154 protein-coding genes, 9 tRNA genes, 1 other RNA gene, 4 pseudogenes and 1 riboswitch are annotated in these 175,649 nt (G+C 64.3%); of the genes and pseudogenes, 84 read left to right on the top strand and 84 right to left on the bottom strand.

The annotated features are described in order from the left end of the window. Positions 1-194 precede the first annotated feature (194 nt). Genes glgB through DDA93_RS07375 form a run of 3 tightly spaced genes read right to left on the bottom strand, consistent with a single transcriptional unit; the run spans position 195 to position 7,704 of the window. Entirely contained in the window at positions 195-3,920 is a 3,726-nt protein-coding gene (gene glgB / locus DDA93_RS07385) for a 1,4-alpha-glucan branching protein GlgB (RefSeq protein WP_024475704.1), read from the bottom strand. Further along, positions 3,920-5,686, bottom strand: a complete 1,767-nt coding sequence (gene treS / locus DDA93_RS07380) for a maltose alpha-D-glucosyltransferase (RefSeq protein ID WP_024475703.1) — start codon at positions 5,684-5,686, stop codon at positions 3,920-3,922. Before treS ends, glgB begins: the two co-directional genes overlap by 1 nt. Beyond that, positions 5,686-7,704, bottom strand: coding sequence for an alpha-1,4-glucan--maltose-1-phosphate maltosyltransferase (locus tag DDA93_RS07375; protein WP_026041017.1), 2,019 nt, complete (start codon positions 7,702-7,704; stop codon positions 5,686-5,688). The genes treS and DDA93_RS07375 overlap by 1 nt, the downstream gene beginning before the upstream one ends. Before the next feature lie 217 nt (positions 7,705-7,921). Between DDA93_RS07375 and glgP the strand changes: the two genes are divergently transcribed. Beyond that, complete coding sequence (glgP, locus tag DDA93_RS07370; protein ID WP_024475702.1) at positions 7,922-10,534, top strand: alpha-glucan family phosphorylase; 2,613 nt, start codon at positions 7,922-7,924, stop codon at positions 10,532-10,534. Positions 10,535-10,637: 103 nt separating this feature from the next. On the opposite strand, the gene glgX is transcribed toward glgP, so the two are convergent. From glgX to DDA93_RS07340, 6 genes are all read right to left on the bottom strand, one after another. Then, positions 10,638-12,698: a glycogen debranching protein GlgX gene (gene glgX / locus DDA93_RS07365; RefSeq protein ID WP_019482370.1), complete on the bottom strand. Its 2,061-nt coding sequence runs from the start codon at positions 12,696-12,698 to the stop codon at positions 10,638-10,640. Positions 12,699-12,725: 27 nt separating this feature from the next. Further along, positions 12,726-13,712, bottom strand: a complete 987-nt coding sequence (gene rlmB / locus DDA93_RS07360) for a 23S rRNA (guanosine(2251)-2'-O)-methyltransferase RlmB (protein ID WP_019482369.1) — start codon at positions 13,710-13,712, stop codon at positions 12,726-12,728. 92 nt (positions 13,713-13,804) lie between these two features. Further along, a complete protein-coding gene (cysS, locus tag DDA93_RS07355; protein WP_019482368.1) occupies positions 13,805-15,259 on the bottom strand; it encodes a cysteine--tRNA ligase in 1,455 nt (484 codons plus the stop codon). A gap of 32 nt (positions 15,260-15,291) precedes the next feature. Beyond that, positions 15,292-15,801: a 2-C-methyl-D-erythritol 2,4-cyclodiphosphate synthase gene (gene ispF / locus DDA93_RS07350; RefSeq protein WP_019482367.1), complete on the bottom strand. Its 510-nt coding sequence runs from the start codon at positions 15,799-15,801 to the stop codon at positions 15,292-15,294. Further along, positions 15,798-16,523: a 2-C-methyl-D-erythritol 4-phosphate cytidylyltransferase gene (ispD, locus tag DDA93_RS07345; RefSeq protein ID WP_019482366.1), complete on the bottom strand. Its 726-nt coding sequence runs from the start codon at positions 16,521-16,523 to the stop codon at positions 15,798-15,800. Before ispD ends, ispF begins: the two co-directional genes overlap by 4 nt. Before the next feature lie 78 nt (positions 16,524-16,601). Then, a complete protein-coding gene (locus DDA93_RS07340) occupies positions 16,602-17,084 on the bottom strand; it encodes a CarD family transcriptional regulator (RefSeq protein WP_019482365.1) in 483 nt (160 codons plus the stop codon). Positions 17,085-17,349: 265 nt separating this feature from the next. Here DDA93_RS07340 and DDA93_RS07335 point away from each other — a divergent pair, with 265 nt between their 5' ends. Then, the gene (locus tag DDA93_RS07335) at positions 17,350-17,745 is read left to right on the top strand and encodes a hypothetical protein (protein ID WP_116778386.1); all 396 of its coding nucleotides are present in this window, start codon (positions 17,350-17,352) and stop codon (positions 17,743-17,745) included. Between the two features lie 152 nt (positions 17,746-17,897). On the opposite strand, the gene DDA93_RS07330 is transcribed toward DDA93_RS07335, so the two are convergent. Further along, a complete protein-coding gene (locus tag DDA93_RS07330; RefSeq protein WP_019482363.1) occupies positions 17,898-18,578 on the bottom strand; it encodes a response regulator transcription factor in 681 nt (226 codons plus the stop codon). Continuing rightward, positions 18,575-19,828, bottom strand: a complete 1,254-nt coding sequence (locus DDA93_RS07325; protein ID WP_019482362.1) for an ATP-binding protein — start codon at positions 19,826-19,828, stop codon at positions 18,575-18,577. The genes DDA93_RS07330 and DDA93_RS07325 overlap by 4 nt, the downstream gene beginning before the upstream one ends. 173 nt (positions 19,829-20,001) lie before the next feature. Here DDA93_RS07325 and phoU point away from each other — a divergent pair, with 173 nt between their 5' ends. Continuing rightward, complete coding sequence (gene phoU, locus DDA93_RS07320; RefSeq protein ID WP_019482361.1) at positions 20,002-20,661, top strand: phosphate signaling complex protein PhoU; 660 nt, start codon at positions 20,002-20,004, stop codon at positions 20,659-20,661. Positions 20,662-20,749: 88 nt separating this feature from the next. Here phoU and DDA93_RS07315 read toward each other — a convergent pair whose 3' ends face one another. The 3 genes from DDA93_RS07315 to DDA93_RS07305 all read right to left on the bottom strand — a co-directional run bounded on the left by DDA93_RS07315 (position 20,750) and on the right by DDA93_RS07305 (position 23,061). Further along, positions 20,750-21,499 (bottom strand): phosphoglyceromutase, encoded by a 750-nt coding sequence (locus tag DDA93_RS07315; protein ID WP_019482360.1) that lies wholly within the window; start codon positions 21,497-21,499, stop codon positions 20,750-20,752. Between the two features lie 65 nt (positions 21,500-21,564). Further along, complete coding sequence (locus tag DDA93_RS07310; protein WP_116778385.1) at positions 21,565-21,888, bottom strand: DUF2516 family protein; 324 nt, start codon at positions 21,886-21,888, stop codon at positions 21,565-21,567. Between the two features lie 9 nt (positions 21,889-21,897). Continuing rightward, positions 21,898-23,061: a PLP-dependent aspartate aminotransferase family protein gene (locus DDA93_RS07305; protein ID WP_116778384.1), complete on the bottom strand. Its 1,164-nt coding sequence runs from the start codon at positions 23,059-23,061 to the stop codon at positions 21,898-21,900. 109 nt (positions 23,062-23,170) lie between these two features. Between DDA93_RS07305 and tmk the strand changes: the two genes are divergently transcribed. The 4 genes from tmk (at position 23,171) to DDA93_RS07285 (ending at position 26,701) form a co-directional block, all read left to right on the top strand. Continuing rightward, positions 23,171-23,815, top strand: a complete 645-nt coding sequence (gene tmk / locus DDA93_RS07300; RefSeq protein WP_024475483.1) for a dTMP kinase — start codon at positions 23,171-23,173, stop codon at positions 23,813-23,815. After that, on the top strand, positions 23,812-24,975 hold the full coding sequence (locus DDA93_RS07295; protein WP_024475482.1) for a DNA polymerase III subunit delta': 1,164 nt from the start codon (positions 23,812-23,814) through the stop codon (positions 24,973-24,975). The genes tmk and DDA93_RS07295 overlap by 4 nt, the downstream gene beginning before the upstream one ends. A 610-nt stretch (positions 24,976-25,585) precedes the next feature. Further along, positions 25,586-26,527, top strand: a complete 942-nt coding sequence (locus DDA93_RS07290) for an alpha/beta hydrolase (RefSeq protein WP_279325267.1) — start codon at positions 25,586-25,588, stop codon at positions 26,525-26,527. Between the two features lie 98 nt (positions 26,528-26,625). After that, a tRNA-Thr gene (locus DDA93_RS07285) sits at positions 26,626-26,701 on the top strand. Between the two features lie 119 nt (positions 26,702-26,820). Here DDA93_RS07285 and DDA93_RS07280 read toward each other — a convergent pair. From DDA93_RS07280 to DDA93_RS07270, 3 genes are all read right to left on the bottom strand, one after another. Then, positions 26,821-27,660 carry an aldo/keto reductase gene (locus DDA93_RS07280; RefSeq protein ID WP_019482354.1) on the bottom strand — a complete coding sequence of 280 codons (840 nt, stop codon included), beginning with the start codon at positions 27,658-27,660 and terminating at the stop codon, positions 26,821-26,823. An 88-nt stretch (positions 27,661-27,748) separates the two neighbouring features. After that, positions 27,749-28,210, bottom strand: a complete 462-nt coding sequence (locus DDA93_RS07275; protein WP_024475480.1) for a hypothetical protein — start codon at positions 28,208-28,210, stop codon at positions 27,749-27,751. Positions 28,211-28,396: 186 nt separating this feature from the next. Further along, positions 28,397-28,639, bottom strand: a complete 243-nt coding sequence (locus DDA93_RS07270) for a hypothetical protein (RefSeq protein ID WP_019482352.1) — start codon at positions 28,637-28,639, stop codon at positions 28,397-28,399. A 408-nt stretch (positions 28,640-29,047) separates the two neighbouring features. On the opposite strand from DDA93_RS07270, the gene DDA93_RS07265 reads away from it, so the two are divergent. Beyond that, a complete protein-coding gene (locus DDA93_RS07265; RefSeq protein WP_019482351.1) occupies positions 29,048-29,788 on the top strand; it encodes a GAF and ANTAR domain-containing protein in 741 nt (246 codons plus the stop codon). 94 nt (positions 29,789-29,882) lie between these two features. On the opposite strand, the gene DDA93_RS07260 is transcribed toward DDA93_RS07265, so the two are convergent. Then, entirely contained in the window at positions 29,883-30,866 is a 984-nt protein-coding gene (locus DDA93_RS07260; protein WP_116778383.1) for an NAD(P)H-quinone oxidoreductase, read from the bottom strand. Between the two features lie 63 nt (positions 30,867-30,929). On the opposite strand from DDA93_RS07260, the gene DDA93_RS07255 reads away from it, so the two are divergent. The 4 genes from DDA93_RS07255 (at position 30,930) to DDA93_RS07240 (ending at position 37,175) form a co-directional block, all read left to right on the top strand. Continuing rightward, a tRNA-Ser gene (locus DDA93_RS07255) sits at positions 30,930-31,017 on the top strand. Between the two features lie 235 nt (positions 31,018-31,252). Next, on the top strand, positions 31,253-33,013 hold the full coding sequence (locus DDA93_RS07250) for a lamin tail domain-containing protein (protein WP_116778382.1): 1,761 nt from the start codon (positions 31,253-31,255) through the stop codon (positions 33,011-33,013). Beyond that, entirely contained in the window at positions 33,010-34,341 is a 1,332-nt protein-coding gene (locus tag DDA93_RS16180; protein WP_133185461.1) for an S-layer homology domain-containing protein, read from the top strand. The genes DDA93_RS07250 and DDA93_RS16180 overlap by 4 nt, the downstream gene beginning before the upstream one ends. A gap of 248 nt (positions 34,342-34,589) precedes the next feature. Beyond that, positions 34,590-37,175, top strand: a complete 2,586-nt coding sequence (locus tag DDA93_RS07240; protein WP_116778381.1) for a bifunctional UDP-sugar hydrolase/5'-nucleotidase — start codon at positions 34,590-34,592, stop codon at positions 37,173-37,175. Positions 37,176-37,233: 58 nt separating this feature from the next. Here DDA93_RS07240 and DDA93_RS07235 read toward each other — a convergent pair whose 3' ends face one another. Further along, positions 37,234-39,162, bottom strand: a complete 1,929-nt coding sequence (locus DDA93_RS07235) for an FAD/NAD(P)-binding protein (RefSeq protein ID WP_024475476.1) — start codon at positions 39,160-39,162, stop codon at positions 37,234-37,236. A 120-nt stretch (positions 39,163-39,282) separates the two neighbouring features. Between DDA93_RS07235 and DDA93_RS07230 the strand changes: the two genes are divergently transcribed. After that, entirely contained in the window at positions 39,283-41,379 is a 2,097-nt protein-coding gene (locus DDA93_RS07230; protein WP_116778380.1) for a prolyl oligopeptidase family serine peptidase, read from the top strand. A gap of 64 nt (positions 41,380-41,443) precedes the next feature. After that, positions 41,444-41,531 (top strand) — tRNA-Ser (locus DDA93_RS07225). 110 nt (positions 41,532-41,641) lie between these two features. Here the strand turns inward: DDA93_RS07225 and DDA93_RS07220 are convergent. Beyond that, positions 41,642-43,756 (bottom strand): RecQ family ATP-dependent DNA helicase, encoded by a 2,115-nt coding sequence (locus tag DDA93_RS07220; protein WP_116778379.1) that lies wholly within the window; start codon positions 43,754-43,756, stop codon positions 41,642-41,644. A 120-nt stretch (positions 43,757-43,876) separates the two neighbouring features. On the opposite strand from DDA93_RS07220, the gene DDA93_RS07215 reads away from it, so the two are divergent. Next, positions 43,877-45,283, top strand: coding sequence for a phosphomannomutase/phosphoglucomutase (locus DDA93_RS07215; RefSeq protein ID WP_024475474.1), 1,407 nt, complete (start codon positions 43,877-43,879; stop codon positions 45,281-45,283). A 6-nt stretch (positions 45,284-45,289) separates the two neighbouring features. Here the strand turns inward: DDA93_RS07215 and DDA93_RS07210 are convergent, their stop codons facing one another. Genes DDA93_RS07210 through DDA93_RS07200 form a run of 3 tightly spaced genes read right to left on the bottom strand, consistent with a single transcriptional unit; the run spans position 45,290 to position 48,487 of the window. Next, positions 45,290-46,078 (bottom strand): alpha/beta hydrolase, encoded by a 789-nt coding sequence (locus DDA93_RS07210; protein ID WP_024475473.1) that lies wholly within the window; start codon positions 46,076-46,078, stop codon positions 45,290-45,292. Further along, positions 46,075-46,599: a PadR family transcriptional regulator gene (locus tag DDA93_RS07205; protein ID WP_024475472.1), complete on the bottom strand. Its 525-nt coding sequence runs from the start codon at positions 46,597-46,599 to the stop codon at positions 46,075-46,077. The genes DDA93_RS07210 and DDA93_RS07205 overlap by 4 nt, the downstream gene beginning before the upstream one ends. 58 nt (positions 46,600-46,657) lie before the next feature. Continuing rightward, positions 46,658-48,487, bottom strand: coding sequence for a phosphoenolpyruvate carboxykinase (GTP) (locus DDA93_RS07200; protein ID WP_083850859.1), 1,830 nt, complete (start codon positions 48,485-48,487; stop codon positions 46,658-46,660). A gap of 395 nt (positions 48,488-48,882) precedes the next feature. Here DDA93_RS07200 and DDA93_RS07195 point away from each other — a divergent pair. Together DDA93_RS07195 and DDA93_RS07190 are read left to right on the top strand one after the other, a co-directional pair. Further along, a tRNA-Arg gene (locus tag DDA93_RS07195) sits at positions 48,883-48,955 on the top strand. A 140-nt stretch (positions 48,956-49,095) separates the two neighbouring features. Continuing rightward, positions 49,096-50,511: an NAD(P)/FAD-dependent oxidoreductase gene (locus DDA93_RS07190; RefSeq protein WP_024475471.1), complete on the top strand. Its 1,416-nt coding sequence runs from the start codon at positions 49,096-49,098 to the stop codon at positions 50,509-50,511. Here the strand turns inward: DDA93_RS07190 and DDA93_RS07185 are convergent. The 5 genes from DDA93_RS07185 to upp form a co-directional block, all read right to left on the bottom strand. Next, entirely contained in the window at positions 50,508-51,032 is a 525-nt protein-coding gene (locus tag DDA93_RS07185; RefSeq protein ID WP_019482339.1) for a histidine phosphatase family protein, read from the bottom strand. The genes DDA93_RS07190 and DDA93_RS07185 overlap by 4 nt on opposite strands. Before the next feature lie 363 nt (positions 51,033-51,395). Continuing rightward, positions 51,396-54,011 carry a helix-turn-helix transcriptional regulator gene (locus tag DDA93_RS07180; protein WP_133185459.1) on the bottom strand — a complete coding sequence of 872 codons (2,616 nt, stop codon included), beginning with the start codon at positions 54,009-54,011 and terminating at the stop codon, positions 51,396-51,398. Next, a complete protein-coding gene (locus DDA93_RS07175) occupies positions 54,008-56,464 on the bottom strand; it encodes a LuxR C-terminal-related transcriptional regulator (protein WP_116778378.1) in 2,457 nt (818 codons plus the stop codon). Before DDA93_RS07175 ends, DDA93_RS07180 begins: the two co-directional genes overlap by 4 nt. Before the next feature lie 275 nt (positions 56,465-56,739). Further along, positions 56,740-57,579 carry a winged helix-turn-helix domain-containing protein gene (locus tag DDA93_RS07170; protein WP_019482336.1) on the bottom strand — a complete coding sequence of 280 codons (840 nt, stop codon included), beginning with the start codon at positions 57,577-57,579 and terminating at the stop codon, positions 56,740-56,742. A gap of 518 nt (positions 57,580-58,097) precedes the next feature. Continuing rightward, positions 58,098-58,733 (bottom strand): uracil phosphoribosyltransferase, encoded by a 636-nt coding sequence (upp, locus tag DDA93_RS07165; protein ID WP_019482335.1) that lies wholly within the window; start codon positions 58,731-58,733, stop codon positions 58,098-58,100. A 23-nt stretch (positions 58,734-58,756) separates the two neighbouring features. On the opposite strand from upp, the gene tadA reads away from it, so the two are divergent. The 3 genes from tadA to DDA93_RS07150 all read left to right on the top strand — a co-directional run bounded on the left by tadA (position 58,757) and on the right by DDA93_RS07150 (position 59,969). Further along, positions 58,757-59,242 carry a tRNA adenosine(34) deaminase TadA gene (tadA, locus tag DDA93_RS07160; RefSeq protein WP_019482334.1) on the top strand — a complete coding sequence of 162 codons (486 nt, stop codon included), beginning with the start codon at positions 58,757-58,759 and terminating at the stop codon, positions 59,240-59,242. Positions 59,243-59,355: 113 nt separating this feature from the next. Then, positions 59,356-59,841: a pyridoxamine 5'-phosphate oxidase family protein gene (locus DDA93_RS07155; RefSeq protein ID WP_024475469.1), complete on the top strand. Its 486-nt coding sequence runs from the start codon at positions 59,356-59,358 to the stop codon at positions 59,839-59,841. A 43-nt stretch (positions 59,842-59,884) separates the two neighbouring features. After that, positions 59,885-59,969: transfer RNA gene (locus DDA93_RS07150), tRNA-Ser, on the top strand. A gap of 92 nt (positions 59,970-60,061) precedes the next feature. Here DDA93_RS07150 and DDA93_RS07145 read toward each other — a convergent pair. Both DDA93_RS07145 and DDA93_RS07140 read right to left on the bottom strand, forming a co-directional pair. Then, entirely contained in the window at positions 60,062-60,472 is a 411-nt protein-coding gene (locus DDA93_RS07145; protein WP_024476777.1) for a low molecular weight phosphatase family protein, read from the bottom strand. 142 nt (positions 60,473-60,614) lie between these two features. Further along, a complete protein-coding gene (locus tag DDA93_RS07140; protein ID WP_024476778.1) occupies positions 60,615-61,001 on the bottom strand; it encodes a DUF2256 and DUF3253 domain-containing protein in 387 nt (128 codons plus the stop codon). Positions 61,002-61,055: 54 nt separating this feature from the next. On the opposite strand from DDA93_RS07140, the pseudogene rlmH reads away from it, so the two are divergent. From rlmH to DDA93_RS07120, 4 genes and pseudogenes are all read left to right on the top strand, one after another. Next, a pseudogene (rlmH, locus tag DDA93_RS07135) lies at positions 61,056-61,507 on the top strand (23S rRNA (pseudouridine(1915)-N(3))-methyltransferase RlmH). Between the two features lie 108 nt (positions 61,508-61,615). Then, positions 61,616-62,230 (top strand): hypothetical protein, encoded by a 615-nt coding sequence (locus DDA93_RS07130; protein WP_116778377.1) that lies wholly within the window; start codon positions 61,616-61,618, stop codon positions 62,228-62,230. Positions 62,231-62,328: 98 nt separating this feature from the next. Next, positions 62,329-63,066 (top strand): YcnI family protein, encoded by a 738-nt coding sequence (locus DDA93_RS07125; protein WP_116778376.1) that lies wholly within the window; start codon positions 62,329-62,331, stop codon positions 63,064-63,066. An 84-nt stretch (positions 63,067-63,150) separates the two neighbouring features. Beyond that, a complete protein-coding gene (locus tag DDA93_RS07120; protein WP_116778375.1) occupies positions 63,151-63,825 on the top strand; it encodes a DUF4232 domain-containing protein in 675 nt (224 codons plus the stop codon). A 24-nt stretch (positions 63,826-63,849) separates the two neighbouring features. On the opposite strand, the gene DDA93_RS07115 is transcribed toward DDA93_RS07120, so the two are convergent. Next, entirely contained in the window at positions 63,850-64,386 is a 537-nt protein-coding gene (locus DDA93_RS07115; RefSeq protein ID WP_026041013.1) for a hypothetical protein, read from the bottom strand. A 106-nt stretch (positions 64,387-64,492) separates the two neighbouring features. Between DDA93_RS07115 and DDA93_RS07110 the strand changes: the two genes are divergently transcribed. Genes DDA93_RS07110 through DDA93_RS07085 form a run of 6 tightly spaced genes read left to right on the top strand, consistent with a single transcriptional unit; the run spans position 64,493 to position 74,871 of the window. Then, entirely contained in the window at positions 64,493-69,331 is a 4,839-nt protein-coding gene (locus tag DDA93_RS07110; protein WP_116778391.1) for an ATP-dependent helicase, read from the top strand. Next, positions 69,324-70,130 (top strand): DNA-formamidopyrimidine glycosylase family protein, encoded by an 807-nt coding sequence (locus tag DDA93_RS07105; RefSeq protein ID WP_019482324.1) that lies wholly within the window; start codon positions 69,324-69,326, stop codon positions 70,128-70,130. The genes DDA93_RS07110 and DDA93_RS07105 overlap by 8 nt, the downstream gene beginning before the upstream one ends. A 28-nt stretch (positions 70,131-70,158) precedes the next feature. Further along, positions 70,159-72,102 carry a DUF6541 family protein gene (locus DDA93_RS07100; protein ID WP_024476783.1) on the top strand — a complete coding sequence of 648 codons (1,944 nt, stop codon included), beginning with the start codon at positions 70,159-70,161 and terminating at the stop codon, positions 72,100-72,102. A 19-nt stretch (positions 72,103-72,121) separates the two neighbouring features. After that, positions 72,122-73,030 carry an RluA family pseudouridine synthase gene (locus DDA93_RS07095; RefSeq protein ID WP_024476784.1) on the top strand — a complete coding sequence of 303 codons (909 nt, stop codon included), beginning with the start codon at positions 72,122-72,124 and terminating at the stop codon, positions 73,028-73,030. Positions 73,031-73,082: 52 nt separating this feature from the next. Next, a complete protein-coding gene (locus DDA93_RS07090) occupies positions 73,083-73,730 on the top strand; it encodes a VTT domain-containing protein (RefSeq protein WP_019482321.1) in 648 nt (215 codons plus the stop codon). Beyond that, on the top strand, positions 73,681-74,871 hold the full coding sequence (locus DDA93_RS07085; protein ID WP_024476785.1) for a hypothetical protein: 1,191 nt from the start codon (positions 73,681-73,683) through the stop codon (positions 74,869-74,871). Before DDA93_RS07090 ends, DDA93_RS07085 begins: the two co-directional genes overlap by 50 nt. On the opposite strand, the gene DDA93_RS07080 is transcribed toward DDA93_RS07085, so the two are convergent. The 3 genes and pseudogenes from DDA93_RS07080 to DDA93_RS07070 form a co-directional block, all read right to left on the bottom strand. Beyond that, positions 74,813-75,118, bottom strand: a complete 306-nt coding sequence (locus tag DDA93_RS07080; RefSeq protein ID WP_083850855.1) for a hypothetical protein — start codon at positions 75,116-75,118, stop codon at positions 74,813-74,815. The genes DDA93_RS07085 and DDA93_RS07080 overlap by 59 nt on opposite strands. Positions 75,119-75,453: 335 nt before the next feature. Further along, complete coding sequence (locus DDA93_RS07075; RefSeq protein WP_116778373.1) at positions 75,454-76,617, bottom strand: acyl-CoA dehydrogenase family protein; 1,164 nt, start codon at positions 76,615-76,617, stop codon at positions 75,454-75,456. A 43-nt stretch (positions 76,618-76,660) separates the two neighbouring features. Next, positions 76,661-77,425: pseudogene (locus DDA93_RS07070) on the bottom strand (3-hydroxyacyl-CoA dehydrogenase); the annotation flags it as partial. A 169-nt stretch (positions 77,426-77,594) separates the two neighbouring features. On the opposite strand from DDA93_RS07070, the pseudogene DDA93_RS07065 reads away from it, so the two are divergent. After that, positions 77,595-78,449: pseudogene (locus DDA93_RS07065) on the top strand (glycoside hydrolase family 76 protein); the annotation flags it as partial. Here the strand turns inward: DDA93_RS07065 and DDA93_RS07060 are convergent. The 4 genes from DDA93_RS07060 to DDA93_RS07045 form a co-directional block, all read right to left on the bottom strand. Further along, complete coding sequence (locus DDA93_RS07060; protein ID WP_347693197.1) at positions 78,394-79,713, bottom strand: ABC transporter ATP-binding protein; 1,320 nt, start codon at positions 79,711-79,713, stop codon at positions 78,394-78,396. The pseudogene DDA93_RS07065 and the gene DDA93_RS07060 sit on opposite strands and share 56 nt — an antisense overlap. 59 nt (positions 79,714-79,772) lie before the next feature. Next, a complete protein-coding gene (locus tag DDA93_RS07055) occupies positions 79,773-81,365 on the bottom strand; it encodes an iron ABC transporter permease (RefSeq protein WP_207771318.1) in 1,593 nt (530 codons plus the stop codon). Positions 81,366-81,391: 26 nt separating this feature from the next. Then, positions 81,392-82,447 (bottom strand): iron ABC transporter substrate-binding protein, encoded by a 1,056-nt coding sequence (locus DDA93_RS07050; RefSeq protein WP_024475952.1) that lies wholly within the window; start codon positions 82,445-82,447, stop codon positions 81,392-81,394. Between the two features lie 112 nt (positions 82,448-82,559). Further along, positions 82,560-83,150 carry a YdeI/OmpD-associated family protein gene (locus DDA93_RS07045; RefSeq protein WP_024475951.1) on the bottom strand — a complete coding sequence of 197 codons (591 nt, stop codon included), beginning with the start codon at positions 83,148-83,150 and terminating at the stop codon, positions 82,560-82,562. Between the two features lie 65 nt (positions 83,151-83,215). Between DDA93_RS07045 and DDA93_RS07040 the strand changes: the two genes are divergently transcribed. The 6 genes and pseudogenes from DDA93_RS07040 to DDA93_RS16740 all read left to right on the top strand — a co-directional run bounded on the left by DDA93_RS07040 (position 83,216) and on the right by DDA93_RS16740 (position 88,660). After that, on the top strand, positions 83,216-83,872 hold the full coding sequence (locus DDA93_RS07040; protein ID WP_024475950.1) for a hypothetical protein: 657 nt from the start codon (positions 83,216-83,218) through the stop codon (positions 83,870-83,872). 155 nt (positions 83,873-84,027) lie between these two features. After that, complete coding sequence (locus DDA93_RS07035; RefSeq protein WP_019482310.1) at positions 84,028-84,567, top strand: NUDIX hydrolase family protein; 540 nt, start codon at positions 84,028-84,030, stop codon at positions 84,565-84,567. A 3-nt stretch (positions 84,568-84,570) separates the two neighbouring features. Further along, positions 84,571-85,422 carry a DUF6707 family protein gene (locus DDA93_RS07030; RefSeq protein ID WP_024475949.1) on the top strand — a complete coding sequence of 284 codons (852 nt, stop codon included), beginning with the start codon at positions 84,571-84,573 and terminating at the stop codon, positions 85,420-85,422. A 40-nt stretch (positions 85,423-85,462) separates the two neighbouring features. Further along, positions 85,463-86,278: a hypothetical protein gene (locus DDA93_RS07025; protein WP_019482308.1), complete on the top strand. Its 816-nt coding sequence runs from the start codon at positions 85,463-85,465 to the stop codon at positions 86,276-86,278. Positions 86,279-86,297: 19 nt separating this feature from the next. After that, a pseudogene (gene tgt / locus DDA93_RS07020) lies at positions 86,298-87,541 on the top strand (tRNA guanosine(34) transglycosylase Tgt). Between the two features lie 528 nt (positions 87,542-88,069). Beyond that, positions 88,070-88,660 (top strand): hypothetical protein, encoded by a 591-nt coding sequence (locus tag DDA93_RS16740; protein ID WP_237742083.1) that lies wholly within the window; start codon positions 88,070-88,072, stop codon positions 88,658-88,660. A 197-nt stretch (positions 88,661-88,857) separates the two neighbouring features. Here DDA93_RS16740 and DDA93_RS07010 read toward each other — a convergent pair whose 3' ends face one another. After that, on the bottom strand, positions 88,858-89,571 hold the full coding sequence (locus DDA93_RS07010; protein WP_024475947.1) for a queuosine precursor transporter: 714 nt from the start codon (positions 89,569-89,571) through the stop codon (positions 88,858-88,860). Positions 89,572-89,715: 144 nt separating this feature from the next. Here DDA93_RS07010 and thiD point away from each other — a divergent pair, with 144 nt between their 5' ends. The 4 genes from thiD to DDA93_RS06990 all read left to right on the top strand — a co-directional run bounded on the left by thiD (position 89,716) and on the right by DDA93_RS06990 (position 97,209). Next, on the top strand, positions 89,716-90,540 hold the full coding sequence (thiD, locus tag DDA93_RS07005; RefSeq protein WP_019482304.1) for a bifunctional hydroxymethylpyrimidine kinase/phosphomethylpyrimidine kinase: 825 nt from the start codon (positions 89,716-89,718) through the stop codon (positions 90,538-90,540). Continuing rightward, on the top strand, positions 90,537-92,018 hold the full coding sequence (locus tag DDA93_RS07000) for a polysaccharide pyruvyl transferase family protein (RefSeq protein WP_116778370.1): 1,482 nt from the start codon (positions 90,537-90,539) through the stop codon (positions 92,016-92,018). Before thiD ends, DDA93_RS07000 begins: the two co-directional genes overlap by 4 nt. Before the next feature lie 9 nt (positions 92,019-92,027). Beyond that, complete coding sequence (locus DDA93_RS06995) at positions 92,028-93,017, top strand: glycosyltransferase family 2 protein (protein ID WP_133185456.1); 990 nt, start codon at positions 92,028-92,030, stop codon at positions 93,015-93,017. Between the two features lie 298 nt (positions 93,018-93,315). Further along, positions 93,316-97,209, top strand: coding sequence for a S8 family serine peptidase (locus DDA93_RS06990; protein WP_024475944.1), 3,894 nt, complete (start codon positions 93,316-93,318; stop codon positions 97,207-97,209). A gap of 109 nt (positions 97,210-97,318) precedes the next feature. On the opposite strand, the gene rraA is transcribed toward DDA93_RS06990, so the two are convergent. Together rraA and DDA93_RS06980 are read right to left on the bottom strand one after the other, a co-directional pair. Continuing rightward, a complete protein-coding gene (rraA, locus tag DDA93_RS06985; protein WP_116778369.1) occupies positions 97,319-97,795 on the bottom strand; it encodes a ribonuclease E activity regulator RraA in 477 nt (158 codons plus the stop codon). A gap of 37 nt (positions 97,796-97,832) precedes the next feature. Then, a complete protein-coding gene (locus tag DDA93_RS06980; protein ID WP_116778368.1) occupies positions 97,833-99,341 on the bottom strand; it encodes a helix-turn-helix domain-containing protein in 1,509 nt (502 codons plus the stop codon). Between the two features lie 146 nt (positions 99,342-99,487). Between DDA93_RS06980 and aceA the strand changes: the two genes are divergently transcribed. From aceA to DDA93_RS06965, 3 genes are all read left to right on the top strand, one after another. After that, entirely contained in the window at positions 99,488-100,828 is a 1,341-nt protein-coding gene (aceA, locus tag DDA93_RS06975) for an isocitrate lyase (RefSeq protein ID WP_024476217.1), read from the top strand. Positions 100,829-100,937: 109 nt separating this feature from the next. After that, positions 100,938-102,557, top strand: a complete 1,620-nt coding sequence (gene aceB, locus DDA93_RS06970; protein WP_024476218.1) for a malate synthase A — start codon at positions 100,938-100,940, stop codon at positions 102,555-102,557. A 126-nt stretch (positions 102,558-102,683) separates the two neighbouring features. Continuing rightward, positions 102,684-103,400, top strand: coding sequence for a DsbA family oxidoreductase (locus tag DDA93_RS06965; protein ID WP_019482296.1), 717 nt, complete (start codon positions 102,684-102,686; stop codon positions 103,398-103,400). 7 nt (positions 103,401-103,407) lie between these two features. Here DDA93_RS06965 and DDA93_RS06960 read toward each other — a convergent pair whose 3' ends face one another. From DDA93_RS06960 to DDA93_RS06935, 5 genes are all read right to left on the bottom strand, one after another. Then, on the bottom strand, positions 103,408-104,115 hold the full coding sequence (locus DDA93_RS06960) for a LytR C-terminal domain-containing protein (RefSeq protein ID WP_019482295.1): 708 nt from the start codon (positions 104,113-104,115) through the stop codon (positions 103,408-103,410). Continuing rightward, positions 104,108-104,407 carry a type II toxin-antitoxin system VapB family antitoxin gene (locus DDA93_RS06955; RefSeq protein ID WP_024476219.1) on the bottom strand — a complete coding sequence of 100 codons (300 nt, stop codon included), beginning with the start codon at positions 104,405-104,407 and terminating at the stop codon, positions 104,108-104,110. The genes DDA93_RS06960 and DDA93_RS06955 overlap by 8 nt, the downstream gene beginning before the upstream one ends. An 85-nt stretch (positions 104,408-104,492) precedes the next feature. Beyond that, on the bottom strand, positions 104,493-105,548 hold the full coding sequence (locus tag DDA93_RS06950; RefSeq protein ID WP_237742099.1) for a multicopper oxidase domain-containing protein: 1,056 nt from the start codon (positions 105,546-105,548) through the stop codon (positions 104,493-104,495). 440 nt (positions 105,549-105,988) lie between these two features. Then, positions 105,989-107,434, bottom strand: a complete 1,446-nt coding sequence (locus DDA93_RS06940; protein ID WP_024476221.1) for a multicopper oxidase domain-containing protein — start codon at positions 107,432-107,434, stop codon at positions 105,989-105,991. 51 nt (positions 107,435-107,485) lie between these two features. Further along, positions 107,486-108,097 carry a hypothetical protein gene (locus DDA93_RS06935; protein ID WP_243400548.1) on the bottom strand — a complete coding sequence of 204 codons (612 nt, stop codon included), beginning with the start codon at positions 108,095-108,097 and terminating at the stop codon, positions 107,486-107,488. A gap of 96 nt (positions 108,098-108,193) precedes the next feature. On the opposite strand from DDA93_RS06935, the gene DDA93_RS06930 reads away from it, so the two are divergent. Then, positions 108,194-109,084: a hypothetical protein gene (locus DDA93_RS06930; RefSeq protein WP_024476223.1), complete on the top strand. Its 891-nt coding sequence runs from the start codon at positions 108,194-108,196 to the stop codon at positions 109,082-109,084. On the opposite strand, the gene DDA93_RS06925 is transcribed toward DDA93_RS06930, so the two are convergent. Further along, positions 109,081-109,581 (bottom strand): glutathione peroxidase, encoded by a 501-nt coding sequence (locus DDA93_RS06925; protein ID WP_019482289.1) that lies wholly within the window; start codon positions 109,579-109,581, stop codon positions 109,081-109,083. The two genes, DDA93_RS06930 and DDA93_RS06925, sit on opposite strands and share 4 nt — an antisense overlap. Before the next feature lie 75 nt (positions 109,582-109,656). Between DDA93_RS06925 and DDA93_RS06920 the strand changes: the two genes are divergently transcribed. Then, positions 109,657-110,604, top strand: coding sequence for an oxygenase MpaB family protein (locus DDA93_RS06920; protein WP_019482288.1), 948 nt, complete (start codon positions 109,657-109,659; stop codon positions 110,602-110,604). Positions 110,605-110,802: 198 nt separating this feature from the next. Here DDA93_RS06920 and DDA93_RS06915 read toward each other — a convergent pair. Beyond that, positions 110,803-110,887, bottom strand: a tRNA-Ser gene (locus DDA93_RS06915). 191 nt (positions 110,888-111,078) lie between these two features. Here DDA93_RS06915 and ffs point away from each other — a divergent pair. From ffs to recR, 4 genes are all read left to right on the top strand, one after another. Beyond that, positions 111,079-111,174, top strand: an RNA gene (ffs, locus tag DDA93_RS06910) — signal recognition particle sRNA small type. A gap of 24 nt (positions 111,175-111,198) precedes the next feature. Further along, positions 111,199-112,092, top strand: a complete 894-nt coding sequence (gluQRS, locus tag DDA93_RS06905; protein WP_116778367.1) for a tRNA glutamyl-Q(34) synthetase GluQRS — start codon at positions 111,199-111,201, stop codon at positions 112,090-112,092. A gap of 44 nt (positions 112,093-112,136) precedes the next feature. Beyond that, on the top strand, positions 112,137-115,013 hold the full coding sequence (locus DDA93_RS06900; protein WP_116778366.1) for a DNA polymerase III subunit gamma and tau: 2,877 nt from the start codon (positions 112,137-112,139) through the stop codon (positions 115,011-115,013). A gap of 39 nt (positions 115,014-115,052) precedes the next feature. Continuing rightward, positions 115,053-115,649, top strand: a complete 597-nt coding sequence (recR, locus tag DDA93_RS06895; protein WP_019483259.1) for a recombination mediator RecR — start codon at positions 115,053-115,055, stop codon at positions 115,647-115,649. Positions 115,650-115,668: 19 nt separating this feature from the next. On the opposite strand, the gene DDA93_RS06890 is transcribed toward recR, so the two are convergent. Then, on the bottom strand, positions 115,669-116,805 hold the full coding sequence (locus tag DDA93_RS06890) for an ABC transporter permease (protein ID WP_116778365.1): 1,137 nt from the start codon (positions 116,803-116,805) through the stop codon (positions 115,669-115,671). After that, entirely contained in the window at positions 116,802-117,734 is a 933-nt protein-coding gene (locus tag DDA93_RS06885) for an ABC transporter ATP-binding protein (protein WP_116778364.1), read from the bottom strand. Before DDA93_RS06885 ends, DDA93_RS06890 begins: the two co-directional genes overlap by 4 nt. A 165-nt stretch (positions 117,735-117,899) precedes the next feature. Here DDA93_RS06885 and DDA93_RS06880 point away from each other — a divergent pair, with 165 nt between their 5' ends. After that, positions 117,900-119,192 (top strand): aspartate kinase, encoded by a 1,293-nt coding sequence (locus DDA93_RS06880; protein WP_019483262.1) that lies wholly within the window; start codon positions 117,900-117,902, stop codon positions 119,190-119,192. On the opposite strand, the gene DDA93_RS06875 is transcribed toward DDA93_RS06880, so the two are convergent. Then, positions 119,189-119,470, bottom strand: a complete 282-nt coding sequence (locus DDA93_RS06875) for a hypothetical protein (protein WP_024476230.1) — start codon at positions 119,468-119,470, stop codon at positions 119,189-119,191. The genes DDA93_RS06880 and DDA93_RS06875 overlap by 4 nt on opposite strands. Before the next feature lie 155 nt (positions 119,471-119,625). On the opposite strand from DDA93_RS06875, the gene DDA93_RS06870 reads away from it, so the two are divergent. After that, positions 119,626-120,261: a maleylpyruvate isomerase family mycothiol-dependent enzyme gene (locus DDA93_RS06870; protein ID WP_019483264.1), complete on the top strand. Its 636-nt coding sequence runs from the start codon at positions 119,626-119,628 to the stop codon at positions 120,259-120,261. Between the two features lie 2 nt (positions 120,262-120,263). On the opposite strand, the gene DDA93_RS06865 is transcribed toward DDA93_RS06870, so the two are convergent. Continuing rightward, the gene (locus DDA93_RS06865; RefSeq protein WP_019483265.1) at positions 120,264-120,470 is read right to left on the bottom strand and encodes a hypothetical protein; all 207 of its coding nucleotides are present in this window, start codon (positions 120,468-120,470) and stop codon (positions 120,264-120,266) included. Between the two features lie 110 nt (positions 120,471-120,580). Between DDA93_RS06865 and DDA93_RS06860 the strand changes: the two genes are divergently transcribed. The 5 genes from DDA93_RS06860 to purL all read left to right on the top strand — a co-directional run bounded on the left by DDA93_RS06860 (position 120,581) and on the right by purL (position 125,659). Further along, positions 120,581-121,558, top strand: coding sequence for a hypothetical protein (locus DDA93_RS06860; protein WP_051317635.1), 978 nt, complete (start codon positions 120,581-120,583; stop codon positions 121,556-121,558). Positions 121,559-121,609: 51 nt separating this feature from the next. Then, on the top strand, positions 121,610-122,152 hold the full coding sequence (locus DDA93_RS06855) for an SSI family serine proteinase inhibitor (RefSeq protein ID WP_024476232.1): 543 nt from the start codon (positions 121,610-121,612) through the stop codon (positions 122,150-122,152). Between the two features lie 169 nt (positions 122,153-122,321). Further along, on the top strand, positions 122,322-122,594 hold the full coding sequence (purS, locus tag DDA93_RS06850; protein WP_019483268.1) for a phosphoribosylformylglycinamidine synthase subunit PurS: 273 nt from the start codon (positions 122,322-122,324) through the stop codon (positions 122,592-122,594). After that, on the top strand, positions 122,591-123,346 hold the full coding sequence (gene purQ / locus DDA93_RS06845; protein ID WP_019483269.1) for a phosphoribosylformylglycinamidine synthase subunit PurQ: 756 nt from the start codon (positions 122,591-122,593) through the stop codon (positions 123,344-123,346). Before purS ends, purQ begins: the two co-directional genes overlap by 4 nt. After that, positions 123,347-125,659 carry a phosphoribosylformylglycinamidine synthase subunit PurL gene (gene purL, locus DDA93_RS06840; protein WP_019483270.1) on the top strand — a complete coding sequence of 771 codons (2,313 nt, stop codon included), beginning with the start codon at positions 123,347-123,349 and terminating at the stop codon, positions 125,657-125,659. A 162-nt stretch (positions 125,660-125,821) separates the two neighbouring features. Here purL and DDA93_RS06835 read toward each other — a convergent pair whose 3' ends face one another. Together DDA93_RS06835 and DDA93_RS06830 are read right to left on the bottom strand one after the other, a co-directional pair. Then, complete coding sequence (locus DDA93_RS06835) at positions 125,822-126,349, bottom strand: DUF1990 domain-containing protein (protein WP_116778362.1); 528 nt, start codon at positions 126,347-126,349, stop codon at positions 125,822-125,824. Further along, a complete protein-coding gene (locus DDA93_RS06830) occupies positions 126,336-126,731 on the bottom strand; it encodes an MmcQ/YjbR family DNA-binding protein (RefSeq protein WP_024476234.1) in 396 nt (131 codons plus the stop codon). The genes DDA93_RS06835 and DDA93_RS06830 overlap by 14 nt, the downstream gene beginning before the upstream one ends. Positions 126,732-126,791: 60 nt before the next feature. On the opposite strand from DDA93_RS06830, the gene DDA93_RS06825 reads away from it, so the two are divergent. Further along, on the top strand, positions 126,792-127,619 hold the full coding sequence (locus DDA93_RS06825) for a DUF1206 domain-containing protein (RefSeq protein ID WP_024476235.1): 828 nt from the start codon (positions 126,792-126,794) through the stop codon (positions 127,617-127,619). 13 nt (positions 127,620-127,632) lie between these two features. Here the strand turns inward: DDA93_RS06825 and DDA93_RS06820 are convergent, their stop codons facing one another. Then, on the bottom strand, positions 127,633-128,049 hold the full coding sequence (locus DDA93_RS06820; RefSeq protein ID WP_019483274.1) for a CoA-binding protein: 417 nt from the start codon (positions 128,047-128,049) through the stop codon (positions 127,633-127,635). Positions 128,050-128,274: 225 nt separating this feature from the next. On the opposite strand from DDA93_RS06820, the gene DDA93_RS06815 reads away from it, so the two are divergent. The 7 genes from DDA93_RS06815 to DDA93_RS06785 all read left to right on the top strand — a co-directional run bounded on the left by DDA93_RS06815 (position 128,275) and on the right by DDA93_RS06785 (position 136,293). Next, entirely contained in the window at positions 128,275-129,084 is an 810-nt protein-coding gene (locus DDA93_RS06815) for an ABC transporter ATP-binding protein (RefSeq protein ID WP_116778361.1), read from the top strand. 137 nt (positions 129,085-129,221) lie between these two features. After that, on the top strand, positions 129,222-130,265 hold the full coding sequence (locus DDA93_RS06810; RefSeq protein WP_019483276.1) for an aliphatic sulfonate ABC transporter substrate-binding protein: 1,044 nt from the start codon (positions 129,222-129,224) through the stop codon (positions 130,263-130,265). Next, on the top strand, positions 130,262-131,176 hold the full coding sequence (locus DDA93_RS06805; RefSeq protein ID WP_019483277.1) for an ABC transporter permease: 915 nt from the start codon (positions 130,262-130,264) through the stop codon (positions 131,174-131,176). The genes DDA93_RS06810 and DDA93_RS06805 overlap by 4 nt, the downstream gene beginning before the upstream one ends. Beyond that, complete coding sequence (gene acs, locus DDA93_RS06800) at positions 131,167-133,119, top strand: acetate--CoA ligase (protein ID WP_050994969.1); 1,953 nt, start codon at positions 131,167-131,169, stop codon at positions 133,117-133,119. Before DDA93_RS06805 ends, acs begins: the two co-directional genes overlap by 10 nt. Before the next feature lie 86 nt (positions 133,120-133,205). Beyond that, a riboswitch (SAM riboswitch) is annotated at positions 133,206-133,310 on the top strand. Between the two features lie 6 nt (positions 133,311-133,316). Next, complete coding sequence (gene sfnG, locus DDA93_RS06795; protein ID WP_116778360.1) at positions 133,317-134,462, top strand: dimethylsulfone monooxygenase SfnG; 1,146 nt, start codon at positions 133,317-133,319, stop codon at positions 134,460-134,462. Next, entirely contained in the window at positions 134,462-135,793 is a 1,332-nt protein-coding gene (locus tag DDA93_RS06790; protein WP_024476238.1) for an O-acetylhomoserine aminocarboxypropyltransferase/cysteine synthase family protein, read from the top strand. The genes sfnG and DDA93_RS06790 overlap by 1 nt, the downstream gene beginning before the upstream one ends. After that, positions 135,790-136,293, top strand: a complete 504-nt coding sequence (locus DDA93_RS06785; RefSeq protein WP_024476239.1) for a CoA-binding protein — start codon at positions 135,790-135,792, stop codon at positions 136,291-136,293. Before DDA93_RS06790 ends, DDA93_RS06785 begins: the two co-directional genes overlap by 4 nt. A 69-nt stretch (positions 136,294-136,362) precedes the next feature. Here the strand turns inward: DDA93_RS06785 and DDA93_RS06780 are convergent, their stop codons facing one another. Further along, the gene (locus DDA93_RS06780) at positions 136,363-137,169 is read right to left on the bottom strand and encodes a carbon-nitrogen hydrolase family protein (RefSeq protein WP_019483282.1); all 807 of its coding nucleotides are present in this window, start codon (positions 137,167-137,169) and stop codon (positions 136,363-136,365) included. A gap of 72 nt (positions 137,170-137,241) precedes the next feature. On the opposite strand from DDA93_RS06780, the gene DDA93_RS06775 reads away from it, so the two are divergent. Together DDA93_RS06775 and DDA93_RS06770 are read left to right on the top strand one after the other, a co-directional pair. Continuing rightward, positions 137,242-137,736: a DUF427 domain-containing protein gene (locus tag DDA93_RS06775; protein ID WP_116778359.1), complete on the top strand. Its 495-nt coding sequence runs from the start codon at positions 137,242-137,244 to the stop codon at positions 137,734-137,736. Between the two features lie 112 nt (positions 137,737-137,848). Next, complete coding sequence (locus DDA93_RS06770; RefSeq protein ID WP_024476240.1) at positions 137,849-138,625, top strand: SurA N-terminal domain-containing protein; 777 nt, start codon at positions 137,849-137,851, stop codon at positions 138,623-138,625. A gap of 17 nt (positions 138,626-138,642) precedes the next feature. Here the strand turns inward: DDA93_RS06770 and DDA93_RS06765 are convergent, their stop codons facing one another. The 4 genes from DDA93_RS06765 to DDA93_RS06750 all read right to left on the bottom strand — a co-directional run bounded on the left by DDA93_RS06765 (position 138,643) and on the right by DDA93_RS06750 (position 141,231). Beyond that, positions 138,643-138,903 carry an EAL domain-containing protein gene (locus DDA93_RS06765; RefSeq protein ID WP_019483285.1) on the bottom strand — a complete coding sequence of 87 codons (261 nt, stop codon included), beginning with the start codon at positions 138,901-138,903 and terminating at the stop codon, positions 138,643-138,645. Positions 138,904-139,052: 149 nt separating this feature from the next. Then, positions 139,053-139,319 carry a DUF3253 domain-containing protein gene (locus tag DDA93_RS06760; protein WP_019483286.1) on the bottom strand — a complete coding sequence of 89 codons (267 nt, stop codon included), beginning with the start codon at positions 139,317-139,319 and terminating at the stop codon, positions 139,053-139,055. Between the two features lie 8 nt (positions 139,320-139,327). Next, positions 139,328-140,614: an adenylosuccinate synthase gene (locus DDA93_RS06755; RefSeq protein ID WP_024476241.1), complete on the bottom strand. Its 1,287-nt coding sequence runs from the start codon at positions 140,612-140,614 to the stop codon at positions 139,328-139,330. 230 nt (positions 140,615-140,844) lie between these two features. Then, positions 140,845-141,231: a DoxX family protein gene (locus DDA93_RS06750; RefSeq protein WP_019483288.1), complete on the bottom strand. Its 387-nt coding sequence runs from the start codon at positions 141,229-141,231 to the stop codon at positions 140,845-140,847. A 47-nt stretch (positions 141,232-141,278) separates the two neighbouring features. On the opposite strand from DDA93_RS06750, the gene DDA93_RS06745 reads away from it, so the two are divergent. Then, complete coding sequence (locus tag DDA93_RS06745; protein ID WP_035747412.1) at positions 141,279-141,881, top strand: hypothetical protein; 603 nt, start codon at positions 141,279-141,281, stop codon at positions 141,879-141,881. Positions 141,882-141,891: 10 nt separating this feature from the next. Here DDA93_RS06745 and DDA93_RS06740 read toward each other — a convergent pair whose 3' ends face one another. From DDA93_RS06740 to DDA93_RS06730, 3 genes are all read right to left on the bottom strand, one after another. Next, positions 141,892-142,311 (bottom strand): DUF3151 domain-containing protein, encoded by a 420-nt coding sequence (locus DDA93_RS06740; RefSeq protein WP_019483290.1) that lies wholly within the window; start codon positions 142,309-142,311, stop codon positions 141,892-141,894. A gap of 1 nt (position 142,312) precedes the next feature. Continuing rightward, positions 142,313-143,332 carry a class II fructose-bisphosphate aldolase gene (gene fbaA / locus DDA93_RS06735; RefSeq protein ID WP_019483291.1) on the bottom strand — a complete coding sequence of 340 codons (1,020 nt, stop codon included), beginning with the start codon at positions 143,330-143,332 and terminating at the stop codon, positions 142,313-142,315. Between the two features lie 187 nt (positions 143,333-143,519). Beyond that, entirely contained in the window at positions 143,520-144,155 is a 636-nt protein-coding gene (locus tag DDA93_RS06730) for a TrmH family RNA methyltransferase (protein ID WP_019483292.1), read from the bottom strand. Between the two features lie 63 nt (positions 144,156-144,218). Between DDA93_RS06730 and DDA93_RS06725 the strand changes: the two genes are divergently transcribed. After that, positions 144,219-144,998, top strand: coding sequence for an HAD-IIA family hydrolase (locus DDA93_RS06725; RefSeq protein ID WP_019483293.1), 780 nt, complete (start codon positions 144,219-144,221; stop codon positions 144,996-144,998). Positions 144,999-145,001: 3 nt separating this feature from the next. Further along, entirely contained in the window at positions 145,002-145,736 is a 735-nt protein-coding gene (locus DDA93_RS06720) for a tyrosine-protein phosphatase (protein WP_019483294.1), read from the top strand. Here DDA93_RS06720 and DDA93_RS06715 read toward each other — a convergent pair. From DDA93_RS06715 to DDA93_RS06705, 3 genes are all read right to left on the bottom strand, one after another. Next, complete coding sequence (locus tag DDA93_RS06715; protein ID WP_019483295.1) at positions 145,730-146,731, bottom strand: thioesterase domain-containing protein; 1,002 nt, start codon at positions 146,729-146,731, stop codon at positions 145,730-145,732. The two genes, DDA93_RS06720 and DDA93_RS06715, sit on opposite strands and share 7 nt — an antisense overlap. Before the next feature lie 15 nt (positions 146,732-146,746). Further along, positions 146,747-147,310, bottom strand: coding sequence for an orotate phosphoribosyltransferase (pyrE, locus tag DDA93_RS06710; RefSeq protein ID WP_019483296.1), 564 nt, complete (start codon positions 147,308-147,310; stop codon positions 146,747-146,749). Between the two features lie 95 nt (positions 147,311-147,405). Further along, positions 147,406-148,608 (bottom strand): ROK family transcriptional regulator, encoded by a 1,203-nt coding sequence (locus tag DDA93_RS06705; protein WP_116778387.1) that lies wholly within the window; start codon positions 148,606-148,608, stop codon positions 147,406-147,408. 125 nt (positions 148,609-148,733) lie between these two features. On the opposite strand from DDA93_RS06705, the gene DDA93_RS06700 reads away from it, so the two are divergent. The 8 genes from DDA93_RS06700 (at position 148,734) to DDA93_RS06665 (ending at position 155,827) form a co-directional block, all read left to right on the top strand. Continuing rightward, positions 148,734-149,183, top strand: a complete 450-nt coding sequence (locus tag DDA93_RS06700; protein ID WP_024476243.1) for a TIM barrel protein — start codon at positions 148,734-148,736, stop codon at positions 149,181-149,183. Beyond that, positions 149,180-150,340: a Gfo/Idh/MocA family oxidoreductase gene (locus DDA93_RS06695; protein ID WP_019483299.1), complete on the top strand. Its 1,161-nt coding sequence runs from the start codon at positions 149,180-149,182 to the stop codon at positions 150,338-150,340. Before DDA93_RS06700 ends, DDA93_RS06695 begins: the two co-directional genes overlap by 4 nt. 28 nt (positions 150,341-150,368) lie before the next feature. Beyond that, on the top strand, positions 150,369-151,106 hold the full coding sequence (locus tag DDA93_RS06690; RefSeq protein ID WP_019483300.1) for a sugar phosphate isomerase/epimerase: 738 nt from the start codon (positions 150,369-150,371) through the stop codon (positions 151,104-151,106). Continuing rightward, positions 151,103-152,206, top strand: a complete 1,104-nt coding sequence (locus DDA93_RS06685; protein ID WP_019483301.1) for a Gfo/Idh/MocA family oxidoreductase — start codon at positions 151,103-151,105, stop codon at positions 152,204-152,206. The genes DDA93_RS06690 and DDA93_RS06685 overlap by 4 nt, the downstream gene beginning before the upstream one ends. Positions 152,207-152,214: 8 nt before the next feature. Then, the gene (locus DDA93_RS06680; RefSeq protein WP_019483302.1) at positions 152,215-153,213 is read left to right on the top strand and encodes a sugar phosphate isomerase/epimerase family protein; all 999 of its coding nucleotides are present in this window, start codon (positions 152,215-152,217) and stop codon (positions 153,211-153,213) included. A 102-nt stretch (positions 153,214-153,315) separates the two neighbouring features. Further along, entirely contained in the window at positions 153,316-154,140 is an 825-nt protein-coding gene (gene nadE, locus DDA93_RS06675) for an ammonia-dependent NAD(+) synthetase (RefSeq protein WP_019483303.1), read from the top strand. 28 nt (positions 154,141-154,168) lie between these two features. Further along, positions 154,169-154,969 (top strand): exodeoxyribonuclease III, encoded by an 801-nt coding sequence (locus DDA93_RS06670; RefSeq protein ID WP_019483304.1) that lies wholly within the window; start codon positions 154,169-154,171, stop codon positions 154,967-154,969. Between the two features lie 3 nt (positions 154,970-154,972). After that, positions 154,973-155,827, top strand: coding sequence for a hypothetical protein (locus DDA93_RS06665; protein WP_019483305.1), 855 nt, complete (start codon positions 154,973-154,975; stop codon positions 155,825-155,827). A 158-nt stretch (positions 155,828-155,985) separates the two neighbouring features. On the opposite strand, the gene DDA93_RS06660 is transcribed toward DDA93_RS06665, so the two are convergent. The 5 genes from DDA93_RS06660 to DDA93_RS06640 all read right to left on the bottom strand — a co-directional run bounded on the left by DDA93_RS06660 (position 155,986) and on the right by DDA93_RS06640 (position 161,257). Continuing rightward, positions 155,986-156,717 (bottom strand): alanine--tRNA ligase-related protein, encoded by a 732-nt coding sequence (locus tag DDA93_RS06660; RefSeq protein ID WP_116778358.1) that lies wholly within the window; start codon positions 156,715-156,717, stop codon positions 155,986-155,988. 97 nt (positions 156,718-156,814) lie between these two features. Continuing rightward, complete coding sequence (locus DDA93_RS06655) at positions 156,815-157,837, bottom strand: LacI family DNA-binding transcriptional regulator (RefSeq protein ID WP_019483307.1); 1,023 nt, start codon at positions 157,835-157,837, stop codon at positions 156,815-156,817. Between the two features lie 4 nt (positions 157,838-157,841). After that, positions 157,842-158,804 (bottom strand): carbohydrate ABC transporter permease, encoded by a 963-nt coding sequence (locus tag DDA93_RS06650; protein WP_019483308.1) that lies wholly within the window; start codon positions 158,802-158,804, stop codon positions 157,842-157,844. Then, positions 158,801-159,766: a sugar ABC transporter permease gene (locus tag DDA93_RS06645; protein WP_019483309.1), complete on the bottom strand. Its 966-nt coding sequence runs from the start codon at positions 159,764-159,766 to the stop codon at positions 158,801-158,803. Before DDA93_RS06645 ends, DDA93_RS06650 begins: the two co-directional genes overlap by 4 nt. Before the next feature lie 138 nt (positions 159,767-159,904). Continuing rightward, a complete protein-coding gene (locus tag DDA93_RS06640) occupies positions 159,905-161,257 on the bottom strand; it encodes an ABC transporter substrate-binding protein (protein ID WP_116778357.1) in 1,353 nt (450 codons plus the stop codon). 189 nt (positions 161,258-161,446) lie between these two features. On the opposite strand from DDA93_RS06640, the gene DDA93_RS06635 reads away from it, so the two are divergent. Further along, entirely contained in the window at positions 161,447-163,174 is a 1,728-nt protein-coding gene (locus DDA93_RS06635) for a glycoside hydrolase family 13 protein (RefSeq protein ID WP_019483311.1), read from the top strand. Positions 163,175-163,177: 3 nt separating this feature from the next. Here the strand turns inward: DDA93_RS06635 and DDA93_RS06630 are convergent, their stop codons facing one another. The 8 genes from DDA93_RS06630 to DDA93_RS06595 all read right to left on the bottom strand — a co-directional run bounded on the left by DDA93_RS06630 (position 163,178) and on the right by DDA93_RS06595 (position 168,445). Then, the gene (locus DDA93_RS06630; RefSeq protein ID WP_116778356.1) at positions 163,178-163,798 is read right to left on the bottom strand and encodes a hypothetical protein; all 621 of its coding nucleotides are present in this window, start codon (positions 163,796-163,798) and stop codon (positions 163,178-163,180) included. Then, a complete protein-coding gene (locus tag DDA93_RS06625; RefSeq protein WP_116778355.1) occupies positions 163,795-164,382 on the bottom strand; it encodes a DUF6286 domain-containing protein in 588 nt (195 codons plus the stop codon). Before DDA93_RS06625 ends, DDA93_RS06630 begins: the two co-directional genes overlap by 4 nt. After that, a complete protein-coding gene (locus DDA93_RS06620; protein ID WP_019483314.1) occupies positions 164,379-164,744 on the bottom strand; it encodes a hypothetical protein in 366 nt (121 codons plus the stop codon). Before DDA93_RS06620 ends, DDA93_RS06625 begins: the two co-directional genes overlap by 4 nt. Beyond that, positions 164,741-164,932, bottom strand: coding sequence for a DUF2273 domain-containing protein (locus tag DDA93_RS06615; protein ID WP_019483315.1), 192 nt, complete (start codon positions 164,930-164,932; stop codon positions 164,741-164,743). Before DDA93_RS06615 ends, DDA93_RS06620 begins: the two co-directional genes overlap by 4 nt. Before the next feature lie 9 nt (positions 164,933-164,941). After that, positions 164,942-165,442 (bottom strand): Asp23/Gls24 family envelope stress response protein, encoded by a 501-nt coding sequence (locus tag DDA93_RS06610; RefSeq protein WP_019483316.1) that lies wholly within the window; start codon positions 165,440-165,442, stop codon positions 164,942-164,944. A gap of 82 nt (positions 165,443-165,524) precedes the next feature. Further along, on the bottom strand, positions 165,525-166,025 hold the full coding sequence (locus tag DDA93_RS06605) for a hypothetical protein (protein WP_156809080.1): 501 nt from the start codon (positions 166,023-166,025) through the stop codon (positions 165,525-165,527). A gap of 139 nt (positions 166,026-166,164) precedes the next feature. Then, a complete protein-coding gene (locus DDA93_RS06600) occupies positions 166,165-167,349 on the bottom strand; it encodes an acyl-CoA desaturase (RefSeq protein ID WP_019483318.1) in 1,185 nt (394 codons plus the stop codon). Between the two features lie 13 nt (positions 167,350-167,362). Further along, complete coding sequence (locus DDA93_RS06595) at positions 167,363-168,445, bottom strand: ferredoxin reductase (RefSeq protein ID WP_019483319.1); 1,083 nt, start codon at positions 168,443-168,445, stop codon at positions 167,363-167,365. 97 nt (positions 168,446-168,542) lie between these two features. Between DDA93_RS06595 and DDA93_RS06590 the strand changes: the two genes are divergently transcribed. Both DDA93_RS06590 and DDA93_RS06585 read left to right on the top strand, forming a co-directional pair. Next, entirely contained in the window at positions 168,543-169,742 is a 1,200-nt protein-coding gene (locus DDA93_RS06590; protein ID WP_019483320.1) for a helix-turn-helix domain-containing protein, read from the top strand. Positions 169,743-169,862: 120 nt separating this feature from the next. Next, positions 169,863-170,255, top strand: a complete 393-nt coding sequence (locus tag DDA93_RS06585) for a YtxH domain-containing protein (protein WP_024476248.1) — start codon at positions 169,863-169,865, stop codon at positions 170,253-170,255. A 134-nt stretch (positions 170,256-170,389) separates the two neighbouring features. On the opposite strand, the gene DDA93_RS17095 is transcribed toward DDA93_RS06585, so the two are convergent. From DDA93_RS17095 to DDA93_RS06560, 5 genes are all read right to left on the bottom strand, one after another. After that, positions 170,390-171,268: a winged helix-turn-helix domain-containing protein gene (locus DDA93_RS17095; protein ID WP_337459703.1), complete on the bottom strand. Its 879-nt coding sequence runs from the start codon at positions 171,266-171,268 to the stop codon at positions 170,390-170,392. Beyond that, on the bottom strand, positions 171,265-172,395 hold the full coding sequence (locus tag DDA93_RS06575) for a TerC family protein (RefSeq protein ID WP_019483326.1): 1,131 nt from the start codon (positions 172,393-172,395) through the stop codon (positions 171,265-171,267). Before DDA93_RS06575 ends, DDA93_RS17095 begins: the two co-directional genes overlap by 4 nt. Positions 172,396-172,629: 234 nt before the next feature. Further along, positions 172,630-172,705: transfer RNA gene (locus tag DDA93_RS06570), tRNA-Phe, on the bottom strand. 57 nt (positions 172,706-172,762) lie between these two features. Continuing rightward, positions 172,763-172,836, bottom strand: a tRNA-Asp gene (locus tag DDA93_RS06565). Positions 172,837-172,923: 87 nt separating this feature from the next. Beyond that, positions 172,924-172,996 (bottom strand) — tRNA-Glu (locus DDA93_RS06560). Positions 172,997-173,115: 119 nt separating this feature from the next. Between DDA93_RS06560 and DDA93_RS06555 the strand changes: the two genes are divergently transcribed. The 3 genes from DDA93_RS06555 to DDA93_RS06545 form a co-directional block, all read left to right on the top strand. Beyond that, positions 173,116-173,487 (top strand): metallopeptidase family protein, encoded by a 372-nt coding sequence (locus DDA93_RS06555; protein WP_337459704.1) that lies wholly within the window; start codon positions 173,116-173,118, stop codon positions 173,485-173,487. 43 nt (positions 173,488-173,530) lie between these two features. Beyond that, positions 173,531-174,451: a cation diffusion facilitator family transporter gene (locus tag DDA93_RS06550; RefSeq protein WP_019483328.1), complete on the top strand. Its 921-nt coding sequence runs from the start codon at positions 173,531-173,533 to the stop codon at positions 174,449-174,451. 178 nt (positions 174,452-174,629) lie between these two features. Next, the coding region (locus DDA93_RS06545) for a glycoside hydrolase (protein WP_116778354.1) at positions 174,630-175,649 on the top strand (1,020 nt) is incomplete at its 3' end.

The following is a 175,649-nucleotide window of genomic DNA, read 5'->3' as shown; positions in this document are numbered from 1 at the left end:
GGCTGATCATCTTCAGGTCAAATCGGCTGATCTTCCAATCCCTGAGTCATACTGCACTAGAGACGAACCGTAGTTCTGGTGGTTGTCAGCCGGTCAATTCCCTCGACCAGCGCGGATATAAACTCTAGCACCCTTCTGCCGAAGTTGTAAATCGCCCTCGGGGCCGGGTGCAAAATGCCCGGCCCCGTGCGGATCTAAGGCTTTTTTGGAGCCAAATACACAACGCCCAACGGTGGAACCCGCAGGTCAGCATATGCAGGCTGCCCGCTGCATGGTCCTTCGACAGCTGTTACTCCGCCAAGGTTGCCAACACCTGAACCGCCAAACTCTTCAGCATCCGTGTTGAGCACCTCTTCCCAATCCCCCGACCAGGGCAGCCCTACCCTGAATCCTTCATGGGGCGCTCCGGCGAAGTTGGCAATGCAAACCAGCGGATTGCCTTGGCCATCCCAGCGGATGAAGGACAGGGTGTTGCGGGCGCCGTCGTTCTCATCAATCCACTGGAACCCCGACGGATCGTTGTCCCGGACATATAGCGCCGGCGTGTTTCGATAGATCCCGTTCAGGGACCGCACCAAATGTTGGACGCCCTTGTGCGCAGGGGTGTCCGAAAGCCACCAGTCGAGACCGTACTGCTCCGACCACTCAGATTCCTGGGCGTACTCAGTGCCCATGAAGATCAGCTGCTTACCGGGGTGCGCCCACTGGAACGCCAGGTAGGCGCGTACGCTGGCGAGCTGCTGCCACCGGTCACCCGGCATCTTCCGCAGCAGCGATCCCTTGCCGTGCACAACTTCGTCATGGCTGATCGGCAGCAGGAAGTTCTCGGTGTAGGCATACACCATGGAGAAGGTGGCCTTGCCGTGGTGGTAGCCACGGTTGACCGGGTCTTCAGCCATGTACTCCAACGAGTCATTCATCCAGCCCATGTTCCACTTCAGCCCGAATCCGAGGCCGCCTCCGCTGGTGGCGCGGGTGACCCCGGGGAAGGACGTCGATTCCTCGGCGATCATCACGACACCAGGCACCCGCTTGTAGGCGGTTGCATTGACCTCCTGAAGGAAATCAATCGCTTCAAGGTTTTCCCTGCCGCCCAGACGGTTCGGCGTCCATTGGCCTTCTTCGCGTGAGTAGTCCAAATAGAGCATCGATGCGACGGCGTCCACGCGCAGCCCGTCAATGTGGAATTCCTCTAGCCAGTAGAGGGCATTGGCGACCAGGAAGTTCCGTACTTCACGACGACCGAAGTCGAAGATCAGGGTTCCCCAATCGGGGTGCTCCCCAAGGAAGGGATCGCCGTGCTCGTAAAGGGTCCCGCCGTCGAACTTCGCCAACGCGAACTCATCCTTGGGGAAGTGCGCTGGAACCCAGTCCATGATGACGCCGATCCCGGCCTGGTGCAGTTTATCCACCAGATACTTGAAGTCGTCGGGGTGACCGAAGCGCGACGTCGGCGCATAGTACGAGGTCACCTGGTAACCCCAGGAGCCACCGAAGGGGTGTTCGGCGACAGGCATCATTTCAACGTGGGTGAAGCCCTGCCACTGAACATACTCGGTGAGCTGCTCGGCCAATTCCCGGTAGTCAAGACCCACCCGCCAGGAACCAAGGTGCACCTCGTAGACGCTCATGGGACCGTTGTGCGGATCTGCTGCCGCCCGCGCGGTCATCCATTCGTCGTCCTGGAAGGTGTACCTCGACTCGACCACACGCGAGCCGGTGAGGGGCGGGATTTCGGTACCGCGGGCCATCGGGTCGGCCTTCTCACGCCAATGCCCGTCGCTGCCGAGGATTTCGAACTTGTACCGTGACCCCGCGACAGCCCCGGGAATGAAGATCTCCCAGAACCCCGAACTGCCCAGCGCACGCATCGCGTTGATTGAGCCGTCCCACCCATTGAAGTCCGCTTTGACGCGAACGGCCTGGGCATTGGGCGCCCAAACGGCGAAGCTGACGCCATTGATGTCGCCCAGCACGGATGTGTAGTGGCGGACGTGCGCGCCGAGCGCAGTCCACAGCGTTTCGTGCCGCCCCTCTGCCAGGAGGTGCATGTCGATTTCGCCCAGCGTGGGGAGGAACCGGTACGGATCATCGACAATCTGCGGCTCACCGTCGTACGTCACTTCGAGGCGGTAGTCCGGGACGTGCCCGGCGATCTCCGCTGCAAGGGTGCCAACCCAGATGCCGTTGTGTTCATGCTCCAATTCGACGCGACCGCTGCCGGTCACCACGGTGACGCGCTGCGCGAGACGTCGGAGGGTGCGGATAGTGACCAGCCCGTGCCCGTCGAGGTGTGCGCCCAGCACAGCATGCGGCTGGTGGTAGCGGCCCTCCGACACTGGTTGCAGGATGTCGATTGAATGTTCGATCCGCCCCGGTGAGGTGGTGACGGCGTCCGTACCGGCGACCGTGTCAGAACTAAAGACTGGATCAGAACCAACGACGGCGTCGACGGCCACTACCGGGTCCACGGGCCCCGCGGTTAGCGGCGGCGAAACGGCAGATGATGGCGTTTCCTGCGTGGCGCTGGTGGACCCGGTCAGGGCGCGGCGCACGTCACGGACCGGGATGTCGACCCAGTCCGGCCGGTTGCGTAGCTCGTAGACCACTTCGTACAGGGCCTTATCCAGCCACAGTGCGAGGAAGAGCGGATCTGCTGGGTCAACCAGCGTCCCGGTCTGGTCCTGATAACCAGCCGCGAAAGCGGCACCCGCGGCCGCGGTCCACTGGTCGGCGTCGGCGGTCGCGGCGTCGTTGCCATGGGCTGCTGCCGCACCGGCATACTCGAGCGAACGCATCATCCCGACGACGTCGCGCAGCACCACATCGGGGACGCTGCGCTCCGCGGCGGGACGCAGTGGTTCGCCCTCAAAGTCGAGCACCAGCCAAGACCCGTCAGGTGCGTTGAGAACCTGTCCCAGATGGTAGTCGGCGTGGATGCGCTGAAGATCGGGGAGCGTCTGCACACTGCGGACCCGCTCAATAACCTTGGCCACCTCGGACTCGAGCGGCCCAACGACGTCGTGTGCTTCCTGCCAGGCCCATTCGATGCGCTGCACCAGGGTCTCGATGAATTCGCCGCGTTCGACGTCGCTTGCTGCCCGGCTTCCGAACGCAGCGGCCAACTGCGCGTGGATACGCCCGGTCACCCGGCCCAGTTCGGACGCCTCCGCAGTGAAATCGGTGTTCGAAGCGGCCGCAACCGAGGCGGTCCGCCAGGCGTCGGTGCTGTTGTCGATGAAATCCCGCAGGACGCTGAGGTGACCGGTCAACCACTGCTTCTCCCCGGCTCCCGTGTCCTCCCAGCTGCCGGTGACCCACCCGAACGTGGTGGGCACATCGACGGATCCGGCATCGGTGAGCTTGGCGCTGACCTGAACGTCGGGGCTTTCCCCCGGTGCCAGCACCCGGAAGAATTTCACGATCATCGAGCCGGCCGGCGTACGCACCACGACAGAGGTGTTTGATTGTTCGCCCTTGAGAACGGTCAGCGGAAGTGGCTTGTCGAACCGTTTAGCCGAGGCGAACGATTCCATCGGGTAACCCCTGGTCCGGCCGTCCTCGGTGACACCGCCCGAGCGCATCAATTCAACCCAGGCCGTCACGAATACCGGGTCATGGGTGGCGTCGTAGATCCAGCGGTGCCCCAATTCGGTGTGCTCCGCCTCGCCGATCAGCGCATCTTCCGCGCCTTTCAAGGGTGCGTCGCGGTAGCTCAACGGGATCTGGACGATGTCCCTCCGGTGGCCGGAATCGACGGCAATCAGGTGAACGTCAAGGCCCACCGCACCGGCTGGATCCTCCAGCCGGATGCCGCCGACCCTTCGAAGTTCAAACTCGCGGCCTCTGGCAGGGAACCACCGCTGATTCGGTAGCCATGAAGTGAGGAGTTCTGGAAAGGTCGGCGTCAGTTTGGGCATTACTTTACGGCCTCCGGGGCTTGAATTATTGGCAGGGCTTCAGTAAGCGGTGAAGCAGTGTTTGAGCTGGCTGAGCGGAGACGGAGCCAGTAGAAATCGTGGCTTCCGAGCGTCAGGGTGAGTGCACCGTCGTCGCCGAAGGTCGGGAACGGCGTGCCACCGAAGAGGTCCCGCAGACCCCGTCCGGCATATTCCGGCAGGTTCAGCTGCGCGGCAACCGGGTGTTGCGACAGGTTGAACACGCACAACAGCACCTCTGGCTGCTCGCCTTCGGCATTATCGACCTCCACCTCACGGATGAAGGCCAGCACCGACTCAGCTTCGGTGGGCACGTTGCGGTACGAACCCAGGCCGAAGGCCGGGCGGGTCCGGCGCACTGCAAGCATCTGGCGCATCCAGTGCAGCAGCGAGCTTGAACTGGCCAGCTGTGCCTCAACGTTGACGTGGTTGTAGTGGTAGACCAGCGACTGGACGACGGGGAGGTAGAGCTTCCCGGGGTCAGCCGTCGAGAACCCGGCGTTACGGTCGGGGTTCCATTGCATGGGGGTCCGCGACGCGTCACGATCGTCAAGCCAGATGTTGTCGCCCATCCCGATTTCATCCCCGTAGTAGAGGAACGGGCTGCCAGGCAGGGACAGCAGCAGTGCGTGAATCAGTTCAACTTCGGCCCGCGAGTTGTCCAGGAGCGGCGACAGACGACGGCGGATACCGACGTTGGCGCGCATCCTTGAGTCCGGCGCGTACCAACCGAGCATCGCTTCGCGTTCCTCGTTGGTGACCATTTCGAGGGTGAGCTCGTCATGATTCCTGAGGAAGGTACCCCACTGGGCGCCAGCGGGAATGTTCGGCGTTTCGGCCATCGTCTCGATGATTGGTCCGGCCTTCTGGTCCCGCAGGGCGTAGAAGAGCTTGGGCATGATCGGGAAGTGGAAGCACATGTGGCATTCCGGCCCCTCGGCGTCGCCGAAGTACTCGACAACCTCCTCGGGCAGCTGGTTTGCTTCGGCGACGATGATCCGGCCGGGATAGTTCTCGTCGACCATGGTGCGCAGGTCCTTGAGGAAGGCGTGGGTCTGCGGCAGGTTCTCGCAGTTGGTCCCTTCCTCCTCGAAGAGGTAAGGGATGGCATCCGCGCGGAAACCATCAATGCCCTGGTCCAGCCAGAACTTCACCACGTCGAAGAGCGCTTCAATAACCTTGGGGTTTTCGAAGTTCAGGTCCGGCTGGTGGGAGAAGAACCGGTGCCAGAAGAACTGCCGGCGGACGGGGTCGAAGGTCCAGTTGGACTCCTCGGTATCCACGAAGATGATCCGCGCGTCCTCGTACTTCTCGTCGGTGTCGCTCCAGACGTAGAAGTCGCCGTAGGGGCCGTCGGGGTCGTTTCGGGACTCCTCGAACCAGTGGTGCTTGTCCGAGGTGTGGTTCAGCGGCAGGTCGATGATGACGCGGACGCCGCGGGCGTGTGCCTCGGCGACCAGACGCTTGAAATCACTGATGGTGCCGAACTCATCGAGGACGTTGTAGTAGTCGGCGATGTCGTAGCCACCGTCGCGCAGGGGCGACTTGAAGAACGGTGGCAGCCACAGGCAATCGACGCCAAGCCACTGCAGATAATCCAGTTTGTCGATCAGTCCGGAGAAATCGCCAGAGCCATCGCCGTTCGCATCCGCGAACCCGCGCACCAGAACTTCGTAAAATACGGCCTTGCGGTACCAGTGTGGGTCATGCGCGAGACCGGGTGCGTTGAGTTGAAACGGGTTGGCCACTAGGGCTTCCTCCTGAGGTAAAGGATGTGTGCTGGTTCCACATGCGGATCCAGCCTGACGTAGTTGTGGGTGCCCCAGACCCAACTCTGGCCGGTGATGAGATCGTCCACCCAGAAGGTACCGTCCTCATTGCAGTCCTCGGGATCGAGGGACAGCGCATCGAGGTTCAGGGAGACTGTACTTTCCCTGGCCCCGTGCGGGTCAAGATTCACCACCACGATGATGGTGTCTTTGACTGTACTGTCGCCGCCGACGTTCTCCTTGTGCTTGGAGAACACCAGGGTTTCCGTGTCCGAGCTGTGGTGAATGGTCAGGTTCTCGAGATCGCCCAACGCCGGGTGGTCCCGTCGGATGTGGTTCAGCCTGGTGAGGTACGGCGCCAGACTCCTGCCTTCGGCTTCGGCGCGCTTGAAGTCGCGGGGTCGATACTCGAATTTCTCGTTGTCGATCGACTCCTCGGCACCGGGCCTGGCCACGTGTTCAAACAGTTCGTATCCGGCGTAGACACCCCAGAGTGGGCTGGCCATCGCTGCCAGGGCCGCCCGGATCTTGAAGCCCGCAGGTCCGCCGTACTGAAGGAACTCGGTGAGGATATCGGGGGTGTTGACGAAAAAGTTGGGGCGGAAATATGGCGCGCTGACCTTACTGACTTCGGTGAAATACTCTTCGAGCTCAGTTTTGGTGTTGCGCCAGGTGAAGTAGGTGTAGGACTGCTGGAAGCCGGCACGGCCCAGGGCGTGCATCATCGGCGGGCGGGTGAAAGCCTCGGCGAGGAAAACGACGTCGGGATGCTTCCGGTTGACTTCGCGGATCAGCCATTCCCAGAACACCACCGGTTTGGTGTGCGGGTTGTCGACGCGGAAAATCTTCACCCCGTGGCTGATCCACAGCAGGACGATCCTGAGGACTTCGCGGGAGAGGCCATCGGGATCGTTGTCGAAGTTGATCGGGTAGATGTCCTGGTACTTCTTCGGAGGGTTCTCCGCGTAGGCAATCGACCCATCCACCCGGGTGGTGAACCATTCTGGGTGTGAAGTGACCCAGGGATGGTCAGGGGAAGCCTGAAGCGCCAGGTCCAGCGCAATTTCAAGGTTCAGTTCGTTGGCCCGCGCCACGAAGACGTCGAAGTCATCGAAGGTGCCGAGGTCGGGGTGGATCGCGTCGTGGCCACCTTCAGCGGCGCCGATAGCCCAGGGCGACCCCGGGTCCTCGGGGCCAGCCGTCAGTGTGTTGTTGGGCCCCTTACGGTGGGTGCGCCCGATCGGGTGGATGGGCGGGAGGTAGACGACGTCGAATCCCATGTCAGCGACCGCGGGTAGCCGGTCGGCTGCGGTGACGAAGGTGCCGGAGGTCCACGCGCCCGACCCCGGCTCGTAGGTGGCGCCTTCGGACCGGGGGAAGAACTCGTACCAGGATGCACGTCCCGCAAGTTCGCGTTCGACCTTGATCGGATAAGGCTGGGATACGGTCACCAGGTCACGCAGGGGCTCCCGGCTGATGGCCGCGAGGATAGCCGCCGACTCACCTGCGGCAAGCCGCTCGTCGATCGGGAGCTCAGTGTCGGCGAGGACCCGTGCGGCCTCGGTGAAGACCACCGCGTCCTTCCTCTTACGGGTCGTCGCAGCGTTAGTGAACAGGGCTGCGCCCTCGGCGAGCATCAGCTCGACGTCGACTCCAGCCGCGATCTTCACCTCAGCGTTGTGGTGCCAGGTGCCGTACAGGTCACCCCACCCTTCGATGACGAAGGTGTAGTTGCCGACAGCTGGGGGGCGGAGGAGACCTTCATACCGGTCCAGCCCCTGGCCCACCGGCGCCAAGCGCACCCGCTGGACTTCCTTGCCTTTACCGGAGAGCAGGACCGCTGATACCCCAAGCTGGTCGTGCCCTTCCCGGAAGACTGTAGCGCCCACCGCAATATCTGATCCAGGGATCGCTTTGGAGGGGAAGGCCCCACCATCGACAACCGGAGAAATATTGGTAATTGGAATTCGTCCGTACCGCAGATCAGCCCTGTCTATCGGCTTCCTGGCGGTGCGTCCCTTACGTGGTGGCTCTATTGAAGTCGTCACACGTTAGACGTTAGCGAGTATTTGCCCAGATTGCTAAGGCGCGCGGACGTAACATCAGTGCTTTTTGCAGTCGAGTTGGGCGTCAACGCAAACGTTTACTCTCACTTGCTCTCATCGGAACCCTCCAGCGGTCCTACGCCGGGAAAAATACGCTAGCCTTTCCCGGGTGAAGGCAATCCGCAGATTTACAGTCCGTACCGTCCTCCCTGAAAGCATCGCCCCGTTGGGCAAGCTGGCAGGCAACTTGCGCTGGTCGTGGCATCTTCCGACCACCCGCTTATTCCACGATCTTGACCCAGCAGCCTGGGAGGCAAGCGGCCAGGACCCCGTCGCTTTCCTCGGCTCGGTGACCCGTGAGCAGCTCAGCCAACTCGCCGACAACGAGCGTCTCGTCGCGAGGATCCAGGAACTCGGCGACGACCTGGACCAGTACCTTTCCGAACCCCGCTGGTACCAGTCGCTCGGCGCCGACGCGCCCCGGTCCATCGCCTATTTCTCCCCCGAGTACGGCATCAGCGCCGTCCTCCCCCAGTACTCAGGTGGCCTCGGCATCCTCGCCGGCGACCACCTCAAAGCAGCCTCGGATCTTGGTGTCCCCCTGATCGGCGTCGGACTCCTTTACCAGGCCGGCTACTTCAAGCAGTCGCTGTCCCGCGATGCGTGGCAGCAGGAAACCTACCCGGTCCTCGATCCTGACGGCCTGCCGTTGACCCTGCTCCGCGAGGAGGACGGCACCCCGGCGAAGGTAGTCTTGCCGCTTCCCGCTGGACGCCAGCTGATCGCCCACATCTGGCGGGCCGACATCGGCCGCGTTCCGCTTCTGCTCCTTGACTCCAATGTCGCGGGCAATGACGAGGCCGCCCGCAATGTCACCGACCGGCTGTACGGCGGCGGTGGCGACCAGCGTCTGCAGCAGGAACTTCTGCTGGGCATGGGTGGCGTGAAAGCGCTGCGTATCTTTGAACGGCTGACCGGCACTCCGGCCCCCGAGGTGTTCCACACCAATGAGGGTCACGCCGGGTTCCTCGGCATCGAGCGCATCCGTGAACTGATGGATCCCTCGAGCGCGTCGCCGATGAGCTGGGAGGAAGCGCTCACCGCGGGCCGGTCCTGCACGGTGTTCACCACGCACACCCCGGTCCCCGCGGGAATCGACCGGTTCGAGAAATCCCAGATTGAGCACTTCTTCGACGCCGGTCTGGCACCGTCGGTTCCGACGGCGAAGGTCCTCACCCTTGGGGCCGAGAACTACGTTGACGGCGATCCGAACAAGTTCAACATGGCGGTGATGGGCCTGCGCCTGGCACAGCGCGCCAATGGCGTCGCCAAACTGCATGGCGTGGTCTCCCGTGGCATGTTCTCCGGGCTGTGGCCAGGATTCGACACCAGTGAGGTCCCCATCTCGTCGGTCACCAACGGTGTGCACGTGCCCACCTGGGTTGACCCGCTGATCGCAGACTTCGCCCGGGACCGTTTCGGCGCCGAGTCGGTCCTGGATCCCCAGTGGTCCAAGGTGTACGACGTGGAAGACTCCGATATCTGGGCGCTCCGCCGCCGCCTGCGCTCGAACCTGATCGACGACGTCCGTCAGCGGCTCCGCTCCTCCTGGAAGAAGCGTGGCGCGGCCGACGCCGAGCTGGCATGGACCAACAACGTACTCGATCCTGACGTGCTGACCATTGGTTTTGCCCGCCGGGTACCCACGTACAAGCGGTTGACCTTGATGCTCAGGGACCCGGCTCGACTCAAGGCCTTGCTGCTTCACCCGGACAACCCCATCCAGCTGGTCATCGCTGGCAAGTCCCACCCGGCTGATGAGCAGGGCAAGCGGATGATCCAGGATCTGGTCCGGTTCACTGACGACCCGGAGGTACGGCACCGGATCGTGTTCCTCCCGAACTACGACATCGCCATGGCACGCACCCTGTTCCCCGGCTGCGATGTCTGGTTGAACAACCCGTTGCGTCCGCTGGAGGCCTGCGGCACGTCGGGCATGAAGTCGGCCATCAACGGCGGCCTTAACCTGTCGGTTCTTGACGGCTGGTGGGATGAAATGTACGACGGCGACAACGGCTGGGCCATCCCCACGGCGAACAACGACGCGTCCCCCGAGGAACGCGACGACATTGAAGCCTCGGCCCTGTATGACCTTCTTGAGGAGCAGGTGGCTCCCCGGTTCTACAGCACGGTGCGTTCGGAGGGCGCCGGCGCTGCCGGACCGTCTGAGCTGTCCCATGATGGGGTGCCACACCAGTGGGTGGCCATGATCAAGCACACCATGGCCAACCTTGGCCCGGCCGTATCCGCTGAGCGGATGCTGCAGGACTACGTCAGCCACCTGTACCAGCCCGCCTGGCGTGCCGGTTGCCTGGCGGCTGAGTCGGACTACACGGCGGCCAAGCACACCGCCGCCTGGCGTTCACGGATCAACGACGGTTGGTCGGCTGTCCAGGTGGAGCACGTAGATTCGGTTGGCGTAGCCGAGGATCCACAGATCGGGGACCCGCTGACGGTCAACGCCTACGTCTCGCTTGGCGCGCTATCCCCCGACGACGTCGCCGTCGAGGTGGCTTACGGTCGGGCCCTGGACAATGACGAGCTCAGCGAGGTGGCCCTGGCCGACCTCGACGTGTCCGAGAACCTTGGCGCGGGACGGTACCTGTTCTCGGGTGGCGTCACGATCGACCACTCGGGGTCCTTCGGGTACACGGTGCGGGTGCTGCCCAAGCACGTTAGCCTGGCGTCGAAGTCCGAGCTCGGTCTGGTCGCCAACGCGTAGCAGCCCGCTCGGGCAATCACAGCTTGCAGGCTAACCGCCTGCTTAGCATCAGCGGCAGTCACACCAGAGTTTCCTGGGGTGGCTGCCGCTTTTGCGTGGCCGGCTAGACCCGGTAGACGCTGATCGAGTTGGCGGGGACGACGTCGGTCTCCCCAGAGCCGATTTGCGCCCCGCGCCGACGGTCCTGGTCCGCTGCGGTGGTGTAGCGCAGCTCGAACCTGGTGATGGAGGGAAGCCCGCTCTCCTGGAGTGACTCCCGCCTTGGCAGGGTGATCTTGGCGTCATCCCTGCTGCCGTTGATGACCACCAGGCCATCCAGGATGCCGTTGGGTGAGCCGAGGAGGAGCTGCACGATCCGGGAACCCTCGTCACGCCACTGCTCCTCAGTCATGGTGGTGCCGGCCGGGTTGAACCAGTGCAGGTAGGAGCTGTCGTCGCGGGCCGGATAGCTGTGCGGCTGGTGGGCCAGGAACTCCTTACGGATCCGGAGCAGGGAACGCGTGTGGTCGAGGAGGTGGCGTGCGTCGTCGTCGTGACCCCAATGCAGCCAGGCCAGCTCGTTGTCCTGGCAGTAGGCGTTGTTGTTGCCGCGCTGGGACCGCCCAAACTCGTCGCCGGCCGTGATCATGGGGACGCCGAGGGACAACAGGAGGGTGGCCATCAGGTTGCGGGAGGTCTGGGCCCGCGCCGCAATGATGCCTTCCTGGTCGGTGGGGCCTTCCATGCCGTGGTTGTAGCTGCGGTTGTCGTTGTGGCCGTCACGGTTCTCCTCCCCGTTGGCCTCATTGTGTTTGCGGCTGTACGAGGAGAGGTCAGCGAGGGTAAACCCGTCGTGGGCGGTGATCAGGTTGACGCTGGAAATGGACGTGCGTCCTGAAGGCCCGAACACATCGGCCGATCCACTCAGGCATCCAGCCAGGCGCGCCACCGATCCGGCGGCGCCGCCCGCCGCCAGGCTGGCCTGGTCGGTGAGCCAGAAGTCCCGGACCGTGTCCCGGAACCGGTCATTCCAGTCCGCCCAGCCCTGCGGGAAGTTGCCGGTCTGCCATCCGCCCATGCCAATATCCCAGGGTTCGGCGATGAGCTTCACACCGCGCAGCGCGCGGTCGGCGCCAACAGCGACCAGGAAGGGGTGACGTGGGGTGAAGGTGTGCGTTTCGTCCCGGGCCATCGACACTGCCAGGTCGAAGCGAAATCCGTCCACGTGGAATTCCTCCACCCAGTATCGCAACGAGTCCAGGGCCAGGGCGATGACCCGTGGGTGCGCGAAATTCAGGGTATTGCCGCAACCCGTGGTGTCCAGGTAGCGGCCGTGGTCGCCGTGCCGGTAATACTGCTCGTCGCCCAGTCCACGCCAGCTCAGCGCCGGAAGGTCTGGCGGACCCTCGGCCGTGTGGTTGTACACCACGTCGAGGATGACCTCGAGGCCAGCCTCGTGGAGCAGTTTGACCATGCCCTTGAACTCGTCCTGGACCGCCCGTGGGCCGGCGTTGCGGGCTGCCTCAGTCGCGTAGGAGGGGTGCGGGGCGAAGTACCCGAGGGTGTTGTAGCCCCAGTAGTTGGTCAGCCCGAGGGGCCCCAGATGGGGTTCGTCGATATGGAAGTGGACCGGCAGCAGTTCCACTGCGGTGATCCCTAGGGCCTTGAGGTAGCCGATCATGACCGGGTGTGCCAGGCCAGCATAGGTGCCGCGGAGCTCGACCGGAATGTCTGGGTGCAACTGGGTCAGCCCCTTGACATGCGCCTCATACACCACGGTGTCACGCCAGTGCGTGCGCGGTGGAGCCGAGGAACCCCAGTCGAATCCGCCGTCCTCGACGTAGACCGACCAGTACACCGGCCCATCGACGGTATCGACGGTGTCGATGGCCCGGGCGTAAGGATCCAGCAGCAGCTGACCTGTTTCCGGCTGGCCAGTTCCGGCCGGCCAGAAACCGTATCTCACAGAGTCGGCGAGCCCCTCCACTGCCCCGTGGTGCACCCCGTGGGTGTAATCGGTCAGGGGGACATCGTGCCAGCTGCCGTCCTGCGACTGGAAGTGCACTGCAAGCGCTGACACGCCGGGCGCGTACACCGCAACGTTCAGGTTGTGCGGCGCTCGGGACCGGTGTACGCCCAGGGGAAACTCACTGGACGGAGGGCTGATTTCGAGGGAGACGCTCATGATCTATGAATACCGTCCGTGCGACTGTCAGGCGGAGCGCTGGCGCGAGATCTCGTACAGGCTGATGCCCACAGCCATCGAGGCGTTCAACGATTCCATCGCCGAGTCAATGGGGATTGAAACGATCTGGTCGCAGTTCTCGCGCACCAACCGTGACAGGCCCTTACCTTCGGAGCCGACGACCAGGCACACTGGTTCGCGGCCAAGCGTCAGATCCGGGAGGGAGACGTCGCCGTCGCCGTCGAGGCCCAACACAAAGATGCCCTTCTCTTTGAACGTCTTGAGGGTTGAGTTCAGGTTTCCGGCCTTCGCCACTGGCACACGCACTGCGGCGCCAGCACTGGTCTTCCATGCTGATGCGGTCATCCCCACCGAGCGGCGCTCCGGAACGATGACGCCGTGGCCGCTGAACGCAGAGAGGGACCTGATGATCGCGCCGAGGTTGCGGGGGTCGGTGATGCCGTCCAGGGCGACGAACAACGGTGCGTTGTTGATGTGGCCCTTTTTCCATTTCTGGATGGTCTCGGTGGCCAGATCGACTGCGTCAGCGTATTCGTAGGGTGGGATCTGGAGCATGATGCCCTGGTGCACTGATCCGTCAGCCATCCGGTCCAGTTCGGTCTTGCCGGTTTCCATCAGCGGGATGCCGCGCTCGGTGGCGAGCTTCAGCGATTCGCGGATGCGCTCGTCCATCTCGATCCGGATGGCCACGTGCAATGCCTTGGCTGGGATGCCGGCGCGGAGCGACTCGACCACGGCGTTGCGTCCGGTGACCATCTCCTCGGTGCCCTTGCCGCGTGCGTTGCGGGCCGACCCCGGATTGCGGCTGCCGGAGTGCTTGGCTGCTGAGCGCTCGGCAAGCTGCTTGCTCTTGTGAGCCTTATGGTAAGGCCGGTCCTCCGCTTTTGGGGTGGGACCTTTACCCTCAAGCGCCTTGCGTCCTAGGCCGCCGGTTCCGCCCGAGGGGCCCTTCTTGCTCTTGCGCACAGCGCCGGGACGTCCGTGAGTGGCCATGGGGAAAACACCTTTGGGTAGAAGATTTGTCACCTCAGTTTACGCGGGGAACGCCGCAGACTTCACCGTCACCCGGGAGACGAAGCGATTGGTCAGTTTTTCAGGGTCCAGGCGGCACCGTCGGCGGTGTCCTCGATGACAATGCCAGCACTGGTGAGGGCGTCGCGGATGGCGTCGGCCTGCGCCCAGTCCTTCGTTTCGCGGGCAATCGTTCGCTGCAGCAGTTGCGATGTGATGAGGGTGTCCAGCGCCTTGTGCTCGGGACTGCGTGGGCCCTTGCCGGGGTCCTGAACATCGTCGAGTCCCAGAATTCCGGTCATGGTCATCACATCGACGAACGCCGTTCTGGTGGCTTCGCTGTCCCCGGCGGCCAGGGCAGTGTTACCGGCCCTCACGGTGTCGTGGAGGACCGCGAGTGCCTGGGGCACGTTGAGGTCGTCGTTCATTGCGGCGCTGAAGGCTTCCGGTGCACCGGGGGAAACGAACCCGAGCCCGTTCGGGAACTCCCGGGCGGCGGCCTTCGCCAGGAACCCGTCGATGCGCTCCACGGCGGCGCCCGCTTCCTGCAGGGAGGTGGGACGGTAGTCGAGCACCGACCGGTAGTGCGCCTGCCCCAGGTAGTACCTGACCACGCGGGGGCTGGCCAGTTCGAGCATGTCAGCCGGGCTCACCGTGTTGCCGATCGACTTGGACATCTTCTCGCCCTCGAAAGTGACCATGCCGTTGTGCATCCAGTACCTGGCAAACGTGTGGCCGGCGGCCTGCGACTGGGCCATCTCGTTTTCGTGGTGCGGGAACCGCAGGTCCAGGCCGCCGCCGTGGATGTCGAACTCGGTACCCAGGTACTTGGTGACCATCGCTGAGCATTCAAGGTGCCAGCCCGGCCGACCGGGTCCCCAGGGGCTGGGCCAGGCAGCGGTTTCGGGCTCGCCTTCCTTCCACCCCTTCCACAGGGCGAAGTCGCGCGGATCCCGTTTCCGGTTGACGAACTCAGGCTCGACATCCGTGGCGCTCTGCATGTCGTCGATGTTCTGCCGGGTCAGCGAGCCGTACCCTTTCCAGGATCGAACGTCGAAGTAGACGTCGCCCGACTCGTCGTTCGCCGGGTAGGCATGACCCCGATCGATCAGCAACTGGATCAACGAGTGCATTTCGGGGATGTGACCGGTGGCGCGTGGTTCGTAGGTCGGGCGGCGCACCCCGAGGGTGTCGTACGCCCGCTGGAATTCCAGTTCGTAGCGGTACGCCAGCGCCCACCACTGTTCGCCGCGTAACTGGGGCGGGAGGGCGTCGTCGTGCTCGGATTCCTGGGCGCGGGCCAGGATCTTGTCGTCGATATCGGTGACGTTGCGGACCGTGGTGACCCGGTAGCCGCTCGCGGTCAGCCAGCGGGAGAGCTGGTCGAATGCGATCGCCGACCGGATATGTCCTACGTGGGGCATCCCCTGCACTGTGGCACCGCAGTAGTACAGCCCTACCTCGCCCTGCTTGACGGGGACAAAGTCGCGGGTCTGGGCGGTTGCGGTGTCATAGAATCTCAGGCTCACCGCTCCAGATTAGCCGGTCGCGGTGGCTTGCTTCACCCTGCGGCCGATCTGGTGCCGTCCCCCACCCGGACGACGACGGCGGTCGCCACCGCGGCGATGCCCTCGCCTTTTCCGGTGAATCCGAGCCCGTCGGTGGTGGTTGCCGACACGCTGACGGGTCCGCCCATCGCGGCGCTGAGCACTGCTTCCGCCTCGGCCCGGCGGGGTGAGAACTTGGGCCGGTTCCCCACCAGCTGCACGGCAACGTTGCCGATCTCGAATCCGGCGCGACGCACAATCCGCGCGGCTTCGGTCAGCAGGCTGACCCCCGAAGCGCCGGCGAATTCGGGGCGATCGGTGCCGAAATGGGTGCCGAGGTCACCGACTCCCGCGGCGGAGAAGAGCGCGTCCGCGGCGGCGTGAGCCACGGCGTCGCCGTCGGAATGGCCGCTCAGACCACGTTCGCCGTCCCAGAGCAGACCCGCGAGCCACAGCGGCCGGGGTGCATCCACGGGGGCAAACGCGTGCACGTCAACGCCGATGCCGGTGCGGGGCAGGATCATGGTGTGGTCTTCCCTGTCGGGGTCTGGGCAAGAATTTCCGCGAGGAGGAGGTCCTGGGCAGTGGTCACTTTGAACGCGGCGTCCGCCCCCTCCACCACCCGTACCGGGATGCCCAGCCGTTCCATCAGCGTGGCATCGTCGGTCACTGCTGCCCCCGGTTGCTGGTGGGCGCGACGGAGGGTGTCCAGGTTGAAACCCTGGGGTGTCTGGACTGCGCGGAGAGTGTCGCGGGGTGGGGTGTCGATGACCAATCCGCAGTCGACAGTTTTGATGGTGTCGACCACGGGGATGACGGGAATCACCGCTTCGGCGCCGTCGCGTAATGCGGCGACCACCCGGCGGAAAACTATCGGCGGGGTGAGCGCGCGGGCGGCGTCATGGACCAGGACCAGGCCGATGCCTGATCCCAAACCTGAGAGGCCGGCCGCCACCGAATCGGGTCGTGAAGCGCCCCCGTCAACCACTCGCACGGGAGTCTCGGAGGAGACGCCGACGACGGCGGCGCGGAGCTCAAGGTCTCCGGCTGGGACGACCACGCAGATCTCGGCGGCGATCTCCGCGTCGAGAACCCCCTGGAGTGCGTGCTCGAGGATGCTCCGGCCAGCAAACTTCACCTGGGCTTTGGGAATGCCGCGGCCCAGCCTCTGTCCGGCGCCGCCGGCGACAATGATGACCCCGACCTGCGCGTGGGCGGATTCGAGCTGGGAACTGGTTTCTGACACCTGATTACCCTATGCCAGGACATGAAAAAGGGACCGCCCACCAGGGCGGCCCCTCAACAAACCCGGTTGTTAGACCGATTAGGAAGCTAGAACCTCATCAAGAACGCTTGCGGCCTTCTCTTCGTCGGTTTTCTCTGCGAGTGCCAGCTCGGAGATCAGAATCTGCCGCGCCTTGGCGAGCATCCTCTTCTCCCCTGCGGACAACCCACGGTCATGATCACGGCGCCACAGGTCGCGGACTACTTCCGCAACCTTGATCACGTCACCCGAGGCAAGCTTTTCAAGGTTTGCCTTGTAGCGGCGCGACCAGTTGGTTGGCTCTTCAGTGAACTCGGCCCGCAGCACATCGAACACATGCTGGAGACCCTCTTTGCCCACTACGTCGCGCACCCCAACGAGGTCTACGTTTTCTGCTGGAACTTCAATGGTTAGATCACCCTGCGCCACCTTGAGCTTGAGATACATTTTCTCTTCGCCCTTTATCACGCGCATCTTGATCTCTTCGATCTTCGCTGCGCCGTGGTGAGGATAAACTACTGTTTCGCCGACCTCAAAAACCATGTGGACTTTCCCCTTTCCCGCAGATCAGTTTATCACGAATTCGACACGCCCAAGGCGTGTTTTCGCAGGTCAGCCGGGACTTATGGAAATAGGTGGCTATGATTCGCCCCTTGACGAATGAGGCTTTAAGTGATCCACGTCGCTCTGAAAGAGTTGTCCGGGTGCTGCAGTGCTCCATCATCGGGCCGATTTTCCCGATAGGCTGTAGGGAGAGATTCAACTAGCTGTTCCCCCATGCTGATCGACCACCGTAGGAGTTTGCGCTGTGAAGAGTGACCGAATCAATCCCCTGCAGCACATCCGGGCGAAGCGAAGCCTGGCTGCCGGTGCGGCTCTGGTCGCTGTCCTTGGTGCCACCGGTTGCAGCGTGACGAGCGAGCAGGCCACCACCATCCAGTACGCAGCATCGGATGGAATCGTCGACGAGGTGGGCCCGCTTGAACTCCGCAACATCCTGATCATCACCTCCGAAGAAGGTGAACCGGGCACCATCCTCGGAACGGTGTTCAATCCCTCAGACTCAGCGGTGCAGCTCACCATCGAGGGCGAAAACTCGTCGGTCGACGTCACTGTCCCCGCTGAGGGCAAATGGGTCTTTGAAGACGAGACCACCGATGATGGAGTGCTCGAGGGCGTCAGCGAAATCCCCGGCGCCTGGTAGATCTGAACTTTGTCGTCAACTCGGAGAGCGTCGAGCTGCGGGTGCCTGTCCTGGACGGGACCCTCGCGGAATACCGGGAGTACGTCCCGGGTGGTTACACCCCTGAGCCCACCCCAACGCCGGAAGAGACCGGCGAAGAGGAAGAGTAACCCTCAGGACTCGTATTTGTAGCCTAGGCCACGCACTGTCACCAGGTGGCTTGGGTTCGACGGGTCGGTTTCGATCTTTCCCCGGAGCCGTTTGACGTGCACGTCGAGGGTCTTGGTGTCGCCGACGTAGTCCGAACCCCAGACCCGATCAATGAGTTGGCCCCTGGTCAGCACCCTGCCCGCATTGCGCAGCAGCATCTCCAACAGTTCGAACTCTTTCAGCGGCATGGATACCGGATCACCGTTGACACTGACCGTGTGCCGTTCAATATCCATCCGCACGGGGCCCGACTGCACGGTGCTGGAAATAAGTTCTTCGGGTTCGGCCTGCCGGCGGAGGACAGCGCGAATCCTTGCCACGAGCTCACGGGACGAATAAGGCTTGGTGACGTAATCATCGGCGCCAAGCTCCAGGCCAACCACCTTGTCAATCTCGGCGTCCTTGGCGGTGAGCATGATGACCGGAACACTTGAACGCTGGCGCAGCTGCCGGCAGACCTCGGTGCCGGACTGGCCTGGTAGCTGCAGGTCAAGCAGCACCAGATCGGCGCCGGCCCGGTCGAATTCGACGATGGCTTCTATCCCGTCTCCCACCACCGCCACCTCGAACCCTTCCCTGCCGAGCAGATAGGACAGGGGGTCACTGAAGGACTCTTCGTCCTCCACGATCAGGATGCGGGTCAAACGCTCACTCCTTGTTCATGGGCGGAGGTTCCGCCCGGCTTCTCATCGGATTTTCCGCCTGGCTTACCCGGCGATTTGTCGCTTCGCCTGTCGCCGGAGACAACACGCTCCTCCGCCGTTTCGGCGTCGGCCTCCATTTCGGGGAGACGGACGGTGAAGGTACTACCCTGGCCGTTCTGGGACCAGACGGTCACCTCGCCACCGTGGTTCGAGACCACATGCTTGACGATACTGAGCCCCAGTCCGGTGCCCCCTGTCTGACGGGATCGGGCTGCGTCGATCCGATAGAACCGCTCGAACACCCGCTCCTGCTCCTCAGCGGTGATGCCGATTCCTTGATCGGTGACCGAGATTTCGGCGAGTCCGTCGCGGGACCGCAGACCGACCCCGACCCGGGTGCGCTCGGGTGAGTACCGGATGGCGTTGTCGATCAGGTTGCGGAAGGCGGTCATCAACAGATCCGGGTCGCCGTAGACGGGCTCGTTGATCCGCCCTCCCACCACAATGTCGATCTGCTTGCTTTCTGCCGGCAGCCGGTTTCGGTCCACCGCCTCGGCGATCACCGTGTTGATATCCACAGGGCGACCGCGCCGCACGACGTCGGCGCCCTGCAGCCGTGAGAGTTCGATGATGTCCTGGACCAGGGCCGACAACCGGGCCGATTCCTTGTGCATTCGGCGGGCGAACCGCCGGACCGCTTCCTGGTCTTCGGCCGCGTCGTCCAGGGCCTCAGCGAGCAGTGAAATGGCGCCAACGGGCGTCTTGAGCTCGTGTGACACGTTGGCCACGAAGTCGTTGCGGATTTCCTCGGTGCGGGTGATTTCCGTGCGGTCATCGGCGAGGATCAGGACGTACTCTTCGCCCAGTGAAGCCACCCGGGCGAGCACGATAATGGTGCCCTGCCCCAGCGGTCCGCGGGGTAGTTCAAGCTGTTTCTGCTCGATCACACCGTCCCGGCGCACCCGTGCCGTCAGTTCGAGCAGCTCGGCGTGGACCACCGTGTGGCCGCGCACCAGGCCGAAGGCGTACGCCGCAGGGCTGGCTCGCACCACACCGTCGATGGCATCCACCACCACATAAGCCCGGCCAATAATCGACAGCACCTCCGCTGCCCCTTCGGGAAGGGTCGGCTCGTCCACGAAGAGCAGGGAACGCCGCTGGATTTCGCTCAGCCTGAAGGCAGCCATGCCGAAGGTGCCCACGGCGACGCCCACCAGCCCAGCGATCAGAATAAGAAGAACGGGATCCACATGCCTAGCTTATGCGCACCTTTGGTGTGGGGTTGAGTCTTCCGGTGGCAATAGGGAAGTGGTTCAACTAACGTTCACTCAAAGGTGCATAACAGTTCATCACCAACTGAGAATGTGCTGTGTGGGACTGTGCATAGACGTACGCAGTCATCTCTATGGAAAGGATGCCTCCCGTGCGGAAGGTTTTTCAGGCAGAGCTTCACCAGATAGGTGAACAGCTCATCGAAATATCGCAGCTGGTTGCGAACGCGATGGACAAGGCAACCATCGCGTTTGAAACCGCTGACACCGAACTTGCCCAGGATGTGATCGCAGCCGACGCACGCATTGATTTCCTCCAGAACGACCTCGACGAGCGCGCGATCGACATTCTCGCCCTGCAGGGCCCGGTTGCGAGCGACCTGCGGATGATCGTGGGGGCGCTTCGAATGAGCGCCTCGCTGGAACGCATGGGGGATCTGGCCCGCCACGTGGCACAGCTTGCCCGGCTCCGGTACCCGGACCACGTAATTCCGGCGGCGATCCGACCCACCTTCGAGGAAATGGCCCAGCTGGATCAGCAGATCGCCATTAAGGTGAAGCATCTGCTGGAGACCCGCAACCTCCAGCTGAGCAACGAAATCTATGCCCACAATGCGCGGATCAACGAACTGCACGCTGGCGTGTTCAAGGCCCTCGCCTCACCCGAATGGGATGTTTCAGCTCCCATCACTGTCGATGTGACCCTGGCCAGCCGGTACTTCGAACGATTCGCCGATCATGGCGTCTCGGTTGCACGTAAGGTCACCTACCTGGTGACCGGTGAATGGCAGCCCAGCGCACCACTGATCTAAAACGACATATCGCCGGGTTAGCCCCCAGGCCTGAACGACGACGCCGGCCCCGTGAGGGGGACCGGCCGTCGTCGTCGTTGGTTGACTGTTAGTGCTTGCCCTGGTTGGCGACGGCTTCAATCGCTGCGGCTGCGGCGTCAGCGTCGAGGTAGGTGCCGCCAGCCTTGACTGGCACCAGGTTTTCGTCCAGCTCGTAGATCAGCGGGATACCGGTGGGGATGTTCAGCGACGCGATGTCGGCGTCGCTGATGCCGTCGAGGTGCTTCACCAGCGCGCGCAGCGAATTTCCGTGAGCTGCGATGAGGACCGTCTTGCCCGCTTTGATGTCGGGGGCGATGTCAGATTCCCAGTATGGGAGGAACCGGTCGAGGACGTCCTTGAGACATTCGGTGCGGGGAACGGCGTCGCCGAGGTCCGCGTAGCGCGGGTCGTTGGCCTGGGAAAACTCGCTGCTGTCCTCGATGGGCGGCGGCGGGGTGTCATAGGAGCGTCGCCACTCCATGAACTGGGCTTCACCGAACTCGGCGAGCGTCTGCGCCTTGTCCTTGCCCTGCAGGGCTCCGTAGTGGCGTTCGTTGAGCCGCCAGTGGCGTTTGACGTCAATCCAGCTGCGGTCAGCGGCTTCGAGAGCGAGGTTGGCCGTGATGATGGCCCGCTTTTGCCGTGAGGTGTAAACGATGTCGGGGAGAAGCCCGGCCTCGACGAGCAGTTCACCGCCTCGGATGGCTTCGGCACGGCCCTGTTCGGTGAGCGGCACATCAACCCACCCGGTGAAGAGGTTTTTCTCGTTCCACTCACTTTGGCCGTGGCGGAGCAGGATCACTTTGTAGGAAGTCATGGGTTTAGTCTGCCGTATGGGAGGCTCAGGTTCATCCGTCGTGCACTTCTGTTACTGGCGGTGGGTTACCACGGGCCGTAGGGACCGCTGCCACCCCGCACCTCGGAGACGGCCGGTTTCACGTCTGCGAGGTAGACGCACGCCGCAATCACTGCGACGATCTGCAGCAGGCCGAAGAGCCCAGATGCGGTCACGAGGACCGTCAGCACGCCAACGGTGGCAGCTCCACCGGTCATCGCGGTCCAGAAGCCCTTGGTGCGCTTCATCGTGGCCTCAAAGTTCGCGGCGGGCCGCCTCACGCAATCGACAAGCGCCCAGATCTCAATACCAACCGCCACCAACCCGAGCGCCAGGTACAGATAATTCCGAATGTCATAAGCGATGTTCACGGGTCCAGCTTATCGGGTGGAGTCGTCGAGTTCTCCCAGCCCGGCCAGGGCCTGCTCCAGATCCGCCCACAGGTCCTCGGGGTTTTCGATCCCAACCGAGAGCCGCACCAGGGATTCCGGCACGGTCACCGGCTCGCCGGTCTGCCGCCGCCGTCGTTCGATCAATGATTCGACGCCACCCAGGGAAGTTGCTGGCAGCCACAGGCGCACCGCCGAGACCAGGGCCTCGGCTGCTGCCACATCTGCCAGTTCGATGCTGATAATTGAGCCGAAGCCGTTCAGCTGGTCGGCGGCGCGCTGGTGCCCGGGATCTTCGGGTAGTCCGGGGAACCGAACCCTGGTCAGAGCCGGGTGGTACTGGAGTTTGCGCGCAAGGTACAGGGCCGTGGCCTGGGACCGTTCAACCCGGAGGGCCAGCGTACGTAGCCCGCGGAGCGCCAGCCAGACCTCGAACGGTCCGGCAATGGCCCCATACAGGGTGCGGTGCTTGAGCAGTTTCGCCTGCAGATCAGGGTCGGAGGTGGCCAGGGCGCCCAGGACGACGTCGGAGTGACCGGCCAGATACTTGGTCACCGAGTGGAGCACGACGTCGGCGCCGAAGTCCAGGGGCCGGCAAACCAGGGGCGTGTTGAACGTGTTGTCAACCACCACCGTGACTCCAGCCTTTTTCGCGGCGCTGATGATGGTGCGCAGGTCGGCCACTTCGAGCATGGGGTTGGTGGGGCTTTCCAGCCAGAGCAGGTCGGTGCCGGCCAGGGCGGCGAGCACCTGGTCAGTGTCGGCGACGTCAACCGTCTGCACAGTGAACCGGCCGCGCGACGCCTCATCACCGGCGAGGCTGAGCGACCCGGCGTAGGCGTGGCGGGGCATGACAACGTTGCCGCCCGTCGGCACCAGCGACAACGCGGCAGCAGCAGCACCCAGGCCTGAGCTGAACACGCGGGCCGGCAGCGCCGCACCCTCGAGCTTGCCGAGGGCTTCCTCGAACGGGTCCCAGGTGGGGTTGGACATGCGGCCATAGATGCGGTCCCCCGCCGCTGGATCCACCGCCTCGTGGAAGGTAGAGGACAGCACGATCGGCGGGTTCACCGGGGCATCGTGCTCCCGCGGGGGACGGCCGGCGGCCACCACTATCGTGTCCGGGGCGAGCTGGTGGTGATCGTGGTGGGTCATGGGTTCAGGGTAGTTGGCCGTGGCGACCGGGTGAAATGTGACCCGCTCCCCTGGGCCGGGTGACGGCCGGCAGGACAAGTGTGTCGGTGATCCTCGATAGGCTGGTCGGGTGAGTACACCATCCGCACGCCGCACGTCCGGGCTGTTCATTGCTTTCGAAGGCGGCGACGGCGCCGGCAAGTCCACCCAGGCGGGTCTGCTGGCCACCGCGCTGCAGAAACGCGGCCTTGAAGTGATACGCACCCGGGAACCTGGTGGCACGGTCATTGGGGAGAAACTCCGCTCTCTGGTCCTCGATCACGGTCAGGGCGACATTGATCCCCGGACCGAGGCCCTCATCTTCGCGGCGTCCAGGGCGGCGCATGTCCACCAGACGATCCTGCCCGCGCTGGAGCGGGGCGCCGTCGTCGTCTGCGATCGATACATCGACTCCTCGGTGGCCTATCAGGGCGCCGGGCGCGGCCTGGGGACGGATAGCGTGCTCGAGGTCAACTTGTGGGCCGTCGAGGGGTTGCGCCCCGATCTCACGGTGCTGCTCGACGTCGACCCGTTGGAGGGGCGTGGACGCCGGATGCAGAACGGGGCTGAGGACCGGCTGGAATCCGAGCCGGACATTTTCCATGCGCTGATCCGCGGGGCGTTCCTCGAACGGGCGGCCGCCGACCCGGCCCAATATCTGGTGCTGCCGGCCCGGAACCCGGTCACTGACTTGGCGGACGCCATCCTCAAAGCAGTCGAGGAGCATCTGTCGTGAGCGTATGGACCTTCCTGATGGGTCAGGAGCCCGTGGTTGAGCAGCTCAAACGCGCCGCGTCTGCCGGTCAGCCGAACCACGCCTGGCTGTTCACCGGTCCACCGGGATCGGGTCGGTCCAACGCCGCACGGGCATTCGCCGCCGCACTGCTCTGCGACCGGGACGCATTGGACGAGCGAGGTTGCGGGGAGTGCAGGGCATGCCGGACCGCCCTGGCAGGCTCGCACGCCGACATCACCAACGTCACCACCGAAAAAGTGACAATCAGCATTGATGAGGCGCGGGAACTGGTTCGTAAAGCACAGGACAAGCCGTCCACCGGCCGCTGGCGGGTCATCATCGTGGAGGACGCCGACCGGATGCAGGAGCGCAGCACCAATGTGCTGTTGAAGGCCATCGAAGAGCCGCCGCCCCGGACTATCTGGTTGCTGTGCGCGCCGAGCCCCGGCGACGTGCTGGTGACCATCAGATCCCGGTGCCGGGCCGTCAACCTGCGACTGCCGCCGGTGCAGGACGTGGCCGACCTGTTGGTCCGCCGCGACGGAATCGATCCGGCGACGGCGGAAGCCGCAGCGCGGGCAGCGCAAAGCCACATCGGCGTGGCCAAACGGCTCGCCACCGACGACGGCGCCCGGGACCGGCGGAACCAGATCGTGAGATTGCCGCTTGATCTGAAGAGCGTCGCCGGGGCAATGAAGGCGGCGGCGGACCTGGTGAAACTAGCCGAGGCCGAGGCGCAGAGCTCCTTCGAGCAGCGGGATGCCCAGGAGAAGGCCACACTGCTCGCTACCCTCGGCGCGCCCGAAAGCGGCACCCTGCCGCCGGCTATCCGGGGGCAGGTCAAGCGGTTGGAGGATGACCAGACCCGCAGGGCCAAGCGGTCGAAGAACGACTACTTTGACCGTGCGCTGACCGACCTGACGTCCTTCTACCGGGATGTGCTGATGCTGCAGGTTTCCAGCGGTCGCGATCTGGTGAACGAGCCGCTGCGCCCCGAGCTGGAGGCGTTCGCCCGGTCCGGGACACCCGAGGGGACACTGGTGCGGATTGAGGCCATCAACAAAGTGCGGGACCGGATCGTTAACACCAACGTTGCCCCGTTGCTTGCCATCGAGGCCATGGCAGTCAGCCTCCTCCCCGAAAAGGATTACACCGCGTGAGACGTTTTCCCCACCGTCGTCTGGCCTCAGCCGCCGTCGTCCTCTCCGGCGCGCTGGCGCTGTCCGGCTGCCAGCTGCTCTCCCCCGGGCCGGGCGATGGTCCGGAAACGGGGGTCGAATCAGTGAACCCCGAGGTCGTTGGGGATGTGCCCGCGGACCTCGAAAGCTTCTACACCCAGGAGGTGGCCTGGGAGCTGTGCGAGGAGACGTTCGCCTGCGCCACCGTCCAGGTCCCGCTGGATTACGCCGACCCTGCGCGCGACTCGATCAATATCGCCCTGATTCGCAGCGACGCGACGGGCGAATCCCAGGGTTCGGTGCTGGTCAATCCGGGCGGCCCGGGCGGGTCCGGCGTCAACATCGTCAAGGACGCACTGACGTACGTCACCAGCGACCGGTTGCGGGAGGCTTACGACGTCGTCGGCTTCGACCCCCGCGGGGTGGGGAAATCGTCGGCCGTCGACTGCCAGACCGACGAGGAGCGCGAAGCGGACAGGCTGGAATATCTGGAGCCGGAGATCTCGACGAGGAAGCGTTTGAGACGCTCACCGCCGAAGCCGAGGACTTCGCCGCACAGTGCGCCGAACGAACCGGTGAGCTGCTCGGGTACGTGGACACCGACAGCGCGGCCCGCGACCTGGACATTCTGCGTGCCGCCGTCGGCGACCAGGACCTCAACTACCTTGGGTTCTCCTACGGCACGGCACTCGGTGCGGCCTACGCCGAACTGTTCCCCGCCAACACCGGGCGACTGGTGCTGGACGGCGCAGTGGACCCGTCCTTAAGCAATGAAGAGATCACGCTGGGGCAGGCCCAGGCCTTCGAGACGGCGCTGCGCACCTATGTGGCTGACTGCCAGCTCTCCAGCGACTGCCCCCTTCCCGCCGGAATCGAGGAGGGCGTGGCAGTTATCCAGGACCTGTTCCGGTCGGTCGAGGAAAGTCCGATGACCGCCGCTGACGGCCGGCTGGTCACGATCGGCACCTTCTTCAGCGGCTTCATCCTGCCGCTGTATGACAACAACAACTGGACCCTGCTCACCGGCGCGCTCGACCAGGCGCTGCAGGGCGACCCGTCCGCGATGCTGCAACTGGCAGACCTCGGTGCTGAACGCGAAGCAGACGGCAGCTACCTCACCAACAGCAACGCAGCGTTCATCGCGATCAACTGCCTCGACTACCCGATGACCAATGACCCCGCGGCGTTGGCGGCCGACGCCGACGAACTAGCCGAGGCTTCGCCGACCTTCGGCCCCTATCTAGCCTACGGCGGGGTGACCTGCGACGCGTGGGAGTACGGGCCGGTGCTCGAGCCCGCTCCGGCGTCGGCCCCCGATGCCGCACCAATGCTGGTCATCGGCACCACCGGAGACCCCGCGACGCCCTACGACTGGTCGCTGGCGCTGGCGGATCAGCTCGAAACCTCAGTCCACGTCACCTGGGACGGCGAAGGTCACACCGCCTACGGTCGGGCCGGCGACTGCATCGGGGACCTCGTGGATGACTATTTCGTTGACGGCACGCTGCCCGAGGACGGTGTCAGCTGCGACTGACGCGCCCACCGTGGCTGCTTTTGACCTGCACGCGGCTGCTCTTATAGAGTTGACGCTTGTGGATTGGGCCGTGCTCACGCGCGTCTCCTGAAGCTTCAGCCTCCTTAGCTCAGTCGGTAGAGCGTCTCACTCGTAATGAGAAGGTCGCCAGTTCGACTCTGGCAGGAGGCTCCACTTCTTTAATCCGGTGAGCAACCCGGACACGCGTTAGCAACCTGGACACCGGTGAGGGAATTTCCCACACCGATGTCCAGGTTGCTTACCGGAGCGCGTGAAGCTAACGCGCCTGGCGGTTAGGCGAAGTCGGCAGTTGCCGGGTCCGCGCCGATACGCCCGTCGGCACCCTTATCGAGGGCGTTGATGGCGTCGATGTCCCCGGCGTCGAGCGTGACATCCAGGGCGTCCCAGTTCTCGACAATCCGAGACTCAGTGACTGACTTCGGGATCACCACGTTGCCGAGCGCGAGGTGCCAGGCCACGACAACCTGTGCCGGTGTGGCGTTGTGCTTGGAGGCGATCTCGACCAGGGCTGGGTCTTCGAGGAGCCCCTTGCCCGAACCCAGCGGCGACCAGGACTCGTGCAGGATGCCCTTCTCCTGATGGAAGGCCTTGAGCTCCGCCTGGTTGAAGAACGGGTGCGTCTCCACCTGGTTGATCACGGGAACGACTCCGGTTGCGTCGATGATCTCCTGAAGAGCCTCGACGGTGAAGTTCGACACCCCGATCGAAGTGACCCGCCCCTGCTTCTGCAGTTCGATCAGCGCCTTCCACGTATCAAGGTACTTACCCTGCTTCGGTTGCAGCCAATGGATCAGGTAAAGATCGAGCTTCTCCAGGCCAAGCTTCTCCATCGAGACGTCGAACGCCTTAAGCGTGCTCTCATAACCCTGGTCGGCGTTCCACAGCTTTGTGGTGATGAAAAGCTCGTCGCGGTCCAGACCGGAGGCAGCAATGGCCCGGCCTACACCCGCTTCGTTCTGGTAGGCGGCCGCCGTATCGATGTGGCGGTACCCGGCCTTGAAGGCGCGCCCGACGACGTCTTCCGCGGTTGCGTCGTCAACCTGCCATACGCCGTAGCCGAGCTGGGGGATGCTAACGCCATCGTGGAATGTGAGATTCGGTGAGGTAGTCATAAATGCCTTTCGCCGTGTGAATGAATGCGATGTCACTAAAGTGAACCGCTATCCACGCCGAATTATTTCGTCAGCACCCTTTTTATTGTCAGACGTTCAGGCTTGCCGCCAATTGACGTTCAGCTTCGGCAATATCTTCTTCGACCAGGTCGGCTCGCCTTTTCACGTTATCCAGGCCAGCAGATGCCAGCCCCCAGCGTTCGCCGTCGAGCCTCGCCATCGCGGCCGCCTCGGCCGTTGTCGCGAGGGAGTTTCCGGCCCTCGAAAGCGCCCTGTGTACTGGCGTGAGCGCGCCCGGGATGTCCAACCCCTGGCTGGGTGATGACGCCTGCGCGGTCACACAAATGGTGTGCACCCGTTCCAGCAGGGGCCCGAGCTCATTGGCCAGTCCGGCCAGCTGGTTATAGACCTCGTCGTCGGCCACGCCTTCAAGAATCTGGTGATACCGGTCCAGGCCGCGGCGGAAGCGGTCATGGGCACGCCGCCAGACGCCCGTGCCGAGCTCGGCATCGTCCTTGCGCCCTTGTCGGGCAGCGGAGAAGAATCCCATGGCGATCAGCGGCGCGCCAGTCTGGCTGGGGAATCGACGAACTCCAGGAGACGGGCCGGAGTGGTGTCTGTTTGAGCAAGACTCTGCTGTTTACTCATGGAATTATCGTCTCACGGTGCGCCACTGGGGAAGGCCCGGATGACTCCCCGTGGAGCTACCCCGGACTTCCTGCAGCCGAGGACCCGGCTAGTCGCCGACGATTTCCTGTGGTGACGACGACCGGTAGCATTGGTTCTCACGACGATCCAGCTCCTCGGTAATCTCCTCGAGTCGCCCCTCGGTCTCAGGGTCCGGTAGCCCATACCTGACGTATTCGGCGTCGAGTTCGCGATGAATCCTGCTGTTCAGGATCATCACCTCGGAGCTCTCCAACTGTGTCAGGTCGTCAGGGAACGCCTCATCGGGAGCGAGGCGGGTGGTGTCGGTCATGGGGGTCCTTCCAAGATGACTAAATACGAGGAGGCGCTGACAAAGCAGCAGGGCCAAACGGGTGACATCACCAGCTGGCCGGACGCAGGGCGGTCCTCACAGACGCGGAATTGCCGAGGGACAAGCCGTCTGAGAGATGCCCGCGGCGCGGGAGGATGTGGGTGTCTTGACCGGGGCCCGAAGGGGCAATCCGTGCAGCGTTAAGGCCATCGAAATCCTGTTTACGAGGAGAGGTTCCCGTGGCTGTCTGCTCAACCTGTCTATGACTATATCCCATCCCGACAAGACTGGGCGGCGCAGCTATTCAACACCGGATCGCCGACCAGAACCCGCCCGAGTCTCGCACCGATTAGAGTTGACTCCGTCAGGTGTGGGGTCGTTGAAGGACGCCAAGAAGTGGAGAACAGCATGTCAGAAGCCCAGCGGGTGGAGTCGGATATTCACAACGTTTTGCTGGACATGGTGATGGATAGCGACGACGTGAGCACTTTTCTCACCGGGCTCACCCAGCTGGCCGCGAAAACGCTGACGTCGAAGGCCTCCGGTGAGGTGCTGTGTGGGCTGACACTCCTCCGCCCCCGCACCATGGGGACGGTCGCCAGTAGCAGCGAGCTCGCCCGGAAGACCGACGAGATTCAGTACGCCTTCGACGACGGTCCGTGCCTGCGGGCCGCACGCGAAAACGTGACGGTCCACGTGCGCGATGTTCCCAATGACACCCGGTTCCCCGATTACCGGGACGCCGTCGCCGAGCACGGCATCCGCTCGGCGTTGGGGATACCCGTCCCCCTGGGCGGCGAGTCGCGGGCTGGTCTCGATTTCTATTCGACCGTGACCAACGCGTTCGACGACGACGCCGTCGCGGCTGCCGAAGCCTTTGCACTGGAAGCCTCCAAGTCCTTGCGGCTTGCGGTGCGGATGGCTCAGCTCAGCGATGCCAGCAAGCACCTCGAAGCCGCCATGCGGTCCCGCACGGTGATCGACCTTGCGGCAGGAATCATCATGGCCCAAAACCGGTGCTCGCAGGACGAGGCGGTCGAGATCCTGAAGTCCGCATCCAGTGCCCGCAACATCAAGTTGCGCGAAGTTGCCAGCGCGGTTGTGGCTTCGGCCAACCAGGCACCAACCACCACCCACTTCGAGAAGTAGCCCCCCGTTACAGAAATACACCGATCGTGCCCGCTGAGCGGGAAGGTCTAGACAGTCGGCGGATTCAAGTGGTCGTTTCATCCATCCCTGCTGATCAGTGGGGAGGAGCCACCGTGAGGAGAACTTTCCCGGTGTGTTCCCCGGAATCAAAGTACTGATGGGCTTCGACGGCACGCTCCAGCGGGAAGGTGCGGTCTACCATCGCCTTGACCTTGCCCGACTCGACAAGCGTCCAGACATGGTCCCGGACCGCCGCCATGATGGCAGTCTTCTCAGCCACTGGACGCCCACGCAGTGTGGTGCCGGCCACCGAAGCGCGCTTCGTCATCAGCGCACCAAGATTCAGCTCGGCCCTGGCGCCGCCCTGCAAACCGATGATGACCAGGCGTCCCCCGACGGCGAGCGCCTGAACATTCTGCTCAAGGTACTTGGCGCCCACGACGTCGAGAATCACGTCCACCCCTCGACCCGACGTGGCTGCGGCTACTTCAGCGACGAAGTCCTGCTCCCGATAGTTGATGCAGGTGACGGCGCCGAGGCCCCGTGCAACCTCGAGCTTTGCCGCCGATCCCGCAGTGACAAGCGGGATAGCCCCGAACGCAAGCGCCAGCTGGACGGCCATGGTTCCAATTCCGCCGGCGCCCCCATGGATCAACACCCGCTCGCCGGCTTGAAGGTGCGCGGTGAGGAACAGGTTCGAGTAGACAGTCGCCGCAACCTCCGGCAGTGCCGCAGCCGCTACCAGATCCATTCCCGACGGCGCACGAAGGACCTGACCGGCAGGGACGGCGACCTCCTCCGCGTACCCGCCGCCGGACAGCAGCGCCACCACCTCGTCACCCACCGAAAAACCGGACCCACCGGCGTCGGCAACCCTGCCCGAGACCTCCAGCCCGGGATACTCCGACGCACCCGGCGGTGGAGGGTAGAGTCCTTTGCGCTGCTGGACATCCGCCCGGTTCAGCCCGGCGGCGACGACGTCGATCAGCACCTCCCCCGGCCCTGCCTGGGGTGCAGCCACCTGCGACACACTGAGCACCTCTGGTGCGCCTGGTTCGGTGATTACTACTGCTCTCAAAAGGTCCTCCACTGGAACGGTTTTTTGGTTGAACTGGAAGCTACGTGAAACACTACTCACTTGGGAAGGTTGTCCGAGCGGCCGATGGAGCTGGTCTTGAAAACCAGTGTGCGGTAACCCCGTACCAAGAGTTCGAATCTCTTACCTTCCGCCCGTAGAAAGTGTTGGCCCCGGTTTCATACCGGGGCCAACATTCGTTAATGCCTGACTCGCTTACCCTTCACTTTCCGCAACCTCTCGTTCACGATGGTCTGGTTGGCTCGAACGTGGCCCAAAAGGTCGGCTGGATCACATTCAGCACTTTTTTCGAGCCATCAGGCTCGTGTTCCACACACGGGCGGACTCACTCGCGGCTGTCAACAGCCAAAGTCAAGGAGAACTAGCGGATGAAACATTCGTCATGGAAGGGCGGGCTTGGTGCTGCGCTAACGATGGGGCTGCTCGCCTCGCCGGTAGCCGTGCTTCCCGCCTACGCGGCACCGAACGGCATCGTGATCAACGAGGCCTATGTGAACGGGGGAAGCGCCAATGCCCCGTATCTGAACAAGTTTGTTGAACTCCACAACACCACAGATCAGCCGGTGGACATCAGCGGCTGGTCCCTGCAGTACCGGTCCGCCAGTGGGTCCGCCGCACCAACCGGTGTTGCACCGCTGACCGGCACCATTCCGGCTAATGGCCATTACCTGGTCGGCGGATCCAGCAACGCCGACAACGGTGTCGCGCTGCCTGAGGTGGACGCGACGATAGGCGCCAGCTTCGCCGGGGGCGGCGGCACCCTGATCCTGTCGAATGACTCCGCGCCCCTGAATCCGCTGGCCACCGGTTCGGTGACCGGCAACCCTGCGATCGAAGACCTGTTGGGGTACGGGTCCTCGAACACGTTCGAAACAGCTGTTGCGCCCAAACCCGACAGCAACTCCGACCCCCGGTCATTGAACCGGGCAGGCTTCGTCGACACCGACGACAACTCAGCCGACTTCACCCTCAGCGAGGCGGTCACACCGACGAACGCTGACGGCGAGACGGGCAGCTTTGAACCCGAACCGGAGCCAGAACCGCCGGTCGCCGGCGACGTTGTTCCCATCAACGAGATTCAGGGCACCGGAACTGCCACACCGCTGGCGGGTGAAACGGTCACCACCCGGGGCGTTGTTACCGCCGCCTATCCCACCGGTGGCATTGACGGCTACGTGATCCAGACAGAAGGCACCGGCGGCGAAGCGGGTGCCGCCTCTGACGGCATCTTCATTTACTCCCCAGGCACCGTCGCCGACGTCGCGATCGGTGACCATGTGGAGGTTACGGGTGAGGCCGGGGAGAACTTCGGTGTCACCCAGATCGAGGTAGTGGCCGGTGCGGCCACCGTGCTGACCGAGCCAGCCGAGGAGGTCAAGTCCCTCATCACGCCCTGGCCGGCAACCAACGCCGAGCGTGAAGTGCTCGAGAGCATGCTCGTCAGGCCCACCGGCGACTTCACCGTTACGGACAACTATGACCTGAACCGCTACGGCGAAATTGATCTGGCCTTCGGCACCGACGCCCTGGTTCAGCCCACCGAAATTGCCCCTCCCGGCACCCCGGAGAACGCGGCCGTTCAGGCAGACAACAGCGCCCGCGGAGTCACTCTCGACGACGGCGCCACGATCGACTTCGTCCGGAACATGGACCGCGCCCTGCCCTACCTGACGGTCGAGAATCCAGTCCGGGTCAACGGGTCAGCGACCTTTGTCTCCGACGTCATCGTCGACTTCGACTTCGGCGTATGGCGATTCCAGCCGGTGACACACCTCACCCCTGATAATGCCGATGAAGTTCAGCCAGTCACCTTCGCAGGCGAGCGGCCGGCCACCCCCGTGGAAGTGGGCGGCGACATCAAAATTGCCTCGTTCAACGTGTTGAACTACTTCAGCACTACCGGTGATGAGCTGACCGGGTGCACCTACTACAACGACCGCGCTGGCAACCCCATCACGGTCCGGGGCGGCTGTGACGCTCGCGGTGCTGCCAACACTGAAAGCCTTGAGCGCCAGGAAGCCAAGATCGTTGATGCGCTGACCAACCTTGACGCCGACATGGTCTCGCTGGAAGAAATCGAGAACTCGGCGCCTTCGGCAAGGATCGTGACGAGGCGCTCGCTTCGTTGACCACGGCCCTGAACGAAGTTGAGCCGGGGGTCTGGGACTTCGTCCCCTCCCCCGCCGAGGTGCCCACCAACGAAGACGTCATCCGCAACGCCTTCATTTACAAGCCCGCCGCGGTAGAGACCGTCGGTGATTCAGTCATCCTCGATGACGACGTCGCGTTCTCGAACGCCCGAAAGCCGCTCGCTCAAGCCTTCCAGGTCGCTGGCGGCGGCGAGTCGACGAGGTTCCTTGCGATCGTGAACCACTTCAAGTCGAAGGGCTCCGGTTCCGGGGAGAATGAAGACCAGGGCGACGGGCAGGGAGCTTCAAACCCTGACCGCGTAAAGCAGGCAGCAGCTCTCGTGGACTTCGCCGACACGATGCAGGCCGAAGCTGGCACCGATAAGGTCTTCCTCACGGGTGACTTCAACTCCTACACGGCTGAAGACCCCATGCAGGTGTTCTACGAAGCCGGGTACATCAACCAGGGCGCCGACACCGGGAAGTACTCCTACGTCTTTGGTGGACAGTCAGGATCACTGGATCACATCCTCGCCTCACCTGAAGCCGATGCAACTGTCACCGGCGTCGACATCTGGAATATCAATGCGGTCGAATCGGTGGCGCTCGAGTACAGCCGGTTCAACTACACCCCGGTGAACTATTACACCGCTGACCAGTACCGCGCCAGCGACCACGATCCAGTAATTGTCGGTCTGGATCTGGACGAAGTCATTGAGTTCACCGATATTGAGGACAACGAACACCAGGACCACATCGAGTGGATGGCAGAAAACGGCCTCTCCACCGGCTGGCTGGAAGCCGATGGCACCCGGACCTACCGCCCGTTGGCAAGCATCAACCGCGACGCGATGGCCGCGTTCCTCTACCGGCTGACCGGGGAACCTGAGTTCGAACTTCCAAACGAATCACCGTTCAGCGACGTAGCCTTCCCCGCCGATGAAGCTGACCGGGTTGAGCACTTCGACGCGATCATGTGGATGCACGAATCGGGGCTTTCCACTGGCTGGCCAGAGACCGATGGCACCCGGACCTTCCGCCCGGTGACCCCGGTCAACCGGGACGCGATGGCAGCATTCCTGAAGCGCTTCGCCGGGCAGACCTGCCTGAACGAGGAAGCCATCGAGTATGTCGACCCCAGCGGCCCCCCGTTCACGGACGTGCCTGAGGGCATGATGTTCGAGGAGGAAATCTCCTGGATGAAGGACGCCGGGATTTCCGAGGGCTGGGGCGACGGCACCTACCGCCCGGTCACCCCGGTGGCCCGCGACGCGATGGCAGCCTTCGTGAACCGGTTCGACGACACGTTTGGATCCTGCGGCAGGTAAGTCCTGCGTCGCGTTCCGCCCTGGAAAAGTTGGCCCCGGCTTCGAACCGGGGCCAACTTTCGTTAAAGGCTGGCCCCCTGCTCTTCACTTTTAGTCACCTCTCGTTCACCATGGTCTGGTTGGCTCGGTTTGACTCAAAAGGTCAGTTGGATCACATTCAGCACATTTTTCGAGCCACCAGCCCGTGTTTCACACACAGGCGGACTCACTCGCGGCTGTCAACAGCCAAAGCCAAGGAGAACTAGCGGATGAAACATTCGTCATGGAAGGGCGGGCTTGGTGCCACGCTAGCGGTGGGGCTACTCGCCTCCCCGATAGCCGCACTACCCGCCTATGCGACGCAACAGACCGACGTCGAAGTCAAAGCCCCCGGCGTCACCACCGAGATCAGTCTTCTCAACATCAACGATTTCCACGGACGCATCGACCGCAACACGGTGAAGTTCGCTGGCACCGTCGAACAGTTGAGGGCTGAGGCCGGCGCGGAGAACACGCTCTTCATCTCGGCCGGTGACAACATTGGGGCGTCGCTGTACGCCTCCTCATCGCAGCGCGACGTTCCAACGATCGATGTGCTCAACGCGCTGGAGTTGCGCGCCTCGGCGGTCGGCAACCACGAATTCGACGGCGGATTCGCGGACCTCACCGAGCGTGTTGAACCAATCGCAAACTTCTCCTACCTGGGCGCCAACGTCTACACCAAGGGCACCCAGGAACCGGCGTTGGATGAGTACGAAGTCTTCACAGTGGATGGCATCGAAGTAGCTGTCATCGGGGCTGTCACCCAGGAAACACCTACCCTGGTGAGCCCCGGCGGCATCGAGACCATCGACTTTGGGGATCCCGTCGAGGCCGTCAACCGTGTGGCGCAGGAGATCGAGGACGGCGACCTGGCCGACGTCATCGTCGCGGAGTACCATGCGGGTGCTGACGGATCGAGCGAAGACTCGGCAGCCCTTCCCGAAGTTATCCCGGGCAGCGAATTCGATGCGATCGTCAATGGGACCACACCACTGGTGGACGCAATCTTTAACGGGCACACCCACTCGTTCTACGCCTCAGACGCTCCAGTTCCCGGCGAGACCGGCGAAACCCGTCCGATCGTCCAAACAGGTTCCTATGGCGAGTTCATCGGTCAGATCGAGCTGACCGTCGACACCCTCACCGGCGACGTCGTCGAGTACGAAGCCCGCAACGTACCCCGCACAGGGATCGACGACGCCGAGCTGGTCGCCGACTACCCGCGGGTGGCAGAGGTCCAGACGATCGTCAACGAAGCGATTGCGACTGCCGACGAGCTCGGCAGCGTTGTCCTCGGGAAGGTCACCGAGGACATCACCACCGCGTTCACCGGTGATTCGCGTGATGACCGCGGATCGGAATCCACGCTGGGCAATCTGGTCGCTGACTCGCTGCTGTCGTCACTGCAGTCGGATCTGCGCGGCGGAGCCGAAATCGGCGTCGCCAACCCCGGTGGGCTCCGTGCCGAGCTGTACTACGACGAGAACGGCGACATCACAGTCGCTGAAGCCAACGCGGTATTGCCCTTCCTGAACAACCTGGCGACCACCACGCTGACCGGCGCCCAGTTCGCCGAACTGCTGGAGCAGCAGTGGCCCCGCGAGGGCGGCGTCCGCACCAACTTCCTGCATCTGGGACTGTCGGACAATGTCACTTACACCTACGATGCCCAGGCGGCCGAAGGCTCCCGGATCACTTCGGTAACCATCGACGGGGCGCCACTTGAGCCAACCCGTGACTACCGGGTTGGCACTTTCAACTTCCTGATCCAGGGCGGCGACGATTTCGTGGTCTTCAACGAAGGCGCCGATACCCTGGACTCGGGTCTGGTTGACCGGGAAGCATGGTTCGACTACATCGAAGCCAACAGCCCGCTCTCACCGACCTTCGACCGCCGCGCGGTGCAGGTTCAGGGCGCACCCACGAACGTGGTTCTCGGCCAGGAGGTCAGCTTCGACGTCTCCAAACTGGACCTAACGTCCCTGGGCAGCCCCACCAACACCAGCATCGTCCTGTCCTACTCCGTCGGCGACGGTGAGCCAGCGGAGATCAGCACGTTCGACGTGACTGACGGAGCAGCACGGATCGCGTTCACCGTTCCCGCCGACGCCCTCGGCGCGACGTTCTACCTGACCGCACCCGACTCCGGCACCGAGGTACGCCTCCCCATTGGCGTCGAAATCGCTGAGTTCACCGACGTCGAAGGCAACGAACACCAGGACCACATCGAGTGGATGGCAGAAAACGGTCTCTCCACCGGCTGGCTGGAAGCCGACGGAACCCGTTCGTACCGTCCACTCGCGAGCATCAACCGCGACGCGATGGCGGCGTTCCTGTACCGCTTGGCCGGGGAACCAGAGTTCGAGCTTCCCGAGGAGTCGCCGTTCAGCGACGTAGCCTTCCCCGCTGACGAAGCGGACCGGGTTGAGCACTTCGAAGCGATCATGTGGATGCACACCTCCGGCCTGTCGACCGGCTGGCCTGAGACCGACGGCACCCGGACCTTCCGTCCGGTGACCCCGGTCAACAGGGACGCGATGGCAGCATTCATGATGCGTCTCGCCAGCGAGGTTTGCCTCGATGCGGAAGCGATGAGCTATGTAAACCCCAAGGGTGCGCCGTTCTCTGACGTACCTGTTGGAACGATGTTCGAGAAGGAGATCTCCTGGCTGAAGGATGCCGGGATCTCCGAGGGCTGGAGAGACGGCACCTACCGTCCAGTCACCCCCGTGGCGCGTGACGCGATGGCAGCATTCGTCAACCGGTTCGACGACGAGGTTGGAGCCTGCGGCAGGTATGCCGCAGGCCTCTAGTCCGACAACCTAGCCAGACCGGCGGCGGGTCCCTCACGGGGCCCGCCGTTCCGGTTAACTATGTGATCGCGAGGATGGCCGTGGCGATGTCATCGGCGTCCCGGAGCGTCCGGCTACCGGCAGCAGGCGACGTGTGAGCCTGGGCCGCAATTGCTGTCCCCCACTGGACCGAAGCGAGCTGCAAACCCACCACGTACAGGTGCTGGTGCGCGCGACCCGAGCCGTCAATTGCCCGGTAAGGGGGCAGCGTGACGTCCAGTCCCGGCGCGCTGACCGGCGCGCCGTCGGTCGCCATCATCATTTTGGGCCGGACCAGACCGTCGCCGAGTAGTTGGCGCAGCAGCGGGGACAGGGTGGTGGCGGCGCGGTTGGGCGGCATCATCGCGTCGACCAGGTAGCTCGCTGCTACCCCGGCACCCTCCACCCACGGTGACGACGCTTCAAATCGTTCGGTGTCGACGTCGACAACGAACTGGGGGTTGGGCCCGATGAACTGCACCACACCCGCTCGTGCCAGGGCAGCCAGTTGGGCGATCCTGATCGCTGGCGGACCGCTGGCCACGCCCTCCACCAGGGGTTCGAACCATCCCCTGAGCTCGGTCAGCCAGGCCTGATCGGTCAGCCCGCCGTCGGCGACCACCTGTTTGATCACAGTACGGCCAGCATTCATGGCGCCGATCGCCATCTTCAGCGGGCTATCTTCGCCCCTGAAGGACTCGGCAACATCGGCGTCGAGGTAGTCAAGCACCGCTTCCTGGTAATCCTGGGCGCTGGCGAACCTGCGCCCAGCGAACGGGTGAGACAGCCGCTCAACATCGAGGTGGTGAACGGGGGGCAGCTCGCTGGCGAGGACCGCGTCCAGCGCAGCAGTCCATTCCGGGCCGCTCACGGCGATAGCGGTGTGAACTCTCTCCAGGAATCCGTCCGGGTTGGCCACCAGGTCCGCGCCGGCCACCCGCACCAGGGTGGAGTAGTAGGCAGTCACCACGTCACGGTGCAATAGCGGCCAGATATCGTGGTCGAAGCCAGGTGTGATTCCCTGGTCGGCGAACGTTTGCAGCGCCGGTAGCGTGCAATAGCGCAAGGTCACGCTGCGAGGGAGGTAACTATCCAGTTGTGCCTTCGCCCGGTACGGCACCCCTCGCCGGGAGGCAGCAATGATCTGCGGTTCGCTGCCGCTCGGTTGGTAGCTCAGTTTCCCACCCTCGTCGGGGGTGAACCGACCGCCGCGTCCTTCGGTCAGCTGGATCATGGCGTCGAAAAAGTTCAGGCCCAGGCCCCGGACCAGGACCGGCTTTTTGGCAGGCAGTTTTGCCCAGTTGATGTCGGCGGGGACGGCGGGCGGCCAGTATTTGAGGCTGTAGCGTGCGGCGCCGTCCCTTAGCGTCTCCTGTTCGGGGCTGAGCTGCGAGGGAACATGTCCCAGCGCCAGCACCACTGCGTCCGCTGCCAGCACCGAATCGTCGCCTAACCGGAGACGGTAACCGGGAGCCACCCGGGAGATTTCCCTTGCGTCGGTGGCGTGGTGGGTGATCGTGGCGCCGTCACCGCAACGGTCGACCAGCTGCTGATAGATCCACTCCAGATACCTGCCGTACAAGGCACGGCTGGGGAAACCGGAGCTTCCGAGGTCCGACAGCTCTTCGCGGTCGGCATTGGAAAGCGTGGGGACCGGGTCGGACGTCACCAGGACACGCCAGTCGTCAAACGAGTACCCCACGACTGACGGGACCAACCCATGGTCCGGAGCCCCTACGGGCACCACCGTGGGGAACAGCGACGGAGTGTTCATCAGGAAGAGTCGGGACTGGACCGGCCGCCAGACATGGCCCGGGCCGGGGCTTTCCGGGTCGATGACATGGATGTCGAGCTGTTGGCGTTGGTCGGGCGGATGGGCCTCCCACTGGGAAATAAGTCGTTCCAGCACCGAGGTGCCGCGGGGGCCAGCACCCACCACAGCTACCCGAAGACTCCGACCCATGCGCATTCGATAAGGGTATCCGCTGGGCCAGGACGGGAAGGAACCAGGCTGGCGGCGTCGGGGGGGCCGGACCTGCGCGGCGGTGCCGGAATGGGTGCAGCGGAAAGGCGTGCATAGGATGGAAATATGACCTCCACCACAGACCAGCACTCCGGTCCGATCCCCGACCACGACGAGTTCCTCTGGCTCGAGGACATTTACGGTGAGTCACCCCTCCAGTGGGTTCACGCCGAGAACGCTGTTACCGAGCAAGAGCTCGTCACCGGCGACTTTCTGGACATGGAGCGCAGGGTCCTGGAGGTGCTCGACTCCACTGACCGGATCCCGATGGTTTCCAAACGGGGCGGGCACTACTACAACTTCTGGCGCGATGAAGAACACCCGAAGGGGCTGTGGCGGCGCACCGACTGGGACAGCTACAACTCCGCATCGCCTCAGTGGGAGGTGCTGCTGGACCTTGACCGGCTCAGCGCCGACGAAGGCGTCGAATGGGTGTGGGGCGGGGCGATGTTCCTCCGGCCCGCCGACGGCGAGCCGTATCAGCGGGCCCTGATCGCTGTTTCCCCTGACGGTGGTGACGCCCGGCGGTTCCGCGAATTCGACGTCGTCTCCCGGACCTTCGTCGCCGATGGCTTCGACATTCCCGCAGCCAAAAGTCGGATCAGCTGGGCCGGGCCAGATGCACTGCATCTGGCCACCGACTTCGGGCCAGGGTCAATGACCACCAGTTCCTATCCGCGGACGGTGCGCACGCTGCAGCGGGGGCAGTCCCTGGCTGACGCTGAGCTGTACTTCGACATCCCCGAGCACCACATGATGGCGGTGGTGATGAGGGATCAGACACCGGGCTTCGAGCGGGACATCGCCGTTGACACAATCGACTTCTACTCGAGCCGCACGCACCTTCGCAACAACGGTGAGTGGGTCCGACTGGATGTGCCCGACGATGTGAACGTTTCACTGCACCGGCAGTGGTTGATCCTGCGGCCGCGCACCGATTGGGAGGTGGACGGGACGGTGTTCGCCTCGGGGTCTCTGCTCGGCGTCGATCTTGACTCCTTCCTGGCCGGCGACCGATCGTTGACCGTCCTGTTCCAGCCCGACGCGCAGACGTCGTTGCAGTCCTGGAGCTGGACGCGGGACTATCTGCTGGTGAATCTGCTCAGTGACGTGTCCTCGGAGATTCGTGTCCTGAAACCCTCTGAACGTTGGCGGGCGGAGGTGCTTGATGCGTGCCCGCCCCTGCATTCGGTTGACGCCTTCGCCGTTGATGACGAGGACGACGTCGACGGGAATGACTACTGGCTGCTGGCCAGCGGGTTCCTGACCCCGACGACCCTGCTGCGCGGCACGGTGGGCGGCGCGCACGAACAGGTCAAGGCGACGCCGTCGTTCTTCAATGACAACGAGTTCACGGTTGAGCAGCACTTCGCGGTGTCCAAGGATGGGACCCGGGTCCCCTACTTTCAGGTCGCGTCGACGGAGCTGGCACTCGACGGGGAAAACCCCACCCTCCTGTCCGGCTACGGCGGGTTTGAGCACGCGATGGTTCCCGCCTACTCGGGAGTGATCGGACGAGGATGGTTGGAGCGGACCACCGAAAGCGGCAGGCACGGGGTGTACGTGCTGGCGAACATCCGCGGGGGTGGTGAGTACGGGCCGGCCTGGCACCGGGCGGCCCTCCACGCCAACCGGCATCGGGCCTACGAAGATTTCGCGGCGATCGCCGAGGACCTGGTGGCACGCGGCGTCACTCGACCAGAGTTCCTCGGCTGCACCGGACGCAGTAACGGCGGTCTGCTGGTGGGGAACATGCTCACGCACTACCCACACCTGTTCGGGGCTATCTCCTGCGGTGTGCCGCTGCTGGACATGCGTCGTTACACGAAGCTGTCGGCGGGCTACTCCTGGATCGCCGAATACGGTGACCCCGATAAGCCCGAGGAGTGGGAGTACGTCCAGACCTTTTCCCCGTACCACCAGCTACGGTCGGGGGTCGACTATCCGCGCACCCTGATCTGGACGGCGACGAGCGATGACCGGGTTGGGCCGGTGCAGGCACGGAAAATGGCGGCCCGGATGAAGGCTCTGTCGATCGACAATGTGTGGTTCCACGAAGCGCTGGAGGGTGGCCATGCCGGCGCATCGGATAACCGGCAAGCGGCCCGCATGCACGTAATGTCGCAGGAGTTTTTGTGGAAGGCGCTGACCGGCGGCCTATAGCTGCCGGCGGTTTTGCTCTTGCCCGCGTCTTACAGGTAGCCTTGGGTGGCTAGTAATAGCCGCTGGAGACGTGCCAGAGCGGCCGAATGGGCTTCACTGCTAATGAAGTGTGGGCCTAAAGCCTACCGGGGGTTCAAATCCCCCCGTCTCCGCGTTTTTCAGAAAGCACCCCCGGCCTCGGTTGGGGGTGCTTTCTTTTGCCCGGGCCCCGTGCGGGAATGCCCCGGCCGGGTCAGCCCTGTGCTGGAGTGCCCCGGCGGGGTCAGGCCTTCAGGGCGAGGACAAACGGCAGCACTTCCTGGGCGCCGGCGTCCCGCAACGCCTTACCGGCGACGGTAATGGTCCACCGGCTGTCTGCAAGATCGTCCACGAGCAGGACCGGGCCCGGGTTCGCGGCAAACCAGTCTCGCCCCTCCTCGGGGACTGCGAAACGATCCCAAACTGCTGCAAGCCGGAATGCGCTGTTGCCGCCCGGAGCCCCGCTGGGCCAGCCGTGCGGTGTCTGCAGGGCACCGAGATACGGGATACGGCCCACCTTGGCGAGACTCTCGGCCAGCGACTGGACCAGCAACGGTCGACGACGCGACGGCACACTGACCACGGCCACGGGGCGCGTCTCCCAGCCCCACTGTGCGAGCACCGAGACGCAGGCTTCGATGGCCAGCGGGCCCAGCGGCTGATCTTCGGCCGTGTCAGCCAGCAGTTCTCGCAGCCGACTCCCCCACCCTAGATCTGTCAGTCGGGCCAGCGCCCGGCCCTCCGCGTTGGCCTGGCCAGCCGGAATCCGTCCCTTGACCGGGACCGACAGCTTGTCCATCCCGCTGGGCCATTGACCCCGCGGGTCAAGTTCGACGCCCACCCTGCTGAGCGCCTTCTGGGCGCTGTCTGAGGCATCATGCGCCACTTCATCCGAGAACCACGCGCCCGCACAGTTGTCACACCGCCCACACGGCGCAGCTGTCGGATCATCGAGTGCTGCCGCAAGGTACTCCATCCGGCACTGTGTGGTGTTCTCATAGTCCAACATGGACTTCTGTTCGGCGATCCGCGCCTTGGCGATCCGCCCATACCGTTCGCTGTCGTAGACCCACTGCGCGCCGGTACTTTCCCAGCCGCCCTGTACCTTCCGGACCGCGCCGTCCACGTCAAGGACCTTCAACAGCAGTTCCAGAGGGGTGCGTTTAAGATTCACCCGGGCTTCCAAAGCCGGCGTGGAAAGGACCGCGCCGGGCTGCAGTGCCTCGAGCACCCGGGTTGCCTTCTCCTCCGATGGCATCGAGGACGTGGCGAAGTACTCCCAGATTTCGCGGTCCTCAGTGCCCGGCAGGAGCAGGACGTCGGCGTTGGGGGTGCCACGGCCCGCACGCCCCACCTGCTGGTAGTAGGCCACCGGTGATGAGGGCGCCCCCAGGTGGACCACGAATCCGAGGTCCGGCTTGTCGAACCCCATCCCCAGTGCGCTGGTCGCAATCAGGGCCTTGACCTCATTGTTCTTCAACGCGGCCTCAGCCGACTCCCGTTCGGCCGGGTCGGTCCGGCCGGTATACGCCAGGACCTGATGGCCGTTCGCCCGCAACAGGTGTGCCGTGTCCTCGGCGGCCGAAACGGTCAGTGCATAGATGATCCCGCTGCCCGGGAGGTCATCAAGGTGGGTCAACAGCCACGCGAGGCGAGACCGGGGGCTCGGTAGCCGGAGGACTCCCAGCCTCAGAGAATCGCGGGCAAGCTTGCCTCGCAGGGTGAATACTTCGGTGCCGTCAGTCCCCAGCTGTTCCTCGACGTCGCTGACTACCCTCGAGTTGGCGGTCGCCGTCGTCGCCAGAACTGGCACACCCGCCGGCAATTGGGTGATCAGGTCACGCAACCTGCGGTAGTCGGGGCGGAAATCATGCCCCCAGTCGGAGATGCAGTGTGCCTCGTCGATGACCAGGAGCCCGGTGCGTCGGATCAATTCGGGCAGGTGGCGTTCCCGGAACGCCGGGTTATTCAGCCGCTCCGGTGACACCAGAAGAACGTCGACCGAGTTGTTGTCGAGTTTGTCGGTGATCTCCTGCCAGTCCGTCTGGTTGGCCGAGTTGATCGCTTCGGCACGCACCCCGGCACGCGCCGCAGCCGCGACCTGGTCCCGCATCAGCGCGAGCAGTGGGGACACAATCAGCGTTGGTCCCGCCCCCCGGGCGCGCAGGAGCAGGCTCGCGACGAAGTAGACGGCCGACTTCCCCCACCCCGTGCGCTGGACCACGAGGGCCCTGCGGCCACCGTCCACCAGGGCCTCGATCGCCTCGAACTGGCCGTCGTGGAACTCGGCGTCCTCTCGTCCAACGAGGGTCCGCAGAATAACCGCTGCCTGATCATGAAGTGTGGTGGTGTCGACCATGAGCCTAGTATCGCAGTCCCCGCTGACAGCCGTGCCTGCGGGGACTGCGGTTGTGGGAAACCCCTTTGACCTGGCCTCCACAGCCCTTGTCCGGAGGGAGCCAGCGGTTAGACTCTGTCCGTGACTAAATCCTTTGACCTTTCAGCGTCCTTCAAGGCCTATGACGTGCGCGGCATCGTCGGCGAGAGCATCACCTCCGAAATTGTCGAGGCGGTAGGCGCTGCGTTCGTTGACGTACTCGATCTCGCTGGCGGCACTGTCCTGGTTGGCGGCGATATGCGGCCGTCCTCACCGGAGTTCAGTAACGCCTTCGCAAAGGGCGCCACCCGGCGCGGAGCCGACGTCGTCCTCCTCGACCTCATTTCGACCGACGAACTCTATTACGCCAGTGGCACCCTCGACGCTGCGGGAGTCACCTTTACCGCCAGCCATAATCCGGCTGAGTACAACGGGATGAAGATGTGCCGTCCCGGCGCAGTACCCGTCTCCTCCGAGACGGGGCTGGTAGAGATTCAGGCTCTCGCCGAGCGATACCTGAACACCGGTGACATCCCCGCGGCGGAACGAACCGGCACCATCGGGGTCCGCGACGTGCTTCGCGGGTACGCCGAATACCTGCGCTCCCTCGTGGATCTGTCAGGATCGCGCCCGCTGAAGGTGGTCGTCGACGCCGGCAACGGCATGGGCGGGCTGACCACTCCCGCCGTCCTGGGTGATGCGCTGCTTCCGAACCTCCCCCTCGACATCGTCCCCCTGTACTTCGAGCTCGACGGGTCGTTCCCAAACCACCCGGCCAACCCACTGGAACCGGCGAACCTCCTGGACCTGCAGGCAGCAGTGCTCAGCAATCAGGCGGACATCGGGATTGCGTTCGACGGCGACGCCGACCGCTGCTTCGTCATTGACGAACTTGGGAATCCGGTGTCGCCGAGTGCCGTCACCGCGATGGTGGCACGCCGAGAAATAGTGCGCGCCCAGGCCGCCGGCGTGAGCGCCCCGGTCGTCATCCATAACCTCATTACGTCCCGGGCCGTGCCCGAGCTGATCGAACGGCTGGGTGGACGGCCGGTCCGCACCCGGGTGGGACACTCGTTCATCAAGGCAGTGATGGCCGAGGAGGGCGCCGTTTTCGGCGGAGAGCACTCAGCCCACTACTACTTCAAGGACTTCTGGAACGCTGATACCGGGATGTTGGCTGCCATGCATGTCCTCGCGGCGCTGGGCGAGCAGCCCGGCCCCCTCTCCGACCTCGGCCGCGAGTACGAGCCGTACTTTTCCTCCGGCGAGATCAACTCGCGCCTGGATGACGTCCCGGCCGCTGTTGCCCGCGTCCGCGAGGAGTTTGGCAACGATGGTGTCACCGTTGACGAGCTCGACGGGCTCACCTTCACGGCTGATGACGGGTCCTGGTGGTTCAACCTCCGCGCCTCGAACACGGAGCCTTACCTGCGCCTGAATGCCGAAGCGATCGACCCGCAGATTCTCGGGACCCTGACCGACGAGGTCTTGGGGCAGGTCCGGCAGTAGAAGGGCCTACCGGGCGGTCGTGTCCGGGACGTTAAGGCCAGCGTGCACCGACCCGTTGATCCACTGACGCACGACCTCATTGAATAGAGGAGGGTCCTCGACATTCCAGACATGGTGCATTCCCGGGACAACCGCAGCCACGCCGTGGGGAACGGTCCGGGCGATCACCTTCAGCGCATCGCATATGGCCCGGGGTTCCTTGCCGCCGGCGAGCGCCAGCAGCCGCCCGCGGTACTCAACCAACCCGGGCGGCAGGCCGCCTGCGAACACTTCACCCAGCATCCGATGAGCGTTGGCGCTCTGCATCCTCAGGCCGTGTTCCACAAACACGCCATAGCTATCCGCCGGGAGCCTGAAAGCCCGCGCCTGCAACTGCCAGAACCATTTATAGTCCCAACATCGAAGCTGCACTCGGGCCAGGGCGCCCGTGACGCCGTCGACGCCGAGAGCTGGCACCCCACTGACCAGCGAGCTGGTTACCAGGCGTGGATGCCTCGCCAACAGACGGAGCGCCACTATACCTCCAAGGGAAAGCCCCACCAGATGCACTGGACCGTCGGCTTTTGCCCTGATCAACTCAGCCACCTCGTCCGCAGCGTGATCCAGGCTTATCCACCGCTCGCCAGTTCGGGCGCCGAAGCCGGGGAGGTCCGGGGTGATGACCTGATAGTCATTGAACGCTTCGACTTGAGGTTGCCACATCCAGTTCGCGACGTTCCCGCCATGCAGAAAAACGACTGACGCGGAGGCGTTGCCTCGCGCCGGGTGGAGGACCGGGAACTGGAGCGCCGTCATGGCAAATCCTTTTCGACTTCGTCCAGCCATTCCAGCTCGGCGCGGACATGACTGATACCGTTCCGGAGCGTTGCGAATCTCATGTACTCCGCCCGGGTCTGTGGGGCGCTCTCGCCTGGTGCCAGCTGAGCCAACAACTCATTCAGCAACGACTCCGCGGTCATTCTGCGTTGCGCAGTCAACGCAAGAATCTCGCTTCGCTGAAGCGTGCCCGAAAAAAAGATCCGGGCCAGAAAGGGGTCCCGTTCCCGGTGGGCGTCGGGTGCAGATACGAGCCACTCGCCGAGTGTGGCTCTACCGGCCTCGGTGATGTGGTGCTCCTGACGGTCCGGCAGGCCAATCTGCCGCACGATCTTCACCTCAGCAAGGCCGTCGGTGACCAGCCTGCTCAGGGTGCGGTAGATCTGCGCTTTGTCGGCAGACCAGAAATGGTTGACACTCGTGTCGAATCGTTTTTTTAGGTCATAGCCCGTCATTGGGGCAACGGCGAGCAGGCCCAGAATGACGTGAGAAAGGATCATACAAAAGTATGACCATGCACCTAGTCGACTTGTCTACTAGGTGCATGGTCTACCAAAGTTAGACCCCGAATCGCTCCTTGAGGCCCTTCAGCTGATCCTCCAGCTCGGACGGCAGTGACTCCCCGAACCGCGAGTACCACTCCTCGATACCCTGCAGCTCGGCCGCCCACTCCTCGGGATCCACCCGCACCGCGGCGTCCACCTCTTCTGGCGTCATATCCAGCCCCGTGAGGTCAAGTGATGCGCCGGTCGGCACATAGCCAATGGGCGTCTCGACGGCATCGGCGGTACCCTCGAGCCGTTCGATCACCCATTTCATCACCCGCGAATTCTCGCCGAAGCCCGGCCAGGCGAAGCCTCCGTCGGCGGTCCGCCGGAACCAGTTCACCAGGAAGATTTTCGGCAGTCGCTCCTGATCTGCCTTGCTGCTCAGGGTGATCCAGTGGCGTAGGTAGTCACCGGCGTCGTACCCGATAAACGGAAGCATCGCCATCGGATCGCGGCGAACTCGACCCACCTCGCCAGCGGCGGCGGCCGTCGTCTCGGACGACAGGGTTGACCCCATAAAGATTCCGTTGGCCCAGTCGCGCGACTGGGTAACCAGCGGCACCGTGGTTTTCCTGCGGCCGCCAAACAGGATGGCCGAGATCTCGACGCCATTGGGGTCGTTGAACTCGTCGGCAAGCATGTCGATCTGGTCGATCGGCGTGCAGAACCGCGCATTCGGGTGGGCCGCCGTCTTGTCCGACGACGGCGTCCAGTCGTTCCCCTGCCAGTCGGTCAGGTGCTCGGGCACCTCAGCGGTCATTCCTTCCCACCAGACTCCGCCATCGTCAGTCAGCGCAACGTTGGTGAAGACTGAATTACCCTTGGCGATGGCGCGCATCGCGTTCGGATTGGTCAGCCAGCCCGTACCCGGTGCCACACCGAACAATCCGGCTTCGGGGTTGATCGCACGCAGCTCACCCTCATCACCGAACCGCATCCAGGTGATGTCATCGCCCAGCGTCTCGACCTTCCACCCTTCGATAGTTGGGTCGAGCAGGGCGAGGTTGGTCTTACCGCAGGCCGAGGGGAACGCTGCGGAGACGTAGTAGGTCTTGTTCTCCGGTGACGTGAGCTTGAGGATGAGCATGTGCTCAGCCAGCCAGCCCTCATCACGGGCCATCACCGAGGCGATCCGCAGGGCATAGCACTTCTTGCCCAGCAGGGCGTTGCCGCCGTAACCGGATCCAAACGACCAGATTGAGCGCTCTTCCGGGAAATGGACAATCCACTTTTCCGAGTTGCAGGGCCAGGGAACGTCAGCCTCACCATCGGCGAGGGGCGCACCCAGGGAGTGCAGCGCCGGCACGTACTCGGCGTTGAGCTCGGTCATCCGCTCCAGCACCTCGGTGCCGATGTTCGCCATGATGCGCATCGAGGTGACTACGTAAGCGCTATCAGTGATTTCAACGCCGAATTTGGGATTCACCGCATCGAGGTGACCCATTACAAAAGGGATCACGTACATGGTGCGCCCGCGCATCGATCCGGTGAAGAGGCCTCGCAGCTTCTCCTTCATCTGACTGGGGTCCATCCAGTTATTGGTGAACCCAGCGTCGCGCTCGTTTTCGGAGCAGATGAAGGTCTGCTCCTCCACACGAGCCACATCCGCGGGGTCCGAAAAGGCCGCAAACGAGTTGGGGAACGTTTCAGGGTTAAGCCGACGCAGGGTTCCGGCGTCCACCAGCTCGTCGGTCAGCGCCTTGTTTTCGGCCTCGGAACCGTCGACCCAATACACCCGGTCAGGCTGAACCATGTCGGCAACCTCCTGCACCCACGCGACTAAAGCTGGGTGTGTGGTCGGTGCCGGGGTTTGCAACCCGCCGACGTGCACTACGGGCATGCCGCTCTGATCGGTTGCCTTCAGGTTCTTGTCTTCAACCAGTTGGCGCAAAGGATCGCCCATAACATGTCCCTTCGTTGGGTGGGTGGTGTAACGATGCTATGGTCCATGTCACTCCCAGCCCTTGCACCATCAACGGGCTCGGGATGGGGTTTGCGACGGTATTTCCCTAGAATCCACGGTGTTGAGATGCTGTCAATACCCCGCAATGTGATTAAGGTCACGTAGACCGGTCTAGTCCGAGCGGTCGCGCATGTCGCGGTGGCTGGCCCAAAAGCTTCTACCTTCCCCCCGAATTAGGCGTAACTCAGCAATAGCTGTAAAGTTATCCAAGGTCAAGAACGGCGTGACTGACGCAGGAATGCGTTGAACATATCGCCGAAGTTGACCAGATTGCGTGCGTAGCTCAATGGATAGAGCACCTGACTACGGATCAGGAGGTTGGGGGTTCGAGTCCCTTCGCGCGCACAGTGCTTCACCAGCAAAAAAGAAAACGCCCCTGGCTTCGGCCGGGGGTGTTTTCTTTTGCCCAGGCTTTTGCGTGCCGGCTTTTGGATAACTGCCAGGCAAAGGTTGCCCCGGCGCACCGGCAGTGAAAAGCTCAAGGCATGAACGACTCCAGGGATTTTGACGTAATTGTGATCGGTGCTGGCGCTGTCGGCGAGAATGTGGCTGATCGCGTGGTGCGGGCGGGACTCTCAGCGGCGCTGGTCGAGGCTGAGTTGGTCGGCGGCGAATGCTCCTACTGGGCCTGCATGCCGTCCAAGGCCTTACTGCGCCCCGGCACGGCGCTAAAGGCCGCCTCGGCGGTGGCCGGCTCCCGGGAAGCAGTCACCGGCTCCCTCGACACAGGGCAGGTGCTGGATCGTCGCACCAAATTCACATCCAACTGGGACGATTCGTCGCAGGCCGACTGGGTGAAGGACAGCGGAATCACCCTGGTCCGCGGCACAGCACGCCTCACGGGTGAGCGTTCGGTCGAGGTGCATCACGACGACGACGTCACCCCCCTGGCCGCCCGGGTTGCAGTGGTATTGGCGACCGGCTCCACGCCCACCATCCCACCGGTCGACGGTCTGGACACGGTTGAGTTCTGGGGAACCCGCGAAGCCACCTCGACACCCCGGATCCCCACGTCCCTCGCCGTCCTTGGTGGCGGTGTCGCGGGCACCGAACTGGCACAAGCCTTCGCCCGGCTCGGCTCGGCGGTGACGATTATTGCCCGCAGCGGCCTCCTCTCCAATTACCCCGCCCCGGCCAGCAAACTGGTGCGTCTGGGGCTTGAGAGTGACGGCATCGACATCAGGACTGACACTGCAACCGAATCGGTGAGGCAGCAGGACAACGGCTCGGTGACCGTACACCTTGAAGGTGGCGAGACAGTGACCGCCGAGAAGCTACTGGTATCCACCGGTCGGTCCCCTGCCCTGGCCGGCCTCGGCCTGGAGGATTTCGGTCTTGACCCGAAGAAGCTCGTCATCGACCCGTCGGGCCGGGTACAGGGGGTCGACTGGCTGTATGCCGTCGGCGACGCCGCGGGCAAGGTCCTGCTGACCCACCAGGGTAAATACGAGGCAAGGATCACCGGTTCGGCGATCGCCGCCCGTGCGGCTGGCACCCTCAAGGACGCCGTCGAGGACTGGAGCGCCTACGCCGCCTCCGCTGATCAGTACGCCGTCCCGCAGGTGGTCTTCACGGACCCCGAAATCGCGATGGCGGGGCGAACCCTGGAGCAGGCGCAGGACGCGGGCCTCAACGTCAGCGAGACATCGCTGGAGATTGCGGTGGCCGGGTCCGCGCTCCACGCCGACAACTATCAGGGGTGGGCGCAGATGGTGGTGGACGAGGATCGTAAAGTCCTGGTCGGGATGACCTTCGCCGGCCCGGACGTCGCTGAATTACTGCATGCCGCGACCATTGCGATCGCTGGGGAAGTCCCACTGGACCGGTTGTGGCACGCTGTGCCGGCCTACCCGACCATCAGCGAAGTCTGGCTACGCCTGCTGGAGAAGTACGGCCTCTAGGCCCGCTGCACCACGAAGTTGGTCATCACGGCGTCCCGGCCATCCAGCTCCGCCCAGCGTCGGTCGTGCTGCAGGACTGACAGGCCCGACGTCGGGTAGTGGGTCGCCATGTCCATCACCGCTTCCTCGTCCGAATCCACCGAGGCCAGCCGCATGGCGAGTTCCTGGACTCCGGGCAGATGGCTGATCACCAGAAGGCTGGTGACCGTCTCGGGAACGTGGTTGATCAACGCCAGGATCGCTGCCGCAGACGCCGAGTACAGCCGGTCCTCAAGTTTGGGGGTCGGCGCCTTATCACCGAGCTCCTTACAGACCCAGGTGCAGGTCTGCCGCGTGCGCAGGGCGGACGAGCACAGAATAAGGTCCGGGACGGAGTCGTTTTCCACCATCCAGAGCCCGGGCAACGGTGCATCACGGTGCCCGCGGGTGCTGAGCGGACGCTCAAAGTCTTCGACGTTGCGCGGCCAGTCCGATTTGGCGTGCCGCAGCAGCATGAGCCGTTTGAGGTGGTGAGATGCCATGGCCTGAAGTCTATGGTGTTTCCCCGCCAGGGTGACGCACCTCGGATCGCCACTTCCAGGGATCCAACAGAAAGAGCGGCTTCCCGGCTCTCGCCCCGGGAAACCGCTCCGATCTGTGGGTCAGCGGTCGGTGTTCCGCTTCGGTCGATGCTGCCCTCCACACTGGCGGAGGCAGAGGCGGCGAGGTTCGTTGGGGAGTCCCTCCGCCGCCTCCGGCTCTAAGCTTCAGTGCTGGTGTCTGCACCGACCTGGGAATTTCTTCCCTGTAATCAACATAGGCTGCGAACCGCTTACCATCACTACGCAGGTACTACCCGACTTTTCGAAGACGCTACGTAGTTTTTTCCTTTTCTGGATCCGCCGCTACGGTGAACGCTTTCCGATGTCCTTCCGGGACGACAATCCCAGCTTTGTGAGGACGCTTTCCACGTGCCCGTCGACCGTCCTGATCGACACTCCGTATTGCTTGGCGATCTGCTTGGCGGTCTTCCCGGCAGCGACGTCAGCGGCGATGGTTGCCTCACGCGAGGTGAGGCGGGTGGCGTGACGCAGCGACGCCAGCTGGGGGTGTAGCCGCTGAAGTTCGGGGTCGAGCCGAGCGAGCAGCTTCGAGGCACTACGCACCACCTTGCTGTTCGATCCCGGCGACTGGGTCAGCAGGACCCCCAGACAGACCGGAACCAACAGGTCCTGCCCCCGGTCGAGGCAAAACTCTGCTGCGTCAACCAGCTCGCTCACGCTTCCGGAGGCGAGCGCGGTCAGCACTGTGTGAAGGCTTTGGGCGCGCGGATCAGAAAGTCCAGCGGTACGTTCGATGGCGACGTCGACGGCGTCATCGGCGCCGATCTGCACCCGCAGGACACTCAGCTCGGCGCGAATCTGCGGATTTGCTGCCTCAACCGGGATCAGTCCGCGCTGACGCGTTGAGGCGCTGGCCGGAGCCTCACCCACCACGGCCATGTAGGCTTCGGCGAGCATCCGGCGTTCCGGCGGTCCGAGGTGGGTAAGCCTCCGGTACTCCCCCACGAAATCGCTCAGACTCGGATCGCCGATAAGCCACGCCGTATAGGTAGCAAGCGCGGCGGCGAGGGGCCTGAACTGCTTGATGTCGCGTGCCCGGAGAACCACAACAGCTGTCCTGAAGTGCGCGAGTGCGGTCAGGGGCCGTCCCCTCCGGAGCGCTGTCAGCCCCTCAACCAGCTCCCAAAACCCGGTGAACCGCTTGATCCAGGGAGCCCGGCGGGCCGTCACCTTGGTTTGGAGTGCCGCCAGCTCGTCCCAGAAGCCGCCTCCGGCCAGCAGGAACATCAGCCGGGTCACGATGTATCCGCCATGGTTGCGCAGGTGCTCATGATCGAGCACCAGGTCCAGCGCGAGGTCCAGTTCTGCTGCTGCGCCCAGGAGGTCGCCGCGCCGGTAGAGCAGCTCACCCGAGACGAGATGCCAGCAAAGCGCTTCCCGGGGATCCTGCGGCACCCCGGTTGCTTCGACCACCGGGTTCTTGGGGATGATTCCGGCGGTGAGCTGCTGCAGCTCGCGGCCCAGCCGCACGATCAGGGTGCTTTCGTAGGCCTTGCCCGCCGGGCCAGTCGCTGTGTGACGCCGGATCGCCTCGGAGAGTGCGGATGCTCCCAACCCCGTGGCGAGATTAATTTGAAAGATGAAGTGGATCACCGAGATCAGGACCTCGGATCCGGGATCGCTGAGAACGAGCCGTCGGAGGCGCGCCAGGGCGAGGTCGGTTCGGCCGTTATAGAACTCGGTGCGTGCACGCTGCACCTCTGCAGCTGCAAAGACGCCGGAGTGGTCCGCTGCAACATCGGACGGTAGCCGGCGGAGCAGGAGTTCCGCCGTGTCTGGCTGGTCGAGGCGGTTCGCCATCGTGGCAGCGGTCAGCACCTCATGGTCGTCGACGGTGACCCCGACTGACAGTTTCCACAGCACCCGGTGGATGATGCCCGGGGTGTTCGTGAGGTCGGTGAGGTGCTCGTGGACGTTCTCCCAGAGCCGTCGGGACCGGAAAGGTTCAACCTGGTGCCGGATAGCTGCGCCGAGGATGGGCGGCGCCGCGCGCAGCCAGATCGTCCCGGCATCTTCTTCCCTGGAGAGCGCACCCTCCAGCAACAAGGCGTTGACCGGGTCCACCCCCCAAAAGTGGACCGCCACCTCGACCGGTATCTGGTGGGCGAGCGCAACAGTCAGGAGAACGTCGGTCTCCTCCGGAGCATAATCGGCGATCAGGCTGAAAATGCGCTCGGCCATCCGGTCGGTCAGGCTGAGTTCACGCGGCAGGATCCAGACGCCGTCGCGCAGTTGGATCAGGTCCTTCAGTTCGCCGTCCCGGGTCACCATTTCCAGCAGGACCGGACTCCCACCGATGACGTCGCAGACCAGGGTGCTGGACAACATCGGGAGGGTGGCTCCCAGGATGGAATCGAAGTACTCCCTGACGTCGGCGGCGGTCAGCACCGGGATGTGAACCTCCTCGATAAAACCGTCAGCAAGGACGAGTTCCAGGTCCAGCGGTAGCTTGCTGCGGGGGCCGCTCCGGATCAGCAAGCCGACCGAGGGCGACTCGGCGAGCCTAGTCAACAGGGCGATACTCGCCGAATCGAGATGCTCCGGTCCACGCACCACCACAACACAGCTCCGCCCCCCAGTCAGTCGCTGGATCCGATCGCGAACCGCGGAGAGGACGTCCAGCTCCGACTCGAAGTCGATGTCCGGAGAATCCTGGAGCAAGGGTGCCAGCGGCGCGTACGGAACATCCGAAAACGACTCCGTTCCCTGCACACTGACCGTATAAAAGGGATCGGCGGACGCAAGAACGCGCGTGAGGAGGAAGTCCCCGCCGAAAACCGTCGACGTCGTGAGGAGCAGCCCCCCAGAGCGGGCGGTGACGAGTTCCCGTCCCGCGGCGTGGAGTACCTCGTCGAGGATGCTCCGTGTCAGCTTGCCGGCGGGGGACACCCTCTTCACGCACCGCCCGATTCGGCGGCGCCATCCGGTGACTGCAGCACGAGCCGCAACTGCTCGCGGGTGGAGACACCCAGTTTGCGGTAGGCGTTTTGAAGGTGGCGTTCGGCTGTCCGCGGTGAAATGCCAAGGACTGCGGCGATCTCCGAGTTCTTGCTGCGGGACATAGCGAGATCAACCACCTGACGCTCTCGGCGGGTCAGCATCGAGGTGTCCTCAGGCATGGTGGGGCGGGAATCCGAACCAGGCACCAGTACCTGCGCAGCCCGCTGGACCTCGGGTTGTTTGATCCTGCCAGCAGCCCGCGAGGCGAGAGTGGCGGCCACGGCCGACAGTCCGACGTTTCCGTGGCGGGCGGCGACCTGCGCTGCCCGGACGAGGGTAGCTGGATCGCCGGCCAGCAGACCTTCGGCGAGGAGCCCCAACTGCCGAGCCAGTGGGCCCGACGTGTTTCGGGCGCACCGTTCGAGGCGCTTGAGGTCCAGTTCGTTGAAATGGTCAGCGAGGGCAGCCTCCGTGTCGCCTTCCCCCTGCAAGAGCACCAGGGAACCCAGCGCGAACAGCTGCAGCCCAAACAGGCCGGTGAGCTTCCTGTCCCCCGCCAATTCCTGCAACCCGGTGGCCGGTGAACGGCCTGAGCCTTGCAGGGCGAACAGGTCCGCCGACCGTTGGATAAACCAGGCGAACAGGTCAGCGGGACGCGCCGCACTACGATCTCCGGCGATGACGCCGTCCCGCGACTCTCGGGAGATCAGGCGTGGGAGCGACAGGGTCGACTGTTCGCCAAACAACAAGCGGCCTGGCCGTCGCAGTACGTGCTGGGAGAGCATGTCAGTGAGCACCCGCCACTCGCCGTTGAGGAACAGCACCCGGTAGTGGGCGGTTTCACCAAGTTCACGCACGACGGCGGACCGGACGCTCCCAGCCACGAGCCCGCATTCGATGGTCATGAGTCGTGCCCGCGCCGAGTCTCCACACGCGGCATAGGCCTCCGCGGCCAGCATTGTGACCAGGTAGCGGGCGTCCGAACCCGAAGGAAAACTGTTCGCGCGGAAGACGTACAACAGGGCGGGGTAGTTGCCGGTCCGCCGGTGAATCAGCAGCTGCCGCAGCGGGTCCTCGGTCAGCTGCTCCGGGTCCTCATCCCAGGCCACATCATCGGCCGCGAAGACAGACCGGACCAGTTGGCTGGTTGCCGCGTCATCGACGGCCGGTGCGGTCGACGCCTCCGGCGCGTCGGCCTGACCATCCAGGGCACGCCGGCCCTCCTCCACCTGCCCGAGGAACCAGTGGGCTTCCGCTTGCACCCGGGCCGAGAGTTCAGTCTTCCGTTTCACGGCGGAAACCAGATCGAGGGCGATGCGGGGGGAATAGGCGCGCATCGCGTCGTCGGCGGCGTTCAGGAGGGCCGTGTCATTGACCTCGATTCCGCGTTGGAGCGCCCAAACAATGTTCGCGCCCGGTGGGCGTACCCCTCGGAGGGCCATCCCGGGCTCCACGATTTCGGTCCAGATCTGACGGCTTCTGGCGTCCCCCAGAGTCTGCCGCAGAATGTGGGCCAGCCCTTTGCTATGCAGCCAGTAGGTGTTTCCGCCGTCGCGGGCGTCCACCATGCCTTCGCGCTGCAGGTGTTCGAGTGCCCGCATATCGCAGTGGCGTGCCAGCACATCAATGTGGACTGATCCGGCCGCAGCAAGTACTTCCAATGCGGCGCGTTCATCGGCGTTCAGCCGCGATTGCAGCACCGCCAGGCCGCTGCGCAATGAGCTACTGGTGAAGGGCTCGGCGTAGTGGGCGGTGGTGCGCCAGAGTCCGTCGACGTGTGCAATGTTGCCGTTCTCGCGACCATGCGCGGCGAGCATGGTCAGAATCCTTGCATTGCCTCTGGAATGGGCGTGCAGCGAGTTAACAACCGAAGTCGAGACCTCGCCCCCGAGGAAGCGCTCGATAACCTCCCTACCCTCGGCAACCGATAGCGAGGAAAGGGTGAGGGCTTCCATGGTGCGGCTGTTGACGGCCGCGCGAAGTTCGGGGGTGTCCTCGACCCGGTTGCAGGAGACCAGGAGGGTTACCGAGGGCATTTCCAGCAGCATGGTGCACATGGCCCTGCTCTGCGGGTCGAGGAAATCGAAATTGTCGATCAGGAGGATCACCGGGCGTTCAACGGCCAGCTTCCTCAGCCGCTGGGCGAGCTGGGCGAACATCACGGCCGGGTGTGGGACCGTGCCTGGACGGACCCTGACCAGGTCTGCGAGCGCCAGGTATGCGGTCTTGGTGCCTCGGGGGGTTCCGCGGAGGCGCACAATGGTTCGGTCGGACTCAAGCGACCGGGCAGCGATCTTCAGGGACTCCGTTTTTCCGGAACCGAATTGGCCTTCGACGACCACCGACACTCCGCGACGAAGCAGCACCTCCAGTTGCGAAAGCAACTGGCCGCGGGTTCTGTCCCCAGTCATACCTATCCCCAATGTGGCGAGTGTGGAAATGGGAACTGGCAACTACTACCGCCTCGTCACACACCATCCCGAACACCCGCCAGGGCGCAGGGAATCGTATAGTCTTCCGCTTCTGCAGCCACTGGTTACCCGGCCCATCTCATCTTGAGGGCGACTGACTCCCAACAGTCACCCCGATGATGAGATTGCCACAGGTTAGCACTTGCCGCTGCGGTTTGGTACCCCTGGTGGCGGTTTTGCTATCGGCTGGCGGCGGCGATTAGGCGCTGACCCGACTAGATGGAGTATTCGGGGGCGGCCCAGACGATGACTTCAGGGTGCTCGTAGAACCGGTAGCCCTGCCCCCTGACCGTTCGGACGGTGTTCGCGAGCCGCCCCAGCTTGGAGCGAAGACGGCGAATGTGGACGTCGATGGTGCGCTCGTTGGGCACCTCTTCGGCATTGCGCCACAACCCACTGAGAAGTTCCTCACGGCCAACTGTCCGGGTCGCGTTTTCGACCAGGTAGTTGAGGAGTTCGAACTCCTTGAAAGTGAGGTTGAGCGTGTCGCCGTCGAGGTGAACCTCTCGCCGGGACAGGTCGATAAGGACACCCGTGGGTCGCGGTGCGGCAGGCTGGGCCGCCTGAGCGGGGACGCGCCGGGTAACTGTGGGGTCGCCGAGAGCCTGCCGGACGACGTCGATATCGCTTCCCACGGCGTCGGCGGGTGCCAGCGCCACAGCAGCGTGGCTTTGGGCCTCTGGGACGACGGACCGAACGTAGGCCCTGACGTCCTGGGCCAGCTTGGTCAACGTGGTGCCGCAGGTGGCAGCGATTCCCTCATCCAGTGCGACATATAGCACGAAGCCGCGCGCGGTGGTATCACCGGTCACGGACTGGGGGCCGGGCACTCCGTTCGGGGTGACTACCGGGGTGGGCGCCGTATCGGGGTGGGCGCTGTCCAGTGGGCCAGCCACGGCCTGGAGGGGGCGGTACCCGGACGCGGCCTGGTCCTGCGCCGGAACCTCGCCGTAGGGGACGAAGGAGGGGCGCGACTGGTAGGAGCGGCCCTGAAGGTTGGCGCGGCTCTGTGCGTTGCGGAGAGAGATGTGGACGTATCCGGATGCTACTGACATATATCGCTTGCCTCTACGTGAATGGCCGTCATCACGGCACGAATGCGGGGGTATGCCCGAGTCGAGATGGCTTCAATGGAGCCCGCCGTTGGGCTAGGAGTGCGTAAGGGGTGTGGGTAAGCCGTTACGCGTGCATTCGACACCAGCGCGTGGCACTCGCAGGCTGTGCGCCTGCGGTTGATGCTGCAACTGGAGATGCCGATGAGTGGGTAAACACGTTACAAATTATTGCACGTCACATTCCTTTACGCGCAAGTAACAATGGTTTGGGGTGCGGCCAGTCGCCCTTTTCCCGCTGCGATTCCGCCGGTGCGGACCAAATTCCCCGCTCTGGGTGAGCAACCTGGAAATCGGTGGGCGACATTCCGCTCACCCAGGCCCTGGTTGACCGCCTGAGTCGAGCTTGCCCACCGGAGCAGGGCGCAACGCCGTCGCACACAGGCTCACCGAACGCGAAATCGGTCAACGACGACGTCGACGGCGGCGCCCCCACGCAGCTGCCGCGATCGAGGCCGCGACTAGCCGACGACGCCGTACAGGCGGTCTCCCGCGTCACCCAGTCCGGGCACAATGTAGGCATTTTCGTTGAGCTTCTCGTCAATGGAGGCCAGCACGATGGTCACGTTGGCGTCCTCGAGCTCGGCCTGCAGTGCGGCAAGGCCCTCGGGTGCGGCGAGGAGGCAGATGCAGGTGACATCGGCGGCGCCGCGTTTGAACAGGAACTTGATCGCTTCGCGCAGGGTGCCGCCGGTGGCGAGCATCGGGTCGAGGACGAAAATCTGGCGGCCGGTGAGGTCGTCGGGCAGCCGTTCCGCGTAGGTGATGGCCTCGAGGGTCTCCTCGTTGCGGGCCATGCCCAGGAAACCCACCTCGGCGGTGGGAACCAACCGGGTCATGCCTTCCAGCATGCCCAGGCCAGCACGAAGAATGGGGACGACGAGGGGGGTGGGCTTCACCAATCCCGTCCCGATCGCGGTAGTCACCGGCGTTTCGATCTCGACGGGCTCCACCCGGACATTGCGGGTTGCCTCGTAGGCGAGCAGCGTCACCAGTTCCTCGGTCAACTGCCGGAACACCGGCGATGCCGTGTCCTTGTCCCGGAGGACGGTGAGTTTGTGGGCTACAAGGGGATGATCTACAACCAGTACGCGCATAGCTCAAAAGTATCATTGGGGGCATGCCGCCAAACCCCCTCGGAACCGACCCGCTCCTTTCCCAGTGGATGGGCCTCGCACTGGATGCTGCACACCGCGCCCTGGAGACGGCGGATGTGCCGATTGGCGCCGTCGTCGTCGCCGCAGATGGCACGGTACTGGGGACCGGCTGGAATGAGCGTGAAGCGACCGGGGATCCGACAGCCCACGCCGAGGTGCTGGCCTTGCGCCGTGCCGCGGCGACCACCGGCAACTGGCGGCTGGACGGGTGCACCCTGGTGGTCACCCTCGAGCCGTGCGCCATGTGCGCCGGCGCCTCGGTGCTGGCACGCGTCCCGCGCGTCGCGTTCGGGGCATGGGACCTCAAGGCGGGCGCGGCAGGGTCGGTTTTTGATGTGCTGCGGGAACGACGGCTCAACCATTGGACCGAGGTTGTGCCCGGGATCCGCGAAGACGAGTGTGCCGAGTTGCTGAAGGACTTTTTCACCGCCCAGCGCAACGAACGGTGACACCGTCGGGCAGTGCCAGCGGATTTCGCTGGAGGCTAAGCCGGTATCGCTGACCTGAGGTACTGCGTAGGCTGACTAAATCCGGTAAGCCGCATAGTTAAAAGGAGCACTTGATGACCTCGCAGCAGGATGGCATGAAGGAACTACACAAGGTTTTGAAGGATGCAGACATCGCAATCCTGACCACCATCAACGGTGAGGGCCAGCTGGTCAGCCGCCCGCTCGCCGTGCAGAAGGCCGAGTTCGACGGCGATCTGTGGTTCTTCACGGAGGACCCCTCGCCGAAGTCCGCGGAAATCCGCACCAATCCGCAGGTGAACGTGTCGATCAGCAGCGGCAAGGGCTACGTATCGATCACGGGCACCGCGTCGCTGACCAAGGACCGCGCCAAGATCGACGAGCTGTGGAGTGCTTCGGTGGAGCCGTGGTTCGAGAACGGCAAGGACGACAACTCGGTGGCCCTGATCAAGGTCGACGCCGATACCGCCGAATACTGGACCCTGGATTCCCCGAAGATCGTCTCGGCTTTCAAGATCGCCAAGGGTCTGATGACCGGTGAGCGCGCCGATCCAGGCAAGAACGACGTCGTCGATCTCTAGCGTTTTGGGGCTTGGGCCCGCCAACCGGTAAAGTAACTGCGTTGGTGACGTGTCCGAGCGGCCGAAGGTGCAACACTCGAAATGTTGTTTGGTGAAAGCCAACGTGGGTTCAAATCCCACCGTCACCGCGAGTGAGTAAGGCCCCGGTTCCCTTGTAAACAAAGGGAACCGGGGCCTTACCTGTTTCCGGCGGGCGTACGCTGCCCTCGAAACGGGTTCGTCAGCTCGGGGAAAGCAGCCGTTCCCTCAGGCCCTTCACCCGGGCGTGGATGTCGTCGCGGACCAGTACCATCCGGTCACGCCCTTCGATACCGCGCAGGGAAGGTTCATCGGTTTCCCAGATTTCCACCTCAACGCCTTGGACTGCAGGGACCTTTGCTTCCCCGCCGAGAACCACGACGAGCCCGGCGGCACGCATGTCCTCCTCGGTCAACAGGGTGGGCTGCTCCGCTGAAATGTCAACACCGAGGTCTGCAAGAACCTCAGCCGAGAGTGCGTTGATGGCGGTTCCGGGTTTGGTGCCAGCAGAACTGACTGAGATCCCATCACCTGCTTCCAACCTCATGAGGCCTGCGGCCAGCTGGGATTTGCCGCCGTTCTTGACACATACGAACAGCACTGATGGCTTCATGGGTACCAGTCTTTTTTCGTCGGGATCGGTCATCGCGCCTCACTCTTTGTGTTTGCACCCTGAGAGGGCGGCTTCATTCGATGGCGCTAGACTACGTGATGGCATCGACAGTTGTCGATGTCTGGTGCGGGGGTCGACCCGTCTACCGCGCCCGCCGGATGCGGAATGGCCCTTTGGCCGTCGAGGGATCGACCACTGAGCCTGCCTGGGTGATCTGAACCTGGCCGGCAGCGACCAGCCTCCGGGCCGCCCGTCGCGCGGGCTCCTCCAGGCGAGACCCGTCATCGCCACCCACCGCACGCGCTGCATCGGAAGGGTAGATGGTCGGCGCCGCAGCCAGCAGGCTAAGGATTTTGGCTTCCAGTTCCTGATCGGTGGGGGTGACCCCCCGGCGTCGACAGGCGGTCGAGCAGTAGCGCACCTCAGCCCAATTCGCCGCCCATTTGGCGCGCCACTCCATCCGTCGCCCGCAGGACACGCAGGTCTTGTCGTCGGGTTCCTGCGTGGTTCCGCGCTGTCGGTGGGCCATAACTTCATTGTCCCCGAGACGCAGGGGCACCCTTGTAGGGTGTCACCTGTGGCTATGCGGATTCTGGCGGTAGGTAAGAAGCACGAGGCGTGGGTCAGTGACGGCATCGCGCGTTACGAGAAGCGCCTCAAGAAACCCTTCGACCTGAGCTGGCAGCTCATTCCCCACTCGGCCCGGAAGAACGACGCCGCCCGCCGCGAAGAATCCGAACGGCTCCTCGCGAAACTCACGGCCAACGACTTCGTCATCCTGCTCGACGAACGCGGCAAAGCCCTCAATTCCCCCGGCCTGGCCCGGACCCTCCAACAGCCCATCGACACGCCCGGACTGTGATTTTGATCATCGGCGGCGCATACGGGGTTGACCCGTCAGTCCACAGTCGCGCCAACCTGGTGTGGTCGCTATCCCCCCTGGTCTTTCCGCACCAGCTGGTCCGGCTGATCCTCGCCGAACAGTTGTACCGCGCGCAGGAGATCGTAGCCGGGCGCCCCTATCACCACGAGTAACACCCTCACCAAGCCGTCCCCCACCCGGCGTCGAATACCCTTGGGTAGGGCGGGTAGCCCTTCAGCCGTAGTACGAGTGCGGACAACCACTGGACCTGAGGGAGGATCATGAGCGGCGCACCGGCTTCGCATCGTCTGGTCCGCTCCTCGGTGACTTCAGCAGTTGTCCTCGCCCTTGCTGCCGGGGCGCACGTTATTGGTGGGGGAAACCTCCCAGCCCCGTTGATCGTTGCCGTGCTGGGGTCGGCAACGCTCTTGGCAGTGACAGTCATCTCCAAAAAGGCATTATCGCTACCCGCCCTCCTTCTCGTTCTCGCTTTGGGGCAATGGCTCCTGCACCACGCGTTCAGTCTGACGTCGACGACGGCGGCCTGCGTCACCGCACCCGCCACCCACTACGCCGTCCAGGCGGTCAACTGCATGCCGAATGGTGCGCACGCGCACCCCGCCGCCGCGCACACCGACCTCTGGATGCTCACGCTCCACGGCGTCGCCGTCGCCGCCACCGGGTTCATGCTCCACCGGGGCGAATCCGCCCTGCACCTGGCAGCCGCCTGGCTCGTACCACTACTCCGACTGCCCGACGTCGTCATCGGCGTCCCTGTCCCACGAATGCCCCTGTTCCCGCCGGCACCGGCGCTCCGTTCGGTACGCGCCCTGCGCGACACTCCCGCGCTCCGGGGGCCACCGCACCTGCCCGTCCCCGTCTTGCTGCCTGCCTGAACCTTGTTGCCACGGGGGCAACCGCCTCATCACAACACCCATTTTTTGCTGACCCTGCGAGCGCTGTGCGCCCGGGCAGCATCCTGAAAGGCATTCCCATGAACGCTTCATCACGCCGGACCGTCACCACCTCGGCACTCGCCGTTACCACCGCGGGCCTCATGGCCCTCGGTCTCGGTACGGCCTCAGCCCACGTCAATGTGAGTCCAGCCAGCACCACTGCGGGCGGCTACACGCAACTCAACTTCTCGGTACCCAGCGAATCGGACACGGCCCTGACCGAGAAAGTTGAGGTCCAGCTGCCCACCGATAACCCCTTCACCTCGGTGCGTGCCAAACCGGTAGAGGGCTGGACCGCCGAGGTCGTCCGCGGCGAGCTTCCCGAGCCCGTCGAGGTCGACGGCGCCACCATCACCGAGGGCGCCCTGTTAGTGGTGTGGACCGCGGACAGCGAAGGGGACTCGCTGTCCGCCGACGAGTACCAGGTCTTCTCGCTGTCAGTGGGGCGGCTACCCGAGGCCGGAACCACTGTCACGCTGCCTGCCATCCAGACGTACTCCGATGGCAGTGTGTCCAGCTGGGATGAGGTAGCCGAGGAAGGTGCCGAGGAACCCGAAAGCCCGGCACCCTCCTTCGTCACCACCGCCGAGACCGCGGAAGGCGGGCACGGCCACGACGCGTCAGCCACCGATGAGGCCGACGCCGCCGATACTGAGCAGGCTTCCGCCACCGAATCAACGGCAACCCAGCCCGTGATTTGGGTGGCACTGGCCGCCGGCCTGCTCGGTCTGGCAGCGGGCGTCTTGGCCCTGGTCCGGAGCCGCGGCGCCAAATAGCAGTCGGTAACGATCCCTGCGTCAATCGGTCGTCTCATTAGTGCGGCCGATGACGCAGGGGCAATCACCGGCGAAGGTGAGTCCATGGGTATCCACACACGCACTTCGTCCAAAGCCGCTGCCGTCCTCGCGGCCATCAGTTCCATCGCGTTGGTTGCGGGATGTGGTGCGTCCAGTTCCACCGAGCAGGAATCGACGCCCGCTCCGGAAGCCACCACCTCCGCCGCTCCGACCACGGAACCGACCGAGGAAGCCAGCGAATCCCCCTCCCCGGAGGCTTCAGCCACCCCGACCGAAGAAGCGTCGGAAGAGCCCACCGCAGCCGAGCCCGAGGACGACGGGAGCTGCACCGCTGCCGATTTGGCCGCCACAGTGGAAACACCGATGGGTGCTGGCAGCGCGGGTACCGCCGCACGCAACCTGATCCTCTCGAATATGTCGGACGAGGAATGCACCATGACCGGCTACCCGGGAGTGTCCTACGTCGATGCATCAGAGGCGCAGGTCGGCGCCCCCGCCGACCGGGAACCCGGAGCGGAGTCCCCCACCGTGGTGTTGGCGCCGGGCCAGTCCGCCATCGCCACCCTGCAACAGACCAATGCCCAGAATTACGGTGACGGCTGCAGCATCACCGAAACCACCGGTGTCAGGGTCTACCCACCAGGTGCCACCGACTCGCTGATCGCGGTCCAGGAATCGGTTGGCTGCGCGGCCGAGGACATCATCCTCATGACCGTTGGCCCTGTCACCGCCATGTAGCCCAGATACTGCCGGGAACCAGTCTTAGCGGAAGACTGGCGATCGTGAGTCAGTGGTGCCGTCCGATGCCCGACGCTCGCTGAATAATAGGTGCCTCAACCGTCCAGCGGCGAGGGCGAAAATCGCTGCGGTGAGGAGCTGGAGCGTCAAGGTCAACCAGGTCTGCTGGCCAACGACGGCGGCGACGCCGGCCAGCGCCGCGAAGGCTCCGGCGGTCACCATTACCCGACCCCGTTCCAGCAGTCCGTAGGTGACCAGACCCGCGCCCAGAACGATCCAGCCGCCAAGCCCCCGGAGCGCTTCGATTGATCCGCCGAGCAGCGCCGCGAGTTCCAGAACCACCGCCAGAATCAGGTAGGTGCCCGAGTTGGCGTTGATCGCTGGCGGGTTGCGCACCAGCCAGGGCGCCGCCAACAGGATGAGGATCAGGGTCGCCACCACAAAGTAGGCTGCCACGGCGCCAGTGTTTTCACCGGCGATCAGGCTGGCCACCGCACCGCCCAGAAAAAGAGCAGACACACCGGCCATCGGAACCCAGTTGTTTCCTACCTGGCCTCTCATGGGTGAGCCTTTCCTGCTGCAGTTGGGGCGTTCTACCTTGAAAGCTACCCTCCATTTGGCCGCGGTGCGGGAGCCTCGGCCCGCTGCGTCGCAAAATGTCAGTCGCCTGAGAGATGATGAATCGGTGACATCGGTGTTGGATAAGTTCACTCCCGCAACCCATCAGTGGTTTGCCGGAGCCTTTGCCGCGCCCACCTCCGCGCAGGAGGGGGCCTGGAACGCCATTTCGGCGGGCTCGAACGCCCTGGTCATTGCGCCGACGGGTTCCGGGAAAACCCTGGCAGCGTTCCTGTGGGCGCTGGACAAGTTCATCGCCGCCGGCGCGGCCGAGGAGGCACCGGCCACCAAGGGAGTACCCGCGAAGAAGCGCGGCACCAGGGTCTTGTACATCTCGCCGTTGAAGGCGCTCGGCGTCGACGTCGAACGTAACCTGCGTGCCCCCATGATCGGTATCACCCAGACTGCCAAACGGCTGGGTCTTCCAGCGCCGTCAATCACTGTGGGAGTGCGATCCGGTGACACCTCCCAGGCGGATCGCCGCGCCCTGCTGACCCGGCCACCCGACATCCTCATCACTACCCCCGAATCCTTGTTCCTCATGCTGACGTCCAAGGCGCGGGAGACCCTCACCGACGTCGATACGGTCATCGTCGACGAGGTCCACGCGGTGGCCGGTTCCAAACGGGGAGCGCACCTCGCGGTGTCCCTCGCCCGGCTGGATGCCCTGCTGGAGAAACCCGTGCAGCGGATCGGGCTCTCAGCAACAGTAGAACCGCAGGAGACCGTCGCCCGGTTCCTGGGCGGCAACGCTCCAGTTGAGATCGTCGCGCCGCCGTCGAAAAAACAGTGGGACCTGACCGTCACTGTGCCGGTGGAGGATATGACCGAGCTCGGCGGGCCGCCGACGCGGAACGACGACGACGACGCGTACGGCGCCGAAGCTGTCCCGCAGGGCAGCATCTGGCCGCACGTCGAGGAGAAGATCGTTGACCTGATCCAGGCCAACCGCTCCACGATCGTGTTTGCCAACTCCCGCAGGCTCGCCGAACGCCTCACCGCCCGCCTCAACGAGATCCACGCCGAACGGCTGGAAGCGGCGGCACTGCGGGCAGCACCGGCTGAGGACTCAGCGCCGAAGGCAGGCACCGGGACCGGCCAGCGCGCCGAGAAGGCTCCGGCGGACCAGGCGACCCAGTCACCACCGGCCCAGCTGATGGGCCAGGCCGGCCAGACTGACGGCTCAGAGCCCCTCCTGGCCCGCGCACACCACGGGTCGGTATCGAAAGACCAGCGGGCGCTGATCGAGGATGACCTTAAATCCGGGCGGCTGCGTTGCGTGGTGGCGACGTCCTCGCTTGAACTGGGAATCGATATGGGTGCAGTGGACCTGGTGGTCCAGGTGGAGTCACCCTTCTCGGTGGCGAGCGGACTGCAGCGGGTGGGCCGTGCCGGGCACCAGGTGGGCGAAGTCTCGCAGGGTGTGCTCTTCCCCAAACACCGGGGAGACCTGGTAAACACCGCCGTTACCGTGGAGCGGATGCTCGCCGGGAAAATCGAGCCGCTGTACATCCCCGCCAACCCGCTGGACATCCTGGCGCAGCAAACGGTGGCAGCGGCAGCCCTGGGCACCATCGATGTGGAGGAGTGGTTCGACGTCGTCCGCCGCTCCGCCCCCTTCGCCACCCTCCCCCGATCTGCGTTTGATGCCACCCTCGACCTGTTGGCGGGGCGCTACCCCTCCGACGAGTTCGCTGAGCTGCGGCCCCGGATCATCTGGGACCGGGTGGAAGGCACCATCACCGGGAGGCCCGGCGCCCAGCGGCTAGCGGTCACGTCTGGTGGCACCATCCCCGACCGGGGGCTCTTCGGCGTTTTCCTGGTCGGTTCAGCCGAACCCGGCACCGGGGGGAAACAGGGCGGCCGTCGGGTCGGGGAACTCGACGAGGAAATGGTCTACGAGTCGCGGGTGGGTGACGTGTTTGCGCTCGGCGCCACCAGCTGGCGGATCGAGGACATCACCCACGACCGGGTGCTGGTCTCCCCCGCGTTCGGGCAGCCGGGCCGGTTGCCGTTCTGGAAGGGCGATTCCCTGGGCCGACCGGTGGAACTTGGCCGCGCGATCGGCGGATTTGTCCGCGAAACCTCTGTTGCCTCCCCCGAGGACGCGCAGGCGCGGTGCAAGGCGATCGGTCTCGATGACTGGGCGTCGGGAAACCTCCTGACCTACCTCGCCGAACAGCGTGCGGCCACCGAGATTGTCCCGAACGACCGCACCCTGGTGGTTGAACGGTTCCACGACGAACTCGGCGACTGGCGGGTGATCCTGCATAGCCCCTTCGGCATGCCGGTGCACGCCCCCTGGGCGCTCGCCGTCGGGGCGCGCCTCGAGCAGCGTTACGGCATGGACGGCTCGGCGATGGCCTCCGACGACGGGATCGTGCTGCGGGTGCCCTTGATGGATGATGAGCCGCCGGGTGCTGAGTTGTTCCTCTTCGACGCGGAGGAACTTGATGGCATCGTCACCACCGAGGTGGGCGGTTCGGCCCTGTTCGCCTCACGGTTCCGCGAGTGTGCTGCCCGCGCCCTCCTGCTGCCCCGGCAAAACCCCGGGAAACGCTCCCCACTCTGGCAGCAGCGGCAACGTTCGGCGCAGCTGCTCGACGTTGCGCGGAAGTACCCCACGTTCCCGATCGTCCTGGAGACGGTCCGCGAGTGCCTGCAGGACGTCTATGACCTGCCCGCGCTGAAGGACATCGCTGCCAGCATCGAGCGCCGGGAACTGCGCATAGTCGAAACGACCACCTCCCAGCCGTCTCCGTTCGCCCGATCCATGCTGTTTGGTTACGTAGCGTCCTTCCTCTACGAGGGCGATTCCCCGCTCGCCGAGCGCCGCGCCGCCGCCCTGTCATTGGATCCCACTCTCCTCAACGAGCTGCTCGGTCGCGCGGAACTGCGTGAACTGCTGGACCCGCAGGTCATTGCCACCACTGAAAGCGAACTGCAGCGCCTCGCACCGGACCGGACCGTGCGTGGTCTCGAAGGCGTCGCCGACCTCCTGCGGCTCCTCGGCCCGCTCACCACGCAGGAGGTAGCTGACCGGTTCCAGCCTCCTGAGGAGTCCGCCGCTACCCCAGCTGTCGAACAGGTGGGGTCGCTGCTCCTGCAACTCGGTCAGGCCAACCGGGCGCTGCAGGTCTTCATCGCCGGCGAGGAACGCTGGTCGGCTGTCGAGGATGCTGCCCGCCTGCGCGACGCGCTGGGGGTCCCACTGCCGATGGGCATCCCGCTGGCCTTCATCGAACCGGTGGCGGATCCGCTGGGAGACCTCGTGGGGCGCTACGCCCGCACCCATGGACCGTTCACCGCCGCCGAAACGGCGCAGCGCCTGGGCCTGGGGGTCGCCGTGGTGTTGACTGCCCTGCAGCGCCTCGCCGCAGACGGCCGGGTGGTCGAAGGTGAGTTCCGCCCGGTTGCCTCACTCCCCGAGAACACCCCCGCGTCCTCCCACGCTGCGGCTCCCAGCGAATGGTGCGACGTCGAGGTGCTGCGTCGGCTCCGCCGTCGGTCCCTGGCCGCGCTGCGGCAGGAAGTGGAACCGGTGGACCCCGCAGCCTACGGCAGGTTCCTTCCCGCCTGGCAGCACGTCGGTTCCTCCCTCCGCGGGTTGGACGGGGTGGCCACCGTGGTCGACCAACTCTCGGGGGTTCCCATTCCGGCGTCGGCGTGGGAGCCGCTCATCCTCGCCTCACGGGTCGCCAACTACACGCCGGCGATGCTCGACGAGCTGACCGCCACCGGGGAGGTGGTCTGGTCCGGGGCCGGGTCGCTGCCCGGCAACGACGGGTGGATTGCCCTGCACCTGGCCGAGAACGCACCACTCACCCTCAGACCCGACCCGGTGTTCGAACCATCCGCCCTGCAACTGAACCTCCTGGAGCTCCTGGACCGGGGTGGCGCCTACTTCTTCAGGCAGTTGGTCGAGTCGCTCGACTCCGAGGCGCCACGGAACGATTCCGAGGTGGTCACCGCGCTCTGGGAGCTGGTGTGGGGCGGCCGGATCAGTAACGACACCTTCACCCCCGTGCGGAGTCTGCTGGCCGGCGGCAAAACCGCCCACAAGCAGCGCGCCGCCCCGCCGCGCGCCCGGTCATCGCGGGTCGGACGGCTCGGCCGGGCGCCCGGTGCGTCCCTGACCGGGTCGTCAATGCGGGTCAAGGGTAACGACGACGGCGTCCGCGGCTACCAGCGCAGCACCCCTCCCATGGCGGCCGGTCGCTGGACGGTGCTGCCGCAGGTCGAGACCGAAACCACCGTCCACGCCCATGCCACAGCCGAACTGCTGCTCGACCGGTACGGAGTGGTCACCCGCGGGTCGGTGGGCAGCGAAGGTACCCCCGGCGGGTTCGGACTGCAGTACAAAGTCCTGGCCCGGCTTGAGGAAATGGGCAGGTGCCGGCGCGGATACTTCATCGAACACCTCGGCGCCGCCCAGTTCGCCGTCCCCGCGACAGTGGACCGGTTGCGCTCGTTCGGAGCCGACGCCCAGCAGGAACGCCGCCCGGGTGAGGACCCCACCGTCGTGCGGTCCTCGATTGCCCTCGCCGCGACCGACCCGGCGAACCCCTATGGTGCGGCACTGGCGTGGCCCGCCTCCGACGGCGGGCACCGCCCTGGCCGGAAGGCCGGAGCGCTGGTGATCCTGCAGGACGGGCGGCTCGCCCTCTATGTGGAGCGGGGCGGCAAGACTGTCCTGGCGTTCACCGACGATTCGGCGGCCCTGCACGCCGCCGCGGCCGCGTTGGTAGCGATCATCCGGCGTGGGGCAGCCGAGAAAATGGCAATCGAAAAGGTCAACGGCGAGCCGGTCCTGGACTCGGAGGTGGGCCGCGCCCTGACCGCCGCAGGGTTCTACTCCACCCCGAGAGGGCTGAGGATCCGTGCCTGAGGGAGATACCGTCTGGCGCGCCGCCCGGGAACTGAATGCGGCCCTGGCCGGCCGCACGCTGACGCGCTGCGACATCCGGGTCCCCCGCTTCGCGACCGTCGACTTCACGGGCGAGACGGTGCAGAACGTGGTGGCGCGTGGAAAGCACCTGCTGATCCGGGTGGGGGGCGACGACGGCTGGACCATCCACTCGCACCTGAAGATGGAAGGCCTGTGGCATATCTACCCGAAGGGCGCCAAATGGCGCCGTCCGGCATTCAAAGCACGCTGCATTCTCGAAACGCCCGAGTCCGCCGCCGTCGGATTCGAACTGGGGTTACTGAAGGTCCTCCCCCGGTCCGGTGAGGATGAAGCTGTGGGCTATCTGGGCCCTGACCTGCTGGGGCCGGGCTGGGACCCCGACGAGGTGCTGCGTCGTCTGCTGTCGCAGCCCGACCGGCCGATTGGGCTGGCCCTGCTGGATCAACGGAACCTTGCGGGCATCGGAAACGTGTATCGATGTGAGCTGTGCTTCCTCGCCGGGGTGCACCCTCTGACCCCGGTCGCCGGGGTCAGGGACCTGCCGCGGATGGTGGCACTGGCGAAGAAGCTGCTGGAAGCAAACAAGGCACGGTCCACTCGAGCCACCACCGGCAATCTGAGGGGCGACACGCTGTGGGTCTATGGCCGGGAACACCGCGGCTGCCTGCGGTGCGGCACCAGGGTGACCCTGGAACAGCTCGGGGACAACGCCCTGGAATTGCGGGATTTGTACTACTGTCCGTATTGTCAGCCAGCCAGTCCGACCGCCGCCCAATGACGTCATCCACCACAACCCGAGGGGACCTATGAGTTGGGCGGAAACCCTGCCGGCGTTTGCGGTCGCCATCCTCGTGGTCTTCGGGCCCGGGCTGGCCTGGGGTGCGGCGCTGGGGTTGCGCCGGTTGACTCTGCTGGCCCTGGCCGGACCGTTCAGTATCACGGCGGTGGTAGTGTCCGCCGAGGTCGCCGCCCTCGCTGGTGTTGATTGGTCGCTGGCACCGGTGCTGGCCGTCACCGTCACGGTTGGCGCCGCGTTGTGGCTGCTGCGCCGCAGCTTCGGGCAACTGATCCACGGCGACGTCGCGAATGCTGAACCGCTGGCCCGTTGGGCGCCGGTCCTCATCGCGTGGGCGGTCGCTGCGGTGCCGGTGGCGGCGTGGATGTTCTGGATGTTCGGCGTGCCGGAGAACATCGCCCAATCCCACGACAACATTTTCCATCTCAACGCCCTGCGCTACATCTCCGAAACCGGCAACTCGTCATCGCTGACCCTGGGCTATCTGGGAAGCCGGGAAGGCACGTTCTATCCGGCCGGCTGGCATGCGATGGTGTCACTGGTCATGGCGACCGCTGGCATTCCACTAACCGCTGCCATCAACGTGGCCAATCTGGTGCTGATCACCGGGATCTGGAGTCTGGGCTGCCTTTTCCTGGTCAGCCGCCTCACCGGGGAGCGAACCATGCCCCTGCTGGTCGCCGCCGTGCTATCCACCGCCTACAGTTCCTTCCCCTATCTGCTGCTGGAGTTCGGGGTGGTCTACCCCTTCATGCTGTCCATCGCGATTCTCCCGGCAGCACTGGGGGTAGTGATCCAGCTCGTGGGGGCGGGCACCGAGGTGCCCCTCAGATGGTTCGGGAGCCTCCTGCTGTTGCTGGGCCTGCTACCCGGCCTGCTCCTGGCCCACCCCTCGTCCCTTCTGAGCCTCCTGGCGCTGGCCGCGCCAGCCATCCTCGCGGTGGCGTACGCCCGGTTCCGGTCCGAACGCGGCCGACGACGACTGGCGGTGGCCGCGGGCACGGTCACGTTCGTGGTGCTCTCTGCGGTCCTGTGGATGACGGTGCGCCCCGCCCGGTCCACCAACTGGGACCAGATGGGCGATGCCGGTGGAGCCATTTCGGAAGTGGTGTTCCACGGACCGCTTGGCCGACCGATAGCTCTCCTGGCCGCGATCCTCACCGCCGTGGGAGCCGCCGTCGTGCTGTATCTGCGCAGCCATCGGTGGGTGATCGTCATGTATCTGGTGGCCGGCACGCTATTCGTCGTCGGCAGCTGGCAGGAAGCACCCACCCTCCGGTGGATCGTCGCGGGGGTCTGGTACAACGACTACTTCCGGATCAGTGCGATGCTCGCCCCGGCGGGGATGCTGGTGGCCAGCATCGGAGGCGTCGCGCTGGCCGGTTCCCTGATGCAGACGGCGCGGCGGGTCCGCTCGACCCGCAGTGCCCCGGAGCCCGTCTGGTTTGTGCCGTTGGTGACCACCGTGCTGGTGGTCATTGGGTTGGCGGTGGCGCCGCTGTTTGCGGTGCAGCGGGCGGTCAGCGAGGCCGCCTACCACTACCGGTATACCGAAGAGTCCCGGTTGCTGACCTCGGATGAGTTGGCGTTGCTGCAGCGCCTACCCGAGCACGTCCCCGCCGACGCGGTGATTGCGGGCCAGCCGCTGACCGGGGCGGCTCTCAACTATGCGTTCGCTGGCCGGAGATCCCTCCTGCCCTTCGGGACCAGCCCGGCTACAGCCGAGGCCAGGCTCATCTTTGACGAGCTGGACACCATGCGGGAAAACCCTGAGGTCTGCGCGGCTGTACGCAGCACCAACACAACCTTTGTCCTGGACTTCGGAACCGACTCGGTCCATGGCGGGGACGCACCGGTGTTCTCCGGCCTCAGGGACCTCTCCCCCAGCGCTGGCTTCGAGCTGGTAGACCGGGAAGGTGATGCAGCCCTGTACAAGATAGTGGGCTGCCCCTAGCGCGTACCCTTGATAGGTGATGCAATCCCCGCTTCCTGTCCGCAACGGTGTCAACGCCACCCGGTTGCGCCTGCCCACTGAGGGCCCGTGGGGTACCGCACTCGACTACATTCTGGACCGGTGGGACCATGTGGATCCCGAGGGCATCGCCGCCCGCTTCGACCGCGGTGAGGTGGTCGCACTGAACGGGGAGCGGCTGACCCGGACCACCCCGCTCGCCGAGCACACCTTCGTCTGGTACTACCGCGAGTTGCCGGTTGAGGAACGCCTGCCCGTGGAGGTGAACATCCTGCACCAGGACGACAACCTGCTGGTGGTGGACAAACCCCATTTCCTTCCCACCACTCCGGGCGGCCGGTACGTGGCCGAGTCGGCGCTGGTGCGGTTGCGCGTTCAGCTGGACCTCCCCGATCTGATCCCCATGCACCGTTTGGACCGGCTGACGGCGGGAATTCTGTTGTTTTCCACCAATCCGGCGACTCGGGGGAACTACCAGCTGCTGTTCGAGAACCGGCTGATCTCCAAGGAGTACGAGGCCGCCGCGCCGGTGGACCCGGCCCTGGACCTGATGGACCATCCGCGGGTGGTGCGCAGCCGGATCGTCAAGAGCCGCACCTATCTGCTGGCGCAGGAGGTGGCCGGTGAACCCAACACTGAAACCCTGGTCAGCCTGGTCGAAGAACGGGACGGGTGCGGACGTTACCGGCTCACCCCGCATACCGGCAAAACCCACCAGCTTAGACTGCACATGGCGGGGCTGGGGCTCGGGATCATCAACGACCCGTTCTACCCGGTACTGCACCCTCAGGCACCCGACGATTACACCAGGCCGCTCCAGTTGCTGGCCAAGAGTATCGGGTTCAATGACCCGCTCAGCGGCACCCCCCGGCGGTTCGACAGCGAGCTACAGCTCCAGAACTTCGCCTAACGCGGTTCCCTGCTCTAGACCGCACCCCGCAGGACCCCTGTAGATTGGGACGGTGGACCTCACCGATCTCGGAGCATGGTCACCGCTGTTCCATCCTCTGACCTTCGTCATCGTGGTGATCGACGTGTTCATTCCAGCTGTGCCCTCCGAATTTTTGGTAATCGCGTCGGGCACCATGGCGTCCGAAGGTGCCCTGCTGCTGCCCGTCGCCCTGTTGACGGCCACCCTGGGCAGCTGGCTGGGCGATATCATCCTGTACCTGCTGTTCCGCAACCGCCTGACCTCATGGTTGGACAAGTTCAAGTGGGGGCGCAGCATCCATCGGAGCATCCGGGGCGCCGTGGAAAAGGCCGGGAAGTCACCGACTTACGCCGGGCTCATTGCCCTCCGGTTCCTTCCTGCTGGCCGTTCTGCGGGCGTCGCGGCGGCAGGCATCGCTAATCTTCCGATCCGCCCCTTCCTCGTGTGCGCCGCCGTCGGGGGCATCCTTTGGGCCTCCTGGCTGGTGATGCTCGGGTATATCACGGACGTCACCACAGGCTTCCCGTTGTGGGTCAGTGCCCTCCTGGGAATGGGTGTAGGTACGCTGGTGGGACTTGTCATTGCCGCATTCCTCGCGCTCAAGCAACGCCGGAAGGTTAAAACCACTAATGAGCACCCCGACCCCGCCCGTTCCCCGACTGCCGAACAAACCGACTAGTTCGCCAGCCGCGGCGCAGGATTCCCGGGAGCCGCACTCCTCCTCGGACGAAACCGGACACGGTCAGGTGTCTCCCGCGTTGGAGCGCCTGCGGGCTGGCCGCCCCAAAATCGGATTAGCCAGCGGGCCGACGGCGGAGCACCCCCCGGGCTCGATCGCTGCCCCTGCACCCGATGCCGGCCCCCGGCCGCCCGCGGGGGAACGACGGAGCGCGTCCCGTGCTGCTGCTCGCCGAGCAGCGCGGGGCAGCAGCACCGTTATTCAGAGTGTCAGGTCGTGGGACCCGGACCTGGTCAGGCGGATCGCAGTCACAATCGTGGTGATTGGATCGACTCTGGGCACCGCCAATGCCGCAGGGGCCCTCGGCGGACCGGATATCCGGGAGGCTTCATTGGGGACATTCGATCCCGCGGCGACGCTGGTCTCACCCGCCTTCCCTGCACCCTATTTGTGGCTGGTGATCGGGGCCGGGTTGCTCGGCTACACCGCGCACCAGTGGCTGCCGTCCCAACGGCGTAGTCCCCGGCACCGGCTGCTTGGCTGGCTGGTCGTGGCTTCGCTGCTCGTCACACTTGCATGGGCGCTCACCCTCCAGCAGGCCAACGCGACGGCGAGCCTGGTGCTGATCTGGCTGCTGGTGGTTCTTCTGCTGGGTGCCCTGCGGTGGCTCAACCGCTACCCGGCGCAGACCAGGACTGAGGCTGCCCTCGTGGACGTCCCGCTCGGGCTGTTCCTCGGCTGGGCTGGGGTCACCGCAGTGGTCCACACCGGAGCGGTGCTGACGGTCCTGGAAGTCGACTGGCTGGGGTGGGGTGCCCAGCGTTGGGCCCTGATCGGAGTCATCCTGCTCATTCTGGCGGCGATGGCCGTATGCATGACGGATCGTGGCCGGATCGCCGTCGCTATGGCTGTGGTCTGGGGAGTGACACTGATAGTGCCCGAGCGGTTGTTCGGCGACCTGCAATCAACCCCCGTGGCCTTCGCAGCCGGGCTGGGTGTCTTCTTCCTGATCATCTCTGCCGGATCGCGGCGGCACCGGGTGGACCATGCCTACCGTCGTGAATTGCGCGCACGACAGATGGCTACAGTCGCTCCCATCGATTTCTACGACGACGGAGAACCCGCAGGATCCCCACTGTAGCCACCCGCTCCACTGCGTGGCGCATGTTCACTGCAGCGCTGATTGCCTGCCGCGCCCCGGTCTCGTAGTCGGTTTCCTCGACCAGGAACCGGAGTGTGATCCGCGGTACTCCGGCCACCACGTCCAGCTGCTTTGCTTCCACCAGGTGGGCCGCCCCCAGAGCGGCCGTAGCGGAATCCATCACCGCCTCCGGTGGATGGCCGGGGAGCAATCCCATGATGTCGAGTTGGGCACGGAACGAGGGCATCCCCCCAGTCTGCCACCGCTGGCCCTCTAGTCGCGGTCCTCGTGTGGGGCGGTCACCAGGTCTTCGGCGGAGCCGATCCCCGACGCGTCGGGAACAAGCGCTGCTTTCCCAGCCGGCGGCGCGTTCGACGATAGTGACAAGCTTCTGATGATCGACGGCGAACCGCACCCCTGCTTTGGGCACGAGCACGACTTCCGGATCAAGTCCCTAGTTCGAGCCTCGGATCGGGTGGCTCAGGGATTTCATTTTGTCGTTGACGATCCACCTAAGCAGGGTGGCGACCCACAGTGACTGCCCGATGTGATTCAGGTACCAGATGGGACAAGTTCAGTCTTCTAGTTGATCGCCGAAAGCCCTGTGATCGCCCGACCGACAATGAGGGTGTTGATTTCATAGGAACCCTCATAGGTGTAGATTGCCTCGGCGTCGGCGAAGATTTTGCCCATCCGGAAGTCGGTGGTGATGCCGTTGCCGCCGAGGATCCCGCGTCCCAGTGCGACAGTTTCCCGCATTCGTGCGGTGGTGTAGGCCTTGGCCAGCGCTGCCTGCGGCATGTCCCCTCCGCCGTCCTCCTGCAGCTGGGCCACCCTCGCCATCATCCCCAGGCTGGCCGTGGTGTTGCCGAGCATCCGCACCAGTTGGTCCTGCACCAATTGGAAACCGCCGATGGGGCGACCGAACTGGTGGCGCTCCACCGCGTATTGGCGGGCGACGTCGAACGCGGCCAGCTGCTGGCCCACCGCCTGCCAGCCGACGAGGATCCGGGAGCCGCGCAGCAGCCGACGGGTATCGGCGAAGGTACTGATACCGGCGAACCGGTCCGCTTCGGGGACCCGCACATTGTCGAGCACGATGTCGGCGTTTTGGACGGTACGCAATGCGATCTTGTTCTCGATCCGGGTGCGGGTTATCCCCGGTAGTGTTGCGTCCAGGATGAAGCCCCTGATGCTTCCGTCGGCGGTGTCTTTGGCCCAGAGCAGCATGTAGTCGCAGAACGTCCCGTTCCCGATCCAGCGTTTGGCTCCGTTGAGGACCCAGGTGTCGCCGTCGCGCGTGGCCGTCGTGGACAGGCCTCCCGCCACGTCCGACCCGTGCAGCGGCTCGGTGAGCGCAAACGCGCCGGTAATCTTCAGATCCATCGCGTCCTGGAGGAGACGGGCCTTCTGATCTTCGGACCCGAACTCGTGCAATGCTTCGACAAACAGGTCGTGGTGCACCATGAAGAACGTGGCCAGGGACGTGTCCGCGCGGGTCATTTCAGCGATGACCATGCCGCCGAAGAGGTAGCTGTACCCCTGTTGGACGGGCGTGCTCAGGTTCAGTGCGGCGAGTTTGGGCAGCACCTCGATGGGAAACTCGGCCCGGTTCCACCACTCCTCCGCCGACGGAGCGACCTCTTTAGCAAGAAAGTCACGGACGTCGTCGAGTTTGGCGCTTTCGGTGGGGCTGAGGAGGGATTCGAAGCCCATAAAATCGGCGGAGGGGAGGGTGCTCTCCATTGAGCTGTTCCTTTCTGGGCTGCGCTGGGCAGCTATTTCGGCGCATCCGGATGGCACCGTCGAGGCGAATCGTTTCGCCGTTGAGCATCTGATTCTGCACGATGTGGGAGACGAGGGCTGCGTACTCGGCGGGCTTGCCGAGCCGGGACGGGTGAGGGACCTGGGCGCCGAGGGAATCCTGCGCCTCCTGGGGCAGCCCCGACATCATTGGGGTCTCGAAAATCCCGGGCGCAATGGTGACCACCCGGATCAGCGACCGGGCCAGTTCACGCGCGATGGGCAGGGTCATCGCGGCGACGGCACCCTTGGAGGCGGCATAGGCTGGCTGGCCGATCTGACCGTCGAACGCTGCGACTGACGCGGTGTTCACAATGACCCCGCGTTCAGCCGAGCCGTCCTCCGGCGTCACGGGATCGGTTGCTGCCATCGCCTCCGCGGACAACCGGATCACGTTGAAGGTGCCGATCAGGTTGATGTTGATGACCTTGGTGAACTGCTCCAGGGGAAGTACCCCGTCACGTCCGAGGACCTTCCCGGGGGTGGCGATCCCCGCGCAGTTGACCACTGTGCGAAGCGGGCCGAGCGCAACAGCAGTATCGACCGCAGCCTGGACCTGTGCTGGATCGGTGACGTCTGCCGGGGCAAACACGGCCCGGTCGCCCAGCGCGGCAGCGAACTCGGCGCCGGCCGACTGGGGCAGGTCCACCAGCACCACGGTGGCGCCTTCGCCGTGCAGTTGCCTGGCAGTGGCCTGTCCCAGGCCGGAGGCTCCTCCGGTGATCAGGGCCACAGTGTGGTTGATGTCCATGAAGTCTCCTCGAGTTGGTGCCATTGGGCGATTTGCCGCCATTTGGTGCTGGGATGGAACCTGATGCCCACTAAACATTACTGTGACGTAGCCCATACTGCATCCGGGGTGGCCGGGAATTGGCAGATTGCTCAATACAGGTACCGCGCTGTCCGGCTAGGGTGGTTTTATGCTCAATTCGCGGGAGGAACACCCGGTCCGTACAGCCGGGTTGCGGGCTCGGGCCGCAGCTGAATCCGTGGGGTCCAGGTTCGGTCATCGGCTGTGGGGTCTGCCGGGCACCCACCTCGGCGCCGTGCGTTTTCCTCCCGGGCGGGGCCTGTCCCCCTGGCACTATTGGTGGCAGGCTCATTACCTTGACGCACTGGTGGATGCGGCCCTGCGCGAATCCGATGAGTGTGCCGCCGAAAAGCAGGCTGTCACGGCACGCCGGCTGCTCCGGAGCATCTACTTACGCAACGGACTGCGCTGGACCAACTCTTATTACGACGATATGGCGTGGCTTGCGCTCGCCGCCGATCGGTTCCGTCAGCTGGGGCGCGGCGGTGGACATCCCGGCTCGCCTCTGATGCGGGCGCTTCGGTCTGCGCACACCCCCGAGCTCGACGGCGGGCTGTACTGGAACACCGACCGTGACTTCAAGAACACCCCGGCCACGGGACCCGCCGCCCTGTTGTTCGCCCGGCGAGGCGATACGGTCCGGGCCCAGGAGCTGGTCGACTGGCTGCAGGGTCGCCTGCAGGATCCCCGCACCGGGTTGTTCCAGGATGGTATCCGGATCGCTGGCGGACGCGAGAGGCTGATACCAACCATCTACACCTATAACCAGGGGCCCGTGCTTGGTGCCCTCCTGGAACTCGGTGGGCCGGATAACCTGTCCAGTGCTGAAGACCTGATCCTCGCCGTCGACAAGCAGCTGACGCACGACGGCGTGCTGTGGACGCATGGTGGGGGCGACGGCGGATTGTTCACCGGAATTCTGGCCCGCTACCTGGCTGTCGCTGCTGCGACCCCCGCCCTGCCGTCCGCGACACGGCGCACCGCCGGAGCACTGGTGACGACGACGGCCGAGACGCTGTGGACCGGACGGACTGTACCTGACGGGACGCCAGCGCCGAAGCGGAAGACGGCGCAGGGGACGACGGCCCGCGGCGGCACCGGCCGCCGTCGTTCTCCTGCGGCGGCGGGTGTGCTGGAATTCCCGGCAGGAACCGGGGCCGACGCTGGCACCCGGGGCTCCGAGCTGTCGACGCAGCTGCAGGCGTGGATGATTCTGGAAGCCGCCTACCGGGTGACCGCGGGCGCGGCACCGAGGCCGAAACGACCGGATAGGCCAGCGCCCGGTGCCTGATACCCACCGTCACCCGGTCCCCGCGGCGCGGCAGATCGGGGGCGGCGACCCGTGCGCGCACGGTGAAGCCGGACGGCAACTCAAGACCGACCAGGGCATCGTGGCCCGCGTAGGACACTGCGGTGACTGTCGCATCCGTCCCGCCAGCCGTCACATCCAACCATTCCGGGCGGAGCATGACGCACACCGGTGAACCGTCTACCGGTTCGCTGCCGTCGGCCATCTCGGCCTCCACCAGCCCCAGAGCACACTGCACCCGGCCGCCGGCCCACAAACCATCCATTTCCACGGTGTCCCCGACGAAGGCTGCCACCCAGCGGCTGATCGGGCGCTCATACACTTCGTGGGGCGTGCCCCACTGGAGGATCCGGCCCTCCCGCATCACCGCAACATAGTCGGCCAGGGACAACGCCTCCTCCTGGTCGTGGGTGACGAGCAGGCTGGTGTTGCTTTGGCCTCGCAACAGGTCCGCGACCTCCCGGCGAAGGGTTGACCGGAGTTGGGGGTCCAGGGCAGCGAACGGCTCATCGAGGAGCACCAGATCGGGCCGTGGTGCGAGGGACCGGGCGAGTGCCACCCGTTGCGCCTGGCCGCCGGAAAGCTGGGATGGTGCCCGGTCGATCAGTTCGCCGAGGCCCACCATCGCGGCGAGGTCCGCGATCCGCCCGGACCTGCCAGCGCTCCGCTTCAGCCCGAAACCGATGTTCTCGCCGACCGTCAGGTGAGGGAAGAGTGAGGCGTCCTGCGGGACCCAGCCGACACCCCGCTTCTCGGGTGCCCGTTGGACCGTAGGAGAAGAGAGGAGATTCTCGCCCACCCGGATGGTTCCACCCGCCGCCGGGAGCAATCCGGCGATGGCTCGCAGCAGGGTGGTTTTGCCACAACCGCTCGGGCCCAGGACAGCGGTGAGCGATCCCCTCGGGATCTCCAGGTGCACGCCGTCGAGCACCGTCGTGCCCCCGTAGGCAACGCTCAGCCCATCAATGACTACCCAGCTCACAAGTCCTCCTTCGCTACGCCCCGGAATCCAGAAAGCACCACCGCCGGGACGGCGGCGAGCAGCACCAGGGTGGCCGCGTAGGGTGCGGCAGCCCCATACTCGAACACTGTGGTCCTGGACCACAGTTCTGTCGCGAGGGTGGCGGTGCCGGTGGGGCGCAACAGCAGCGTCGCAGGCAATTCTTTCATGACCGAGATGGCTACCAGCAGCGCGCTAACTCCGATACCGGGCAGCGCCAGCCGCGCGGTCACCCGCCACCAGGTCTGCAGCGGGGACAACCCCAGCATTCGGGACACGTCAACCAGGTTTTCCGGCACCGCGGCTATCCCGTTGCGCATGGTGCCGATAGCCTTCGGCATGAACAGGACGGCGTACCCGAAGATCAGCACCACTACGGTTTGGTACAGGATTGGGACCGCCCCAAGCGCGAAAAACACCAGCGACAGACCCACCACAATGCCGGGGAGCGCGTGCCCCAGGAACCCGACCGCCTCGACTGCCGCGATCAGGCGCCCACGATAGCGTGCGGCCAGGACCGCGATGGGGAGGGCCAACAACACTGCTGCGACGGCCCCGGCTGCGGCGAGTCCCAGCGTGGCCCCAATCGCCTCAATCAGGCGGCTGACGTCCATCTCGCGTAACGTCGCAGCGTCCAGCAGGCGGCTGGTGAGTCCTCCGACGGGCACGACGACGGCGACCACTGGGGCGGCCAGTACCAGGGCCAGCGCCCCGGCGAGCCAGCGCCGGGGCGCGACCAGCGGCACCCTGCCGCGGCCTGCCCCCTGGCTGACCCGGCCACGGAACCGTTTCTCCCCCGCCACCACCGTCAGCGCCAGGACAACGAGCATGAGCGCGAGCAGCGCCGCCTGGTTGCGGTCGAAGCTTGCGCCGTAGGCCGAATTGATGCCCCAGGTGAGGGTCTGGTACCGCAACATGGACACCAGCCCGAAGTCCGAGAGTGTGTACAGGGCAACGAGGAGGGCGCCCGCGGCGGCCGCAGGCCTGACCCTCGGCCAGGTCGCGGCTTTGAACGCTCCCCAGGGACCGCGGCCCAACGTGCGGGCCACCGCCTCGAGATCGCCCGAGGCGCCTCGGAGCGCTGCGGCAACCGGCAAGGTGACATAGGGCGTGCAGACGGCCGTCATGATCAGCCAACTCGCAAAGAATCCGTCGAGGGTCGGCAACCAGACCAGCCAGCCGTAGGCAGCGAGGTAGGAGGGGACGGCGAGCGGCAAAGCTGAGATCAGGAGCATGGCGCGGGGTGCGGGGATTCTGACCCGGGTCAACACCCACGCCGATGCGGTACCCAACACCAGGCATGCGATGGTCACCGATGCCGCCAGCAGGACCGAGTTCAGCGCAAGCTGCAGGACCCTGGCCCGCAGGAGCGTGTCGACGAGTTCGGTGAACCCGGCGTCGGTGGTGCGTGCGACGAGGTAGACCAACGGGATCGCTGCCGTGGTGGCAGCCAGCATGGCCAGAAGCAGCAGCCAGGCGGGAGGCTTGACCCAGGGGGCACGGCCGGTGCCGGGCGCACGAACTGAACGCGCCGGCGTGCTGCTGGCGCGTCCAGTTCGGACGAGGGTCATTCGAGGGTCACCGGCTCCTACCTAGATCAGATCAGCCCATGCTTGCTGAGCAGTTCCTGGGTCTGTTCCAGGGATTCCAGATCCGAGAGGTCCAGGTCCGGGTTGACCAGCGAATCCAACGCTGGCAATCCCTCGGGTGCGTCAATACCGTCCGCGAGCGGGTACTCGAACGTTTCATCGACGAAGTACTGCTGCGCTTCAGCCGAGACCAGGAATTCGACGAACTTGAGGGCGTCGGCGTCCTGCGCGGCGTTGGACAGGATGCCCGCACCGGTGACGTTCACGATGGAGCCTGGGTCTCCGGCTTCGGGGTAGGACAGCTGGGCGCGCATGTTTTCCTCGCCGGCCTCGGCTGCCTGGCGGAACCAGTAGTAGTGGTTGATCAAACCGGTTTCGACAACTCCCTCGTTCACAGCGGTCAGGACAGCCCCGTTGTTCTCGAAGATCTGTGGGTCGTTGGCCGCGAGCGCCGATACCCATTCATCGGCTGCCTCTTCACCGTTCAGCACCCGGTAGGCCGTGACGAAGGCCTGGAAGCTGGCGTTCGATGGGGCTACCCCCACCCGACCGGACCATTCGGGTTCGGTCAGGTCATCCACGGAGACTGGGACTTCCTCAGCCGTCAGCTCCTCGCCGTCGTACACGATGACGCGGGCCCGGCCCGTGACACCCACCCAGCTGTCATCCGTGGAGGTGAATCCGTCGGGAACGGTGGCCGCGAGGTCCTCCGGGAGGGTACTGAACAACCCGGCGCTGCTGAGAGCGCCGAGCGCCCCCGCATCCTGGGAAAGGAAGACCTGGGCCGGCGTCTGCTCGCCTTCTTCCAGGAGGAGTGCACCGAGTTCAGCGGTGTTCCCGTAACGCACGTCCACCTCAACGCCCGTGGATTCTTCGAACATGTCGATCAGTGGCTGGACCAGTGCTTCGTCGCGGCCGGAGTAGAGGGTGAACGCATTGTCGCTCTCCAACTCGGCGGCTGGTGCTGGATCCGTTTGATCGGAGCCTGATTCGGTCGTCGCCCCACAGCCCACGAGGGCGAGGATGGTGGCGCCAGCGGCTAGGGCAGCAAATCTGTTGGTCATGAGTGTGATGTCTCCGAAGATGTTCCAGTGTTGAAGTGTTGGTAAGGATTACCTTACACGGGAATTTTTCGAATTAGTCACAGAAGTGTGCCCTAATTAGTTTTGTGACGGCTCAGGGTAGCTTCCGCTGTGGATACAAAGTCTCGTGTCGAGCGAGCATTGCCACGAACTTGGCGATGTTCCGTTCCCTGGCGGCCTCGGTTTTCAGCTGGGTCAGACGGAAGATCAGGGCGTACCTGTTTTGTGAGGTCAGGACATCGAACATGGCCTGTGCTTCCGGTTCGGCGGCAATGGCCGCGGCTAGGTCGTCCGGAACCTCAGCAGTGGCCGGCCCAGCGTAGGCCCGCTCCCATCGACCATCGGCTTTCGCGGCGTCGACGGCGGCCTGCCCTGCCGGCATCATTCGGCCTTCAGCCGTGAGGCGTTCAATGAAGCCAATGTTGCGTACCGACCAGATGCTGCGCGGGCCGCGCGGGGTAAACCGCTGGAAGCTACTCCCCTCGTCCCGTCGTCGGGCCTGGCCATCGATCCAGCCCACGCACAGTGCCTCATCCAACGCCGCGGCGTAGGTCAGCCCGGTGACGGAGCCGCCCTTCTTGTGCAGGATCAGCCAGACTCCCGGGGAGACGGAGTGATTGGCGCCAAGCCATTCCTTCCACGCCGACGCATCGGGAACCAACAGTTCGGGCAGTTCAGCCTTCATGGGGTTACTGTAAACCTTCATGCTCGGCTGAGCTTCCCGACCCCCAGAATCCGTTGAGGCCCCACATGCTGCGCGTTCGCCCCACCCTGATCACCACCGACCCCCAGCTGCTGGGAGACCTGCTTCCGGCCCTGGGAATGGTCCAGCAGCAGGGGACTGCTTTCTTCGACGCGGGCGGTGGCCGGATCGCGCTCCAGCCGGGCACCGCCGAACTGACGCTATTGGGCTTCGAGGCGGGAGTTCTCGAAGAGTTTGCCCGCCGCACCGCCGAGAGCGGAACAGCAGCGGAAGTGATCAGGGATGCGGCTGGCATGACGGCTGTCCGGGTCGAGGCGCCGGGACAAACCATCCCCGTCGATCAGGGCGATCGGCTCCTGGACCCCGACGTGGATCACGCCTTGACCGTTGTCTGCATCTGGTCGACCCCCGACCCGCAGAGGGCAGCCAGGATGCTCAGAGACATTGGGGCACGCCCCCACGGCCCGGCGGCCGAAGCAACGGATTTCACCGCCAAGAACGGCGGGCGGGTGGTCGTACGGACCGGCGGACACCAGTACTTCCAGGTGGGTTTTGACTATGCGGGCGACGTCGCGGACCTCCGGCTCCGGGTGCAGCACGCCGGCTTCTCCGCCGAAATGTCAGGGACGGGCAGGAACCGCATCCTGACCGTGCCTGTCTCAGCGCACCGGTCATTCACCATCAGTGAGCGGCCGGAAGGCTGAGCTGACGGCGGGCGGCCACCCCCGGCGATCGCTGCCCGGCCGCCCCCGCCCGGCGGTCACCGCATCAGGGGTGTGCTGCGGTCTGGCAATTCAGCCAATGGCCGAAGTGCAGCGCGCCGCCCGCCGTCGACGGCTTGTCTGCGATAAAACAAGGTATGAACGTTCGCACCCCAGACCCCAATCCCGGGTGGCTTTCAGAGGATGACCTCTACGAAGCCCGCCGCCGCCTCCCCATGGTCTATGTGGAGGCCATCCCGGTGCGGTGCGACTCGCTCGGTTATGTCACTGAGGTGGGTTTGCTGTTGCAGGCCAACGATCAGGGTGAAATGGTCAGGACGTTCGTCTCTGGTCGGGTGATGTATCGGGAAACTATCCGCGCCGCGCTGGTGCGGCATCTGGAGAAGGATCTGGGGCCGTTCGCCCTGCCGCAGTTGCCGCCCTGCCCGACGCCCTTCACCGTCGCGGAGTATTTCCCTTCACCGTCGGAAACCGGCATGACCGATGACCGCCAGCACGCCGTCGCCCTCGCCTACCTGATTCCTGTCACCGGTGAATGCCAGCCGCGCCAGGATGCGCTGGAGCTTTCCTGGATGACCCCCGATGAGGCATTAAGCGATGGTGTTCAGGCAGAGTTCTCCGGCGGGCGCGGCGGACTGCTCCGTCAGGCGTTGGCCTACGCCGGCTGGGGACGCTAACCAGTGACCGGCAACCGGAAACCCACGCGTGTCCGACGGGTTGGCGCCGAAGCTGTCACCGCCGGTCACCACATCATTGGACCGGCGGGCGCGGACCCCGCAGAGGTGGTGGAAACCGACATTGAGACGGACGATTTCGGGACTCCCGCCGTCGTCGTCGCAACCCTGGAGTCCGGCGACACCCTGCGGATCGCGGCCGGGTCGCAGGTCCAGATCACCGTCGACGACGGCGCACCGGTGGTAGGTGCCATCCCCGCCCAGGATGGGACCCCAGAGGCTGTCATCGCCCACGCCGTGTCGGTGCATCCCGAAAGCGCCCAGTTGCAGGGTCTTGCTGACCGGCTCACCAAGGGCGTGAACTTCAAGTCGGGAAGCAACCTGCAGGATGTGCACGATCTCGCGGTGAGCCTTCTGGTTGACTTCGCCGACGCCGCAAACGCGCTCCGGGTCTGCGACCTGTTGACCCCGCTACCCTTCGACGGTAATTTCGGGCGGTGGAAGTGGATTGAGGGAGCGTTGGCGCTGGCCTCCTACCTCGCCTACGACGACGGCGACGTCGCCCGCTCGGAGGCCTATTCGGCGTCTCTCCGTACCGCCGACGACGCCGAGACGGACCCTTTGAAAGCCAAGCTCGCTGCTGCGGTCCGGCAGCGCCAACTGAACGCTCCCAACCTTTACGACCCGGAGATCAGCCGCGCAGCAGCCGCGGGGGATGCCGCCGTCGAAAGGGCTTGGCGCGTGGTGCGGCTGTCGTCTCTGTTGTACCTGCGATCCCACGGCGGATCCGAGACGCTGACCGCTGATGAACTGACCCGGCGGATCCACAACGAATTGGTGGCGATCCGCGCCCTGTAGGGCTCTGGAGTGAAACCTGCTGCGGGAGTAGAGTGTCGCCATGAATCACTCATCGGCCCCCTCCGGCACCAGCAGCGCTGTCGGGAAAGATGGGGTAAATCCTCTCAGCGTCCACATTAACGCCGACGCCCGCCAGGTCTGGGTGATGCTCCGCGAGCCAGCCAAGGTCGCCCAGTGGCACGGCTGGGACTACGACGGGCTGGCTGAGGAGATCCGCCTCATCTTCTTCTCGCCGGGGGTAACTGAAGGCCAGGACCACCGTTCCCTGACCCTCGAGGACGGAGACACGTTCCTGTTGGAGCCGGGCCCGGATGGAACGGTCGTCACGGTGGAACGTGGGTTACCCGAACCGGAGTCGGAGATGGCCGACTGGTATGCGGACATCACCGAGGGATGGATCTCGTTTCTCCAGCAACTGCGGTTCGCGCTGGAGCGGCATCCCAACACCGACCGGCACACAGCGTTTTTCGCGGGCACCCCCTCCGACGGACAAGCCATCGCTGACCGGCTGGGAGCCGGATCGGTGGGCGAACCCGGTGACCCCTATTCCCTCACCCTGCCGGGTGGGCAGGAGATCACCGGCCGGGTGTGGTTCCGCACCGAACACCAGCTGGGGCTGACTGTGGCCCAGTACGCCGAGCACGGCGACGGACTGCTCATCCTCGCCGAACAGCCTGTGACTGAAGGGGTCCGCGACGAGCCGTCGTCGCTGGTCATCGCCTCGACCTACGCGCTCGGCGCCAAGGCGCTGCATAGCGTATGGGACGGATGGGAAGCGGTGCGCCGTGACCACTACCCCGATGCTGACCCGCTCGTCACTTCAGCCCTGGGGCGGACCGGAAAGCCGTCCACGTAATTGCTGGCAAAATGGGTTGGTGCCAACCGATACCCAGCAATCCACTTTCACCTTCACCGTCAACGAGCGGTTGAGCGACCCGACAGGTAAACCGTTGCACGGGCGCACCGGGACCATCAGCACCCCTCACGGCGAAATCCGCACCCCGGCCTTCATCGCCGTCGGCACCAAAGCCTCGGTCAAGGCAGTGCTTCCCGAGTCGATGCAGGAGTTGGGGGCGCAGGCACTCCTCGCGAACGCCTACCACCTGTATTTGCAGCCCGGTCCTGAGATCCTCGACGCGGCTGGCGGGCTGGGCCGCTTCATGAACTGGGATGGGCCAACCTTCACCGATTCGGGCGGCTTCCAGGTGATGAGCCTGGGATCCGGATTCAAGAAGGTCATCACCATGAACGTCGCCGACGCCGAGGGGGGCGGCTCCGACCACCGGGTGGCCGCCGGCAAGGAGCGGCTCGCCCACATTGACGACGACGGCGTGTGGTTCAAATCGCACCTCAACGGAGACCGGCACCGTTTCACCCCGGAGATTTCGATGCAGGTCCAGCATCAGCTCGGCGCCGACATCATGTTCGCGTTCGACGAACTCACCACGCTGATGAACTCCCGCACGTACCAGGAAGAGTCGCTGGAGCGCACCCGGTTATGGGCGGAGCGCTGCATCGCCGAACATGACCGGCTGACCGAGGAACGGGCGGGAAAGCCCTACCAGGCGCTGTTCGGCGTCATTCAGGGCGCCCAGTACGAGGATCTTCGACGCAAGGCTTCCCGGGACCTTGGCGGCATGGGCTTCGACGGGTTCGGGATCGGCGGGGCGCTGGAAAAAGAGAACCTTGGGACCATTCTGGGCTGGTGCGCTGATGAGCTGCCGGAGAACAAGCCCCGGCACTTGTTGGGGATCTCGGAACCAGACGATCTGTTCACCGGCATCGAGAACGGCGCCGACACCTTCGACTGCGTCTCCCCCACCCGGGTAGCCCGCAACTCAGCCTTCTACACCCCCGATGGGCGGTGGAATCTGTCCAACGCCCGGTTCAGGAAGGACTTCACACCGCTGGTGGACGGCTGCGACTGCTACACCTGCACCAACTACACCCGGGCCTACATCCACCACCTGTACAAGGCGAAGGAAATGGTCTCGGCCACCCTCATCTCCATCCACAATGAGCGGTTCATTGTGAAACTGGTCGACGCGCCCGCGACGCAATCGGCGACGGCACCTTCTTCGACTTCAAGGCTGAGGTGCTTGGCCGCTACTACGCCTAGCCCCTCCCCGGCCCCGCCCGCGCATCCTCCCGCGCATCTTCCCGCGCATCTTCCCGCGCAAAAGAGTGGCTGCCCCGCGCCCGCGGCCCACAAAAGTGGCTGACCCGCACGTTAGTGGTTGCCCAGCAGCGACCCTGCACGTGCGCCACTTTTCCGGGTGCGGCAGGGCGTCACGCCTGCGTCCCCCGCGGCCCGACTCCTCCTCCACAGCCATCAACCGCGCCGAGTTGTCCACATAACGGCGTCGACCCACCCCATCGAGTTTGGATCGGCGCATGCTGGCTGCATGAACATCGAGTGCCCGCCCTGGCTAAAGGCCTCCACGAGTCCGTGGACCACTGAGGAACTCGCCGAGCGAAACGTCAGCGATCGGCAGATTGCCCGGTTCGTCCAGGCGGAGATCTGGTCCGGTTGCGACGCGGCTGTTACCTTTCCGGCCAGCTCTGGCAGCAACAGTCGCTTGAGACCCGGGCCCTGCAACGCATCTACGCTCATCATCACGCGCTGCTGCCCACAACACGGAGGGGGATGGTGTACAGCCATACCTCGGCTGCCCGCATCCATGGCCTACACCTGTGGAAGGTTGATGACCTGGTCCACCTCACCCAGGGGTTTCCGACCAGCCCACACGGGCATGGTCCGGACGTCCGGGCCCATTACTCGTCACTGTCACCCCAGGACGTTTCCTCCGGGAAGGGCCTGCGAATCACAGCCCTGGAGCGCACCGTGGTGGACTGTGCCCGAATACTTTCCTACCGCCAGTCGCTCATCATCGCCGATCACGCACTGCAACTCGGCGGAAACCAGTCCCTGATGCAGGACATCGCCTTGCAGCTCTCCGGCCACAAGGGCATCGCCAACGCTCGGGCGATCACCGCCAGAGCCAGCGCTTTGGCAGAGTCCCCGGGCGAGACCTTGACCAGACATTTTCTCCGCCGGATGGGGCTGCCGATGCCGGAGGAACAGGTCTCTGTCCGGACCAGGCACGGCGATCACCGGCTCGACTTTGCCTGGCGGGAGCTTCTGTTGGCCCTTGAGTTCGACGGCAGGATCAAGTATTTCGACTTCTCCCCGACGCAGGAGGTGCTGTTCGAGGAGCGCCGCGGGAAAAGGCCTTGATGGAGGACGGCTGGCAGTTCATCCGCATCGAATGGGCGGACCTCTTCCGTGAGGCAGAGCTTAAGGCACGCATCCTGGTGGCTCTGCACCGCGCGAGCTCATTGCACCGGAAAAGTGCGTGACCTGCAGACGGGTGGCCGCCCCACCACTCGTCTGCGGCTCCGGCACTTTTCCGGGTGAGCGTGAGACCGGGACCGTTAGGACGCGGCGTAACTCGGTTCGCGCTTTTTGATGGCCTTGATGACCAGCGTCGTGACCGGCACGAACAGCACCTCGATCAGGGTTTTGTACAGAAAGCCGAAGAGCAGGTAATTGAGGAACCCGCTGAAGGTGGTGATACCAATAACCGACGCAGCAATGGCACAAAAAATCAGGGTGTCAGCGAACTCGCCGACCACTGTCGAGCCGAGCAGCCGGCCCACTAGACCGCGCTCGCCGAAGCGCCCCTTCATTTTGACCAGGACCCAGGCGTTGAGGGTCTGACCGACGGCGAAGGCCAGGAGGGAGGCAAGCACAATTAAGGGAACCGGTCCGAGCGCTCCTTCCAGGGCAGCCTGCTTCGAGGTGCCGAAGTCGTCGTCGAACCCGGGCAGGGCGATGATGACCAGGTAGCAGAGCGAGGCGAACGCCGACAATACAAAGGTCACGATGATCGCCAGCCGGGCGGCTTTGAAACCGTACACCTCGCTGATGACGTCGCCGAGGATGTAGGCCAGCGGGAAAAGGAAGAATCCGCCGTCGGTGATGATGCTGAAGTCACCAATAATCGGACCGATCAGCACACCCTTGGAGGCCCCGATATTGGACAGCAGCACGACGACGGCGAGGGTCGCCAGCATGATCGCGAAGTAGGTACTGCCCGAGGAGGCGAATTTGGCGCGGGTTTTTTCCTGCAGTTGAGTCAACGTCATCTCATTCATCGAAGTGGTTCGCGGACACGATTGGGTCCGCTGTATTAGCACTGATGCCCGGCTGCCCCCGGGCAGTCCAATTCTGCCACGCCCGCGGTGCGCCCTGAACTGGCCGCCCTGCCCGAAAGTAGGCAGACTGTACAAATGCCCCTAACTCATTCCGCCCCCGCAGTGACTCTCACCATCGCCGGATCCGAGGCGACCGGTGGCGCTGGCGCCCAGGCGGACCTCAGGACCTTCCAGGAACTCGGCGTTTTCGGCATCGCGACGCTGACCTGCATCGTGTCGTTCAATCCGAAGGACAACTGGAACCATCGTTTCGTGGCGGTCGAGCCGCAGGTCATCGCCGACCAGTTGGAGGCAGTCCTGACCTGTTACCCCGTGGAAACCGTCAAGATCGGCATGTTGGGTACTCCGGCAACCATTGACACTGTTGCGACGGCGTTGAAGAGCCAGCAGTGGCGCAACATCGTGCTGGACCCGGTGCTGATCTGCAAGGGCCAGGAGCCCGGCGCCGCGCTCGACACGGATCAGGCACTGAAGGCAAACATTCTCCCGCTCGCAACTGTTGTCACTCCCAACCACTTCGAGGCTGAGTCGTTGTCGGGCATGACCATCAACAGCATCGAGGATCTGCAGGAGGCCGCCAAACGGATCCATGAGATCAGCGGCGCCGTCGTCGTCGCCAAGGGCGGCATCCGCCTGGAAGGTGAAAACGCCGTCGACGTCTACTTCGATGGCACTACCCTGGAGCTGCTGTCAGCCCCGAAGGTCGGCGAAGTAGCTGTCAGCGGCGCGGGCTGCACCCTCGCCGCCGCCATTGCTGCGGAACTGTCCAAGGGCGCCAGTCCTCTTGATGCGGCTCGAACAGCCAAGAGTTTCGTGACCGAGGCGATTCGTCACAGGTTGTCCTCGCAGGCACCATTCGATGCAGTCTGGCAGGGCGGCGCCGCCGGGATCCCGGCATGAGGGTAGCGATTCTGGGCGATATCGGACAGCGCATTTACCACGTCGGTGATGATGCAATGACTCATGCCGCCGTGGATGAACTCGCAGCCCGCGGCATCAAGGACGTTGTCCTGCTCAGCCGGAACGCAGCTGACACGACCGGTCGGTTCGGCACCGAGGCAGCGCCGACCATCGAATTTCCGTGGCCGTACGCCGACTACCAGCATTACCTCAACGAGATACTCTCACTCCTCAACGGCGAGCCTCATAGCCTTGCCGACAACGACCAGGTGCACGGGCTCATCGAGACCATCCGCGGCTGCGACTCAGTGCTGATCGCAGGGGGCGGCAACATGAACTCGGTGTACGGCTGGCTGCTCTACGAACGCGCAGCGGTCACCGCAATTGCGCGGCACCTCGGCAAGGCAGTGGTGATTGCTGGCCAGACTATCGGGCCTATGCTGTACGGCGCTGACCGTGAAGTGGCAGTACAGATGCTCTCCCGCGCCGCTCTGGTAGGTGCACGTGAGGACAGTTCGCTCAGCCTCGGACGGGAGTTGGCAGGATCCAGCGTGGTGCGGTGCCTTGACGATGCTTCCTTCCTCGCGTCCAACACCGCCGCCCGGCAGCAGCCCGACGACGGCGGTCACCCGCCGGGAAGCACCCCACCTGTGGCCTCCTATATCGTTGGCACCTTCGCCGGCAACACTGGCGCCTGTCCCCGCGACCTGTTCGTAACGGCCGTCGCGAAAGCCCTGGACGACGCGGCCGACCTCACCGGCCTGCCGGTCCTTCTCCTGCCCCACATGGCTGTTGAGGGTGAGGGCGGCATCGATGAAGCAATACACGCGGAGATTGCAGCGGCGATGACTTCCTCCGTCCAGTCACAACCCATCGCGTCGGCGCGCGACACCGCAGTCCTCACCTCCCGGGCAGCCCTGGTGGTCACGTCGCGGTATCACCCGGTGGTTTTCGCTCTCGACGGCGGCGTCCCCACGGTTGCCTTGTCCCTCGATGAATACAGCGACGTGCGGTTGCGTGGGGCCCTCGCCAACTGGGGCCTGGCCGACTTCGCTCTGCCCCTGCCGTCACTGCTCGACGGCACGATCGGGCAGGCCCTCCGTGAGGCCTGGCAACGCCGCACAGTCATAGCGGAACAGGTGCAGTCTCTCCGACCCCAGAAGCTCACCGAATCTTCCGCCTGGTGGGACTCAGTGGTTGGGACCCTGCAAGGCAAGCCAGCCAAGGTTCAGTCGCCGTTGCCGCACCGCCAATGGGTCCCACGGGGAACTTGGTCCGCAGCCGCCGACACGGCGCGGGTGGTGTTCCTCCCGATGGCGGCAGAATTGGCTGACCTCCGCAAAACCCGCGAGCACCTTGAGGGGGAAGCCGCCGCCGCCCGGGACGAGCTGCAAGGCTGGTTCAATTCCTCCAGTTTCAGGCTGGTCCGCAAACTAGCCTCCCTACGTACGCGGTTCCGACCGCGCAAAGCCGTCTGAGGACTTTCAGTGACACTCCCTCCTTCTCCCTCAGTCGCCGTTATCATGCGGTCCCGGAACCGGTCGGTGCTGCTGGACCGCGCACTGCGCGATCTCCTCGGCCAGTCCATGACCCAGTGGACCCTCGTCGTCGTGAACGACGGCGGCGACCGCGCCGAAGTGGACCCGGTGGTGGACCGCTACCGCTTGCAGCTCGGCGATCGGGTCCAGGTCATCCACCATGACGTGGCGCGCGGAATGGAGGCAGCCTCCAATGCCGGCATCAAAGCGTCGGACTCCGAGTTCATCGCCATCCACGATGACGACGACGAATGGCACCCTGAGTTCCTCGAACGGACCCTGGCTTATCTGGCGCACCACGACGACGCCGGCGTGGCTGTCCGCACCGAACTGGTCTACGAGCGGATCACCGACGGGACAATCGAAGAAATTAGCCGGGAGATTTTCCAGCCGCAGCTGCAGTCAATCACCTTGTTTGATACTCTCCGGCACAACCGGTGCGTCCCCATTTCGCTGCTTTATCGCCGTTCAGTTCATGACCGGATTGGCTATTACAACGAATCCCTCTCGGTAGTGGGCGACTGGGAATTTCAGCTCCGCCTGCTCCAGCAGCACACGCTGGGTTTCCTCGATGAGGAGCCGCTGGCGTTCTGGAACCAGCGAAAAGACGCGACCGGAGACCTCGGGAACAGCGTGATCGTTGGTGACGCCGAGCACAGGCGGCTGGATCAGTTGGTGCGCGAGATCCACCTCAAAGAGCACGTCAGCCAGTCAGGGCTGGGCTCACTGCTTTACCAGACGTCCTATCAGCAGCGCGAGTTCGACCACCTGCATCACCGGCAGAACTATTCGGAAGACCTCCTGCGCCAGATTCTCGAATCCAACAACCGGCTGGCCGAACGGGTGCAGCGGCTTGAGGAAGCAGTCAGTGACGCTAGCCTCGTCTCGCTGGTGAGGCGTCGCTATCGCCAGCTGAAAAGCAGAATACTGGGGCGCTAGAAGCCCTGAATAGTCATCGATTTCACACCGCGTGGGCCTGCTCAGGGAATTACCAGGAAATTGCCTAACTTAACTAAGTTTTTTGTGTGGTAGCCGTTGACTTGTGACTGATCACACAGAAAGGTAGTACCGGTGGAGGGGGTCGGGCAACCGGCATCCACTGTTCAACTACTGCTGACGCAACTTGTTCATTCAGGGAACGTCACTCACATCTGTCATGGCCGTGTCAGCAGTACTTGCGGGGAGCTAATCACAGGTCTCAGCGGGTGGTCATGACTGAGCCTCACTAAGGAGAAGTATGAGCAAGTCATACCACCGGAATACGGGGAAGGCTGTGTTGGCATCGCTAACTGGCCTTGTTCTGGCTTCCAGCATGTGGGCGCCTGCTTCGGCTCTGGAATCACCGTCATCGGGTGAACCCACAGCCGAGGGAATTGAGCTCCAGGCAGTACCCGATCTTAAGGTCAGCAGGGATCTGGCGGATCGGACAGGCCCCACAGCGGCCTATATCCAGTTCGCAGGAAAAGGCGCCTTCGAACAAACGCAGCCGGTAGCGGTTCGCAATGGAATTCAGTCCCCCGTCGATCGGACCAACGATGTTCTGAACATCAGGGCCGGAATTCAGGCCCAGGCCGATGAGGTAGCGGCCGAGGCGTCAGCCTCGCAGCTCTACACCACCACCAACACCATCCCTGGTGTTGCCATTCAAGGTGACGCCGAGGCAATCAAGGCACTTGCTGCCCGCCCCGACGTCGTGAAGATCACCGGTATTGTGCCGAAGACCGTGACCAACAAGGGCGCGGACATCGACACCCGCGCGCTTGATGCCTGGACCGCACGCGATCAGACCGGCGACGGCATCACCGTTGCCGTGCTGGACACCGGACTTGATTACACCCACTCCGGTTTCGGCGGCCCGGGCACGATCGAGGCCTTCGAGCAGGCGCAGGCAGACCTGGTCCCAGACCCAGCTCTCTTCGACGCCGCTAAGTTTGTGGGCGGCTACGACCTGGTGGGCGACGACTATGACGCCGGTGACCCCGACAATGACATTCCTCAACCAGACCTCAACCCCCTCGACTGCCAGAGCCACGGTTCGCACGTCGCCGGTACCTCTTCGGGCTACGGCGTCAACGACGACGGCTCCACTTTTGACGGCGATTACGCCACCCTCGACGCCGACGGCGTCAACGCCATGCGGATCGGTCCCGGCTCGGCTCCCGAATCCCAGCTGGTCGCCCTCCGGGTCTTCGGCTGCACGGGTTCCAGCGCAGTTGTCGGTTCAGCACTCGACTTCGTGCTGGACCCGAACGGTGACGGCAACTTCGACGACCGCGCTCAGGTTGTCAACATGTCACTCGGCGCGGCATTCCCCGCCTATGACGATCCTGAAAACGACATCGTTAACGCTCTGACGGCTCAGGGCGTCCTTTCCGTTGTCTCCTCAGGCAACAGCGGCGACGTCTACGACATCGGCGGCTCCCCAGGCAGCTCAGAGTCCGCCCTGACCGTCGCCGCAAGCGTCGGTTCGCAGATCACCCTCGACCGGGTTGACGTGCTCGCACCTGACGACGTCGTCGGGCAGGCTGCTGGCCAGTACAGCGTCAACTACGACTACTCCACGGCCACTGAGGAAGAGCTCACGGGCACGGTTGTCAAGGCTGATCCCGCCAACGCGTTCGGTTGCCAGCCCTTCGCACCGGGCACCTTCGACGGTGAATGGGTCTGGCTGCAGTGGGAAGAGGATGGAACATTCCCTTGCGGATCCGTTACCCGCTTCAACAACGTTGAAGCCGCAGGCGGAGCAGGTGTGGTCCTCGACTCGCCCCGCTCAGTCTTCGAGTCCGGCATCGGCGGCAACGCCACCATTCCCGGCGTCCAGTTCAACGCCGAATTCTCCGAGCAGCTGGAACCAGCAGCAGAAGCTGGCACCCTTGAAGTTCGTCTCGATTCCGGTTACCAGGCAACTGCCGGCGGCAGCTCCGACGCACTCGACACGCTCGCAGCTTTCTCCTCCCGCGGGCTGCACGGCTCCAACGGAGTTGTGAAGCCCGATGTAGCAGCCCCCGGCGTCTCAACTGGTTCGGTCCAGGTTGGCACGGGAACCGGCGCATCGGTCAAGAGCGGCACCTCAATGGCAGCCCCACACGTGGCTGGCATCGCTGCACTGCTGTACGCAGAGACCAACTTCAACCCGTATGAGATCAAGTCCATGATCATGAATACGGCCATCGCCGATCTGGTGACAGCCGATGGCGTCGAGTACGCCCCGAACCGCGTAGGTTCCGGACGCGTCGACGCCGTATTGGCACTGGACACCCCGGTCCTGGCCTACTCGACAGAACAGCCATCGCTCACCTCGGTGAACTTCGGCGTTCTGGAGCTTGGCAGCGAAGCGATGACCATGACCAAGCAGATCACCGTGGAAAACAAGTCGGACGACGTGATTCGCTACAGCGCCTCCTACCTTGAGGCGTCAACGATGCCAGGCGCCGAGATCAGTGTGACGCCGCAGGTGCTTGCGCCTGAAACGCTCACCAATGCCTTCGATGTTCCAGCCAACGGCACGGCAACTGTCGACGTCACGCTGACCATTGATGATCCAGCCGCCCTGGCGAAGACGATCGACCCGGCTGCTGAGGAGACTCAGTTCGGCGTCGCCCGTCAGTACCTTGCCGATGTGTCGGGCCGCGTGCAGTTCGCGAGTGAAGTGAACACGCTGCGTGTTCCCGTCTACTCAGCACCGAAGCCCACATCGGAAATCTCGGCTGGCGCCCAGATCATGTTCGAGAACGCCTCAACCCTTGAGAGCTCAGTAGTGCTTGAGGGCCGCGGCCTGCTGCAGGGTGGATCGGATTCGCGCTATGCATCGCTCGTGACCCCGCTGGTTCTTGGCGCTGAAAGCCCCCGGGCCGACGAGCGTCCGCTGGAGTCCCTGTACTCCCTGGACCTCCGCTCGGTTGGTGCCGCATCAACGGTTCCGGCAGTTGTCGCAGCCGGCGGCGAAGCAGAAGAGGGTTACCTGAACCTCGGTATCAGCACCTGGCAGAACTGGGCTCAGCTGGGTGGCAATAGCCAGGTTGCAGTTGAACTGGATCTTGACGGTGACACCGAAGCCGACATGGTGGTCATCACCCTGCGCCTCGACGACCTGGACATGATCCTGTTCGAGGTGGCACCGGTGCTTGACGATGGCTCGCTGGGCCAGGGTGACAGCCTGTACTTCGCCAACGGCGTCGACGGCAGCCTGGACACGAACACCTTCGACACCAACGTCATCACTCTGCCTGTCCCGGTTGCTGACCTGGGCCTGGACCTGAGTGCTTCGGCTCCGATCCAGTACCGCGTCTCCACCGCCAGCCCGTTCAATGTGGACGAGGATGGCAACACCGCGGGATCGGTCGACGAGACCGAGTGGATTGACTTCAACGTCACCGAGCCTGAGCTGTGGTTCGAAGGCGTCACCCCCGACACGGTATTCATTGCCGCCGAGGGTACAACGATTGGCGTCAACCGTCAGGAAGGCGTCACCGACGCCCGCGCGTTGTTCCTGCACCACCACAACGCAACGGGCCTGAAGGATGAAATCCTCGACATGCAGGTTGACCAGCTCCGGTTCCCGGATGTTGCGGGCAATGAGCATGAGGAGGCCATTAACTGGCTGGCTGACCAGGGGCTGACCACCGGCTACCCGGATGGCACCTACCGTCCGCTGGCCTCGATCAACCGCGATGCCATGGCGGCGTTCCTCTACCGCCTGGCTGGTGAGCCTGCTTTCGCGGAGCCCACCACCTCTCCATTCGCTGACATCACTCCTAGAACCCAGTTCTACAAGGAGATGGCGTGGATGGCCGAGACCGGCCTGTCGACCGGCTACAGCGATGGCACCTTCCGTCCGCTCGCTCCCGTCAACCGTGACGCGATGGCCGCGTTCATGAACCGCTTCGCTGGTGAGTACTGCATCATCGCCGACGCAGCGGATTACGTTGCACCGCAGGTTGCACCGTTCCCGGACGTTCCGGTGAACGATCAGTTCCACCGGGAGATCTCCTGGATGGCCGAGAACAACATCACCCAGGGCTTCGACGACGGCGAGTACAAGCGCCTTCAGCCGGTCGCCCGCGACGCGATGGCAGCCTTCATCCAGCGTCTCGATGGTTACACCGAGGACAACGGCGGCTGCAACCCGTAACCACGGATAGTAAACGCTAGACACAGAAAAGTGGTGGCCACCCGGCAACGGGTGGCCACCACTTTTTTGCCCAGAAGCTACTGTGTCGAGTGGCTACATTGTCGAGTGGCTACATTGCTGGGCCCGCCACGAGAATCCCATCGGTATCGGCATACACGGTCCCTCCGGGGGTGAAGATGACCCCTCCAATCGCCACCGGCACGTCAATCTCACCGACGCCGTTCTTGACGCTCTTGCGGGGATTGCTGCCGAGTGCCTTCACGCCGAGGGGCAACCCAGCGAGCACCGCGCGGTCACGGATTGCACCGTTGATAATGACGCCGTTCCACCCGTTCTTCACCGCGATCTCCGCAATCATGTCTCCCATCAGCGCCCGCTCAAGTGAGCCACCGCCGTCGACGACGAGGACCGCGCCCGCACCAGGCGTGGAAAGGACCGACTTCAGCACCACGTTGTCGTGATAGCACTTCACGGTTCGTATCGGCCCGCTGAAAGCCTGCTCCCCTCCCAGATCCTGGAACTGGATTGAAACTGATTGAACGGTGTCTCCGAACTGGTCGTAGAGGTCCGCTGTGGATAGGTCCATGTTCTTCTCCTGATCGGTGGTTTGAGATTGTGAAAGATCAACCCGAGTGGGCCTCAAGAAAGCTGTACACCTCGGTCTCATCTACCCCGGGGAACGCGCCGGGCGGCATTGCGGCCAGCAGATGTGAGTGCGCCCGGGCGCTCGGCCAGGCGTGACCTGCCCAATTTTCAGCCAGCGACGACGGCGGACGCCGGCAGCACGCCTCATCCGGGCAAAAGGACTTCTCCCTCATGGTGGTGTCCCTGCCCCTGAACCACTTCACATGCGCATACGGCACCCCGATGCTCAACGAGAACTCCCCGCTCGCTGACCGTTCGGTCCGGGCCGTGCACCAGTAGGTGCCGCTGGGCGTATCCGTGTACTGGTTGTAGGCGCGGAATTTGTCAGCCACCTCAAACACCACCCGTGAAGTCCAGCGTTTACAGGAGGGCTGGCCTTCAATGGCACCCGTGTGGTCCTGGGGAAAGGTGACGCCGTCGTTCTCATAGGCTTTGTAGATGATCCCGCTCTCATGGGTCTTCTGAAAATGGGTGGGGATGCCCAGGTGCTCGGTGGCGAGGTTGGTGAACCTGTGCGCCGCAGTCTCATAGGACACGGCAAACGCGTCCCGGATATCCTCCACGGCAATCTCCTTCGCCGCTTTCGAGCGCTGCAGGAACTCCACCGCAGGCTTCTCCGGCAGCAAAAGTGCCGCGGCAAAGTAGTTGGTGGCCACGCGCTGCCTGAGGAACTCCCGATAATTTTCAGGCGTCTGGTGGTCCAGCACGTAATGCCCGAGCGCCTGCAGCAGCACCGAGCGCGGATCGTGGTCAGTGCGCTGGGACTGGGTCAGGTAAATTCTGCGGTTCTTCAAATCGGTGACAGAACGAGTTGAATGCGGCAGGTCGCCCACGTGATGGAGGGTGAACCCCAGATGGGCGGCGATGTCGGCAATCAGGTGCTGGGACATCGGCCCAGCGGTGTGCCCCACCGAATCCAGCACCCGTTGCGCCTCGGCCTCGAGTTCGGGGAAGTAATTGTTCTGTTTGCGCATCTCGCGCCGCAGCTCGGCGTTGGCCCGACGGGCCTCCTCCGGGGTGGCCACCTGCTCGTTGAGCCGGCGCTCCAACTCGCCCTGAAGGCCCACCAGCGATTCGAGTACCTCCATCGGCAGCCGTGAGGAGATCCGCACCTTCGGCAGCCCGAGCGCCCCGTATAGCGGGCCGCGCTGCGCCCGCTCCAGCTCGATCTCCAGTGCTGCCCTCCGGGTGGGAGGTTCCGCACCCAACAGCTGATCGATGCCTACCCCGAGGGCCGACGCGAGGCCCTGCAGCATCCCCAGCTTTGGTTCACGTTTGCCGTTTTCGATCAGCGACAGCTGCGACGCGACGGTGCCGACGACGGCGCCCAGGTCATCGAGCGTCATCCCCTTCGCTTTCCGGAGATGTCGGATCCGTCGGCCCAGGCTGATCGCGTCGAGGTCGTCCGGCGCGCCGGCGCCCGCCTCAGCGGCTCCACCGGATTCTGGTCGGTTCCAGGTGGCTGGTTTGATCGGCATGTTGGTCATTTATTGAGGTTACGCGAAGAAGTGCGTTTTTTGCCAGCAGTTTCGGCTAGGCAAGGGGTTGAAATGAGAGAAAGGTTGGTTTTACGAAGCCAACGAACACTTCACGCACTCGAATCAACGGCTCAGGGAATTCAAAGGAGAATGCAATGACACAGGACCAGACCACCCCACAGGCAAACACCGCATCGACAGGCCAGAGCGCCGAAGGATCGGCCGAGCGGGAGCTGGAACTCGAGTGGTCGGCCAATTCCCGCTGGGATAACGTCACGCGCGACTACTCGGCGTCCGACGTCGTCCGCCTTCGCGGCCGGGTCCAGGAGGAGCACACCCTCGCCCGGCGCGGCGCCGAGAAGCTGTGGACGCAGCTGACCGAACAGGCCCGCACCGGTGAGTACACCCACTCGCTTGGCGCACTGACCGGTAATCAGGCGGTGCAGCAGGTCAAGGCGGGCCTGAAAGCAATTTACCTGTCCGGCTGGCAGGTCGCCGCCGACGCCAATAACTCCGGGCACACCTATCCGGACCAGTCACTGTACCCCGCCAACTCGGTGCCCACCGTGGTGCGCCGCATCAACAACGCACTGCTGCGTGCGGACCAGATCGACTTCGCCGAAGGGGTCCAGACGGTGGAGGACTATTTGGTTCCCATCATCGCCGACGCCGAGGCAGGCTTCGGCGGCCCACTCAACGCTTACGAGCTGATGAAATCGATGATCCAGGCCGGCGCTGCTGGCGTTCACTGGGAGGACCAGCTCGCTTCGGAGAAGAAGTGCGGGCACCTCGGCGGTAAGGTACTTATCCCGACCCAGCAGCACGTCCGCACCCTCAACGCCGCACGGCTCGCCGCCGACGTCGCTGGGACGCCGTCAGTAGTAATTGCTCGCACCGACGCCGAGGCCGCGACCCTCATCACTTCCGACGTCGACGAACGGGATCAGCCGTTCATCACCGGCGAGCGCACCTCCGAGGGCTTCTACAAGGTGCGCAACGGCCTCGAGGCGTGCATTGCCCGGGGACGGGCCTACGCGCCGTATGCGGATCTGCTGTGGATGGAAACCGGAACCCCCGACCTTGACCTGGCGCGCAAGTTTGCTGAGGGCATCAAGTCGGAGCACCCGGACCAGATGCTGGCGTACAACTGCTCGCCGTCGTTCAACTGGAAAAAGCACCTCGACGACGCAACGATCGCCAAGTTCCAGCGGGAGCTCGGCGCGATGGGGTTCACCTTCCAGTTCATCACCCTGGCAGGGTTCCACGCGCTCAACTACTCGATGTTCGACCTGGCCGAGGGCTACGCCCGCGACGGCATGAGCGCGTACGTCGAACTCCAGGAGCGCGAATTCGCTGCCGAGTCCCGGGGCTACACCGCCACCAAGCACCAGCGTGAGGTGGGAACCGGCTACTTCGACCAGGTTGCCACCGCCCTCAACCCCACGGGCAGCACCCTCGCCCTGGCCGGATCCACCGAGGCGCAGCAGTTCCACTAACCCCCGCTGCACGCCCCGCTCCACCCCGTCCCACACCCCCAACCCCGGCCCCCACCTAGGATGGCCGGGGCTGGGGGCGGGGCACCCACATTTTTCCAGGAGGCACACCATGAACAACCTGATCACCCTCAACGGCGTTACCCTGACGGCGCCGGCCGTGCGCCGCCAGGACGAAATCCTCACCCCGGAAGCCCTCGACTTTCTCCGGAAACTGCACCAGTCGACGGCCAGCCGCCGGCAGGAACTCCTACACCTGCGGCAACAGTCCCGCGCCAGGATCTCCAACGGCACCGATCCGCGTTTCCTCCCCGAGACCAAACACATTCGCGACGACGACGGCTGGCGGGTTGCGCCGGTCGCCCCGGGCCTGGAGGACCGCCGGGTGGAGATCACCGGACCCGTCGACCGGAAAATGACCATCAACGCCCTCAACTCAGGCGCCAAGGTGTGGCTTGCCGACATGGAGGACTCCTCCACTCCCAGCTGGTCCAATGTCATCAACGGGCAGCTCAACCTGCGCGACGCGCTGGCGGACCGCATTAGCTTCACCTCTCCGGAAGGGAAGGAATACCGGTTGGGAGAGGATCGGCCGACCATCGTGGTGCGCCCCCGCGGCTGGCACCTGCCCGAGAAGCACCTGCTGATCAACAACACCCCGATCGCCGGCGGCCTGGTCGACTTTGGATTGCATTTCTTCCACAACGCCCGGACGCTCATCGCCCAGGGCCGGGGCCCCTACTTCTACCTGCCGAAGATCGAGAACCATCTCGAGGCACGGCTCTGGAATGACATTTTCGTCCAGGCCCAGCAACTGTTGGGGCTGCCCCAGGGCACTATCCGCGCCACGGTGCTGATAGAAACGATCACCGCCGCGTTCGAAATGGAGGAAATTCTGTACGAACTGCGCGAACACGCCGCCGGTTTGAACGCTGGCAGGTGGGACTACATCTTCTCGGTGATCAAGAACTTCAGGACCCGCGGACCCCGCTTCGTCCTCCCCGACCGGTCCATGGTGACCATGACCGCGCCGTTCATGCGCTCCTACACGGAGCAGCTGGTGCGAATCTGCCACCGCCGGGGCGCCCACGCGATTGGCGGCATGTCGGCCAACATCCCGAACCGGCGAGACGAAGCAGCGAACGCCGTCGCACTGGAAAAGGTGAGGGCGGACAAGACCCGGGAAGCGAACGACGGTTTCGACGGTTCCTGGGTAGCCCACCCGGACCTGGTTCCGGTGGCGATGGAGGTGTTCGATGCCATCCTCGGCGAGCGGCCCAACCAGCTGACCAGGCTGCGCGACGACGTCCTCCCCGACGACAAGGCACTGCTCAACATCGCAGGCACCCCCGGGGTCATCACCGAGGCCGGGATCCGCGAGAACCTTGAGGTGGGCGTGAGGTACATCGAGTCGTGGTTGCGTGGCAACGGGGCTGCGGCGATCAACTCCCTGATGGAGGACGCTGCGACGGCCGAGATTTCGCGGTCTCAGATCTGGCAGTGGATCTACTCGGGCGCCGTCACCGACGACGGCGAGGCCATCACCCACGGGTGGGTCGCCGAGCTGCTGGAGGAGGAGTTCGCGGCGATGGAGCGTTTTGACGGCGACCGTTTCGACGACGCCCTGGCAATCTTCGAGGAGGTTGCCCTCGGTGAGGAATTCCCCACGTTCCTCACCGTCCCTGCCTACGCCCGCTACCTGCACGAGAACCGCGAGTTGGCGACGGTCTAGACCGATCCTCACCGCACCCCGCCGCTCCTCCACCGCGGGGTGCGGTGAGGGTGCGGTGAGGGTGCGGCGCGGCTGCGGTGGGGTGTAGCGGGAATACCCCGGAGCCAACCCCGCGTTGTGCGATGTATGCAGATTGAAATTTGGTCAGACGTCAAGTGCCCCTGGTGTTTCGTCGGCAAGCGCCGGTTTGAGACCGCCCTCGCCGGCTTCGAACACCGCGATCAGGTCACCGTGACCTGGAAGAGCTTCCAGTTGGACCCGGATCTCCCGGATCACTATGACGGCACCGAACAGCAGTACCTCGCTGAACGCAAGGGTATCTCCGAAGACCGGATCCGCGAGATGTGGGACAGCCTGTCCGCCTCGGCCGCCGGCGAGGGACTGAACTTCAGGTTCGAGGACGTCGTGGTGGGCAACAGTTTCACCGCCCACCGGTTCCTGCACCTGGCCAAATCCCAGGGGCTCGGCGACGCCGCCAAGGAGGCCATCCTGTCCGCCCACTTTGAACAGGGCAAAGACACCTCGGACACGGACTTCCTGGTGGAGCTCGGCAAGGAGATCGGCCTCACGGAGCACGACGTGCGGGCCACCCTCGGCACAGACCGGTTCGCCGACGACGTCCGCCACGATATTGCCGAGGCACGCACGCTCGGGATCAGCGGAGTACCGTTCTTCGTCATCGACCGGAAGTACGGCATTTCCGGAGCCCAGCCCGCCGATCTGTTCGCCGAGGCGCTCACCACCGCGTGGCAGGAAGCGAACCCGCTGACCCTCGTGAATCCCGCCGGATCCGCCGCGGCCTCCGCCGACGGCGAAGCGTGCGGGCCGGAGGGCTGCAACTAGCCTGCAGCTAGGGGGCAGCCGGGGTCGATTCCGGTGCACCCGACGTGGACTCGGCCTCGGCAGACGCCGTCGTCGGGTCGGTGCACACCAGTCCGGCCGGAGTTTCATCCAGCTCGGCTTCAGCGATGAGACCCTCGTACCCTGAGCCGACGACGACGTCGACGGTCGCGTCAGTGCGCTCATCCTCCACGAAGATGGTTCCCGGAATCTGGCGCTGTACGGTGAAGGCATTCGCGTAGCCCTCTGGTCCGGCAACCACGATGGCGGTCATGCCGACCCGGTTCACCTTGCGGTTGCCGATCTCGCCCAACACGAATGCTCGCTCCGCCAGGCCCTCACCGACGGAACCGGCCAGACCGGAAATGGTTGTGCTGTTGTACAGGTTCACGGTGACGGCCGAAGGGGACTGCACCTCGAACGGGCCCGCCGGGCAGGTGTACGTCGGCTCCAGGTCCGGTTCCAGCGCAGCGATGCGGATGTCTCCACGGTTGATTCCTATCGCGACGAAAACCGCCGCGGCGAGGAGAGCAACCAGTACGACCAGAACCACCCCGTGGCGGAGCCGGCGCATGTAAATGTGCGGGCGCTCCACCTCCCCCGTGTCTGCGAAGACGCTGTCCAGATCGTTTTCAGTAACGATCCGGTGGCCATGCCATTCAATGGGGTTTTTCTTGGACTTTTTGGTCTCGTGCCGGTGCGGGGGCTGGTCAGTCATTGATCACCAGCACGCGCGCGTGCAGAATGGTTCGTTGATGCAGGGCCGTGCGGACGGCACGGTGCAGCCCGTCTTCCAGATAAAGCGTCTCGTTCCACTGAACCACGTGCGGGAACAGGTCACCGAAGAATGTTGAATCCTCGGCGAGGAGCGCCTCGAGGTCGAGGGTGGTTTTGGTGGTCACCAGTTCGTCCAGCCGTACCTGTCGGGGTGCCACACCCGCCCAATCCTTGGGGGTCACATATCCATGGTCAGGGTAGGGGCGTCCTGCGCTTACGGCTTTGAAGATCACCAATACAGACTAGAGAACATCATCGGGCAATGGAACATGAGCCGCACCTAACGGTCCTTAGTGGCCGAAAGGTTACGTTCAGCCGTCAGGTAGCGATGATTGGCACAGTGCGTTTCGCAAGGATTTCGCCGGTAATCCAATCTTCCCACTCGACCCTTAGCTCGTATCGGCCCGCCGAAGGCGGCGTCAGCATGACATCGTAACGTTCGGCTGCCCCGAAACTCAGCAGGCTGGTGAGCAGCGGATAGCCCGCTGCCGAGCAGGGGGGAGAAGGTACCCCTGGCACAGAGGTGTCCCTGAAGGGCCGCCCGTCGTGGGCAATGATCTCGGCAATCTGCGCTGGGTTCCCCTCCGCGTCAGTGAAGTACATCCGGTTGGGCAGATAGTTGGCGTTCAGAATCCGCAGGAGGGTGGGCTTTCGTTCCCCCGGAACCACGTTGGCCTGGATGGTCGAGAGGCTCCAGACGCGGTCATCAGTGTCACCCGGGTCCGCCAGATTACCTCCCAGCAGATAGAAGTGCTTGGGCTCAAACCGATTCAAACCGACGTCCTCGCCGGACAGCCCGGCAGCATGGTCCATCTCATGCCAGCGGGCATCCACCGAATATGGAACGAGGATGCATTCCGTCGCGATGTCGTACTCGGGTCCGTCCACGAAGGCTCTGCGGGCTCCTGGGCTTACCGGATAGTCGGGATGCACCGTTGGGTCAACCACCAGGGCACCGAACATTCCCATCTGGGCGTGTAAAACCGTGTTTACGTGGCAGTGATAAAAGTAGGTTCCCGCCGCCCCATAGTTGGGGTCCCCGGGTCTACCCAGTTCGGCCTGCCACTGGTAGGTGTAGGTTTCTCCAATCTCGAAGGAGGTGTGACCTACGCCGTCGTTGCGTGGGTCCGGCTCCATGCCGTGCCAATGGATAGTGTGAGCTCCTTTACTCGGAGTAAATGTTGCGTGGAATATCTCGCCCTCTTTGGGCCGCAGCGTCGGTCCCGGCAGGCTTCGCCCGGAATTTTCCGATTCGAAACTCCAAATCTCGAATTTATTTCCGTCATCAAATTCAAGGTCCCGGGAAAAGAATTTCAAAACCACTGCTGTTTGCGGGGTTTGTAAAAATTCTGTGACGGGGTTATCCACATCCATCTGGTCTGAGCTGAAGTCCGCCTGACTGCGGAAGCGGTGACTCGGCGTCCCGTCATCGTTGACAGGAGGTACAGGTGTAGGTGTGGGAGTGGGCGATGCAGTAACTGTGGGAGTGGGCGATGCAGTAACTGTGGGAGTGGGCGATGCAGTAACTGTGGGAGTGGGCGATGCAGTAACTGTGGGAGTGGGAACAGGCGTAGCAGATGCGCTGGCTGTAGCCGAAGGAGTCGCTGTTGCTGTTGCACTCGGACTAGGGGTCGACTTCCTACGATTAGCCTCCCGGGCCTTCTTCTTCGCCTCCTTACGCTTTTTCTCAGCGGCCTCCCGGGCCTTCTTCTCCGCCTCCCGCTGGCGTTTGGCAAGCTCCTCATCCCGCTCTGCCTGGCGTTTAAACATCGAGGTGCGGCGACCATCGCGTCTATTGGGTACTTGAACGTTGGTCATGGTCCTGTTCCTATGATTGGTGCTTTCAGCGTCCAGTGGGCAACCATCCCGCCCGGGTACATACCACCAGCGGCTGTCTGCGATGGCTCCGCATGGCAGTGCATTGGGTATCCCCAGTCGGTGGTCCTGGCTGCCCAGACAGCGTTGACGGCATCTGGTGGCCGCTTGATCGGAAGAATGCAGTCCTTACGGTCCATGGGTTCCAGTTCGACTACGTCCTCCCATTGTTGGACCACCACATGCCCCTCGGGGTCCACGAAGCCTTCCCTGCGCGGCCAGGGATAATTGTTTCGCCCCACCGTCCACAGGTGGTTGCCGTGGAAGTGCATCTGATGGAACACAATGCCGGGGTTGACTAGCCTGACAAGCTGCCCTCCGCGCAGCGTCCCCAGTTCAGTGCCCTCGCCGAACTGGCGCACGTCCACCTGCCGCGGGTAGCCCGAAATCAGCGTCTCTTCCTCAGTCGCCAGATTCAACGCGTCGTTGGTGGTGATGCCGAGCGATTCATAGCCGCTGCGTCCGTTGAGCGTGAAATAACGCGGTACTGCTTTGGTTTTGCGTGGGTCGACGGTTCCCCCGGAGGCCTCGATCCCGGCCCACACCGAGTCGACATTGTGGCAGATCCAGAGCCACTGCCGTTCGAACGAAGCAAGATCCTCCCCGATAGCCCACTGATGGTCCGGATGGATGACCAGCAGGACCCCGAAGAGACCCAGAACCCTTTCCACTGGCTGATTGGTCGGATCGGAGTAGATATAGGTTCCGGGGGCGGGCGCATCAAGTTCCAATAATTTGCTTCCTGCCGGATCAATGATCCCGGTACTGACGTTGCCGCGGTTGGGTCCGGCCCCATGCAGAGTAAACTCATGAGGCTTGGACAGCCGGTTGTGCACCCGAAGGCGAATTCTGCTTCCCACTTCGGCGATGATAGTTCGTTGTGGAAAATAGCTCGCCCAGTAGTTGCGGCGGATGAAGTACTGCCCCGGGTTAGCCGGATCCGGGCCGTAAGGCAGCGGAGTCCCTTCCGGTGGAAGAACGGCGTCCAAAGGGTAACTTCGGCTCTCCACTAGCCGACCATCGGCTGTGAACACCTTCGGAACAATAGCCAGGCTAGGGTTGGCGTCGTTGACGTCAGTAGGACGATCACCAAATCCCCGGTGATACACCAGTGAGGCATCGACCATTTTCAGGTAGCCATCGTTGATGTACAGATCTAGAACCCCTGGAAGAGGGGTGACCGCCAGAGGCTGGCTCGATGCAACTACACGGGCCTGGGCGGGCTTGGAAGACTGCCCGTAGAGCAACGCCGCTGCCCCAACGCTTGCGGCGGCTCCATACCTGAGGAAGTCCCAGCGGCCCAGCTGACCGGCAGTCGCCATAAGATCAGTGGGTTTCGCCACGTTCCCGACGCTGGTTTTCGCGGTTTCCTGGATGTCAGTCATGATCCACCGCCAGCGAACCAGGCCGGTGGAGCACGGACGGCAGTTCGAGGGTCAGCGGGGCCCGCCGCCCCAAGGGTCAGTGAACTCAGCGGAGAGACTCGTCTCATCTGAGGGCACCAGGAAATTGATCCACAGGGATGTTGTCGATCCGGCTGGTAGCGGGCCAGTGACAGCTTCCGCGTCTCGGTTCGTCACGGTGGGTCCATCCACCCCGACCTGCAGCCGCAGTTGGCCCGGGGCAAAGAGCACCGGTTGGTCAGTCGCATTATGGACTTCCAACCGAAGGGCAATATGGTCCCCCCAGGTGCTGTTTGCCGGTTGAACTGAATGACCGATGACCGCAGGCCCGTGACCGCGGTGGCCAGTCACGGCCTGAGCAGACGTACCGCCGCCGCTGGAATCTTGTGCCGGGGGAAGCCGCATCTGCCGCTCGGCCTCGGTCAGTCGAACGCTGCCGAAGGAGGTCTTGACTCCCGGCGGATTGGCAGAGGTACCCGCTGCCAGCAGGCCGCCCGCTGCCGCTGTGCCAGCCACCGTGACCCCGACCAGCACACCAAAGACACGGCGAGTCAGGCCCGGGCTCTCATCGGCCGTGCAACCTACCTCACTGACTATCCCTGCGTCGCCAATGGATTGCGATACTTCCCCTAACAGTGTGGTCATCGGTCTATCCGCTCTTAACAGTGACTTCTTCGGGTATTAACTGTCACCGCTCAATTTTCACTTCGGCACCTTGTAGAAAACATGGAGAATAGGTGTATGCCTGCTACGATCACTCACCCGCTGACCGGACTTCTGCTGGATGTCGACGGACCAATCGCGAGCCCCGTGTCCCGGACCGTGCGGCCGGCGATCATCAAGGACCTGATGACCCTCGCCGCCGCCGGGTGGCCGGTCATCTTCAACACGGGCCGGTCTGATTCGTTCATCCGCAGCGAGGTGATGGAGCCAATGCTGGCGGCGGGGATCCCCGAGGGTGTGGTGTTCCACGCCATCTGCGAGAAGGGGGGCGTGTGGTTCAGCTTCGACCGGTCGGGGGCGGGCAAACTGCATGTCGACCAGGCTCTGGCGCTGCCGAAGGAGTTCGGGGCAGGGATCCGCGATCTGGTGGCGGAAAAGTACTTCGGGCACATGTTTTTCGATGAGACCAAATACGCGATGGTGTCGGTGGAACAGCACATTGAGGTGGACAACACCGACTACCTGGCTGAGCAGGCCGGGTTCGACGCCGACGCGCTGGCCCTGATGCGGTCCTTCGGGATGGGGGTTTGCCGGTTGGCCCACCATGCACCGGACAGCGATGACAACATTGACTACCGGATCGACCCGACCATCATCTCCACCGACATTGAATCGGTCCGTCTCGGCAAGGACCTCGGCGCCGAACGGGCCCTGGCCCTGCTCGGCCAGATTCCGTCCCGCTGGCGGACGGTCGGGGATTCACGCACCGACTACGCGATGGCCGATTACCTCCACGAACACGGGTACGACGTCGCCCATGTTGACGTCCGGCCCGCCGATGGGGTCCCTGAGACTCCGTACCCCGTGCTCACCGAGGATCACCTGACCAACGACGACGCCGGAGCCGCCTTCCTGGCCCGCTGCGTGCGATCGTTGCAGACCGCCAGCGAGGAACCGGCACGCAGTTAGGCTGCCTTATCGAGGGCACCCTCGATCGCCGCGACAACCTCTGCCGACTCTGGCTCAACCGTCGGAGCGAATCGCGCCACCACCGAGCCCTGATCATTCACCAGGAACTTCTCGAAGTTCCACTTCACCATGCCGGGCAGGATTCCGTTCTTGAACTTGGTCAGCTCCGAGTACAGCGGGTGCTGATTCTTGCCGCGCACGTCGGCCTTCTTGGTCAGCGGGAACGTGACGTCGTAGGTGGTGGAGCAGAAGGACTGGATGTCCTCGTCGGTGCCGGGCTCCTGGCTCATGAACTGGTTGCAGGGCACTCCGACCACCACAAATCCCTGGTCCCGATACTTCTGGTACAGGTTTTCCAGCCCCCCGTACTGCGGGGTATAGCCGCACTTCGACGCAACATTCACCACCATCACCGTCTTGCCCTTGAAATCGCCGAACGACCTCTCGGTGCCATCGTTCATGGTCAGAGGGATGGAATGCAGATTCGTTGGTGACATGGTTACTCCCGGTAGGCGACTGCTTAGCATTCGTACGGTAACAGCCAGCGGATGGGCCTAGGCAATAATGAAGGAGTGGCCTCACTTAGAAACACCGGGCTAACCGCCTGGCGAACCCAGCTCCGCAAGACCTTCACCGGCAACGCGGAGGTCCCACCAGCCTGGGCAGAGAAGCTGGACGAGGGCGACGACGTCGGCTACTTCCCGCCGTCGTCAGCGGCCTGGGCGGTGCACGGGTCAATGACCCCCCTGGTCGGCGGGATCCGGGCGCTGCTGCTGCAGGCCCTGCACCCGGGTGCGATGGCGGGCGTCCACGACTTCTCCCGGTACCGCGAGGACCCACTCGGCCGTCTCGCCGGCACCATCCAGTGGATTTTCACCGTCACCTACGGCTCAGCCGAAACGGCGAAGGCCGGTTCGGCCTGGGTGCAGCGGCTCCATCAGCGGGTCACTGGTACCTACATCGACAGTAGGGGTGTCACCCAGCCCTACTCGGCGGGTTCCCCCGATCTGCTGCGCTGGGTGCATCTGGCCTTCACTGACGCTTTTCTGGCGTCACATCTGGCGTATGGGCCGCCGATTCCCGGCGGTGCCGACAACTATGTGGCTGAGTGGGCACAGGCCGGGCGACTCATGGGGGTCACCGATCCGCCGGAGTCGGCGGCTGAATTGGCAGCGCAACTGGCAGCGTTCGACGACGAGCTGGTGTGCGGCCCGCAGGTCACCGAAGCGCTCCGGTACATCAAACGTCCGCCGCTGCCGATGTCACAGCGATTCGGCTACCGGGTGTTGTTCGCAGGGGCCGTGGCCACACTCGAACCCCGCCACCGGGACCTGTTAGGGCTCCGTGTTCCGTCGCTGGGGCCCATTCCGCTGCCGGTGCGCACCGCGACGCGCCTGGTCATGTTCATCGTCCGTCTCGGCCTCGGCCCCGAGGGCCCGAGCGAGGCGGCCGCGCTCCGCCGGCTCGCCCGGCTGCGGGGCACTGACGCTGAAGCGAATCCACCCCAGCCCGGGATGTGAGGTCCCGCCAACGTCACAGCTGCCCGCCGGGACGGGATTTCGCTGCGCCTGACCTCTCATCCTCAGCGAAACGGGCTGGTGGGTGGTCGTTTGAGCCGGTCCTGCGGGAAGTGTCGCGGGACCGGGATCCGATACACGGAAAAAAGGAAAAGCGGCCCTGACAGGCGTAATACCTTGTCTGAGCCGCTTTCCAATGTGCGGAGGATGGGGGATTTGAACCCCCGAGGGCGTTAACCCAACACGCGTTCCAGGCGTGCGCCATAGGCCGCTAGGCGAATCCTCCTAGTTTGGAGCAGATACCAGAATACCCACTAGCGAACGATCTAACGAATCGCCGCCGTGTGACCTTGTCGGGCAGCTCTGGGATCACACCCGGTTCAGCGGACAATCAGCCAGCGTTCGGCCCGCCCCGCGGCACGGCGACCGACGATTCTGCCGGTTCGAATCCGGCCCCGAGATTCCTGTAGACTCGTTTCCGGCCCCTCATGTGGTGTCACCCTGTGAACTCCCCCAGGACCGGAAGGTAGCAAGGGTAAGCGGGCTCTGGCAGGTGCATGGGGGGTCTTCTCATCCCCTGATGCTGCAGGAGCACCGATGAACAGCCCCGGCGCTGGCCGCTTCGCCCCCAGCCCCTCCGGCGAGCTACATCTGGGGAACCTCCGCACCGCGATCTTCGCCTGGCTGTTTGCACGCAGCACCTCCCGGACCTTCCTGCTACGGATCGAAGACCTGGACCGGGCCCGCGCCGGAGCCGAGGCCGCGCAGCTCGCCGAGCTCACCGCCGTCGGGCTCGATTGGGATGCGGCACCGGTCCGTCAGAGTGACCGGCTCCCCCTCTACCAGGCCGCTGTCGGGTCCTTGCGGAAAGCTGACCTGCTTTACGAGTGCTACTGCACCCGCCGTGACATTGCCGAGGCCGCCACCGCCCCCCATTCGCTACCCGGGTCCTACCCGGGCACCTGCCGGACCCTGCCGGCGTCGGCTCGTAACCGCCAGCATGGCCGACCCCCTGCTCTGCGGCTGCGATCCGAGGTGACCGACTGGACGGTCCAGGATGAGTTGCACGGCAGCTACACCGGACCGGTGGATGACCTGGTCATTGTCCGCAGTGACGGTGTTCCCGCGTACAATCTTGCGGTGGTGGTCGACGACGCCGCGCAGGGAATCGACCAGGTGGTCCGCGGCGATGACCTGCTCAGCTCCGCCCCCCGGCAGGCTTATTTGGCCAGCCTGCTGGGGATCGCCCCGCCCCAGTACGCGCATGTCCCACTCGCGTTGAACCGGGAAGGGCAGCGCCTCGCCAAGCGTGACGGCGCCGTCACCCTCGAATCGCTCGCCGATAAGGGCTGGACCGCCAGCTCGGTGAGGGACCTGATCCTTCGGTCGGCGGGGCTCCCGGCGGGTACGCTGGCAGGAGCGCTCGAGGCGTTTCACCCGGCAGGAGTGCCGCGTGAAGCCTGGATAGTTGAGCCCGGCGAGCTGTCCTGATTCCGCCACCGCAATACGTCACCACCAACCGATAGGGTTCTTTTGTGAGCACAGCCCTTTACCGCCGATACCGTCCCGAAGCCTTCGCGGACGTCATTGGCCAGGAGCACGTCACCGAGCCCCTCATGGCTGCCATTGAGAAGGGCCGGGTCAACCACGCCTACCTGTTCTCCGGTCCGCGCGGTTGTGGAAAAACAACATCGGCACGCATCCTGGCGCGCTGCCTGAACTGTGCCCAGGGCCCCACCCCGGTCCCCTGCGGGGTCTGCGATAGCTGTGTTGAGCTCGCCCGCGGCGGCTCCGGCAGCCTTGACGTGATTGAAATCGACGCTGCGAGCCACGGCGGCGTCGACGACGCCCGTGATCTCCGGGAGCGCGCCACCTTCGCACCGGTCCGCGACCGGTACAAAATCTTCATCATCGATGAGGCCCATATGGTCACGTCGGCGGGCTTCAACGCCCTCCTGAAGATCGTCGAAGAACCCCCGGAACACATCAAGTTCATCTTTGCCACCACCGAACCTGACAAAGTGATCGGTACCATCCGGTCCCGCACCCACCACTACCCGTTCCGGTTGGTGCCGCCCGAGCCGCTGATGGCCTACCTTGATCTGCTCTGCCAACAGGAGGGCATCCCCGTGGCCCCAGGGGTGCTGTCCCTCGTGATCCGGGCCGGCGGCGGGTCCGTGCGTGACTCACTGTCCGTACTCGACCAGCTCATGGCCGGCGCCGGTCCGGACGGTCTCGACTATGAGCTTGCCGTGTCCCTCCTCGGTTACACGCATGCGTCCCTGCTTGACGACGTCGTCGACGCCTTCGCCGCGGGCGACGCTGGCACGGTGTTCAGCGCCGTCGACCGGGTGATCCAGACTGGGCATGACCCACGCAGGTTCGTTGAGGACCTATTGGAGCGGTTCCGCGACTTGATTATCGTGAACGCGGTTCCCGACAGTGCGGCGGCGATCCTCCGGGGCACCCCCGACGACCAGCTGAACCGGATGCGCACCCAAGCCAACCAGCTGGGCCGCGGCGAACTCTCCCGCGCCGCGGACATCACCAACACGGCTCTGACCGAGATGACCGGTGCCACGTCACCGCGTCTTCACCTTGAGCTGATCTGCGCGCGGATCCTGCTGCCCGCCGCCGATGAGACCGAGCGGGGAACCCTGGCCCGCGTTGACCGGATCGAACGCCGCCTGCAGTACGCCGGGTCCGACGCCGGGTCCGATGCCGCGCCCAGCCAACCGACAGCCCCTGCTGCCACCGCCCAGGACCACGCTCCCGCGATCCCGGCAGGCCGCTCCCAGGGCGTTGCCCCCTCGGCGGGCTCCGACCCGGATGGGAAGACGGCCAGTACTGCGACGTGGCCCGAGGAGACTGCTCCCGCAGAGAAGCCAACGACACCGTCAGTCACCCCGGCTGGCGTAGCCCCGAGCAGCCCAGCGCCGACCGCATCAGGGCCGGCCACATCAGCTCCGAACACTGAAGGTTCAACTGCAGGGCAGAATGCTGCGGGTCAGAATGCTTCAGGTCCGGCTGCGGGCCCGTCGTCGTCGGCGCCGGCCGCATCCCCGGCCGCGCCCGAGCCTGCGCGGCAGGACCCAGCATCGGCTTCTTCCTCCTCCGGGGCACCGCAGGTGGAAATGATCCGGCGTGCGTGGCCCGAGATCATGGATGAACTCGCCCGCATCAAACGCACCACGTGGCTCAACGTCAATCCGGATGCCAAGCCGCGGAGCATGAACGGGAACCAACTGGTCCTCGCCTTCGCGACCCAGGGAAACGCCATCGCCTTCCAGCGCGGCACTCACATGGACAACGTGAAACAGGCGATCCACAAAATCCTGGCCCTGAACGTCACCATCGAAGTACTCCACGACGGAGCAGCGGCAGCGGCAGCGGGTGAGCCAAACCCAAAAGTACCCACTAGTCGGCAGGCGCCGACAGAGCCTCCCAGCAGCTCGACGCCCAAATCACTTCAGCCGAGCCAGTCGCTCCCGACAACGGCGCCCTCACCTGAGGCGCCAGCCGGACCTCACCAGCCTGCAACCCCGGCAGCACCACCATCCGCAGCTACACCCGCGGAACCGGCGGCGTCCGTAACGCCCGGTGCGGCGCCCGCTACGCCCTCGGCGTCCGCCCCGTCCGCTCCCGCCACGGCGGCAGCTTCGGGAGCTTCGGCAGCTTCGGCGCCGTCACCATCCTCTGCGCCGCCCAGCTCGCCGCCACCTGCGGCCCCCTCCCGGGCCGCGGAACCGTCAGTCGGGGCCCCGCCGGCCCGCTGGAATACCGGCCCCAGCACCAGCGCAGGCCAGAGCGGTCCCGCCCCGCAGTCCCCCGTTACGCCCGCCGCCACACCCAGCCGCCCCCAGCGAAGCAGGGTGGCAACTTCGGAACCGGACGACTCGTGGGCCTCCGTGGAGCCGCCCTCCGACGAATATGATCTGGGCCCGGAAAGCAATGCCTGGCAAACAGCCCAACCCGCAGCCCCCGACGACTCTGGTCAGACCCTGTCCACCCGCCGTCCGCCGCAGACCGCCCCAGGTCAGAACTCAACACCGGCGCAGCCCGACGCGCCGGTTCGGGAAAAAGCCCAGGAACGGCCGACGGCAGACCCGGTGGGCACATCGCAGCAACAGCCCCCGCGGGCTCCTGCGGTTGACCAGCCCCCACCGGCGGTCGCCGGCCAGCCAGCCAAACCGCTCAGCAGGTATCAGCGGCTCCTTGACGAAGCGGAGCGGAAGCGGCTGGAAGAGGAAGCGGCCAATCCCCCCAAAGGCGCCGTAGACTTGACCTACGTTGAGGACGAGCCGAGCGCCGACGATGAAACCATCGAAGAGTCCGGGCTGGTTGGACGCTCAGCCATCGAACGCATCCTGAACGGCAAACTGATTGAGGAACGCGGCGTCGACAGCCCCTAGCGTTCCGTTCCAGTGAAATAGCAACCAGAAGAAGGTCCAGTGTACGAAGGCGCAGTCCAGGAGCTCATCGACGAACTGGGCAGGCTTCCGGGAGTTGGACCCAAGTCGGCCCAGCGGCTGGCCTTCTACATCCTGGAGGGCGACGGCGAGGACATCAAGCGCCTGGTCAATGCCATCGTCACGGTGAAGGAACGGGTCAAATTCTGCACGGTGTGCGGCAATGTGGCTGAGCAGGAAACCTGCGGGATCTGCCGCGATCCGCGCCGCGACCCGACAGCGATTTGTGTGGTGGAAGAGTCAAAGGACGTCATCGCCGTCGAACGGACCCGATCGTTCAGGGGGCGCTACCATGTGCTCGGCGGCGCCATCAACCCGATCGCTGGTATCGGCCCGGACCAGCTCCGGATCCGTGAGCTCCTCAGCAGACTCTCCGACGACAAGATCGAGGAGATCATCATCGCCACCGACCCGAACCTCGAAGGGGAAGCGACCGCCACTTACCTGGCCCGGATGCTCAAGACCATCGGGATCAAGGTGACACGCCTGGCCTCAGGACTGCCGGTGGGAGGCGACCTCGAATATGCCGACGAAGTGACCCTCGGCCGCGCCTTCGAAGGACGCCGCACCGTTTCCTAGCCCTGTCCCCCGGCTCGGATCAGGCGATCCGGGTCCCCTGCGCGAGCCGCCGGGCCGGGGTCACCAGCTTCCGCTGCCCGAGCCATAACAGTCCGCCGGCGAGCACCGACTGCAGCACCAGCCCGAGGGGCCAGATCGGGAACCGGTCTTCAGGGAGGTCCCGGCCGTAGCCCTGGACCTCATCGCAGCTTATGTCGTAGTCGGGTCCGGCCTGCAGGTAGCGGACACCTTCGCTGATGCTCTCCATGATACCGGGCTGCCGGTAGACATCGGCGTTAGCCGGCTCCGACATCTGGCCGACGTCGAACCCGCGACCGTAGGGCACCGCATCCGCCACAATGACAAAGGGGTTGGCTGCTAGTAACCAGGCCGTCCGTTCGGTGTGGTGCACGGTCTGGATCTGGGTCTGGGTGACGCATTCCAGCTGGTCTTCCGGCGGCGGCGTTACCGAAAAATCAGTGTCCGCCGGATAGTCCAGGTACGAGTAGGTCACCTCCGCGTTCTCCTCCTCGATCAGCGCATAGCTCAGGCCGAAAGTGATCAGGGTGCCGATACCCAGCAGGGCCACCACCATATAGGTGGTGACGATGGAGAAGAGCGGCCGGTTGGCCAACGACGAAATGCCGATCCCGATCGCCGACACGATACCCAGTTCCACACTGAGCATCAGCAGCGAGACGAAAGCCTCCGCGGGGTTCACTCCGCCGAGAGCGAGCGCCCAGAAAATGAACGGGGTACTGACCAGAAGGAAGGCGAGCGAGGCAACCCAGGAGGCGAGCCACTTGCCCCACAGGATTTGCCCAGGGGTGAGCAGGGTGATCTGCAGGATGGCGAGCGTCCCGGCCGCTCGATCTCCGTTCACGGCATTGGCTGAAAGTCCCGGCGCCACCAGAAGCCCAAAAAAGAGGACGAAGCCCACCACCAGGTCGAAAAGGATGGCCCCCGATCCGAACGTTGCAGCAGTGGTCACCGATGCCAGCAAAAACACCAGGCCGATGACAACGAACCATACGAGGAGCATGATGTACCAGGCCCGGGCACGGAGCCGCTGCCGCATTTCGAGGCCGAACACGGCTTTGACGCCGCCCCAGTACGTCAGGGCCAGGTCAGGGGACGCGCCGGTCGAGCCCGGCTGCTCTGCGATTGAAACGCTCATTGTCTGTCCGTATCGAGGCTCATGTAGGTTTCTTCGAGGGCTCCACCCGCCGGGGCGAAAGCGGTAATCGCGACGTCGGCCATGACCAGGGTGCGTAGCAGCCACGCCGCCTCGTCTGCACTGCTAACCAGCACCTGGTATTCGGCGCGGCGGGAATCGCCACGCACCTCGAACTCAACGCCATGGCTGGTGAGGGCATCCGCCAGCGGCTGCATGGGTTCCGCCTGAATGTAGTAGCGGCGGATCTGGGTGCCTGCCTCATCAAGCGTCTGATTCTTGACCGACTCACCACGATTGATGAACACCGCGCGGTCCGCGATTTCGTCGAGTTCAGACAGCACGTGGCTCGACACCACAACGGTCTTCCCCTGGTCTGCCAGAGACCGCAGGGTGGCGCGAAGTTCCACCCGGGAGCCCGGGTCCAACCCCGATGCCGGCTCGTCGAGGAGGAGAACCGCCGGGTCGTGGATCAGCGCCCGCGCCAGGCTCAGTCGCTGCTGCTGCCCCCGGGACAGCACCCGTGCTGGCTGGTCCGCGAATTCCTCGAGGCGTACGGCGGCGAGCAGCTCCGCAGCCCGTGACCGGCGTTGCCCAACCGGCATTCCATAGAGCGAGCCCATGACGGTGAGGATCTCGGTAGCGGTCAACGATTCCCACACCCCCAGGGTGTCAGGCATCCACCCCACCCGGCGTCGCACCGCCGCGGCGTCCTGCATCGGGTCTACCCCGCCAACCGTGAGCGTCCCACTGTCGGGCGCGAGGAGCGAGGCAAGGATCAGCAGCAAAGTGGTCTTGCCTGAGCCGTTAGGCCCAATCAGCGCTGTAACCTCGCCGGGCGGCGCCGCAAAGTCGATGTGCCTGATAGCCGCAACGGAGCCAAAACTCCGCGCAATCCCTCTGGCAACGATTCCCCCATACTCGTTGTTCATAAGGTGAACCCTATGCGACTTGCGTCACCTCCAGGGGATATGGACGGAACAATCGGACGCGCAATTGGCTGCCACAAAAGGCACAGGGCTAAACTTGGACCGTCAACCGAGGCGCCGTAGTCGTCGCACGGCAACACCTACCAACATTCGTCAGCGAGCGTGCGCATGAGCCTGATCGTCCAAAAATTCGGTGGTTCCTCAGTGGGGGACGCCGCCGGGATCAAACGTGTCGCGCAGCGGATCGTTCAGACGCAGCGCGCCGGCCACCAGGTGGTGGTGGTGGTATCGGCGATGGGCGACAGCACCGATGAGCTTCTCGACCTGGCCGCTCAGGTCTCGAACGACGTCGTCGCCGCCCCCCGCGAGATGGATATGCTCCTGAGCGCCGGTGAACGCATCTCCATGGCGCTCCTGGCGATGGGCATCCAGGGTCTCGGCTCCTCGGCTCAGTCATTCACCGGCAGCCAGGCCGGCATGATCACTGACGCCATCCACGGCCGTGCCCGCATCATCTCGGTGTCCCCGCATCGAATCAAGACCGTGATTGACCGCGGCGACGTCGCGATTGTCGCCGGGTTTCAGGGTATGAGCCGGGAAAGCAATGACATCACCACCCTCGGTCGTGGCGGGTCGGATACGACGGCGGTGGCGCTCGCCGCTGCGCTGAATGCTGACGTGTGCGAAATTTACACCGACGTGGACGGCATCTATACGGCTGATCCCCGGGTGGTGCCCAGCGCCCGGAAGATCGACGAGATTTCGAGTGAGGAAATGTTGGAGATGGCGGCCTCGGGCGCGAAAATCCTGCATCTGCGGAGCGTCGAGTACGCGCGACGGTTCGGGGTCCGGCTGCACGTCCGCTCCTCGTTCAGCGAGCAGGAAGGGACCTGGGTGCTACCCAGCCCCGATGACCAAATCAAAATTCAAGAGGGAGATCCCATGGAACAACCCATTATCTCGGGCGTCGCCCACGACCGTTCGGAGGCGAAGGTCACGGTGGTGGGCGTACCGGACATTCCCGGCAAGGCCGCCGAAATCTTTGGCATCGTCGCGGGGGCGCACTCCAACATCGACATGATTGTGCAGAACGTCTCCACCCACGGTTCGGGCCGCACAGACATTTCCTTCACCCTGCCGATTGTCGAGGGCTCTGAGGCGCTCGCCGCGCTGAAAAGCGCCCAGGAGCATGTGGGCTATGAAAGCGTCGACTACAACGAAAAGATCGGCAAGCTATCGCTGATCGGCGCAGGCATGAGGTCAAACCCGGGCGTGTCCTACCGGTTCTTCAAGGCGCTTTCCGACGCCGGAGTGAACATCGACATGATTTCCACCTCCGAGATCCGCATTTCGGTGGTGACGGACGCGGACCTGCTGGACCGCGCCGTCCGCGCTGTGCACGCGGCGTTTGATCTGGACGGCGAAACGGTCGCTACGGTTCACGCAGGTACCGGCCGCTAACCCTCGGTGTGAAGGGGTTTCTTGCCTGACCAGTCGGCATACTTCATCGGAGGTTCGGGTGGCGGGGCCGGCGGGTGCTCCTTACGCACGGCGTAGTGGTGGCCCTCCGAATCTTCCTCCACCTCGAACCCGGCGAGGTCCGCCTCGGAGGCCTGCTCGAACTCGTCATGCCGGTGAACCACCGGGAGGGTGGGATCGCCCCGCTCGGCCGGACCCAGGAACACTTTGGCCGGGTTCTTCAGCCATTTTCGAGGGGAATTCCTGCTGGACTCGCTCATTCGAACCGCCTTCTTTCCTCGCGATACGCCGTTGGCCAATTTTACCGCCAAAGCACCGAAAAGGCGCCCACATTCCCGGGGCCTTCCTTCCGTTCCTGAGCCGTGTCCAGCACAATCGAGACACAGCCCACCGGACCGACCCTAAGGAACCCGCGATGCGGAACTCGGCAGCAGCAATCTGGCAAACGGTGCACGCCGAACGACGGCATCTGGCCGCAGATTTGTCCGATCTGAGCGAATCACAGTGGACAGTTCCATCGCTCTGCCCGGGCTGGACAATCCACGATGTCCTCGCCCACCTGGTGGACACCGCCCGGACCAGCAGGGTCTCCTTTATCCGCGACCTGTTAGCGGCGCGAATGAATTTTGACCGCGCGAACGAGGTTGGTGTGGCTCGCACCCGGCGGGATGACCCGCGGGATACGCTCGCCGCGTTCATGGACACGGCGCATCTGACTCGGACGCCTCCGGCCAACCCCGCAACCCGATTGGTCGAGGCAATCGTGCACGGCGAAGATATTCGCCGCCCCCTGGGTCTTACTGGGAGCTACCCACACCGAGCGGTGATTCAGGCCCTCGCCTACCAGCTACAAACCCGTGTCTCCTACGGGGGCGGTCGTGAGCGGGCCGCTGGGCTGCGGCTGATTGATCGCGGGACCGGAACATCGTGGGGGTTGGGCGACGACGTCGAAGGGGATCCCCTCGATCTGTTGGTGGCGGTCTCCGGAAGGCCGGTCGGCCCGGAGACCCTGGCCGGCCGCGGCGCGCACCGCCTGACCGGCGCCGCGTAGCCCTAACTTTTCGGCACGATGTAGGTGCTGCCGTCGGGCCGCTTCACGGTCTCCCACTGTGACGCGTCTGCTTCGCGCTCCTTCAGGGACGCCTGACTCTCACTGGTCATCGGGTGGTCCAGGGAACTGCTTTGCGCCGGCCCGAACACCGCTCGCGCACGTCCGGTCGCCTTCATGAACCGGTGCACAAAACTGGGCTTGCTAGCCATGCTGTTCCTTCCGCGGGTCCTGCTTGACCGAGTGTCTTCTCTCATTATCCTCCTGCGCTGAGAGGCCCCACGCTTCGACCGGAGTACGGGCCCGGTGAGACACTTGTTGGGTGAGTAGTTCAACAATCAATGCGCCGACGCCGGCCCGCCCGGGCACCCTCACGGTGCTCCAGCGGGACGAGTGGATTGCCGCAGCCGAAACTCATCGGGCGAGAGTGGAACCGTTCGCGCAGCCCTACCTGAACCGTCGCGCGGCTGGGAAAAAGCATCCGGTCGAGGATTTCCTGTTCACCTACTACACCCAGAAACCAGGCCCACTGGCGCGGTGGCACCCGGGCGCCGGCGTCGTGCTCGTCGGTCCCGAGGCCGCCGAGCGGGCAAACTGGAAACACTATCGGCTGCTCACCGGAGCAGAGCGCTCGGTGCTGGCGCTGGCCGGCGAGGACGTCGCCGTCACCGCGGACGTCGACGGCTTTCGACAGGACCGGGCGGAAGCACTGGATTTCGCAGCCATCATTGTTCGCCGCACGCAAGCCCGGCGGGCGCAACTCGGCTGTTTCGGGTTGCATGAGTGGGCCATGGCGTACCGGTCCCAGGTCAACGGCGTGCGGCATGAGTATCTTGAACTCCGGCTCGGGGCTGAAGGAACCGATCAGTTGGTGGAGGACAGCCGGATCAGCTGCACCCACTTTGACGCGTTCCGCTTCTATACGCCGCAGGCTGCGCCGCTGAACACGCTGCAGCCCACCAGGGAAACACAACGCGACCTTGAACAGCCGGGTTGCCTGCACGCCAACATGGACCTCTACAAGTGGGCCTACAAGCTCAGCCCCTTACTGCCGAGCGATCTGGTGATGGACTGTTTTGAGCTTGCCTGGCGGATCCGCGCAATGGATATGCAGGCTTCGCCCTATGACCTCAGCGCGTGGGGCTACCCGCCGATCCGCATTGAAACGCCTGAGGGCCGCGCCGAATATGCCCGCCTGCAGCGTGGGTTCTCCGAGGAGTCGCAGCAGCTTCGGCAACGATTGGGTACCGCTTTGGGGAAACTGGAACCCGCGGGCACCGAGCAGGCGTTGGATCAGTGAACCCCCGGCGCCCAGCAGAAACGTCCTATCACGGCAAGTGAAGGAGCCCCCATGATCCGCGAACACCAACCCCGACACCAGCTGTCGCGGGTGAATCTTCTCCTCGGTGCAGGCGTACTGCTCCTGGCTCTTGCGGGATGCGGTGCCGAAAGCAGCGGCCCGGCGACTGGGTCCACCAGCACCGCACCGACCCCAGACGCTACGACGGGCACGCCCGAAGCGTCAGCATCCCCCGGAGACGAGGCCACCGCCGATTCCCAGCTCACAGTGATCGTGTCAGCCGGCGACGACGTCGAACCGGTCACCTACGAGTTGGCCTGTGCCGCCGGAGCCCCGGTCGGCGAGTCGGCGTTACCGGATCCAGCGGCGGCCTGCGCGGTGCTGGCGGCGCACGGCGACCTGATCAAGACGGAGCCGGACCCCGACGCCATGTGCACGATGCAGTACGGAGGACCGGAAATCGCCGTCGTGACCGGCACCCTCGACGGCGAACAGATCGACGCGTCCTTCTCCCGTGAGAACGGTTGTGAGATCGACAGGTGGAGCCTGTTCGAACCGCTGCTCGGGACCCCTGGCGGCACCGGCGCCCTGTGACCACCGCCGGCGTTTCGTAAGCTGCGCAGATAAAATCACAGCTGGTAGGCGATCCCCGTTAGACTGGTAGGGCAAGCTCGCGGAGCGCTGGATTCACCACATTCCTCAGCGTGAGACGGCACCTCCGAAGCCACTGCATTTAACGCACCTTGAGCCCAGGAGTTACCGGATGCCCCGGATAGTTGTCGACGTCATGCCCAAACCCGAGATCCTTGACCCACAGGGCAAAGCCATTGCCGGCGCACTGCCCCGGCTGGGCTTTACCGGGTTCTCAGGGGTCCGCCAGGGAAAGCGCTTTGAACTCACTGTCGACGGCGAGGTGACCGAAGAGTTGCTGGAACAGGCGCGGACCGCGGCCGCCACCTTGCTGTCCAACCCGGTCATCGAGGATGTCACCCGCGTTGAGGTGCTCCCCGAGGGATCCGCCGAGGGCGAGCAGTGACCCTGGAAGCCGACACCCTCAACTCGACGCTCGACTCAGTCCGGGTCGGCATAGTCACCTTCCCCGGCTCCCTTGACGACCGCGACGCTGCGCGGGCGGTTCGCCTCGCCGGCGGCACCGCAGTCCCGCTGTGGCACGGTGACCACGACCTGCAAAGCGTTGACGCGGTCGTCGTTCCGGGCGGTTTCTCTTACGGCGACTACCTGCGCGCCGGTGCCATCTCCCGGTTCGCTCCGCTGATGGAACAGATCACCGCCGCAGCATCGGGTGGCGAGAACGCGCTGCCGGTGCTGGGAATCTGCAACGGCTTCCAGGTCCTGACCGAGGCCCACCTGTTGCCCGGGTCGATGATCAAGAACAACCACCTCCATTTCCTGTGCCAGGACCAACGGTTGCGGGTGGAGAATGCTGACACCGCGTGGACCGCTTCCTACGCTGCGGGCGACGAGATCGTGGTTCCGTTGAAGAATCAGGACGGACAGTTCGTTGCTGACGAACGCACCCTCGACGAGCTGGAGGGTGAGGGTCGGGTCGTCTTCCGCTACGTCGGCGGCAACCCCAACGGGTCCCGCCGGGACATTGCCGGCATCTCCAACGCTGCCGGGAATGTTGTGGGCCTGATGCCACACCCTGAACACGCAGTCGAAGCCGGGTTTGGCCCCGATTCGTCGGCCGTCGGACAGGTCGGTGTCCGCGGTGGCACCGACGGACTGGGAATATTCACCTCTGTACTGAAGAAACTGGTTAAGTAAGTGACCCTCAATAGCTCCGCCGCGCCCGCCGAGGCCCGCAAGTTCAACATCGACACCGTGGCCCACGCCCTAGAGACTCCCGACGTCGAACTCCCCTGGGCCGCGCTCGGCCTGAAAGAAAACGAATTCGACCGGGTAGTCGAAATCCTCGGCCGCCGCCCCACCGCCGCCGAGCTGGCCATGTACTCGGTGATGTGGAGTGAACACTGCTCCTACAAGTCCTCGAAGGTGCACCTGGCGCAGTTTGGGGACAAGGTCACCGACGCCATGAAGGAACACCTCCTGGTGGGCATCGGCGAGAACGCCGGCGTCGTCGACATCGGCGATGGCTGGGCTGTCACCTTCAAGGTCGAGTCCCACAACCACCCCTCCTTCGTCGAGCCCTACCAGGGCGCAGCGACCGGCGTCGGCGGTATTGTGCGTGACATCATTTCGATGGGCGCACGCCCGGTCGCGATCATGGACCCGCTGCGGTTCGGTGCGATCGACCACCCGGACACCCCCCGCCTGGTGCACGGCATTGTGTCCGGCATCGGCGGGTACGGCAACTCCCTCGGCCTGCCCAACATCGGCGGCGAAGTGGTATTCGACTCGGTCTACCAGGGCAATCCGCTGGTCAACGCACTCGCCGTCGGCGTCCTGCGGCACGAGGACATCCGTCTGGCCAACGCTTCGGGCGTGGGCAACAAGGTGGTCCTGTTTGGTGCCCGCACCGGCGGCGACGGCATCGGCGGCGCCTCGGTGCTGGCCTCCGAGTCCTTCGACGCTGACAAGCCCTCCAAGCGCCCCGCCGTGCAGGTGGGAGACCCGTTCGCCGAGAAGGTCCTCATCGAGTGCTGCCTTGAGCTGTTCAAGGCTTCGGTGGTGGAAGGCATCCAGGACCTTGGCGCCGCCGGGATCTCCTGCGCCACCTCCGAACTGGCCTCCAACGGCGACGGCGGCATGCACGTCGAGCTGACCGATGTGCTGTTGCGCGATCCTTCCCTGACACCGGGCGAGATCCTGATGTCCGAGTCGCAGGAACGCATGATGGCCGTGGTCACCCCGGCCAACGCCGCGGCGTTCGAGGCCATCATGGACAAGTGGAACGTTGAGTACTCGTGGCTCGGTGAGGTCACCGACACCGGCCGGCTCATCATTGAATGGGACGGCGAAAAGATTGTCGACGTCGACCCGCGGACCGTCGCCCACGACGGCCCCGTCTACCACCGGCCCTTCCACCGCCCCACCTGGCTCGACGCGCTACAGCAGAACACGTTCGACGGCGACCGGCCAGCTGACGGCGGCACCCTGCGCGCCGCAGTGCTGGAGTTGATGGCTTCGCCGAACATGTGTTCCAAGGACTGGATCACCAACCAGTACGACAGGTTTGTGCAGGGCAACACAGCCCTCGCCATGCCCGACGACGCGGGCGTGGTCCGGGTGGACGAAGAGAGCGGCCTCGGCGTCGCCATCTCCACCGACGCAAACGGCCGCTACTCCTACCTCAACCCCTACGAGGGTGCCCGCCTGGCCCTCGCCGAGGCTTACCGGAACGTCGCCACCACCGGCGCCAAGCCGCTGGCGGTCACCGATTGCCTGAACTTCGGCTCCCCTGAGGACCCCGAGGTGATGTGGCAGTTCGCCGAAACCGTGCGCGGCCTCGCCGATGCCTGCCAGGAGCTCGGCGTCCCGGTCACCGGCGGCAACGTGTCCCTCTACAACCAGACCGGCGGCGTCCCGATTCACCCGACCCCGGTGGTCGGCGTTCTCGGCGTGTTTGACGACGTCGCCCGCCGCACCCCCTCGGGCTGGCGCGACGACGGGCAGGCCATCTACCTGCTCGGCACCACCCGGGACGAGCTGGACGGCTCGGAGTGGGCGAATCTTCGCGGCCATCTGGGCGGGCAACCTCCGGTCGCCGACCTGACGGCCGAGAAGACCCTCGCCGCCATCCTGATCAACGCTTCCCGTGACGGCATGATCGACGCCGCCCATGATCTCTCCGAGGGCGGTCTCGCCGCAGCGCTGTCAGAGGCGGCATTGCGCTTCGGGGTGGGCGCACGGATCGGAATCGACGAGCTCTGCGAGCGCGACGGCATTGACCCGTTCACTGCGCTGTTCTCCGAGTCCCAGGGCCGCGCCGTCGTCAGCGTGGCCCGCTCCGAAGAGGTGCGGTTCAACGACATGTGCACGGCACGCAACTACCCGCACCTGCGGATTGGTGTGGTCGACGCGGAGAACGGAGCCCTCGACGTGCAGGGCCACTTCACCCTGCCACTCGACGAACTGCGGACCGCCCACGAGGCCACCCTGCCGAACCACTTCGCCTGACCGTCCACCGCGCCCGATCCCGGCAGTCGCCCCACAAAACGGCGAACGCCCCCGATATTTCAGGGGCGTCCGCCGATATCTGGGGCGTTTGCAGGGATCGGGGGCGCTAGCGGATTCGGGGCGCTAGCGGATTTGGACGCCAGCGATTCGGGGGCCCGGAAGCTAGCTGGCCAGCCGCTGCGCGGTGGAAAGGTACCGGCGGGTAACGAACTCCTGAGATAACCGGGCGACCGGTGCGCCCAGTTTGAAAAACCAGTTGGCGTGCTGGCTGAAGGCGAACACCTCGAAGTAGACGGCACCGTCCGGATCGAGGATAGCCATAAACGCTTCCTCACCCCGTTCCGGGTGGCCCGGCAGCGTACCGTACCCAAAACCGGCACGCTGGGCCCCGCCGTCGTCCTCGACCGGTTCCTCGGTCCACACCACCCGGCACGGTGCTGGCAGCCGCAGCGGGCCGACGCCGAAGGTGGGAACCACGTCCCGGCCAACCGCAGCCCGTCCCTGGCCCGGCGGAACCCTCAACCCGGCGCCCCGATGCAGCTGCCAGGACAGAATCCCATCAGCGAGCCGGGCGTAGGCCGCATACCCGGTTCCGACCCGGACCCGCCGGTCCACCACCCGGTACCCGGGCGGGGATTCGTTCCGCTGGCTCAGCCCGAGCGGCTCATACGTGAAATCAGGTTTTACCATCTGCTGCCAATCTGCTCCAGCCGAGCGTTTCGCGATCCCGTGCCGGCAAGGAGGCCACCACCAGATCGTAGGAATCCTCAATCATGTCGCGGATCATCGCATCCGGAAGGTTCCCGGTGCATGAAACCCCGTTCCAGTGGGTCTTATTGAGGTGGTAGGCCCCAACAATCTCCGGGTGCGCGGCCCTCAGCTGTTCGGCAAGCTGCGGCTCGCATTTCAGGCTGACCGACAAGTTGGGAGCGGAGAGGTCGGACAAGGCAAACATCTTTGCAGCACCGCCCGCCGCCCTCACTTTGAACACCGACGCTGCGGGCCCGAAGGGAAAGTCCTCGAAGGCACCCGGCAGTGCCAGGCAAAACTCCCGCAGAACAACTGGATCCATGGGCCGAGCTTACTGCCAAAGGATGGCAGGATAGGAGAAAACCAACCGCAGGAGCGCACCATGGGCGAGGCAAAACGCCAGGCTGATAAGGCAGTGGACACGGCCGAGGACGTATCGGATTCCAAGGCCTTCGAGATCGCGGCACGCGCCGGCTACATCGCTGCCGGCCTGTTGCACCTTCTGATCGGCGTCATTGCCCTCCGGGTGGCCCTGGGAGGATCCGGCAGTGCCGACCAAAGCGGTGCGATCAGCGCGCTCGGCGACGGCCCCGGCGGCGCCATGCTCCTCTGGGCTTGCGCCATCGGATCGATTGCGCTTGCCCTCTTTATGCTCAGCGAAGTCTTCTTCGGGGCCCGCGGCATGAAGGACTCCGACAAGCTCAAATTCCGCGCGAAGAACGGCGCCAAGGCGATCACCTACGGTGTCATCGGCGGAACGTTCGCCACCTATGCGTCGGGCGGCAGCAGCGACAGCAGCGAAAGCACCCAGAATCTGAGCGCCTCCCTCATGTCCAACCCGGCGGGTTCGGTCCTGCTGATGGCGGTCGGGGCGGGTGTGATGGTGGTTGGCGGGTACTTCGTCTACAGCGGGGCCACCAGACACTTCACCAAGAACCTGTCCGGGTTGCCCGGCCACGGCGCCAGGACCGCGGTCATCCGGCTCGGCATGGTCGGTTACATCGCCAAGGGAGTGGCGCTGCTGGTGTTGGGCCTGCTGTTCATCGTGGCAACGGTCAAGAACAACCCGGAAGAATCCACCGGCCTGGACGGGGCCTTGAAGTCCCTGCAGGATCAGCCGTACGGCGCCTGGATTCTGGGGGTCGTCGCCGTTGGTCTGATCGCCTACGGTGTGTTCATGGTGATCCGGTCCCGCTACCAGAAGATGTAGTCTGCCGCCGTCGTCAGCGGGCGAGGCGTGGCGCTTCGATGGCCGGGCAGGTGTTCATGACGACGTCGAGCCCCGCCGCCCGCGCGCGGTCAGCGGCCGCCTCGTCGATGACCCCTAGCTGGAGCCAGACCGCTTTCGCGCCCACCTCGATGGCCTGATCCACCACCGCTCCCACCTTTGAGGAGTTCACAAAGCAGTCGACGACGTCGATGGTCCCGGGGATATCCGCCAGTCGCCGATAGCCGGTGCGCCCATGGACGTCGTCGCCCTTGAGACTGACGGGGATCACCTCCATCCCCAGGTGGTCGATCAGGAACCGTGAGACTCCGAGCGCCGCGCGCCGGGGGTTGTTGGAGAGTCCGACCACCGCCCAGCGGGCGGGAGTTGTGAGGAGCGTGCGGATCACTTCAGGATCGTTGCTGTGTGCCATGGTGGTGTGCCCTTTCGCTGTAATCGGTCGGATTGTTACGCCAACACTTGCGGAGAACCCGTGCACAGGAGTTTAGTAGTGCTTGACCATCCCGAGCGGCTGAGAGACCTGGATCGATGAAGCCGCAGCAACCCTGGCCATCCGGCTGACCATCTGCAGCACGTAAGTGCAGCGGCCAACCGGTGACAGTAGGGTGCTACCGCCAGGACCGATGGAGTTAATCCTATGACCGTTCTGGCATCACCACAGTCAACCACTGCGCCCACCAAACAGGCACTCAACGTCACCTTCGCCGGCCTCGGCCGAAGCTTCGGTGCCGCCTCCGATCGGCGGACCGTCCTGCGGGACATCAACTTCGAAGTGCACGCCGGCGAGGTCCTCGCCATCCTCGGCCCGAGCGGCTGCGGCAAATCCACCCTGTTGCGGGCTGCCGCCGGGTTGGACTCCCTCAACGCCGGGTCCGTCCTGATTGACGGCACCGAGGTACACGGCATCGACGAACGATGCGCCGTCGCCTTTCAGGAACCCCGGCTGCTGCCCTGGCACACCCTGCAGGCCAACGTCGCCATTGGTCTGCCCAAGGCGTCGAGTGCCAGCGTGGGTAAAGCCAAAGTAGCCGAGCTGCTGCAACTGGTCGAGCTTGCTTCGTTCGCCAAGCACCGTCCGCGGGAAGTCTCCGGCGGAATGGCACAGCGAGCCTCATTGGCACGTGCCCTGGCCCGCAACCCCGGCGTACTCCTCCTCGACGAGCCGTTCGGCGCCCTTGATGCTCTCACCCGGATCAAGATGCAGGATCTCCTGCTCGACATCCACCGAGCCCAACCCACCACCGTGCTACTGGTCACTCACGACGTCGACGAGGCGCTGCAACTGGCAGACCGCATCATCGTCCTGGGCACCGACGGCAACCTGCCGGGCGCCACCATCACCGAGGTTCTCACCGTCCCCGGCGACCGCCCCCGCGACCGCAACGCGGCCGACCTCGGCCGAATGCGCAGCTCCTTGCTCGCCTCCCTGGGAGTCACCGGCCACTAGGCCGCACCTTCCCCTGCCCTCCGGGTTTCTCTTTTCACCCACCCCTGCACGGCCTGCGCGCTGTGTCACACCGTACCCACCCTTTTGTTCGTCTCACCCAACTCGTCTCAGACGACCCGTCTCACCGAAGGACACTCATGAACCGCCAACCAGCACCCCACCCCCGCCGCACCTTTCTGGGCGCCGCGTCACTGGCCGCCGTCGCCTCCCTCGCCTTGACGGGATGCATGGCCGGTGAGGACGCCGACGGCGCGGCCGCCCCCGCGGGCGGCGAACTGAACATTGACTTCGCCACCTACAACCCGCTGTCCCTGGTGATCAAGGAACAGGGGTGGCTGGAGGACGAGTTGGCGGATGAAAACGTCACCGTCAACTGGATCCAGTCCGCCGGGTCCAACAAGGCGAACGAGGCGTTGCGCGCCGGAGCCATCGACGTGGGTTCCACCGCCGGTTCCGCTGCCTTGCTCGCCCGATCCAACGGCTCCCCGATCAAGACGATCGACATCTACTCCCAGCCGGAATGGTCGGCGCTGGTCACGAACGCTGACTCGGACATCCAGGAGATCGAGGACCTGCGGGGCAAATCGATCGCCGCCACGAAGGGCACCGACCCCTACTTCTTCCTTCTGCAGGCGCTCGAGGCCGGCGGCGTCGATCCCTCCGAGGTCACGGTGCAGAACCTGCAGCACGCCGACGGCCGGGCCGCCCTCGCCAACGGATCGGTGGACGCCTGGTCGGGCCTCGACCCGATCATGGCCTCGGCCGAACAGGATGGGGCCACCCTGTTCTTCAGGGACATCGACTTCAACACCTACGGCTTCCTCAACGCCACCGAAGACTTCCTGGCGGAGAGTCCCGAGCTGGCCCAGACCGTCGTAAACGCCTACGAGAAGGCCCGCGAATGGGCCATCGAGAACCCCGAAGAGACGGCCAAGATCCTCGCCGAGGTGGCAGGGATCGACGTCGAAATCGCCAACGCGGTCATCATCGACCGCACCAACCTGGACGTTGACCCCATCCCGGGTGACGCGCAGCGGGCTGTGCTGGAGAAGATCGGTCCGGTGTTCGTCGAATCCGGTGACGTCTCCAGCCAGGAACAGGTTGACGAAGCGCTCGACACCCTCTTTGAAGACTCCCTGGTACGCAACGCGGATCCCACGGCGATTGAGGCCTCCTCATGACCCACATCGGGAATCCGTACGTGACCGGGAACAGCGTCACGGGCGTGAGCCAGACTTCCCTGGAAGCCTCCGGCTCCACCGTGGCAACGGCAGACGCCACCCAGCCGCCGCCCGAACGGGGCGGACCGGCACATGGATGGTCCCAGACCGGCCCGCTGCGGCGTGGCTGGGTGCGTCTGCTCCTCGGGCTGATCCTGCCCGGGCTGATCATCACCGTCTGGCAGCTGAACTCCGTCACCGGCCTGTTCAGCGCCGTCCAGGTGCCGCCGCCCGCGGCGGTGCTCAATGCGGCAGTCGAACTGATCCAGCGCGGCGAGCTGTGGACCCACATCGGCATCTCCACCCAACGGGTACTGCTGGGCTTCACCTTCGGCGCCGCCCTGGGCCTCGCGATCGGCTCACTCGTCGGGCTGTCCCGGATCGCGGACGCGCTGCTCGCTCCCACCATCGGCGCCTTGCGTGCTGTCCCGTCCCTGGCCTGGGTGCCGCTGCTCATCCTGTGGATGAAGATCGGCGAGGATTCAAAGATCACGCTGATCCTCATTGGCGCCTTCTTCCCCGTCTTCACCACCGTGTACCTCGCGCTACGGCACGTGGACCGGAACCTGGTGGAGGCCGGCCGGGCGTTCGGGTTGAAGGGCTTCAAACTGCTGACCACGGTGCAACTCCCGGCCGTGATTCCATCAGTGTTCTCCGGTCTCCGGTTGGGCCTCGCCCAGGCGTGGCTGTTCCTGGTCGCGGCTGAACTGATTGCCTCCTCGCTGGGGCTCGGATATCTGTTGAGTGATTCACAAAACAACGGACGGGTGGACAGGATCTTCCTGGCGATCATCCTGTTGGCGATCATCGGCAAAACCACCGATGCCCTCCTGGGGATCGCCGAGAAGTGGGCGGTCCGGCGATGGGCGTGAGCCTTCAGGAGGCCGACCCCCTGACCGAGACGGACCGCCTGGCGTTCTGGGAACAGCAGGCGCGCCGGCTGGACTGGGCTGCCGAATGGACCACGGCGCACAGCTTTCAGCCAGCCCGGCCGGTATCGGGTGGCGCCGACGGGCAGCTCACCGTCCCGGCGATCGAGTGGTTCGCGGGGGGCCGCCTCAACGTGGCCCACAACTGCGTGGATCGGCACGTGGATGCCGGGCTGGGCAGCAAGGTCGCACTGCATTTCGAGGGTGAGCCCGGGGACCAGCGAACGGTCACCTACTCGGACCTGCAGGAGGAGGTGTCACGCGCAGCCAACGCCTTGCTGAACCTCGGGATCGGCAAGGGCGACCGCGTGGTGATCTACCTACCCGTGCTCGTGGAAACGATTGTGGTCACCCTGGCGTGCGCGCGAATCGGGGCGGTGCACTCACTGGTGTTCGGCGGATTCTCTGCTGAAGCCTTACGCTTCCGGGTTGAGGACACCGGCGCCAAACTGTTGGTCACAACTGACGGGCAGTACCGGCGCGGCGCAGCGGTGCCGGTCAAGACCAACGCCGATCAGGCCGTGTCCGGTTCCAACAGCATCGAACATGTTCTGGTGATCCGCCGGACCGGCAGCGACATCGAGTGGACCGAGGGCCGGGACGTCTGGTGGCATGACGCAGTCGGCGCCGCGGCCCCGCATCACGCTGCCGAGGCGTTCGACGCCGAGACTCCCCTGTTCATCATGTACACCTCCGGCACCACGGGTAAGCCCAAAGGCCTGGTGCACACCTCCGGTGGGTACCTGACCCAGGCGTCGTGGAGTTTCGACTACCTGTTCAGCAACCCCGATCCGTCGCAGCGGGACCAGGACGTCCACTGGTGCACCGCCGACCTTGCCTGGGTGACCGCCCATACCTACGAGATCTACGGTCCGCTCTCCAACGGCGCCACCCAGGTGATCTTCGAGGGCACTCCCAACACCCCACATCCGGGGCGGCACTTCGAGATCATCCAGCGTTACAAGGTGACCAGCTATTACACGGCCCCCACCCTGATCCGGTCGCTGATGGGCTGGTTCCCGGACGGCGTGCCTGCCAGCTACGACCTGTCCTCGATCCGTCTCCTCGGCACCGTCGGTGAGGCCACCAACCCCGAGGCCTGGCGCTGGTTCAGGGAGCACCTCGGGGCTGGCACCGCACCGGTCGTCGACACCTGGTGGCAGTCAGAAACCGGCGCCACCATCCTCTCTCCCCGCCCCACTGACCCCTCGTTCAAGCCCGGTTCTGCCTCCCGCGCCCTCCCCGGCGTGAGCACCCGGATTGTCGACGACGCCGGAAACCCGGTACCCACCGGTGAGCAGGGCCTGATCGTCGTGGACCGCACCGGACCGGCGATGGCGCGCACCGTCTGGGGCGACCCGCAGCGCTACCTGGATTCCTACTGGCGAAAGTTCGCCGCCCAGGGCTGGTTCCTGGCCGGTGATGGGGCCAGGAACGACGACGACGGCGACACCTGGATCCTCGGCCGGGTCGACGATGTGCTCAACGTGTCAGGCCACCGGCTCTCGACCATCGAGATTGAATCGGCCCTGGTTGCTCACCCGTGGGTGGTCGAGGCCGGCGTCTGTCCGGTCTCCGATCCGCGGACCGGCCATGCGATTGCCGCCTTCGTGGTGCTGGCTGCGTCCCACGGGGCCGGCGCGCACGCGGCGGAGGAGGTGAGCCGGGTCTTGCGGGACCACGTCGCGGCGGTGATCGGGCCGATCGCCAAGCCGGCCGCCGTCGTCGTCGTCGCGGACGTCCCGAAGACCCGGTCCGGCAAGATCATGCGCCGACTCCTGACGCAACTGTTCGAGAACACAACGCTGGGTGACACCACTTCCCTGCAGAACGAGGCGTGCGTGCCCGGCATCGCTGCCGCACTGGCCGCAAGGGCGTCACCGTGACCCCGCCTGTAAACCCCACCGGAGGGACAACCCGCAACGGAGAGCAACAATGTTGGTCGACCGTGAGAGGACTGTCACACTGGTGGGGACCATCCCGAGCGGTTGAGAGATCTGGCTCATTGACACCGCAGCAACCCTGGCCACTGCCCACGGCAGTGACATTAGGGTGCTAATGCCAGGCACGATGGAGGACCACTATGGCTATTGACCTTTCCCAACCCCTGAAGTTCGCGTACTGGGTGCCCAATGTGAGCGGCGGCCTGGTGGTCTCCACCATTGAGCAGCGCACCAGCTGGGACTTCGAGTACAACAAGAAGCTGGCCCGCATCGCGGAGGACGCCGGCTTCGAGTACGCCCTCTCGCAAACCCGGTATGCGGCGTCGTACGGCGCCGACAAGCAGCATGAGGCCACGTCGTTCTCCCTGGCGCTGCTCGGTGCGACCGAAAAGCTGAAGGTGATCGCCGCCGTCCACCCCGGCATGTGGCAGCCCGGAGTCCTGGCGAAGTTCATCATCACCGCTGACCACATCTCCGGTGGTCGGGCGGCGGTGAACATTGTGTCCGGCTGGCTGAAGAGTGAGTTCACCGGGTTCGGGCTGCCGTGGCTGGAGCACGACGAGCGCTACGTCCGCACCGAAGAGTTCATCAGGATCCTCCGCGGCCTCTGGACCGAGCAGAACTTCTCCCAGGCCGGCAAGTATTACAACATTACCGATTTCACCCTCAACCCGCCGCCCGTCGACGTGCCCGGGCGTCCACACCCGGAAATCTTCTTCGGCGGGAACTCGACGGCGGCGCAGGCCACTGCTGGCCGGGTGGCCGACTGGTACTTTTCCAACGGCAAGGACCTCGAGGGATTCAAGGAGAATATCGCCGGCGTGCAGGCCTCAGCGGCCGACGTCGGCCGCGACCCCCGGTACGGGCTCAACGGTTTTGTGATTGCCCGCGATACCGAGAAGGAAGCCCGCGAGACGCTCCGCGAGATCGTGGCCAAGGCCCACAAACCGGCGGTGGAGGGGTTCCGGGGCGCAGTGCAGGAAGCCGGGGCCTCGACCAAGGATGGCAAGGGCATGTGGGCGGACTCGTCCTTCGAGGACCTGATCCAGTACAACGACGGCTTCAAGACCCAGCTGATCGGCACCCCCGAGCAGATCGCCGAGCGGATCATCGAGTACAAGAAAATCGGCGTGAACCTGATGCTGACCTGCTACCTCCACTTCCAGGAGGAGGTCGAAGCCTTCGGCAAAGACATCCTCCCCATCGTCCGCGAACTCGAAGCGGACCTCGCCCGTAAAGAGGGCCTAGATTTCAATGTTGACAACCAGATTAAGGCAGGTGTCTGATGGCTGATCGCAGCTTCGGTTTCCGTACACGCGCTCTTCACGCGGGTGGCACCCCCGACTCGGCCCACGGCGCCCGAGCGGTACCCATCTACCAGACGACCTCGTTCGTGTTCAAGGACACGAACGACGCCGCCAACCTCTTCGCGCTCCAAAAGTACGGCAACATTTATTCGCGGATCGGCAACCCTACGGTCGCCGCGTTCGAGGAGCGGATCGCGTCCCTGGAGGGTGGCATCGGGGCGGTCGCGACGGCGTCGGGCATGAGCGCCGAATTCATCACGTTCGCGGCCCTCTGCCAGGCCGGGGATCATATTGTCGCCGCGTCGCAGCTCTACGGCGGCACGGTCACCCAACTCGATGTGACCCTGCGCCGGTTCGGCATTGACACCACCTTCGTCCCCGGCACGGATCCCGCTGACTATGCTGCGGCCATCCAGGACAACACGAAGGCCGTCTACGCGGAGGTGATCGCGAACCCCTCGGGTGAAATCGCCGACATCCAGGGGCTAGCGAAGATCGCCCACGACGCCGGTGTGCCGCTGATCATCGACTCCACCCTGAGCACCCCCTACCTGATCCGGCCCATCGAGCACGGCGCCGACATTGTGATCCACTCCGCCACCAAGTTCATCGGCGGGCACGGGACCACCCTGGGCGGCGTCGTCGTCGAGGCCGGAACCTTCAACTGGGGTAACGGCCGGTTCCCCACCATGACCGAACCGGTCCCGTCCTACGGCAATATCCAGTGGTGGGCCAACTTCGGCGAGTACGGCTTCCTGACCAAGCTGCGCACCGAGCAGCTGCGGGACATCGGGCCGTCCCTCTCCCCCATGTCAGCCTTCCAGCTGCTGCAGGGCGTGGAAACCCTGGCCCAGCGGATGGACGAACACCTGTCCAACGCCCAAGCGGTCGCCGAGTGGCTGGAGAACGACCCTCGGGTGGAGTACGTGAACTTCGCGGGCCTCCCCTCGCACCGGCATTTCGAGCGGGCCGCCAAGTACCTGCCCCAAGGGCCCGGGTCGGTCTTCAGTTTTGGGGTGAAAGGGGGCAGGGCGGCAGGGCAGAAGTTTATTGAGTCGCTGCAGCTGGCCTCACACCTGGCCAACGTGGGCGATGCGCGCACCCTGGTCATCCACCCCGGCTCGACCACGCACCAGCAGCTGTCCGCCGAGCAGCTGGTCACGGCCGGCATCCCCGAGGACCTGGTCAGGATTTCGATCGGACTCGAGGACCTGGACGATATCCTGTGGGACATCGACCAGGCACTGGACCTTGCCACTGCAACCTCGCAGGGCTCAACATCTACTCCGCACGAGGGAGCCACCGCATGAGCGCCAATCTGGAAACGGTACGGACCTGGGAGGGCCCGTCCGCCCCTGAACGACTCTCGCTCCTGCGTCACGCCAAGTCGGTGGCGATCATTGGGGCGTCGGATAAGCCGTCCCGCGCGTCGTACTTCGTGGCCACCTACCTGCAGTCGTCGTCGCCCTACCGCTTGTACTTCGTGAACCCGGTGGCGAAGGAGATTCTGGGGCAGCCCGTGTACGCGTCCCTGGCCGACCTACCGGAGGTCCCCGACATCGTCGACGTGTTCCGGAAGCACGATGATCTGCCCAGTGTCCTTGAGGAGACGAAGGCTGTTGGCGCGAAAACACTATGGCTGCAGTTGGGGTCCTGGCATGAGGACGTTGCGCACGACGCCGAGGAGGCGGGCCTGAACGTGGTGATGGACCGCTGCATCAAGATTGAGCACGCGCGGTTCCACGGTGGACTCAACCTGGCTGGCTTCAACACCGGAGTGATTTCGTCGAAGCGGCAGGTTACCGCCTAGCCCCACCCATCATCTAGCCCCATCCCACACCCCATCGAGTCCCGTTGGTTGGGGGGCAGGGTGGCTGGGCTAGTGGGACTCGACGATTTCCTCGTTGCGCGCGAATCGGCGGTTCTTGAGCACGGGCAGGAACTCGCGGACGTCGGCGATCCGTCGGCGTGACACGTTGGTGGTGACCACTCCCTCTTCCTCGTCGGTGAGGAAGACCTGCGGGATTCCCATGGGGTCGAGGATCGCCGAGTGCCCGATGGTATGCCCGCTCGAGGTCCCGGCTGCCGCGATCCAGACGGTGTTCTCGATGGCGCGGGCCTTCAGCAGGGTTTCCCAATGATCCACCTTGTGATCGCCCTTGAACCAGGCGGCCGGCACCAGGATCAGATCCGCCCCGCGGTCGGCGAGCGCACGTGCCTGTTCCGGGAAGCGGATGTCGTAGCAGGTCATGAGCCCCACTGACAGGTCACCGATCGTGACCACCTTGATGCCGCCGTCGCCGGGTTTGATCCGGGTGGACTCCTGATAGCTGAAAGCGTCGTAGAGGTGAAGTTTGCGGTAGGTGTCGACAATCTTTCCCGTGGCATCCACCAGGACCAGCGTGTTGTAGGGGCGGTCCTCGCCGCTCCCCTCATACCCGCCAGCAACAATGGCTATGCCGAGCTCGACGGCGATGAAGGACAGCTGCTGCACGAAGGTCGACCAGTTTTCGTCGACGGCAGCCGCCAGCGAACCCTCCACCTTCCCGATGGAGAACATGGATTCCTCGGGGAAGACGATCAGCTCGGACCCTTCGGAACGCGCTTGTTCGGCAAGCCCACGCATGGTCTTGAGGTTGTCCGAGACGCTACCGCCCGGTCGGAACTGCCCAACGCTGATCTTCATCGTCGCCGCTTTCAGTCATGAAATAGGTGCCCTCACAGCCTACCGAATGCCTGAACGTCTTATTGTTGGGTTATGACACTGCAACCTATCGTCCCCGGCCCCGGCCAGGAATCAGTGTGGGACTACCCGCGACCGCCACGGCTGGAGCCCACCACCGAGCGGGTGCTGATTGAGTTCGGCGGTATGGTGATCGCCGACAGCACCGATTCGGTCCGGGTCCTGGAAACCAGCCACCCCCCGGTGTACTACGTTCCGATGGGCGACTTCGTCGCCGGCGCCCTGGCTCGCGTGGAGGGCTCATCGTTGTGTGAGTACAAGGGGATGGCAGCGTATTACGACGTCGTCAGCGGGCAGCACCGCGCACCCCGCGCCGGGTGGACCTACCCAACCCCCACCCCCGGCTTCGAGGCACTGCAAACCCGGGTAGCGATTTATCCGGGAGCAATGGACCGCTGTCTTATTGACGGTGAAGTGGTCAAGGCGCAGGAGGGCGACTTCTACGGCGGCTGGATCACCAGCCGCATCGTCGGGCCTTTCAAAGGCGCCCCCGGCACTTGGGGCTGGTAGTCCGGGCCCAGTCCCGACAGTGCGACCCCGCCGTCGAACGGTGACGCCCAGCTAACGCTCATAGAGGACTGATACCTTCGCAGGTTGGTTATCTATCTGGCAGGAGAATATTGTGCGGAAGAAGTTTTTACTGAGTATTGCCTTGGCCGGAATTGTCTCGGTGGTGTCCGCGTGCGGCACCCCCGAAGACGGCAGCGAGTCGGGATCCGAGACGTCGCAGGCCCCCGCCAATGAGAGCGCAGCGCCCGAAGCGGCCCCCGAAGTTGCCGACGCCGATCTGGAAGGCGTGCCTGACGTCGTGGCGCTGGTCAACGGCACCGAGATCCTGAAGGCGGACTTCGAATCGGTCTACACCGCCCAGTACGAGCAGGCCGCAATCCAGTCTCAGATGTCAGGGGAAGCAGTCGACCAGGATGAGCTCAAAACCCAGACCATCGAGGGAATGATCGGCACCGAACTGCTGGTTCAGGAAGCTGACGAACGGGGGATTGAGGCAAGCGACGAAGCAACTACCGCAGCACTCGATGAGCTCGTAGCAGCCAACCAGCTTGGTTCGGCCGAGGAGTTCTACGCAGCGCTCGCCGAGCAGGGCATGGACGAGGCGACAGTCAACGACCAGCTCGCCACCCAGGTCCAGGTGGAACAGCTCATCCAGGAAGAGGCTGGGGACTCCGCACCCTCCGAGGAGGAGCTCACCACCGCCTACGACGAGGCAGTGGCCCAGCAGGAAGAGCAGAACGCCCAGAGCGGCGAAGAGACCGAGGTTCCCCCGTTCGAGGAAGCACGGCCAGCTCTCGAGGAGCAGCTCCAGACCCAGAAGGAATCCGCCGCAGCGGAGTCCCTGGTATCCAGCCTCCGCGAGGAAGCTGACATCACGATCAACCTCTAAGGCAGGTGGTGCCGCAGCTAGAGGGCTGCGGCACCGGGACTGACCGGCGTCCGGTCAGGGGATTCCATCGCGAACCATGACGCCAGTTCGTCGGCTGGAAGTGGCCGGGCGTAGTGATATCCCTGGGCCAGGTCGCAGGCGAGCCCGATCAGGGCCTCACGCTGCCCCTCGGTTTCGACGCCCTCGGCTACCGCCTTGATCCCGACGGCGTGGGCCAGCAGGTACCCGCAGGGGGCATGATCGAAGAGCGCCTGATAGTCCAGCCCGGCGGCGCTCACGGCTGCCGCCGGTGAGCGGGAAAGGCTCGCTCAGAAAACGCCGTCGGCGCCATTTCCGCCCCTCAAAAGTTGTGTGGGCGACGACCTGGATTCGGGTGGTTGTCGGCTCCTCACTGAACTGTCGGCGAGGCGGACCGAAATGTAAGCGTTTAGGCGCGACGGCGCCGAATCCGGATCGGCCCCTTGCTGGTGGACGGATCGATGACCGCTCCGCCCTGCGTAATCTCCACCTCACCGGCGGCAACTAACCGCTTGGCAGCGTCCCGGGACGCCTCCATCAGGTCCCGCCACTGCCCGTCGGATACTGCGCGGGCAGCCTCCGACGGGCAGATCGTCGCCTCGGGGGCCCGCTCGTCGAGGAGCCGCCGAATGGCGTCCTCAAGCAGCCGACCGGTGTCGTCGCCAGCGGGGCCCAACCGGTTCCCTAACCGATCAGGTCGTTGATGACGATGGTCTGGTCCCGGTCTGGACCCACGCCGATGGCCGAGAACCGGGCACCTGACATCTTCTCCAGCGCCCGAACGTACACCTGCGCATTATCGGGCAGGTCATCGATAGTCCGCGCGGTGGTAATGTCCTCGGTCCAGCCCTCGAAGTACTCGAAGATGGGTTTGGCGTGGTGGAAATCGGTCTGGGTCATCGGCATCTCATCGTGCCGGACGCCGTCGACGTCGTACGCCACGCAAACCGGGATCCGCTCGATCCCGGTGAGCACGTCAAGCTTCGTCACGAAGTAGTCGGTGAAGCCGTTGACGCGGGCCGCATGGCGGGCCAGGACGGCGTCGTACCAACCGCAGCGGCGTGGCCGCCCGGTGTTGACACCGAACTCGCCGCCCTTCGTCTGCAGGTACATGCCCATGTCGTCGAAGAGTTCGGTGGGGAAGGGACCGGCGCCGACGCGCGTGGTGTAGGCCTTGATGATGCCCACTGCGCGGCTGATCCGGGTAGGGCCAATCCCCGAGCCGACCGATGCGCCACCCGCGGTGGGGTTCGACGAGGTCACGAACGGGTAGGTGCCGTGGTCTACGTCCAGGAACGTGGCCTGGCCGCCTTCCATGAGCACCACCTTGCCGGCGTCGAGCGCCTCATTCAGCACATAGGTGGAATCGATGACCAGCGGCCGGAGGCGCTCGGCGAAGCCGAGGAAATACTCGACCACTTCCTCCACCTCCACGTCACGCCGGTTGTACACCTTGACCAGGAGTTCATTCTTCTGGGCGAGTGAGCCTTCAACCTTCTGCCGCAGGATCGACTCATCGAAGACGTCCTGGACCCGGATCCCCAGCCGTGCCACCTTGTCCATGTAGGCGGGACCGATGCCGCGCCCGGTGGTGCCGATGGCCCGCTTGCCCAGGAACCGTTCAGTGACCTTGTCCAACACCTGGTGATACGGAGCGACCAGGTGCGCGTTCGCCGAAATACGCAACTTGGACGTGTCGGCGCCGCGCGCCTCGAGCCCCTCGATCTCCTCGAAGAGTGCCTCAAGGTTGATGACGCAGCCGTTGCCGATGATGGGGACCGCGTTGGGGCTCAGGATGCCTGCGGGAAGGAGCTTCAGCTCGTACTTTTCACCGCCGACGACGACGGTGTGCCCCGCGTTGTTCCCGCCGTTTGGCTTGACGACGTAGTCAACCCGCCCGCCGAGTAGGTCTGTTGCTTTGCCTTTACCTTCGTCGCCCCACTGGGCTCCGACAATAACGATCGCTGGCATGGGATCCTCCCCCATCGTTGCGGCGGCATCCGGACACCGTGCCGATGCCGCCAGAAGTGCATGAGAATGCCCCAAGACCTCAGTGCATTGCGGCAAGAGATCTGGGGCTCTTACCACCCAAGTTTAGCAACAGATCCCGTTGACGCTCGGCTTGATGATTACCCGGCTCCGGCAGCGGCATCCACAACCGACTTCTTGACCTGTTCTGGGTCCCGGAAGCCTCGAGCTCCTCAGCCCGGACGATTGTCCCGCCGGAGTGGGTTCAGCAGGTGGCTTCGCCCCTGCCAGGCCAGCACCATGGCACCGGCGCCCAGCAGCACGTTGGTCCACAGGTACCCCACGTCACCGTTGACGATGTTCGTCACCGCGGCGCCGGTCATGACAAGAACGAGCAGCAACGCTCCCGGGGTGCGCACCCTGGGAACGAATAGGGCAGCACTCCCGATGAATTCGCCGGCAGCGGTCAGGTAGACAGTCCAGCCGGGAAGCCCGGATTCCTGGAACGGGAGCAGCGCGGCGGGGTCCCCCATGACCTTCTCGATCCCGGCCCGGACAAAGAAGAACGCGAGCACGGCGGCGAGCGCCACCCACACCAGTTCCATCCGGTTCGTCTGCATAGGCTCATGATGCCACCTGGGGCGCACCGGGAGGGGAGAATATGATCATGGATCGATTTGTTGGCAACATTGCGGGAGTTGGTACCGCCGCCGGAATCCGGTTGGTCGTTGGCCTGTGGGCGGATTCGCCGCTGGGCGCCTTTACCGACGTCATGGTGGAGGACGACGGCGGCCGGCGCACCCTGCTCGCGCCGAACCAGGCCGTCGCGGACTACGTCAGCGCTACCTACACGTTCGATCAGATTCAGGTGGTGGACGTGGTCTCCACACTCGACGAGCATCGGCTGACGGTGTCAGCGGCGCCGCTCGAACTGACCGCCGACCTTGGCGGCGTGACAGGGCTCGGTCGGCTGCTCAGCCTCGTTCCCGCCCGGGTAGCAACGTCACCGCGCTGGCTCAGCCTGATCAACCCGGTGGCCGGTCTTGTGATGCCGGGGGTGCAGACGGCGGGTTCGGCGGGCAACGGCCGCACCGAGTATTACGGGGTGACGGCGGCGGTGAAAATTGCGGCCGCGTCGGTGCGCTGGCACGGCAGGGACCAGGGCGCACTCGCCCGGCTGTCCCCACCGGTGCGGTTCGGGTTCAGCTCCGCCCCGGCCGCGCCGATGCTGGTCACCGTGGTGACCAGCATCAAGCGACCGTCAACCTAGTTTTTCACCTTCAGTTGCCGAGCTGCCTGCTGGCTTCCGGATCGGATTCGCCGAGGAACTTGGCAATGCGCTCCGCCTCGTCCATCTCTCCGATGGAGGCCGCAGCCCTGCCCAGCGCGTACAGCGAGCGGAGGAACCCGCGGTTGGGTTCGTGCGAGTACGGGACCGGGCCGGTGCCCCGCCATCCGTTCCGCCGCAGCGCATCGAGGCCGCGGTGGTACCCGGTTCGGGCGTACGCGTAGGACTCGATGGTGCGCCCCTCGGCGTAGGCCTCATCCGCGAGGATGGCCCACACCAACGACGACGTCGGGTACTTGGCGGCGAGGTCTACCGCCTCGTCGCCGGCGTCGAGGCGTGCACCCAGGTCCGTTTCCTCGGGGAGGAGGGTGGGCTCGGGGCCGAGGAGGTTGCGGCGGAATTCGTCCGACATGCTAGAGCTTCTTCCCGGCGGATCCCAGTGATGCTGCGGCCTCGACCACGCGGGCTGCAAGACCGGCCTCGGCTGCGGCGCCCCACACCCGTGGGTCGTAGACCTTCTTGTTGCCAACCTCGTTGTCGACCTTCAGCACGCCGTCGTAGTTCTTCAGCATGTGGTCCACCACGGGTCGGGTGAATGCGTACTGCGTGTCGGTGTCGATATTCATCTTGATGACGCCGTAGGAGACAGCGTCGGAGATTTCCTGGGCTGAGGAACCGGATCCGCCGTGGAACACCAGGTCGAAGGGCTTGTCCTTGCCCAGCTTGGCGCCGATCTGATCCTGGATGTCCTTGAGGATTTCGGGGCGGAGCTTCACGCCGCCGGGCTTGTACACGCCGTGGACGTTGCCGAAGGTCAGCGCTGTGAGGTAACGGCCGTGTTCGCCGGAGCCCAGGGCCTCAACGGTGGCCAGTGCGTCTTCGACAGTGGTGTACAGCTTGTCGTTGATGGCGTTTTCGACGCCATCCTCTTCACCGCCGACAGTGCCGATCTCGACCTCGAGGATGATCTTGGCAGCCGCCGCGCGGGGCAGGATGTCTTTGGCGATCCGCAGGTTCTCTTCAAGGGTTTCCGCTGAACCGTCCCACATGTGGGACTGGAAGAGTGGGTTGCCGCCGCGCTTGACTGCCTCTTCCGATGCGGCAAGGAGGGGGAGGACGAATGCGTCCAGTTTGTCCTTGGGGCAATGGTCGGTGTGCAGCGCAATATTCACGTCATACTTCTTGGCCACCTCGTGGGCGAAGGCTGCGAATCCCAGGGATCCCACCACCATGTCCTTGACCGACGCACCGGACCAGTACGCTGCTCCGCCGGTGGAGACCTGCACAATGCCGTCGGATCCGGCCTCGGCGAACCCCCGCATTGCGGCGTTGAGGGTCTGGGAAGAGGTGACGTTGACGGCCGGATATGCGAAGCCCCCGGCCTTGGCACGGTCGATCATTTCCGAATAGATCTCAGGTGTTGCGATAGGCATAAGGACTCCTCTGTGGAATGCGTATTAGACAGGCGGGATGGGTAACGGACCGCTCATTCCATCCTATTCGACTGCTCGTTCGGCAGAAACGACCCGGAGGGTCAGGTTTGCCGCTTGCAACCGCCAAACCTGACGGCGGGGGCCGTTTCTGGCCCCGCACCACGCTAAACGGCCTCACCTGACCAGGCTAGACGCCCTGACCGAACACGTGCCGGCGAACCCACCCGTGCATCGCGATCGCCGCAGCCGCCGACGCGTTGATGGACCTCGTTGAACCGAACTGGGCAATGGACAGGGTGGCATCGGCGGCGGCGTGGACTTCCGGGGTCAGACCCGGTCCCTCCTGGCCGAAAACCAGCACACAGTTCTCCGGCAACTCGTAGGTTTCCAGCGGCACCGAGTCCGGGAAGTTGTCGATCCCGATGATCCGTAGTCCCTCGCCGCTGGCCCAGGCAACAAATTCCTCGACGGTCGGGTGGTGTCGCACGTGCTGGTAGCGGTCGGTGACCATGGCACCCCGACGGTTCCAGCGTCGTCGTCCGATGATATGGACTTCCTTGGCCATGAAGGCGTTGGCGGTACGCACCACGGAACCGATGTTCAGGTCGTGCTGCCAGTTCTCAATCGCCACGTGGAAGTTGTGACGGCGGGAATCGAGGTCGGCGACGATTGCGTCGTGCGTCCAGTAGCGGTACTGATCGACGACGTTGCGGGTGTCACCTGCCGCCAGCAGTTCGGGGTCCCACTGGCTGCCCGCCGGCAACTGACCCTCCCAGGGCCCGACACCTACCGGAATGAGCGGAATTTCGGGATTTTCTTTCACGCTCCCAGCCTAAGGTGAAAGACTGGGACCGATAGCACCGCCCGGACGGCAGGGAGAGATCACATGCGCGAGAACGAACACATCGAATGCTGGCTGACGGACATGGACGGTGTTCTCGTTCACGAGAACCAGGCCATCCCAGGCGCGGCCGATCTACTTGACCGTTGGGTGGCCACCTCCAAACGGTTTTTGGTGCTGACCAACAACTCCATCTACACACCCAGGGATCTGGCGGCGCGGCTCAAAGCCTCGGGCCTGGAAATTCCCGAGGAGAACCTGTGGACGTCGGCCCTCGCCACGGCCCAGTTCCTCAAGGAGCAGCTGCCGGGTGGACGCGCCTACGTCATCGGCGAAGCCGGATTGACGACGGCGTTGCACAACGCGGGTTTCGTGCTCACCGATCAGCACCCCGACTATGTGGTGCTGGGTGAAACCCGCACCTATTCGTTCGAAGCCATCACCAAGGCGATCCGGTTGGTGGAAGGCGGCGCACGGTTCATCGCTACCAACCCGGATGTGACCGGGCCATCCAAGGAAGGGCCGCTTCCTGCCACCGGCGCCGTGGCGGCGCTGATTACCGCCGCCACCAGTCGTGTCCCCTATATTGTGGGCAAGCCTAATCCCATGATGTTCCGGTCGGCGATGAACCAGATCGACGCCCACTCGGAAACCACCGCCATGATCGGCGACCGGATGGACACCGACATCATCGCGGGGATGGAGGCCGGACTGCACACCGTCCTGGTGCTGACCGGGATCACCCAGCGCGCCGACATCGACGCCTACCCGTTCCGTCCCGCCCAGATCCTGGAGTCGGTGGCCGACCTGATCGACCAGGTGTAGGCAGTGGCGGGAATCCTGAACCTGCGCGACATCGCTCAACTCACCGCCTCCGATCCGAGGGCGCCCGCGCCGGGCCGGGTGTTCCGTTCCAGCCAGCCCTTTGACTGGGACCTCGTCGCGACGATGGAGTTCCTTGCCGGCCGGGGCATCGAGACAATCGTCGACCTGCGCAGCGAACGTGAGGCGGGGATGGTGCCCTGGCTGGTCGCCGCCGACGCCGGGATCGACGTCGTCGCCGCACCGCTCGACCCCTCCGAGGCCAACCCCGCATCGACCATGGGCTTGTTGACCGCCGAGGACCTGGGGAATTACTACGTCGGTTGGCTGCATAGCCGCCCGGGAGCGGTGGTCAGCGCCCTCGAACCGATCGTGGCGGGCCGCACCACGCTGGTGCACTGTGCGGCAGGTAAGGACCGGACGGGCGTGATCACCGCCGTCGTCCTCCTGGTCGCCGGGGTGTCCGACGAGTTGATCATCCAGGACTACGCCCACACCACGGGCGCCCTGCCCGAAATCCTGCCAGCACTGGCGAAGCTCTGGCTGGGGAACGCCCCATCCGGTTCGCAACGGATGTCGTTCGACAACCCGCCGGTAATCCTCACCTCCCCGGCTGCAGCCATGGCCACGTTCATCGACGGGCTGCGCCGCGAATACGGGACCGTTGACGCTTTCCTGACGGGAGCTGGCATGGACCGCCACGATCTGACGCGACTGCGGAAGACACTCAACGGTCAGTAGACGGTTCGCAGCGACCCGCCACGTGGGAGCGGCAGGAACTCCTCCTGCAGCGCCACCACAATGCCCTGATAGATCAAGGGGTTCCACTGCGGGCTCGCGTGGGCTGGGAGCGCACCCTCGGTGACGTAGTCAGCAGACACCAGGTTGTCCGGGAACGCTTCAGCCCATCCCGGCCGGGTCGTCGTGTAGTTCACGGTGTTGTCATTGGGGTTGCCGATGAAGGCAATCTGGGTATCCCCCAGGGTGCCCTGGAACCGGGTGACGTTGTAGTGGTAGATGTACGACGACTGTGACTGGATCAGCAAACTCGACGGCGCCAGCGGAGACAGTTGCTCGAGGGTCTGGTTCATGACCTGCTGCCAGCTGCGTTCGTTCTTGTTGACGATCCGCTCTCCCAGCTCGTATCCGCCCCTCAATACGGTAGGCACCCGGTATCCGGCGTCGTAGAGGCGCACCACACCCTCGAACACCGCCTGGTCCAGCACATCGGTGCGGGAATGCGGACTGGAGTCGAGGATGATCAGCTTCACGTTGATCCCCAACTCACGCAGCTGCGACGCCACCTCGATGGCTACCATCCCACCAAAACTGTGCCCATAGAAGTAGAGGGTTTCGACCTGGAAGATCCGTACATAGCGGTTCAGTGCGGCAACAATGTTGGTGATATTCAGCCCACGGTTCGAGTACCCCATGACTGAAATCTGTCCGCGCTGCGCGAGGGCCGGTCGAAGGGAGTTGGCGATCCAGCCGCCCTCTTCCCAACTCGTTTTGTACCCGGGGAAGATGATCCATCGGGTTCGGGGGAACCGCCGCGCCGCCTCCTCATCCTCAACCGGGAGGAGCTGCAGCTCCTCCCGTTCCTCCTGGATCCTCCTTGTCAGGAACAGGTCGGCGGCGAGGGTGAGGCCGAACCCGGAGCCGACCAGGAAAGAGCGGCGGGACATGCCCTTGATCCCGTGCGCGTAGCGAAGCAGCCGTTCGGCGTCCTCAGTCATAGGTAGTCGGGGGTGTTACCCCAGACCGAGCTCGTCTTTGCCGAAAGCGTAGAGGTACGGCACCCCTGCCTCAGACTCGATGCGTTCCTTCGACCCGGTGTCGCGGTCGACGATCACCGCCACTGCCTGCACCTTGCCACCAGCCCGCCGGACACCCTCGACAGCGGTCAACGCTGACCCACCGGTGGTGGAGGTGTCTTCGAGCACGACGACGGACCGGCCAGTAATGTCCGGGCCCTCCACCTGGCGGGCCATGCCGTGAGTCTTCTGGGTTTTGCGCACCACGAACGCGTCAATGCCACGGTTGTCGCGGGCCGCGGCGTGCATCACGGCGGTGGCCACCGGGTCAGCTCCCATGGTCAGGCCGCCGGCGCTCTCGAAGGCGATTCCGGCGTCGTCGAGCAACTCCAGCATGACCTGCCCCACCAGTTGGGATGCTTCGTGGTGCAGGGTGATCCGGCGAAGGTCAATGTAATAGTCGGCTTCCTTGCCGCTGGACAGCGTCACTTTCTCGTGCACGATGGCCAGTTCCTGGATCAGTTCACGCAGGCGGACGCGGGCGGTGCTATCGGCGGTCATGGTTGCAATCCTAATGTCTTTCGGTACCGGAGATGCCAGGTCCCAGTCAGTGTGACCGGACGCCAAGTGCCTTTCCCCTGGCATGCCTAAACCTGTCAGGGGGCGCTCAGGCTCGCGGTTTCGATTGATTCCGGCGACAGGACGTGGGAAATGGCCATCACCGAGGCACCCCGGACACCAGCATTCTGCCCGGCAACCGATGGCACAATCCGCAGGTGCTCAGTGGCCAAAGGCAGGGAACGCCGGTAGACCACTTCGCGGATCCCGGCCAGCAGGTGCTCGCCCGCCTGCGCCAGGCTCCCACCGATCACGACCACCGATGGGTTGATGAGGTTCACGCAGGTGGCCAGCACATCGCCGATGTCGCGGCCCGCCTGGCGGATCACCTGGATGGCGTCGCGGTCGCCCGAACGCACCAGGTCGATCACCCCTTGACTGGAAGTCAGTTCACCCCCGGTAAGTGCGTTCAATGCTGCCGCGAGCGCGGGCCCGCCGGCCAGGGCTTCGAGGCACCCCGTGTTTCCGCAGCGGCACGGAATCTCACCACCGCGTGGGACCCGGACGTGGCCGAGGTCCCCGGCCGTGCCCTGCGCACCGCGCTGCAGCATTGATCCTGAAATGATCCCGGCGCCGATACCGGTGGCCACCTTGATGAACATCAGATCGGTGGTGTCCGGCCAGTTACCGCTCAGCTCGCCGAGGGCCATGATGTTGACGTCGTTGTCGACGAGCACCGGCACGTTGAAGCTGCGTTGCACCAGCCCCGGCACGTCGAACCGGTCCCAGCCCGGCATGATCGGCGGGTTGATAGGCCTGCCCGTCTCGTGCTCCACCGGCCCGGGCAACCCAATGCCGATCGCTGCCAGTTCGGAGCTGGACCGCTTTGCCTCCCGCAGCAGGGTACCGATCGCTGCCACCAACCAGCCCAGCACCGTCTCTGGCCCGTCGGAGATGGTCATGGACTGGCGTGCGCTGGCTAGTTCTGTTCCGGAGAGGTCCGTCAGGATTACCAGGGCGTGGGTGGCGCCCAGATCGGCGCCGATCACCACCCGTGCCCCGGGGTTGAGGGCGAACAACGACGGCGGCCTGCCGCCGGTCGACACGGCACCCCCGTACGGGGCGACCAACCCGAGGGTCATCAGCGTCTCCACCCGTGAAGCGACGGTTGACCGGGCCAGCCCGGTGAGCTGAGCCAGTTCCGCCCGGGTCCGCGGCTGCCCATCGCGGAGGAGCTGGAACACCTCGCTGGCACCAGGAGCAGGTAAAGCCGAGGTTCGGGCCTGCTTTTCGGACTCAATCTTCAACACAGTTTCAGTAAACCACGCGGAACTTCGGCGTGTCTCACATTCCACTAATTCATGTACAACGGCCTACTTTTGAATGATGCTCGACAAAAGTATAAGTTCCATGTCACAGTGGGCTGGTGGATAACGATGTCTTCCCCTCAGAGTCTCGGGACAGCACCTCGACGGTGCTAAGTGTCTCCGGACTGTCCAAGAGTTTCTTTGGTATTGAGGTGCTGAAAGATGTCTCCCTCCACCTGAACATCGAGGATCGTTCGTCTGCGGCCGCCATCATCAGTGCCGGAGAACACCTGGTGCACGTCCAGGTCTGCGGCAATGACCGTGGTGCCCCCGGCGGCGACCAGACCGACTGGACCGGCATCCTCGAAGCCCTCGATACGGTGGGCTACGAGGGTCCACTGAATATTGAGAGTTTCACCTCGCACAACGCCAGCATTGCCATCGCCGCCTCCATCTGGCGGCCCCTCGCCGAGTCCCAGGACCGGCTAGCCCAAGACGGCCTCGCCTTCCTGCGCTCGATCACGCCGCCCAGGACCGCTACGCCCCTGCCTCAAGGAGACCACCGATGACCACCCCCGCCTCGGCAGCAGCTGCCGTGCCCGGCACGCTCGGGGTGGCCGTTCTCGGCTACTCCTTCATGGGGAAGGCGCACTCGAACGCCTGGCGCAATGTGAACGCTTTTTATCCGACCCCTCGCGTGACCCAGCAGCTCCTGGTTGGTCGGGACGCCGGTCACGTCGCCGACGCCGCCACCCGATTCGGCTGGGCCGAAAGCTCCACCGACTGGCGGGAAGTGCTGGAGCGCGACGATATCCACATTGTCGACATCTGCACCCCCGGCCACCTGCACGCCGAACTGGCGATCGCCGCGTTGGAGGCAGGCAAACACGTCATCGTCGAGAAGCCGCTCGCCAACTCGGTTGCCGAAGCCGAGCTGATGGTCGCAGCGGCTGTGGCAGCCCGGTCCCGCGGCGTCCAGTCGATGGTCGGCTTCAACTATCGACGACTTCCCGCGCTCGCCCTGGCGCGGACCCTGATTTCTGACGGGCGGGTGGGGGACGTCCGTCAGATTCGCGTGAGTTACCTGCAGGACTGGCTAGCCGACGAGCGGGCCGCCATGAGCTGGCGTCTGCGCAAGGCATCGGCCGGTTCCGGTGCCCTGGGCGACCTGGCATCGCATGCTGTTGATCAGGTGGCCTTCCTGCTCGATGACCCGGTGGCGAGCGTGTCCGGCACGGTCAATACGTTCGTGGCGGAGCGTCCCGGCCCGGCCGGCCCCGAACAGGTAACCGTCGACGACGCCGCCTGGGCCACCCTGCGACTCGCCTCCGGGGCGGTCGCCAGCCTTGAAGTCTCGCGGTTCGCGACGGGGCGCAAGAACTCGCTGCAGATTGAGATCTATGGTTCCCGGGGTGGGCTGCGCTTCGATTTGGAGCACCTGAACGAGTTGCAGTACTTCGACAGCGGCACACCGGCAGAGTTGCAGGGGTACAGCAAAATACTGGTCACCGAGCCATCCCACCCGTACCTTGGAGCTTGGTGGCCCGCCGGGCACACCCTCGGCTGGGACCACACCTTCACCAGCCAGGCAGCCGACTTCCTCACAGCGATCAACTCGGGCACACCGACGACGCCGTCGTTCGAGGACGGATTGGCAACCCAGCGGGTACTGGCCGCAGTGGAGGCCAGCGCCGCCCAGGCGGGCGCCGCCGTCGCACCCGCCTGAGACGATCTATTGCACGCAGGAGAAACCTATGGAACTGTCCGTCCAGCTCTACACCGTCCGCGACGCCCTCGAAGCGGACCTCGATGGCACCATTGACCGGATCGCGGCGATGGGTTTCACCAACGTCGAGCCGTACAACTTCGCCGCGGATCCGGCTCCGCTGGCTGCAGCCCTGAAACGGAACCACCTTTCGGCACCCTCCGGGCACGCACCACTGCTCTCAACCGACCAGGCAAGGATCTTCGAGGCGGCCCGCACCCTCGGGATGCGCACCGTGATCGATCCTTATGTGCACCCCGACCGTTGGACATCGGTTGCCGACATCGCCGCCACGGCCGCGCAGCTCAATGAGGCTGCGACGCTCGCCGCGGAGTATGGGTTGCGCGTGGGCTACCACAACCACTGGTTCGAAATAGAGACCGATTTTGATGGCCGCACTGGTCTTGAGGTACTGGCCGAAAACCTGCATCAGTCGGTAGTCCTGGAAGTGGACACCTATTGGGTGGCGGTCGGCGGGCAGGATCCGGCGGCCCTGCTGGGACGCCTCGGTGACCGGGTCCGGCTCATCCATATCAAGGACGGTGCAGTCGACCAGGACAACAAATCCCAGGTGGCAGTCGGCGCCGGACGGATGGACATCGAGGGGGTCCTGGCCGCGTCGTCGACAGTCGAAACGGCAGTGGTCGAACTCGACGACAGCGCCGGGGACCTTTTCACCGCCATTGAGGAGAGCCGCCGGTTCCTGCTTGCCCGGACCGGCGCATGAGGGGCCCTGTCGGCGTCGGCGTGATCGGCGCCGGGGTGATCAGCAAGGAATACCTGACCAACCTCACCGCTTTCCCCGACCTCCACGTTCACATCGTCGCCGATCTCTTTGAGGATGCCGCGCGCACCCGCGCCGCCGAGTTCGGCGTGGCAGCGGCGGGTGGGGTTGAAGCTGCCCTGTCTCACCCGGACGTGGAAATTATCGTCAACCTGACGACCCCCGCCGCCCACGTGCCGGTGGCCCTTGCCGCCGTCGCGGCCGGAAAGCATGTCTGGTCCGAGAAGCCGTTCTCCCTCGACCGCGCCTCCGGAGCCGAGCTACTGGCCGCGGCCGAAGCAGCGGGAGTCCGGCTGGGATGCGCCCCCGACACCTTCCTCGGCGCGGGGCTCCAGACTGGGCTGCGCACCATCCGGCGCGGCGATATCGGCACGCCGTTGACCGCCCTCACCCTGATGCAGTCCCCGGGCCCGGAATCATGGCATCCCAATCCTGCCTTCCTGTTCCAGGCGGGGGCAGGGCCCCTTTTCGACATCGGCCCCTACTATCTGACCGCCCTGGTGCAGGCGTTCGGGTCCATCCGGCGGGTCGCGGCCCTCGGCTCCCGCGCGCGGGACACCCGGGTCATCGGCTCGGGGCCCAAGGCGGGTGAATCGTTTAGGGTGTCCGTGCCCACCCATGTCAGTGCCCTGGCAGAGTTCGACGGCGGCCGGTCGTCGCAGAGTATCTTCAGTTTCGACTCCCCCAGGCCCCGAACGGGTTTCGTCGAAATCACCGGGACCGATGCCACCATCGCTTTCCCCGACCCGAACGAGTTCCACGGGGAGGTCCGGTTGCACCGGCACGGTGCCGATGATTGGGAGACCATACCCGCCGTCGGGTCGGTATTCGGCCGTGGTTCCGGCGTGCTGGACATGGCACGGGCTATCCGGGCAGGCGTACCTCACCGCGCGCAGGGCTCAACCGGTTTCCACATTCTCGATGCGATGGTGGCGATTGCCGAATCAGTCGACACCGGAGCATTCGTGCCGGTGACCAGTTCCGCCGCAGCACTCGATCCCCTTCCCGAGGACTGGGACCCGTCCCAGCTCACCCTTTCCTAGGAGACACCATGGCACGCAACTACACCCTGTTCACCGGCCAGTGGGCCGATCTACCCTTCGAGGAGGTAGCCAGGCTGGCGGGCGAATGGGGCTACGACGGGTTGGAGGTCGCCGTCTCCGGGGACCATCTGGATGCGTGGCGCTGGGACGACGATGAGTACATCGCTGGCCGGCTGGACATTCTGGAACGTAACGGGCTGAAAGTGTGGGCCATCTCCAACCACCTCAAGGGTCAGGCCGTGTGCGACGACCCGATCGACTTCAGGCACCAGGCCATCGTCGGCGCCCGGGTCTGGGGCGATGGGGAGCCCGACGGCGTCAGGGCACGCGCCTCCGAGGAAATGCAGCACACCGCGCGGCTGGCCCAGAAGCTCGGGGTGAAAACGGTGGTGGGGTTCACCGGTTCCTCGATCTGGCAGTACGTGGCCATGTTCCCGCCGGTGTCCCAGGACGTGATCGACGCCGGCTTCCAGGACTTTGCGGACCGCTGGAACCCCATCCTCGACGTGTTCGACGAGTGCGGGGTCCGGTTTGCCCATGAGGTGCACCCGTCGGAGATCGCCTACGACTACTGGTCCACCCAGCGGGCGCTCGAGGCCATCGGGCACCGGCCGGCTTTCGGTTTGAACTGGGACCCCAGCCACTTCATGTGGCAGCAGATCGACCCGGTGGCGTTCATCTCCGACTTCGCGGACCGGATCTACCACGTCGACTGCAAGGACACGAAGATGCGGATGGGCGGCGGCCGCAACGGCATCCTGTCCTCGCACCTGCCGTGGGGAGATTCCCGGCGCGGCTGGGACTTCGTGTCCACGGGCCGCGGCGATGTGCCGTGGGAGGACAGTTTCAGGGCACTGACCAGCATCGGCTACGACGGGCCCATTTCAGTGGAGTGGGAGGACGCCGGGATGGACCGGCTGCAGGGTGCACCCGAAGCCCTGGCCTTCCTGAGGCAGTTTAACTTCGGGCCCTCGGGCGCCTCCTTCGATGCTGCCTTCAAGCAGTAGCGGGCTCCTGTCCCAGGGCGCGGCCCCTGTAGGGCGGGCCGGTGTAGCGGCCGTGTGATTTGCCGTAACGCACCGGAAACGCCACCGTAGTAGCCTTTCCACATGCGCGAAAACCAAGCCAGCATCATTGAGGAAATGGGCGTGCGGCCCACCATCGATCCCGCAACGGAAATCCGTGCCAGGGTCACCTTTCTGAAGGACTACCTCAAGGCCACCGGGACCAACGGTTTTGTTCTCGGGATCAGCGGCGGAGTGGACTCTTCGCTGTCCGGCAGGCTCGCCCAGCTGGCCGTGACTGAACTGGCCGAGGAAGGGACTGAGGCGGACTTCATCGCCGTCCGCCTCCCCTACCGGGAACAGCAGGATGAGGATGACGCGCAGGCGGCCCTGGAGTTTATTCAGCCGAAAAGCCAGCGCACCTTCAACGTCGCAGCAGCTGTTGACGGGTTCGAAGCGGAGTATGCCAGTGCCACGGGTGAGGACATCTCCGACTTCACCAAGGGAAACATCAAGGCCCGGGCGCGGATGATTGCCCAGTACGCGCTCGCCGGCCAGCACAACCTCCTGGTGATTGGCACCGACCACGGAGCGGAATCGGTCACCGGGTTCTTCACCAAGTACGGCGACGGCGGTGCTGACATTCTGCCGCTGTTTGGCCTCAACAAGCGCCAGAACCGGGAGCTGCTCAAGGAACTCGGCGCGCCGCCCCAGGTTTACACCAAGGTGCCGACGGCTGATCTGCTGGATCATCAGCCCGGCCGCACCGACGAACACGAACTGGGAATCACCTACGACCAGATTGACGACTATCTGGAAGGCAGGGAGGTGGAAGAGTGGGCTGCTCTCGCGATTGAGCGCCGCCACACCATGACCCGCCACAAGCGCACCGTCCCTGTCACCATTCTGGACACCTGGTGGCGGGGCTGACGCCCGGGACATTGGTAACGTGTTCCCTGTGAAGATTGCCACCTGGAACGTAAATTCCCTCCGAGCCCGCGCGGACCGCGTCGAAGCCTGGCTAGACCGCTCCGACGTCGATGTCCTCGCAATTCAAGAGACCAAATGCAAGGACGAGAACTTCCCCTGGGATCTGTTCGAAGCCAACGGCTACGAGGTGGCCCACTTTGGTCTGAGCCAGTGGAATGGCGTCGCGATCGCCTCCCGGGTGGGGCTCGACGACGTCGAACGCACCTTCGAGGATCAGCCCCTCTTCGGGAAGGACGCGGAGCCGATCCAGGAAGCCCGCGCTATCGGTGCCACCTGTGGCGGCGTGCGGGTCTGGAGCCTGTATGTCCCCAACGGACGGTCCCTCGACGACCCCCATATGCAGTACAAGATTGATTGGCTCGACACTCTGCGGGCAAAAGCCCTTGGCTGGATCGAAACCGACCCGACGGCGCAGATCGCCCTGACCGGCGACTGGAACATCGCCCCCCAGGATGAGGACGTCTGGGATATCGACCTGTTCCAGCGGGAGGGCTACACCCATGTCAGCCCGGCGGAGCGCGCCGCCTTCCACGCGTTCGAAAACTCGGGCTTCACCGACGTCGCCCGCCCCCACACCCCGGGCCCCGGCGTCTACACATACTGGGATTACAAGCAGCTGAGCTTCCCCAAGAAAATGGGCATGCGGATCGACTTCGTGCTGGCATCTCCGGCGCTTGCCGAGCGTGTGACCGGCGCCTCGATCGACCGGGAGGAACGCAAGGGCAAGGGCGCCTCGGACCATGCACCGGTCATTGTGGAGCTGGGGTAACTGATGGCGGCCATCGGTCCGGCCGCCACGGGCCACACCTTCCCCTACGTGTCGTTCCTCAGGGTCTTCGAACCGCTTGAGGCATTCAGCGACGCCCAGCAACTGGTGATTTTGGAGCAGCGGTCGCGGGAACGCAAGGACACCGAGGGGATTGAACGCAACAACTCGCTGCAGCGGATTCTTCGCCAGGTGTCGGACCCGTTCCCCCACCACGGGGCAGACCTGGTCCGGGTCCTTCATTTCCCCGGCACTAACGGCGTCACCGCTCAGTACTATTGCCCCAATCAGCTGGCGGTCCGCACCTCGCTGGCAGCCGAGTCGCTGGGACAAACGATTCGCGGTCCGCTGGTGGATGTGTTGCTGCCCGAAGCGGCAACCGACGCACACCAGGCGCGACTCGATCCCGAGACCGTCGCCGAGACGACCGCCAAGCTCCACACCCGATCAGCCACCTGGGGGATTCCATTCTCCTGGTTTGTCCTGATCCACGAAGACGATCTCACCGAGGTGATTGAGGACGGCGGCAAGGTCCGCACCGTGCGGATGGCCGCGGCGGTGCACGAATGCATCGAGCGGGCCAAGCACGCGATGGCGTCTCTGGCGATCGCTGCGCCGGAGCTGGACCTGCTCGATGACCTGACAGACATTATCGAATGGCTCCAGTTGTTCCGTCTCGACGCGGTGGTGGAACTCGACTACGGCCCGGTCGCCGACCTGGTGTTCCCCGACGAGTCACCCATGGACGTCAGGATGGGCATCGAGTGCCTGGCGGAAGGCGACATGACGGGCGCCGCAGCGTCGTATCGTCGGTTGGCCTCCCGCTGGATCCCGATCCGCCAGTTGGCCCGCGCCAACTAGCCGCCTGCTACCGGCCACATCGACACCAGCACCTCGCTGCCAGCCGCCTGCCCGGGCGCGCGCCGTCGTCGTCGGCCGCCACCTGCGCCGTTCCGGTGAGGAACCTTGACGTCGGGGGCCAACGTCCAGGTCGCTCACCAGACCGGACGACGACGGCGCTAGTTGATCCCCTCCACGGCGTAGGACACCTTGGTGACGCCCTTCTTGGACTTGATCTTGGTGATGGTCAGGGTGCCGATGTCGCTGACGTCCCGGACATGGGTGCCACCACAGGGGACTCCGAAGTCATCGCTGTACAGCACGATCCGTGCTGGTTTGTTGGTGGGGATGTTGTCCGGAACGTTGCGGCAGTAGTCGCCCATCTCCGATACCGGCATGAACCTGATTTCGTTGGTGCTTCCGGCGCCGACCACATCACGCGCTGCCTGCTGGATCCTCACGAGCGTGGCTTCGGTTTCCTCCGGAGCCAGCGCAGCGTTGTATTCGACGAAGGACATGTGGGGATAGTGTGCGCCTTTGCCTGGAACCCAGGGCAGGCCGAGCCGTTCAACCGCCAGGTCCACCACATGACCGGCCGAGTGCAGGCGGGTGTTCATCACCCGCCTGGTCGTGTCGACCGCCAGCGACACTTCGTCCCCGACGGCGATTGGCCCGTTTCCGAGGTGGTGGACCATACCTTCGGGGTCCAACCGGACCTCCTCCACCGCGAACTCCCCGGCGGCTCCCCTGATCGCGCCGGTATCCCAGTCCTGGCCACCACCGCGGGGGTAGAAGCAGGTCCGGTCCAGGACGACGTCGGTGCGGCCGTCGTCGTCGACGCTGACCGACTGCACGCGTGCGGCGCCGGTCAACACATCGAAGTCGTTCAGGTACATCAGTTCGGTAGCCATCCGCCGATTCTATCTACCCGGTTGCCCACCGAATCGCACCATCCAGTGGAGCGTTACGTATCTGCCCAGCGAAAGCTTGATTCAGTGGGCGGGGTAGTCACCTAGCGGACAGGTAGCGCGGCGGCCCGGTTGACGTCCTGATGATCAGCTCGTGCGGACGGGGTGCCGGGGCGGCAACGGGCACGCCCCCCTCGAGCTCGGCAAGCAGGAGATCAGCCGCATACGCCCCCTGCTCCTCGGGGCTTTGCCGGATGGTCGTCAGGCTCAGCGGGTCCGCGAATTCATGGTCGTCGATTCCCACCACCGAAAGCTGCCCGGGGATGCTGATCCCTAGATCGGCGGCTGCACTGATCACGCCGAAGGCCATCTCGTCCGAGGAGCAAAACACTGCCGTTGGCCGATCAGCCGGATCCTGCAGGAGGGTTAGCGCCGCCGCCTTTCCACGTTTGAAACGGAAGTCCCCGAACACTGACCACTCCGGTCGGACGGGCAGCCCATGCCGGGCCATCGTGGAAAGATACGCCTCCTCACGGATGCGGGGCACCTCGAACTCGATACCAAATGACCCGCCGCCCCGCAGGTGTGCAATGTCAGTGTGCCCCAGGGCAATTAGATGCTCGACGGCGTCCCGGGCCGCGGCGTCGTCGTCAATTCCCACATGACGGACTCCCCGGACGGATCCGCCCACCACGATGGTGGGCGAATCCAGGGCTTGCAGCGATCGGAGTTCATCATCCGTCAGCTCCATGCACATCACGAGGAGCGCATCGATGCGTTTGCGCAGGATGGACCGGTGGAACACCCGTTGCCGGTTGACCCCCGACCCGCCCAGGCTGAACACCACCAGGTCATATCCGGCTGCACGGAGCTGGCGATCCACCCCCTCCAGCACCGCCGAGAAATACCAGCGTTCAATCTGCGGCAGCAGCACTCCCATCGCCATGGTCCGGCCGGACGCCAGACCCGACGCCGACGACGACGGCACGTAGCCGAGCTCCTCTGCGGCACATTGCACCCGCAACCGGGTGCTGGCGGACACTCCGGGCAGCCCGCGGAGCGCCCGGGAAACGGTCGCCGTTGAGACGCCAAGGGATTTTGCGACGTCGTCAATGCTGGTCATCGGTTCATCCCTTAAGGCCGCCCGCCAGCAGACCGCGAACAAAGTAGCGCTGTAGGCCGAAGAAGACCAGCAGCGGAACGATCATCGACACGAAGGCACCAGCGGTGAGCCTGTGCCATTCGCCGCCGCGCGTGCCGGTGAGTTCCGCCAACCGCTGGGTGATGGGGGCGACGTCGGGCGTGCCACCGGAGAAGACCAGCGCGACCAGCAGGTCATTCCAGACCCACAGGAACTGGAAGATGGCGTAGGAGGCGAGTGCCGGAACTGACAGCGGGATGATGATGCGCCAGAAGATGGTGGCGTGACCCGCGCCGTCCACCCGGGCCGCTTCGATGACTTCACCGGGTATCTCAGCTATGAAGTTATGGAGCAGGAAGATGGCGAGGGGGAGGGCGAAAATTGAGTGCGCGATCCACAGTTGGGCGTAGGATCCTGACGGCAGTAACTGGAAATCACCGATCTGAAGGTTCACGAACAGGCTCAGGAGCGGTATCAGCGCCATCTGGAGGGGAATGATCTGGAGGGCGAAAATGAACACGAACATCGTGTCTTTCCCCCTGAACTTTCCCCAGGCGAACATGTAAGCCGCCATGGCGGCGATCACGAGCGGGATGATTGTGGCGGGAATGACGATTGCCAGCGAGTTCACGAAGTACTGGCCAAGGTTCGGCGACTGGCTCCCTCCGGATACCAGCACATCCACGTAGTTATCGGCCGTGAGCTCGCGATCCCCGAACACGTTCCACCAGCCGTTGCGCTGGATGTTCTCCTCAGGTCTGAAGGAGGAAATCAGGAGGCCCAGGGTGGGGATAGTCCACACGGTAGCAATGATGATCGCCGCGATGGTTGCACCCCGGGAAGTGAGCTTCTGCTTAACCCGGCGGGTGATGGGCGGCTGCGCACCGGCCGGGGTTTCCCCGGGCTGGGCTGATGCGGGAACTGGGGGAATAGTCGGCGTCGAGCTCATCGGATCTGCCTCTGCTGCTTGAGTACGCGTGCGTTGTATACGACCACCGGGAGCACCATGAGGAACAGAACGAGTGCCAGCGCCGCGCCGCGACCGGGTTCATTGGCCCTGAATGCCTGGGTGTACATTTCGTTGGCGATTACCGAGGTGTCGTAGTTACCCGCGGTCATGGTGCGGACAATGTCGAAGACCTTCAAAGTGATGATGGTAATAGTGGTGACCACCACGACCAGCGCTCCTCGAATGGAGGGAATGGTGATGTCACGGAACTGTTGCCACGCTGACGCGCCATCCAGCCTGGCCGCCTCAACAATCTCCATGGGAATGCCCTTGATGGCGGCCGAGAGGATCACCATCGCAAAGCCAACCTGGATCCAGACCATCACAGCGATCATGAAAAAGGTGTTGCCGGGCGCGTCGAGGAGGAACTGCTGAGGTTCGCCACCAAACCAAACCAGGATCTGGTTCAGCAGACCGATTTGCTCCTGCTCCGGACCCTTGTAGGCGTACACGAATCGCCAGATGACGCCGGCGCCCACCATTGAAATGGCCATTGGCATGAAGACCAGTGCTTTCAGGGTGCGCTCGCCCTTGGCTTTGTCGATGAAGACGGCGTACACCAGCCCAATACCGGATGCCAGAAGTGGCACCAGGATGACCCAGAGCACAGTGTTGCGCAGAGTAATCAGTGCGGTGGGTTCAGTGAACATCCACACGAAGTTCTCGATACCGTTGAGGTTGCCATCACGGTCGGTAAAAGCCAGCAGGGACGTCTGGACAGCAGGCCAGATCATCCCGACGACAAGCAGGATCGCTGCCGGGGCGAGGAAACCAATGACTGTCGCTTTATCCCGGAACGACTTGGGTGCCCGGTCAACGATGAGCATGATTAATCCGATAATGGCGGCGAAAATGGCCAGAGCCACCACCACCTGCAGGAACTTATTGCCAAGATCCTCCATTGCGCAGCCTCCTTGGTGCGATAAAGGGTGACGCAGAATGCGCTTTTGCGAACGACACGGTAGCGAGTACGGTGCGGAAAATGTCAGGACAAGTCCGGCGTTCCTCCTTGACGAAGGAACGCCGGGCTCGCTCTTGAACTACTGCGGCCAGGAGCTTTCGATGGTGTCGAGGACCTCCTCGGTCTCCGAACCGTTGATCCACTCCACGATGCCGCTCCAGAAGGAGTTGGCACCAACAGCGCCCGGCATCAGGTCGGATGCGTCAAAGCGGAAGACGGTGTCCTCGTTTTGCAGCAGTTCGATGGATTGACGATCCAGGTCGGACGTTGCAACCGATGGGTCAAGTGCCAGGTTGGCACTGATTCCGCTGCCCTGGGACACCCTGGCATTGGCAAACTCGCCGCTGGCCATGAACGACTGAAAGGCGACAACCTCTTCACGGTCGGCATAGGCAGCGATGATTTCGCCACCACCGGTGATTGCTCCGCCACCAGCCTCAACGCCCGGTGTCATGAACGCCCACACGTCGCCGTCTTCGGATACCTCGGTGCCTTCGGGCCAGTTGGCAGCCTGGAACGATGCCTGGTGGTGCATAGCGCAAGTTCCGTCGAGAACTGGCTGCCCTGCATCAGCGAACGGGGTGGAAAGGATCGACCGCACATCTCCAATTCCCCCGTTGACGTATTCCTCGTTCTTCAGGATCTCCCCCACCGCGTCGAAGGCTTCAGCGATTTGCGGATCGTTGAAGGGGATCTCATGGTTCACCCACTGGTCGTAAACCTCCGGACCTGCCTGGCGCAGCACGTAGTCCTCCACCCAATCGGTCCCGGGCCAACCCGTGGCTTCGCCGGATTCGAAACCAGCACACCACGGTTTCATGGTGCCGTCGGCCGCGATGTCCTCGGTGAGTGTCATCATGTCGTCGAGGGTCTCAGGGACTTCCCAGCCCATGTCCGTGAACACCGTTGGGTCATACCAGACGTAACCCTTGATATTGGCGAGCATCGGCGCACCATAGAAGACGTCGTCGACAGTGCCATATCCCTTCCAGTCCTCGGTCCAGTTCTCATCAACCAGCGCCTCGACCTCGGCCGGTGCGGGCAGGACGTTGCCGCCCGCGACTTCGGCAGCCAGCAGGCCAGGCTGTGGGAAGATCGCGATGTCTGGGGGGTTTCCAGCCTGCGAGCGGACCCCAATCTGTGTCTCGAACTCCTTCGAACCCTCGTACACCACTTCAACCCCAGTGCACTCGGAAAAGTCTGCCCAGGCATTCTCGAGCAGTTCTGCCTCGGTGTCCACAATGGTTGAGTAGACGCTGACCTCGGCGTCCTCGAAGTTTCCGTAGCTCTCGTAGGCCGCACAGTCGGCTGCAGGCTCGTCGCCGCCGCCGCCGTCGTCCCCGGACCCGCTGCCGCATGCGGAGAGGCCCAGTGTCAGTACGCTCAGTGCCGCGATTGGCAGCAGCGTTTTCTTGGTCGGAATTGTCGCCATGAATAGACTCCTTTGTCTGGCGGTGGCAGCCTACAAAACCCGCCCCGCCTCAGCATTTGGTAAAATGAATGTAAGCGCTTACGTATTACAGGACAATACTTGTGCCAGATGTCACAGTGTTTGATACCAAATCGTGACGTGCACCTCAGCATCCCTTTCCCCCACTCCCGATTTCTCCAAGGAGAGTCAATGACCGCCTCTGCACCTGCAGTCAGCCGCTCGACCGATACTCCAACAACCCTTAGCCCGTGGTGGGCTGACGCGGTGATCTACCAGATCTATCCCCGCTCCTTCGCGGACGGCAATGCTGATGGCATGGGGGACCTGCCGGGTGTCAGGAGTCGGCTCCCCTATCTACGGAAGCTCGGAGTGGATGCCATCTGGCTTTCACCGTTCTATGTCTCCCCGCAGGCGGACGCCGGATACGACGTCGCCGATTACCGCGACGTTGACCCGCTGTTTGGCACCCTGGCCGACTTCGACTCAATGCTCGCTGAAGCCCACGAGTCCGGCATGAAGGTGATTGTGGACCTGGTCCCGAACCACACCTCCGACGAACACGAATGGTTCAAATCCGCCAAGCATGCGGCCCTCGATTCGCCGGAACGCGACCGGTACATCTTCCGGGACGGCAAGGGCGCCCACGGGGAACTGCCGCCCAACAACTGGCAGTCCATCTTCGGTGGCAACGCCTGGACGAGGCTGGAGGACGGCCAGTGGTACCTGCACCTGTTCGACACCAAGCAGCCGGACCTCAACTGGGACAACCCTGAGGTGCGCGCGGAGATGGTGTCTGTGCTGCGGTTTTGGCTGGACCGCGGGGTGGACGGCTTCCGCATCGACGTCGCTCACGGCATGGTCAAGGCCGAAGGTCTGCCGGACTGGGCGGAGCAGACCCAGATGATCGACGGCGGGAACTCGGATAAATCCGATGCAGATCTCAATCAAACCCCGCCCTATTTCGATCAGCCGGGCGTGCACGAGATTTACCGTGAATGGAACAGGGTCCTGGCGCAGTACGACGGCGATCGGATGCTGGTTGCCGAAGCTTGGGTGGAACCTGCGGAACGGCTGTTCCGCTATGTCCGTCACGATGAAATGCAGCAGGCGTTCAACTTTGATTTCCTGCTGGCGGGCTGGGATGCTGCCCAGTTGACGGAGAGCATCACCGAATCGCTGACCGAGGCGGGGAAAGTGGGAGCGCCAAGCACCTGGGTGATGTCCAACCACGACACGGTCCGCCACACCAGCCGGTTCGGCCTGGAGGACCCCACCCAGTTCCCCAAGGGTCTCGGAACTGACCACGAGCAGCCTGACGAGGCGTTGGGGCTCTCCCGCGGCCGGGCGGCCGCGCTGGTAATGCTGGGCCTACCCGGTTCCGCCTACATTTATCAGGGGGACGAGCTCGGGCTTCCCGAGCACACGACCCTTCCCGACGGCGTCCGCGAGGACCCGACCTTCGCCCGGACCAACGGTACGGAGATCGGCCGCGATGGCTGCCGGGTTCCCCTGCCCTGGCTTGCGGAGGCTCCCGGCTTCGGATTCGGAATGTACGACGCCGTGAGCGCGCCGGGCGCCGCCCCCTGGCTCCCGCAACCGACAAGCTTCGCCGGCTACGCGGCCGACACCCAGGTAGATGTCTCGGGCTCCACCTACGAGCTGTACCGCGATGCACTGGGCCTGCGCCGCAGCCATGAGCTGGGTCGTGGGAACCTGGAATGGACTCCGCTGAACAGCCCGCAGGAGGGTGTCCTCTCCTACCGCAACGGGGTTGTCCTGGTGCTTGCCAACATGGGGGCCGCGACGATCGAGTTGCCCAATGACCACCGGGTGATCCTGGCCAGTGACGGGTCAGCGGTCGACGGCGGGCGCCTCACCACCAACGCGTCCGTGTGGTTGGTGCCGCTCAGTTCCTGATGGTTAGCGCACCCGCTCCGTCCGGGTGAAACGGGTCCGGGCGCCGGCGCTGATACTGATCAGCACCGGCGTCTGGCGTCCCACCAGCAGGTCGAGGGCTCTGACCAGGTCAGTGACCTCGGTCGCCACCTCGTGCGGAGACACCCCCGATCGAGGGAAGACCCTGATTCTCAAGGCCGGTTCCCCATCGAACACGTAGGTGGTGACCGCTGCATTCACGAGATCCCCGCGCTCCTGCAGGGCTGCCTTCAGCGCCTGCTCCGCGACCGACCCGTTGATTATCACCCGACCGGCAGCCTGCCCGCTGGCATCCGCATGGCTGTCATCCTGGGCCAATGTTCCGGAGCGCCCACGCCCCTGCGCGGCGATCCAACCGACCATGCACGCCACAATCAGCAGCATGACGAGCGCCAGCACTATCCAGAGCCAGCTATCCCGTTGTCCGTCGAGCGTGGTCTGCCGCAGCAACCCGTCGATTCCCTCGCCGAGATCGGCAGCAACCGATCGCCACCAGCGGGCTGCCGCCGGGAACATCAACAGAGTCGTTGCCACTCCCGCAGCCATCAGGAGGGTGCCGATGAGACCCAGTAACAACCGATTGAGGATCCGTGGTGTCTGGTTCACTGGCCAATCACCCCTGAAGGGGCGACGGCTACCCGCACCGCCGGGACCGGCGCGACGGATGTCAGCCGCAGTTCGTCCTCGACGACGCCGCGGATGCGTTCGACGTCGACCGGCACGCCCGACGTCGGACGCACCTGAACATCGACGGCCCGACGCCCCACGGTGACCATCACCTGATCCGGGGTCACCCCGGCGGCCACCCGCGCGCGGCGGGCCAGGGCCGAGGCGAGCACTTCAGCATCGACCACGATCCCGGTGCGCTGGTCGGGAATGGCATGGCGCGCCCGGCGCCCCGGCAGAACGGCGCTAAGAAAGCACAGGAGGCCAATCAGGAACATCAGCAACCCGGCGCCCACCAACGGGGCCAGCTGGACATTGTCGGGCAGGTCCCCCAGCCACGCTGCCACCTGCTCCGGGCTGACCAGCCAGGCGTTCTGGCCGGTTGCCTTCAGCGCAGCCTCGAACATCACGTACAGGCAGATGACTGAGATCAGGATGGCGACGGCGACCGCTGGTAGCGCGCGCGATGAATGCAGTTCACGGCGGACCACCTTGCGGGTCAGCTGGGCAGTGCGTTCATTCACCTGGCACGTCCCCCCTCAGCCGCCATGATGCCGGTGATTCTGATGTCGACCCGACTCAGCCGTGAACCACTCAGCTGGGCTACCTGTTGCAGCACGAGAGCTTTCGCCGCGTGCGTGCGGTCCCAGATCGATCCACCCACCCCGGTGACCAGGGATGGATCCTGGAGCGTACGGGTGAGGGACGGGACGCCGATGGGAAGCGCGAGGCGCAGGGCCAGCAGCCCCTGGTCGTCGGACCAGCTCGCGCGGATCTGCTGGGCTGGAACACCGAAGACGTCGGCAGCAACCGCCCGCGCGGTACTGGTGAGCGCCTGAGTGCTGATCCGGTTGTGCCCCGCGAGACCCGGTGGTGCCGCGCTCACGAGGAGGAGCGTCGGCCCGTGAGGGCGTCGCGGACGCTGGCCAGGTCCACTTTGCCCTCGGCAACCCGACCCAGCAGCGCGCCCACTGCGACGAAGAGGGCCATGAGGAGGAATCCCCAAAACCCGAAGGTCAGGGCAGTGAATGCGAGGACGGCGCCAAGCGCCATACCGACTACGGTGGGGGTCATAGTGATGGCCTAACTAGCTGCGGGGCGGGGTTTGTCGGGGGTTTTGGGGTCATTGAGGCCGGGTACGTGGACATCGGTGATCTCCACGTTCACTTCGATAACCTGCAGCCCCACCAGTTCCTGGACCCCCTGATAGACAGCCGACCTCACCTGATCGGCGACGGTGGTGAGGGGGTAACCGTACTCAGCCACCAGGACAACGTCCACCGCTACCTGGGTCTCCCCTACCTCCACCTGCACACCCTGGCTCAGGTCGTTGCCGCCGACGGCGTCGCGGATCGCGCCTAGCGCCCTACCGGCCCCGGTTCCGAGGCTGAAAACACCCGGAACTTTCCCGGCAGTAATGGCGGCGACCTTGGCGACCGCAGGGTCGGCAATGGTAGTTTTCCCACCCGTCGCATCAACCGTGCTGACGGTGGTCCCGGTCTCCCGCGGGAGCGGCCCGTCAGCGACGCCGGGAAGCGGCTCAGCCGGTCGGTGGCTGGGTGGTGGTGTCCTGTTCTCATCCATCGGCGTTGCACCCTTTCGTTGAGCCCAGCCTAACGGGTACCTGCCCTGGAAGGCACTGCCAGGGGGCCCCCGTCGACGGCGACTACTGAACGGGCTTGTTGCAATGCTCGTGCAGCCACTGCTCAACGGGTGCCACGGCCTCCCGGTAGGAGGCTTCGTCGAAACTCCCCCCATTTTCGGTACTGGCCGTGACGACCTCCTGCAGCCGGTCGAAATCGTCAGCCAGCTCCGGGGGAACCATTGACCGCACATCGTCGATCTGGTTGTGGAGCCGTTCGACCGTTTCATCATCCGAAGATCCCATGAAGCTCAACGGCGCCAGCAGGATCGAGGAAACCCCGGCGGCCACAATGACGCAGTCCTTCATGCTGGTGCCCACGGATCCGCTGTCCCCTGAGTTGTCAGGTGATGAGGAGCCGGGAGAACTCTCCGGGTCGGCGGTTTCGGCGAGGGAATCCTCAGCCGGAGCGGAGGGTTCGTCGGTGGGTGGGTCAGTGGTGAGGTCGGGAAGTTCAATCGCGGTGCCTTTCGGCTCAGGGCCGGAGTCACCACAACCGGTGAGCGAGAAGGCAAGCGCGCACACGGCAGCAACTGTGACACGCGATCCCAACACCCAGGCATCTCCCGATTCATTTGAATTCCCACTGACATGTTACTTAACGCACGAGCGCCCCGGTCTTCTCCTCGACCGGGGCGCCTTCTGAGCGGTAGCTCACCAAACGTTAGGCAGTAACCTTCTGACGCAGCGAGAACCGTCCCTTTTCGGGAAGTGCCAGCTTGAAGACCTTCGCCCAGGTTGACGCAACCTGCTTTGGCAGGGGCCCGGTGGTGTAGGGCAATCCGTAGCGGTTGCAGATTTCCTTCACCTTCACAGCAACTTCGGCGTAGCGGTTCGATGGCAGGTCGGGGAAGCAGTGATGCTCCACCTGGTGCGACAGGTTGCCGGTCATCAGGTGCATGAACTTGGAGCCAGAGATGTTGGCCGAACCGATCATTTGGCGGACGTACCAGTCGCCGCGGGTTTCGCCTTCAACCATTTCCTCGGTGAACGTGTCGGTGCCCTCGGGGAAGTGTCCACAGAAGATCACCGCGTGCGCCCAGACGTTGCGGATCGCATTGGCGGCGAGCGTACCGTAGAGCGCCTGCTTTCCGGAACCAGTCAACATCGCAACAGCGGGCGTAGCAGCGTAATCCTTGGTGAATTGCTTTACCGCTTTGACGCCAACCGCCTTGAGGTCCCTCGACATGTCCTCCTTGGACTTCAGGCCCTCTTTGTACTCGGGGATTTCCAGGTCGTAGAGAGCAATTCCCCACTCGAAGACTGGCGCCAGGATCGCGTTATAGAGCGGGTTGCCCAGGTTGAAGGGGGTCCACGGCTGATCGGCATCCATGCGCAGCAGGTTGTAGCCGACGTCCCGGTCCTTGCCCACCACGTTGGTCCAACGGTGGTGCAGGTCATTGTGGGTGTGCTGCCAGGACCTGGCAGGAGTCACGAAGTCCCACTCCCAGGTGGTGGAGTGAATGTCAGGATCCCTCATCCAGTCCCACTGGCCATGGAGCACGTTGTGCCCAATTTCCATGTTTTCAAGGATCTTGGCGACACTGAGCATAGCTGTGCCTGCCACCCACGCCGCCTTGTTGCGGCCCACCAACAGGGAAGCACGGCCCGCAATTTCCAGGCCGCGCTGAACCTTGATGACCCGCCGGATGTAAGCGGCGTCGGTGGCTCCACGCTTGGCGAGCACCTCGTCGCGGACTGCATCGAGCTCGCGTCCCAGCTCCGCAATCTGTTCATCGGACAGATGCGCTGCTGCTGGCGGCCTCACCAGCGGATGCCCGGTTGCAGCGAGCGCCCCGGGCCGGGTCACTACGGGCTTCGTCTCAGTGCGTTCGGTCAGTGTCGTCATACGGTGGTGCTCCTTAAAGGTCCAGATTGACGGGTCCGGCTGCTGCCGAAACACACGTCTGAATTAATTGGCCGGGTTCCCCATGAACTTCCCCCGTGCGGAGATCGCGGACCTGACCGGCTCGCAACGGGGTAAGACAACTATGGCAAATGCCCATCCGGCATCCGCTGGGCATCAGCACGCCAGCGTCCTCGCCGACGTCGAGCAGGGGTGTATCGCCATCGGCTTCAACCTCGCGGTCGGACGCCTCAAACTGAACCAATCCGCCGTCGTGCCCCTCACCGCCGGCAAGATTGGTGCTGAACCGCTCGATGGTGAGCGTACTTCCCTCCGAGGCCTCCTGGCCCGCAGACAGCGTGGGTTGGGACGCCCACAGCGCCTCCGCGTCATCGAGGAACTCCTCAGGACCGCAGGCATAGGCTGCACGTTCACGCCAGTCTGAGCACAACTCTTCCAGCTCGGCGTCGGATCCAAAGTCCAGCCTGCCTCGCTCCGCCGTGAACAGGTGGGTTACCCGGAAATTGGAGAACTGGTCGGCCAGCTCGTTCAGCTCTTCCAGGAACAGACTGTCCTTCGGCGTCCTCGCCGAGTGGATCAGGACGACGTCGGCGTCCGGGCGTCGTGGCACCAGGGTCCGGACCATCGACATCACTGGAGTGATCCCGCTACCGGCGGTAAGCATGAGCAGCGGGCGGGGATGTTCAGGGAGGACAAATTCGCCCTGCGGTGGAGCGAGGAACAGGACATCGCCCGGCTTGGTATTGCGTACCAGGACCCCCGAGACTGCGCCGGCGTCGGTCACCGTAATTGCGGGATCCGCGCCTGCGGCGGCACTTAGCGAATAGGAGCGCCAGTGGCGAACGCCATCCAGTTCCACACCGATCCGAGCCCACTGGCCAGCCTGGTGCGCTTTCCAACCCCACCCGGGATGAAAGTGGATGGTGACCGAATCGGGCGTTTCGGACACGACTTTAGTAACCACACCGCGCAGCTGACGGCTCGAGTACACCGGGTTGAAGAGGGCTAGTACGTCTTCAGGGGCGAGAGGAGTGATCAGAACGGATGCGGCGCGGGCAAGCTGACGGAGCCGAATCATCCTTCAAGTCTAGAATAACGGTCGCCGTAGTTCTCCTAGCAGGACATACGATTATGCCAAGGAAACTATCCCGTCGAAACAATCCTCGAGGCATTGCATGAGTTCCACCACACCCGGCGCTGCGAGTCTTGCGTTGGAGCCACCCTGGCTTGCCCTACCCGAAGAGATCAGCGCACTGCTGCGTCCCCTGATGCCGGGCGTCGTCGAAGCGATCATTGAGGCTGTGCCGCAACTGGTTCCGACTTATGCGAGGCCCATTGAGGGTCGGTTCGGTCGGGGCTTACGGCGCGGGGTCGCGGTAGCTCTTGAGCGCTTCCTGCAGCTGCCGGGGACCAGGCTGCCCGCCCTGTCCGAGGAGAGTAGGCAGCTGGTAGCAGGGCTGGGGAGCGGGGAATTCCGGCAGGGTCGCAGCATGGATGCCCTGCTGAGCGCCTACCGGATGGGTGCCCGGGTGACCTTCCGTGAGATGTCGCGGATCTCAATGAAGCAGGATCTGGGCCTTGAGGTGGTGGTGAACCTTGGTGAGTCAATCCTGGCCTACATTGACGAGCTTTCGGCGGTGAGCGCCGAGGCGTATGCGTATGAGCAGTCCGAGCGTGCCGGGGCAGTCGATCGGCGCAGGACCGAGCTGTTGGAACTGCTACTGCTCGGGCAGGCAGACGAGGCGGCGCTGCGGCAGGCGGCATCGATGGCTGATTGGGCTTTGCCAGCACAGATGACCGTGGTCACGCTGCCCCTTGACCGGGCCGCGGGGCTGCGCCGCCAGCTCGACCCCGGTTCCCTGTTGGTGGAACGGGAAACAGACGCGGTGGTCCTGGTCCCCACCCGCGACACCCCAACGGCCCGCCGCCAGCTATCGAAGGCACTACAGGGACGGTCGGCAGCAGTGGGGCCGGCCTCCGGCTGGGAACGGGTCCCCGACTCGTTGCGGTTGGCAGTTCTGGCCGCCACAGTGTTCCCACCACGTGAAGGGCCCGAGGATCCTCCCATCTGGGCCGACGAGCATCTGGCACAGGTCATTCTTGGCGCCGAACCCACAGCAATCACCGAGCTGGCCCAGCGTCGGCTGGCGCCGCTGGACGGGTTGCGGCCGGCCCAGCGGGAGCGACTCGTGGAGACTCTCCAATCCTGGTTGAAGCATTGGGGGCAGCGGGCACCCATTGCCGCCGAACTGGAAATTCATCCGCAGACGGTTGGCTACCGGCTCATTCAGCTTCGCGAGGCTTTCGGTGACGACCTGGAGAATCCCCAGATCCGATTCGAACTCCAGCTAGCCCTCCATGCCGGGCGGCGTTGACACGGCCTATCGGATCCACCTCGAATAAACTAAGGTTGCTTAGAAGATTGGTTGGGTCGAACACACCAGACGGTTCATCCAGCCAATAAGAACTTAGAACGATCAGACAGGAGCACCATCATGAAGAACAAACTTGTATTCGCAGCAGGCATGGCCGCCGGCTATGTGCTCGGCTCGCGTGCCGGTAGGGACAGCTACGACAAGCTGAAGACCAAAGCTGACGAACTGTGGAACAACCCGAAGGTGCAGGAGACTGTTGCTGACACCGCTTCCACCTTGAAGCACAAGATGCCCGAGGTGCAGGAGCAGGCTGGCGGCGCCGTCAAGAAGGCCAAGGAGTCGGTCTCCGGTGCACTGCACCGCAGCGACAAGGCCGATGACGCCAAGGGAACCTCCACAGGTTCAGCGTCCACCGGTTCAGCGTCCACCGGCCCCAGCGGGGGCAACCCCGCCAAGGTTGAGGACACGCCGTTCCAGAACCAGGACGATGACACCCGCCCGGACACCGTCTAGGTAGCTCCCGTTTGGGGTAGTTACCCGAATGCCCCGCGCCCGCAGTCCAGGGCGCGGGGCATTCTCTTTGGTCCACAGCAGGCAACCGTCGGCGTCGGTCCGGTGGCCTTTCGAGAAGGGCGGTGGTCGTTACCTCATGAAGACTCTTTGGGTGGGGTGACGTTGGTCGGAGTGAAGATTGCCAGGAGCGCACCGATCTCCTGATGCGCTGTGGCTGGGTGACGGAAGTGCTGGGTGGGCTGGACGACGTATCGGGTCCGGCGGCCTTCCCGCACCCGTTGGAGGTAGCCGGCGTCCTCCAGGTCAGCAAGGATGTGCAAAGTTGCTCTGGCCGTGATGCCAACGGTGGCAGCGATGTCCTCGACGAGGGCGCGGGAGTTCGCAGTCACCGCCAAAAGTACATGGCCGTGATTAGTGAGAAATGTCCACGGTGGACGCTGGGCGGGGACCGTGCTCGGGGTCTTCGCCCTGGTGACCGGGTTCTCCATTGCCGTTCTCGTGTTGTCTATTCCGGACATTGGAGTAGTTCTTCCCTTCGACGTATTGGGAGTTGCTTCGAACAAGTTTGCCGGATGCTTTCTGATGGCATCCAGGTGAACGATTCTTACACCTCGGATGGCTCGCGTGGGTAGTTCAAGGGGGGTGACGACGGCAGTAGCGCCCGATTTGCGTACCGCACGGGCCAGGGCCGTCGTCAGGGCAGGGCGTGAACGCCTGAGCGACCAACTGCCGTGCCAGACAACGCGCGTGGAACTGGAGAACCCTGCTGCGTCCAGTATCGGCCGCGCCAAAGCTGCCAGGGATTCGGCTTCACGCAATGCTCGCTGATACATCCTCGCTACGATCGCCGGATCGGCGGTGAACGGCGGTCGCTGGATGGGGACGAAAAAGAGCAACGGAGAGCCTAACTCTGAAGCCACCCCGACTGCGCTATGCGCCAGGACGGTGACATCTGAATCATGGGTGATGACAGCGGCGACGGGACGACACAAAATGAATGCGGCTCCGGTCATCGTACGCCGCCACCCTTAGTCGCTGACTCCGGGTCAACCTCGTCGGTGGGGTCGCGAACGTCTTCATCAGTGTCCTTGCCGGTGCCTCCGGCGTCGACCGAAGACCCGCCGAGCTCCCTCCTGCGCCCCCGCCAGACCGGCTCCAGCTCCGCGTTCTCTTCCTCCGTGGCGACCCGGAAAGGCGGATCCGTCGGTTGGGGGATGGATTTACGTCCCTGCCCTCGGGTCGCGCGCAGGCTGGCGACGACGGAAACCGCGATAATCGTTGCAACCACCGCCAGCGAGAAAGTCGTGGGGATGTAGAACAGATCGATTTTGAGGAGCATCTTGATGCCGACCCAAATCAGCACCAGGGCCAATCCGACCTTCAGATAGATGAAACGGTGGATCATATCCGCCAGCAGGAAGTACATGGCGCGCAGACCCAGTATGGCGAAGGCGTTGGCGGTGAAGACCAGGAACACTTCATCAGTAACCGCGAAGATCGCCGGGATCGAGTCGACGGCGAAAACTACATCGGTGAACTCAATCAATACCAGCACTGCCAGGAGCGGAGTGGCCAGCAGTACACCGTTGCGGCGTACCAGCAGCTTTTGTCCGTGGTACGCCTCGCTCATTGGCACGAAGCGTCGGAACCCGCGCAACACCAGTGACTGTTCGGGGTTCAAATGGTCGTTTCGCTGGCGGATCATCCGATACCCGGTGTAAAGCAGGAATGCGGCAAAAACGTAGAGGATCCAGGCGAAGTTTTGGATCAGCACGGCACCGGCGGCGATGAAGATCCCGCGGAATACAAGTGCGCCCAGCACACCCAGGAACAAGACCCGGTGCTGAAATTCTCGGGGTACGGCAAAGTAGCTGAAAATGATAGCCCAGACGAAGACGTTGTCTACCGAGAGGGATTTTTCAATGAGATACCCGGCGAAATACTGCTGACCAAACTCAGCACCCCAGTTCATCCAGATCAGCACACCGAAAGAGACCCCGAAGGCCACCCACACACCTGACCAGACAGCTGCCTCTCGAACCCCGATGACGTGAGCCCGCCGGTGAGCTAAAAGGTCGATAGCCAGCATGACAACGATGAAGCCGAGTACCGCAGCCCAAATCCAGAATGGGACATCCATGAAATTCCTCCGATCGAATCGATCGGAGGTCTCTCCCAGCCCTCAAAGGGCTTGTCTGCCGGGCCACCGTGGGGCCGTAATGACGACGGGACTATTAGGGGGTACTCCCCTCCGTGTACTCAACAAGTGAATCACAGTTCATGTTTTGCCGTCAAGGATCATCGTTGTGCAGTCGACTTCTCGACAAAGGGCGGTGAAAGAGAAAAAACCCCCGGATTATCCGGGGGTTTTAGCTGGTGGCTCCGACCGGCGTCGATCCGGTGACCTTTCGATTTTCAGTCGAACGCTCTACCAACTGAGCTACAGAGCCGTGCAACTATCCTACGACAGTCACCGCGGTCAACCAGTCGAAACTGATGAACCTGAGCGACCCTGACGGGACTTGAACCCGCGACCTCCGCCGTGACAGGGCGGCGCGCTAACCAACTGCGCTACAGGGCCTTGCTTTTTTGCAAGAGCTTCAGCCTACCAGCATCTCTGCCGCTTCTTGACCGCCTCGAAGTGCTCCGAAACCAGCCTGCTCTTGCGTACCCCCAACGGGATTCGAACCCGTGCCGCCGCCGTGAAAGGGCGGTGTCCTAGGCCGCTAGACGATGGGGGCCAGGACCACACGAGGCAAGAATTTTCCCCTGCTGTGGACCTATAAAACTATAGGGCCTGTTTGGCGATTCCACAAAACGAACCCGTCGGCGGGCCTGCCCCGACGGTACAGTCGTTGGTGTGCCCATCGAAATGACCCTTGCAGACTTCGAGTCAGCCGTGGATGACGCGATCGACCAGATCCCCGAAGATTTGATGCGCACCATGAACAACGTCGCCATCTTTGTGCGTGAAGAGTACGAGCCGGGCCCCGGCGAGGATCCGGACACCGAACTCCTCGGGCTCTACGAAGGCACCCCATTGACCGAACGGGATTCCTGGTGGGACGCGGGATCCCTCCCGGACAGCATCAGCATCTTCCGGCAGCCGTTGTTGCGGCACTGTGACAGCCGTGAAGAACTCATTGACGAAATCCTGATCACGGTTATCCATGAGGTGGCCCACCATTTCGGGATTGACGACGCGCGGCTGCACGAGCTCGGTTGGGGATAGTCCTGCTCGCACATCCTCGACCCGACAGCGGATACTTGTTTTTATGAACGGGCACGATCACGGATTACCCCAGGGCACGGCGACCGGCAAGCATCGCCGGAAGCTGGTCATCGTCGTCGCAATCACCCTGACGATTGTGCTGGTCCAGGTGGTCGGGGCCATCTGGTCCGGGTCACTCGCCCTGCTCGCCGATGCCGGGCACATGCTGTCCGACGCCACCGGCGTCTCAATTGCCCTCCTCGCTTCCTGGATAGCCACCCGCCCCGCCACCCGGCGAAGTACCTACGGGTACCAGCGGGCAGAGGTCCTGGCGGCACTCGCAAATGCGATCATTCTGGTGGTGATCGCCGTCGTGATCCTGATCGAAGCGCTACGCCGCTTCAACACGAGCCCCGACATCCGTTCCGACATCATGATCATCACGGCTGTGGTTGGTGCCGTCGCCAACCTCGTCTGCCTGCTCATTCTCCGTCGAGGGCAAGCCGAAAGCCTCAACCTCCGCGGCGCGTACCTGGAGGTGCTCGGTGACCTGCTGGGCTCCGTAGCGGTGATCGTTGCCGCCGTCGTGATTGCAACGACCGGCTATCTTCCCGCCGACACCTTCGCGTCGATAGCCATCGCGCTGATGATCCTGCCGCGGGCCTGGAGCCTCCTCAGGGATGTCATCAACGTACTGCTCGAATCGGCGCCGAAGGGTGTGGACTCGGAGATGATTCGCAGTCACATCCTTGGGGTGCACGGCGTCGTCGGCGTCCATGACATTCACGCGTGGACTATCACCTCCGGTGTGCCGGTGTTTTCAGCCCACGTGGTGGTAGACGAAGCCACCCTCAACGCAGACGGCGTGGACCGAGTGCTCGATCGGCTGACCCACTGTCTCCGTAACCATTTCGATACCCAGCATTGCACCTTCCAGATCGAGCCTGCGGAGCACGCCATTCACGAAAGCCGCCAGCACGCTTGAATTTCCAACGCTTTCGCGACACGCCGTGATCAAACGTCATCAAATGACACTCCTGTTGTTTAGGGTACCTGTGTGACTAATGTTGCTAAAGTGACATGCATCCCATTACTGTCGTGACTGTTGTGTAATACGCCGCGCGAAGATTTGGGGAATAGTGCAGTCATCAGGAAAGCGGCGCATGCGCTCCTTTAGAGCAGTCGGTGTCCTCGCCACGACAGTCCTACTCAGTGGTGTTGGCTTGGCTCCGGGAGTGGCCGCCCCCGAGACGAACGCAATCCCCACGGAAGCCGAGATCGCCGACGCGCTGGACAGCACGACGGCGAAAGCCGCATTGGTGGGCGAGATCGAAGGAATCCTCGCCGAAGCCACGGCAAACCTTCAGGATGCACAGACAACGGCGATGCAGTCTCAGGGTGCCTACATTGATGCACTCGCTGCCCTGGACGAGCGACGCGCCACCGCCGTTGCAACCACCGCCCTTGCCGAAGAGGCAGCGCTGACCCACGACGCCGCAGCAGTTGAGGTGGGGCAGTTGGCTGGCGACCTGTATCGGTCGGGCGGCGTTACCCCCGGGATGACGATGCTGCTCAGTGGAGAGAACCCCGACGAGATTATGTCCCGGGCCTCCACCATGTACGGCTTGTCAGCCAACCGGGCCGCAACCTTTACAAACGCACAGACCGCTGCCAAGACGTGGGAAGCACTCCGTCTGGACGCTGCCGCTGCCCGACAGGCGGCAGCAGACGCGGCCGAGACTGCCCAACTAGCCGGGGAAGACAACCAGCGGGCCACAGACGCCGCAGCCCAACTGGTCGAGTCGCGGCAGGCGGAGCGCACCGTTCTGGTTGACCAGCTGGCCTCGCTGCGCAACACCACAGCAGCACTCGAAGAGCAGCGCATTTCAGGGATTGAGGAGCAACAGCGCGAGGAAGAGCTTGCTCGCATCATCGCTGAGTCCGAGCGTGCCGCAGCCGCCGCGGAGACGCAGCGGTCCGAGGGATCGCCATTGGCCGTCCAGCAGGCCGCACCCGCCGCAATTCGCCCACCGGCACCCGCCTCCGAGGCGCCGGCACCTAATCCCACTACGCCAGCGGTAAATCGGCCGAGTCCCTCAGCCCCGGCGCCGTCAACACCGGCACCGGCACCGTTGACACCCGCGCCAACAACACCCGCGCCCGCGCCTGCGCCCGCACCGGCA

This window comes from Arthrobacter sp. Bz4 (assembly GCF_003075455.1).
GTDB lineage: Bacteria > Actinomycetota > Actinomycetes > Actinomycetales > Micrococcaceae > Arthrobacter_D.
This window is presented reverse-complemented; position numbering and strand designations above follow the sequence as displayed.

Excerpts from the sequence above, each read along its gene's own strand:
- DDA93_RS07050 (WP_024475952.1), bottom strand. The coding sequence starts at position 82,447 with ATGACCAACAGATTTGCTGCCCTAGCCGCTGGCGCCACCATCCTCGCC.
- DDA93_RS07040 (WP_024475950.1), top strand. The coding sequence starts at position 83,216 with ATGCTGCGCGTTCGCCCCACCCTGATCACCACCGACCCCCAGCTGCTG.
- DDA93_RS06665 (WP_019483305.1), top strand. The coding sequence starts at position 154,973 with ATGGCGGCCATCGGTCCGGCCGCCACGGGCCACACCTTCCCCTACGTG.
- tadA (WP_019482334.1), top strand. The coding sequence starts at position 58,757 with ATGCCGCCAAACCCCCTCGGAACCGACCCGCTCCTTTCCCAGTGGATG.
- DDA93_RS06755 (WP_024476241.1), bottom strand. The coding sequence starts at position 140,614 with ATGCCAGCGATCGTTATTGTCGGAGCCCAGTGGGGCGACGAAGGTAAA.
- DDA93_RS07190 (WP_024475471.1), top strand. The coding sequence starts at position 49,096 with ATGAACGACTCCAGGGATTTTGACGTAATTGTGATCGGTGCTGGCGCT.
- DDA93_RS07275 (WP_024475480.1), bottom strand. The coding sequence starts at position 28,210 with ATGGGATTCTTCTCCGCTGCCCGACAAGGGCGCAAGGACGATGCCGAG.
- DDA93_RS06875 (WP_024476230.1), bottom strand. The coding sequence starts at position 119,470 with ATGAGCGAGTCCAGCAGGAATTCCCCTCGAAAATGGCTGAAGAACCCG.
- DDA93_RS07175 (WP_116778378.1), bottom strand. The coding sequence starts at position 56,464 with ATGACTGGGGACAGAACCCGCGGCCAGTTGCTTTCGCAACTGGAGGTG.
- DDA93_RS07340 (WP_019482365.1), bottom strand. The coding sequence starts at position 17,084 with ATGGTTTTTGAGGTCGGCGAAACAGTAGTTTATCCTCACCACGGCGCA.
- DDA93_RS06740 (WP_019483290.1), bottom strand. The coding sequence starts at position 142,311 with ATGTCGGACGAATTCCGCCGCAACCTCCTCGGCCCCGAGCCCACCCTC.
- DDA93_RS06750 (WP_019483288.1), bottom strand. The coding sequence starts at position 141,231 with ATGCAGACGAACCGGATGGAACTGGTGTGGGTGGCGCTCGCCGCCGTG.
- DDA93_RS06935 (WP_243400548.1), bottom strand. The coding sequence starts at position 108,097 with ATGACCACACTGTTAGGGGAAGTATCGCAATCCATTGGCGACGCAGGG.
- DDA93_RS06780 (WP_019483282.1), bottom strand. The coding sequence starts at position 137,169 with ATGAAGATCAGCGTTGGGCAGTTCCGACCGGGCGGTAGCGTCTCGGAC.
- glgB (WP_024475704.1), bottom strand. The coding sequence starts at position 3,920 with ATGCCCAAACTGACGCCGACCTTTCCAGAACTCCTCACTTCATGGCTA.
- DDA93_RS06685 (WP_019483301.1), top strand. The coding sequence starts at position 151,103 with ATGAGGGGCCCTGTCGGCGTCGGCGTGATCGGCGCCGGGGTGATCAGC.
- DDA93_RS06695 (WP_019483299.1), top strand. The coding sequence starts at position 149,180 with ATGACCACCCCCGCCTCGGCAGCAGCTGCCGTGCCCGGCACGCTCGGG.
- DDA93_RS06865 (WP_019483265.1), bottom strand. The coding sequence starts at position 120,470 with ATGGCTAGCAAGCCCAGTTTTGTGCACCGGTTCATGAAGGCGACCGGA.
- DDA93_RS07055 (WP_207771318.1), bottom strand. The coding sequence starts at position 81,365 with ATGACCCTCGTCCGAACTGGACGCGCCAGCAGCACGCCGGCGCGTTCA.
- gluQRS (WP_116778367.1), top strand. The coding sequence starts at position 111,199 with ATGAACAGCCCCGGCGCTGGCCGCTTCGCCCCCAGCCCCTCCGGCGAG.
- DDA93_RS17095 (WP_337459703.1), bottom strand. The coding sequence starts at position 171,268 with ATGACCGGAGCCGCATTCATTTTGTGTCGTCCCGTCGCCGCTGTCATC.
- DDA93_RS06585 (WP_024476248.1), top strand. The coding sequence starts at position 169,863 with ATGAAGAACAAACTTGTATTCGCAGCAGGCATGGCCGCCGGCTATGTG.
- DDA93_RS06745 (WP_035747412.1), top strand. The coding sequence starts at position 141,279 with ATGGATCGATTTGTTGGCAACATTGCGGGAGTTGGTACCGCCGCCGGA.
- DDA93_RS06790 (WP_024476238.1), top strand. The coding sequence starts at position 134,462 with ATGGCTGATCGCAGCTTCGGTTTCCGTACACGCGCTCTTCACGCGGGT.
- glgX (WP_019482370.1), bottom strand. The coding sequence starts at position 12,698 with ATGAGCGTCTCCCTCGAAATCAGCCCTCCGTCCAGTGAGTTTCCCCTG.
- DDA93_RS06600 (WP_019483318.1), bottom strand. The coding sequence starts at position 167,349 with ATGACGACACTGACCGAACGCACTGAGACGAAGCCCGTAGTGACCCGG.
- DDA93_RS07265 (WP_019482351.1), top strand. The coding sequence starts at position 29,048 with ATGTCAGAAGCCCAGCGGGTGGAGTCGGATATTCACAACGTTTTGCTG.
- DDA93_RS06890 (WP_116778365.1), bottom strand. The coding sequence starts at position 116,805 with ATGAGCGTTTCAATCGCAGAGCAGCCGGGCTCGACCGGCGCGTCCCCT.
- DDA93_RS06715 (WP_019483295.1), bottom strand. The coding sequence starts at position 146,731 with ATGACTGAGGACGCCGAACGGCTGCTTCGCTACGCGCACGGGATCAAG.
- aceB (WP_024476218.1), top strand. The coding sequence starts at position 100,938 with ATGAACAACCTGATCACCCTCAACGGCGTTACCCTGACGGCGCCGGCC.
- DDA93_RS07080 (WP_083850855.1), bottom strand. The coding sequence starts at position 75,118 with ATGCCCTCGTTCCGTGCCCAACTCGACATCATGGGATTGCTCCCCGGC.
- DDA93_RS07250 (WP_116778382.1), top strand. The coding sequence starts at position 31,253 with ATGAAACATTCGTCATGGAAGGGCGGGCTTGGTGCTGCGCTAACGATG.
- fbaA (WP_019483291.1), bottom strand. The coding sequence starts at position 143,332 with ATGCCTATCGCAACACCTGAGATCTATTCGGAAATGATCGACCGTGCC.
- DDA93_RS07305 (WP_116778384.1), bottom strand. The coding sequence starts at position 23,061 with ATGACCCACCACGATCACCACCAGCTCGCCCCGGACACGATAGTGGTG.
- DDA93_RS07200 (WP_083850859.1), bottom strand. The coding sequence starts at position 48,487 with ATGCCCGTAGTGCACGTCGGCGGGTTGCAAACCCCGGCACCGACCACA.
- DDA93_RS06820 (WP_019483274.1), bottom strand. The coding sequence starts at position 128,049 with ATGGCACACAGCAACGATCCTGAAGTGATCCGCACGCTCCTCACAACT.
- acs (WP_050994969.1), top strand. The coding sequence starts at position 131,167 with ATGGGCGTGAGCCTTCAGGAGGCCGACCCCCTGACCGAGACGGACCGC.
- rlmB (WP_019482369.1), bottom strand. The coding sequence starts at position 13,712 with ATGGCCACTCACGGACGTCCCGGCGCTGTGCGCAAGAGCAAGAAGGGC.
- DDA93_RS07000 (WP_116778370.1), top strand. The coding sequence starts at position 90,537 with ATGAGGGTAGCGATTCTGGGCGATATCGGACAGCGCATTTACCACGTC.
- DDA93_RS07170 (WP_019482336.1), bottom strand. The coding sequence starts at position 57,579 with ATGTCAGTAGCATCCGGATACGTCCACATCTCTCTCCGCAACGCACAG.
- DDA93_RS06690 (WP_019483300.1), top strand. The coding sequence starts at position 150,369 with ATGGAACTGTCCGTCCAGCTCTACACCGTCCGCGACGCCCTCGAAGCG.
- DDA93_RS16740 (WP_237742083.1), top strand. The coding sequence starts at position 88,070 with ATGGTGTACAGCCATACCTCGGCTGCCCGCATCCATGGCCTACACCTG.
- DDA93_RS07010 (WP_024475947.1), bottom strand. The coding sequence starts at position 89,571 with ATGACGTTGACTCAACTGCAGGAAAAAACCCGCGCCAAATTCGCCTCC.
- ispF (WP_019482367.1), bottom strand. The coding sequence starts at position 15,801 with ATGATCCTGCCCCGCACCGGCATCGGCGTTGACGTGCACGCGTTTGCC.
- DDA93_RS06550 (WP_019483328.1), top strand. The coding sequence starts at position 173,531 with ATGAACGGGCACGATCACGGATTACCCCAGGGCACGGCGACCGGCAAG.
- DDA93_RS06815 (WP_116778361.1), top strand. The coding sequence starts at position 128,275 with ATGACCGTTCTGGCATCACCACAGTCAACCACTGCGCCCACCAAACAG.
- DDA93_RS06640 (WP_116778357.1), bottom strand. The coding sequence starts at position 161,257 with ATGGCGACAATTCCGACCAAGAAAACGCTGCTGCCAATCGCGGCACTG.
- DDA93_RS07035 (WP_019482310.1), top strand. The coding sequence starts at position 84,028 with ATGAACGTTCGCACCCCAGACCCCAATCCCGGGTGGCTTTCAGAGGAT.
- aceA (WP_024476217.1), top strand. The coding sequence starts at position 99,488 with ATGACACAGGACCAGACCACCCCACAGGCAAACACCGCATCGACAGGC.
- DDA93_RS07235 (WP_024475476.1), bottom strand. The coding sequence starts at position 39,162 with ATGCGCATGGGTCGGAGTCTTCGGGTAGCTGTGGTGGGTGCTGGCCCC.
- DDA93_RS06595 (WP_019483319.1), bottom strand. The coding sequence starts at position 168,445 with ATGATTCGGCTCCGTCAGCTTGCCCGCGCCGCATCCGTTCTGATCACT.
- rraA (WP_116778369.1), bottom strand. The coding sequence starts at position 97,795 with ATGGACCTATCCACAGCGGACCTCTACGACCAGTTCGGAGACACCGTT.
- DDA93_RS06855 (WP_024476232.1), top strand. The coding sequence starts at position 121,610 with ATGATCCGCGAACACCAACCCCGACACCAGCTGTCGCGGGTGAATCTT.
- DDA93_RS06645 (WP_019483309.1), bottom strand. The coding sequence starts at position 159,766 with ATGGAGGATCTTGGCAATAAGTTCCTGCAGGTGGTGGTGGCTCTGGCC.
- DDA93_RS06590 (WP_019483320.1), top strand. The coding sequence starts at position 168,543 with ATGAGTTCCACCACACCCGGCGCTGCGAGTCTTGCGTTGGAGCCACCC.
- DDA93_RS06725 (WP_019483293.1), top strand. The coding sequence starts at position 144,219 with ATGCGCGAGAACGAACACATCGAATGCTGGCTGACGGACATGGACGGT.
- DDA93_RS06885 (WP_116778364.1), bottom strand. The coding sequence starts at position 117,734 with ATGAACAACGAGTATGGGGGAATCGTTGCCAGAGGGATTGCGCGGAGT.
- DDA93_RS06930 (WP_024476223.1), top strand. The coding sequence starts at position 108,194 with ATGCCTGCTACGATCACTCACCCGCTGACCGGACTTCTGCTGGATGTC.
- DDA93_RS06940 (WP_024476221.1), bottom strand. The coding sequence starts at position 107,434 with ATGACTGACATCCAGGAAACCGCGAAAACCAGCGTCGGGAACGTGGCG.
- DDA93_RS07025 (WP_019482308.1), top strand. The coding sequence starts at position 85,463 with ATGAATCACTCATCGGCCCCCTCCGGCACCAGCAGCGCTGTCGGGAAA.
- sfnG (WP_116778360.1), top strand. The coding sequence starts at position 133,317 with ATGGCTATTGACCTTTCCCAACCCCTGAAGTTCGCGTACTGGGTGCCC.
- DDA93_RS06870 (WP_019483264.1), top strand. The coding sequence starts at position 119,626 with ATGCGGAACTCGGCAGCAGCAATCTGGCAAACGGTGCACGCCGAACGA.
- DDA93_RS07095 (WP_024476784.1), top strand. The coding sequence starts at position 72,122 with ATGCAATCCCCGCTTCCTGTCCGCAACGGTGTCAACGCCACCCGGTTG.
- DDA93_RS06810 (WP_019483276.1), top strand. The coding sequence starts at position 129,222 with ATGAACCGCCAACCAGCACCCCACCCCCGCCGCACCTTTCTGGGCGCC.
- DDA93_RS06650 (WP_019483308.1), bottom strand. The coding sequence starts at position 158,804 with ATGAGCTCGACGCCGACTATTCCCCCAGTTCCCGCATCAGCCCAGCCC.
- DDA93_RS07270 (WP_019482352.1), bottom strand. The coding sequence starts at position 28,639 with ATGACCGACACCACCCGCCTCGCTCCCGATGAGGCGTTCCCTGACGAC.
- nadE (WP_019483303.1), top strand. The coding sequence starts at position 153,316 with ATGCGCGAAAACCAAGCCAGCATCATTGAGGAAATGGGCGTGCGGCCC.
- DDA93_RS06980 (WP_116778368.1), bottom strand. The coding sequence starts at position 99,341 with ATGACCAACATGCCGATCAAACCAGCCACCTGGAACCGACCAGAATCC.
- DDA93_RS07240 (WP_116778381.1), top strand. The coding sequence starts at position 34,590 with ATGAAACATTCGTCATGGAAGGGCGGGCTTGGTGCCACGCTAGCGGTG.
- DDA93_RS07045 (WP_024475951.1), bottom strand. The coding sequence starts at position 83,150 with ATGAAGGCTGAACTGCCCGAACTGTTGGTTCCCGATGCGTCGGCGTGG.
- DDA93_RS06775 (WP_116778359.1), top strand. The coding sequence starts at position 137,242 with ATGACACTGCAACCTATCGTCCCCGGCCCCGGCCAGGAATCAGTGTGG.
- DDA93_RS07100 (WP_024476783.1), top strand. The coding sequence starts at position 70,159 with ATGAGTTGGGCGGAAACCCTGCCGGCGTTTGCGGTCGCCATCCTCGTG.
- DDA93_RS06960 (WP_019482295.1), bottom strand. The coding sequence starts at position 104,115 with ATGACTGACCAGCCCCCGCACCGGCACGAGACCAAAAAGTCCAAGAAA.
- DDA93_RS06805 (WP_019483277.1), top strand. The coding sequence starts at position 130,262 with ATGACCCACATCGGGAATCCGTACGTGACCGGGAACAGCGTCACGGGC.
- DDA93_RS06880 (WP_019483262.1), top strand. The coding sequence starts at position 117,900 with ATGAGCCTGATCGTCCAAAAATTCGGTGGTTCCTCAGTGGGGGACGCC.
- DDA93_RS06660 (WP_116778358.1), bottom strand. The coding sequence starts at position 156,717 with ATGGCTACCGAACTGATGTACCTGAACGACTTCGATGTGTTGACCGGC.
- DDA93_RS06965 (WP_019482296.1), top strand. The coding sequence starts at position 102,684 with ATGCAGATTGAAATTTGGTCAGACGTCAAGTGCCCCTGGTGTTTCGTC.
- DDA93_RS07210 (WP_024475473.1), bottom strand. The coding sequence starts at position 46,078 with ATGACGGCGCTCCAGTTCCCGGTCCTCCACCCGGCGCGAGGCAACGCC.
- upp (WP_019482335.1), bottom strand. The coding sequence starts at position 58,733 with ATGCGCGTACTGGTTGTAGATCATCCCCTTGTAGCCCACAAACTCACC.
- DDA93_RS06830 (WP_024476234.1), bottom strand. The coding sequence starts at position 126,731 with ATGGATCCAGTTGTTCTGCGGGAGTTTTGCCTGGCACTGCCGGGTGCC.
- DDA93_RS07145 (WP_024476777.1), bottom strand. The coding sequence starts at position 60,472 with ATGAAGCCATCAGTGCTGTTCGTATGTGTCAAGAACGGCGGCAAATCC.
- DDA93_RS06575 (WP_019483326.1), bottom strand. The coding sequence starts at position 172,395 with ATGGATGTCCCATTCTGGATTTGGGCTGCGGTACTCGGCTTCATCGTT.
- DDA93_RS07130 (WP_116778377.1), top strand. The coding sequence starts at position 61,616 with ATGAGCGGCGCACCGGCTTCGCATCGTCTGGTCCGCTCCTCGGTGACT.
- DDA93_RS07230 (WP_116778380.1), top strand. The coding sequence starts at position 39,283 with ATGACCTCCACCACAGACCAGCACTCCGGTCCGATCCCCGACCACGAC.
- DDA93_RS07315 (WP_019482360.1), bottom strand. The coding sequence starts at position 21,499 with ATGACTTCCTACAAAGTGATCCTGCTCCGCCACGGCCAAAGTGAGTGG.
- DDA93_RS06635 (WP_019483311.1), top strand. The coding sequence starts at position 161,447 with ATGACCGCCTCTGCACCTGCAGTCAGCCGCTCGACCGATACTCCAACA.
- DDA93_RS06925 (WP_019482289.1), bottom strand. The coding sequence starts at position 109,581 with ATGTCACCAACGAATCTGCATTCCATCCCTCTGACCATGAACGATGGC.
- DDA93_RS07140 (WP_024476778.1), bottom strand. The coding sequence starts at position 61,001 with ATGGCCCACCGACAGCGCGGAACCACGCAGGAACCCGACGACAAGACC.
- DDA93_RS07115 (WP_026041013.1), bottom strand. The coding sequence starts at position 64,386 with ATGAGAGGCCAGGTAGGAAACAACTGGGTTCCGATGGCCGGTGTGTCT.
- DDA93_RS07220 (WP_116778379.1), bottom strand. The coding sequence starts at position 43,756 with ATGGTCGACACCACCACACTTCATGATCAGGCAGCGGTTATTCTGCGG.
- DDA93_RS06990 (WP_024475944.1), top strand. The coding sequence starts at position 93,316 with ATGAGCAAGTCATACCACCGGAATACGGGGAAGGCTGTGTTGGCATCG.
- DDA93_RS06825 (WP_024476235.1), top strand. The coding sequence starts at position 126,792 with ATGGGCGAGGCAAAACGCCAGGCTGATAAGGCAGTGGACACGGCCGAG.
- DDA93_RS06680 (WP_019483302.1), top strand. The coding sequence starts at position 152,215 with ATGGCACGCAACTACACCCTGTTCACCGGCCAGTGGGCCGATCTACCC.
- DDA93_RS07085 (WP_024476785.1), top strand. The coding sequence starts at position 73,681 with ATGAGCACCCCGACCCCGCCCGTTCCCCGACTGCCGAACAAACCGACT.
- DDA93_RS06655 (WP_019483307.1), bottom strand. The coding sequence starts at position 157,837 with ATGACCAGCATTGACGACGTCGCAAAATCCCTTGGCGTCTCAACGGCG.
- thiD (WP_019482304.1), top strand. The coding sequence starts at position 89,716 with ATGCCCCTAACTCATTCCGCCCCCGCAGTGACTCTCACCATCGCCGGA.
- DDA93_RS07120 (WP_116778375.1), top strand. The coding sequence starts at position 63,151 with ATGGGTATCCACACACGCACTTCGTCCAAAGCCGCTGCCGTCCTCGCG.
- DDA93_RS06785 (WP_024476239.1), top strand. The coding sequence starts at position 135,790 with ATGAGCGCCAATCTGGAAACGGTACGGACCTGGGAGGGCCCGTCCGCC.
- DDA93_RS07125 (WP_116778376.1), top strand. The coding sequence starts at position 62,329 with ATGAACGCTTCATCACGCCGGACCGTCACCACCTCGGCACTCGCCGTT.
- DDA93_RS06835 (WP_116778362.1), bottom strand. The coding sequence starts at position 126,349 with ATGGTAAAACCTGATTTCACGTATGAGCCGCTCGGGCTGAGCCAGCGG.
- DDA93_RS07205 (WP_024475472.1), bottom strand. The coding sequence starts at position 46,599 with ATGATCCTTTCTCACGTCATTCTGGGCCTGCTCGCCGTTGCCCCAATG.
- pyrE (WP_019483296.1), bottom strand. The coding sequence starts at position 147,310 with ATGACCGCCGATAGCACCGCCCGCGTCCGCCTGCGTGAACTGATCCAG.
- DDA93_RS07280 (WP_019482354.1), bottom strand. The coding sequence starts at position 27,660 with ATGACTACCTCACCGAATCTCACATTCCACGATGGCGTTAGCATCCCC.
- DDA93_RS06615 (WP_019483315.1), bottom strand. The coding sequence starts at position 164,932 with ATGACCCCCACCGTAGTCGGTATGGCGCTTGGCGCCGTCCTCGCATTC.
- DDA93_RS06610 (WP_019483316.1), bottom strand. The coding sequence starts at position 165,442 with ATGGATGAGAACAGGACACCACCACCCAGCCACCGACCGGCTGAGCCG.
- DDA93_RS07075 (WP_116778373.1), bottom strand. The coding sequence starts at position 76,617 with ATGGAGAGCACCCTCCCCTCCGCCGATTTTATGGGCTTCGAATCCCTC.
- purS (WP_019483268.1), top strand. The coding sequence starts at position 122,322 with ATGCCCCGGATAGTTGTCGACGTCATGCCCAAACCCGAGATCCTTGAC.
- DDA93_RS06950 (WP_237742099.1), bottom strand. The coding sequence starts at position 105,548 with ATGGATGTGGATAACCCCGTCACAGAATTTTTACAAACCCCGCAAACA.
- DDA93_RS07155 (WP_024475469.1), top strand. The coding sequence starts at position 59,356 with ATGACCTCGCAGCAGGATGGCATGAAGGAACTACACAAGGTTTTGAAG.
- DDA93_RS07185 (WP_019482339.1), bottom strand. The coding sequence starts at position 51,032 with ATGGCATCTCACCACCTCAAACGGCTCATGCTGCTGCGGCACGCCAAA.